The 226502-nt window shown below is 64.5% G+C and carries 219 protein-coding genes and 2 pseudogenes (1 of these 221 running past the window's edge); 109 read left to right on the plus strand and 112 right to left on the minus strand.

All coding sequences use genetic code 11. The annotated features are described in order from the left end of the window. Positions 1-151: 151 nt before the first annotated feature. On the plus strand, positions 152-547 hold the full coding sequence (locus tag DCM80_RS00005; protein ID WP_257195154.1) for a response regulator: 396 nt from the start codon (positions 152-154) through the stop codon (positions 545-547). Positions 548-649: 102 nt separating this feature from the next. On the opposite strand, the gene DCM80_RS00010 is transcribed toward DCM80_RS00005, so the two are convergent. Both DCM80_RS00010 and DCM80_RS00015 read right to left on the minus strand, forming a co-directional pair. Then, on the minus strand, positions 650-868 hold the full coding sequence (locus DCM80_RS00010; RefSeq protein ID WP_257195155.1) for a hypothetical protein: 219 nt from the start codon (positions 866-868) through the stop codon (positions 650-652). A 240-nt stretch (positions 869-1108) separates the two neighbouring features. Continuing rightward, positions 1109-1993: a helix-turn-helix transcriptional regulator gene (locus DCM80_RS00015; RefSeq protein ID WP_257195156.1), complete on the minus strand. Its 885-nt coding sequence runs from the start codon at positions 1991-1993 to the stop codon at positions 1109-1111. 73 nt (positions 1994-2066) lie between these two features. Here DCM80_RS00015 and DCM80_RS00020 point away from each other — a divergent pair, with 73 nt between their 5' ends. The 4 genes from DCM80_RS00020 to DCM80_RS00035 are packed head-to-tail and all read left to right on the plus strand — an operon-like array spanning position 2067 to position 5101. Further along, entirely contained in the window at positions 2067-2759 is a 693-nt protein-coding gene (locus DCM80_RS00020; protein WP_257195157.1) for an ABC transporter permease, read from the plus strand. Between the two features lie 2 nt (positions 2760-2761). Continuing rightward, positions 2762-3484 (plus strand): energy-coupling factor ABC transporter ATP-binding protein, encoded by a 723-nt coding sequence (locus tag DCM80_RS00025; protein ID WP_373569426.1) that lies wholly within the window; start codon positions 2762-2764, stop codon positions 3482-3484. 19 nt (positions 3485-3503) lie between these two features. Next, entirely contained in the window at positions 3504-4334 is an 831-nt protein-coding gene (locus tag DCM80_RS00030) for an extracellular solute-binding protein (protein ID WP_257198103.1), read from the plus strand. A 41-nt stretch (positions 4335-4375) separates the two neighbouring features. Next, positions 4376-5101 carry a substrate-binding domain-containing protein gene (locus tag DCM80_RS00035; protein WP_257195159.1) on the plus strand — a complete coding sequence of 242 codons (726 nt, stop codon included), beginning with the start codon at positions 4376-4378 and terminating at the stop codon, positions 5099-5101. Between the two features lie 67 nt (positions 5102-5168). On the opposite strand, the gene rocF is transcribed toward DCM80_RS00035, so the two are convergent. Next, positions 5169-6146 (minus strand): arginase, encoded by a 978-nt coding sequence (rocF, locus tag DCM80_RS00040; RefSeq protein WP_257195161.1) that lies wholly within the window; start codon positions 6144-6146, stop codon positions 5169-5171. A 249-nt stretch (positions 6147-6395) separates the two neighbouring features. Here rocF and DCM80_RS00045 point away from each other — a divergent pair, with 249 nt between their 5' ends. After that, the gene (locus tag DCM80_RS00045; RefSeq protein ID WP_257195162.1) at positions 6396-6656 is read left to right on the plus strand and encodes a hypothetical protein; all 261 of its coding nucleotides are present in this window, start codon (positions 6396-6398) and stop codon (positions 6654-6656) included. 33 nt (positions 6657-6689) lie between these two features. Here the strand turns inward: DCM80_RS00045 and DCM80_RS00050 are convergent, their stop codons facing one another. Both DCM80_RS00050 and DCM80_RS00055 read right to left on the minus strand, forming a co-directional pair. Then, positions 6690-9431, minus strand: coding sequence for an EAL domain-containing protein (locus tag DCM80_RS00050; RefSeq protein ID WP_257195163.1), 2742 nt, complete (start codon positions 9429-9431; stop codon positions 6690-6692). A gap of 59 nt (positions 9432-9490) precedes the next feature. Continuing rightward, positions 9491-10780: a FecR family protein gene (locus tag DCM80_RS00055; protein ID WP_257195164.1), complete on the minus strand. Its 1290-nt coding sequence runs from the start codon at positions 10778-10780 to the stop codon at positions 9491-9493. A gap of 130 nt (positions 10781-10910) precedes the next feature. Here DCM80_RS00055 and DCM80_RS00060 point away from each other — a divergent pair, with 130 nt between their 5' ends. The 3 genes from DCM80_RS00060 (at position 10911) to DCM80_RS00070 (ending at position 14295) form a co-directional block, all read left to right on the plus strand. Continuing rightward, positions 10911-12707, plus strand: a complete 1797-nt coding sequence (locus DCM80_RS00060) for a ShlB/FhaC/HecB family hemolysin secretion/activation protein (RefSeq protein ID WP_257195165.1) — start codon at positions 10911-10913, stop codon at positions 12705-12707. Positions 12708-12861: 154 nt separating this feature from the next. Continuing rightward, complete coding sequence (locus tag DCM80_RS00065; protein WP_257195166.1) at positions 12862-13692, plus strand: alpha/beta hydrolase; 831 nt, start codon at positions 12862-12864, stop codon at positions 13690-13692. Positions 13693-13977: 285 nt separating this feature from the next. Beyond that, positions 13978-14295, plus strand: a complete 318-nt coding sequence (locus DCM80_RS00070; protein ID WP_257198105.1) for a cytochrome c — start codon at positions 13978-13980, stop codon at positions 14293-14295. Positions 14296-14586: 291 nt separating this feature from the next. Here DCM80_RS00070 and DCM80_RS00075 read toward each other — a convergent pair whose 3' ends face one another. Together DCM80_RS00075 and DCM80_RS00080 are read right to left on the minus strand one after the other, a co-directional pair. Continuing rightward, positions 14587-14928: a phasin gene (locus DCM80_RS00075; protein ID WP_257195167.1), complete on the minus strand. Its 342-nt coding sequence runs from the start codon at positions 14926-14928 to the stop codon at positions 14587-14589. A gap of 222 nt (positions 14929-15150) precedes the next feature. Further along, on the minus strand, positions 15151-15336 hold the full coding sequence (locus tag DCM80_RS00080; RefSeq protein ID WP_257195168.1) for a hypothetical protein: 186 nt from the start codon (positions 15334-15336) through the stop codon (positions 15151-15153). A 636-nt stretch (positions 15337-15972) separates the two neighbouring features. Between DCM80_RS00080 and DCM80_RS00085 the strand changes: the two genes are divergently transcribed. Then, on the plus strand, positions 15973-16329 hold the full coding sequence (locus DCM80_RS00085) for a hypothetical protein (protein ID WP_257195169.1): 357 nt from the start codon (positions 15973-15975) through the stop codon (positions 16327-16329). A gap of 14 nt (positions 16330-16343) precedes the next feature. On the opposite strand, the gene DCM80_RS00090 is transcribed toward DCM80_RS00085, so the two are convergent. Together DCM80_RS00090 and DCM80_RS00095 are read right to left on the minus strand one after the other, a co-directional pair. Continuing rightward, positions 16344-16919, minus strand: a complete 576-nt coding sequence (locus tag DCM80_RS00090) for a hypothetical protein (RefSeq protein ID WP_257195170.1) — start codon at positions 16917-16919, stop codon at positions 16344-16346. Positions 16920-16959: 40 nt separating this feature from the next. Beyond that, positions 16960-17490 (minus strand): GcrA family cell cycle regulator, encoded by a 531-nt coding sequence (locus DCM80_RS00095; RefSeq protein WP_257195171.1) that lies wholly within the window; start codon positions 17488-17490, stop codon positions 16960-16962. 165 nt (positions 17491-17655) lie between these two features. Here DCM80_RS00095 and DCM80_RS00100 point away from each other — a divergent pair, with 165 nt between their 5' ends. Together DCM80_RS00100 and DCM80_RS00105 are read left to right on the plus strand one after the other, a co-directional pair. After that, positions 17656-18264 carry a S24 family peptidase gene (locus tag DCM80_RS00100; RefSeq protein WP_028137737.1) on the plus strand — a complete coding sequence of 203 codons (609 nt, stop codon included), beginning with the start codon at positions 17656-17658 and terminating at the stop codon, positions 18262-18264. 100 nt (positions 18265-18364) lie between these two features. Beyond that, positions 18365-18640: a hypothetical protein gene (locus tag DCM80_RS00105; protein ID WP_028137738.1), complete on the plus strand. Its 276-nt coding sequence runs from the start codon at positions 18365-18367 to the stop codon at positions 18638-18640. A 34-nt stretch (positions 18641-18674) separates the two neighbouring features. On the opposite strand, the gene DCM80_RS00110 is transcribed toward DCM80_RS00105, so the two are convergent. Beyond that, positions 18675-19649 carry a quinone oxidoreductase gene (locus DCM80_RS00110; RefSeq protein ID WP_126255621.1) on the minus strand — a complete coding sequence of 325 codons (975 nt, stop codon included), beginning with the start codon at positions 19647-19649 and terminating at the stop codon, positions 18675-18677. Between the two features lie 226 nt (positions 19650-19875). On the opposite strand from DCM80_RS00110, the gene DCM80_RS00115 reads away from it, so the two are divergent. The 3 genes from DCM80_RS00115 (at position 19876) to DCM80_RS00125 (ending at position 22552) form a co-directional block, all read left to right on the plus strand. Continuing rightward, positions 19876-20076, plus strand: a complete 201-nt coding sequence (locus DCM80_RS00115) for a hypothetical protein (RefSeq protein ID WP_194403530.1) — start codon at positions 19876-19878, stop codon at positions 20074-20076. A gap of 146 nt (positions 20077-20222) precedes the next feature. Continuing rightward, positions 20223-21170 (plus strand): MoxR family ATPase, encoded by a 948-nt coding sequence (locus DCM80_RS00120; RefSeq protein ID WP_257195172.1) that lies wholly within the window; start codon positions 20223-20225, stop codon positions 21168-21170. A gap of 5 nt (positions 21171-21175) precedes the next feature. After that, positions 21176-22552, plus strand: a complete 1377-nt coding sequence (locus DCM80_RS00125; RefSeq protein WP_257195173.1) for a VWA domain-containing protein — start codon at positions 21176-21178, stop codon at positions 22550-22552. Positions 22553-22585: 33 nt separating this feature from the next. On the opposite strand, the gene DCM80_RS00130 is transcribed toward DCM80_RS00125, so the two are convergent. Beyond that, positions 22586-22768, minus strand: a complete 183-nt coding sequence (locus tag DCM80_RS00130; RefSeq protein ID WP_028137743.1) for a hypothetical protein — start codon at positions 22766-22768, stop codon at positions 22586-22588. Positions 22769-23113: 345 nt separating this feature from the next. Here DCM80_RS00130 and DCM80_RS00135 point away from each other — a divergent pair, with 345 nt between their 5' ends. Further along, the gene (locus DCM80_RS00135; RefSeq protein WP_257175761.1) at positions 23114-23335 is read left to right on the plus strand and encodes a hypothetical protein; all 222 of its coding nucleotides are present in this window, start codon (positions 23114-23116) and stop codon (positions 23333-23335) included. 50 nt (positions 23336-23385) lie between these two features. On the opposite strand, the gene DCM80_RS00140 is transcribed toward DCM80_RS00135, so the two are convergent. Continuing rightward, positions 23386-24759: a hypothetical protein gene (locus DCM80_RS00140; RefSeq protein WP_257195174.1), complete on the minus strand. Its 1374-nt coding sequence runs from the start codon at positions 24757-24759 to the stop codon at positions 23386-23388. 349 nt (positions 24760-25108) lie between these two features. On the opposite strand from DCM80_RS00140, the gene DCM80_RS00145 reads away from it, so the two are divergent. The 4 genes from DCM80_RS00145 to DCM80_RS00160 all read left to right on the plus strand — a co-directional run bounded on the left by DCM80_RS00145 (position 25109) and on the right by DCM80_RS00160 (position 29831). Continuing rightward, complete coding sequence (locus tag DCM80_RS00145; protein WP_373569379.1) at positions 25109-26698, plus strand: ABC transporter ATP-binding protein; 1590 nt, start codon at positions 25109-25111, stop codon at positions 26696-26698. Next, positions 26682-27773 (plus strand): ABC transporter permease, encoded by a 1092-nt coding sequence (locus DCM80_RS00150; protein ID WP_257195176.1) that lies wholly within the window; start codon positions 26682-26684, stop codon positions 27771-27773. Before DCM80_RS00145 ends, DCM80_RS00150 begins: the two co-directional genes overlap by 17 nt. Next, positions 27760-28677 (plus strand): ABC transporter permease, encoded by a 918-nt coding sequence (locus DCM80_RS00155; protein ID WP_257195177.1) that lies wholly within the window; start codon positions 27760-27762, stop codon positions 28675-28677. Before DCM80_RS00150 ends, DCM80_RS00155 begins: the two co-directional genes overlap by 14 nt. Positions 28678-28754: 77 nt before the next feature. After that, the gene (locus DCM80_RS00160; protein ID WP_257198107.1) at positions 28755-29831 is read left to right on the plus strand and encodes a BMP family ABC transporter substrate-binding protein; all 1077 of its coding nucleotides are present in this window, start codon (positions 28755-28757) and stop codon (positions 29829-29831) included. 107 nt (positions 29832-29938) lie between these two features. Here DCM80_RS00160 and DCM80_RS00165 read toward each other — a convergent pair whose 3' ends face one another. Beyond that, positions 29939-31288 (minus strand): 8-oxoguanine deaminase, encoded by a 1350-nt coding sequence (locus DCM80_RS00165; RefSeq protein ID WP_257195178.1) that lies wholly within the window; start codon positions 31286-31288, stop codon positions 29939-29941. 165 nt (positions 31289-31453) lie between these two features. Between DCM80_RS00165 and DCM80_RS00170 the strand changes: the two genes are divergently transcribed. Next, positions 31454-32278 carry an FAD binding domain-containing protein gene (locus DCM80_RS00170; protein WP_257195179.1) on the plus strand — a complete coding sequence of 275 codons (825 nt, stop codon included), beginning with the start codon at positions 31454-31456 and terminating at the stop codon, positions 32276-32278. Continuing rightward, a complete protein-coding gene (locus tag DCM80_RS00175; protein WP_257195180.1) occupies positions 32275-35001 on the plus strand; it encodes a molybdopterin-dependent oxidoreductase in 2727 nt (908 codons plus the stop codon). The genes DCM80_RS00170 and DCM80_RS00175 overlap by 4 nt, the downstream gene beginning before the upstream one ends. On the opposite strand, the gene uraD is transcribed toward DCM80_RS00175, so the two are convergent. The 4 genes from uraD to DCM80_RS00195 form a co-directional block, all read right to left on the minus strand. Beyond that, entirely contained in the window at positions 34998-35885 is an 888-nt protein-coding gene (gene uraD / locus DCM80_RS00180) for a 2-oxo-4-hydroxy-4-carboxy-5-ureidoimidazoline decarboxylase (RefSeq protein ID WP_257195181.1), read from the minus strand. The two genes, DCM80_RS00175 and uraD, sit on opposite strands and share 4 nt — an antisense overlap. 2 nt (positions 35886-35887) lie before the next feature. Then, positions 35888-36823, minus strand: a complete 936-nt coding sequence (gene puuE / locus DCM80_RS00185; protein WP_257195182.1) for an allantoinase PuuE — start codon at positions 36821-36823, stop codon at positions 35888-35890. Beyond that, positions 36824-37237, minus strand: a complete 414-nt coding sequence (locus tag DCM80_RS00190) for a DUF3830 family protein (RefSeq protein WP_257195183.1) — start codon at positions 37235-37237, stop codon at positions 36824-36826. A 905-nt stretch (positions 37238-38142) separates the two neighbouring features. Further along, a complete protein-coding gene (locus DCM80_RS00195) occupies positions 38143-38556 on the minus strand; it encodes a hypothetical protein (protein ID WP_257195185.1) in 414 nt (137 codons plus the stop codon). Positions 38557-38840: 284 nt separating this feature from the next. On the opposite strand from DCM80_RS00195, the gene DCM80_RS00200 reads away from it, so the two are divergent. Then, positions 38841-39092 carry a DUF2798 domain-containing protein gene (locus DCM80_RS00200; protein ID WP_257195186.1) on the plus strand — a complete coding sequence of 84 codons (252 nt, stop codon included), beginning with the start codon at positions 38841-38843 and terminating at the stop codon, positions 39090-39092. Between the two features lie 6 nt (positions 39093-39098). Here DCM80_RS00200 and DCM80_RS00205 read toward each other — a convergent pair whose 3' ends face one another. Together DCM80_RS00205 and DCM80_RS00210 are read right to left on the minus strand one after the other, a co-directional pair. Beyond that, positions 39099-40886 (minus strand): chloride channel protein, encoded by a 1788-nt coding sequence (locus DCM80_RS00205; RefSeq protein ID WP_257195187.1) that lies wholly within the window; start codon positions 40884-40886, stop codon positions 39099-39101. A gap of 12 nt (positions 40887-40898) precedes the next feature. Then, complete coding sequence (locus DCM80_RS00210; RefSeq protein WP_257195188.1) at positions 40899-41552, minus strand: class II aldolase/adducin family protein; 654 nt, start codon at positions 41550-41552, stop codon at positions 40899-40901. Positions 41553-41805: 253 nt separating this feature from the next. Here DCM80_RS00210 and DCM80_RS31265 point away from each other — a divergent pair, with 253 nt between their 5' ends. The 6 genes from DCM80_RS31265 to DCM80_RS00240 all read left to right on the plus strand — a co-directional run bounded on the left by DCM80_RS31265 (position 41806) and on the right by DCM80_RS00240 (position 46049). Further along, entirely contained in the window at positions 41806-42039 is a 234-nt protein-coding gene (locus DCM80_RS31265; protein WP_373569380.1) for a hypothetical protein, read from the plus strand. Between the two features lie 39 nt (positions 42040-42078). Continuing rightward, positions 42079-42285 (plus strand): hypothetical protein, encoded by a 207-nt coding sequence (locus DCM80_RS00220; RefSeq protein ID WP_257175776.1) that lies wholly within the window; start codon positions 42079-42081, stop codon positions 42283-42285. 104 nt (positions 42286-42389) lie between these two features. Further along, positions 42390-42953 (plus strand): ferritin-like domain-containing protein, encoded by a 564-nt coding sequence (locus tag DCM80_RS00225; RefSeq protein ID WP_257195189.1) that lies wholly within the window; start codon positions 42390-42392, stop codon positions 42951-42953. 150 nt (positions 42954-43103) lie between these two features. Beyond that, positions 43104-43487: an Hsp20/alpha crystallin family protein gene (locus DCM80_RS00230; RefSeq protein WP_028137762.1), complete on the plus strand. Its 384-nt coding sequence runs from the start codon at positions 43104-43106 to the stop codon at positions 43485-43487. 8 nt (positions 43488-43495) lie between these two features. Next, a complete protein-coding gene (lon, locus tag DCM80_RS00235) occupies positions 43496-45889 on the plus strand; it encodes an endopeptidase La (RefSeq protein ID WP_257195190.1) in 2394 nt (797 codons plus the stop codon). Between the two features lie 4 nt (positions 45890-45893). Beyond that, the gene (locus DCM80_RS00240) at positions 45894-46049 is read left to right on the plus strand and encodes a hypothetical protein (protein WP_257195192.1); all 156 of its coding nucleotides are present in this window, start codon (positions 45894-45896) and stop codon (positions 46047-46049) included. Positions 46050-46117: 68 nt separating this feature from the next. Here the strand turns inward: DCM80_RS00240 and DCM80_RS00245 are convergent, their stop codons facing one another. From DCM80_RS00245 to DCM80_RS00265, 5 genes are all read right to left on the minus strand, one after another. After that, positions 46118-46420, minus strand: coding sequence for an HU family DNA-binding protein (locus DCM80_RS00245; RefSeq protein ID WP_025037698.1), 303 nt, complete (start codon positions 46418-46420; stop codon positions 46118-46120). 342 nt (positions 46421-46762) lie between these two features. Further along, positions 46763-47995, minus strand: a complete 1233-nt coding sequence (locus tag DCM80_RS00250; RefSeq protein ID WP_257195193.1) for an acetyl-CoA C-acetyltransferase — start codon at positions 47993-47995, stop codon at positions 46763-46765. A gap of 236 nt (positions 47996-48231) precedes the next feature. Beyond that, the gene (locus tag DCM80_RS00255) at positions 48232-49686 is read right to left on the minus strand and encodes a GH1 family beta-glucosidase (RefSeq protein ID WP_257195194.1); all 1455 of its coding nucleotides are present in this window, start codon (positions 49684-49686) and stop codon (positions 48232-48234) included. Positions 49687-49833: 147 nt separating this feature from the next. After that, on the minus strand, positions 49834-50244 hold the full coding sequence (locus DCM80_RS00260) for a hypothetical protein (RefSeq protein WP_028137766.1): 411 nt from the start codon (positions 50242-50244) through the stop codon (positions 49834-49836). A gap of 369 nt (positions 50245-50613) precedes the next feature. After that, the gene (locus DCM80_RS00265) at positions 50614-50949 is read right to left on the minus strand and encodes a hypothetical protein (protein WP_257195196.1); all 336 of its coding nucleotides are present in this window, start codon (positions 50947-50949) and stop codon (positions 50614-50616) included. Positions 50950-51282: 333 nt separating this feature from the next. On the opposite strand from DCM80_RS00265, the gene DCM80_RS00270 reads away from it, so the two are divergent. Genes DCM80_RS00270 through DCM80_RS00280 form a run of 3 tightly spaced genes read left to right on the plus strand, consistent with a single transcriptional unit; the run spans position 51283 to position 54808 of the window. Next, positions 51283-52236, plus strand: coding sequence for a sugar-binding protein (locus tag DCM80_RS00270; protein ID WP_257175784.1), 954 nt, complete (start codon positions 51283-51285; stop codon positions 52234-52236). Positions 52237-52268: 32 nt separating this feature from the next. Beyond that, complete coding sequence (locus DCM80_RS00275) at positions 52269-53786, plus strand: sugar ABC transporter ATP-binding protein (protein ID WP_257195197.1); 1518 nt, start codon at positions 52269-52271, stop codon at positions 53784-53786. Beyond that, positions 53783-54808, plus strand: coding sequence for an ABC transporter permease (locus DCM80_RS00280; RefSeq protein WP_257195198.1), 1026 nt, complete (start codon positions 53783-53785; stop codon positions 54806-54808). The genes DCM80_RS00275 and DCM80_RS00280 overlap by 4 nt, the downstream gene beginning before the upstream one ends. A 175-nt stretch (positions 54809-54983) precedes the next feature. On the opposite strand, the gene DCM80_RS00285 is transcribed toward DCM80_RS00280, so the two are convergent. Beyond that, positions 54984-57377: a TonB-dependent receptor gene (locus DCM80_RS00285; RefSeq protein ID WP_257195199.1), complete on the minus strand. Its 2394-nt coding sequence runs from the start codon at positions 57375-57377 to the stop codon at positions 54984-54986. Between the two features lie 393 nt (positions 57378-57770). Here DCM80_RS00285 and DCM80_RS00290 point away from each other — a divergent pair, with 393 nt between their 5' ends. Then, positions 57771-59936, plus strand: coding sequence for a PQQ-dependent dehydrogenase, methanol/ethanol family (locus DCM80_RS00290; RefSeq protein WP_257195200.1), 2166 nt, complete (start codon positions 57771-57773; stop codon positions 59934-59936). Between the two features lie 78 nt (positions 59937-60014). Continuing rightward, the gene (locus DCM80_RS00295) at positions 60015-60674 is read left to right on the plus strand and encodes a response regulator transcription factor (protein ID WP_257195201.1); all 660 of its coding nucleotides are present in this window, start codon (positions 60015-60017) and stop codon (positions 60672-60674) included. 29 nt (positions 60675-60703) lie between these two features. Here DCM80_RS00295 and DCM80_RS00300 read toward each other — a convergent pair whose 3' ends face one another. Continuing rightward, positions 60704-62062: a histidine kinase gene (locus DCM80_RS00300; RefSeq protein ID WP_257195202.1), complete on the minus strand. Its 1359-nt coding sequence runs from the start codon at positions 62060-62062 to the stop codon at positions 60704-60706. Between the two features lie 215 nt (positions 62063-62277). On the opposite strand from DCM80_RS00300, the gene DCM80_RS00305 reads away from it, so the two are divergent. Continuing rightward, positions 62278-62898, plus strand: coding sequence for a response regulator transcription factor (locus DCM80_RS00305; protein WP_018320706.1), 621 nt, complete (start codon positions 62278-62280; stop codon positions 62896-62898). A 74-nt stretch (positions 62899-62972) separates the two neighbouring features. Continuing rightward, positions 62973-63818 carry an S-formylglutathione hydrolase gene (gene fghA / locus DCM80_RS00310; protein ID WP_257195203.1) on the plus strand — a complete coding sequence of 282 codons (846 nt, stop codon included), beginning with the start codon at positions 62973-62975 and terminating at the stop codon, positions 63816-63818. 410 nt (positions 63819-64228) lie between these two features. Here fghA and DCM80_RS00315 read toward each other — a convergent pair whose 3' ends face one another. Beyond that, positions 64229-64801 carry a DUF3280 domain-containing protein gene (locus tag DCM80_RS00315; protein WP_257195204.1) on the minus strand — a complete coding sequence of 191 codons (573 nt, stop codon included), beginning with the start codon at positions 64799-64801 and terminating at the stop codon, positions 64229-64231. A gap of 60 nt (positions 64802-64861) precedes the next feature. On the opposite strand from DCM80_RS00315, the gene DCM80_RS00320 reads away from it, so the two are divergent. The 6 genes from DCM80_RS00320 to DCM80_RS00345 all read left to right on the plus strand — a co-directional run bounded on the left by DCM80_RS00320 (position 64862) and on the right by DCM80_RS00345 (position 69893). Beyond that, positions 64862-66043, plus strand: a complete 1182-nt coding sequence (locus tag DCM80_RS00320) for an ABC transporter substrate-binding protein (RefSeq protein ID WP_257195205.1) — start codon at positions 64862-64864, stop codon at positions 66041-66043. A 193-nt stretch (positions 66044-66236) separates the two neighbouring features. Beyond that, complete coding sequence (locus DCM80_RS00325; RefSeq protein WP_028137777.1) at positions 66237-67205, plus strand: YVTN family beta-propeller repeat protein; 969 nt, start codon at positions 66237-66239, stop codon at positions 67203-67205. Continuing rightward, positions 67202-68008 carry an ABC transporter ATP-binding protein gene (locus DCM80_RS00330; RefSeq protein ID WP_257195206.1) on the plus strand — a complete coding sequence of 269 codons (807 nt, stop codon included), beginning with the start codon at positions 67202-67204 and terminating at the stop codon, positions 68006-68008. Before DCM80_RS00325 ends, DCM80_RS00330 begins: the two co-directional genes overlap by 4 nt. Further along, positions 68005-68853, plus strand: coding sequence for an ABC transporter permease (locus tag DCM80_RS00335; RefSeq protein ID WP_257195207.1), 849 nt, complete (start codon positions 68005-68007; stop codon positions 68851-68853). Before DCM80_RS00330 ends, DCM80_RS00335 begins: the two co-directional genes overlap by 4 nt. Then, the gene (locus DCM80_RS00340; RefSeq protein WP_257195209.1) at positions 68850-69458 is read left to right on the plus strand and encodes a hypothetical protein; all 609 of its coding nucleotides are present in this window, start codon (positions 68850-68852) and stop codon (positions 69456-69458) included. The genes DCM80_RS00335 and DCM80_RS00340 overlap by 4 nt, the downstream gene beginning before the upstream one ends. A gap of 135 nt (positions 69459-69593) precedes the next feature. After that, on the plus strand, positions 69594-69893 hold the full coding sequence (locus tag DCM80_RS00345; protein ID WP_257175797.1) for a copper-binding protein: 300 nt from the start codon (positions 69594-69596) through the stop codon (positions 69891-69893). A gap of 152 nt (positions 69894-70045) precedes the next feature. On the opposite strand, the gene DCM80_RS00350 is transcribed toward DCM80_RS00345, so the two are convergent. Both DCM80_RS00350 and DCM80_RS00355 read right to left on the minus strand, forming a co-directional pair. Beyond that, positions 70046-70603 carry a PQQ-dependent catabolism-associated CXXCW motif protein gene (locus DCM80_RS00350; RefSeq protein ID WP_257195210.1) on the minus strand — a complete coding sequence of 186 codons (558 nt, stop codon included), beginning with the start codon at positions 70601-70603 and terminating at the stop codon, positions 70046-70048. Between the two features lie 10 nt (positions 70604-70613). Further along, positions 70614-71495, minus strand: a complete 882-nt coding sequence (locus DCM80_RS00355) for a substrate-binding domain-containing protein (protein WP_257195212.1) — start codon at positions 71493-71495, stop codon at positions 70614-70616. 127 nt (positions 71496-71622) lie between these two features. On the opposite strand from DCM80_RS00355, the gene DCM80_RS00360 reads away from it, so the two are divergent. Continuing rightward, a complete protein-coding gene (locus DCM80_RS00360) occupies positions 71623-72549 on the plus strand; it encodes a quinoprotein relay system zinc metallohydrolase 2 (RefSeq protein WP_257195214.1) in 927 nt (308 codons plus the stop codon). A gap of 137 nt (positions 72550-72686) precedes the next feature. Beyond that, the gene (locus tag DCM80_RS00365) at positions 72687-73505 is read left to right on the plus strand and encodes a quinoprotein dehydrogenase-associated SoxYZ-like carrier (protein ID WP_257195215.1); all 819 of its coding nucleotides are present in this window, start codon (positions 72687-72689) and stop codon (positions 73503-73505) included. 166 nt (positions 73506-73671) lie between these two features. Here DCM80_RS00365 and DCM80_RS00370 read toward each other — a convergent pair whose 3' ends face one another. Beyond that, the gene (locus DCM80_RS00370) at positions 73672-74031 is read right to left on the minus strand and encodes a hypothetical protein (protein ID WP_028137786.1); all 360 of its coding nucleotides are present in this window, start codon (positions 74029-74031) and stop codon (positions 73672-73674) included. Between the two features lie 87 nt (positions 74032-74118). Here DCM80_RS00370 and DCM80_RS00375 point away from each other — a divergent pair, with 87 nt between their 5' ends. Genes DCM80_RS00375 through DCM80_RS00390 form a run of 4 tightly spaced genes read left to right on the plus strand, consistent with a single transcriptional unit; the run spans position 74119 to position 76972 of the window. Then, on the plus strand, positions 74119-75135 hold the full coding sequence (locus DCM80_RS00375) for an ABC transporter substrate-binding protein (RefSeq protein WP_257198109.1): 1017 nt from the start codon (positions 74119-74121) through the stop codon (positions 75133-75135). Position 75136: 1 nt separating this feature from the next. Next, on the plus strand, positions 75137-75874 hold the full coding sequence (locus tag DCM80_RS00380) for an ABC transporter permease (protein ID WP_257195216.1): 738 nt from the start codon (positions 75137-75139) through the stop codon (positions 75872-75874). After that, positions 75864-76574 (plus strand): ABC transporter ATP-binding protein, encoded by a 711-nt coding sequence (locus DCM80_RS00385; protein WP_257195217.1) that lies wholly within the window; start codon positions 75864-75866, stop codon positions 76572-76574. Before DCM80_RS00380 ends, DCM80_RS00385 begins: the two co-directional genes overlap by 11 nt. 44 nt (positions 76575-76618) lie before the next feature. Then, positions 76619-76972: a hypothetical protein gene (locus tag DCM80_RS00390; protein ID WP_257195219.1), complete on the plus strand. Its 354-nt coding sequence runs from the start codon at positions 76619-76621 to the stop codon at positions 76970-76972. Positions 76973-76981: 9 nt separating this feature from the next. On the opposite strand, the gene DCM80_RS00395 is transcribed toward DCM80_RS00390, so the two are convergent. The 5 genes from DCM80_RS00395 to DCM80_RS00415 form a co-directional block, all read right to left on the minus strand. Beyond that, positions 76982-77191, minus strand: coding sequence for a hypothetical protein (locus DCM80_RS00395; RefSeq protein WP_028137791.1), 210 nt, complete (start codon positions 77189-77191; stop codon positions 76982-76984). A 147-nt stretch (positions 77192-77338) separates the two neighbouring features. Further along, positions 77339-78244, minus strand: a complete 906-nt coding sequence (locus DCM80_RS00400) for a hypothetical protein (protein WP_257195220.1) — start codon at positions 78242-78244, stop codon at positions 77339-77341. Positions 78245-78268: 24 nt separating this feature from the next. Next, positions 78269-78349: a pyrroloquinoline quinone precursor peptide PqqA gene (pqqA, locus tag DCM80_RS00405; protein WP_012029362.1), complete on the minus strand. Its 81-nt coding sequence runs from the start codon at positions 78347-78349 to the stop codon at positions 78269-78271. Positions 78350-78576: 227 nt separating this feature from the next. Beyond that, positions 78577-78909, minus strand: coding sequence for a hypothetical protein (locus DCM80_RS00410; protein ID WP_257195221.1), 333 nt, complete (start codon positions 78907-78909; stop codon positions 78577-78579). 134 nt (positions 78910-79043) lie between these two features. Further along, the gene (locus tag DCM80_RS00415) at positions 79044-79436 is read right to left on the minus strand and encodes an EF-hand domain-containing protein (RefSeq protein WP_257195223.1); all 393 of its coding nucleotides are present in this window, start codon (positions 79434-79436) and stop codon (positions 79044-79046) included. A gap of 332 nt (positions 79437-79768) precedes the next feature. On the opposite strand from DCM80_RS00415, the gene DCM80_RS00420 reads away from it, so the two are divergent. The 5 genes from DCM80_RS00420 to DCM80_RS00440 all read left to right on the plus strand — a co-directional run bounded on the left by DCM80_RS00420 (position 79769) and on the right by DCM80_RS00440 (position 84527). Further along, positions 79769-81433: a methanol/ethanol family PQQ-dependent dehydrogenase gene (locus DCM80_RS00420; RefSeq protein WP_028137795.1), complete on the plus strand. Its 1665-nt coding sequence runs from the start codon at positions 79769-79771 to the stop codon at positions 81431-81433. 11 nt (positions 81434-81444) lie between these two features. Further along, positions 81445-81801: a cytochrome c gene (locus DCM80_RS00425; protein ID WP_028137796.1), complete on the plus strand. Its 357-nt coding sequence runs from the start codon at positions 81445-81447 to the stop codon at positions 81799-81801. Further along, entirely contained in the window at positions 81798-82727 is a 930-nt protein-coding gene (locus DCM80_RS00430) for an ABC transporter substrate-binding protein (RefSeq protein ID WP_257195226.1), read from the plus strand. The genes DCM80_RS00425 and DCM80_RS00430 overlap by 4 nt, the downstream gene beginning before the upstream one ends. A 256-nt stretch (positions 82728-82983) precedes the next feature. Then, complete coding sequence (locus DCM80_RS00435; RefSeq protein ID WP_257195227.1) at positions 82984-83985, plus strand: tripartite tricarboxylate transporter substrate binding protein; 1002 nt, start codon at positions 82984-82986, stop codon at positions 83983-83985. Between the two features lie 116 nt (positions 83986-84101). Then, a complete protein-coding gene (locus tag DCM80_RS00440) occupies positions 84102-84527 on the plus strand; it encodes a hypothetical protein (protein ID WP_257195229.1) in 426 nt (141 codons plus the stop codon). 57 nt (positions 84528-84584) lie between these two features. Here DCM80_RS00440 and DCM80_RS00445 read toward each other — a convergent pair whose 3' ends face one another. Continuing rightward, positions 84585-85553, minus strand: a complete 969-nt coding sequence (locus DCM80_RS00445; protein WP_126255566.1) for a helix-turn-helix domain-containing protein — start codon at positions 85551-85553, stop codon at positions 84585-84587. 512 nt (positions 85554-86065) lie between these two features. Here DCM80_RS00445 and xoxF5 point away from each other — a divergent pair. From xoxF5 to DCM80_RS00480, 7 genes are all read left to right on the plus strand, one after another. Beyond that, positions 86066-87871: a lanthanide-dependent methanol dehydrogenase XoxF5 gene (gene xoxF5, locus DCM80_RS00450; RefSeq protein WP_257198110.1), complete on the plus strand. Its 1806-nt coding sequence runs from the start codon at positions 86066-86068 to the stop codon at positions 87869-87871. A gap of 109 nt (positions 87872-87980) precedes the next feature. After that, positions 87981-88472, plus strand: coding sequence for a c-type cytochrome, methanol metabolism-related (locus tag DCM80_RS00455; protein ID WP_257180794.1), 492 nt, complete (start codon positions 87981-87983; stop codon positions 88470-88472). Positions 88473-88532: 60 nt separating this feature from the next. After that, positions 88533-89642 (plus strand): S-(hydroxymethyl)glutathione dehydrogenase/class III alcohol dehydrogenase, encoded by a 1110-nt coding sequence (locus DCM80_RS00460; protein WP_028137803.1) that lies wholly within the window; start codon positions 88533-88535, stop codon positions 89640-89642. A 32-nt stretch (positions 89643-89674) separates the two neighbouring features. After that, on the plus strand, positions 89675-90238 hold the full coding sequence (gene gfa, locus DCM80_RS00465) for an S-(hydroxymethyl)glutathione synthase (protein ID WP_028137804.1): 564 nt from the start codon (positions 89675-89677) through the stop codon (positions 90236-90238). A 624-nt stretch (positions 90239-90862) separates the two neighbouring features. Beyond that, complete coding sequence (locus DCM80_RS00470; RefSeq protein ID WP_257198111.1) at positions 90863-91315, plus strand: (2Fe-2S)-binding protein; 453 nt, start codon at positions 90863-90865, stop codon at positions 91313-91315. Between the two features lies 1 nt (position 91316). After that, positions 91317-93629 (plus strand): molybdopterin cofactor-binding domain-containing protein, encoded by a 2313-nt coding sequence (locus tag DCM80_RS00475; RefSeq protein ID WP_257195232.1) that lies wholly within the window; start codon positions 91317-91319, stop codon positions 93627-93629. 54 nt (positions 93630-93683) lie between these two features. Beyond that, positions 93684-93941, plus strand: coding sequence for a hypothetical protein (locus DCM80_RS00480; protein ID WP_257195233.1), 258 nt, complete (start codon positions 93684-93686; stop codon positions 93939-93941). Between the two features lie 247 nt (positions 93942-94188). Here DCM80_RS00480 and DCM80_RS00485 read toward each other — a convergent pair whose 3' ends face one another. From DCM80_RS00485 to DCM80_RS00500, 4 genes are all read right to left on the minus strand, one after another. Further along, on the minus strand, positions 94189-95913 hold the full coding sequence (locus tag DCM80_RS00485) for a methanol/ethanol family PQQ-dependent dehydrogenase (RefSeq protein WP_028137808.1): 1725 nt from the start codon (positions 95911-95913) through the stop codon (positions 94189-94191). A gap of 129 nt (positions 95914-96042) precedes the next feature. After that, positions 96043-96696 (minus strand): ubiquinol-cytochrome c reductase iron-sulfur subunit, encoded by a 654-nt coding sequence (locus tag DCM80_RS00490; protein WP_257195234.1) that lies wholly within the window; start codon positions 96694-96696, stop codon positions 96043-96045. 259 nt (positions 96697-96955) lie between these two features. Further along, positions 96956-97420, minus strand: a complete 465-nt coding sequence (locus DCM80_RS00495) for a group III truncated hemoglobin (RefSeq protein WP_257195235.1) — start codon at positions 97418-97420, stop codon at positions 96956-96958. A 241-nt stretch (positions 97421-97661) separates the two neighbouring features. After that, the gene (locus DCM80_RS00500) at positions 97662-98513 is read right to left on the minus strand and encodes a 3-hydroxybutyryl-CoA dehydrogenase (RefSeq protein ID WP_028137811.1); all 852 of its coding nucleotides are present in this window, start codon (positions 98511-98513) and stop codon (positions 97662-97664) included. Positions 98514-98917: 404 nt separating this feature from the next. Here DCM80_RS00500 and arsC point away from each other — a divergent pair, with 404 nt between their 5' ends. Next, complete coding sequence (gene arsC / locus DCM80_RS00505; protein WP_257195236.1) at positions 98918-99289, plus strand: arsenate reductase (glutaredoxin); 372 nt, start codon at positions 98918-98920, stop codon at positions 99287-99289. A gap of 15 nt (positions 99290-99304) precedes the next feature. Here the strand turns inward: arsC and DCM80_RS00510 are convergent. Continuing rightward, a pseudogene (locus tag DCM80_RS00510) lies at positions 99305-99572 on the minus strand (tungsten ABC transporter substrate-binding protein); the annotation flags it as partial. A 137-nt stretch (positions 99573-99709) separates the two neighbouring features. On the opposite strand from DCM80_RS00510, the gene DCM80_RS00515 reads away from it, so the two are divergent. From DCM80_RS00515 to DCM80_RS00525, 3 genes are all read left to right on the plus strand, one after another. Then, positions 99710-99982: a hypothetical protein gene (locus tag DCM80_RS00515; RefSeq protein WP_257195237.1), complete on the plus strand. Its 273-nt coding sequence runs from the start codon at positions 99710-99712 to the stop codon at positions 99980-99982. Between the two features lie 260 nt (positions 99983-100242). Beyond that, positions 100243-101400, plus strand: a complete 1158-nt coding sequence (locus DCM80_RS00520) for a hypothetical protein (protein WP_257195238.1) — start codon at positions 100243-100245, stop codon at positions 101398-101400. A 347-nt stretch (positions 101401-101747) separates the two neighbouring features. Beyond that, complete coding sequence (locus DCM80_RS00525; protein ID WP_257195239.1) at positions 101748-103757, plus strand: bifunctional diguanylate cyclase/phosphodiesterase; 2010 nt, start codon at positions 101748-101750, stop codon at positions 103755-103757. 2 nt (positions 103758-103759) lie between these two features. On the opposite strand, the gene DCM80_RS00530 is transcribed toward DCM80_RS00525, so the two are convergent. The 8 genes from DCM80_RS00530 to DCM80_RS00565 are packed head-to-tail and all read right to left on the minus strand — an operon-like array spanning position 103760 to position 112132. Beyond that, positions 103760-104479, minus strand: a complete 720-nt coding sequence (locus tag DCM80_RS00530) for an ABC transporter ATP-binding protein (RefSeq protein WP_257195240.1) — start codon at positions 104477-104479, stop codon at positions 103760-103762. Next, complete coding sequence (locus tag DCM80_RS00535) at positions 104472-105227, minus strand: ABC transporter ATP-binding protein (protein ID WP_257195241.1); 756 nt, start codon at positions 105225-105227, stop codon at positions 104472-104474. Before DCM80_RS00535 ends, DCM80_RS00530 begins: the two co-directional genes overlap by 8 nt. Beyond that, positions 105224-106222, minus strand: a complete 999-nt coding sequence (locus DCM80_RS00540; protein ID WP_257195242.1) for a branched-chain amino acid ABC transporter permease — start codon at positions 106220-106222, stop codon at positions 105224-105226. Before DCM80_RS00540 ends, DCM80_RS00535 begins: the two co-directional genes overlap by 4 nt. Continuing rightward, a complete protein-coding gene (locus DCM80_RS00545; protein ID WP_257195243.1) occupies positions 106219-107094 on the minus strand; it encodes a branched-chain amino acid ABC transporter permease in 876 nt (291 codons plus the stop codon). Before DCM80_RS00545 ends, DCM80_RS00540 begins: the two co-directional genes overlap by 4 nt. A gap of 10 nt (positions 107095-107104) precedes the next feature. Continuing rightward, a complete protein-coding gene (locus DCM80_RS00550; RefSeq protein ID WP_257195245.1) occupies positions 107105-108346 on the minus strand; it encodes an ABC transporter substrate-binding protein in 1242 nt (413 codons plus the stop codon). A 32-nt stretch (positions 108347-108378) separates the two neighbouring features. Next, entirely contained in the window at positions 108379-110754 is a 2376-nt protein-coding gene (locus DCM80_RS00555) for a xanthine dehydrogenase family protein molybdopterin-binding subunit (RefSeq protein WP_257195246.1), read from the minus strand. Continuing rightward, positions 110751-111275, minus strand: a complete 525-nt coding sequence (locus DCM80_RS00560) for a (2Fe-2S)-binding protein (RefSeq protein ID WP_257195247.1) — start codon at positions 111273-111275, stop codon at positions 110751-110753. The genes DCM80_RS00555 and DCM80_RS00560 overlap by 4 nt, the downstream gene beginning before the upstream one ends. Further along, positions 111272-112132, minus strand: a complete 861-nt coding sequence (locus DCM80_RS00565) for a xanthine dehydrogenase family protein subunit M (protein WP_257195248.1) — start codon at positions 112130-112132, stop codon at positions 111272-111274. Before DCM80_RS00565 ends, DCM80_RS00560 begins: the two co-directional genes overlap by 4 nt. Before the next feature lie 254 nt (positions 112133-112386). Between DCM80_RS00565 and DCM80_RS00570 the strand changes: the two genes are divergently transcribed. Further along, positions 112387-113007 carry a TetR/AcrR family transcriptional regulator gene (locus tag DCM80_RS00570; RefSeq protein ID WP_257195249.1) on the plus strand — a complete coding sequence of 207 codons (621 nt, stop codon included), beginning with the start codon at positions 112387-112389 and terminating at the stop codon, positions 113005-113007. On the opposite strand, the gene hutU is transcribed toward DCM80_RS00570, so the two are convergent. The 3 genes from hutU to hutI are packed head-to-tail and all read right to left on the minus strand — an operon-like array spanning position 113008 to position 117457. Continuing rightward, positions 113008-114678 (minus strand): urocanate hydratase, encoded by a 1671-nt coding sequence (gene hutU / locus DCM80_RS00575; RefSeq protein WP_257195250.1) that lies wholly within the window; start codon positions 114676-114678, stop codon positions 113008-113010. Beyond that, the gene (gene hutH / locus DCM80_RS00580) at positions 114675-116246 is read right to left on the minus strand and encodes a histidine ammonia-lyase (protein WP_257195252.1); all 1572 of its coding nucleotides are present in this window, start codon (positions 116244-116246) and stop codon (positions 114675-114677) included. The genes hutU and hutH overlap by 4 nt, the downstream gene beginning before the upstream one ends. Beyond that, on the minus strand, positions 116243-117457 hold the full coding sequence (gene hutI, locus DCM80_RS00585) for an imidazolonepropionase (protein WP_257195253.1): 1215 nt from the start codon (positions 117455-117457) through the stop codon (positions 116243-116245). Before hutI ends, hutH begins: the two co-directional genes overlap by 4 nt. An 87-nt stretch (positions 117458-117544) precedes the next feature. Here hutI and DCM80_RS00590 point away from each other — a divergent pair, with 87 nt between their 5' ends. The 7 genes from DCM80_RS00590 to DCM80_RS00620 all read left to right on the plus strand — a co-directional run bounded on the left by DCM80_RS00590 (position 117545) and on the right by DCM80_RS00620 (position 125699). After that, positions 117545-118903: a formimidoylglutamate deiminase gene (locus DCM80_RS00590; protein ID WP_257195254.1), complete on the plus strand. Its 1359-nt coding sequence runs from the start codon at positions 117545-117547 to the stop codon at positions 118901-118903. After that, complete coding sequence (hutC, locus tag DCM80_RS00595) at positions 118900-119625, plus strand: histidine utilization repressor (protein WP_257195255.1); 726 nt, start codon at positions 118900-118902, stop codon at positions 119623-119625. Before DCM80_RS00590 ends, hutC begins: the two co-directional genes overlap by 4 nt. 106 nt (positions 119626-119731) lie before the next feature. Continuing rightward, positions 119732-120676, plus strand: a complete 945-nt coding sequence (locus DCM80_RS00600; protein ID WP_257195256.1) for an ABC transporter substrate-binding protein — start codon at positions 119732-119734, stop codon at positions 120674-120676. Positions 120677-120748: 72 nt separating this feature from the next. Then, entirely contained in the window at positions 120749-121522 is a 774-nt protein-coding gene (locus DCM80_RS00605) for an ABC transporter permease (RefSeq protein WP_028137823.1), read from the plus strand. Next, positions 121519-122304 carry an ABC transporter ATP-binding protein gene (locus DCM80_RS00610; protein WP_257195257.1) on the plus strand — a complete coding sequence of 262 codons (786 nt, stop codon included), beginning with the start codon at positions 121519-121521 and terminating at the stop codon, positions 122302-122304. Before DCM80_RS00605 ends, DCM80_RS00610 begins: the two co-directional genes overlap by 4 nt. Then, a complete protein-coding gene (locus DCM80_RS00615; protein ID WP_257195258.1) occupies positions 122297-123523 on the plus strand; it encodes a Zn-dependent hydrolase in 1227 nt (408 codons plus the stop codon). Before DCM80_RS00610 ends, DCM80_RS00615 begins: the two co-directional genes overlap by 8 nt. Positions 123524-124544: 1021 nt before the next feature. Further along, positions 124545-125699: an MFS transporter gene (locus tag DCM80_RS00620; protein ID WP_257195260.1), complete on the plus strand. Its 1155-nt coding sequence runs from the start codon at positions 124545-124547 to the stop codon at positions 125697-125699. 97 nt (positions 125700-125796) lie between these two features. On the opposite strand, the gene msrA is transcribed toward DCM80_RS00620, so the two are convergent. The 3 genes from msrA to DCM80_RS00635 form a co-directional block, all read right to left on the minus strand. Then, complete coding sequence (msrA, locus tag DCM80_RS00625) at positions 125797-126312, minus strand: peptide-methionine (S)-S-oxide reductase MsrA (protein ID WP_028137827.1); 516 nt, start codon at positions 126310-126312, stop codon at positions 125797-125799. A 130-nt stretch (positions 126313-126442) separates the two neighbouring features. Further along, positions 126443-126865: an OsmC family protein gene (locus tag DCM80_RS00630; protein WP_257195261.1), complete on the minus strand. Its 423-nt coding sequence runs from the start codon at positions 126863-126865 to the stop codon at positions 126443-126445. 111 nt (positions 126866-126976) lie between these two features. Continuing rightward, on the minus strand, positions 126977-129298 hold the full coding sequence (locus tag DCM80_RS00635; RefSeq protein ID WP_257195262.1) for a molybdopterin guanine dinucleotide-containing S/N-oxide reductase: 2322 nt from the start codon (positions 129296-129298) through the stop codon (positions 126977-126979). A 205-nt stretch (positions 129299-129503) separates the two neighbouring features. Here DCM80_RS00635 and DCM80_RS00640 point away from each other — a divergent pair, with 205 nt between their 5' ends. Continuing rightward, complete coding sequence (locus DCM80_RS00640) at positions 129504-129854, plus strand: RidA family protein (RefSeq protein ID WP_257175840.1); 351 nt, start codon at positions 129504-129506, stop codon at positions 129852-129854. A 33-nt stretch (positions 129855-129887) separates the two neighbouring features. On the opposite strand, the gene DCM80_RS00645 is transcribed toward DCM80_RS00640, so the two are convergent. Both DCM80_RS00645 and DCM80_RS00650 read right to left on the minus strand, forming a co-directional pair. After that, positions 129888-130058, minus strand: coding sequence for a hypothetical protein (locus DCM80_RS00645; protein ID WP_257195264.1), 171 nt, complete (start codon positions 130056-130058; stop codon positions 129888-129890). Between the two features lie 133 nt (positions 130059-130191). Then, positions 130192-130386, minus strand: coding sequence for a hypothetical protein (locus DCM80_RS00650; RefSeq protein ID WP_028137831.1), 195 nt, complete (start codon positions 130384-130386; stop codon positions 130192-130194). Between the two features lie 85 nt (positions 130387-130471). Here DCM80_RS00650 and DCM80_RS00655 point away from each other — a divergent pair, with 85 nt between their 5' ends. Beyond that, the gene (locus DCM80_RS00655; RefSeq protein ID WP_257195266.1) at positions 130472-130987 is read left to right on the plus strand and encodes a ferritin-like domain-containing protein; all 516 of its coding nucleotides are present in this window, start codon (positions 130472-130474) and stop codon (positions 130985-130987) included. A gap of 219 nt (positions 130988-131206) precedes the next feature. Here DCM80_RS00655 and DCM80_RS00660 read toward each other — a convergent pair whose 3' ends face one another. The 4 genes from DCM80_RS00660 to DCM80_RS00675 form a co-directional block, all read right to left on the minus strand. Further along, a complete protein-coding gene (locus DCM80_RS00660; RefSeq protein ID WP_257195267.1) occupies positions 131207-132064 on the minus strand; it encodes an SDR family oxidoreductase in 858 nt (285 codons plus the stop codon). Between the two features lie 78 nt (positions 132065-132142). Next, a complete protein-coding gene (locus DCM80_RS00665; RefSeq protein ID WP_257195268.1) occupies positions 132143-133087 on the minus strand; it encodes a U32 family peptidase in 945 nt (314 codons plus the stop codon). Positions 133088-133127: 40 nt separating this feature from the next. Further along, on the minus strand, positions 133128-134105 hold the full coding sequence (locus DCM80_RS00670; protein WP_257198112.1) for a peptidase U32 family protein: 978 nt from the start codon (positions 134103-134105) through the stop codon (positions 133128-133130). Then, complete coding sequence (locus DCM80_RS00675) at positions 134105-134650, minus strand: SCP2 domain-containing protein (protein WP_257195270.1); 546 nt, start codon at positions 134648-134650, stop codon at positions 134105-134107. The genes DCM80_RS00670 and DCM80_RS00675 overlap by 1 nt, the downstream gene beginning before the upstream one ends. 100 nt (positions 134651-134750) lie before the next feature. Between DCM80_RS00675 and DCM80_RS00680 the strand changes: the two genes are divergently transcribed. Then, complete coding sequence (locus tag DCM80_RS00680) at positions 134751-136280, plus strand: UbiD family decarboxylase (protein ID WP_257195271.1); 1530 nt, start codon at positions 134751-134753, stop codon at positions 136278-136280. Further along, on the plus strand, positions 136277-136867 hold the full coding sequence (locus tag DCM80_RS00685; protein ID WP_257195272.1) for a UbiX family flavin prenyltransferase: 591 nt from the start codon (positions 136277-136279) through the stop codon (positions 136865-136867). The genes DCM80_RS00680 and DCM80_RS00685 overlap by 4 nt, the downstream gene beginning before the upstream one ends. A 13-nt stretch (positions 136868-136880) precedes the next feature. Here DCM80_RS00685 and DCM80_RS00690 read toward each other — a convergent pair whose 3' ends face one another. From DCM80_RS00690 to DCM80_RS00700, 3 genes are read right to left on the minus strand one after another with little or no spacing between them, the layout of a single operon-like run. Next, complete coding sequence (locus DCM80_RS00690; protein ID WP_257195273.1) at positions 136881-137204, minus strand: metal-sulfur cluster assembly factor; 324 nt, start codon at positions 137202-137204, stop codon at positions 136881-136883. Next, a complete protein-coding gene (locus DCM80_RS00695) occupies positions 137201-137710 on the minus strand; it encodes a DUF2249 domain-containing protein (RefSeq protein ID WP_257195274.1) in 510 nt (169 codons plus the stop codon). The genes DCM80_RS00690 and DCM80_RS00695 overlap by 4 nt, the downstream gene beginning before the upstream one ends. A 12-nt stretch (positions 137711-137722) precedes the next feature. Continuing rightward, the gene (locus tag DCM80_RS00700; RefSeq protein WP_257195275.1) at positions 137723-139069 is read right to left on the minus strand and encodes a hypothetical protein; all 1347 of its coding nucleotides are present in this window, start codon (positions 139067-139069) and stop codon (positions 137723-137725) included. Between the two features lie 33 nt (positions 139070-139102). Here DCM80_RS00700 and DCM80_RS00705 point away from each other — a divergent pair, with 33 nt between their 5' ends. The 3 genes and pseudogenes from DCM80_RS00705 (at position 139103) to DCM80_RS31270 (ending at position 142450) form a co-directional block, all read left to right on the plus strand. Then, positions 139103-139771, plus strand: a complete 669-nt coding sequence (locus DCM80_RS00705; RefSeq protein WP_306594627.1) for a hypothetical protein — start codon at positions 139103-139105, stop codon at positions 139769-139771. 187 nt (positions 139772-139958) lie between these two features. Beyond that, positions 139959-141158 (plus strand): annotated as a pseudogene (locus DCM80_RS00710) (HAD-IC family P-type ATPase); the annotation flags it as partial. Continuing rightward, positions 141125-142450, plus strand: coding sequence for an HAD-IC family P-type ATPase (locus tag DCM80_RS31270; protein WP_337993406.1), 1326 nt, complete (start codon positions 141125-141127; stop codon positions 142448-142450). The pseudogene DCM80_RS00710 and the gene DCM80_RS31270, both read left to right, overlap by 34 nt. A 22-nt stretch (positions 142451-142472) precedes the next feature. Here the strand turns inward: DCM80_RS31270 and DCM80_RS00720 are convergent, their stop codons facing one another. From DCM80_RS00720 to DCM80_RS00740, 5 genes are all read right to left on the minus strand, one after another. Continuing rightward, entirely contained in the window at positions 142473-142694 is a 222-nt protein-coding gene (locus DCM80_RS00720) for a hypothetical protein (RefSeq protein ID WP_257195276.1), read from the minus strand. A 219-nt stretch (positions 142695-142913) separates the two neighbouring features. Beyond that, a complete protein-coding gene (gene ftsH, locus DCM80_RS00725; protein ID WP_257195277.1) occupies positions 142914-144758 on the minus strand; it encodes an ATP-dependent zinc metalloprotease FtsH in 1845 nt (614 codons plus the stop codon). Positions 144759-144896: 138 nt separating this feature from the next. After that, entirely contained in the window at positions 144897-145619 is a 723-nt protein-coding gene (locus tag DCM80_RS00730; RefSeq protein ID WP_257195278.1) for a GntR family transcriptional regulator, read from the minus strand. A gap of 28 nt (positions 145620-145647) precedes the next feature. Continuing rightward, on the minus strand, positions 145648-147243 hold the full coding sequence (locus DCM80_RS00735; protein ID WP_257195279.1) for a GMC family oxidoreductase: 1596 nt from the start codon (positions 147241-147243) through the stop codon (positions 145648-145650). Continuing rightward, entirely contained in the window at positions 147243-148370 is a 1128-nt protein-coding gene (locus tag DCM80_RS00740; RefSeq protein WP_257195280.1) for a mandelate racemase/muconate lactonizing enzyme family protein, read from the minus strand. The genes DCM80_RS00735 and DCM80_RS00740 overlap by 1 nt, the downstream gene beginning before the upstream one ends. Positions 148371-148476: 106 nt before the next feature. On the opposite strand from DCM80_RS00740, the gene DCM80_RS00745 reads away from it, so the two are divergent. The 3 genes from DCM80_RS00745 to DCM80_RS00755 are packed head-to-tail and all read left to right on the plus strand — an operon-like array spanning position 148477 to position 151071. Beyond that, complete coding sequence (locus DCM80_RS00745; protein WP_257195282.1) at positions 148477-149247, plus strand: ABC transporter permease; 771 nt, start codon at positions 148477-148479, stop codon at positions 149245-149247. Continuing rightward, positions 149244-150053, plus strand: coding sequence for an ABC transporter ATP-binding protein (locus DCM80_RS00750; RefSeq protein ID WP_028137849.1), 810 nt, complete (start codon positions 149244-149246; stop codon positions 150051-150053). The genes DCM80_RS00745 and DCM80_RS00750 overlap by 4 nt, the downstream gene beginning before the upstream one ends. A gap of 22 nt (positions 150054-150075) precedes the next feature. Continuing rightward, on the plus strand, positions 150076-151071 hold the full coding sequence (locus tag DCM80_RS00755; protein WP_257195283.1) for an ABC transporter substrate-binding protein: 996 nt from the start codon (positions 150076-150078) through the stop codon (positions 151069-151071). 193 nt (positions 151072-151264) lie between these two features. Here DCM80_RS00755 and DCM80_RS00760 read toward each other — a convergent pair whose 3' ends face one another. From DCM80_RS00760 to DCM80_RS00795, 8 genes are read right to left on the minus strand one after another with little or no spacing between them, the layout of a single operon-like run. Beyond that, entirely contained in the window at positions 151265-152011 is a 747-nt protein-coding gene (locus DCM80_RS00760; RefSeq protein ID WP_257195284.1) for an SDR family NAD(P)-dependent oxidoreductase, read from the minus strand. A 48-nt stretch (positions 152012-152059) separates the two neighbouring features. After that, positions 152060-153022, minus strand: a complete 963-nt coding sequence (locus DCM80_RS00765; protein WP_257195285.1) for a carbohydrate kinase family protein — start codon at positions 153020-153022, stop codon at positions 152060-152062. Positions 153023-153054: 32 nt separating this feature from the next. Continuing rightward, the gene (locus DCM80_RS00770; protein ID WP_257195286.1) at positions 153055-153747 is read right to left on the minus strand and encodes an L-fuculose-phosphate aldolase; all 693 of its coding nucleotides are present in this window, start codon (positions 153745-153747) and stop codon (positions 153055-153057) included. Between the two features lie 19 nt (positions 153748-153766). After that, positions 153767-154531: a hypothetical protein gene (locus DCM80_RS00775; protein WP_257195287.1), complete on the minus strand. Its 765-nt coding sequence runs from the start codon at positions 154529-154531 to the stop codon at positions 153767-153769. A 21-nt stretch (positions 154532-154552) separates the two neighbouring features. Continuing rightward, positions 154553-155122 (minus strand): peroxidase-related enzyme, encoded by a 570-nt coding sequence (locus DCM80_RS00780; protein ID WP_257195288.1) that lies wholly within the window; start codon positions 155120-155122, stop codon positions 154553-154555. A 14-nt stretch (positions 155123-155136) separates the two neighbouring features. Further along, positions 155137-157446, minus strand: a complete 2310-nt coding sequence (locus DCM80_RS00785) for a molybdopterin guanine dinucleotide-containing S/N-oxide reductase (RefSeq protein ID WP_257195289.1) — start codon at positions 157444-157446, stop codon at positions 155137-155139. After that, entirely contained in the window at positions 157443-158201 is a 759-nt protein-coding gene (locus DCM80_RS00790) for a CoA transferase (RefSeq protein ID WP_257195290.1), read from the minus strand. Before DCM80_RS00790 ends, DCM80_RS00785 begins: the two co-directional genes overlap by 4 nt. After that, complete coding sequence (locus tag DCM80_RS00795) at positions 158201-159010, minus strand: CoA transferase subunit A (protein ID WP_257198114.1); 810 nt, start codon at positions 159008-159010, stop codon at positions 158201-158203. The genes DCM80_RS00790 and DCM80_RS00795 overlap by 1 nt, the downstream gene beginning before the upstream one ends. A 242-nt stretch (positions 159011-159252) precedes the next feature. On the opposite strand from DCM80_RS00795, the gene DCM80_RS00800 reads away from it, so the two are divergent. From DCM80_RS00800 to DCM80_RS00815, 4 genes are all read left to right on the plus strand, one after another. Further along, positions 159253-160407, plus strand: coding sequence for an ABC transporter ATP-binding protein (locus tag DCM80_RS00800; protein ID WP_257195291.1), 1155 nt, complete (start codon positions 159253-159255; stop codon positions 160405-160407). Then, positions 160404-162194, plus strand: a complete 1791-nt coding sequence (locus tag DCM80_RS00805; RefSeq protein WP_257195292.1) for an ABC transporter permease subunit — start codon at positions 160404-160406, stop codon at positions 162192-162194. Before DCM80_RS00800 ends, DCM80_RS00805 begins: the two co-directional genes overlap by 4 nt. 34 nt (positions 162195-162228) lie before the next feature. Continuing rightward, a complete protein-coding gene (locus DCM80_RS00810) occupies positions 162229-163323 on the plus strand; it encodes an extracellular solute-binding protein (protein ID WP_257195293.1) in 1095 nt (364 codons plus the stop codon). Between the two features lie 112 nt (positions 163324-163435). Next, positions 163436-164248, plus strand: a complete 813-nt coding sequence (locus DCM80_RS00815; protein ID WP_028137862.1) for an IclR family transcriptional regulator — start codon at positions 163436-163438, stop codon at positions 164246-164248. A 185-nt stretch (positions 164249-164433) separates the two neighbouring features. On the opposite strand, the gene DCM80_RS00820 is transcribed toward DCM80_RS00815, so the two are convergent. From DCM80_RS00820 to DCM80_RS00850, 7 genes are all read right to left on the minus strand, one after another. Further along, positions 164434-165471, minus strand: coding sequence for a tagatose 1,6-diphosphate aldolase (locus DCM80_RS00820; protein WP_257195294.1), 1038 nt, complete (start codon positions 165469-165471; stop codon positions 164434-164436). After that, positions 165468-166427 carry a sugar kinase gene (locus DCM80_RS00825; protein ID WP_257195295.1) on the minus strand — a complete coding sequence of 320 codons (960 nt, stop codon included), beginning with the start codon at positions 166425-166427 and terminating at the stop codon, positions 165468-165470. The genes DCM80_RS00820 and DCM80_RS00825 overlap by 4 nt, the downstream gene beginning before the upstream one ends. Continuing rightward, positions 166424-167497: an ABC transporter ATP-binding protein gene (locus DCM80_RS00830; RefSeq protein ID WP_257195297.1), complete on the minus strand. Its 1074-nt coding sequence runs from the start codon at positions 167495-167497 to the stop codon at positions 166424-166426. Before DCM80_RS00830 ends, DCM80_RS00825 begins: the two co-directional genes overlap by 4 nt. Before the next feature lie 6 nt (positions 167498-167503). After that, positions 167504-168508, minus strand: a complete 1005-nt coding sequence (locus DCM80_RS00835) for a zinc-binding dehydrogenase (protein ID WP_257195298.1) — start codon at positions 168506-168508, stop codon at positions 167504-167506. Between the two features lie 7 nt (positions 168509-168515). Next, the gene (locus DCM80_RS00840) at positions 168516-169343 is read right to left on the minus strand and encodes a carbohydrate ABC transporter permease (protein ID WP_028137867.1); all 828 of its coding nucleotides are present in this window, start codon (positions 169341-169343) and stop codon (positions 168516-168518) included. A 4-nt stretch (positions 169344-169347) separates the two neighbouring features. Further along, complete coding sequence (locus DCM80_RS00845) at positions 169348-170235, minus strand: carbohydrate ABC transporter permease (RefSeq protein WP_257195300.1); 888 nt, start codon at positions 170233-170235, stop codon at positions 169348-169350. A 62-nt stretch (positions 170236-170297) separates the two neighbouring features. Beyond that, the gene (locus DCM80_RS00850; RefSeq protein ID WP_257195301.1) at positions 170298-171596 is read right to left on the minus strand and encodes an ABC transporter substrate-binding protein; all 1299 of its coding nucleotides are present in this window, start codon (positions 171594-171596) and stop codon (positions 170298-170300) included. A gap of 197 nt (positions 171597-171793) precedes the next feature. On the opposite strand from DCM80_RS00850, the gene DCM80_RS00855 reads away from it, so the two are divergent. Together DCM80_RS00855 and DCM80_RS00860 are read left to right on the plus strand one after the other, a co-directional pair. Then, positions 171794-172834, plus strand: coding sequence for a LacI family DNA-binding transcriptional regulator (locus DCM80_RS00855; protein ID WP_257195302.1), 1041 nt, complete (start codon positions 171794-171796; stop codon positions 172832-172834). A gap of 10 nt (positions 172835-172844) precedes the next feature. Further along, complete coding sequence (locus DCM80_RS00860) at positions 172845-173579, plus strand: SDR family NAD(P)-dependent oxidoreductase (RefSeq protein ID WP_257195303.1); 735 nt, start codon at positions 172845-172847, stop codon at positions 173577-173579. Between the two features lie 130 nt (positions 173580-173709). Here DCM80_RS00860 and DCM80_RS00865 read toward each other — a convergent pair whose 3' ends face one another. The 9 genes from DCM80_RS00865 to DCM80_RS00905 all read right to left on the minus strand — a co-directional run bounded on the left by DCM80_RS00865 (position 173710) and on the right by DCM80_RS00905 (position 185003). Then, positions 173710-175041 carry an MFS transporter gene (locus tag DCM80_RS00865; RefSeq protein WP_257195304.1) on the minus strand — a complete coding sequence of 444 codons (1332 nt, stop codon included), beginning with the start codon at positions 175039-175041 and terminating at the stop codon, positions 173710-173712. 76 nt (positions 175042-175117) lie between these two features. Beyond that, positions 175118-175924: an enoyl-CoA hydratase/isomerase family protein gene (locus DCM80_RS00870; protein WP_257195305.1), complete on the minus strand. Its 807-nt coding sequence runs from the start codon at positions 175922-175924 to the stop codon at positions 175118-175120. A 29-nt stretch (positions 175925-175953) separates the two neighbouring features. After that, entirely contained in the window at positions 175954-177495 is a 1542-nt protein-coding gene (locus DCM80_RS00875; protein WP_257195306.1) for an AMP-binding protein, read from the minus strand. Continuing rightward, positions 177488-178006 (minus strand): (2Fe-2S)-binding protein, encoded by a 519-nt coding sequence (locus tag DCM80_RS00880; RefSeq protein WP_257195307.1) that lies wholly within the window; start codon positions 178004-178006, stop codon positions 177488-177490. Before DCM80_RS00880 ends, DCM80_RS00875 begins: the two co-directional genes overlap by 8 nt. After that, a complete protein-coding gene (locus tag DCM80_RS00885; RefSeq protein ID WP_257195309.1) occupies positions 178003-178815 on the minus strand; it encodes a xanthine dehydrogenase family protein subunit M in 813 nt (270 codons plus the stop codon). Before DCM80_RS00885 ends, DCM80_RS00880 begins: the two co-directional genes overlap by 4 nt. After that, positions 178812-181817 carry a molybdopterin cofactor-binding domain-containing protein gene (locus DCM80_RS00890; protein ID WP_257195310.1) on the minus strand — a complete coding sequence of 1002 codons (3006 nt, stop codon included), beginning with the start codon at positions 181815-181817 and terminating at the stop codon, positions 178812-178814. The genes DCM80_RS00885 and DCM80_RS00890 overlap by 4 nt, the downstream gene beginning before the upstream one ends. A gap of 128 nt (positions 181818-181945) precedes the next feature. Further along, positions 181946-182785 carry an AraC family transcriptional regulator gene (locus tag DCM80_RS00895; RefSeq protein ID WP_257195311.1) on the minus strand — a complete coding sequence of 280 codons (840 nt, stop codon included), beginning with the start codon at positions 182783-182785 and terminating at the stop codon, positions 181946-181948. A 227-nt stretch (positions 182786-183012) separates the two neighbouring features. Beyond that, positions 183013-183285: a transposase gene (locus DCM80_RS00900; RefSeq protein ID WP_257195312.1), complete on the minus strand. Its 273-nt coding sequence runs from the start codon at positions 183283-183285 to the stop codon at positions 183013-183015. A gap of 89 nt (positions 183286-183374) precedes the next feature. Continuing rightward, on the minus strand, positions 183375-185003 hold the full coding sequence (locus DCM80_RS00905) for an alkaline phosphatase family protein (RefSeq protein ID WP_257198115.1): 1629 nt from the start codon (positions 185001-185003) through the stop codon (positions 183375-183377). 193 nt (positions 185004-185196) lie between these two features. Between DCM80_RS00905 and DCM80_RS00910 the strand changes: the two genes are divergently transcribed. Together DCM80_RS00910 and DCM80_RS00915 are read left to right on the plus strand one after the other, a co-directional pair. Beyond that, positions 185197-185772 carry a MarR family winged helix-turn-helix transcriptional regulator gene (locus DCM80_RS00910; protein WP_257195313.1) on the plus strand — a complete coding sequence of 192 codons (576 nt, stop codon included), beginning with the start codon at positions 185197-185199 and terminating at the stop codon, positions 185770-185772. A 77-nt stretch (positions 185773-185849) separates the two neighbouring features. Beyond that, positions 185850-186812, plus strand: a complete 963-nt coding sequence (locus DCM80_RS00915) for a tripartite tricarboxylate transporter substrate binding protein (protein ID WP_257195314.1) — start codon at positions 185850-185852, stop codon at positions 186810-186812. 234 nt (positions 186813-187046) lie between these two features. Here the strand turns inward: DCM80_RS00915 and DCM80_RS00920 are convergent, their stop codons facing one another. The 4 genes from DCM80_RS00920 to DCM80_RS00935 form a co-directional block, all read right to left on the minus strand. After that, complete coding sequence (locus DCM80_RS00920) at positions 187047-187676, minus strand: VOC family protein (protein ID WP_257195315.1); 630 nt, start codon at positions 187674-187676, stop codon at positions 187047-187049. A 141-nt stretch (positions 187677-187817) separates the two neighbouring features. Continuing rightward, complete coding sequence (locus DCM80_RS00925; RefSeq protein WP_257195316.1) at positions 187818-188795, minus strand: tripartite tricarboxylate transporter substrate binding protein; 978 nt, start codon at positions 188793-188795, stop codon at positions 187818-187820. 73 nt (positions 188796-188868) lie between these two features. Then, positions 188869-189792, minus strand: a complete 924-nt coding sequence (locus DCM80_RS00930) for a VOC family protein (RefSeq protein WP_257195317.1) — start codon at positions 189790-189792, stop codon at positions 188869-188871. Then, positions 189789-190718 (minus strand): zinc-dependent alcohol dehydrogenase family protein, encoded by a 930-nt coding sequence (locus DCM80_RS00935; RefSeq protein WP_257195318.1) that lies wholly within the window; start codon positions 190716-190718, stop codon positions 189789-189791. The genes DCM80_RS00930 and DCM80_RS00935 overlap by 4 nt, the downstream gene beginning before the upstream one ends. 177 nt (positions 190719-190895) lie before the next feature. Here DCM80_RS00935 and DCM80_RS00940 point away from each other — a divergent pair, with 177 nt between their 5' ends. From DCM80_RS00940 to hpaD, 4 genes are all read left to right on the plus strand, one after another. After that, the gene (locus tag DCM80_RS00940; protein ID WP_257175901.1) at positions 190896-191597 is read left to right on the plus strand and encodes a GntR family transcriptional regulator; all 702 of its coding nucleotides are present in this window, start codon (positions 190896-190898) and stop codon (positions 191595-191597) included. Positions 191598-191696: 99 nt separating this feature from the next. Further along, positions 191697-192560, plus strand: coding sequence for a fumarylacetoacetate hydrolase family protein (locus tag DCM80_RS00945; protein WP_257195319.1), 864 nt, complete (start codon positions 191697-191699; stop codon positions 192558-192560). Between the two features lie 8 nt (positions 192561-192568). Next, positions 192569-193147: an amino acid synthesis family protein gene (locus DCM80_RS00950; RefSeq protein WP_257195320.1), complete on the plus strand. Its 579-nt coding sequence runs from the start codon at positions 192569-192571 to the stop codon at positions 193145-193147. Between the two features lie 254 nt (positions 193148-193401). Further along, positions 193402-194247: a 3,4-dihydroxyphenylacetate 2,3-dioxygenase gene (hpaD, locus tag DCM80_RS00955; RefSeq protein ID WP_257195321.1), complete on the plus strand. Its 846-nt coding sequence runs from the start codon at positions 193402-193404 to the stop codon at positions 194245-194247. 100 nt (positions 194248-194347) lie between these two features. Here the strand turns inward: hpaD and DCM80_RS00960 are convergent, their stop codons facing one another. The 4 genes from DCM80_RS00960 to DCM80_RS00975 all read right to left on the minus strand — a co-directional run bounded on the left by DCM80_RS00960 (position 194348) and on the right by DCM80_RS00975 (position 200129). After that, positions 194348-195310: an MBL fold metallo-hydrolase gene (locus DCM80_RS00960; protein WP_257195322.1), complete on the minus strand. Its 963-nt coding sequence runs from the start codon at positions 195308-195310 to the stop codon at positions 194348-194350. A 31-nt stretch (positions 195311-195341) separates the two neighbouring features. Further along, positions 195342-196814, minus strand: a complete 1473-nt coding sequence (locus tag DCM80_RS00965) for an FAD-binding oxidoreductase (RefSeq protein ID WP_257198116.1) — start codon at positions 196812-196814, stop codon at positions 195342-195344. A 145-nt stretch (positions 196815-196959) separates the two neighbouring features. Beyond that, positions 196960-198468, minus strand: coding sequence for an aldehyde dehydrogenase (locus DCM80_RS00970; RefSeq protein WP_257195323.1), 1509 nt, complete (start codon positions 198466-198468; stop codon positions 196960-196962). Positions 198469-198470: 2 nt separating this feature from the next. Then, positions 198471-200129: a thiamine pyrophosphate-dependent enzyme gene (locus DCM80_RS00975; RefSeq protein ID WP_257198117.1), complete on the minus strand. Its 1659-nt coding sequence runs from the start codon at positions 200127-200129 to the stop codon at positions 198471-198473. Positions 200130-200430: 301 nt separating this feature from the next. On the opposite strand from DCM80_RS00975, the gene DCM80_RS00980 reads away from it, so the two are divergent. The 9 genes from DCM80_RS00980 to DCM80_RS01020 all read left to right on the plus strand — a co-directional run bounded on the left by DCM80_RS00980 (position 200431) and on the right by DCM80_RS01020 (position 211191). Beyond that, the gene (locus tag DCM80_RS00980) at positions 200431-201393 is read left to right on the plus strand and encodes a LysR family transcriptional regulator (RefSeq protein ID WP_257195324.1); all 963 of its coding nucleotides are present in this window, start codon (positions 200431-200433) and stop codon (positions 201391-201393) included. A 355-nt stretch (positions 201394-201748) separates the two neighbouring features. Further along, entirely contained in the window at positions 201749-203143 is a 1395-nt protein-coding gene (locus tag DCM80_RS00985) for a sugar ABC transporter substrate-binding protein (RefSeq protein ID WP_257195325.1), read from the plus strand. Positions 203144-203146: 3 nt separating this feature from the next. Next, on the plus strand, positions 203147-204082 hold the full coding sequence (locus tag DCM80_RS00990) for a carbohydrate ABC transporter permease (protein WP_257195326.1): 936 nt from the start codon (positions 203147-203149) through the stop codon (positions 204080-204082). Next, entirely contained in the window at positions 204079-204918 is an 840-nt protein-coding gene (locus tag DCM80_RS00995; protein WP_257195327.1) for a carbohydrate ABC transporter permease, read from the plus strand. Before DCM80_RS00990 ends, DCM80_RS00995 begins: the two co-directional genes overlap by 4 nt. After that, the gene (locus DCM80_RS01000) at positions 204915-205967 is read left to right on the plus strand and encodes an ABC transporter ATP-binding protein (RefSeq protein WP_257195328.1); all 1053 of its coding nucleotides are present in this window, start codon (positions 204915-204917) and stop codon (positions 205965-205967) included. Before DCM80_RS00995 ends, DCM80_RS01000 begins: the two co-directional genes overlap by 4 nt. 4 nt (positions 205968-205971) lie before the next feature. Then, on the plus strand, positions 205972-206745 hold the full coding sequence (locus tag DCM80_RS01005) for a GntR family transcriptional regulator (protein ID WP_257195329.1): 774 nt from the start codon (positions 205972-205974) through the stop codon (positions 206743-206745). Positions 206746-206777: 32 nt separating this feature from the next. Beyond that, a complete protein-coding gene (locus tag DCM80_RS01010; protein ID WP_257195330.1) occupies positions 206778-208421 on the plus strand; it encodes an arylsulfatase in 1644 nt (547 codons plus the stop codon). Between the two features lie 3 nt (positions 208422-208424). Further along, the gene (locus tag DCM80_RS01015) at positions 208425-209399 is read left to right on the plus strand and encodes a formylglycine-generating enzyme family protein (RefSeq protein WP_257195331.1); all 975 of its coding nucleotides are present in this window, start codon (positions 208425-208427) and stop codon (positions 209397-209399) included. Position 209400: 1 nt separating this feature from the next. Next, positions 209401-211191: a chloride channel protein gene (locus DCM80_RS01020; protein ID WP_257195332.1), complete on the plus strand. Its 1791-nt coding sequence runs from the start codon at positions 209401-209403 to the stop codon at positions 211189-211191. Here DCM80_RS01020 and DCM80_RS01025 read toward each other — a convergent pair. From DCM80_RS01025 to DCM80_RS01035, 3 genes are read right to left on the minus strand one after another with little or no spacing between them, the layout of a single operon-like run. Then, the gene (locus DCM80_RS01025; RefSeq protein ID WP_257195333.1) at positions 211183-212082 is read right to left on the minus strand and encodes a MaoC family dehydratase; all 900 of its coding nucleotides are present in this window, start codon (positions 212080-212082) and stop codon (positions 211183-211185) included. The two genes, DCM80_RS01020 and DCM80_RS01025, sit on opposite strands and share 9 nt — an antisense overlap. A 9-nt stretch (positions 212083-212091) precedes the next feature. After that, positions 212092-213030, minus strand: coding sequence for a tripartite tricarboxylate transporter substrate binding protein (locus DCM80_RS01030; protein WP_257195334.1), 939 nt, complete (start codon positions 213028-213030; stop codon positions 212092-212094). 29 nt (positions 213031-213059) lie between these two features. Continuing rightward, on the minus strand, positions 213060-214574 hold the full coding sequence (locus DCM80_RS01035) for an acyl-CoA synthetase (protein WP_257195335.1): 1515 nt from the start codon (positions 214572-214574) through the stop codon (positions 213060-213062). A gap of 89 nt (positions 214575-214663) precedes the next feature. Between DCM80_RS01035 and DCM80_RS01040 the strand changes: the two genes are divergently transcribed. From DCM80_RS01040 to DCM80_RS01055, 4 genes are all read left to right on the plus strand, one after another. Further along, entirely contained in the window at positions 214664-215824 is a 1161-nt protein-coding gene (locus DCM80_RS01040; protein ID WP_257195336.1) for a thiolase domain-containing protein, read from the plus strand. A gap of 5 nt (positions 215825-215829) precedes the next feature. Next, on the plus strand, positions 215830-216210 hold the full coding sequence (locus DCM80_RS01045) for a Zn-ribbon domain-containing OB-fold protein (RefSeq protein ID WP_257195337.1): 381 nt from the start codon (positions 215830-215832) through the stop codon (positions 216208-216210). 19 nt (positions 216211-216229) lie between these two features. Then, positions 216230-216997: an SDR family NAD(P)-dependent oxidoreductase gene (locus DCM80_RS01050; protein ID WP_257195339.1), complete on the plus strand. Its 768-nt coding sequence runs from the start codon at positions 216230-216232 to the stop codon at positions 216995-216997. 71 nt (positions 216998-217068) lie between these two features. Further along, positions 217069-217920 (plus strand): FadR/GntR family transcriptional regulator, encoded by an 852-nt coding sequence (locus DCM80_RS01055; RefSeq protein WP_257195340.1) that lies wholly within the window; start codon positions 217069-217071, stop codon positions 217918-217920. Between the two features lie 27 nt (positions 217921-217947). Here the strand turns inward: DCM80_RS01055 and DCM80_RS01060 are convergent, their stop codons facing one another. From DCM80_RS01060 to DCM80_RS01085, 6 genes are read right to left on the minus strand one after another with little or no spacing between them, the layout of a single operon-like run. Next, complete coding sequence (locus DCM80_RS01060; RefSeq protein ID WP_257195341.1) at positions 217948-218403, minus strand: Zn-ribbon domain-containing OB-fold protein; 456 nt, start codon at positions 218401-218403, stop codon at positions 217948-217950. Next, the gene (locus DCM80_RS01065) at positions 218400-219671 is read right to left on the minus strand and encodes an acetyl-CoA acetyltransferase (RefSeq protein WP_257198126.1); all 1272 of its coding nucleotides are present in this window, start codon (positions 219669-219671) and stop codon (positions 218400-218402) included. The genes DCM80_RS01060 and DCM80_RS01065 overlap by 4 nt, the downstream gene beginning before the upstream one ends. Beyond that, the gene (locus tag DCM80_RS01070) at positions 219592-220875 is read right to left on the minus strand and encodes a CaiB/BaiF CoA-transferase family protein (RefSeq protein ID WP_257195342.1); all 1284 of its coding nucleotides are present in this window, start codon (positions 220873-220875) and stop codon (positions 219592-219594) included. Before DCM80_RS01070 ends, DCM80_RS01065 begins: the two co-directional genes overlap by 80 nt. A gap of 37 nt (positions 220876-220912) precedes the next feature. After that, positions 220913-221869: a PDR/VanB family oxidoreductase gene (locus DCM80_RS01075; RefSeq protein ID WP_257195343.1), complete on the minus strand. Its 957-nt coding sequence runs from the start codon at positions 221867-221869 to the stop codon at positions 220913-220915. A 10-nt stretch (positions 221870-221879) separates the two neighbouring features. Then, positions 221880-223199, minus strand: a complete 1320-nt coding sequence (locus DCM80_RS01080; RefSeq protein ID WP_257195344.1) for a Rieske 2Fe-2S domain-containing protein — start codon at positions 223197-223199, stop codon at positions 221880-221882. Between the two features lie 18 nt (positions 223200-223217). After that, positions 223218-223544, minus strand: coding sequence for a hypothetical protein (locus tag DCM80_RS01085; protein WP_257195345.1), 327 nt, complete (start codon positions 223542-223544; stop codon positions 223218-223220). 184 nt (positions 223545-223728) lie between these two features. Between DCM80_RS01085 and DCM80_RS01090 the strand changes: the two genes are divergently transcribed. Continuing rightward, entirely contained in the window at positions 223729-224217 is a 489-nt protein-coding gene (locus tag DCM80_RS01090) for a MarR family winged helix-turn-helix transcriptional regulator (RefSeq protein ID WP_257195346.1), read from the plus strand. A 130-nt stretch (positions 224218-224347) separates the two neighbouring features. Further along, on the plus strand, positions 224348-225301 hold the full coding sequence (locus DCM80_RS01095; RefSeq protein ID WP_257195347.1) for a tripartite tricarboxylate transporter substrate binding protein: 954 nt from the start codon (positions 224348-224350) through the stop codon (positions 225299-225301). 12 nt (positions 225302-225313) lie between these two features. Here the strand turns inward: DCM80_RS01095 and DCM80_RS01100 are convergent, their stop codons facing one another. Then, complete coding sequence (locus tag DCM80_RS01100) at positions 225314-226282, minus strand: tripartite tricarboxylate transporter substrate binding protein (RefSeq protein ID WP_257195348.1); 969 nt, start codon at positions 226280-226282, stop codon at positions 225314-225316. A gap of 65 nt (positions 226283-226347) precedes the next feature. After that, a protein-coding gene (locus DCM80_RS01105) for a CaiB/BaiF CoA-transferase family protein (RefSeq protein WP_257195349.1) crosses the window boundary here: on the minus strand, positions 226348-226502 show its end. Its footprint extends 1030 nt past the window's final position; the window shows 155 of its 1185 coding nt (coding positions 1031-1185); its start codon lies beyond the right edge, outside the window — the gene reads right to left on this strand; it ends in the stop codon at positions 226348-226350.

Consider the following 226502-nt stretch of genomic DNA (forward strand, 5'->3'; position numbering starts at 1 on the left):
CATCGGGGTCACCCTTGGGGGGGGCATCGGGAAAACTTGGCAATTGCGGGAAAGTTCCTGGCCGGCGGAATTCAGGTGATTTGTCCGCTGGAACAAACGGCGCTGTGTACACTTTGTAACACACGGGGGAGATGACAGGGGGACTGGTGCCGTGACCGAACGTCCGATCATTCTTGTTATCGAAGACGACGATATGATTCAGGCTATCGTTGAAGATGCCTTGACCGAGGGAGGCTTCGAGATCGCAACAGTGAAGACGGGCGAGGAAGCCAGTACACTGCTGAAGGGCCGTCTCAGGCCCTACCGGGCTCTTGTCACGGACGTCAATCTTCTCGGACGCCTCGATGGCTGGGAGGTCGCAAGAGCGGCCCGGGAGATCGATCCGAATTTTCCGGTGGTTTACATGACGGGCGGCGCTGCCGATCAATGGCCCGTCCTAGGGGTGCCGAACAGCATCCTGCTGCAAAAGCCATTTGCGCCCGCGCAAGTGGTTGCCGCTGTATCGCAGCTCTTGAACGCGGGCTCGCAGCAAACGGGGCCCGCCTGAGGTTTCCGCAATCCGTGACTGCTTCAGTTCTCTGCGTCGACGATGAGCCCTGATACCGCCAAGCGACAAGCTTGGACCCATCTGGCAGATTGAAGCTCATCGTCATCGTCGCCGAGGCTTCACTCCCCCGGAGTGGTCGCGTTGCTCGGCGTCGGCCGGGTCGATTCTTGCCGCAGCCACGCGGTCCCAGGCATCGAACGCGTCAGAGTAATGCTGTCGCACTTGCGCCTCGGCGGACGGGCAGTCGTTGAACTTGTCGAATACGAGATCCGTCTTGACGGGCGCGACGCCACCGACGAGGACCACAAGCATCCATTTCATGGTGCCGCCTACGCTCGCGCCTGCACACCGAAACGATGATGCCTCGGCAGAGTTCCGGCCGTGCCCGCAGCCCATTCTCGATAAAAAAGCCCCAGCTCGTGGGGGATCGGGGGCGTTGGAGCTGGGGCCACCGGGGTCACCCTTGGGGAAGGGCATCGGGAAAACTTGGCAATAGCCGTAATGTTCCAGCCCGATCCGCCAAGATAGTGCAGGAATTCCGCGTTGTTTGATTGAGCAGCTTCAGTTCACAAGCCGGACATTGCCGACAGGGGTGAGGTCGTAGCCGCCCAGTTCTTCCGCTCTTTGCTTGAACGAAGATGATCGAAAGAACTCGAAGAGCTTCTGTGGTTGCGGCAAAAAGTAGTCATGCTGCCGAAGCGCCAGATCGAAACGCTCCCAGGTCAGCGGTGCAAAATCCAACCCTGCCGCCCGCGCGACGGATCGCGTTGCAATTCCGCAGTCGGCCTTGCCCGAGCGCACTGCATGGCCGATTTCGTCTCCAGTTGCGCAAATGGGCTGCTGCAGCGCGAGCTCACCGATTGCGACGCCCTCGCGGGCCAGCAAGGTCATCATGAGGAGCTGCGCGCCCGCGCCGCGCGGGCGCTGCGCCAGGCGAGCTCTCGACTTTGCGACAGAGGCTAGATCGCTGAGCTTCAGTGGATTACCTGGTGCGACGACCAAACCTTGCTCTCGCCGGGCAAACGCGATGAGGACCGCATCACTCAGCTCTTGGATATCGGCGATCCGAGCAACATTGGTTTGCTCCCCGTCCTCATTGAGCGCGTGAAGGTGCATCGCGGCAATCATGACTTCGCCACAGCACAGCCGCCGCAAACCTTCTTCGCTGCCTTCCGGAAGGCTTGCCAATCCACAGCCGCTTTCCCGAAGCGACCATTCCAGGAGCGGGTCATGGCTGCCGCCGATGATCGGCGGGGCCGCCTCCCGCGCTAACTGGGTGGGAGCCATGCCGGCCATCAGCCATCGGTTGAGGGCGGCGCGCGGGAAAAGCCATTTGCCGGTCACTTTGGTGCAGGGCACGGCATTTTTGGCCACCAGCTCGTATAGCTTGCGCTCAGAGAGGCGAAGGAATTCAGCGGCCTCTTCGGTCGTGAGCAGCTCGCGCACTAGGAACACACCTGCAGATTCATGAAATTATTCCGAATTTGACCATATCGGAGCAATCAGCGCAATATTGCATATGCTCGAGAATGCATCCGCCCTCGACCTTGTCCTTGCCGGCGATCCGGGATTGTTCGGCATCGTGCGGCTCTCGCTCACGGTGAGCCTGTCCGCCGTTGCGATCGGAGCCATTCTCGGCGTCCCCTTCGGGGCGTTTCTTGCCCTCACCAGGTTCCCCGGCCGGCAGGCCACCATCGTCCTCCTCAACGCGCTGATGGGGCTGCCCCCCGTGGTGCTTGGGTTGGGCGTATTCCTCGCGCTCTCCCGTTCAGGGCCGCTCGGGTCATGGGGTCTCTTGTTCACCCCTGCAGCCATGATCGTCGCGCAAACCATATTGGTCATCCCGATCATTGCCGCGCTGACGCGGCAGACAATCGAGGACATGTGGACCGAGTATCGCGACGAGTTGACGGCAATGAACGTCGGTCCGGTGGGCCGGATCGCAACGCTCGTATGGGATGCCCGCTTCAGCCTGATCACCGCCCTGCTTGCCGGCTTCGGCCGGGCCGCGGCCGAGGTCGGCGCCATCATGATCGTCGGCGGCAACATCGACGGCTTCACTCGCACCATGACAACGGCCATCGCGCTGGAGACCTCGAAAGGCGATCTGCCTCTGGCCATCGGCCTCGGCATCGTGCTGATCGCAATCGTGATCGCCGTCAACGTTCTCGCGTGGACTGCACGGCGCGCGAGCGAGCGATTGGCAGGATGAGCATGCGTGCGCCGTCCAGCGAACTTCCGATCCGGTTCGAGAACGTGACCTTCTCGGTTGGGGAGGTGACCATCCTGAACGGTATTGAACTGAATTTGGCCTCGGGAACGCCGACCGTCATCGTCGGCCCGAACGGCTCTGGAAAGAGCACATTCCTGCGCGCCGCGATGGGGTTGGTGGTGCCCTCGCGCGGGCGCATCACGTGGGGGGGCCGGACCGACGTTGCGCCGCTGCGGCGCGCCATCGTCTTCCAGCGGCCGGTCATGCTTCGGCGAAGTGCGAGCGGCAATATCCGTTACGCCTTGCGCGTTGCAGGCATGCCCCGCGCAGAATGGAAGCGTCGCGTTGACGAGGTTCTCGGCATGGTCGGGCTCAAGCACGTCGCGGACCGTCCTGCCCGCCGATTGTCCGGAGGCGAACAGCAACGTCTCGCGCTTGCCCGTGCGCTCGCGCGCGACCCGGCCGTGCTCTTCCTCGATGAGCCCACCGCGAGCCTCGATCCGGCCGCGACCAAGGCCGTCGAGGATGTGATCCGCACCGTAAGCGAACGCGGCATCAAAGTGGTCATGTCGACCCATGACATCGGCGAAGCCCGTCGGCTGGCTGGTGACATCGTGATGCTTCACCGCGGCCGCATCATCGAAACGACCACTGCGTCGTCATTCTTCGACGCACCCCAAACGGTCGAGGCGAGGAAATTCATCGCCGGAGAACTGATCATATGATCGAGATGGAGTGATCATGATGCTGAACCGCCGCCACCTGATTGCGACGATCGCTGCCTGTGTTGTGCTGGGCGCCCCTGCCCTTGCACAGGAAAAATCGATCGTGGTCGCATCGACGACATCGACCCAGGACTCCGGCTTGTTCGGCCACATCCTGCCGCTGTTCAAGGACAAGACCGGAATTGCCGTGAGGGTGGTCGCGCAGGGAACGGGACAAGCGCTCGATACCGGCCGTCGGGGAGACGCCGATGTCGTGTTCGTCCATGCCAAGTCGGCGGAGGAAAAGTTCGTCGCTGAAGGGGCCGGCGTGAAGCGCTACCCCGTGATGTACAACGATTTCGTCCTGATCGGTCCCGAGAGTGACCCGGCCGGCATCAAGGGAACGAAGGACATCGTCGCCGCCCTCAAAGCGATCAAGGAGAAGGGCGCCGCCTTCATCTCCAGAGGCGACAAATCGGGTACGCATCAAGCGGAGCTCAAACTCTGGAATGTTGCCGGCCTCGACATCGCGAAGGACAAGGGCGCCTGGTACAAGGAGATTGGGCAGGGAATGGGGGCTGCGCTCAACACCGCCTCCGCGTCCAATGCCTATGTGCTCGCCGACCGCGGCACGTGGCTTTCGTTCAAGAACCGCGGGCCGCTCGCAATCGTCGTCGAAGGAGACAAGCGGCTGTTCAACCAGTACGGCGTCATCCTGGTGAATCCGCAGAAGCACCCGAACGTGAAGCAGGAACTCGGCCAGCAATTCGTCGACTGGCTTGTTTCGCCGGAAGGACAGAAAGCCATCGCCGACTACAAGATCAATGGCGAGCAACTCTTCTACGCCAACGCAAGCGACCCGGGCGCGTAATGCGTAGGCGAATTCCCGTCGCGATCCTGGCCGTGATTGCCATGGCGGCGGAAGCCCGCAGCGAGACCGTTCACCTGTACGCCGCGGGCAGTCTTCGCGCCGCCCTGTCCGACATGGCAAAGGCATTCGAGGCGGAGAGTGGCACCGCAGTAGAAGCCAAGTATGGCCCCTCCGGCACCTTGAAGGATGAGATCGCCGCAGGCGCCAAGGCCGACGTGTTCGCAAAAATGGACGATCAAGGTCGAGCGCGGAGCAGATCGACCAGGCTCCTGGCACTCGCTTCTGCTCTCGCCGTCTTTGCTTGCGCGGGCACCGCTTTGGCCGATGACGGCTGTGGCAAATTCGCCTGGCCAATCATGCAAGAGCGCGAAGCGATGACCGCGCAGAGCCAGCCGGAGCTTGCGTCCGGAGCGACCTTCGAACCCGGCTCGGGCCCGGCATTCAGGCTGCTCCTCCGCCCGTCCACGGATGCCGAATTCGTAATGCCGCCCGAACGCAAGTCTCGCCTGGAGAACTGGCGCGGAGGCATCGTTCGCCTCCCAGCGCCGCCCCAAGCCGGTCTGTATCAGATTACATTGTCCGATGAAGCTTGGGTCGATGTCGTGCAGAACGCCGGCTACGCGCGATCGATCGGGAGCACCGGCCGCAGCGACTGCCCCGGCTTGAGGAAGTCCATCCGCTTCTACGTTGCCTCCGATCCAATCGTGCTCCAGATCAGCGGCGCTTCGGTTGAGGTCATTTCGATCGCGGTCGGCTCCGTTCGCTGAGCGATCATCGTCTGTTTCTGTCTGCATGTTCTGACGAGGAACATGGAGCTCCAGCAATCGCAAAGCTTCACTCGCCCGGAGCGATCGCGTTGCTCGGCGTCGGCCGGTCGGTGATCTGCTGGCCGAACAGGCTGCCGATCAGCTCGACGGCCGTGCGCGCCGTCCGGCCGCGCTCATCCAGGAAGGGATTGAGCTCGACGATGTCGACCGATCCGACCGCGCCGGAATCGTGCAGCAGCTCCATGATCAGGTGTGCCTCGCGATAGGTCGCACCACCCGGCACCGTGGTGCCGACGCCCGGCGCCACGCAGGGATCGAGGAAATCGACGTCGAAGCTGACATGCAGCACCCCGTTGCTCGCCTTGACCCGCTCGATGACGCGCCGGATCAACACCGCGACTCCGAACTCGTCGATCTGGCGCATGTCGACGACCCTGATCCGGCGCGCGCGCATCAGCTCCTTCTCCAGCTTGTCGATCGAACGCGCGCCGAACAGGTCGAGCCGGTCCGGATGGATCGACGCGCGGGGATCGTCGCCGAGCAGGCCGTCGAGGCCGGGTTCGCCGCACAAGAACGCGGCCGACATGCCGTGCATGTTCGCGGTGATCGTCGTCTCCGGCGTGTTGTAATCGGCATGGGCATCGAGCCAGAGCACGAACAGCTCCCGGCCGCGCTCCTGCCAATGGCGCGCCATGGCATTGACCGATCCCATCGACAGCGTGTGATCGCCGCCCAGGAAGATCGGCAGCGCACCGGTCTTCGCGATCTCATGGCCTTTGCGGCTCAGAGCGCGCGTCCAGCGCTGGATCTCGCGGTAGTGGTTGGCTCTTTCCGGCGGCCTGTCGGTGAGGTCCCGGACTTCGCTGGCGGAAAGATCGCCGTAGTCGACGACCTCGAAATCCAGACTTTCGAGCAGTGTCGCAAGGCCCGCGGTACGCAGCGCCGCAGGCCCCATCAATGTACCGCGCTGCGATGCGCCCATATCGATGGGCGCGCCGAGCAAGGCGATGCGCCGGGCTCGATCCGTCATGGTCCGATCGGTCACGGCCGCCTCCTGATCCAACAAGGTCGCGCCAGCCTAACAGAGATTCGCATCCGTCGTTTCACGGGGCACTTGCCTTCGGACGGGAACAAAAGCCGTGACGATGCATTGCCCATCCAAGGCCGGCACCCGCCGTTAATGACGGCGCCTGTCGCGGATAGCCAAAGGTCGTAAGACCCGCTGTTCAAAACAAGCGCTCGCGCGGATAGCCAAAGGTGCCGGCCTCCGCCATCAGGTTTGGAGGTCGCGCACTTGAGCACGGAGATACCGCAATCCACGTCCCAACCCGGCATGGCCGAGCGTGCCATCGATACGGCAGCGGATGTCTCCCGCACGATCGGTGAAGTCGCGGGCGGCCTGCACGCGGCCGTCGACCGTTTCACCTCGACCATCGAGGAATCGCGCAAGCCCGGCGGCGCCCTCGCGACCGTCTCGGCGATCACGCGCGAAGCGCCGCTTGCCAGCCTGTTCGTCGCTTTCCTCTTTGGCGTCGCGGTCGCGCGGCGGCGGTAGAACCGAGCCGTCTGCGCGGCCAAGCCGCCCCGCTCAGGCAGCGGTGACCGCGTCGAGCTCTGCGGTCAGGAACTGCCTCTCGAACGCCTCGGCAGGCATCGGACGGCCGAAGAAGTAGCCCTGCCCTTCCTCGCATCCCAGGCTGACCAGGAAGTCGGCCGTTGCCTTGTTCTCGATGCCTTCAGCCACGACCGTGAGGCCGAGCTGCTTGCTGAGACCGATGGTCGAGCCGACGATCGCGGCATCGTCGGAATTCGACAGGAGCCCAAAGACGAACGACCGGTCGATCTTGAGTCCGTCGAGCGGAAACTTCTTCAGATAGCTCAGGCTCGCGTAACCGGTGCCGAAATCATCGAACAGGACCCGGACGCCGAGATCCTGAATCCGCTTGAACATCGCCAGCACGCGGCGCTCGTCATGGAGCAGGATGTCTTCGGTGACTTCGATTTCGAGAAGCGACGACGTCAGGCCGGTCGCCTCGAGCAGTGCTGCGACCGAATGCGCGAGATCGCCGGATTGGAGCTGCGAGGGTGAGAGGTTGATGGCAACGCGCACGTTGTTGCCGGACAATTCCCAGGCTCGCGCCTGACGGCAGGCCGTCTCCATCACCCAGTTGGCGATCCGCTCGGACAGCGCCGACGTGTTGACCACCGGCATGAATTCGGCCGGCGAGACGTAGCCGCGCACCGGATGTCGCCAACGGATGAGCGCCTCGGCTCCGACCATGCTGCCGTCGACTAGGCGAACCTGCGGCTGATAGAACAGCTCGAACTCGCCGCGATCGGCAGCAAGCGCCAGCTCGCTCTCCAGCGTCAACCGGTTCTCCAGCTCCTGCCTGATTGCGGCTTCGAACAGGACATGGCCGCCGCGCCGCGTCGCCTTGGCGCGGCTCAGCGCGAGATGGCCGTTGCTCAGGAGATCGTCGGGCGTTTGCCCGCCTTCCGGATAGACGGCGACGCCGACGCTGATGCTGATGCGGTGCTGCCGGGTGCCGGCCGCGAGGGGGGCTTCAAAGGCATGCGCGATGCGCTCGGCGAAGGTCCCGACCGGCTCGCCGATATCGGCGCAATCGAGCGCGATGGCGAATTCGTCGCCGCTGAGCCGGGCGATGGTCCCCTTGCCATCGACCTCGGCGCGGAGCCGCTCGGCGACCGCGCGCAGCACGAGATCGCCCGAGGAGTGCCCGAGCATGTCGTTGATCTCTTGAAAGCCGTCGAGCCCGAGCACGAGCAGAGCGACGCCGGACGACCGCCGCTCCGCCGCCGCGATCAGGTCGGTGAGGCTCGTGTGCAGCATGTTCCGGTTGGCAAGACCCGTCAGCACGTCATGTTCGGCCAGATATTGAATACGTTCAGCCTCACGCTTGCGCACCGAGATATCGCGCAGGATCGCGCCGTATTGAAAGCCGTCCGTTCCCTGCCAACCCGAGAAGCTCGCCTCGACGGAGAACGTCTCGCCATTCTTGCGCCGACCCTCGAACTCGATGACGACGGCCCCGCCTGGAACCAGCAGCGCCTGGCGCGCGGCGTCATGCATGGACGATCTTGCATCGCCGTCCACCGGCGCAGCGCACAGCGTTTCGAACGGGCGGCCGATCATCTCGGCCGGCGTGTAGCCGAAGATCGCGCTCGCGCCGGGATTCCAGACCGTGATCCGATGATCCTCGTCGGTGCAGACGAGACCGTCGCCAAGCGACATCGCGATGCGGTGAAAGCGGCTCTCGGCGATGCGCCCCAGCAGCCCACGGAAATAGATCTCATCCAGAGCGATCGCTGTCAGATAAGCGACGATCGCGATATGAAATAGCGACGTGTCGATGACGAGGGGCCATCTTGCCTGCACGAGGACCGCGGCCAGTCCCACAGCTGCCCCGGAAGCGACCAGAGCTGCGACGCGAATCCCCGGCCCGAAGCGCCGCCACGAATACATCATCAGCAGGCAGAGCAGGCCCAAGCCCAGGATCATGCCGATATCCGAGGTCCAGCGCAGCATCCGGCCCTGAAGGATGGATTCCGCCGCCAGCGCCTGGAGCACCGGCCCCGAGACGATCTTGCCGTTGGGAACGCTGAAGCGGTCGCCGAGCTCGAGCGCGGTGGCCCCGACGATGATCTTCTTGCCTCTCACTTTGTCGAGCGCAGCAGGATCGCCGCGCAGCACGTCGATATAGGAGACGGTCGGAATGGAGGCCGCGCGAATGCTGAAATCGATCAGGAAGGGCGGCCGTCGGTTGGCATCCTGTCCGGCCAGCACGACCGCCATCGAGGGCAACAACTCATCCCCGAGCTTCTCGGCAACCGGGTAGCGGCGAACACGCCCGTCGGATTCGACTGCGACGTTCACGACCGCCGGCCACGACTGGTTGCTGAACGGCTTCAGGGGACGATTGACGTGGACCGCGCCGCCGTTCGGCGTCGGTTGCTTGAAGGACGGCAGGATCGTCGAGCCGCCGGCATCGCGAAGGGCCTTGACGAAAGCCTCGTCGGAGGCCGGATCCGAGGGCGTGCTGAAATCGACATCGAACGCGACGTCTCCCGCGCCCGTCGCCTCGAGTCTCTTCAGCAGGTCCGCGTGAAGCCGGCGCGGCCAGGGCCACACGCCGATCTGGTCGATGGATGGTGCGTCGATCGCCACCACCACGACCTTGCCGCTGGCGTCCCGCGACTGCCAGGCGAACCGCAGATCGGTGAGCGCATTGCGAAGTGCGCCATGCCACCCCGTGGACAGCACGATCGCAAGCGCGATCACAACCAGAATATGCGGCCGATGGCGTTTCACTCCGATCCTCCCCCGCGCCCGCTTCTGCGGGTGCGCCCCTCATCCCCTAGGAAATCGCCTTAGCGTCTGCCGTGGGCAACACCATGGCCATTGCTGCCGTTGCCGCCGCCATTCCCATTGCCGTTGCCGTTGTTGCCCCTGCCGTTGCCGGTGGCACCATTGTTGCCATGTCCGTTGCCGTTGTTGCCGTTATTGCCGTTATTGCCGTTGTTGCCGTTGTTGCCGTTGTTGCCGTTGTTGCCGTTGTTGCCGTTGTTGCCGTTGTTACCGCCATTGCCGTTGTTGTTACCGGAATTGCCGTTGCCGCCGGCGTCTCCGTTCTTGGCGCGCGGGGCATCGCTGGATGCCCCGGCTGTCGTTGCGGCGATCGTGGCGTTCGCACTGGCGCCACCGCCAGCTGCTGCGCCGTTGGATGCGGCCGGGCTGGTCTTGCCATCGTTCCAGACCGTTTGACTGTCCGCCCTGGCATTCGCGTTACGCGCCTGCCCTGGCGGAACGCCGCCGTGGGCGAGGCCGCGCGTCGCCTTGTGGACGTTCAGCTTGACCTCTCCCAGCGCGGTCGAGATGCGCACGACTCCCGCCTTGGGGGCATGCCCCGCGGCGGCCTGGCCCGATGCCTTGGCTGCACCGGCCGCCTTGCTGCCCTTGTCGATCGGACCGAGCGCATGGATGGAATGACCGGTCGCGGCATTGCGTGGCGCCGTCAGTCCCGATCTCGGCACCGGGACGCGCTCGATCGTCGGGGCGCGCGGCTTGCCCTGCTCGATCGGACTCAGCGTTCCTGCGCCGCTCAGACTAAGTCCGGGCTTGCCCTGCTCGAACACCGTAGCCGCTTGTCCCGGCATGACCTGGGCAATCTGCCCCGTTCTGAAGTCGGAGACCTCGACCTGGCCGCGGAGCACGCCGACCTTGGTGCTGCCTGCCTCCACCGTGACGCTGAACTGGGTTCCCTTGACCACGGCAGCAAGATAAGGCGTCTCGACCTCGAAGTGCTTGACGTTGCGCTTCTCGACCTCGAGCAGGATCGAACCCGCCTGCTGGATGATGGTGGTGGAGAGTCCCTCCTTCTTCTCGGCCGGCAAGCCGACCACCGAGTTCGGAGAGATCAGGATCGTTTCCTCGCCGCGGACCAGCAGCACCCGGCCATTGCGGCCGGTGCGGATGGTATTGCCGGGCTTGAGCGTCTCGTCCCGGCTCAGCGCCACCTGTTGCGCGCCGTCTGTCGCGACCCACACCTCACCGGTGGCCTTGCTGATCGACCAGACACCGTCCTCCGCCGCGAACGCGCCGGAGGCCGTTCCAAGAGCCAGTGCCACGAGGGCACACCGCATTCCAATTCTGCCGAGCATGACGATCCTCAGTCTGCGTTACAGCCAGATCTGAGGGGTATCCGAAATCACTCAAGAGAGGATTAGCAGGAAGCGGCCGGTGGAGCTCTGACATTAACCAATCATTGACCTTAAAAAACTATGAAAAATCATGAGGCTAACGACCCCCTCCCGTCCCGCGGCAATTCCTCCGTCAAACTACGGGGAAAGTTTCGCCGCGCGTGCCGGAAAGCGGCATCTCCTTACCGCAATGGCCTTGCTGGTCCCGTTTTTTGCCGGAGCTCTCCAAGCGCTCGCACAACAGGCGAACCAGCCGGGCTTCGATCCGCGCCAGCCCGAGAAATACTTTGAAAACCAAACCGAACGGGAAAAACTGAACCGCCCGCCGGTCAGCCTGCCTACGGTTGGCCAACCCGATACCCGCGGCGATACCAAGTCGCAATTCGTCCTGCGCGGCGTTGGCGTCAGCGGCGCCCACGCGGTTTCCCGCGACCGTATTGCCGCAGTCTATCAGCCGTATCTCGGCAAGAGGGTCTCGCAGGCGGATCTCGCCGGGATCGCCGGCGCGATCAGCGAGCTCTACCGCGCCGACGGCTTCCATCTCAGCCGTGCGATCGTGCCGCCGCAGGACATTGCCGACGGCCGGGTCCGGATCCAGATGATCGAAGGCGCCATCGTGCAGGTCGAGCTGAAAGGCGACGGCGCCGAGCAGTTCGGCGTCAGGCCTATGCTCGGGCCGGTTCTCGCCGAGCAGCCGTCGCGGCTCCCGACGCTCGAGCGCCAGCTCTTCCTCATCAACGCCAGGCCGGGCGTTCGGATCACCGACAGCGCGCTGGAGGAAATCGGCAGCGGGTCCGGACGCTTCCGTCTCACCGTCTATCTGAAGACTTGGCACATCTTCTCCTCGTTCGGCCTGGACAATCTCGGATCATCCTCGGTGGGCCCGTGGCAGACCTACGCCACCGGCGCGTTCAACTCCTACCTCACGCCCGGAGACACGCTGGCCGTCAACCTGTCGACCATTGCCAACGATCCTCGCCAGCTCGGCTTCGCACGGCTGTCGTATGACGCGCCCGTCGGCGTCGATGGCCTACGTCTCGGCGCTTCCGTGCTCTACAGCGCGGTCCGGCCGGGCGATGTCCGCCGCCTCGACAGCGACATCACGACGACCGAGGCCTTCGAGCTGCGCGCCAGCATCGTTCCGCTGCAGTCGCAATCCTCCACGCTCACGCTGACTGCGGCGACGAGCTTCAGCAATGTGTCCGAGCACGACCTTTACGGCCCCTGGTACAACGACCACATCAGGACCGCGAGCCTGACCGCCGACTACAGGCTGCAGGACCACTTCGGCGGCACCAGTTTCGCGACGCTGATCTACCGCCAGGGCCTCGACGTCTTCGGTGCCTCGCATTTCGACGACGATCTGTTGTCGCGCGACGGCGCCTCATCGAACTTCTCGGTGCTGAACCTCTGGTTCACGCGCTACCAGACGCTCAACGATGCCTGGTCGCTCAAGCTCGCGGCAGCGAGCCAAACAGCGTCGCGGCCGCTGTTCACCTCGCAGCAGTTCTATCTCGGCGGTGCGGCCTTCGGCAGGGGTTACGGCGCAGCCGAAATTAGCGGCGACAATGGCCTCGCCGGCTCACTTGAGCTGCGCTTCGATCAGAAGCTCGATTTCCGCTACTGGACCGGCTATCAGCTCTATGCCTTTGGCGACGCTGGCGCCGTGTGGAACGACGGCTACCGTTTGAGTGAAGGCCTATCGCTGACATCGGCCGGAGCCGGTGTGCGCTTCTTCCTGCCAAACGATTTCCAGGCCGATCTCGGCGTGGCCGTGCCGTTGAGCTACCGGGCGCCGGACAATGAACGTCGTAGCCCCCGCTTCCTGTTCACACTGTCAAGCGCATTCCGGCTCTGTCCCGAACGCGGCAGGTCGGGGTGTCTCTGACCAGCCGGTCGTTTGCGCCACTGGACCCCGGCATCCGGCCATTGCGGCCTTGCTCACAGAGTTGCCAAGATTTAATCCCGTAACCTGCTCACGATCGCTCGATCGGAGAGTTCCCGATGACCATATTCAGCCGAACGTGATTTGAGACGAAGCCATGAAGAGGGTGTTTGCGATCCTGGCGTTTCTCTGCGTCCTCGGCGTCGGGGAATATTTCGTCGTCAGCCGGTTCGCGATCCGCCATGAGACTTTGGAGCTGTTCGACGCCTCGCGGCAGCGGCCGATCTCGGTCGAACTGGCGGTGCGGCGCGACTACGAGACCAAGGCCAATCTCGGCCTTTGGAAACTCCCGCTCGCCATCATTAGTAACGGCAACACCGTCAAGGCCACCGAATATTCCTTCCTCGCCAATGTGCTCGCCGCGCGCGGCTATCTGGTTGCCAGCATCCAGCAGGACCTGCCGACTGATCCGCCCCTGATGACGCATGCCGGTCAGCAATATGTCGGCCGGCGTGAGGTCTATATCCGCTGCGAGGCCAACATTCTCTTCGTGCTGGACAAGCTGAAGAGGCAGCAGGAGAACGTCGATTACGATCACATCACCCTCGTCGGCCACTCGAACGGCGGCGACGTCTCCATGTATGTCGCCCATCAGCACCCGGAACTGGTGTCGAAGGTGATCACGCTCGACAATCTGCGGGTGCCTTTCGTGACGAGCGACGGCATGAAGATCTTGTCGTTCCGGTCGAAGGACCCGCATTTTGTGACCGATCCCGGCGTGCTGCCGACGCCGGAAGAAGCCAAGGCGCACGGCATCGACATCGTGCACACCGGCGCACAGCACACGGACATGAGCGATCGCGGCCCCAACGCGGTCAAGCAGAAGATCCAGGAAACGCTCGACCGCTTCCTGCGCGACAGTGCCAGCAGCGCGCTCGCGCCAGCCGATACGAAAAGTCCGATGATCATGAATCCGGGTGACTATTAGCCGGGAACGCTTTGCGGCAGATCAAGGCGGCTCCGAGACAGCAGGATAGAAAAGCCATATGGCCTCGGAGAGACAGGTGTCGCATTCCGTCGAAAGTCTTGATACGAAGGGGCTCGATGCAAGAAGGCTGAGCCTACCGGCGGCGAGAATTCCGGCAGGCGTACGGCATCTCTATCGTTCGGTCCGCAAGCTGCTGCGGTCGATCATCGCCCGCATTGATCTCTCGCAATTTCCGGGATCGTGCTGCGGATAGGCTTGGCCGACGGAATGCAAGAAGGCTACCCGATGCACCAGCATTTGAGACGAATCTGCCTGATGCTTGCCGTAACCTCGAGCGTTGGCACGTCGCCCGCGCTCGCAGCCGATGCCGATCACGGTGCCGACCTCGCCAAGCGCTGGTGCGCAAGCTGCCATATCGTCGCGAACGGCCAGACCCAGGCGAGCGCCGACGTCCCCTCCTTTGCCTCTATCGCGCGCAGGCCGGACTTCAGTCCGGAGAGGCTCGCCTTCTTCCTGCTCGATCCGCACCCGAAGATGCCGAATTTCCCCCTGAGCCGGACCGAAGCGGGCGACATCGCGGCATACATCGCATCGCTGCGCTAATGGATGATCCGGGAAAGCGCGCAGCGATTTTCCGAAAAGCTCCAACAACAATCCAAAGTGCGACGACGATTCGTCCTGATCTCATCGCGCTTGAGTGCCGCGCCGAGCACAACACCTGCCACATATATGAATAAAGATCCCTGCCGGAGGACCGACAGGGATCAGCAGAAGAGACGACGGACGGCGAACAAGGTCATTCGGTGGCCCGTCATGGATCTGCGCCCGCATCGAAAAGCGGATCGCCGCGCCACGCAAGTTCAATTTGTGGGCAGACTGCGCACAGACCGAGAATCAGGACTTGTCCTTGCCCGATTGCATAAGACTGCCGGTCATCTGGCGCATGTGATCTCCAGCACTGGTGAACTGGCTGCGCAGGAAATCGGACTGGATTCGCATCGCTTCCTGAAGGTCATTGGCATGAACCAGCTTGCGCGCATGCTCGAAGGCCGACTTCATATTCTGCTCAGTGAAATTCAACGCCTGCTTCGACACCTCCGTCCCGGCCCCCGGAACGGACGCCATTGACTTGCTGGCGGCTTCGAAAAACATGCCGAACGCTTTTTCGGCTTGATCAATCGTCTTCTCGGCCAGGTCGCGCAGTTCGGCCGGAACTTCCAGCTTCGGTTCGATCATGGTCGCACTCCTCCCGCTTTCCCGACTGAATACCACACTTGCCGGATCGCCTTCCAGCGGCCAGCCTCGGGGAAACCTCGCCGGGGGCCCGGCTCGGGCATGATCCGGCGAAGTGCGCAGCGGCTTTCCGGAAAGATCATGCGCAAAAAGCCCGAAGCGCTATGACGATTCGCCCGAATCTCATCGCACTTTAAGGCAGGAAGTGACGGCACGAGGCCGGACTCAGGACAACGGGCGCTCGGGAAGGTCTTCTTCGGTGGCGAGATCTTCGACCAGCTTGATCACCTCGAAACGCTGTCGCGGTGCGAGCTTCAGGAAGGCGCGGAGCAGGCGCAGACTTTCGACCGTGCCGCTTGCCGGCGCGCCGAGCTTGAGGTGCAATTCAGCCGCGAAATTGAGGTTCTTCATCTCGCACCTATGACAAGCATCAGCCTTCGTGATCTACGCGAGACCGAACGCCGCAGCAAGACGCCACAATAGGACCTATGGCGACAAACTGTCGGCGGGGTGGCCCCGGCCAGCCGGCATGATGAACGACATGTCCCAACAACGCTCAACCGTCTGGTTGCAATTATGTCAGGGAACAACCCGTCCGGCAAGTCCGGCAGCGAGCGCAGAGATGCTTCGTCTGCATCGCAGCGCGGCAATTCCGGATAACAGGAATATCGGTTGCCGTCACCCACCTGCGTCAAGAAGCGGCATCCATCACGCCACACAGTCCCGACCGCTGTCAATTGACACAGCCTTTCGGCTTGTTTCCGACATGAAGGCACATTGGCTGCACAGGTGCGCTTCTCGGCGCATACACGTAATTGTTGAGTCTGACCCCAGCGGTTGTATCGGCGACAAATGAACATCGACCTCGAAAGCTGATCTGAGCGTCCCGATCTCGACACGGATGTCGCATCGTCGGTCAGCAGGTCTCGCCCAATGAACCATTGTCCATATGCGAGCGACCAAGCCGTTGCGACACGGCCACGCAGATTACGGGCGCCATGGCTGAACTCTTCGATTCGGGCGCGCCTCAGCACCAAGGACGACGGCATGATTTCTCGCTGCGATCTCATCAAGGGCGCCGCGGTCGCGCTTTTCACCCTCTCGATACAAGGCGCATGGGCGCAGGAGACTAAGATGAACCTGTTCAAGATCATCACCGTCAAGGACGAAATCGTGATCGGGTTATCGACAGACGAGCTCCAGGGGCTCGGCGGCAATGATGCGAGCGCGGTTGCGCACGCGCTTGCCCAGAAGGGCGACCTCACGGTATGGCAGTACAACGTGCATCGTGGCCCGAACGGCGAGTTGCAGCAGGCGCCGACCGCCAAGATCGGGCTTCTGGCCAATGCCTCGCTGCGCGTCGAGCCGTACACGACGCCTTATCGGATCGTTCCGCACCCATAAGCGATCGACTGACTTCACCCGCGCCGCTCTGCCCGTCGGGCGCTCGTTTCCGTCGCAAAGCCGTAGATCAGCGCCAGCCGGTCCAGACATTCGCGAAAGCGCCGCGCAAAATAATCGTTCCAGCGCTGTGTCCGAACGGCGCGACGCGCGCCGATCTGATCCATGGTCAGGCCCAGGATCAGCACTTCGTGCACCAGCGCCGCGCCGTCGGTGCCGAGCTCGCGCTCGACCCGATTCAACCGCAACACCGCCTGGCGCTGGCTCTCGGTGACGGGGTCGCGCGTGCGCGTGCCGTCGACATATTCCCGGGTCGGGTCCACCGCCTGAGGCCCCCGCTCTACCCTCTCCCAATCGTTCTGGAAGGCACGCCCGCCGCGGTATTGCGCCTCGTCGATCTGGTGATGTGCGTGCAGCCGCCCCAGCGGGTCGCTACGGATCGACCGGATGGCCAGGATCTTCTCACCGGAATCGAGCGCCAGCGGATTGTCGATCTCGACCTCCGCCACTTCGGCATTGAACGGCACCTCGCGGGACCGCCGATCGTAGATCTTGGCCAATTTGTAGGACTTGTTGCGTCGGACACGAGTCACTCGGATACTCCTTGCGAAATTGACGACGGAACGGGGGAGCTCAGGCAGCGGAGACCAGCCTCAGCACGACGGGACCGGGGGCGCGGGCGGACGCCGCACCGGAGCGGCGCGTCAGGCGCGCATGCGGCGCGCAATAACTGGAGCCTGGCCGGCAGGGATGACCGCAGAAGGCGATTTCCTCCCCGTCCTTGTCGCCGCCATAGGGATAGCGGCAATCGGCCGGCTCGAGCTCGACCAGTTGGATCAGGCGCGGCTGAACGCCGACGCAGCGCAACTTCACCGGCGCCGCAGGCTTCATTGCGGATTTCGGCGGCACGCTCAGGTTCGGCAACACCGCGCGGCGCGGCGAAACCGGAGCCTCGCCCGGCAAATATGGCGTGATCGACGGGCTCGTTATCCATTCCGGGATGACGAGCCCGAGCCGCTTGGCGCGGCCTATCACCGCATTGCGGGTATAAGCCGTTCCAAACTTTGCATTAATCTGTCTTCCGATCTCCGCATAAGACATGCCCTTGCGAAAATAGTCGCGAAGCGCGTCGGAATGCTCCGACGGCCAATGGCCCGGTTCCATGATGCTGTCCTGTGATGCGCTTCCCTCGTCGAGCGACCGGGAGGCGAAACACACATTCCGGTATTCCGAAGCGAGAGTCAAGCAATAATTCTGATATTCATAATTGCATCAATTCCGAATTTCGGATTACAAGAGCCAGGACGGTGCGCAATCGAGGGAATCACCATGTTGGACGTTGCAATGATCGAGCGGGGCCTGGAGAAGACGGGCAAGAGCAAGGGCGGCCTGGCGGCGGCCATGGGCGTGCGCCCCGGCGCGGTCTCGGAGATCCTCGGCGGCGAACGTCTGGTGAAGGCTTCGGAGATCATTCCGATCATGGAATATCTCGAGCTCAATCTCGCGCCGATCATGGGCCGGGTCGGCGCCGGCGCCGTGATCGAGCCGGATTACGAGCAGGTTCCGCCGGAGGGGCTAGGCGACATCACGTTGCCCTTCCCGATCATGGAAGAAACCGTCGCATTCGAAATCGTGGGCGATTCGATGCTGCCCAAATACGAGAGCGGCGACGTGATCGTGGTCTACAAGGACCAGCGCCATCCGCTGTCGAGCTTCTACGGCGAGGAGGCGGTGGTCCGGCTCAAGACCGGCGAGCGCTATCTGAAGACCATCGAGCGGGGGAAGAGTCCGTCCGTCGTCAATCTTACCAGCTTCAATGCCAAGCCGATCGTCGGCGTCAAGCTCGACTGGGTCGGGGAAATCTGCCTGTCGATGCCCAAAGGGCAGCTCGAGCGGCTGCGCGCCAAGTCGGCGCGGCCGCGCAAGAAGAGCAAGTAAGACCAAATTCCGTTTTTCAGAAACAATCCTTGACTTTGTTCCGTTTTTCGGAAATACTCTGCCGCGTTCCCGGTGACGTGAGCGCGGCAGGATCGTTTTCATGCAATATTTCGTCGTGATGATCGACTATGGGCGGCGCGGCCGCGAGGCGGTCGTTGATCCCGAAATCACCAGGCGCGAGGTCGTCTCTCGCATCGCCTCGGGCGAATACCAGAATGTCTCGTTCATTCACGAGATCGCGGAGAACTCGGTCGAGGACGTCACCGAGGCCATCCTGACGGAGGCGACCCTGCCCCAGATTCCACCGGAAGAGGTTGACCTCCAGGCAGCCCGCCTCGACCACGCCCGCGATCTGCGCAAGCACGAACGGGCGTGACGCAGGAGAGCCTGCGCCAACGTCCCGGAGCGGATCAGACCGTGAGGACGGTCGATCCCGTCGTCTTGCGAGCGGCGAGATCGGCATGCGCCTTGGCGGCATCCTTCAACGGATAGGTCTGGTGCACCTCGATCTTGACCGCGCCGGACTTGACGACGTCGAACAGCTCGCCGGCCATCGCAACCAGGTTTTCACGCTTGGCGGCATAGGTGAACAGGGTCGGGCGGGTGACGTAGAGCGAGCCCTTCTGAGCCAGCAGGCCGAGATTGAGCGGTTCGACCGCGCCGGAGGACTGGCCGAATAGCGCGGCGACGCCGAGCGGCGCGAGGCAATCCAGCGATTTCAGGAACGTGTCCTTGCCGACGGAATCATAGACCACCGGCACCTTCTTGCCGCCCGTGATCTCGTCCACCCGCTTCACGAAGTCCTCCCGGGTGTAGATGATGACGTGATCGCAGCCATGCGCCTTGGCGAGCTTGGCCTTCTCGTCGTTGCTGACGGTGCCGATCACGGTCGCGCCGAGGTGCTTGGCCCACTGGCTCAGGATCAGGCCGACGCCGCCGGCCGCCGCATGCAGCAGGATTGTGTCGCCGGCCTTCACCCGATAGGTCTGCCGGATCAGATATTGTGTGGTGAGCCCTTTAAGCATCATCGCTGCCGCGGTCTTGTCGTCGACGCCGTCCGGCAGCTTCAGCAAACGGTCGGCAGGGATCAGCCGCGCCTCGGAATAGGCCCCGAGCGGCGAGGCGCCGTAGGCGACACGATCGCCAGGCTTCAGATCGGTGACACCGGGCCCGACCTCCTCGACGATTCCGGCCGCCTCGCTGCCGAGCCCGCTCGGGAGTTGCGCCGGGTACAGGCCCGAACGGTTGTAGATGTCGACGAAGTTGAGTCCGACCGCAGTGTGGCGGATGCGCGCCTCGCCCGGCCCGGGCTTTCCGACGCTGACCTCTTCCCAGACCAGGACTTCCGGACCGCCGGTCTTGTGAAAACGAATGGCATGGGTCATGGGCGTTGCTCCCTTTATCGTTGGGTGAGGGTCCGAGAAAGCCGGATTGGCCGCAGAAATAGGCATTCCGTCTGCCCGTTACAGTACAGACACGTAACAAGAATGTCACAGCGAGCGACAAACCTCCGCCGTTCGACCTCCGTTCGAAAAAGTTGATGACGCGCATGAAGCGACCGGCAGTAGCTTCTGCGCGGGGTTTGGTGGTCGCCTGCGAAGGAGAGCCGAGATGCCAGCTTATGTACAGCATCATCAGGACGTCGAAATCGCGCCCGTGAATTGTCCCACCTGCATGGGGTTCCTGCCGATGTATGTGCGCGAGGTCGAGCCGCATTGGAGCCTTGCCAAGATCGACTTTGTCTATGAATGCGCCGATTGCGGCGCCGAGGTCAGACAGACCATCCGCAAGCCGGAAGTGCTGCGGCACTGATCCCGCGGACGACGGACCGCGCAACTATTTGCGTTCAGCGGAAAAAACGCCGCTGATGCGGGTCTGATGTCTCCCAAACGAGGCTTGTTCTTTGCCGGGAACGCAGGCAGAACAAGCCTCAAGCAAGACCTTGGGAGCGCCCATTCGTGGCTGATCAGAAGGCCTCGACCTCGATCGAGGCAGTGGAGAGCGGCCTCGCCGCGCAGGGCTATATCGCGAGCCGGCAGATCGCGACCGCCGTCTATTTGTCGCAGCAGATCGAGAAGCCGATCCTGGTCGAGGGCCCCGCGGGCGTCGGCAAGACCGAGCTTGCCAAGGCGATCGCCGCCTGGCGCGGCATGAAGATGATCCGCCTGCAATGCTACGAAGGCCTCGACGAGGCCAAGGCACTCTACGAGTGGAAATACGCCAAGCAGCTTCTGTATACGCAGATCCTCAAGGACAAGCTCGGCGAAGTCCTCGGCGGTGCGCAAACGTTGCATGCCGCGCTCGCCCAGCTCCACGATTTTGGCGACGTGTTCTTCTCCAAGGAATTCGTCGAGCCGCGTCCCCTGCTCCAGGCGCTGGAGCAGCCGGGCGGCTGCGTGCTCCTGATCGACGAGATCGACAAGTCGGACGCGGAATTTGAATCGCTGCTGCTGGAAATCCTGTCCGACTTTCAGGTCACGATCCCCGAGCTCGGCACCGTCTCGGCCATCACGCCGCCGACCGTGATCCTCACCTCCAACAGCGAGCGAGACCTCGGCGACGCCTTGAAGCGACGCTGCCTGCATCTGCATATCGGCTTTCCCGAGCAGCGGCTCGAGGAGCGCATCGTCGAAAGCCGCGTGCCCGGCATCTCGCAGGCGCTGCGCCGGCAGATGGTCGGTTTCATCCACGAGATCCGTTCGCTGGATCTGAAGAAGCTGCCGTCGGTCAGCGAGACCATCGACTGGGCACGCGTGCTGGTGCTGCTCCAGGCGGCCGAACTCGACACCGATATCGTCAAGGAGACCCTCAACGTGCTCCTGAAATACGAAGCCGACATCGAGGCCGCATCGCCGCAGGTGACGAGCTTCATCGCCAAGGCGGCACGGTCCAACGTCTTCGGTTGACGCCGATGCGCGAGAACCTCCATCGTTTCTTTCGGGCAGCCCGGGGCGTCGGCGTTCACGTTTCGCCTGCCGAAAGCATCGATGCGATGCGTGCAGTCGCACAAGTCGGCATCTCCGACCGCGCCGTGCTGCGCGACGCGCTGCTGCTGACGCTCGCCAAGTCGAAGGACGAGAAGCTCGCGCTCGGGGATTGTTTCGACCTGTTCTTCAGCCAGCCGGAGCTGCGGCAGGACCAGCCCGAGGCGAACGACGACGACGCCTCGCAGGACACGGATCAGTCGCCCGCTTCCAGCTCGGCCAGCGAGCCGGGCGAAGGGCAGCCTCCTGAGGGTTTGGGCCCGCTTGCGCAGATGCTGCTGTCGCAGGACCGCAATGCGATCGCAGCCGCCATCGCCAGCGCCTCCGGTGCGGCCTCCCTGTCTGAGATCCGCTACTCCACCCAGCGCGGCATCTTCTCCAGCCGCATCCTCGACGCCATGGGCCTGCAGCGCCTGCGCGACGATCTCGACCAGCTGACCGCGACCAATCCCGCGCTGGCCGAGCGCCTGCGCGCCGCGCTCGACGCCTTGCGCGAAGCGGTGCGCGACACGGTCGCGCAGGGGCTTGCGCTCTATGCCCGCGAGGAGGCCGAAAATCTTCGCAACGAAATCCTGCGCAACGCGCCGCTTGCCCGCATCGAGCGGCGCCAGGTCGCCGAGATGCGCGCCCTCATCCGCCAGATCGCGCGCCGGCTGCGCGAGCGCTATTCCAAGCCGCGCAAGCGCCAGCGCCGGGGCCATCTCGACGTCCGCCGCACGCTGCGCCGCAACGCGGCCTGGGGCGGCGTGCCGTTCCTGACCGCGTGGAAGCGCAAGCATCGCGACCGGCCGAAGATCGTGGCGCTCTGCGACGTCTCCGGCTCGGTCGCTCAGGTCTCGGATTTTTTCCTGCTCCTGATCCACTCCTTGCACGAAGTCGTCGATGACGTCCGTTCCTTTGCCTTCTCCTCGCATCTGATCGAGGTCAGCGACATCCTGGAGGCGAAATCGCCGGAAGAGGCAATGGCCGAGATCATGTCCAAGGTCGGCTTCGGCTCGTCCGACTACGGCTCTTCGCTGGTCGATTTCGAGAAGGACTTCATGAGCGCGCTGACGCCGCAAACCACGGTGATCGTGCTCGGCGATGCCCGCAGCAACAATCTCGACCCGCGCGCCGACATCCTGCGCCGCATCTCCGAACGTTCAAAGCGGCTGGTCTGGCTCAATCCCGAAGGACGGCTCGCCTGGGGCTTCGGCGATTCCGAGATGCCGCGCTACGCGACCTTCTGCAGCGTCGTGCGCCAATGCGCGACCGCGCAGCAGCTCGAGCGCGCCGTGTCCGACATCGTGGCGACTTATCAGTAGATCCCGCGCGCAGCCAAACTCGTGGGCGAAACTTCAGTTTCGCGCAAGCTCCGCTTGGCCGAGATTGCACTCCCGGAAGTGATAGGCGATTTCGTCGAGCGCGCGCTGCTCCCATTCCTCGGCTTGCGCAAGCCAGAACAGCCGGCGATCCAAATCGAGAGCCGCACGCTCCCGGCACAGGGATTCCTGACTGCGAATTTCGACCAGCCTGTTCATGCACTCCACTCCTGCCGCGTGAAGTCATTCCCCGCGAATCAACCTAACAGAATCCCAGATCGCTCGCTTCACCATTTCTGTGCATACCGCGACGCATCATGGGACAGTGATGCTTCCCGTGCACTGCAGCAGCGCGCAGCGCTCCATCAACTGCGGATCATCAATTGGTGATCGAGCCACGGATCTATTCCCGATCAGGCGATCTTCTTCTCTTGTCGCAACGAAGTGCGGCAATTTGTGAAGATGCGTTCTAGACGGCTACCGAATTCCCGACTCATTGTCGTCGCATGGTCTTCATGCGGCGCCGCTAACAGGGGCGCGAAACGGCACGACCCTTGAGGCAACATGAGCAACGATTTCGAATTCGAACTTGCGCCAGACCAGTGGGAAGCGCTGCGTACACTACGCAACCCGCTGTCGAACGGCCGCCTGGCGAAATCCTATCTTGTCGAAGGCCTCGTCGAGCTCGGCCTCGTTGCCATCAACGACGGCGTACCTGCGATAACGCCGGCCGGACGCAAGGTGCTCGTGCGCGGATCGTGCCGGTTGCTGGATCTCGTGGCGTGACAGGTTCGCGCTGATCCTCGGCGACATCCCTGCCGGCATATCGCCGCAGGTCAGTCGTTCCAATGCAGCAGCGGCGATCCATAGGCCCTTCTCCAGACGGACAGGAAGCGCGGAAACCAGGAGTGGGCTACCGCGCCCTTATAGGCCCAGGTGCGATATTTCAGCCCCTGCTCGGAGATCAGCTCCTGATATCCGCCGTGCAGTTCAGTCGCAGTTCGTATGTCCTTCAAGATTCCCTGGGCGCAGCAACGGTAGGTGTCGCTCCCCGAAAATTCATCATAGTCCAGCATGCGATCCGCGAATTCGACGTTGAACGTCGGCCAGGAGGTACGTCCCTGATAGGCAGGCGCCGCGATCTTGTGGATCAGCTTGTTCCGCGGATTCTCCGCCGACACCAGGAAGTGGAACGTGCTGGGGATGCGAAAGCGCGGCTCGGCAATGATCAGATCCGCCGTGGCCGCGAACAGCGCCCGCTCGCCGGCATCGTTCAGATTCCAGAAGCCGCGATGCACGCTGACGAAATCCAGCGCAACTGATGACGCCGGCGGGCCCTCCGGCCCGTCGAGAGAATGCCTGATATATCCGTCCCTGCCGAACAGACGGAGCAGGTCCTTCTTGTACTGTAGGAGGTCGCGCCCGAGCAGCCGCTTCAGCTCGTTTTCATCGACGATTCCGAGCTGCACGCTCCACACGAAAGTCGTGTGGACGCAGGCATTGGTGACGAAGCGGCGGCGCTCGGCGCGGGTATCCGTTGCGGCGGAGCGAGGACCTCGAGCGTCGCACAGCAAACACGAGCTGCCGTCATGATCGAACGGCTCGAGCTCGCCTGCGAGCTTGAGGATGGCACGCCTCAGGTCACCGCCATATTCCGCCAGCAGCAGGCGGCCGGCATGCGCGCATTGTGACATCGCCAGATAGGACGGCGCCCTCTGGTCGGCCAGGATCATCTGCTGCAGGCCGGCCAGAATGCCGAGCAGCGTATCCGACGGGCGCGAGAAGTAATTCACGCCGAGGTATCGACCGCGCCCGGCCGGGACGATGGTCGTCGTGACGACATCGGCGCGAACCGCCTCCAGCAACAAGCGGATGCTCCTGTCGAGAAGCCGTGCCCGCCGCACCGCGTCCTGCGCATCCATGATGGTTTCGGGGTCGAGGACGTCAGGATAGAACCAGGCGAAGTCGCGGGGGTAGTAGGCGGATGCGTGGGGTGCGCCGGTGACGAGGAAGACCTCGGTCACCGAAAATGCGCTGTCCATCGCGTGCCGGTAGAGGTCCTCGATGGCAGACAACGAATGCTGCGATCTTCTCAGGAATCGGTCCCCGAGAAAATTGACCGCCTGGAGGGCGTTGGCGAAAAACGTCGCAGCCACACCTCGGTAGAATCGGTTTCCGCGATCTGAAGACAACGAGATATCGCTATTCATATGCGAACTAGAGTAACTCCGGCGGCGCGGTCACCGTCCGAAGTTTGGCTGATTCGTATTTCGTCCAGATGACTTGCCGGCTGCCGGCTTGCATCAACCCGCCCCGGGCGACCCTTCCCAATGACCGAGATTCTCGATCACCCCGAGCCGCAGCGGCGTCGGCACTGGCGTGATCGCGCACCTTCGCTCACTGCGACGTCGAGTCGTGCATAGCGGGTTCCAATTTGGGCTGGACCGTCACATATCTGCAACAGGCGCCCGCTTCCTGCCGAAGCGTTAAGCAAGGGATGACGCATTTTCCCACCTTACGCCGGGCTTCAAACTGGCCCACTATCGAGCCCTTTCACCCATGCAAGCGCATCAGCGAATGTTGGATTCGTTACCTGACGGCCTGAAGTCCGGCGAATCTCCGCTGCTGCGGACGATCGGGCTTACCAAGCGATACTGCGATTTCCTGGCCAATGATTCCATCGACATCGATATCTGGCCCGGCCAAATCCATGCGCTGCTCGGTGAGAATGGGGCCGGCAAGTCGACGCTGGTCAAGGCGATCTACGGGCTGATCCAGCCCAGCTCCGGCGAAATTTACTGGCAGGGCCAACGCATCGTGCTGTCCGGCCCCTCGGACGCCCGCAGCCGCGGCATCGGCATGGTATTCCAGCACTTCTCGCTGTTCGACAATCTCACGGTCGCCGAGAACGTCGCGCTCGGCCTCGACGGACGGGAATCCTTCAACGACATGTCGGCGCGGTTGGCGCAGGTGTCGAAGACTTATGGTCTTCCGCTCGATCCCCGGCGCGAGGCCTGGCAATTGTCCGTCGGCGAGCGCCAGCGCATCGAGATCGTCCGCGCGCTGATGCAGGACCCGAAATTCCTGATCCTGGACGAGCCCACCGCGGTCTTGACTCCGCAGGAATCCGATCAGCTTTTTCTCGTGCTGGAACGCCTCAAGTCCGAAGGCCGCGCCATCCTCTACATCAGCCACAAGCTCGAGGAGGTGAAGCGGCTCTGCGATACCGCCACGATCCTGCGCGGCGGCAGAAAGGTCGGGACCTGCGACCCCCGGCGCGAGACTGCCGCTTCGCTCGCGCGCATGATGGTCGGCGGAGAGATCAAGGAGGTGAAGGCGGCGGCCCGCCGGACGACCACCGTGCCGCGGCTCGTGGTCAATGACCTGGCGCTCGCACCGAGCGAGGCGCATGGCGTGCGGCTTGAGCACATCTCGTTCGAACTGAAGGGCGGCGAGATTCTGGGCATCGCCGGCGTCGCCGGCAACGGTCAGGACGAGTTGTTCGCCGCGCTGTCGGGCGAGCGATTGTCAAAGGATCCGGGTACGGTGGTGATCGAAGGCATTGCCGCCGGCCATCTCTCCATCACGCAACGGCGCAAGCTGGGGGCCGCCTTCGTTCCCGAGGAGCGGCTCGGCCACGGCACGGCACCGCGCATGAAGCTCTCGGAGAACGCGCTGCTCACCGGACATGCCGCGAGCGGCATGGTGCATCGCGGCTTCATCGACGCCGCCGCCACGCTGAAGGCCGTCGACCGCGCGACCGAGACGTTCGACGTGCGCAAGGCCAAGCGCGATCCCGAAGCAGCATCCCTCTCCGGCGGCAATCTGCAAAAATTTATCGTGGGACGCGAGATCCTGCGCAAGCCTGCGGTGCTGGTCGTGAGCCAGCCGACCTGGGGCGTCGATGCCGGCGCCGCTGCCGTCATTCGCCAGGCGCTGCTTGATCTCGCTACCGCCGGCGCCGCCGTGCTCGTGACCAGCCAGGATCTGGACGAACTCGCCGAGATCGCCGATCGTATCGCCGTGATGTTCCACGGCAGGCTGTCAGCGCCGCTCGCCGCCAGCGAGGCGACGCGCGAAAAGCTCGGCCTTCTCATGGGCGGCAGCAGCCTTGAGCCGAAGGAGGCGGCGCATGCAGCTGGTGCTTGAGAAGCGCGCCGAGCGCTCCGGCACGATCGCGCTGGTTTCGCCGCTGATCGCGGTCGGCCTCACGATCGTGACGATGGTGATCCTGTTCGCGATACTCGGCAAGAATCCGTTGCTCGCTTTGCACGCCTATTTCATCGCGCCCTTGACCGACGGCTATTCGCTCCAGGAGATCGCCGTGAAGGCCGCGCCGCTGGTGATGATCGCGATCGGACTGTCACTCTGCTATCTCGCCAATGCCTGGAACATCGGCGCCGAAGGCCAATTCCTGATCGGCGCGGTGGCCGGAAGCTGGATCGCGGTGAGGACGCAAGGCACCGACGCCGGCGCCTGGGTGCTGCCGGCCATGTTCGTCCTTGCCGCCGCCGCAGGTGCGCTCTATGCGCTGATCCCGGCGATCTGCAAGGTGAAGTTCGGCGCCAGCGAGATCCTGACCAGCTTGATGCTGGTCTATGTTGCCGACCTCCTCCTCGACTATCTCGTGCGCGGCCCCTGGCGCGACCCGCAGGGCTTCAACTTCCCGACCACGGCCGAGTTCGATCCGGTGGCGACCGTCCCACTGCTGATCGAGGGCGGCCGGCTGCATCTCGGCGCGATCATCGCGCTTCTCGTCGTGGCGGCTGCCGCAATCCTGCTTGGGCGAACCATCAAGGGTTTTGAGATCCGCGTCGTCGGCGCCGCCCCCCGTGCGGCGCGGTTCGGCGGCTTCAAAGCCGACCATCTGGTCATCCTGACCTTCGCGGTGTCGGGCGCGCTCGCGGGCCTTGCCGGCATCATCGAGGTTGCAGGCCCCGTCGGCCATCTCCAGCCCGGCATTTCCCCGGGCTATGGTTTTACGGCGATCATCGTTGCCTTCCTCGGCCGGCTGAATCCGCTTGGAATATTGGTTGCAGGCCTTTTCCTTGCGTTGACCTTCATCGGCGGCGAGCAAGCGCAGATCGCGATGAAGATCCCGTTGGATGTCACCAAGGTTTTCCAGGGTGTTCTGCTGTTCTACGTGCTCGCCTGCGATTCCCTGATCCTCTATCGCTTCAGGCTGGTCTTCCCGAACCGTCAGGTGGCCCGTGGAACTCGTTGAAGCCATCGTCCTTTCGGTGCTCGCCGCATCGACGCCGCTCCTGATCGCCGCGACCGGAGAGCTCGTGACCGAGCGCTCCGGCGTGCTCAATCTCGGCGTCGAGGGCATGATGATCGTCGGCGCCGCCTGCGGCTTTGCCGGGGCCTGGCTCACCGGATCGATCTTCATGGGCGCATTGTTCGGCATCGTCGCGGGCACGATGATGTCGTTGATCTTCGCATTGATGGCGCTCGGGCTCGCCGTCAACCAGGTCGCGACGGGTCTCGCGCTGACCATCCTCGGCGTCGGTCTGTCCGGGCTGGTCGGTGCCGGCTTCGTCGGCGAGCGCATCACGCCGGCGGTTCACCTCTCTATTCCGGGCCTCACCGATATCCCACTGGTCGGCCGCGTGCTGTTCGGGGAGAACGCTTTCGTCTACGTCTCCATCGCGCTCGTTGTCGGCGTCTGGTGGTTCCTGTACCGCACGCGCGCGGGACTGATCCTGCGCGCCTGCGGCGACAATCACGTCTCCGCGCATGCGCTCGGTTACCCCGTGTTGCGCATCCGCACCTTCGCCGTGATGTTCGGTGGCGCATGCGCCGGGCTTGCCGGCGCCTATCTGCCGCTCGCCTATACGCCGTTCTTCATTCCCGGCATGACCGCAGGCCGCGGCTGGATCGCGCTGGCGCTGGTGGTGTTTTCGTCCTGGCGGCCGGGTCGGCTCGTCGTCGGCGCCTATCTCTTCGGCGCCGTCACGATCCTTCAGCTGCATGCGCAAGGCTGGGGCGTCGGCATTCCCTCGCAATTCATGTCGGCGCTGCCTTATCTTGCGACAATCGTCGTTCTGGTTCTGCTCTCCCGCGCGCGCAGCGGCGGCTCGACCGCACCGGCCGCGCTCGGGACCGTGTTCGTACCTGACCGCTGAGTTTCATTTCCGCGACAAGCGCGATGGGGCGCGCAGGTTGCGGATCGTGGCTTTCCCCTGATGTTTGGAGATCGATGATGAGGAAATCACTTCTTGCGCTGGCCGCCACACTGTTGCTCGTCGGGAGCATTGGTGCAGCCTCCGCCGCCGACAAGCTGAAGGTCGGCTTCATCTATCTGGGCCCGATCGGAGACTTGGGGTGGACCTATCAGCACGATCTGGGGCGCCAGGCTCTGATGAAGGAATTGGGCGACAAGATCGAGACCACCTATCTCGAGAACGTGCCCGAAGGCCCCGACGCCGAGCGCTCCATCGAGCAGCTCGTCCGCGCCGGCAACAAGCTGATCTTCACGACTTCGTTCGGCTACATGGATCCGACGCTGAAGGTCGCCAAGAAATATCCGAACGTGCATTTCGAGCACGCCACCGGATACAAGCGCAATCCGAACATGTCGACCTATTCGGCCAGATGGTATCAGGGCCGCTACATTCAGGGCCTGATCGCGGCCAAGATGTCGAAGTCGGGCGTGCTCGGCTATATCGGCTCGTTCCCGATTCCGGAAGTCGTCTCCGGCATCAACGCGACGATGCTGGCGGCGCAGACCATCAACCCGAACATCAAGGTCAAGATCATCTGGGCCAACACCTGGTTCGATCCGGGCAAGGAAGCCGATGCCGCCAAGGCTTTGATCGACCAGGGCGCCGACGTCATCATGCAGCACACGGATTCGCCCGCGGCGATGCAGATCGCCAGCGAACGCGGCAAGCTCGCCTTCGGCCAGGACTCCGAGATGATCAAGTTCGGGCCGAAGACCCAGCTGACCTCGATCCTCGACACCTGGGGCCCCTATTACATCGAGCGCGTCAAGGCCGAGCTCGCCGGCACCTGGAAGTCCGGAGACACCTGGGGCGGCCTCGACAGCCACATGTTCACGATGGCGCCCTATACCAACATGCCCGACGAGGTGAAGAAAATGGCGGAGGATGCCCAGACCGCGATCACCTCAGGCAAGCTGCATCCGTTCAAATGCCCGATTGTTGGGCAGGACGGCAAGCCGGTGGAGTGCAAGGGCGGCGATCACCTCGATGACAGCCAGATCCTCGGCATGAATTTCTACGTCAAGGGCATCGACGACAAGCTGCCGGGCAAGTAGCACGCTTCTTGCTTTGATCAAATCACCTGCTCCTCCCGGAGGAGGTTCGGAGGGGGTGGCCAGAAGCACCCGGCACTTGTGGTCGCCCCCTCTTTCAATTTCTGCCCCTATCCCGCCTGCATGGCCCGCGCCGCGGAACTGTGGCGACGGATGAGATCGGCGACATCCAGACCCGGAATCGCACCGTCGATCACGACCCATTGTCCAGCTACCATCACGCGGTCGGCCCGATGCGCCCCGCACAGCACCAGCGCGGCCAGGGGATCGCCGTGGCCGGAGAAGCGCAGCTCGTCCAGCTTGAACAGCGCGAGATCGGCCGCCTTGCCGACGGCGATCTCGCCGAGTTCCGGCCGGCCGACGCAGGCCGCCGAGCCCTTTGTGGCCCAGCGCAACGCATCCTTGTGGCTGACTTTCGTGACGCCATAGCGGGCCCGTTGCAGCAGGAATGCAGCCCGCACCTCCTGCATCAGGTTCGATGCGTCGTTCGAGGCCGAGCCGTCCACGCCAAGCCCAATCCCGACGCCGGCCTCCTCCATCTCGCAGACCGGACAGCAGCCTGACGCCAGCAACTGGTTGCTGCACGCGCAATGGCTGATGGTCGTCCTGGCCTTGCCGAGCCGCTTGATCTCGTCGGCGTTGAAGAAAATGCCGTGAGCGAGCCAGGTTCGCGCATTCAGCCAGCCGCATTGTTCGAGATAGTCGAGCGGGCGGCAGCCATACATCTGCTCGCAGAACTTGTTCTCATCCTCGGTTTCGGCGAGATGGGTATGCAGACGCACATCGAGCTTATCGGCGAGATCGGCGGTCGCGCGCATCAGGGACGTCGTCACCGAGAACGGCGAGCAAGGCGCCAGCGCGATCTGCACCATCGCATCCGGACCACGCTGGTGATGTTCGGCGACCACGCGCGCGCTGTCGGCGAGGATCGTGTCCTCGTCCTGCACCACGCTGTCGGGCGGCAGGCCGCCGTCGCGCTGTGACAGGTTCATGGAGCCGCGCGTCAGCAGCACGCGCACGCCGAGCCGCTTTGCGACGCCGACCTCGATGTCGATGGCACCTTCGAGTCCTGTCGGGAAAACGTAATGATGATCGGTCGTGGTGGTGCAGCCCGACAGCAGCAGCTCGGACATCGCCACGGTGACACCGAGCTCGAGCGCCTCAGGCGTCAGCCTCGCCCACACCGGGTAGAGTGCCCGGAGCCAGGGAAACAGCTCACGGTCCATCGCCGCCGGCAGCGCCCGCGTCAGCGTCTGGTAGAAGTGATGATGGGTGTTGATCAGGCCCGGCAGCACGACGTGCTCGCTCGCATCGAACACCCCGACATCGGCGGTCGCGGGCGTGCCGCCGGCCGGCACCAGCTCGGCGATCCGGCCGTCCGTCACCACGATCCCGCGCTCGGCACCGTCGGCGAGGATCGCCAGGGGATCCCTGATCCAGATCGGCCTTGTGTCGCGCATGATTCCGCTTCTCCTCACATTCACCGACGACAGGACCGCAAGGCGGAGGCGGGTCCGATCGCGGTCTTGCTGCGACTTGTCGTTGCGACTTCTTGTTGCGACTTGGCTCCGGTCTTGCAAGACTTTCTGTCGGACGATTCACCCGACGCGAGCGTGGGCGCAGCCATGGACTTGAATACCATCACAGCGGTCGCCCATCCGCAAACGCGCGCACAGCTCCCGGTTTGGATGGCGGGAGATGCTTGGCTTGCAGGCGGCACCTGGCTGTTCTCGGAACCACAGACTGATCTGACGCGGCTGATCGATCTCACCGATCTGAAATGGCCGGCGCTGACGGTCACCGAGCACCATCTCAGCATCGCCGCGACCTGCACCATCGCGCAGCTCGATGGTTTCGCCTGCCCGCCCGACTGGCTCGCAGCGCCGCTGATCGGCCAATGCTGCCGGGCCTTTCTGGCCTCGTTCAAGATCTGGAAGACCGCGACCATCGGCGGCAATCTCTGCATGTCGCTGCCGGCAGGGCCCATGATCTCGCTCGCCTCCGCGCTCGACGGCGTCTGCACCATCTGGAAGGCCGGTGGCGGCGAGCAGAAGATTCCGGTCATCGACTTCATCACCGGCAACCAGCGCAATCGCCTGACGCCGGGTGATCTGCTTCGCCGGATCGATGTTCCGATTGCCGCGTTGAAACGCCGCACGGCGTTTCGCCAGATCTCGCTGGCGCCGGTCGGCCGCTCGGCGGCCCTCCTCATCGGCAGCCTCGATGCCGATGGCACGTTGACGCTCACGGTAACCGCATCGACGGTACGACCGATCCGGCTGTCCTTTCGCGGCGTCCCGGACGCGAGTGCGTTGCACGCGGCGATCGCACAGCAGATCACGGATGATCTGTACCACAACGAGATCCACGGCCAGCCATTCTGGCGCAAGCACATGACATTGCGGCTCGCCGAGGAGATTCGCCGCGAGCTCCTGGGAGCAATGCCGTGAATTTCGAGATCAACGGCAAGAGATTTTCGCGGGAGCCGCGCGCCGGCCAATGCCTGCGCACGTTCTTGCGCGAGCTCGGCCATTTCGGCGTGAAAAAAGGCTGCGATGCCGGCGATTGCGGCGCCTGCACCGTGCTGCTCGAAAGCGAGCCGGTGCATAGCTGCCTGATCCCGGCATTCCGCGCCGAGGGACGCCCCGTGACCACGATCGAAGGTCTTGGCGGAGACCACGGCACGCATCCGATGCAGCAGGCCTTCCTCGACGCGCAAGGCTTCCAATGCGGCTTCTGCACTGCCGGCATGATCCTGACCTGCGCTTCGCTGAACCAGGCCCAGCGCACCGATCTCGGCGCGGCGCTGAAGGGCAATATCTGCCGTTGCACCGGCTACCGCTCGATCGAGGATGCATTGCTCGGCAAGACCAATGTCGAGGCAGGTGTCGAGGCCGGCGCCGCCTTCGGCCGCAGCCTGCCCGCGCCGGCCGGCCCCGATATCGTGCGCGGCACCGCGCGCTACACCTTCGACACCGCAATCGACGGCATGCTCCATGTCAAGCTGGCACGCTCGCCTCACGCCCACGCCAGGATCGTCGCGATCGACAAGTCGGACGCGCTGAAGATTCCCGGCGTGCACGCGGTGCTGACGCATGAGGATGCACCCTCGGTCCTGATGTCGACTGCGCGGCACGAGATGGACTGGATGGACCCGGAGGACACCCGCGTTCTCGACGACGTCGTCCGCTTCATCGGACAGCGGGTTGCCGCAATCGTCGCCGACAGCGAGGCCGCCGCCGAGGAGGCGTGCCGCCGGCTGAAGATCGACTACGAGATTCTGCCGGCGTTGATCGATCCCGAGCAGGCGATGGCGCCGGGCACGCCCGTCATTCATCCCGATCGAACCACCGCGAACCGCATCGCCGATCCCCGGCGCAACCTCGCGGCGGAGACGCATGGCGAATTCGGCAACGTCGCCTCGTCGCTCGCCGCGTCCGCCGTGACTTACGAAGCCACTTTCCATAGTCATCGCGTGCAGCATGCCGCGCTGGAGACCCATGGCGGCATCGCCTGGCTCGATGAGGCCGGCGTGCTCAATGTCCGCAGCTCGACCCAGGTGCCGTTCCTGACCCGCCGCGCGCTGTCGAACATCTTCCAGCTTCCCATGGACAAGGTCCGCGTGTTCTGCGAGCGCGTCGGCGGCGGCTTTGGCGGCAAGCAGGAGATGTTCGTCGAGGACATCCTGGCCCTCGCAGCACTGAAGATCAGACGCCCTGTCAAGCTGGAGTTCACCCGCGAGGAGCAGTTCATCGCGACCTCGACGCGGCACCCGATGCGGATCCATATCAAGGCCGGCGCCGACGCCGGCGGCAAGCTCACCGCGCTCCAGCTCGATTTGCTGTCCAACACCGGCGCTTACGGCAATCACGCCGGGCCCGTGATGTTCCATGCCCTGGCGGAATCCATCGCCGTGTACAACTGCCCGAACAAGCGGGTCGATGGCCTTGCGGTTTATACCAATACGGTGCCGGCGGGCGCGTTTCGCGGCTACGGCCTGCCACAGGCGCTCATCGCCGTGGAAGCCGCAATCGACGAGTTGGCGAAGCAACTCGGCATCAGCGCCTACGAGATGCGCCGGCGCAACATCATCAGGCCCGGCGATCCCATGCTGTCGCCACCGCCGTCCGAGTATCACGACGTCGTCTACGGCTGCTACGGGCTCGACCAGTGTCTCGACCTCGTCGAGCGCGCCATGCAGGCCGATGGTCCCCAGCCGGACCTGTCGCCGGAATGGCTGATCGGCGACGGCGTCGCGCTGACCATGATCCACACGGTGCCGCCGGCCGGACATATCGCCGACGCCACGATCGTGCTCAACGAGCACGGCGGCTTCGAGCTCATTGTCGGCACCGCCGAGTTCGGCAACGGCACCAGCACCGTGCACCGGCAGATCGCGGCGACCACACTTGCGACCACCGTCGACAGGATCCACCTGCGCCAGTCCGACACCGCCCATGGCGGCCATGACACCGGCGCCTATGGCAGTGCGGGCACCTTCGTCGCCGGCAAGGCGACCCATGCGGCTTCGATGCAGCTCGCGACCGAGCTGAAGGCGGCCGCCGCCGGCGCGTGGCTGTGCGACGTCGGGACCTGTGTGCTCGAGGACAATGCGGTCGTCTGCGGCGTTCGGCGGATGTCCTTTGTGGAGCTGGCGAAGCTCGGCGGCGAACGCGGACGACCATTCACAGGCAGCGGCAATTCCGGCGGCACGCCGCGCTCGGTCGGCTTCAACGTGCAGGGTTTTCGCGTCGGCGTGAACCGGGGCACCGGCGAGCTCAAGATTCTCAGGAGCGTGCACGCCGCCGACGCGGGCGTCGTCGCCAATCCCATGCAATGCCGCAGCCAGGTCGAAGGCGGCGTCGCGCAAGCGCTCGGCGCCGCGCTCTACGAGGAGATGGTGATCGATGCCGAGGGGCGCGTCATCAACCCGAAATTCCGCGACTACCACCTGCCCTCATTCGCCGACGTGCCCCGCACCGAGGTGTTCTTCGCCGAGACGTCCGACAGCATCGGTCCGTTGGGAGCGAAGTCGATGAGCGAGAGCCCGTACAATCCGGTCGCTGCCGCGCTCGGCAATGCCATTGCCGATGCCACCGGCATCCGCTTCACCGCACCGCCGTTCAAGCCGGACCGGCTGTTTCCGGCGCTGCTCGACAAGTTCGGCGCCTAGCTGCCGCGATAGGTCGAATAGCTCCACGGCGTGACCAGCAGCGGCACGTGACAGTGGCCTTCCGGCTCGCTGATCGCGAAGCGCAGCGGGATTTCGTCGAGGAAGGGCGGATCGGTGAGCTGGACGTTGCGCTCGGCGTAGTATCCGGCAATGCTGAATCTCAGCTCGTAACGGCCGATCGGCAGCGGCCGGCCGCCGATCAGCGGCTGATCGGTGCGGCCGTCCGCATTGGTGACCGCGCGCGTGATGACGCGGTTGTCACCCAGCGCGGAAAGTTCGACAAGCTCCACCGGGATGCCCGCCGCGGGCCTGCCGATGTGATTGTCCAGCACATGGGTCGACAATTGGCCATGCACCTTCAACACGTCGTCGGCAATGACGAGCTGATCGAGCCGCAGCGCGGAGATCCGACCGATCTCCTCGATCGCACGCCGCGTCTCGGTCTTGGCGATATTGCGCAACCGGACCTCGAAATCGCGCAGCACGGAATCCCGGGTGTGCCGGCGCACGCAGACGATATAGGGAAAGCCGAACTTGGCGCGATAGGCGTTGTTGACGCGCTCGAAGGCGGCGTATTCGGCATCCGACAGCCGGTCGAGGCCGGCGCTGCTCTGCTCGTTGGTCGAGTCCGCCGTGAGGCCTTCCGCGCGCCGGGTCTTGCTGGCGAGATCGGGATGCGCCCGGATCAGCGCGAGCTGCACATCGGGTTCGGCGCTTTGGATCGCCGCCATCAGGGCCGCGTGCAGCTGGTTGATGCCGGCGAACGGCCGCTTGTCGGCGAGCTGCTCGGCGATCCACGGCGAATATTCGACGACGTTGGCAAGCGCAGCGACGAAATCTGCCTTTGCAGCGGCATTGAGATCGGACAGGGAGATCTGCGACATCGTCAACCGATCTCAAATGCGTCGGCGGCAAGATGCGCGTGCCTGGCGTGCCAGTGCTGCGCGATCTGCAATCGCGTCGGCACCCAGACACGCTCGTGCTTGCCGATATAATCGAGGAAGCGGATCAGGCCCGCAGCGCGGCCGGGCCGGCCGGCGAGGCGGCAATGCAGGCCGACCGACATCATCTTGGGCGCGGTCTCGCCTTCGGCATAGAGCACGTCGAAGGCATCCTTGAGGTAAGTGAAGAACTGCTCTCCTTCGGCAAACCCTTGCGGGTTGATGAAGCGCATGTCGTTGGCATCCAGCGCATAGGGAATGACGAGCTGCTTGCCGTTCGCGCCCTTGATCCAATAGGGCAAATCGTCGGCATAGGAATCGCAGAGATAGAGGAAGCTGCCCTCCTCCATCAGCAGACGGTTGGTGTTGATCGAGGAGCGCCCGGTGTACCAGCCGAGCGGCCGCGCGCCGGTGGCTTCGGTATGGACGCGGATCGCCTCCGCGATCTCGGCGCGCTCCTGCGCCTCGGTCATGTCCTTGTGCTCGATCCATTTCAGGCTGTGACTGGCGATGTCCCAGCCCGCCTCGTTCATCGCCGCTACGATCTCGGGGTTGCGCTTGAGCGCGGTGGCGACGCCGAACACCGTGGTCGGCCAGTTGCGTTCGCCGAACATCCGCCACAGCCGCCAGAACCCGGCGCGCGAGCCGTATTCGAACATCGATTCGATATTGGCATGGCGCTGGCCGGGCCACGGCTGAGCGCCGAGCACGTCGGACAGGAACGCCTCCGAGGCCGGGTCGCCGTGCAGGATGTTGTTCTCGCCGCCTTCCTCGAAATTGACGACGAACTGCACTGCGATGCGCGCATCGCCGGGCCATTGCGGGTGGGGCGGGTTGCGGCCGTAACCGCGGAGATCGCGCGGATAGCTGTTATCGGTCACTCAGACTTCCTCAAAGCGGATCGGCTGGGCGCCCTTCCACAGCACGCTCTTGCCCAACGTTGCCAGATTCTCCAGGCCGGTGGTCAGCGTGATGAAATGGTTGCCGGCGAGCTGGCCCATCTTGCTCGCGAAATGGACGCTGCCATAGGCCAGGAGGATCTCGGTCTCGCTGATGCCGCCGGGATAGAGAATGATCTGCCCCGGCGCGGGGTAGCTGGTGTGGTTCTCGTAGCCGACGCCGAAATCGAGATCACCGAGCGGCATCCACACGCCCTCGCCGCTCCAGCGCACATGGATGATGTGGCTTTCGAACGGCAGCGCCTTGCGAAAGGCGGCGGCGGTCTTGGGCGCCAGCTGCTCCTCGAAGCGGGCATCGAAGGTGAAATCGCCGGCGTGGATAACGAGCTTGCTCATCTCATCTCTCTGGATCGGGGCCGGCCGCCCCGGCTCAAGCAAGAGCACTCCCGACGACTTCGCGCAAGTGGCGCGGTCGCATCACCGGCGGTCCCAGGACCAGCCGAACATGGCGCGCCGCCGCGGCGGCGGTTCCGGCTCGGTGCAGGCCGCGGCGTCTCCTCGCCGCGGTGTTTGCCGCAATGGATTCCATTGAACCGGATTGGGAGAGGCAAGTCCATCGGCGCCAGCGGGCATGATTGCCGAATATTTAGCCGGCATGGCCGGGCCGGCGGGCGCACCGCGTCATCGCCACTCGCTCTCGTGTCCCGGACAAGTCGCAACGCGCGAGCGTTGCGGCGCAGAGCCGGGACCCAGGGCGACACGGTCCAATGCCGCGACATGGGCCCCGGCTCTGCAGCGCACCGTACCGGACGATGCTTCGCATCGCCGGGGACGCTGCGCTGCGTCCGGGGCACGAGAGCGAGCTGGTCCTCCCATCACCACTGTCATTCCCCGCGAAGGCGGGGAATCCAGTACGCCGCGGCTTCTCGGATTGATCTCTGGCGTCTCTGGAATACTGGATCGCCCGCTTTCGCGGGCGATGACAGCGCGTGTACCTCGAGATCGCCCCTCTTGGTTGAGCCGGGATGGACGACACATACGTCAAAACCGAATTTCGGTAAAGTGGAATATTTTTGACGAGCGGGATTGACAGAGGCCGACACAGGCACGGTGCCGTAGCTCGGATGGAGCGCAAGCGTAATCCGGGACGATGCGAGATGCCGGGCGAGCGGCCCCGGATTACGCTTTCGCTCCATCCGGGCTACAAGAGCACCGACGCATCAAAAAGGGCGGTACAAAGCACCGCCCTCCGTCATGCAGTCCAATCGGGCCGCGTCGAAAACGATCGCTCAATACGATCCCTAGTAGCCCGGATCGTAATAGAATTGACCGCCACCGCCGCCGTAATAGCCGGGACCGCCGTAATAGCCGGGAGCACCATAGTAGGGACGCGGGCCGTAATAATAGCGGTTCTCGTAATATTCGCGACGCCGGCTCTCGGCGATCGCGCCACCGATCACCCCCGCAGCCAAGCCCATGAAGGCCAGACCGGCAGCGTTCGGCCCGCGTCGATAGTGGTGGCGACGCCGGGCTGCGCTGAAATCAGTGACCTCGGACGACCCCTGCCCTGCCGTGACGGGTTTTGCGGACAACGCCTCGACCGCCCCGGAGGACGCCGCAGCCGAGGGCGACACGGAGGTTGCGACCATGGCCAGGCTGGCGAACGCGGCCAGCGCCAGGTTGCGGCCGGCAGAAATCATCGGTCTAGCAGTCATTTTGACCTCCTGGGTTCTTGCGTAAAGATATGCAAACCACGTCAAATGCGCAAACCACTGAAATGGTTTCCTGATCGCGGCAATCCGCCACGCTTCGAACGATTGTAAACGAACGGCCAAATCGCAGCTTGCACCCTCCAACCTGAGCGGATAATGAACAGCCGCGCCGTTTTGCGGTCGCCGTAAGCGTTTGACGTGAACCAACGCATCAACCGACGTCGTCGGGAACGATGCCATTTCCAGGGTTCAACGTGATCGACGCGTCTTTCCATAAGAGAAATCAGATGATTGCGGTTCGCAAACTGCCGGCGCGCTATGCGCCGATCGTGATGCCGTTCGTGCTGTCCATCCTCATGACGGCGGTGGTGTCGGTCATTTCGACGCTCCGGAGCCTCGGCGCGACGCCGGCGTTCCTCGCGACCTGGCCCGGCGCCTGGGCGCTATCCTGGCTGGTCGCCTTTCCAACCCTGCTCGTGATGCTTCCACTGGTGCGGCGGATCGTGACCTGCCTCGTTGCAGCCCCACCCCGCCAATAGGCGCGCTTACGACAACGCCCCCAGCACGCCGCGCGTCGCCTTGTCGATCTCTTCGACATAGCGACGGCGGGCGAAGGTTTCGGTGAGAAAGCCGATCACCTTGCGGCTGTCGGTGGAATCGACCACCGCCAGCATTTCGGCCTCGGCCTCGTCGAACACGGCCATCGCCGACTTCACGTTCATTTCCGGGATCAGCACGATGTCGATCAGGCGGGCGAGCTCGACCACCTGGATGTCGTCGGCGATGCTGTCGAGATCATTCGAGAACAAGTCGGGGAGCATGACCAGCCCGACATATTCGTCCGCGTTGTTGACGATCACGATTCCGGGCCGCGAGCCCAGCGCGAACTCGCGGCGGACGGCGGCGATCGTCGTGGTCGCGGGCACTTTGCCGACGTCGGAGCGCATCAGCCGCTCCACGGTGAGATTGCGCAGCCAGCCGACGTCGTTGGCGCTGCGGATGGTCTCGCCGCGCAGATGCAGGCGCCAGGTCGAAAAGGAATGGCCGAACATGAACCGGACGCAGATCGAGGTGACGATGCAGCCGGCCAGCACCACGGCGGTGACATCGACGTTGCGGGTCATCTCAAGCACCAGGAACGACATGGTGAGCGGGCCGCCGACGATGGCGACGCCGAGTGTCGCCATGCCCGTCAGCATCGCGACCAGCGGATCGATCGCGAAGTTCGGGCTGATCAGAAGCAGCACCGCGGCAAAGAACTTGCCGATCAGGCTGCCGACGAACAGCGATGCGAAGAACAGGCCGCCGCGGAAGCCCGAGGCGAGCGAGATCAGGCACGCCGTCACCTTCAAGGCGATGATCAGCGCGATCAGGCCGATCGTCATGTCGTGAAAGAGGTCGAGCACCATGGCGCCATGGCCGGCCGCCAGCACCTGCGGCGTGATGATCGCGAAACCGCCGACGATCAGGCCGCCGAACACCGGGCGCAGCCAGACCGGCAGCCAGGCGAACAGGCGCTCGAACATCGGCGAGGAGCGCATCACGGCGATGCCGACGCCGCTGGTGATGAGCGCCAGCCCGATCAGTGCGAGATATTGCTCGACGCCGACAGCGCTGACCTTGGGTATCTCCAGCGAATACGGCGCGCCGCCGAGCCATTGCGCGGTCAACGCGCCGGCGAGCGAGGCGGCCAGGATCGGCGCGGCGCTGCCGACCGAATAGACGCCGACGATCAGCTCGCAGGCGTAGAAAGCGCCGGTGATCGGCGCGCCGAACGCCGCCGCGATCGCGGCGGCAGCGCCGCAACCGACCATCAGGCGGAGATCGTTGCGGCGAAGATTAAAGAACTTGCCGAGCAGCGAAGCAATTCCAGAGCCGATCTGGGTGTAGCCCGCCTCGAGGCCGACCGAGGCACCACAGCCGTTTGAGATCAGCGTCTGGCTCGACACCACCACGCTGTCGCGCATCGAGAGATTGCCGCCGCGCAGCGCATTCGCCTCGATCGGGTCGACCGCGTTCGATATCTTCATGCGCCGCCGCGACCATTCCATGATTCCGAGCGACAGCCCACCGAGCGCAGGCGCGATCAGGGCCGCCCACGGACTGACGCTTTCGTGAGCCGACAGGTGAACATCAATGGGAATGCCGTAGATCACTACATGCGCGATCTGGGCGATGTGGGCCATCAGCGTCACGACCGAGCCCGCGAGCGTGCCGATCACCAGCGCGAGCGGGATCAGGTAGAACTCGTTGCTGCGCAGGAGGGCGCGCAGCCGAACCATGGTGCGGTTCGTCCCCTTGCGATCGACGAGATGCCTGATCCGTACGAACACCCTCTGCCTGCCCTACCCTTCCGACAGGCCGTAGCCGGCCATGCGCTGGCGGACCCGCTCGATCTCGGCGCTGGGGAGCAGCGGCGGTCGTCCGATCTGGAGGCAGCCGTGATATTGCCGCGCCAGCGTCTCGACCTCGACGGCGAGCCACATCGCCTTGTCCAGCGTCTTGCCGATCGCGATCATGCCGTGGTGGTCGAGCAGGCAGGCAAGCCGGCCCTCCAGCGCCCGCACGGCATGTTCGGACAGGTCCGCCGTTCCGAAGGTCGCATAGGGCGCGCAGCGGATGCTGTCGCCGCCGGCCGCCGCGATCATGTAGTGCACCGGCGGAATCTCCATGCCCATGATCGCCAGGATGGTGCAATAGGTCGGATGGGCGTGCACGACGGCGTTGATCTCGGGCCGCGACTTCAGGATGTCGCGATGAAATCGCCATTCGCTCGACGGCTTCTGGTCGGGCCCGTGTGTGCCGTCCATGGTCATGAACACGATCTGCTCGGGCGTCATGGCCTCATAGGGCACGCTGGTCGGCGTGACCAGAAGCCCGTCCACATGCCGGACAGAGATATTGCCCGAGGTGCCCTGGTTGATGCCGAGCGCATTCATGCGCCGGCAAGCGTCGATGATGGCCTGTCGCTTGGCGAGCTCGTCCGTTGTCATCGACATCCCGATTTCCCGACGATGGTCTTGTTAGACCGGAAGTACGTCAAAGCAATATGGCAGTGCAAGCGAAAGCGGCCCGGATCGGGTGTCAAAACCACGAAACGGACGGCAAAACCAATGGATTCACCGCTATCGCGACGCCATGGCAGGCCCGTCCTGGAGGGCCGCAACCCCGTTGATCACGAACTGCCCGAATAGGCCGCGAGCAGCATGCGCGGGGACGCGCAAGAGCACGGCATTTCCGGTGGGTCCGAGGGTGCGTGCGATCGCGGAAGATCACCTGATAGGACGCGCCGAACAGCAGCAGCCCGCCGGCAATCTGGAGGACGGGATGCCGATCCCCGAGCTGGTCCAACATCGGTTTCCGAGCAGCGCGATCACCACCAAAATCGAAGCCGCGATCAGCGGTGGGCGCAGCGGACTGGGCGAAGCCGAGCATGTCTCGCCGGGCTCCCGGAACGCTGGAACGATGGCGGGCGGACTGACTTAGCCCGGCAGGACCGTTTTGCAAAATCACTGGAGACGATTGATGAGCGACAGTGGAATCGGAATGCTGCTCGGCCAGCTCTCGGCCAACCTGCTCTGGCTCTGGTTCATCGGAGCATTCGTGCTCGGTGGGATCCTCGTCTATGGCGTGATGAAGGCCGGCCACCTCAGGCGCGGCGAGCGGGCGCAGCTCGATCGCAACACCGAGGCGCGGCAACGCCAGGAAGATCCGTATAAGCGCCCAACCTGAGCATCGACCGGTTGCAGATTGGAACTTTCGTTAATGAAGCGGCTTTGATCGCCTGAGGATTGAGGAGGGCGAGGCCTTCCCGTGTCACCTCATGAGGAGGATGTATGGCTAAAGCAAAGAAACGAACCACCAAGAAGACCGCGACGCGCCGCCCGCGTCAGGCGCCCAAGATGCTCAGCGACCTGTTTCTGGAGACGCTGAAGGACATCTATTTCGCCGAGAACAAGATCATCAAGACCCTGCCGAAGATGGCCAAGGCCGCGCAGTCGAAGGAGCTGGCCGCCGCCTTCAACAAGCACCTGCGCGAGACCCAGGGCCAGGTCAAGCGGCTGGACCAGATCTTCAAGATGCTGGGCAAGCCGGCACGCGGCAAGCCCTGCGAGGCCATCAACGGCATCACCGACGAGGGCGCCGAGATCATGAAGGACTTCAAGGGCGCACCGGCGCTCGATGCGGGACTGCTCGCGGCCGCCCAGGCGGTCGAGCACTACGAGATCTCCCGCTACGGCACCTTGCGGACCTGGGCCGAGGAACTCGGCATGCAGGACGCGGCAAGCCTGCTTCAGGCAACGCTGGACGAAGAAGAGGCGACTGATCACACACTGACGGAGCTCGCGACGTCCGTGATCAACCTCGAAGCGGAGGAGGAATACCGCGCCGCGGCCTGACCCCCGCCGCTGTCAATGACGGAACGCCGCGGCCCAGCCGCGGCGTTTGTTTTTGGATTGCACGACAGCGCATGGCACGCCAGCGGCGGCGCACTGGATTTTCCGGGAACCGGCCCCATATGCAGGCTTTCCCACCCCTGAGCCTTCCACATGCAACCCAAAAATCCCCTCGACTGGATGCTGTCCGAAGCCCTGGATTCGCTGACCCGCGCCGACCGGCTGCGCCAGCAGTTCGGCCGCCAGGAAGCCTGCTGGGAGCCGCCGATCGACGTGCTGGAAACCGAGCACGAGCTCCTGATCCTGGTGGCGCTCCCGGGCGTCAATCCGGACAATGTCGAGACGGTCATTCATGACGGCGTGCTCGTCATCTCCGGGCAGCGCACTCTGCCGCCGGAGCTCCGCAACGCCCGCATCCACCGGCTCGAGCTGCCACAGGGCCGCTTCGAGCGGCGCATCGCGCTTCCCATCGGCCGCTACGCCATCAGCCGCTTCGTGATGGACGGCTGCGTCGCACTGCGCCTCGCCAAATCCTGAGGTCGATCATGGCCACCGAACAGATGAACAACGAACAGACCAATAACGACGCGAAGATCCCCGACGACGCGCTGATCATCATCCCCGTGCGCGAGATGGTGCTATTCCCCGGCGCCATCGCGCCGATCACGATCGGCCGGGCGAAGTCCATCGCCGCCGCCCAACAGGCGCTGCGCGAGCAGCGGCCCGTCGGCATCGTCCTGCAACGCAGCCCCGAGACCGACGCGCCCGGGCCCGACGACCTCTACCGGGTCGCGACCATCGCCAACATCGTGCGCTACATCACCGCGCCCGACGGCACCCACCATATCGTCTGCCAGGGGGTGCAGCGCGCACGCCTGCTCGACTTCCTGCCGGGGACGCCGTTTCCCGTGGCGCGCTTCCAGCAGATTCCCGAGCCGACCACGACTTCGCCCGAGATCGAGGCCCGCGCCCTGAACCTGCAGCGTCAGGCCATCGAGGCGATCGAGCTGCTGCCGCAGGCGCCGCCCGAGCTGGCTGCGATGTTCCAGGGCACCAGTGCGCCGGGCGCGCTGGCGGACCTGGCGACCTCGTTCATGGACATCAAGCCGCAGGACAAGCAGGAGGTGCTGGAGACCATCGACCTCGTCTTGCGCGTCGAGAGGGTGTCCAAGCACCTGGCCGAGCGGCTGGAGGTGCTGCGCATCTCCAACGAAATCGGCCAGAAGACCAAGGCCTCCTTCGACGAGCGGCAACGCGAGGCGATCCTGCGCGAGCAGATGGCGACCATCCAGCGCCAGCTCGGTGAAGGCGACGGCAAGGCGGCCGAGGTCGCCGAGCTGACTTCTGCCATCGCCAAGGCGAATATGCCGCCCGAGGCCGACGCGCACGCCAAGAAGGAGCTGCGCCGCTACGAGCGCATGCCGGAGGCCGCCGGCGAAGCCGGCATGGTCCGCACCTATCTCGACTGGCTGATCGAGCTGCCCTGGGCGCTGCCCCCGGAAAAGCCGATCGACATCAAGGAGGCGCGAGCCATCCTCGACGCCGACCATTTCGGCCTGGAGAAGATCAAGGGCCGGATCATCGAATATCTGGCGGTCCGCAAGCTCGCCCCGCAGGGCAAGGCGCCGATCCTTTGCTTCGTCGGTCCGCCCGGCGTCGGCAAGACCTCGCTCGGCCAATCCATCGCCCGGGCGATGGACCGTCCCTTCGTGCGCGTCAGCCTGGGCGGCGTGCACGATGAGGCCGAGATCCGCGGCCACCGGCGCACCTATATCGGCGCGCTGCCGGGCAACATCATCCAGGGCATCAAGAAGGCAGGCAGCCGGAACTGCGTCATGATGCTGGACGAGATCGACAAGATGGGCCGTGGCGTGCAGGGCGATCCCTCGGCCGCCATGCTGGAGGTGCTCGACCCCGAGCAGAACGGGACGTTCCGGGACAATTACCTGGGCGTGCCGTTCGACCTGTCGCGCGTGGTGTTCATCGCGACCGCCAACATGCTGGACCAGATCCCGGGCCCGCTGCTGGACCGGATGGAGCTGATCAGCCTCGCCGGCTACACCGAGGACGAGAAGCTGGAGATCGCGAAGCGCTATCTGGTGCGGCGGCAGCTCGAGGCCAACGGCCTTTCGGCCGAGCAGGCCGAGATCGAGCCGGAGGCGCTGAAGCTGGTGGTCAAGGGCTACACCCGCGAAGCCGGCGTGCGTAACCTCGAGCGCGAGATCGGCAAGCTGTTCCGGCACGCCGCGGTGCAAGTCGCCGAGGGCACGGCGGAAAAGGTCGTGATCGCGGCGAAGGACATCGTCACCGTGCTCGGCCAGCCGCGGTTCGAAGGCGAGATCGCCCAGCGCACCAGCATTCCGGGCGTGGCCACCGGCCTTGCCTGGACGCCGGTCGGCGGCGACATCCTGTTCATCGAGGCATCAAAGGTGCCCGGCAAGGGCGGCATGATCCTGACCGGTCAGCTCGGCGACGTCATGCGCGAGAGCGTACAGGCTGCGATGACGCTGGTGAAGAGCCGTGCCTCGCAGCTCGGCATCGATCCGCAAGCGTTCGAGAAGAGCGACATCCACGTTCACGTGCCGGCGGGAGCGACCCCGAAGGACGGACCGAGCGCGGGCGTTGCGATGTTCACGGCGCTCACGTCCCTGCTCACCAACCGCACCGTGCGCAGCGACACCGCCATGACCGGCGAGATCTCGCTGCGAGGCCTGGTGCTGCCGGTGGGCGGCATCAAGGAGAAGGTGGTCGCAGCCGCGGCCGCCGGCCTGAAGCGGGTGATGCTGCCGGCGCGCAACAAGCGGGACTACGACGACATCCCGAAGAGCGCGCGGGACAACCTCGAATTCGTCTGGCTGGAGCGCGTCGACGAAGCCATCGCCGCGGCGCTCGAGCCGGTCGGGGCTCAGGTCAACGCGAAGGTCGAAGCGGCGGAGTGAGGCGATGAAGAAATTGCTGGAGAAAGCAACGGGATCGCGGAAGACGCAGCGGTTGCGCCAAATGCTCGATCGCGCGATCGACCGGCTTCGCGATGCGCTGGCGGCGCCGGGGCCGCAGCTTCAACCCGTTCCGGTCAGGGTGAAGCGCCGCAAGGGTTGAGCCCTCCGTCTCAAGTCCTCGCGGCTGCCCCAAACAAAAGGCCCCCTTATCCGAGGGGGCCTTTGTCGTTAGCCCACGGCGTCCTTGGCCGCCTTGACCGGGCGGGCGCGGACGATCTTGCGGGCCGGCTTGGCCTTGAACATCATCTCTTCACCCGTGAACGGGTTGGTGCCCTTGCGTGCCTTGGTCGCCGGCTTCTTGATCACGACGAACTTGGCGAAGCCCGGCACCAGGAACAGGCCGTTCTTCTTGAGCTCCTTGTGACCGACGTCGGTCAGCGTCTCCATGACGTTCTTGACGTCGCGCTTGGAAAGCTCTGTGGCGGTCGCAATCTTTTCGATCAACTGCGATTTGGACATTTGGGTGGCCATCGTGTCTCCTCTGATTCGTGACGGCTGCATATTAGACCAACCGGCGAAGGCCTATAGCCTTCTGCACAGTTTTGTCGCGGTTTTACGGGCTTTTTTGGCCCCATGTGGCAAAAAACCCTGCATTTTAGCCACTTCCAGTGCGGAAGAAGCCTTGAGCAGCGGATTTTGCCTTGTTTCAAAGGCCCGCACGACATCTTGCTAGAACTGATTCGCCGCTTTCGACAAGCGACGACCGGCCTCTTTCTGACGGGAAGCGCGCGATTCACCCTGAAAAATAAGGGCTCGATCGATATCGCCGGTCTTCCTCCCCGTAAAAGCAGGGAGAAAGTGACGGGCGATCGGCTAGACGCGCTCGATGATGATGGCGGGCGCCATGCCGCCGGCGGCGCACATGGTGACGAGACCGCGCTTGAGATCGCGCCGTTCGAGCTCGTCGAGCACGGTGCCGATCAGGATCGAGCCGGTGGCGCCGATGGGATGACCGAGCGCGATCGAGCCGCCGTTGACGTTGACCTTGGCACGATCGAGCTCGAGGTCGCGGATGTATTTTTCCGCCACCACCGCGAACGCCTCGTTGATCTCGAACAGGTCGATGTCGTCGACGGTCAAGCCCGCCTTCGCCAGCACCTTGCGCGTGGCCGGCACCGGCGCGTTCAGCATCAGGGTCGGCGAATCCCCCATATTCGCCATCGCCACCACGCGGGCGCGGGCTTTGAGGCCATGCGCCTTGGCGTAAGCGGGCGAGGCCAGGAGGATCGCCGCGGCGCCGTCGACGACGCCGGACGAGTTGCCGGCATGGTGCACGAAATCGATCTTGAGATCAGGATATTTCTGCAGGATCAGGCCGCGATAGGTCGTGCCCTTGTCGTCGAGCGCATAGTCGGCGATCGCCGGGAATGCCGGCTTCAGGCTGCTCAGCCCCTCCATCGTGGTCTGCGGCCGCGGATATTCCTCGTGGTCGAGTGCAAGGCTGCCGTCCTCGCGGTGAACAGGCACGAGGCTCTTCTTGAAGTAGCCGTTCGCGATCGCGTGCGCGGCCCGTTTCTGACTCTCCAGCCCGAGCGCGTCGACATCCCCTCGGGTAATGCCTTCCAGCGTCGCGATCGCATCCGCGCAGACGCCCTGATGCGACTGCGGATGCCGCGCGCGCAGCCGCAGATTGCCGTTGTCCATCATCATCGGGCCACTGCCGCGGCGGCCCTCCATCGACATCATCTCGCAGCCGCCGGCGATGACGAGGTCTTCCGCACCGGCCATGATCGAGGATGCGGCCATGTTGACGCTGGTGATGCCGCTTCCGCAAAAACGATCCAGCGTCACGGCGCTGGCGCGCACGTCGTAGCCCGCATCGAGCGCCGACATCCGGCCGAGATCGCCGCTTTGCGTTGCGACCTGCGCGCTGCAGCCCCAGACGATGTCGTCGACGTCGGCGGTGTCGATGCCGGTCCGCTCGGCGAGCGCGCGCAGCACGGTTGCGCCCAATTGCTGCGGATGAATGCCCGAGAGTGCCCCCTTGCCGGCCTTGCCGACGCCGCGCGGGGTCCGGCAGGCATCGATGATCAGTGCGTCAGCCATGGGCATGTCCTCTTTGTTTTGAGCGTTGAGGACGGTTTTGGATAACGGGGAGAGGAGAGTCAATCTGGACGGGCTTCTTCGCCTCTCCCCGCGTGCTGGAAGAGGCCGGATTTTACGCGCAGCGGAAAATCCGGGTGAGGGGGAGCTTCCGCAAACTCGGTGGCAGACGGACTCGCGGAGAGCCCCTCACCCGGAATTTCCCGCTGGCGAGGAGAGCAAAGAGACCTAGACCGCCGCTACGCTCCCGCCGCGTTCTTCGCGATCACGTTGCGGTAGAAGCTGGCGCTGAGTTTCGGCGTGCGCACCTGGGTCTCGAAATTGACGTGGTAAAGTCCGAAACGCTTGTTCAGCCCGTACACCCATTCGAAATTGTCCATCAGGCTCCAGAGAAAATAGCCGCGCACCGGCACGCCCTCGGCCGTGGCGCGCTGGAGCTGGGCGAGATAGTTGCGCAGATACATGATGCGATCGGTGTCGTAGATCTTGCCGTCGGGCGTCACGGCGTCGTCGCCGGAGGCGCCGTTCTCGCTGATATAGATCGCATCCGTCTTCCAGATCTTTGCCGCGAGCTTCGGCACCCAGTAGATCGTCTCGGGTCCGACGCGCAGCCAGTCCGAGTTCATATGCGGAAACGATTTCGGAATCGGCAGCGGCATGAAGCCGACGCCCTGATCGGACGCCACCACGTAGTTCTGCGGCGCGTAGATGTTGAGGCCGAGGAAATCGACCGGCGAGGAGATGATCTTCAGCTCCGCCTCGGTGTATTTGGGCGCGTTGGGCCCGGCGAATTTCAGGAAGGCGTCGGTATAGCGGCCCGTCATGATGACGTTGAGATAGCCGGCGTTCATCTCGCGCAGCGCGATCTCGGCCGCGCGAACGTTTTCCGGCGTGTCGATCGCGGGCGCGCAGGCATCGACGTTCTCGGCCGGCCCGACTCTGGTGCCGCGGCGGCCGTGGGCGCGCACCGCCTGCACCGCGAGCCCGTGGGCCAGCGCACTGTTGTGCCTGATCTGGTTGACGTCGGCTTGCGGCAGCGTCAAGCCCGGCGCGTCGATGCCGATGCCGTAGCCGAAATAGACGAAGCGGCCGCTCTCGTTCAGCGTGAAGACGTTCTTGACGCGATCGGTCAGATGCTTGGCGACATAGGCCGCGTAGTCGCCGAAGATCTTGCAGGTCTCCGTCGAGCGCCAGCCGCCGAAGCGATCCTCGAGCGATTGCGGCAGGTCCCAATGATAGAGCGTCAGCCAGGGCTCGATGCCGTTCTTCAGAAGCTCGTCAATGAGCCGATTGTAGAAATCGAGCCCCTTTGGATTGGGCTTGCCGTCGCCGTCCGGAAACAGCCGCGGCCAGGCCACCGAGAAGCGGTAGGCCTTGCAGCCGAGTTCCTTGATGAGGGCAATGTCCTGCTTGTAGCGGTGATAGTGCTCATTGGCGCGGTCGCCAGTGGTGCCGTCCTCGATCTTGCCGGGGATGCGCACGAACTTGTCCCAGATCGAGGCTCCTCGCCCGTCCTCGTTGACCGCGCCCTCGACCTGGTAGGACGAGGTCGCTGTTCCCCACACGAAGCCGGCCGGAAAGCCGGCGCGCGGCGCTGCCGGTCTCGCTTCGGCTGCATCGAGCGAACCGGTCAGGCCGGTCGCGGACAGCCCCGCCAGTTTCGCGAAACGGCGACGCGAGACCTTGTCCGACATTGATGCTTCTCCGCTTCCAATTCTGTTGCGGGCGCACAATGGCGAGTTCAGGGCGGTTTGAGAAGCAAGCTTTGGGAGAAACCGGATGGAGAACCGCGCGGCCTGAGGCCGACATGGGGCTGCCGGCTGCCCCGCGTGTTTGCCGGCTCAGCGCGGACGCTTGGGCAATTTTGGCAGCTTGGCGAGGTTGAACGCCGGGCGCGACTCGGCTCGCTGTTCACGTGCCGGCAGCGGCGGTTCGCTGAGAATGAGCGTTCCCTGGAGAATCATTCCCGGCACTTGCTGTGCCGTCGCGGTGTAAGTAGCGATCTTGCCGGGGCAGTTTCCCTCGATGTCCAAAACGAGTTCGTCCTCCACGCCAAACACCGTTGCACGACCGTCGGTGTGGCGCTTGGTCGAGACGGTGGCGGTGAAGCGATCTCCATCGACCTGACAGGAGCCGTGATAGGTCATCAGGCTGTCGCGGCCCCAGATCTGTCCGTCGGCGACATGGACGATCCCGGTCCCCTGATCGAGCGGCGTCTGGTACCACGCCGCATATGTCCCGTCCTTGAGCATGGGAGCAGTCTTCCCTGGCAGTCCCCCAGGATCATCCGCACGATCAGCGCTAAGAAAGTGTTAATCACGCGGCCCGTGCCATTCCGGCCTGTCCTTGCGCAGCTCGGCTTCGAGCTCCTCGACGATGCCGTGAAGCAGACACGCGGCCAGCGGATCGGTCACCTCCCGCTCCAAACGCCGGTAACGGGCGATCCGGCATTCCTGCTCTCTCAATTGGTGCTCTGTCATCACACGGGCCCTCCGGCGAATTGACGCGGAGAGCACCGGGCGGTTTCGTTAAAGTTTTCAGATCATTCTTGATGGTTTCTGATTGGTAAAGACGGCGCTGCGCGGGAGCGAGGCCAAGCCGTCGTAAAGGCGGCATCGTCTCTAGGTGGACAGGCGAAGCCAGACGTCCCTGCTCGCCAGCGTGCCGTTGGGCGTCGCGATCTCCATGTCCACGACGTGCAGGGAACCGGGCTCGTCTCCATAGATGTACTTGAGGTGCCACATCAGGCCCAGGTCTGGTGAAACGACAAAATCGTCCAATGCGTCCGTGATATCTCGAACGGCCTCGCGGTGCGTCAAGGGCGCGGAAAACATCGCATCGATCAAGTCGGCGAGGCTCATGCCCTCGACGAGCATCAGTCGCGCGATCTCGTCGCCGTAGACGTGCCGAAGCGCTGCAACGATCGCAGCGACGGCATCCGGATTCTTCAACGACACGGCAAAGCAGGCCTCCGAACCTATCATGACGGAGGCGGCATATTCTGCAAGCTCAGCGAGCATTCCGGCAAGAGCAATGGGCGCGGCGTCGGAAGGCGCCCAGCCTGGCCGGGCTCAGCGAGCTCAGGTCGGCGAGCGGCCCACCACTGGCAAGATTAGGCAGGGCTTCGCCATCGACGCCGCGGCGGCTGCTTCCGATTGCACGCCGGGCATGCTTCTGCTACTTTGAGGTACGTGCCTCATTTCACCTCGCCGGCCCCGCGTCGGCGAATGGCATTTGGGCACAAGCAGAGTTGGCCTTCATCAAGGGCCGACCGCCTTAGGGAGGATAATATGCAGCGTCTCTTGGTTGCAGGTGTCTCTATTGCCTTCGCGGTAGCAGCGGGTGTCGGCTCGGCCGGCGCAGCGGACAAGAAAGTCCTGGCCTTCGTCGTCAATGGCGCATCCGACTTCTGGAAGATCGCCGAGGCCGGCATGAAGAAGGCGCAGGGCGAGCTGCCCAACTACGACCTCCAGTTCAAATATCCGGAACAGGCTGCGGCCGCCGTGCAGCAGCGCGTGATGGACGACCTCGTCGCCGCCGGCGCCGCCGGCATCATGGTCAGCGCGGTCGATCCGAAGAACCAGACCGATCACCTCAACAAGGTTGCGTCCCAGACGGTGCTGTTCACCACCGACAGCGACGCGCCGCAATCCAAGCGCGTGGCCTATATCGGCTCCTCCAACACCGATCTCGGCAAGGAGGCAGGAAAGCTGATGATCAAGGCGCTGCCGAACGGCGGCAAATGCGTCGGCTTCGTCGGCCTGCCCGGCGCCGACAATGCACGCGAGCGCATCGAAGGCGTGAAGGAGACCATCAAAGGCTCGAAGGTCGAGCTCGTCGACGTCCGCGGGGACGAGATCGACCAGACCCGCGCCAAGCGTAACGTCGAGGACATCCTTGCTGCCATGCCCGATGTGAGCTGCCTCGTCGGCTTCTATTCCTACAATACGCCGCGCATCTATGAGGTGCTCAAGGAAGCCGGCAAGCTCAACAAGATCAAGATCATCGGCTTCGACGAGGATCCGATCACACTCGGCGGCGTCAAGGAAGGCAGCATCGTCGGCACAGTGGTCCAGCAGCCGTTCGAGTGGGGCTATCAGGGCATGAAGCTGATGGCGAACTACATCGGCGGCAACAAGTCTGGTGTTCCGGCCAACGGCATCATCATCGTGCCCGGCAAGGTCATCGAAAAGGCGAATGTCGACGACTTCATGGCCTCGATGAAGCAGATGCTGAAGAAATAGCAGATATCCCGCTGCCCGAGCCGCAGCCTGCCATGTCAGAGCCGTTTCTCGAGCTGATTGACATCAGCAAGAGCTATCCAGGCGTGGTCGCTCTCGACCGCGTCGGTTTGCAGGTGTCGCCCGGCGAGGTCATTGCGCTGATCGGCGAGAACGGCGCCGGCAAGTCGACGCTGATGCGCGTTCTCGGCGGGGTCGTTGAGCCGAGCGGCGGCGTCATCCGTGTCGACGGCGCCGCGCGAAGCTCGCTCACCGTGACGGATGCGATCAAGGCGGGCATCGCCTTCGTCCATCAGGAACTGAACCTGTTCGACAATCTGGATGTCGCCGCCAACGTCTTCATCGGCCGCGAGCCCGTGCGCGGCGGGCCCCTGCGGCTGATCGACCGCAAGCGCATGCACGCCGACGTCGCTCCGCTGCTCGACCGGCTGGGCTGCGATTTCGCCGCCGATGCGCCGCTCGCCGAATTGTCGCTGGCGCAGCGCCAGCTCGTCGAGATCATGAAGGCGCTCTCGCTCGATGCCCGTCTCGTCATCATGGACGAGCCGACCTCGAGCCTGACGCTCACGGAGACCGACCGCTTGATGCGGATCGTCGCCGGCCTGAAAGCCCACGGGGTCAGCGTCATCTTCATCACCCATCGCCTCAATGAGGTGATGCAGTGCGCCGACCGCGCGGTCGTGCTGCGTGACGGCCGCGTGGTCGGCACACTGACACGCGCAGAACTCTCGCCGGCGGCAATGATCCGCCTGATGATTGGCCGCGACCTGAAATCGCTTTACGTCCCCCCGGCCGCACCACCTGGCGACAGCGTGCTCCAGATCGCCGAAGCCGTCACCGACACCTACCCCGACCGCGCCGTGAGCCTGTCGGTCCGCAGCGGCGAGATCCTCGGACTTGCAGGCCTCGTCGGGTCCGGCCGCACCGAACTCGCGCGCGCCGTCTTCGGCATCGACCGATTGCGAGGCGGGGCGATCAGGCTCGATGGCGAGCCAATCCGCATCGCAAACCCGCGGGCCGCCATCGAGCAAGGCATCTATCTGGTCCCGGAGGACCGCAAGGGCGCGGGCCTGCTGCTCGACGTCTCGATCAGCGAGAACATCTCGCTGCCCGATCTGGCGTCCTATTCGCGCTTCTGGCTGGTGGATGCGGGGCGTGAGCACGAGAATGCCATGCGCCAGCGGGAGCGTCTCAATATCCGCGCTCCCGACGTCGAGACCGTCGTCGGCTCGCTGTCGGGAGGCAATCAGCAGAAAGTCGTGCTCGCCAAATGGCTGTCGATGCGGCCGAAGGTCCTGATCTTCGACGAGCCGACGCGTGGTGTTGACGTCGGAGCCAAGCAGGAAATCTACGACATGCTGCGTCGCCTGACCGACGCCGGCGTCGCGATCCTGATGATCTCCAGCGACATGGAGGAGGTGATCGGGATCAGCGACCGGATCGCGGTCATGCATGAAGGCGCAATCTCGGGCTTCCTTGATCGCAGTCAGTTCAGCGAGCACAATGTGCTGCAGCTTGCCGTCGGTCACGCAATTGGACCGGAGGGAACTTGAGCAAGAAAGACCTTAGCCTTCTGGTCCTGATCCTCCTGGTCGGGACTGTCGTCGCCCTCATCAATCCGAGATTCCTGTACGTTGGCAACCTCTCCAATACGGCCAACCAGGTCGGGCTGTTCGGCATCTTCTCCATCGCGCAAGCCTTCGTCATCATCATCGGCGGAATCGAGCTGTCGGTCGGTTCCGTGATCGCGCTGCTCGGCGTCCTGTTCATCGACCTCATCGTCAATCACGACGTCGACTGGTTGGCGGCAACCGCGATGATCGTTGCGGCCGGACTCCTGATCGGCCTGGTTCATGGCACGCTGGTGACCAAGATGCGGATCCAGGCCTTCGTGGTCACGCTGTGCGGCCTCCTGATCTATCGCGGCGCGGCACGCTATTATACCGAGGACTCGACGGCGGGGTTTGGCTTCGGTGCGAGCTTTCCGATGCTGGAATGGCTGGCCGCCGGCCGCACAAATGTCCTCGGCTTTCCGCTGCCGCACAGCGTGGTGGCGCTTGGCGTGGTGACCATCATCGCCTGGGTGGTGCTTCACCGCTCCGTGTTCGGCCGCTACCTCTATGCCGTCGGCAAGAACGAGGAGGCGGCACGCTACTCCGGCATCCGCTCCGACCGCGTGATCATCTCGGCCTATGTCATTTGCGGCGGGCTGACCGCATTTTCAGCCATCCTGATCGCGATGTACACCCGTTCGATCTCGCCGGCCGTGCACGGCTCGTTCTACGAGCTCTACGCCATCGCCGCAGCTGTGCTCGGCGGCTGCTCCTTGCGCGGCGGCGAAGGCTCGATCATCGGCGTCGTGCTCGGCACCGTGCTGCTCCAGATGCTACAAAATCTGGTCAACCTGCTGGGCATTCCGAGTTCGCTCAATTTCGCTGTGATGGGAACGGTGATCCTGGCCGGCGTGCTCGGCGATCAGTATCTGGTGCAGCGACGCAGCCGCGTCGGGGCGGCCAAAGGCCGAGGGCAGACGAGCGCCGCGGCCGCACCGATCGAGAAACTGAAGGCGGAGTGAAGGCGACGGTTTGCGCCGGTGTGTATCCGGCACGGACGGTCGATCACGGGACGACGACAGCACTTCCAAAGTATCTGGAGCGCGATGAGATGAGGAAGCATCGTCATCACGCTCCAGGCTATTGTTTCAGCATGAGCTTCTCGGAAAGCCGCTGCGCACTGCTCCGGATCAGGCCTTAGAACGTCACCCGCATCCCCGCATAGAACGCGCGCGGCCTGGCCGGGCTGAGCGAGCGCGGGTCGGTGAATTCGGCTCCCCCGTTGGCGAAGTTCGGCAGCGCTTCCCTGTCGAAGAACGTGCCGAGCGTGGAGTAGCGGTTGTCGAAGATGTTGTTGACGCGCCCATAGAGCTGGATGTTCCGGGTGATCTGGTAGGAGCTGTGGAGATTGAACACGGCGTAGGACGGGAGCTGTGGAAACTGGTTGGACTCGTCGCCGACGTAGTACTGGCTCGAAACAAAGAGCGCGTCGCCTCCGACTTTCCAGACGTCAGTCACCGCATATTCGACGCTGGCCTTGATGAGGTGCCGCGGCAAGCGCGGAATCTGGTTGCCCGGCAGGACCTGGATGTTGCCGTCGGCGTCCGCGAACGGGCTATCCGAGCCCAGCGTTAGCGCATCGAGGAAGCGCGCATCGAGGAATGCATAGCTCGCCTGGAACTGCAGCACGTTCGACTTCACGCTCACCTCGGCTTCGAGCCCCTGCCTGCGCGTGCGACCAATGTTCTGGAAGAAGCCGAATCCGGTCAAGCCGGGGATCGGCGTCGCAACGATGTCGTCGTAATTGGTGGCCCGGAAAGCGCCGATCTTCCATCCGAGCGAACCGATCTGCAGTTCCTTGGTGCCGCGGAAGCCCGCTTCAACGGTCTTGGACACGACTTGCCGCAGCGGAGGATCGGCGACCAGGAATTGTCCGATGATGCAGGGCCTCGCCGGATCGGCGCAACCCAGCTCGAGCGGCGTCGGCACCCTGTTGGCCTCGGAATAGCCGGCATAGGCCGTCACTTCGGGCGTGATCCTGAAGGTGCCTCCGACGATGGGATTGAAGCGGTAGAAGGCATGATCGCCGTTGAGCGCGGTGCCGAGCTGGTCCATCAGGGAAATCTGGGCGGCGTTGAACCGTCCGCCGCCAGTGACCGCAAAACGATCCGTCACGTCGAACGTGTCCAGTGCATAGAGGCCCTGATACTGGTTGACGGTACGAAGCGACACCGGACCGATCGACGTCGGCTCGCCCGACTGACCGAGGAATATGCCGCTTCCCGTGACGACGTAGTTCGTGCCGATCGTTCCCAGTTCGGTGCTGCCCGTGAAATGCGTCTTGCTGAGGTCGTAGCTTGCGCCGACCACGAAGCGGTTGCCGTGACCGAACAGCTGATCCGTGTTGGTCGCCTGCCCGGATATGCCGAACGACGTCGACTTGGTGGAGGTGCGATCGATCTGGCTGAGGATGGCATCGGGGCCGAAGGTATTGGCGAGCTGCACGCCATTCAGGCCGAACGCGGGGACGTCGTCGTCGTCGAAGCAAAGCAGCGTCGGGTCGGCGCAAGGCACGGTATCGGTCGGGTTACCGTCGACGGTACTTTGCTTGAAGTGCCGCAAACGCGCCGTGCCTTCGAAGGTCCAGGTCGGCGTTGCCTCCACCTTTCCGGTGAAGTTGAGATAGCCGACCTTGTTGGAGATGGTCTGCGGCGTCGTATAGGTGGCGCCCCAATATTGCTGGAGCAATTCGGCCGGAACGGTACTGGGGCCCGCCAAGGAGTTGTTGGCAACGCCGCCATTGAGATGGAATTCGCTGCCCTCGAAGCGATATCCGACATCGCCATAGAAGCGCCGCACGTCGGACGACGAAAAGTTGCGAAAGCCGTTGTCGTGAATGCCTTCGAGCGCGCCGTAGACGGACCAGTTCCGGTCGATCTGCTTGCCCCATTGCGCGGAGCCCTGAATGCGGCCGAACGAGCCGCCCATGACGTCGATCTCGGCGCCCTGATAGTTGAAGCCGTTCTTCATCTGCAGATCGATGGCACCGCCGAGCGCATTGAGCCCGTAAGCGGGATTGTTGGTCACCGCGACGGCCGATCGGATCGCAGCCGTCGGAATCAGGTCCCAATTGACGATGTCGGAGAAGGCCTCGTTGATGCGGACACCGTTCTGGTAGACGGCGAGACCTTGCGGCGTCCCGGCGAGCGGCGACGCGACGTAGCCGCGAAACTGGATATCGGGCTGGAAGGGATTCCCGGTCACCTCATTGATACTGACGCCGGGCACGTGCTGCTGCAGGGCATCGGCGATGTTCGGCGAATTGGTGCGCCTGATCTGGCCGGCGTCGACCGCGTTGATCGCCGAGGGGACCTTGTCGACGTCGAGACCTCTGCCGCTGCCCGGCGAGGTCGGATAGACGTAAAGGCGGGTCCTCGGCGCGGCGGACGACGGGGCCCCGATGCGCGCGACGGGCCGGGACGGAGCACTGCGCCGCACGGCCGGCGGCGGTGCCTCGACCTCGACCGGCGGCAAATTCTGGATGTTGGTTTGCTCATCCGGCGCGGCGCCCGCGTCGGTCGCCACGACCATTCCCGTACAGATTGAAATTACGACCAGACCCCGAACGCCCATCCGTATCCACCCACATTTTCCGGCAATCTTGTTCCCCGCCGTTCAAGCCAACGTACAGGCCAAAAGCTGCGGCACGCCAGCCGTAAAACGTCCGCCCTCTCAACGGCAGGAAATCCCGATCAAATCGGGAATTATTCCCGATCCGGTCGCCACGCGATCGTCGACCAGCCTCGACTCTCGGGAACTATTCCCGGTGCCGGCGAGATTTTATGCTCAACCCGACCGATGGTCTCTGTGCAATCCTTGGCGCGACATCGCGACCTCGTCGCGAGTCATTCATCCGTAGACTCAACACCCCGCCCTTCGTGGCGGGGTGCCTTTACGGGACGCAAAAGACAGGCGGAGGAAACGATGAGGCTGCGGGAACGCTTTTCCGTTCGAGATCTATTTGTCCGGCGCGTCCGCCGCCGCCTCGTCACGGGGTTCGCCGCGAGTCTTGGCGTCGCCGCGTCCATCGCCGCCGCAGGCGCGCAGGACACGACCAAGAGCTTGACGCCCGACAGCATCAAGGCCGCGATTGCCCAGGTCGACAGCGCCTACATCAAAGCCAATGCGGCGACATCCAACAATTGGCCGACGATCGGCCTGGACTACGCCGAGACCCGCTTTTCGAAGCTCAATCAGATCACGAGCGACAACGTCAAGAGCCTCGGTCTGGTCTGGACCTACAATCTCGAATCCTCGCGCGGAGTCGAGGCGACGCCGGTCGTCGTCGACGGCATCATGTACCAGACGGCCTCCTGGAGCGTCGTGCATGCAATCGACGCGCGCACCGGCAAGCGCATCTGGACGTTCGATCCGCAAGTCAACCGCGAACTCGGCTACAAGGGCTGCTGCGATGTCGTCAACCGCGGCGTCGCGCTCTACAAGGGCAAGGTGTTCGTGGCTGCGTATGACGGCCGCCTGATCGCGCTCGACGCGGCAACCGGCAAGAAGGTCTGGGAAAAGGACACGCTGATCGACCACGAGCATTCCTACACCATCACCGGCGCGCCGCGCGTCTTCAACGGCAAGGTCGTGATCGGACAAGGCGGCGCCGAATATGGCGCGCGCGGCTACGTCACCGCATACGATGCCGAGAGCGGAAACCAACTCTGGCGCTGGTTCACCGTGCCCGGCGATCCGTCGAAGCCGTTCGAGGACGAGTCGATGGAGAAGGCGGCCAAGACCTGGGATCCCGCCGGCCAATATTGGCTCAACGGCGGCGGCGGCACGCCATGGGACACCATCACCTTCGACCCCGAGCTCAACCTCGTCTACATCGGCACCGGCAACGGCTCGCCCTGGAACCGGAACGTGCGCAGCCCCGCCGGCGGCGACAATCTCTATCTCGCCTCGATCGTGGCACTGAACGCCGACACCGGCAAATACGCCTGGCACTATCAGGAGACTCCCGGCGATCACTGGGACTACACCTCGACCCAGCCGATGATCCTCGCCGACATCAGCATCGACGGCGCGCCGCGCAAGGTCATCCTGCACGCGCCCAAGAACGGCTTCTTCTTCGTGATCGACCGCACCAACGGCAAGTTCATCTCGGCGAAGAATTTCGTCGATGTGAACTGGGCCACCGGCTACGACGCCAACGGCCGCCCGATCGAGGTGCCGGCCGCGCGCGGCGATGCGGCCTACGACTCGATCCCCGGGCCCTACGGCGCCCACAACTGGCATCCGATGTCGTTCAACCCGCAAACCGGGCTGGTCTATCTGCCGGCCCAGAACGTGCCGCTCAACCTCATCCCGGAAAAGAAATTCAAGCAGAATGCCGCAACGCCGGGCAAGTTCGGCGGCGCCACCGGCTGGAACGTCGGCTTCGTCCTCAATGGAGAGCCGCCCAAGAGTCTTCCGTTCGGGCGCCTGATCGCGTGGGACCCGGTCAGGCAGAAGGAAGCCTGGCGCGTCGAATACCCCTCGCCATGGAACGGCGGCACGCTGACCACGGCCGGAAACCTGGTGTTCCAGGGCACGGCGGATGGTCGGTTCGTCGCCTATGACGCCAAGACCGGAAAGGCGCTGTGGGAGACACCGACCGGCACTGGCGTCGTCGCGGCGGCTTCGACCTACATGCTCGACGGCGTGCAGTATGTCTCGATTGCCGTCGGCTGGGGCGGTGTCTATGGCATGGCACAGCGGGCGACCGAGCGGCAAAGCCCTGGAACGGTGTACACGTTCGCGCTCAACGGCAAGGCGCCACTGCCGGAATTCGTGAAGTACCAGACCGAAGGCCTGATCCAGGGCGTGAAGTACGATCCGAAGGACGTGCCGGAAGGAACGGCGCTCTATGTCGCCGCCTGCGCCACCTGCCATGGCGTGCCCGGTGTCGACAAGGGCGGCAACGTCCGCAACCTCGGCTATGTGCCGGCGGAGGAGATCGCCAACCTCAAGACCATCGTGTTCAAGGGACCGTTCCGCGACAAGGGCATGCCGGACTTCACGGGCAAGCTGACGGAAGCCGACGTCGTGAAGATTCAGGCTTTCATCCAGGGCACGGCCGACGCGATACGGCCGAAGAAGTGACGCGGCGCCAAGGCTGCGGCGGCAGCGCCGCAGCCGGCGGAGATGGTTTCAAGCCTAACGTTGCATCGATCAGGCGCGATGCAGACCAGAGAGTTCCATTTGAGCCCGATACTCGTCGTCGATGATCATCCAATCATCGCAGAAGCGTGCCGCGTCGTGCTGGGCGACGTCGAGGACGTCGTCGCTGCGCGTGATGTGCCGAGCGGCTATCAGGCATTCCTGGAGCACCGGCCCGGAGTCGTCATCCTGGATCTAACCTTTCCCGGAGAAGCACTAGGCGGCGTCGACCTGCTGCATCGCATCTCCTCGGATGCACCGCTCGCGCGCGTGCTGGTTTTCAGCATGCATGCGGACGCAAGCATCGTCGCGTCCGCAATCAAGGCGGGAGCCATCGGATATCTGCTAAAGGACTCGGCACCGGACGAGCTGCCGAAGGCGGTGCGCCAGGTCAGGCTCGGTCATCGCTATGTCGACGAGCGGATCAATTTGCGCGGCGTGCCCCTGCCCGATCACGTCGAATTCGGCAAGGCCGCCACACTGACGCGCAGGGAAAGAGAGGCGCTCAGCCTGCTCGGCCAGGGAAACGCCTACTCTGCGATCGCCGAAGAGCTGGACATCACGCCGCGCGCCGTCGCGCGGCTCGTCAAGCAGGCGAGGATCAAGCTCGGGATCCGTCGCACCAGCGACCTGCTCCGCCGTGCGTACGAGCTCGCGGGCGGCGCAGACGGTTCGGATTGACCCGGCGCGGCGCGCGACATCAATTCGGATCAGGACGCGGCCGTCGGAACCAAGGCCTCCACCGTCACCCCTCCGTCACCGGACACGACATTGAGCGTGCCGCCCAGCGCCAGGATCCGCTCACGCATCCCGACGAGGCCGAAGCCGAGCTTCTGGCCGGGCTCCATGCCGCGGCCATTGTCGCTGACCCGCACCCGGGCGCAGGAGCGGCCATCGTGAGCCGTCTGCTCTGCCGGTTCGATGACGACATTGACCGAGGTCGCGCCGGCGTGGCGGAACACATTGGTGAGCGCCTCCTGCACGATGCGGTAGATGGTGAGATCGGCGGTCTCGCCGGTGGGCCCGAGCGCGGGTGAGATCACGGTCTCGACCGCGACATCCGGATGCGACTCCCGCCACAGCCGCGACAGCGATTCCAGCGCCTGGCGCAGGCCGAGCTCGGCGAGCCCGACCGGGCGGAGGCGCTCCAGCACGCGGCGATTGAACTGCTGCAGGGCGTTGATCTGCTCCAGCATGGCGCTGCCGTGTTTTCGCACGGCTTCCGCATTGGGAACCCGTCCGTCCGCCTGCTTCGCCAGCGCGCCGGCATGTGCGCGCAACGAGAACAGATAAGGCCCGAACTCGTCGTGGAGCTCGCGCGCGATCTCCTTGCGCTCGATGTCCTGAAGCGAAACCGCTCGCTCGGCGAGGCGCCGCTTGTCCTCGACCGCCTCATGAAGCGTTGCGGCAAGGTGGTTGAGCTTGGTGCAGATCACGGCGAGCTCCGGCGCACCGCCCGGCGTGACGCGGGCCTCGTAATGTCCGCCTTCGAGCTTCCCCATCGCTTCCGCCAGCGACTGCAGCGGCGCCAGCGCGCGGCCGACCACATTCGTCATCAACAGGAACAGCGCCAGCGCGATCGCCGAGCCGACCTCGAGCTGGGTCACGATGCCGTCCCAGATCTCCGCGATCTCGTCATCGGGATGCGAGGTGATCAGGAGCGAACCGGGCCGGCCATGGATCGACACCGGAACACTCACCGCGGTCTGGTCGGGATGAACCAGGCTGACGAACCAGGCTGGTGGCCCGTGCGCGTCGGCATCGGCATCGGCCCGCGGCGCCGTCAGCGGATGGCCAGCGGCATCCCGGAGCGTGATGCTGACATGGCGCAGACGGCTGAGATCGCGGGCGATCTGGTTCAGCCTGGCGTCCGGATCGGGGGCCTCGTTGAGGTCAGCCACGATCATTTCGATGAACTCGCGCGCGAGGCGGATCACGCTCTGGTCCTCGGCCTGCACGCGGGGACCTGCCTCCGCGACCTGGCGGCCGATATTGACGGCGAGCCCCAGCGCCAGCAGCAGCGCCAGCAAGAGGTTAATGCGCCCGCGCAAGGATAGATTTTGCCACATGGGTATCGCTCGTGCCTCGCGAAGCTCTGCCCGCCGCTGTCCGATGACGTTGACAGGGGCGGAGCGGCGGATATCTAATCGGAAGCGTACAGCAATCCCGGCCGGGTTGCATGAGGCGAGCTCGGACACATCGCTCACGCGCCTGTCCCAGGTCGGTATCATGCGGCGCAGAGCAGGCAAGTTCGTCGCAGGAAACGCTGTCACGGGGAACGCCTATGCGCATTCTGATCGTGGATGATCATCCCATCGTCGCCTCCGGCTGTCGCGCCGTGCTGGCCGACGAGGGCGAGATCGAGATTTTGGAGGCCGCCGACGCCGAAGACGGCGAGTGCGTCTTCATCGTCGAACGTCCCGACCTCTGCATCATCGACATCAATTTGCCGACCGTCTCCGGATTCGAGCTCGCGCGCCGCATTCTCGAACGCGCGCCCGAGGCCCGCATCATCATGTTCAGCATGAACGACGACCCGGCCTTCGCCGCGCGCGCAATCGAATGCGGCGCCAAGGGCTACGTCTCCAAGACCGGCGATCCCGACGACCTCGTCGAGGCGATCCGCGCCGTCGGCGGCGGCGGCACGTACCTGCCGAGCGCGATCGCGCGCAGCATCGCCTTCGCCGGGCCGACGCTGGCGCAAAGCCCATTGTCGAAGCTGAACGCGCGCGAGATGGAGATTCTGCGGCTGCTCAGCGCCGGAAAGAGCCTGTCGGAGATCGCCTGGCTGGTGCAATCGTCGTACAAGACGGTCGCCAACACCTCCTCCATCATGCGCCAGAAGCTCGGGGTGAAGACCTCGGTCGAGCTGGTGCGGCTGGCGATCGACAGCGGTGTCGCCTGACGCGGGCCGCCGCCACACTTTCGCTCACACAAGCGTTGCAATGTTGATGTGGTGAGATGCCACGGAGCTAGGGCATGACGATTCAGACTGTCTCGACCAACAAATCCTACGGCGGCGTGCAGGGCGTGTACCGCCATGCGAGCCAGGCGACCGGAACCGACATGGTGTTCTCGGTCTACGTTCCCCCGCATGCCGAAGGCGCGAAGCTGCCCGTGGTCTGGTACCTGTCCGGCCTCACCTGCACGCACGCCAACGTCACCGAGAAGGGCGAGTTCCGCAAGGCCTGTGCCGAGCTCGGCCTGATCTTCGTCGCGCCCGACACTTCACCGCGCGGGCCGGACGTTCCCGGCGATGCGAACAATGCGTATGATTTCGGGCTCGGGGCCGGCTTCTATGTCGACGCCACGCAGGAGCCGTTCGCACGCAATTATCGGATGTGGAGCTACGTGACGGACGAGCTGCCCAAGCTCGTGGCGGGAAATTTTCCCGTCGACGCCAAACGGCAATCCATCATGGGTCATTCGATGGGCGGTCACGGCGCGTTGACGGTGGCGCTGCGCAATCCGCACCGCTATCGCGCGGCGAGCGCGTTCGCGCCGATCGTGGCGCCCTCGCTCGTGCCCTGGGGCATCAAGGCGCTGACCGGCTATCTCGGACCGCACAAGGAGGCCTGGCGCGGCCACGACACGGTGGCGCTGATCGAGGACGGCGCCAAGTTTTCCGGCTTCCTGGTCGACGTCGGCGAGGCCGACAATTTCCTGAAGGAGCAGCTCAAGCCGGAGCTGCTCGAAGCCGCCTGCACCAAGGCAGGCATCCCGCTGACGCTGCGGCGTCAGGCGGGCTACGACCACAGCTATTATTTCATCTCGACCTTCATGGGCGATCACCTGCACTGGCATGCGGAGAAGCTGAAGGGGTGATCGCTTTCTTCTCCCCTCGTGATGAGAGTTATCTCTCCGCGAGCGCAGTATCGTAGAGCCTGTGAGCCATTTGGGCATTTGACATCAAAGTGGGGTGAGCGCCGGTCCCGTTGATGTCAGGACATCGGTATCGGATGTCGGGTATGGCTGTGCTGCCTATGCTTTTGCGAGCCGGTGTGCCGACTGCTCCGGCAATTCGCCAAAAAGTCCGTCGTCAGCCATCATTCTCTCCAGCAGATCAGTCTGCCCAGAGAATCACATTCGCCCGACGCGCGGTACAAAAGATTCACAGCCTCGTAGGGTGGCAAAGCGAAGCGTGCCCACGATTTCTCTCGATCATTGATGAATCGTGGGCACGGCGCGTTGCGCCTTTGCCCACCCTACGATTTTCACTTCGCCGAGAGAATATTCTACTCCTGCCGTCCGTAATTTGGCGCGAGCAAGCGGTTGCGGATCAGGTAGCTCATCGCGCGCGTCCAGGCTTCATCGGTATTGCCGCGCATGTCGACGCTCGCCGCGGTGATCATGGCGCCGGTCTTCACATCGCGCAGGTAGACGTTGAGGTTGATGATCAGGTTCGAGACCTTCTGCACCATGCCGGTGATCTCGAGCTCCGCTCCCAATTGCCCGGCGAGCTTGAGATCGCAGCCGCCGCAGGCCTGCAAGTTGGCGCGGCGGGCGGCGTCCCTGACCGGCGCGATGTCCAGCACCTGGAACCTGCCGGAATCGGTCAATTCCTTGCGGAGCTGCTCGCTGATGCGCAGGAGCCGCGCTTCTTCGGGCCTGGAGCCGTAGAACTCCCCGGGCAGGCTGGTGTCGATCAGCTCGAAATCGAACACAGCCAGCTTCGGCGGGTCGGCGCGCGCGACCGAAGGCGTCAACAGCAAAGCGGCGGCCATCATCGATGCTCGCATGATCGTGATGCCGGACGCCGCCAGCGCGCGGACGAAATGCGGGGTTGCATGCCCTGACAAATTGGTCATGCTTGAAGCAGAGACAATTCTCCACCTGGGGTCAAGCCGGGGAGATCGTCCGGAGGAAACATGATCCGATGGTTGGCCGGTCTGATCGGCATTGGCCTTGCTGCGACGAGCGCGCTCGCGGCGGAGCCTGTCCTGATCGGCGTCGGCTATCTCGGCCTCGCCGCTCCCCGATCGACGCTGTCGCTGCTCGAACAGCCCGCGGAGAATGACGGCCTCGCCGGCGCCCGCCTCGCGATCGATGACAACAACACCACCGGAAAATTCCTCGGCCAGCGGTTCGCGCTGGAAGAGCGCCGCGTCAAGGAAGGCGACGACCCGGTGCAGGCCGCGACCGCGCTGGCAGAGAAGAACGGCTTCATCATCGCCGACCTGCCGGCCGATGCGCTGTTGAAAGTCTCGGATGCCCTGCGCGAGCGCGGCACGCTGCTGTTCAATGCGGGGGCGATCGACGAGCGGCTGCGCGAGGCCGATTGCCGCGCCAACGTGATCCACACCGCGCCGACGCGCGCAATGCTGGCCGATGCGCTCGGGCAATATCTGGTCTGGAAGAAGTGGTCGCGCTGGCTGCTGGTGGTCGGCTCGCACGACGAGGACAAGCTGTTTGCCGACGCGCTGCGGCGCACCGCCGCACGCTTCGGCGCCAAGATCGTGCAGGAGAAGACCTTCGAAGACAAGGGCGGCGCGCGGCGCACCGACAGCGGCGTCACGCTGATCCAGCGTCAGATGCCGGTGTTCACGCAAGGCGCGCCGGCCTACGACGTGCTGGTCGCTGCCGACGAGAGCGAGGTGTTCGGCTCCTACCTGCCCTATCGCACCTGGGATCCGCGCCCCGTCGCCGGTTCGGCCGGCCTCGTGCCGCGCAGCTGGGACGCATCGCAGGACCAGTGGGGCGCGATCCAGATGCAGAACCGCTTCATGAAGCTGAATTCGCGGCGCATGACCGCGCGCGACATGCAGGCCTGGACCGCGGTGCGCATGATCGGGGAAGCCACCTCGCGCACCAATTCAGGTGACGTCAAGAAGGTCACGGACTTCATCAAGGCTCCGGATTTCTCCGTCGCGGCCTTCAAGGGCACGCGATTGACCCTGCGCGACTGGAATTTGCAGCTGCGCCAGCCGATCCTCCTGGTCGACGGCCGCATGGTGGTGTCGGTCTCGCCGCAGGAAGGGTTCCTGCACCAGGTCTCCGAACTCGACACGCTCGGCTATGATCGTCCGGAGAGCAAATGCAAATTGAAGTGAGCGATGTGAGATGAGATCGAGCTGCCACCGCGACGACGCTGCGCCCCCTCCCCCGATTGCGGGGGAGGGTTGGGGAGAGGGTGTCTCGGCTCGCCAGAGCCCCCAAGAGGAGAGAACCCTCACCCGCATCGCATCTTACGATGCGATGCGACCTCCCCCGCAAGCGGGGGAGGTGAAACCAATTCGCAGCGGAATGCCACGCATGTGGCGTGTTGGGCTTCTCGCCGGATTGGCGCTGGCGGCAGCGCCCGCGCAGGCCTTCGTTGCCTATGTCTCGAACGAGAAGAGCAACACGGTCTCGGTGATCGACACCGATAGCTGGACCGTGACCAAGACCATCAAGGTCGGTCAGCGCCCGCGCGGCATCGATTTTACGCGCGACGGCAAGTTCGTGATGGTCGCGGTCGGCGACGACGACACCATCCAGGTGATCGACGCCAAGACGCAAGTCGTGGTCGACAGCCTGCCCTCCGGCCCCGATCCTGAACTGTTCGCCCAGGATGCGGCCGGAAAAACCCTCTACGTCGCCAACGAGAACGACAACACGGTGACCGTGATCGATCTCGAGAAGCGTACCCGGCTCGGCGACATCCAGGTCGGCGTCGAGCCCGAGGGCATGACCATCAGCCCCGACGGCAAGACGCTGATCAACACCTCCGAAACCACCAACATGGCGCATTTCATCGACACGGCCACGCGCCAGATCGTCGCCAACGTGCTGGTCGATGCCCGGCCGCGCTATGCCGAATTCAAGCACGATTCGTCCGAAGTGTGGGTATCCTCGGAGATCGGCGGCACCGTCTCGATCATCGACCCCAGGAAGCACGAGGTGATCGGCAAGGTCACGTTCGAGATTCCGGGCCTGCGGAAAGAGGCGATCCAGCCGGTCGGCATCGGCATGACCAAGGACGACAAGACCGCCTTCGTCGCGCTCGGACCGGCCAACCGCATCGCCGTGGTCGACGTCGCCTCGCGCAAGGTGACGAAATACCTGCTGGTCGGGCAGCGGGTCTGGCACATGGCGTTCACGCCCGATGAAAAATATCTGCTGACCACCAACGGCGTCTCGAACGACGTGTCGGTCATCGACGTCGCCGCGCAAAAGGTGATCAAGACCATTCAGGTGGGCGAGCTGCCCTGGGGCGTCGCGATCGCGCCATGACCAGCCCTGCGCCGAGTCCCGAACCACAGGAGGCGCCGAGGCTGGAGACGGCGGCGGTGCCGGCGCTGTCGATCGACGGCGTCAGCCATGCCTATGGGGCGCGCCGGGCGCTGATCGACGTCTCTTTCGATGTGCAGCCGGCAAGCTTTACGGCCCTGCTCGGCCTCAACGGCGCCGGCAAGAGCACGCTGTTCTCGCTCATCACGCGCCTGTTCGGCATCCAGTCCGGCCGTGTCGTCATCTTCGGTCACGACATCAGCAAGAGTCCCGGCGAGGCGCTCCGGCTGCTGGGGGTGGTGTTCCAGCCGCGCACGCTCGACCTCGACCTGTCGCTGACGCAGAACCTGCTCTATCACGCCGCACTCCACGGCATCGGCCGGAGCGAGGCCGCAGCCCGCAGCGCCGAGCTGCTTGGCCGCATCGGGCTGGAAGAGCGCGCCGGCAGCAAGGTGCGCGATCTCTCGGGTGGACAGATGCGGCGGCTGGAGATCGCGCGTGCGTTGCTGCACCGGCCGCGGCTCTTGTTGCTCGACGAGCCGACGGTCGGCCTCGATGTCAAGGCGCGCGCCGACATCATCGGCCAGGTCCGCCAGCTCGTGACGGAGCAAGGCATCGGCGTACTCTGGGCCACGCACCTGTTCGACGAGATCATGCCCAGCGACGACCTCGTGGTGCTGCACCAGGGCAACGTGCTGGCGCGGGGGCCTATGAGCCGCGTCGTCACGGAGGCCGGCGCGCAGGACGTCAACACCGCCTTCATGCGCCTAACCGGTGCGCAAGCGATGCCGGGAGGCGGCGCATGAGCAGCATCACGGCGCGCGAGGCCTCGCGTGGCTTCTCATTCGCCGAGTACATGACCTGTCTCGCCGGCATCGTCTGGCGCGAGGGCCTGCGCTTCCTGCATCAGCGCGAGCGCTTCGTCTCGGCGCTGGTGCGGCCGCTGGTCTGGCTGTTCATCTTCGCCGCCGGCTTTCGCCAGGTGCTCGGTATCTCCATCATCCCGCCCTACGAGACCTACATCCTCTACGAGGTCTATATCGCGCCCGGACTGATGGCGATGATCCAGCTCTTCAACGGCATGCAGTCCTCGCTGTCCATGGTCTACGACCGCGAGATGGGCAACATGCGCACGCTGCTGGTGAGCCCGCTGCCGCGCGGGTTCCTGCTGTTCTGCAAGCTGCTGGCGGGGACCGCGGTGTCGCTGGTCCAGGTCTATGCGTTCCTTCTGATCGCCTGGTTCTGGGACATCACCCCGCCGTCGTCGGGCTATCTCACCGTGCTGCCGGCGCTGATCCTGTCCGGGCTGATGCTGGGCTCGCTCGGCATGCTGATCTCCTCCGGGATCAAGCAGCTGGAGAACTTTGCCGGGGTCATGAACTTCGTCATCTTTCCGATGTTCTTCGCCTCCTCCGCGCTCTATCCGCTCTGGCGGGTTCAGGAGGGTAGTCCCTATCTGTACTATCTCTGCGAGGCCAATCCGTTCACCCATGCGGTCGAGCTGATACGTTTTGCACTCTACGGGCAGATCAACTGGATCGCGCTGGCGGTGGTCACAGCTTGCACAATCGTCTTCATGATCGGTGCAATTCTAGCCTATGATCCCTCGCGTGGGCTGGCGCGACGGGGGCCCGCAGGAGGCGAAGGATGAAGGTTCTGGCGATGGCTGTTGTGGCGCTCGCGCTGTCGGGCACGGTCGCCCGCGCGGCCGATCCGCGCTACCCCAACTGGCCGTGCACGCAGGCCAAGGTGCCGGAGATCTCGCTCGCCGCCGTCTGGGCGGGGCCCGCGCTCGACGACGCCGAGACCAGGTGGAAGAACGACGCGAAAATCACCGCACTGGTCGCAAAGCTGTCGGCGCGCAAGACCCCGATGGACGAGGCCGCGAAGCTGGTGAAGGACTTCCTGGCTGCCTCTTCCGCCGACAAGACGACCAACGCAAAGCTGCTTTTCGCCGGCCTGTTCGATACCCTCAACGCCCAGCGCTCGCAGGTCATGAACGGGCTCGAACGCGTCAGCCGCAAGCAGCGCGAGGCCGCCGACAAGATCCGCGAGGAGGCAATCCAGCTCCAGGCGCTTCAGGGTGCCACGCCGCGGGACGAGGCCAAGGTCGAGGCGCTCAGCAACGAGCTGATCTGGAAGACCCGAATTTTCGAGGACCGCAACAAGGTCGTGCGGTTCGTCTGCGAAGTTCCAACCACGATCGACCAGCGTTTGTTCGCGCTCGGCCGCGTGATTCAGCAGGAGATGGAATAGCGTCAGCTTCCCTGACGGCAGTCGTAAGTTCCCGCGATAGCGTCAGATCGTTAACCCTCGCCGCGGCTATCCGGCGGAACCAAATCGATCTAGGATGGCTTGTCGAAGTGAACTCCAGGACGTCGGGAGGCCTCGATGGGAACCACCAAGTTTATCTGGGCGGGCGCTGCGGCCCTCAGCCTGCTCGCAACCAGCGCTGTTGCTGACGACATGACCGGCATGGTGATGCGGATCGATCGGCTCAACGGCACGATCTCGATCCAGCAGACGCAGAAGGGCACGGTCGGCGCCAGCACCGGAAGTGCCGGCGCGCTCCAGGAATACAAGGCCAAGGACGCCGCGATGCTGGACGCCGTTCATGCCGGCGACAGGGTGAACTATTCTGCGACCGACAATAACGGCACCGGCACCCTGACCAAGTTGCAGAAGCAGTAGGACTCGGCTGCACCGTCATTGCGAGGAGCTCTTGCGACGAAGCAATCCAGGTCCTTCAGCGGAGGGACCCTGGATTGCTTCGCTGCGCTCGCAATGACGTGGAGAGAGTAGCGCCGCGCTTTGGATCTCGAGCTGCCGTCGCCATCCAGTCGCTACTGCTCCGGCCGCGGTTCAGGCTGCGACTCTTCTGTCGGAAGCTTGGCCCGCTCCCATCCGTCGGTGCCGTCGGGGTACCAGGCGATGTTGGAATAGCCATAGGCCAGCGCGCGCTTGGCGGCGTTCCAGGACATCCAGCAATCGGCGAGGCAATAGATCACCAGCAGCGCGGCCTTGTCGCCGCCCGAGACACGAGCGAGCCCGCGCTGGAAATAGTCATCCATGGCCGGCGGCAAGGTGCCGTAGCCGGTATCCGGCAGCCAGACGCTGCCCGGAATATTCCTGCGCGGCGCATCGCGCCACACCGTGCCTTCCGGAAGATTCTTCGGCTTCGGTGGGCGCGGCAGCACGTCGATGAACACGCCACTCTTGGCGCGCCAGATCGCTTCGGCTGCCGCCGTGGTCAACACCCGCCCGCCGGCCAGCGTCGCCGGCACCGGCGCGCGATAATTGTCGGCGCGATAATTCTCGGGCTCGAACGGCTCCTGCTGCTGCGCCTGAACCGGCGCTGCCAGCACGACAGCGACGAGCACAACGGCGCGAAGCCGCCTCATGGCGCCTGCCTCACGGCGTTTTCTTGGCCGTCTCTGCATTGAGCGGCCGATCGCTTTCGTCGAGCAGCGGAACGCCGAAGTCGAGCAGGATCTTGTTGATCTCGCCCTGGTTCTCCTGGATCAGCTTGTTGAGCTGCCGTTTCCAGTTCTGGTCGGCGGGACGCACGCCCATTCCGATGCGATAGACCAGCTTCGGCCCCGTGGTCTCCTTGACCAGCGGCGTGACATGAAGCGAGCCGACCTTCTTCGCGTAGTAGCCGGCCATCGGACCCCACAGCACGCCGGCGTCGATCTTGCCGGCCGCGAGGTCGTCGATCATGGCCTGCGCCGAATTGTCGTAGCGCGTGTCGACCATCAGCGGATAGGGTTTTGCACTGCTCATCAGGCCGGCAATGGCCATGTTGGTCGCCGGCGGGGTGCCGGCGACGATGCCGACATGCTTGCCCTTCAACTTCGGATCCTCCAGCGAATCTACGCCGTCGAGACCGCTGCCGGTCTTGGCGACCAGCGCATAGGTAGTGCGGTAATAGGGATTGGTGCCCTGCACGACGTCATCGCCCTGCGGAAAGCCCATGATGACGTCGCAGCGATGCGCGCCCAGCGTCATCCGCACGAAGCCCGTGGCTTGCGGGAAGAAGACATAGTCGAGCTTCTTCTTGAGCCTGTCCGCAAACAGCTCGGCCAGCTTGTTCTCGAAGCCCTCGCCCTTTTCGTTCGAGAACGGCAGATTGCGTGGATCGGCACAGACGCGCAGCACGTTCGGGTCGACCAGTTCGAACGAGAGGTCGCCGCTGTCATTGGTCTGCGCAACGGCGACATCGGCGAGCGCGCAGGATGCAACCAGGGCCCACAGTGAAAACAACCAGCGACGATGTCGTCCGGCCTCCGTCATCGCGCTTCCTCCTCGTTTTGTTTGAATGCTATCCATGCAACGCATGACGCGCCATGTTTTGCCAAACCCTGCTGGGTTTCCTTTGTTGCAGTGCAATGCAGGCCATCCTTTGAACTGAGGCGGAAAAGTGTCTCGCATCGCTCGAGTGATCGCAGCCTTGTCCCTGCTGGGGACAGCAACGCTAGCACGGGCCGGGGCGGCCGAATTGCCTGTGAGCGAAGTCGCGCCGGGAATCTTCGTACACTCCGGGGCCATTGCCCTGATGAGCCGTGAGAACGAGGGCGACATCGCCAATGTCGGCTTCATCGTGGGCGATGATGCCGTGGCTGTCATCGACACTGGCGGCAGCGTGCGCGAAGGCGAGGCCCTGCTGGCGGCGGTGCGGGCCCGTACGCCCAAGCCGATCCGCTATGTCATCAACACCCACGGCCACCCCGACCATGTCTTCGGTAACGCGGCCTTCGCCACCACAGGCGCAAGCTTCGTCGGCCATGGCAAGCTGCCCCAGGCGCTCGCGACGCGCGGGCCTCACTATCTCGACAATTTTCGCCGCATCATGGGCAGCGAGCTGATCGATCCCGTGAGGATCATTGCTCCCACCCTCCTGGTTTCGGACACGATGACGCTCCATCTCGGGTCGCGTCGCCTGACCTTGCGTGGCTGGCGGGCCGGACATAGCGACAACGACGTCACCGTGTACGACGAGACGACCAAGACCCTGTTTGCAGGCGACCTCGTCTTTCTCCGCCACATTCCGGTCATGGACGGCAGCATCCGCGGCTGGCTCGACACGTTGAAGGAGCTGGAGGCGATGCCGGCGCAGCGTGTCGTTCCCGGTCACGGCCCCGTGAGCGACTGGCCCGCCGCGCTGGCCGACGAACGGCGTTACCTGTCAACGCTGCTGTCCGACGTCCGCGCCTCGAACAAGAAAGGCGAGCCGATCCGGGCCGCCGCCGACAAGGCGGCTGCCGAGGAGCGACCGCGCTGGGAGCTGTTCGGCGATTACAACGCCCGGAACGCAACTGCAGCATTCTCGGAAATTGAATGGGAGTAGCCAGCGCGCTAACATGCGCAGGAGATCGGCTTCGCTGACATCCGGGGACGAGATCGGCTTCGCTGTCTCAGAAAACGAGACCAGCTTCGCTGCCTCGGAGAACGAGATCAGCTTCGCTGTCTCGGAGGACCATGACCATGACGGGATGCACACGCCGCCTGCCCCTGATCGCCGCACTGCTCGGCATCGCCTTTGCCGTGCCGGTGCAGGCCGAAGAAGCCTACGATCCCTGGCCGGGCCTGGTGCAGGACATCTTCAATGGCCGGCCGATGAATGACGGCAGCGCCGTCATCGGCATCGAGATGCCGTATCGCGCCGAGGACGCGGCGATCGTGCCGGTGACCCTGCGCAGCAAGCTGTCGCCCGCAGACAGCCGACGCATCCGCTCGATCACGCTCGTGATCGACCGTAACCCGGCGCCGATGGCGGCGAAATTCGAGCTCGGCGCCGATGCCAATGTCACCGAGATCTCGACGCGCGTGCGCGTCAACAATTACACCGACGTCCACGCGGTGGCCGAGCTCAGCGACGGCCAGCTCTATGTCTCGAAGGTCTACGTGAAAGCCTCCGGCGGCTGCTCGGCGCCGGCGGGAAAGAATGTCGAGGAAGCCGACGGCCGGCTCGGCAAGATGCGCTACCGGCAATTCGCGCGCGAGGAGGCGCTGGCGAGCCGCGTCCGCGAAGCGCAGATCATGATCGGCCATCCCAACAATTCCGGCCTGCAGATGGACCAGGTCACGCAGCTCTATATTCCCGCCTTCTTCATCAACCAGCTGAAGCTGACGCAGGACGACAGCCCCGTGCTGTCGATGGAAGGCGGCATCTCGATCTCGGAAGATCCCAATCTGCGCTTCACCTACGTCTCCAACGGCGCCAAGCGTTTTCGCGCGGAAGCCAGGGACACGGAAGGACACGTGTTCCGCAACGAATGGGATGTCGAGAAGCCGGGGACTTAGTTCGTGACGCTTGCTCTGATTCCCTCTCCCCTTGTGGGAGAGGGTGGATCGCCGCGTAGCGGCGAGACGGGTGAGGAGTACCTCTCCGCACAAGAGCTCGCGGAGAGATACCCCTCATCCGGCGCTTCGCGCCACCTTCTCCCACAAGGGGAGAAGGAAGAAATCTTCAGAAGCACCGCACCTCGGCTTCCGCCTGCGCACGCCGCAGATCGTTCATTGCCGTGTTGGCCTGCTCCGAGGTGCGGAACTGGACGCCGAGATTGCCACGCACCTGCGACATGCTGAGCGCGGTCTCCGCGGTCACATAGCGCTCATAGGGGATGATCGAGGCCACCACGTCGATCGAGCAGGAACATTGCTCGATCGATTGCCGGCTCTCGCCATTGGCCTTCATGCAGCCATAGACGTACTCCGCGCGCGCCGACGTGGGATAATCGTTGGCGTCCTCGGCCTGCGCCACGCACGCCGTCGCCGCCAGCACCGTCAATGCGGCGACAATCGGTCGTAGCTGTCCGGCCAGTTTCATGTGCATCCTCCCGCTGGTTGCGATCGAAGCTATGCTATGCCTATTGTCCTGAAAAGCACTCTGTCAGAGGAAACGGCTCACAAGGTGATGAGAGCACTTGGCCTGATAAGGGCACTTGGCCTGATAAGGGCACTTGGTCGACCTTTGGCGGTCGCGGCGACGCTGGCGCTGACGCTGGCCGCACCCGGCCGCGCCGCGGAGACCATCCGCCTTGCGGTGCAGAAAACCGGAACGTTCTCCTGGGAGCTGGCCGCGATCCGCGCCAGCGGGCTCGACAAGGAAGCCGGCCTCGCGCTGGAGGTCACCGAGCTCGCGAGCACCGAGGCCGGCAAGATCGCGATGCGCGCAGGCAGCGCCGACATCATCCTGTCGGACTGGCTGTGGGTGTCGCGCGAGCGGGCGCTCGGTGCCAAGCTCACCTTCTATCCCTATTCCAGTGCGCTCGGCGCGGTGATGGTGCCGGCGTCATCGCCGATCAAATCGCTTGCCGACTTGAAGGGCCGCAAGCTCGCCGTCGCGGGCGGAGCGATCGACAAGAGCTGGCTGCTGCTGCAGGCGCGCATGAAGCAGGACGGCATCGACCTGAAGTCGGAGGCGACCGTCGTCTATGGCGCACCGCCCTTGCTCGCCGCCAAGGCGCTCGACGGCGAGATGGAGGCGAGCCTCAACTTCTGGAATTTCTGTGCCCAGCTCGAAGCCAAGGGTTTCAGGCGCCTCGCCGGCATCGAGGACATTCTACCGAAGCTAGGCGCCAAGGGCGCCGTCTCCGCGGTCGGTTACGTCTTCGACGAGAACTGGGCCGCGAGCCATCGCGACGCCGTGGCGCGCTTCATCGCCATGACCCGCAAGGCCAAGCAATTGCTGGTCAGCTCGGATGCGGCCTGGGACAAGATCGCACCGCTAACGGGCACGAGCGATGTCACCCTGCTCAAGACCTATCGCGAACGCTATCGCGACGGTATTCCACGCCGGAGCATCGCCGAGGAGGAACAGGACGCGCGCGTGCTGTATCGCGTGCTGGCCGAGATCGGTGGCCGAGATCTCGTCGGCCCCGCGGCCGAGCTCGATCCCGGCACGTTCTACCACGCCGTGCCCGGAGACTGAGGTGCTGCGTCTTCTCTCCTTCGCCCTGCTCCTCGCGACCTGGTGGATTGCCGCGCTGTTCGTCGGCGGCGCGAAGCTGCCGTCCCCGCCGGCAGTGCTGGAGGTGATGATTGCGGAAGCCTCATCCGGCGCGCTGTTCCTGCATCTCGGCGCCACGCTGGCGCGCGTCGCGCTCGCCTTCGTGCTGGCGATGTCGCTCGGCAGCGCCATCGGTTACCTGATGGGACGGGTCAGGCTCGCCGACCGGCTCGGCGATCCCTGGCTGATCCTGCTGCTCAACCTGCCCGCACTAGTCGTGATCGTGCTGGCCTATATCTGGGTCGGCCTGACCGAGACCGCCGCGATCGCGGCGATCGCCATCAACAAGTTGCCGACCGCCGTCGTCACCTTGCGCGAGGGCACCCGCGCGCTCGACCGCTCACTCGACGAGATGGCGAGCGTGTTCGCGATGCCGCGCTGGCGCGCATTCCGCCATGTCGTGCTGCCGCAGCTTGCACCCTATATCGCGGCCGCCGCCCGCTCCGGGCTGTCGCTGGTGTGGAAGATCGTGCTGGTCGCCGAGCTGCTCGGACGTCCGAACGGCGTCGGTTTCGAGATCGGCGTCGCCTTCCAGCTGTTCGACACGCCCCGGCTGCTGGCCTATTCGCTGACATTCGCCGCGGTCGTGCTCGTGATCGAAACTTTGCTGGTGCAGCCGTTCGAAGCCCGCACAACACGGTGGCGGCCCCGTGCGGCTTGAGGTCGACATCACGGGCAAGACGTTCACGAGTGCCGCGGGCGGGACCCACGAGGTGCTCGCGCCGCTCAAGTTCGCGCTTTGCCCCGGCGAGGTCGGCGTGCTCATCGGTCCGTCCGGCTGCGGCAAGAGCACGATGCTGCGCATCATCCTCGGGCTCGATGACGATTTCAGGGGCCATATCACGCGGCCGCCGCAGGCGCGGATCGGAATGGTGTTCCAGGAGCCCCGGCTGCTGCCTTGGCGCTCGGTCGAGCAGAATGTGCGGCTGGCTGCGCCTGATGTGACCGAGGCGAAGCTGTCGGAGCTGTTCAGGATTCTGGAGCTGGAGGCGCATCGCAGCCACTTTCCCGGCGAGTTGTCGCTCGGCCTTGCCCGGCGCGTCGCGCTCGCGCGCGCTTTCGCCGTCGAGCCCGACCTGCTGGTGCTCGACGAACCCCTCGCCTCGCTCGACGACGCCCTCGCCGGCCGGTTGCGCGACGAGATCGCAATGCTGGTGGCGCGGCGTCCGGTGATGACGCTGCTCGTGACCCATAGTCTCGACGATGCGATCCGGCTCGGCGACCGCCTGTTGGTCTTGTCGCCACGCCCCGCGCATATCGTGCAGGAGGTGCCGATCGCCATTCCGCGCGCGATGCGCAGCGAAGCCGATCTCGGCCGCATCAGGGCCGAGCTCGCGGCCTTGCCGCTTGAATCGAAGTGAGAACGCGTGGTCAACTGGACAGATATATCGAGGGAGATTCACCCATGCGGCGAACGCTGATTGCGATCGGCCTCCTCCTGGTTGCGGCGCCGAACGCCGCACTGGCGCAGGCCAAGGGCAAGGGCATCAGGCTCTGGAACCTGACCACGGAGACGATCTCCGGATTCCAGCTCTCACCGGCCGGCAAGACCGATTGGGGGCCGAACCAGTGCCTGAACGACAAGGACAAGGAGGTCGACCACGACGAGCGGCTGCGCATCGCCGGCGTCGAGCCCGGCCGCTACGATGCCAAGGTCGGCTATCCCAATGGACGTCAATGCGTGGTCCGCGACATCGAGATCAGGGCCGACGCAGTGTTCTCGATCGCCGACAAGGATTTGAAGGACTGCACCAAGTAGCGAGACGCCTCACGCCTTGTCGTTCGGGTGCGGATATTCGCAGCGCCACCGCACCGCCTGCCACTTCGGATGCTCACCGACCCATTGCGCGATATAGGGCGGCGCGGCCATCATGCATTGACGAGGCGACCCCGAATAGTTGAACAACAGATGCTGCTCCTCGCAGGTCGCAGGCGAGAGCACCGCACACACAGTCACCACCAGGTCAATCGCGTTCATGCCGGGATCCTCTCACGGGGACGACGTAAGACTATCACAAAGAGCTACGGTGTGTATGGAGGGGGAAGTTTCAATTTGCCGGTGCAGTTGGCGGGAACTGCAGGTGGACGGCTCGGATCCCGTTCCCCCTGTGGGCCCGGGAAAGCCCTAGAAATTCACCCCGAACACCATCCGGGCCTGATGGCGCTCGAAATTGACGAGGTCGAGATTTCCGCCCGATCCGGCCGGGCGTCCCCAGGTCTGCATGCTCCAGCTCATGGTCAGGCGTGAGCGGTTGGACAATTGGAAATAAGCGGTCGGGCCGACGAACAGGGCCTGGCCCGAAAGCTCGCCAAGGCCGATGCCGTCATATTGCCGGAAGTAGCGCAGCTCGCCGCCGAGCAGCACATTGGGCCGCGCACGCACCAGGCCAGCCAACGCCGCCCCGATCGTCGAGCTCCTCTCGGACACGCCCGCCACCTCGAAGCGCTCCCATTCCGGCTGATAGATCAGGTTGAGAGCGCCGATGGCGAAGTTCGGAATGAGCTCGCGGTCGAACGCCAGCGTGAATTCCGTACCGTACATCCGCCCTTTCGCGCCGCTGGTCTCGTCGATCCGGTCGCCATGGAGCTCTCCGGCGATGGTGAGGCCGAACGGCGCACGCGCGCGGTCGAGCAGGCGGTAGCGCAAATCGAGCGAGGCGCCCTGGAAATTGAACTGGCGGCGGTCGTCGATATCGGGAACGCCGGTGACGTCGTGCAAGCTCGCGGTGCCGCCGACCTCGATGCGGACGTTCGGCAAAGGCACGACTTCGATCTCGAATTCCTGCTCGAGGGCGCGATATGTACCGCCGCCCCTGCCGAAGCGCCCCGTGGTCTGGCTCTGGAATTCGCGCTCGCCGGGATTGCCGATATCGGTGCCGATCATGAAGCCGAAGATGTGCTCGGTATCGAAGCCATCCTCGGCGCGGACGCATTCCGGCAGAAGCACGACCGCGCAGGCAGCAATGTTCCAGAAGCTGTTGGCTCTCGCGCGCATTTCCGACACTACCACGGCTTCGACAGCGTTTGCCATCGAAGCCGCGGCAGGTCGTCAGTCTTACTTGCGCGCAGCGCAGGCGTACATGTTGATTTCCATGCCGACCGGCACTTCCACGATCTTCGGAGCTTTCCAAGCCATTCGGGGTCTCCCAAGGTATTGAGCGCGACATCGCGCGGCGCAAAACCTAGGGCTGCGTCAGGTGCAGTTCAAGCCTCGATTCGTCGGCCGAGCGCGTCTGTGTCGATTCTTCGCGGCTGCATTTCTCTCTCGGACAAAGCCAGTTCGCTCTTGGTCAAGCACGACCTGCGGAGACGCCGGCTGTGCGACGCACCGCGAATCTAATCGACACGAACGACACCGCGCCGTCAGCAGTCTTTGCCGGCCATTGCCGAGCCGCTCGGCTTGGCGCCGTCGGCCCGCTGAGCTGCCGTCGGCTCGCTCTGCATTTGCCGCTGCGCATCTTCGGATGAGGCCGGCGTTTCGCCGCTCGCACGATTCATCGTGCTGGTCGGCGGGTGCTGGCTGGAATCGCCGGCTGAGCCGGACGAGTGCGATTGCGCTGCGCCAACGGTGACCGGACCAGAGCCGGCATCCTTATTGGTGCTGGCACTGCCCGTGTTGCACGGTCCGGCGACGGCGAGGCCGGCGCTCAAGGTCAGGATCGCGCAGGCGGCAAGAACGGTACGTTTCGTGGTCATCTGCATCTCCTCTTCTCCCGCCGCGCGGCCCCGGCGCCGGGCGGGATATCGCGGAGAGAACAGACCGAGCTGCCTGATGTTCCCAGTGCCGGCTCGCAAAAGCCGCCCTCGTCACGCTTGTTCCGATTGCCCGCTCAACGCATCAATCGCAACAGCGCACGGCCGGCGCGCGAGTTCAGCTCCTTCGCATCCAGCGTTCCATCCTTGTCGGGATTGGCCGCATTGAAGCGCTGCTCGACCACGGACAGGTATTCGTCGAGCGTCAGCGTCCCGTCGCGGTCGGGATCGGCAGCGGCGAGTTGTTTCGCCGTCAACCGTCCGCGCAATTCGCGGGCATCGAGCGTGCCGTCGCGATCCGGATCGAGCTTTGCGAACAATCCGGCCGCCACCTTCTTGACCTCCGCCAGATCGAGCGTGCCGTCGTTGTCGGTATCGAACAATTTGACCGCATTGCCGGAGGCCGACCACGCCGGACCGGACAACAATGCAAGCGATAGCGCAAGTGCAACTGAGAGACGCGAAATCATCAAGACCTCCAGACCAAGAGCCCCGGTGGCGGGACGGGCCAGCAATGAGATAAGTCCGCGAGCGGGTCCGGTTCAAGTCCTGAATTACAACTTGTGCGCGCTACAACTCACGGAAACCCTGCGGCTCGGCCGGACCACCCTGGATCGGAGCCGCTTCGTGGCGCGGAATTTTCCCAGCGTCTCTGCACAAGTCCACCGGTTTCCATGAAGTGACCAGCGCAAGCTTCGAACGATATCGGCACCACACTTACGACTTTCGTATTGACGCGTTTTGCATTCGGGCGGAGATTTGTACTTGCAGCGTCAAAAGGCGCGCATATTGGGAGGAACGGATGAAACGCTTTGCGATGGCCGCGGGCCTCGTCATGCTTGCGTCGACGTGTGCAAGTGCACAGACCACCGAGCAGTTGGTCAAGGGCGCGACCGACACATCGAATGTTCTCAATTACGGGATGGGCTACCATCTTCAGCGCTTCTCGACGCTGAACCAGATCAACAAGGATACGGTCAAGAACCTCGTCCCGATCTGGAATTACAGCTTCAACGACGATCGTAGCGAGGAATCCCAGCCCATCGTCTATCAGGGCGTCATCTACGTGACCACGCACAACGCCACCATGGCGGTCGATGCCAAGAGCGGCAAGCAGATCTGGAAGAGCAAGATCGAATATCCGGCCGAGACGCCCCGCATCGTCTGCTGCGGCATCATCAACCGCGGCGTCGCGATTCACGAGGGCAAGCTGTTCCGTACCACGCTCGATGCCCACGTGGTCGCCATCGACGCCAAGAACGGCAAGGAGCTGTGGCGGCAGAAGGCGGCCGACATCAAGGAAGGCTATTCGATGACCATCGCCCCGCTGGTCGCCGAGGGTGTCGTCATCACGGGCGTCTCAGGCGCCGAGTTCGGCACGCGCGGCTTCATCGATGGATGGGACCCGGCAACCGGCAAGCATCTCTGGCGCACTCACTCGATTCCTTCGCCGGACGAGCCCGGCGGCGATACCTGGAAAGGCGACACCTGGAAGCTCGGCGGTGGCTCGACCTGGATTACGGGCTCATACGATCCCGAGCTGAAGACTGTCTATTGGGGCACCGGCAATCCCGGCCCGTTCAACGCGGCGGTACGGCCGGGCGACAATCTTTATACCTGCTCCGTGCTGGCGATGGATCCCAAGACCGGCAAGATCAAGTGGCACTACCAGTTCTCGCCCAACAATCCGTTCGACTACGACGCGGTCGCCGAGATGGTCCTCGCCGACATGAACGTCGAGGGCAAGCCGGCCAAGGTGCTGATGAATGCCAACCGCAACGGCTTCTTCTACGTGCTCGACCGCACCAACGGCAAGCTGCTCGCGGCCAATCCTTACGTAAAGGTGAACTGGGCGACCGGCGTCGACATGAAGACGGGCCGTCCGGTCGAAACCGACGTCGCCAAGGATGCGCGCGAGGGCAAGAAGGTGACGGTCTATCCGTCGATCCTCGGTGGCAAGAACTGGGAGCCGATGTCGTTCAATCCGCAGACCGGCCTTGCCTACGCCAACACGCTGAACTTCGGCGGCAAGTACAAGGCCGAGCCCGTCACCTTCAAGCAGGGTGAATGGTATCTCGGCATGGACCTGAGCGATCCCTGGGAGTTCGGGGACGGACCGCGCGGTCACCTCAAGGCCATCGACCCCATGACCGGCAAGTCGAAATGGGAAGCGCCGAGCGACATTCCGCGCTTCTCGGGCGTGCTGTCGACCGCGGGCGGCGTCGTGTTCTCGGGCGCCCTGACCGGCGAGTTCGAGGCCTTCGACGCCGACACCGGCAAGAAGCTCTGGCAGTTCCAGACCGGGTCCGGCATCGAGGGCCAGCCGGTCACCTGGCAGCAGGACGGCGTGCAATATGTCGCGGTGACCAGCGGTTACGGCGGCGTCTACTCGCTGTTCTCCGGTGACGAGCGGCTTGCCAAGGTGCCGCCCGGCGGCTCGCTGTGGGTCTTCGCGGTCAAGCAATAAACACAGGCACGATGCTGAGAGAAATGCTTCACAAGACGGTGGCGAGCCTCGCCACCGTCGCGGTGCTGACGGTCGCGCTTGCGGCGACCGTTCGTGCCGCGGACGACGCGAACGGCAATCCACTGCAGGCTCAGATCGACCACGGCAAGTCGACCTATGCCTCGAAATGCTCGCACTGCCACGGCCCCAACCTGATGAACTCCGGCACCATCACGCCGGACCTGCGCGCCATTCCCGACGACAAGACCCGCTTCGTCACCACGGTGAAGAACGGCAAGAACAACAAGATGCCGCCCTGGGGCGACATCCTCTCCGACGACGAGATCGGGAATCTCTGGGCGTTCGTCTCCAGCCGGAGAAAGCCATGAGGAGCCGGGCCGTTGCATGGAGCGTTGCTGCGCTGCTTTCGACGATGGCGTCGGCCGCGCTTGCGGCCGACGATCCCCTGAGGATCTGTCTCGACGAGGACCGACCGCCGCTCTCGATGCATCGCCGCGGCAAGCCGGACGCCGGCTTCGACGTGCTGCTGGCGCAGGCGGTGGCCGAGCGGCTCGGACGTACGCTGGCGATCCAGTGGTTCGAGACCAAGCTGGACGAGGATTCGAGTCCCCAGCTCGAGGCCAATGCGCTGCTCTCGGATGGGCGCTGCTCGCTGGTCGGCGGCTACGCACTGACCCAGGATTCGCTGGTTGCCCCCGGAATGAAGACGGCGCGCCTACCGGGCTTCGCCGGGGCCACGCGCGACGACCGGCGGCGCCGCATCGCCCTCGGCGTGCTCGCGCCGAGCCAGCCTTACGTCTATTCGCCGATGACAGTGGTGCTCGGGCCGAAGGCAAGCGGCCGCAAGATCGGCGACATCGGCGATCTCGCCGGGCTTCGCCTGGTCGTCGAAAGCGGCTCGCTCGGCGACGCCATCCTGATGACCTTCGATAAGGGGCGGCTGATCGACAGCATCACCCATCTCGTCCCCGGCCGCGACGATCTCCTCGGCGCGCTGCAGCGCGGCGACCATGACGCGACGCTGATCGACCTTGCGCGCTTCGATGCCCACCGCGCCGCGCACCCCGATACGTCGCTCGCGGCGTCCGGCTATTACTATCCGATCGGCGCCAATCGCGGCTATGTCGGGCTTGCCAGCGATGGCGCGCTGATCGAGGCCGTCAACAAGGCACTGAGCGCCCTCGCGGCCGAGGGCAGAATTGCCGAATTCGGCAGGCAGGCAGGCCTCACCTATCTACCGCCGCGCGAGCCCGCCATTCTGGGCGACGTCTGGACCAAGATCATCCAGCGGTGAGTCTCTCGTGTCCCGGACGCGGTGCGGCACGCAGTGACGCTCCGCCGAGCCGGGACCCAGCAGGCCACGCAACTCGCTGCTGAATGGGCCCCGGCTCTGCAGCGCACCGCGGAAGTCGCGCTGCGCCGCGTCCGGGGCACGAATCTGCTCTGACGTCGCGAACGGGAAGGTGTGGCGAATGCGCCAATCTGTCTCGCCTGACGCCCGTGGCAGCGCCAGCCTGGTGCAGTACCCTGCCCGGAACCGGGAGAGAATCATGTCCAAGACAATCGATCGCCGCCACTTCATCGCCGCCGGAGCCGGCGCATTCGCGATGCCTTTCGTCTCGCGCGGCGCCTCGGCTCAGGCTGCATCACAGGGCCCTTGGCCGTCGCGGCAGATTCGCATGATCTGCAGCTATCCCGCCGGCGGGCAGACCGACCTGCTCGCGCGCGCCTACGGCGAGTTCATCTCCAAGCAGGTCGGCAAGACCGTGGTCGTCGAGAACAAGCCCGGCGCCTCCGGCGCGATCGGCACGGCGGAGGTCGCCCGCGCCGAGCCCGACGGCCACACCATCCTGTGCTCGATCTCGACCACCTACATCATGAACCGGTTGGTGATGAAGAATCCGGGCTACGACATGGACAAGGATCTGACCCTCGTCAGCGTCATTCCGGGCGCCGGCCTGCTGCTGGTGGCCAACCCGAAGACCGGGGTCAAGACGCTGGAGGATTTCGTCGCCTTCGCGCGCAAGAGCGGCAAGGTGAATTTCGGCACCTACAGCGCGGGCTCGGCCCCGCACATGACGATCAACGAGCTCAACAAGCAGTACGGTCTCAACATCGAGCCGATCCATTACCGTGGCGAGGCGCCGATGTGGACCGGGATGCTCGAAGGCACGCTCGATGTCGCGATGGGAAGCTACACGGCGGCCCAGTCGGTTCTGCAAAGCGACCGCGGCACCGTGTTCGCGGTGCATTCGAAGAAGGTCGACGCAATTCCGGCCATCAAGACCCTTCCCGAGCAGGGCGCGACGTCGAAATTCTTCACCGTCAGCGGCTTCACCGGCTGGGCCGTGCCGAAGTCAACGCCGCAAGCCGTCGTCGACCGCCTCGCCGAGCTCTGCGTCGCCGCCAACAACGATCCGAAAGTGAAAGAGGTTCTCACCACTTTCGTGCTCGAACCTGCCATCGGCTTCAAGGAGACCAATGCGCTGTACCAGCGCGAGTTGCCGATCTGGATCGAGAGTGCGAAGTCCCTCGGCCTCGAGCCGGCCTGAGTCTCCGGGCAGGCGCCGGTCGGTCTTCGCGGCCCGGGGCTCGACCAAAGTCCAGTGCTGGACACGCATTCTGCCGCTATGATTGCGCGTCTCTGCGGACAACATGGGCCGAGCGCATGACACCGGATGCAGTCGCCGTCGCCGTTTTGATCATCCTGCTTTTTCCGATGGGCTATTTCACGCTTGCCTCGCCCGCCTTCCTGCTGGTGAAGCTCGACATCCGGCCGGTCGGTTTGCTGCTGCGCGGAATGTTCAACGCCCATTTTCTGGTGATGCGCATTGCGGGACTCATTGCGACGGTGGCTTTGCTGCTCGATGGTCGTCCGCTCGCCGCGATCGGCATCGGCCTGCTTGCAGCTGTCGCGATCGGCGGCCGCGGCTGGTTCTTGCAGCGGATGGACGAACAGCTCAGCGCCAGCGAAGCTGGCGATACCGGTGCCGCGGGGCGGCTGCGGAGGCTGCATTGGAGCGGAATGCTCTGCAACGCCGTGCTGCTTGCCGCTCTCCTGGCCAGCATTCCCTACATTTCCGCGTCGGCGTGAGCGGGATTTGGCCGATCGCGCGAATTGATCGCGGCAGAGGCTTCGGCAGCGTCTGATCTAATGCTCGTTTGAGTTCGCCGCGCTCTGCTGCGCCTTGTGGATCGAGGACGGCACCACGCCGAAATATTTCCGGAACACGCGGCTAAAATGCGACGAGCTGGAGAAGCCCCAGGAGAACGCGACGTCGGTGATGGTCTTGCCGGCGTGAGCCTCGAGTTCCTGGCGGCAGTTCTGCAACCGCGCCTGCCAGATGTAGTCGCTCACCGTGGTGCCGCGCTCCGAGAACAGCATGTGCAGATAGCGCTTGGAGCAGCCGAGCTCGGCGGAGATCTGGTCGATGCACAGATCCGGATCGCGCAGATGCTCGCGGATGAAGAACTGCGCGCGCACATACATCGCTTCGGGCCCGACCCGGTCGAACATCGTGTCGGCTTCGCGCAGCGGCAGCAGCAGCAGGTCGATCAGCGAATCGGCGACGCCGACCGCGCTGTTCGCCGAAAGCTTGGCCGCCTCGTCGAAGGTCGCATGGACGAAATCGTGGGCGATCCGCCCCGTGCCCGTCTTCGCCGACAGCTTGCACGCCGGCATCCGCTGCGAGGGAAATCCGCGGTCGCGCAGCAGCGCCTTCGGCACGATCACCACGTCGTGACGCGTGAAGGCCGGGCTGATGATCGAATGCGGGCAGGAGACGTCATAGGCGATGATATCGCCGGGGTTGATCTCGATGTGGCGGCCTTCCTGCTCGAAATAAGACACGCCGTAGGTCTGGAAGTGAATCTTGATGTAGGGATGCTCATTGGCCTTGGCGCGCGCCAGCGTGTGCGCGATGCGATGCTGGCTCACCTCGATCTGGCAGAGCTTCAGGCGCGAGACGCTCGTGTAGTCGATGCGGCCTTCGAGCGAGGACGCCTCCAGCGGATCGACGTCGAAATGCCCACACAGGCTCGTCAGCCCGTCGATCCAGCTCTGGATCTGGCGCTTCGGCGTCATACCGGTCGTCGAGAGCGTGTGAATGGTGTCGGACATTAATCCAGCCACTGTTTTGATCCGGAGCTTCGACGCGAATCGCGACCAGTGCTTGCTGAAGCCCTCAGCCGTGATTGCGTGACGTTTACCTCGAATTTGAGCGGTCTCTTGGCACGAGCGCCATCGTTCCATTGCCACCCTTGAAAGTTAATCCTCCGCCTTAGTTGCACCGCCGTCAAGGGGAACCTGAGCGTTGAAAGCGCCTCCATGCCGCACGGAAGCCGCTGAATTCGCTACTGCAAAATCAAAATCTTTTCCTCCGTGCGCTGTCGAGCAAACCGGGTTCTCTCTTGGGCAAGTTTCCCGATGGCGAAGTCGTTAGGGATTGCGGCAGGAACAACAAGAACGGGCCGCTCCTGCACGTGGACCCGTGGCTCTCATCAGGAGGAGGAAACAGCACAGCATCGTTTCTGGTCCCGATCGTGACCGCCCTGCACGAGCAGACGCCGGACGAGACGTCCGGTGAATCAATATTGCTTCGGAAAAATAACGAGACCAACGGAGGAATGACTATGCGCAAGGTGCTACTGGCGACCTTTCTTGGCTCCGCGGCGGCTCTCGCCGTCGGGAGCGCCTCAGCCAATGACGCGCTGATGAAGATGTCGCAGAACCCGAAAGACTGGGTAATGCCGGCCGGCGACTACGCCAACACTCGATACTCCAAGCTCAACCAGATCAACGCACAGAACGTGGGCAAGCTCCAGGTGGCCTGGACCTTCTCCACCGGCGTGCTGCGCGGCCACGAAGGCGGCCCGCTGATCATCGGCAACATCATGTACGTCCACACGCCGTTCCCGAACAAGGTCTACGCCATTGACCTTTCGCAGGAGAACAAGATCATCTGGAAGTACGAGCCGAAGCAGGATCCGAACGTGATTCCCGTGATGTGCTGCGACACGGTTAACCGTGGCGTGGCCTATGGCGACGGCAAGATCTTCCTGCATCAGGCCGACACCACGCTCGTCGCGCTCGATGCCAAGACCGGTCAGGTCGCATGGAGCGTCAAGAACGGCGATCCCGGCAAGGGCGAGACCGGCACATCCGCACCGCTGGTCGTGAAAGACAAGGTGATGGTCGGCATCTCCGGCGGCGAGTTCGGCGTTCAGGCCCACATGACCGCCTACGACATCAAGACCGGCAAGCTGGTCTGGCGCGGATATTCGGAAGGTCCGGACGACCAGATCCTGGTCGACCCCGAGAAGACCACCGCGCTCGGTAAGCCCGTCGGCAAGGATTCGAGCCTCAAGACCTGGCAGGGCGATCAGTGGAAGATCGGCGGCGGTGCCACCTGGGGCTGGATCTCCTACGATCCCGAGCTGAACCTGATCTATTACGGCTCGGGCAATCCCTCGACCTGGAACCCGAAGCAGCGTCCCGGCGACAACAAATGGTCGATGACCGTCTGGGCTCGCAACGCCGATACCGGCGTCGCCAAGTGGGTCTACCAGATGACGCCCCATGACGAATGGGACTATGACGGCGTCAACGAGATGATCCTCTCGGATCAGTCGATCAATGGCCAGCCGCGCAAGCTGCTGACGCATTTCGACCGCAACGGCCTCGCCTACACCATGGACCGCGTGACCGGCGAACTGCTGGTCGCCGAAAAGTACGATCCGAAGGTGAACTGGACCTCCGGCGTCGACATGGACAAGAACTCCCCGACCTACGGCCGTCCGAAGGTGGTCACGCAGTATTCGACGGAAGCGGGCGGAGAGGACAAGAACACGAAGGGCATCTGCCCGGCCGCGCTCGGTACCAAGGACGAGCAGCCGGCGGCCTACTCGCCGGACACGCAGCTGTTCTACGTTCCGACCAACCACGTCTGCATGGACTACGAGCCGTTCAAGGTGAGCTACACCGCGGGCCAGCCCTATGTGGGCGCGACGCTCTCGATGTACCCGCCCCCGGGTGAAACCCACATGGGCAACTTCATCGCCTGGGATAACAAGACCGGCAAGATCGTCTGGTCGAACAAGGAGCAGTTCTCGGTCTGGTCGGGTGCGCTCGCAACCGCCGGCGGCGTGGTGTTCTACGGCACGCTCGAAGGCTACCTGAAGGCGGTCGATGCCAAGACCGGCAAGGAGCTCTACAAGTTCAAGACTCCCTCCGGCATCATCGGCAACGTGACCACCTATGAGAACGGCGGCAAGCAGTATGTCGCAGTGCTCTCCGGCGTCGGCGGCTGGGCCGGCATCGGTCTGGCGGCAGGTCTGACCGATCCGACCGCAGGTCTCGGCGCAGTCGGCGGCTACGCGGCCCTCAGCAACTACACGGCACTCGGCGGTACGCTGACCGTGTTTGCGCTGCCGAACTAGGCCCATCAGCATCGCTCCGGCGCGTGGATCAGCTCCACGCGCCGGCTCGTCTCCCCCGGGCTCCTTCGAGGATAATCTCTTGCGTAAAATCTGCTCTGTCATTGCTGCGATGATCTTGGTTGCGTCCGGAGGAATTGCGGTCGCGGACGGTCCGGGTGATCCGGCCGCGGTGAAGAAGGAAGACGACGGCAAGTGGCTCGATAAAGAGGGAACACCGACCTACAAGATTTCGGCCGACGGCACCGTGGACTGGTTCACCTATTCCGGATACCGCCGCTATCACTCCGACTGCCACGTCTGCCATGGGCCTGACGGCATGGGCTCCACCTACGCGCCCGCGCTCAAGGATTCCGTCAAGACGATGAGTTACGGCGACTTCCTCGGCGTGGTGGCCTCCGGTCGCAAGAACGTCTCGACCGCACAGGAGAACGTCATGCCGGCCTTCGGCGACAATCCGAATGTCGCCTGCTACATGGACGATCTCTACGTCTATCTCCGCGCCCGCTCCACCGAAGCATGGGGCCGGCAGCGTCCCTCCAAGAAGGAGGAGAAGACAGAGGCCTACACCAAGGCGGAAGACGCCTGTATGGGCAAGAAGTGAACGCTACGAGGACTGCCAAGACCACTTCCTGGCGTCTTATGAGAATTTGAGGAGCTACCGATGAAGACACGTGCCGCCGTCGCTTTCGAAGCCAAGAAGCCGCTCGAGATCGTCGAGGTCGACCTGGAAGGCCCGAAGACCGGCGAGGTCCTGGTCGAGATCAAGGCGACGGGCATCTGCCATACCGACGCCTATACGCTCGACGGCTTCGACAGCGAGGGAATCTTCCCGTCGATCCTGGGGCATGAGGGCGCGGGCATCGTCCGCGAGATCGGCCCCGGCGTGACCTCGGTGAAGCCGGGCGATCACGTCATTCCGCTCTACACGCCGGAATGCCGGCAGTGCAAAAGCTGCCTCAGCCAGAAGACCAATCTCTGCACCGCGATCCGCGCGACGCAGGGCAAGGGCGTGATGCCCGACGGCACCAGCCGTTTCTCCTACAAAGGCAAGCCGATCTACCACTATATGGGCTGCTCGACGTTCTCGAACTTCACCGTGCTGCCCGAGATCGCGGTCGCCAAGATCCGCGAGGACGCCCCGTTCGACAAGAGCTGCTACATCGGCTGCGGCGTCACCACCGGTGTCGGCGCCGTCGTCAACACCGCGAAAGTCGAGCCGGGCGCCAACGTGGTCGTGTTCGGCCTCGGCGGCATCGGCCTCAACGTGATCCAGGGCGCCAAGATGGCCGGCGCCGACAAGATCATCGGGGTCGACATCAACGACTCCAAGGAGGAGTGGGGCAAGCGGTTCGGCATGACCCACTTCGTCAACCCGAAGAAGGTGACCGGCGACATCGTCCAGCACCTCGTCGGCCTCACTGACGGCGGGGCCGACTACACCTTCGACTGCACCGGCAACACCACGGTGATGCGGCAGGCGTTGGAAGCCTGCCACCGCGGCTGGGGCACCTCGATCATCATCGGCGTCGCCGAAGCCGGCAAGGAGATCTCCACCCGCCCGTTCCAGCTCGTCACCGGACGCAACTGGCGCGGCACGGCGTTCGGCGGCGCACGCGGCCGCACCGACGTGCCGAAGATCGTCGACTGGTACATGAACGGAAAGATCCAGATCGATCCGATGATCACCCACGTGCTCAAGCTCGAGGAGATCAACAAGGGCTTTGACCTCATGCACGAGGGCAAATCCATCCGTTCAGTCGTCGTGTTCTAGCCCGAAACCGTCACCCCAAGGAGGATCGACCCATGACTGTTGCACTCCACCCCTCGATCGACAACGGCCTCAAACAGGGCAGCGGCAGCTTTGCCGGCGGCACGCTCGTCTGCAAATGCAAGGACCATCCGGTCAAGGTCGGCATCAAGGGCGACGTCGCCCACAATCATGCCTGCGGCTGCACCAAGTGCTGGAAGCCGCAAGGCGCGACATTCTCCGTCGTCGCCGTGGTGCCGCGCCAGAACGTCACCGTGCTCGAGAATGGCGACAAGCTCCAGATCGTCGACCCCTCCGCGGTGATCCAGCGCTACGCCTGCAAGGCCTGCGGCACCCACATGTACGGCCGCATCGAGAACAAGGGCCACCCGTTCTACGGCCTCGATTTCATCCATCCCGAGCTGTTCCAGGAGCAGGGCTCGCAGGCGCCGCAATTCGCCGCCTTCGTCTCCTCCGTGATCGAGTCGGGCGTGAAGCCGGAGCAGATGTCCGGCATTCGTGCACGGTTGAAGGAAATCGGGCTCGAGCCCTATGATTGCCTGTCACCGGCGCTGATGGACGCGATCGCGACCCACGTCGCAAAAGCCAAAGCCGCCTGAGCAAGGCCGCTAGACGTTCGCCGGCCCCCGTCCGCTCGATGGCCTCGACCAGCGCCAGCGAAGCGGACGGGCCCGGTGCCGGGACGATCGCGGCGATGCCGCCGCCTCTGCAACTCACGTGGCCATGAGGGTGACGAGCTCCCTCAGTCCTGGTCTCTGAATGACTGCGTAGCGCCTCCGACTTCCGTCTCGAAGTCCCGGCGTCTGCGTTTCTCCCTCCCTCGACTGAGGCATCCTGCTTCGTCCGTGCAGTCTTGCTGGCGGACGAAGCCTTTTTAGCCGCAGTCACGTTTTGCGAACGCGACGTGCAGGCGGCGCGCCGGTGCGCCCTGCTTTTGACAAATCATCGATGCAGTCTTTTCCCGGTGAGAACACCCGGCTGTGAACGCCGGGCCGGCGCGATCTCTGCTACGATCGCGCCGTCACGATGCCGCGCGACATACAATCAAACAAGAACAAACGGGAGGTATCGACCACATCCGGACATCGAGATTCGTATTCCTGCCCCCCGCCGGGATCTGCCCGTGCGGGATCGTGGGCCGGGATGTGATGCAACTGGCAATTGCGCCGATCGACGTCGGCGACTTTTCAATTTGGCATGCTTATGAAGAGCGAGGGATGACCATGATCAAGGTGAAGATCAACGGACAGGAACAGAGCTGGGACGGCGACCCGGATCTCCCGCTACTCTGGTTCCTGCGTGACGAGGTCGGGCTGACCGGCACCAAGTTCAGCTGCGGCCAGGCTCTGTGCGGCTCCTGCACCGTCATCGTGGACAAGCAGGCCGTGCGGGCCTGCATCACGTCGGTGAACGACGTCGCCGGACGAGAGGTCACCACGATCGAGGGGCTGCATCCGAACGGCGATCACCCGGTGCAGAAGGCCTGGCGCCAGGTCAACGTGCCACAATGCGGCTTCTGCCAGGCCGGCCAGATCATGCAGGCCGCCGCGCTTCTGATGGACAACCCGAAGCCCTCGCACGACCAGATCCGCGAGGCGATGTCCGGCAATATCTGCCGCTGCGGTTGCTACCAGCGCATCGAAAACGCCGTCCATCTCGCATCGACGGGAGTGTGACATGAATTTCATCGACAATCCCCGCAAGCTTCGCGGCTTCGAGAAGCATATCAGGGTCGAGAAGGTCTCGCGCCGCAGCATCCTGAAGGGGCTCGGCGTCACCGGCGGCTTCGTCCTCGCCGCCCCCGTGATGTCGCGCCAGGCGATCGCCTATGAGACCGGCGCCGGCAAGATGCCGCACGGCGTCGTGGTCGATCCGCGCGTGTTCGTCTCGGTCGCCCCGGATGGCATCGTCACCATCGTCGGGCACCGATCGGAGATGGGCACCGGCGTGCGCACCAGCCTGCCGCTGATCGTGGCCGAGGAAATGGAGGCCGACTGGAACAGGGTCAAGGTGCAGCAGGCCCACGGCGACGAGGTCAAGTTCGGCAACCAGGACACCGACGGCTCGCGCAGCACGCGGCACTATCTGATCCCGATGCGCCAGATCGGCGCCGCTGCCCGCACCATGCTGGAGCAGGCTGCGGCGAAGCGTTGGGGCGTGCCGGCGACCGAGGTCAAGGCGGTCAATCATGAAGTCGTCCACAGCGCCAGCGGCCGCAAGCTCGGTTTCGGCGAGCTCGCAGCCGACGCCGCCAAGCAATCGGTGCCTGCAATCGAAGGCCTCAAGCTGAAGGACCCCAAGGACTTCCGCTACCTCACCAAGGGCCAGATCGGCATGGTCGATCTGCACGACATCACCACCGGCAAGGCGCGTTACGGCGCCGACGTGCGGCTGCCGGGCATGAAATATGCCGTGATCGCGCGCCCGCCGGTGACCGGCGGCAAGCTCGTCTCGTTCGATCCCGAAGCGGCGCTGAAGGTCCCCGGCGTCGAGAAGGTGATGAAGGTTCAAGGCTGGCCGTGGCCGTCGAAATTCCAGCCGCTCGGGGGCGTCGCCGTGATCGCACGCAACACCGGCGCGGCGATCAAGGGCCGCGACGCATTGAAGCTGACCTGGGACGACGGCGCCAACGGCAAGTATGACTCGGTCGCCTACCGCAAGGAGCTCGAGGAGGCCTCGCGCAAGCCCGGCCTCGTCGTGCGCAAGGAGGGCGATGCGGAGGCGGCCTTGAAGGGCGCGGACAAGGTGATTGTCGGCGAGTACTACCTGCCGCATCTTGCTCATGTCAGCATGGAGCCGCCGGTGGCGGTCGCCGACGTCAAGGGCGACAAGGCCGAGATCTGGGCGCCGGTGCAGAGCCCGGGTGGCACCCGCGAGGATGTCGCCAAGACGCTCGGCATTCCCGAAGGCAATGTCACGGTCAACGTCACGCTGCTGGGTGGCGGGTTCGGACGCAAGTCGAAATGCGACTTCGCGCTCGAAGCCGCCCTGCTGTCGAAGGAGCTCGGCGTGCCGGTCAAGGTGCAGTGGACGCGCGAAGACGACATTCACAACGGCTTCCTGCACACCGTCTCGGTCGAGCGGATCGAGGCCGGCCTCGACAAGAGCGGCAAGGTGATCGCCTGGCGCCACCGCAGCGTGGCTCCCAGCATCGCCTCGACCTTTGCCGCCGGCGCCGTGCATCAGGCCCCGTTCGAGATCGGCATGGGCCTCGCCGACCTGCCGTTCGAGATCGCCAACATCTCCTGCGAGAATCCGGAGGCAGCCGCGCGCACCCGCATCGGCTGGTTCCGCTCGGTCTCGAACATCCCGCGCGCCTTCGCGGTGCAATCGATGGTCGGCGAGATCGCGCAGGCGACCGGCCGCGACCAGAAAGACATGCTGATCGAGCTGATCGGCTCGCCTCGCATCGTCAAGCCGAACGTGAAGGACCTCTGGAACTACGGCGAGCCCCAGGAGAGCTACCCGATCGACACCGCGCGCCTGCGCAAGGTGGTCGATCTGGTCGCGGAGAAGGGCGAATGGGGTCGCAAGGTGCCGAAGGGCCATGGTCTGGGCATCGCGGTGCACCGCAGCTTCGTCAGCTACATCGCGACCATCGTCGAGGTCGCCGTCGACGACAAGGGCAAGCTGACGGTGCCGCGGGTCGACACCGCGATCGATTGCGGCACCTATGTCAACCCCGAGCGCATCGCCTCGCAGATCGAGGGCGCGGCGATCATGGGCCTCAGTCTCGCCAAATACGGCGAGATCACCTTCAAGGACGGCAAGGTGCAACAGAAGAACTTCGACGACTTCCAGCTCGTCAGGATCGACGAGTCCCCTGCGGTGACCAACGTCTACATCGTGCCGCCCGGACCCGACACGCCGCCGAGCGGCGTCGGCGAGCCCGGTGTCCCGCCCTTCGCGCCGGCGCTGATCAACGCGATCTTCGCGGCGACAGGAAAACGTATCCGGAGCTTGCCGATCGGCAAGCAGCTGGAGGCGTAGGACGGAACGGAAGCGGCCTCGCGCCGTTTCCATCGATCTGACAGGAGCAGATCGATGACCAACCTCTCAAAGGCGCTCGCAGTGTCGCTGTCGAGCGCCTTTCTTTTGACGGCCGCAGGCGCATTTGCCCAGAGCAATACCGCGCCGCCGGCCTCGGCCACCCGTCCCAGCACGCCGGACCAGACCTCGCTGCCCAACGCCAATGCCCCGCCCGCCTCGACCACCCAGACCACCGGGCAGCATAATCCGGATCCGAAGGTTCAGGAGATGAACCAGAAGGAGAAGGACAAGGTGGATCGCCAGGGCAAGTAAACTTTTGCGACCTCATGCCGTCGTGGCCGGGGGCCATCCACGGCCTTTGTCGCGGCACAACGACCGCAATGCCCGGGCCTTCGTCGCGCCGAAGCGGCTACGGCCGCGCAGGCGGGACCGGCCCGGACGTGACGACGCGTGTGCGGCCCGCGGGCAATCCCAGCGCACAAACAAAAATGCGGCGGACGTTGCCGTCCGCCGCATTCCCACCCCCTGCTGCTCCGCTGTCTTCGATCCGCCCGCGGAGCTATTTCTTCAGCGCGAACACCCAGACCACGCCGCCCTGGGGCACATTGGCTTCGATGCCGATGTTGTTGGTCACCAGCGCGTCCTGGATGCGCTGCGCGTCAACGCCCCAGCCCGACTGGATCGCGATGTACTGCGTGCCGTCGATCTCGTAGGACACCGGCATGCCGACGATGCCGGAATTGGTCTTCTGCTCCCAGAGAAGCTCGCCGGTCTTGGCGTGAAAGGCCCGGAAGTTGCGGTCGTTGGTGCCACCGACGAAGACGAGGTCGCCCGCCGTCGCCGTGACCGATCCGAACAGTTGCGACTTCGGGAAGTTGTGCTGCCACACCTTCTTGCCCGTGGCGGGATCCCAGGCCTGGAGCTCGCCGAAATGATCTGCTCCCGGCCTCGTCTTCAGGCCGATGTCTTCCGGCTTGGTGCCGAGCCAGAGCTCGCCTGGCTTGAGCGGGACCTTTTCGCCGGTGAAACCGCCGCAGAAATTCTCGTTGGCAGGCACGTAGACGAGGCCGGTCCTCTGGCTATAGGCAGCCGACGGCCAATCCTTGCCGCCCCACAGCGACGGACAGAACTCGACGCGCTTGCCCATCACCGGCTTATGCGCGGGATCCACGATCGGCTTGCCGGTCTCGTCGATGCCCTTCCAGACGTCCGTATGAACGAACGGCCAACCGGCGACATAGTTGATCTTGGTCGGCGTCCGCTCGAGCACCCAGAAGATGGCATCGCGTCCCGGATGCACCAGGCTCTTGATGGTGCGGCCGTTGCGCTGCAGATCGATCAGCATCGGCGCCTCGACCTCGTCCCAATCCCAGGAATCGTTCTGATGATACTGGTGGTAGGCCTTGATCTTGCCGGTGTCCGGATCGAGCGCGAGTACCGAAGAGGTGTAGAGATTGTCGCCGGGATGGGAGTCGCCGGGCCACGGCGCGGCGTTGCCGACGCCCCAATAGATCGTCTTGGTCTCCTTGTCGTAATTGCCGGTCATCCAGGCCGAACCGCCGCCGTTCTTCCAATCGTCGCCCTGCCAGGTGTCGTGACCGGGCTCGCCTTCCCCGGGGATGGTGTAGGTCCGCCACAGCTCCTTGCCGTCCTTGGCATCATAGGCAACGACATAGCCGCGCACGCCGAACTCGCCGCCGGAGCCGCCGACGATGACCTTGCCGTCGACGATCAACGGCATCAGCGTCAAGTACTGGCCCTTCCTGTAGTCCTGGACCTTGGTATCCCACACCACCTTGCCGGTCTTGGCATCGAGCGCGACCACGTGATCGTCCGTGGTGGCGAGGTAGAGCTTATCCTCCCACAAGCCGACGCCCCGGTTGGTCGGATGCAGTTGGAACAGATCGTCAGGGAGCTGCCGCTTGTAGCGCCAGTATTCGTCGCCGGTCTTCGCGTTCAGCGCGATCACCTGCCCCATCGGGGTCGTCACGAACATCGCGCCATTGTTGACGATCGGCGGCGCCTGGTGGCCTTCGACCACGCCGGTGGCAAAGGTCCAGACCGGCGTCAGGTTCTTCACGTTCGAGGTGTTGATCTGGTCTAGTGGACTGTAGCCGTGCCCGTCATAGGTGCGCCGGTAGAGCATCCAGTTTTTCGGCTCCGGATTCTCCAATCGCTGTGCGGTGACCGGCGAGTAGTTCTCGATCGGACCGGACACGGCGGCAGTGGATGCAAGACACGTGAAGGCGACGAAGCCGGACAGTAACCATTGCTTCCTGGTCATGGAAGTTTTCATGGACGTTCCCCTTTTTCATCCGTTCTGAATTCTTGTTGTGAATTCTTGTCGTTCGTCCCCCGTCCGCCGTTGGCGGATGCGGCCTTTCGTGACGCGGGCCCGGCCCGCAACCGTCCATCATCCTGGCTGCGCGCCACCTACCTTTCCCATGAAATTGCCGGCGATGCTGAGCGAACCGTCAGCCAGCGCCAGCGGCAGCGCGGCGAGCCGTCGCGGCGCCGGTCCGAACACGACTTGCGCGCCGGCGCGCGGATCGAATTCGGAGTTGTGGCACATGCATTTGAACACCTCCTTGTCGCCGACATCGCTCTTCACCCAGGCGGTGACGGGGCAGCCCGCATGCGAGCAGATCGCCGAATAGGCGATGATGCCGTCGACGGCCCGCGCGCGGGTCTTCTCGTCGAGCTCGGCGGGATCGAGCCGGATGATCAGGATCTCGTTGAGCCGCGAGCCGCTGCGCACGACCGATGTGTTGGGATCCTTCGGCCATGCATGCACCGGCGGTCCGCCGGCGTTCAGATCGGCCGCGGTGATCAGCTTTCCCTCCTTGTCGCCTTGTGAGTAGACGAGCACATCGCCTTTCTGGGGCCGTTCGTCGGACCCGGGCGGATCCTCACCTGCGCGCGCATGCGCGGAGCAGCCGAGGCAGGCGGTGACGGCGAGCGCGCCGAGCAGGACCGTTCGCCGCGTCTGCTCGGCATCGACCTCGGCGTCGGGTTCCCTGGAGTATTCGGACGATGAAGATTTGGTGGTGAACGATGCGCGGGACATGTTCACAAGCAGGCGCTGGAACTCTGCCGAAAACAAGGCGAAGAATTGGCACTGCAGTGCATCAATATGGCTTTGCTCGCGTTGATTGAGCCAGACCGAATGCAACCAAAGCGTTTTCGCGATTGCAACGTCACGCCGCGCGATCGGCATGATGATTTTGCAGATCAGACCGATGGTGCCGGAATTGGTGCAGTGCGCTTTTTATCGCGCTGCGCAAGCGCAGCGCGACCGCCGCATAGGCTGCAGACAGCCGGTCTCGTCAGGGCCTGAGCACGTGGCGCGGCGCGGCGATCGAACCGGCAACGGTTGCCGACGCCATTTCGAAACTGTCGGCGATGCGCCGCGCCTTGTCGATGAATAGGCTGGCCGCCGCCGGTGGGCAGACCTCGCGCGCGGTCTGCTCGAACAGATCGAGCCAGCGGTCGAAATGGTCACCAGCCAAGCCGAGCGGCAAATGCGCCCGCATCGGCGAGCCGTGATAGCGGCCGCTCATCAGCACCACCGAGGACCAGAAATCCTTGAGCTTGGCGAGATGCTCGTCCCAGTTCTGCACGATTCCAAACACCGGCCCCAGCTTTGCATCTTCGCGCACCCGTCCGTAGAAGCGGGTGACGAGTTCCGCGATCATCTCCTCGGTGATCCCGGTGCGCTCGATCGCATCCTGCGTCAACAGGCTTCGCCGTGCGGCCGCCGCCTCGCGCTCGGCCTTCAGTCGATCCGACATGTCTCTCTTCATCCGTTTCGTCTTTCCCTCTCCCCTTGTGGGAGAGGGTGGCTCGCCGCGAAGCGGCGAGACGGGTGAGGGGTCTGTCTCCGCGCACTCCTCAAGCAATGGAGATTGCGGAACCAACCCCTCATCCAGCGCTTCGCGCCACCTTCTCCCACAAGGGGAGAAGGAAGGGCGCCTGCGTCAGGTTAGGCGCAATGCGCCACGACCGTCTTTGTCGCAACGCAAATAACCTGGCTCACGTACCGTAGCTGTAAAAGCCCTGCCCGGTCTTGCGGCCGAGATGGCCGGCATCGACCATTTCCTTCAGCAGCGGCGCTGGCCGGTATTTAGGATCGTTGAAGCCCTTGTAAAAGACCTCCATCACCGAAAGCATGGTGTCGAGCCCGACCAGATCGGCCAGCGCGAGCGGCCCGATCGGATGGTTGCAGCCGAGCTTCATGCCGGCGTCGATCTCTTCCGCGGTCGCGATCCCTTCCTGGAGCGCGAAGATCGCTTCGTTGATCATCGGGCACAGGATGCGATTGACGGCAAAGCCCGGGCTGTTCTTGGCGGTGATCGCCACCTTGCCGACACGCTTGGCGAAATCGAGCGCCTTGGCATGGGTGTCGTCGGAGGTCTGCAGGCCGCGGATCAGCTCCAGCAGGGCCATCACCGGAACCGGGTTGAAGAAGTGCATGCCGATGAAGCGATCGGGACGGTCGGTCGCGGCGGCGAGCTTGGTGATCGAGATCGACGAGGTGTTGGTTGCGACCAGCGTGCGCGGCGACAAGGTGGCGCAGAGATCCTTCAGGATCTTGACCTTGAGCTCCTCGTTCTCGGTTGCGGCCTCGATGACCAGGTCGCAATCCGACAGCTTCGCCCGGTCGGTGGTGCCGGTGATGCGCTTGAGCGTGGCGTCGCGGTCGGCAGCCGACATCTTCTCCTTCTTGACCAGGCGCTCGAGGCTGCCGCCGACGGTCGAAAGCCCGCGGTTCACGGCCGCATCGGAAATATCGACCATCACGACCGAGAGCCCGGCCGCCGCGCAGACCTGCGCGATGCCATTGCCCATGGTCCCTGCCCCGATGATGCCAACGGTCTGGATCATTGCCTCATATCCTTCATCCTTGCGGGCGCGCCGGCCGGCACGGCCCATTGTTCCTGCACCAGGGTCTAGCACCGCCACAACGCGGCTGCGACCTGATCTGCCCTCTCCTTAAAGCATCCAGGGCCGGAATAAAGCCGCCCTCGGCCGCGAAACGGCACGATTTTGCCGCCCGGCAAGCGGTTTGACCCCGAATTTGGCCCGCCGCCGCCCGGCGGAGGGACGGCCGGCCTGGACGCTTCGGATCGCCCTTGAGCTCCACGAATGGGACCACGCGGCGCCCGCTTCTGGAAATTGCGCCGTGAATCGTGGTCTAGTCCGGGACAGGCCTGTTGCCGGCTCGCCGCGGCGAGACCGTGGGAGGGTCCGGAAGCAGCTCAGCCGCTGCTGAGCGCGGGGCTTTTCGAATGGACGTGATCATCTACCACAATCCTGAATGCGGCACGTCGCGCACGACGCTCGCGACGATCCGAAACGCCGGCATCGAGCCGCATGTGATCGAATATCTGAAGACACCGCCATCGCGGGCATTGCTGCAGCAGCTCATCGCACGCATGGGGATCGCGGTGCGCGAGGCGGTTCGCGACAAGGCGCCCGCTTACGCAGAGCTCGGGCTCAACGACCCCGCGCTGACCGACGATCAGCTGCTCGACGCGATGATGGCGCATCCGATCCTGGTCAACAGGCCGATCGTCGTGACGCCGAAGGGCGTCAGGCTTTGCCGTCCCTCCGAACGGGTGCTCGATCTGCTGCCGGCGCAGCGGCGTCAGGTGGGATGAACGACTTCGCACGATCGCGGTCGCGATCTTGCGCAGCGCCTCGACCACATCCTTGCTGCCTGATGTGTGCGCCGGATCGCACTTGGGCCCGACGACGATGAACTCTGACGTCGACGCGCTTGACGCCCTGCGCTTCCGACTTCTCGGGCAGCAAAGGGCCGAACAGGCCTGATTGTTCCGTCGAGGTGGTCGAGGCGACCGTGATGATGCGGTCCTGCGCGAACGCGATCGTGGACCAGAGCAGCAGCGCCCCAAGGGCGGAATTCTCCTCATGCGTTGACAGTCCCTCAATGGCCGCTTGGGACGCTGACGGGAACCCCCAACCTTCGACCGCTCAGGGTTGAAGCGACTGACCGCGATTCCGCAGGAACGTCGCTGGCGCAGGCGGATTGTCTGGGATGTATGGTCAAGGAGAATCCCATGAAGAAGCTCGTCTTGGCATCGGCATGCATCATGGCGCTGGCGACCGGTAGCGCCGTCGCGCAGACACAACCTGCCCCGAGCGCCTCGGGCCAGAGCGACGTCGGCCCCTCCTCGCGAGGTCCCGCCACCAAGGGCATGACGACCGGACGCTCGTCGAACATGCAGAACGAGGCCAGCGACGGCAAGGGTGCGCAGCAACCATCGGCCAGCGGCACCAACACCAACAACACGGGCAGCCAGACCGGCGGCAGCGCGGGCGCTGGCAAATAGTCGGACATATCGTGGTCGCGTCACGTCGGCGGCGGCGGATCACGCTCGGACTTCACGGCGATTGGTCTGTCGGTGATGACTGACACTTCATCAGGTCACCCACCGGCACCGACCACCCTGTTTGATGTTCTGCAATTGATCTCGGCTACATTGACAGAGGTGTGACGGCCGGGGCAGTTTTTCACATTGCTGACGAATCAGCGATTGCCTCACGCCGAGTATCTCTTGGACAACGCCTAGTGCTTTCGAGACTGATATCGTTGCTGCGCCGCATCCCTGCGGTGAAATGGGCGTTCACCCGGCTTCGGCCCGTGCCGCACGGCAGCAGCATTGATGCCACACCGGCCGTGGCAGACGTCTCGCCCGTCATCGTCCAGGACATCATCCAAGACATCGCGCCGCAAGAGGTCGTGGAAGCCGCTTCGACTCAGGTCGCCGAAATCAGCACGGCTTCGCGGCTCGACGAGGCCGAAAGCGAGGCCGCGGCTCCGTCCGCCGAGCATGATGCCGCGATCTCCGTCATCGCGGAGAGCCCGCCGGCAGCGCCAACCGAGGCCGGTGCCGGCGACGATTCCGCCCGGCACACGCCGTCCGACATCGAGCCGGTCGTCGAAGAGAAGGCTTCGGCCGCCGAGATCGACACCGCAACGGACGATGCTCCCGAGCCAGCCATCAGCAACGATCTACTTCCAATCGCGGCCGAGGCCGTCGCCGCGGTGGAAACATCGCCGTCGCCCGTCGAGGTCGAACGTGATCCACTTGATGCCCCTGCCCTTGTTGTCCACGACGATCGCTCCTCTGATGCCATCGTGGACGTCGAGCGAAGCGGAGACGCGCCGTGCGTCACGTCTGCCGATGCCGAAGTTCTGGTAGAGCCCGTCTCCGAGATCGATTTCGACAGCGGACCCTCGCCGGACGATGCGGCTGCCATCGCGCCGGTAATTGCGGAAAGTGCTGCGCCCGTCGCAGCGGTCTCCGCAGAGCACGACCCCGCCGACACGGCCAGCGTCATCACCGAGATCGCGCCTGCTCCGGCGCCCGTGTCGCCTGCTCCGGAAGTCCGCAGCGCGCCGCAGGTTCGCGCGAGAGCCGCGGAGCCCCTCGATCGCACCGCGCTGATCCGGCAACGCTGGGCGGAAAGCGGGATCAGGATGTGGAATCCGCGGCTTCACGGCACCGGCGAAGCCACGCTGAACATCCAGGGAAGCGTTGGGCTGCTGCCGCCCGCCCCCGGCGAGACGATGCCGCGCTATGACAAGCTGGAATTCAGGATGCTCGGTGGACAGATCGTCTGCGAGGGCGTCATCGTCGAGGGCCCCGCGCAGGCGAGCCAGCGCAGTTTCACGCGGCTCGCCGAGCCTGCGAAACTCGAGCGGGTCCGCGAACCGGCCCGGGAGCGCCAGGCCGCTCTGGCCTGATCCTCTACTCCTGCAACGAACGCCGCGATCTGCTCGGCTGATATTCCGACATGGGAGATCGCCCCTATGCGATTACCCTGCCCAGCGAGGAGAGGTGGGGCATGAGGTTGCGCCGACACGCATGGTTAGCAGAACGTAGCAGCGGCTTCTTGCCGGATTTTGCAGCCGATGCGCCCGCTTCTGCGGCCCCTTATCGTTAACGCCGCCTCACCGACGCCTGCGAACGGAAGAGGTGCTGTGGCGCCCGACCCGACCCGGTCCGTCGGTGCGCATCAATCTAACGCGCCCTTTACCCCCGTCATGCAAGATCGCCGGCGTTTTCAAGGTAGCCGGGGCTCGTATTGTCAATGCCTGTTGCAGATTTGAAGTCTCTTCTCGCCGCCGCAGTTCGGCTGTTTCGCGTTCCGGCCGACAATCCGGATCTGATGCGCGCGCAGTTCGGCGCCTTCTCCAAGCAGGTCCCGCTGCTCTACTTCATCCTCATGAGCAACACGATCGCGGTGGCCTACACCTACGTGAACGTGGCGCCGGACTGGCTGACGATGATCGTGCCCGGCGTGCTGACCGTGCTCGCAGGGTTGCGCGGCTATTGGTGGCTACGCCAGCGTCACCTGGTGCGCAGCGACGCCGACATCCTGCGCAATCTGCGCGCGACCAACTGGCTGACCCTGCCGATCAGTGCCGGATTCACCGCCTGGTCCTTCGCGCTCTATCCCTACGGCGATCCCTTCGCCAAGAGCCAGGTCGCCTTCTACATGGCGGTCACGGTGATCGGCTGCATCTTCTCGCTGATGCATCTGCGCTCGGCTGCGCTGATCGTGACGCTGATCGTCGACGTGCCCTATGTGCTGTTCTTCTTCGCCACGGGCGAGCCGACGCTGAAGGCGACGGCCGTCAACAACCTCCTGGTTTCCGGCGCGATGGTAACGGTGCTGTTCATCTATTACCGCGATTTTGCCGATCTCGTCGCCAGCCGCAAGTCGCTGCTTGCGCAACAGGCGGCGACGCAGGCGCTCTCGGACGAGAACTTCCGCCTCGCCAATCTCGATTCCCTCACCGAGCTGCCAAACCGCCGCCGCTTCTTCGCCGAGCTGTCGAGCGCCTTTGCCGACGCCGAGCGCAGGCACGTCCGCGTCGCGGTCGGGATCATCGACCTCGACGGCTTCAAGCCGATCAACGACAATTACGGTCACTCGGTCGGCGACCGCGTCCTGATCGAGGCGGGCCGGCGCATCCGCGAGGTCTGCGAGGGCTTTGGCCCGCAGCGCGTGGAATTCGCCCGGCTCGGCGGCGACGAGTTCGGCCTCATCGTCTGCGGCGACCCCGATGACGCGGACCTGACGCGCCTCGGCGAACGGATCGCCAGTCAGATTAAGCTGCCCTACCACCTCGACACCGCTCATACCGGCTTGTCCTGCTCGATCGGTTTTGCATCGTTCCCGAACTCCGCGACGACCTCGGAAGCGCTCTATGAATGCGCCGACTACGCGCTCTATCACGCCAAGCGCCATCAGCGCGGCCGCACCGTGATCTTCTCGAGCGAGCTCGAGGCCGAGATCCGCAGCCGTGGCGTGATCGAGAATCTGTTGCGCACCTCCGATTTCGGCGCCGAGATGGAGCTGGTTTTCCAGCCCATCGTCGATGCCATGAGCGAGCACACCGCGGGTTTCGAGACGCTGGCCCGCTGGCACAGTCCCCGTCTAGGCTGGGTCTCTCCGGCCGACTTCATTCCCGCCGCCGAGCGCATCGGCCTGATCCGTCCTTTGACACAGGCGCTGCTGGCGCGCGCCCTCGCCACGGCCAAAACCTGGCCCGAAGACCTCCGCCTGTCGTTCAACCTGTCCGCTCACGACGTCTGTGCCGCCGAGGGCATATTGCCGCTGATCTCGATTATCGAGAAAAGCGGTCTGTCGCCCCGCCGGATCGACTTCGAGATCACCGAGACTGCCGTCACCTTCGATTTCGTCCGCGCGCAGCAGTCGATCGCCACACTGAAGGCGATGGGTTGCGGCATTTCGCTGGACGATTTCGGCACCGGCTATTCGTCATTGAGCCACGTACACCGGTTGCCGCTCGACAAGATCAAGGTCGACCGCAGCTTCGTCGCCGAGATCAACGAGAACCCGGTCAGCCACAAGATCATCAAATCGCTTGCGGGTCTCTGCGACGACATGGAGATCGCCTGCGTCGTCGAGGGCGTCGAGACCCGTGCCCAGCTCGACAGCCTGCGCCGGCTCGGGTGCGATTTCATCCAGGGCTACTATTTCGCGAAACCTATGCCGGCCGATGCGATCGCCGAGTACCTGGCGAACGAACGCCAGCGTCTCGACGGTCACGGAGCCAGGGTCGTGGCCTGATCTCAAACCGCGCAGTAGCGTTCCTGGACGTCCTTGTCCGCGAGCAGCGCCGCAGCGCTGCTCTGGTGCACCACCGCGCCCTGGTCGATGATCACCGCGCGATCTGCCAGGCGCAGCGCCCATTCGACGTTCTGCTCCACCAGCAGCAGCGTCTTGCCCTCATCGCGCAGACGGCGAAACAGCACGCCCATCTCCTCGACGAGCACCGGCATGATGCCCTCGGACGGTTCATCCAGCAGGATCATCTTGGGTCTTGCGATCAGCGCCCGCGCGATCGCCAGCATCTGCTGCTCGCCGCCCGAGAGCGTCACGCCCTCCTGGTCGAGCCGCTCCTTCAGACGCGGGAAGGTTTCGGCGATCTCGTCGATTGCGGCACGCTCCTCGATCTCACGGCGGGCGGCGACGAGGCCGAGCCGCAGATTCTCGCGCACGGACAGTCCTGGCACGATACGCCGTTCCTCGGGCACGTAAGCGAGGCCAAGGTGGAAGCGCTGATGGGCGCGTAGCGACAGCAGCTCCCTGCCCGCGAAGCGCACATGGCCTTCGGCCCTCGGCATCAAGCCCATCATCGCCCGCAGGGTCGTGGTCTTGCCGGCGCCGTTACGGCCGACCAAGGCGACCACCTCGCCCTCCTTCACATGCAGCGAGATGCCGTGGAGGATATGGCTTGCACCATACCAGGCGTGGAGGTTTTCGATTTCGAGCAATGCGGTCTCAGCCATAGCCTTCACTCTGTCCGAGATAGACGCGGCGGACGTCCGGATTGCTCCTGATTTCGTCGGGCGCGCCGTCGGCGAGCAGCCGACCGTGATGCAGCACCACGACGCGCTTGGACAGGCCCAGCACCATCTTCATCTTGTGCTCGACCAGCAACACGGTGCGCTTGTCGGCGAGCCGCTCCAGCAGCGCGACCATGTCCTTGGTCTCTTCCGGCCCCATGCCGGCCGTCGGCTCGTCGAGCAGCAGCAGTTCCGGCTCGGAGACCAGTGCGATCGCGATCTCCAGCGCGCGCTGTTGGCCGTGCGAGAGGAATTTTGCCAGCTCGTTCCGCTTCGCGAGCAGTCCGACCGACTCGAGCGCCGCGTCGGCACGCGCATGCAATTCAGTCAGCCTGGCGCGGTGCCGCCAGATGTCATAACTCACGGTCAGCGCCTGGACCGCGACGCGGACATTCTCGTGCACCGACAGGTCCGGAAAGATGTTCGTGATCTGGTAGGATCGCGAGATGCCATGGTGCACGAAGCGGTGCTGCGGCAGGCCGTTCAGTTCGCGGCCTCTAAAATGCAGTTTGCCTGATGTCGGAGTCAGCGCGCCAGAGAGGATGTTGAAGAACGTGCTCTTGCCGGCCCCGTTCGGGCCGATGATCGAGGTCAGCTGTCCCGCCGCAAAGGACAGGGTAATCTCCTCGAGCGCGACAAAGCCGCCAAAGCGCTTGCCGATCCCTTCGGCGCGAAGCAGCTCCCTGCTCATGGCCGCGCCTTTCCGACGCGAAACGCATCCAGCAGCGTGCCCCAGATGCCCTTGGGCAGGAACAGCACGAATAGCACGAAGATGGCGCCGACGAAAATCTGCCAATGCGGCGTCCACAGCGAGATGACGTCCTCGAGAATCAGGAAGCTCGCCGCGCCGACGAAGGGCCCGAAGAAGCTGCGGGCGCCGCCGAGGAGCACCATCATCACGATCATGCCCGAGGTCTGGTAGTGCAGAATGTCGAGCGGCACGATCGACAGATGCAGCGCCAGCATGCAGCCGCCGAGCGAGGAGATCGCGCCCGACAGCATGAACACCACCAGCTTGCTGCGCTCGACGTCGTAGCCGCAGGCCCGTGCCCGCTGCTCGTTCTCGCGGATCGCTTCGATGACGGCGCCGAACGGCGAGTTCAGGATGCGTGATTGGAACCACATCGCCAAGCCCGCGAAGGCCATCAGCACGTAGTATTTATTGACGGGGTCGAGGAAATTGACCGAGAGGCCGAACAGGCTGATGCGGTCGACGGTGAAGCCGCGCAGGCCGTTTTCGCCGCCGGTGATCGAGGCCGCCTGCAGCGCGACGTAGTAGACCAGTTGGGCGAGAGCGAGCGTCACCATGGAAAAATAGATGCCGCGGGTGCGTGTCGAGATGAGCCCGATCAGGGCCGCAAGGCAGGTGCTGAGGCACACCGCGAGGCCGACCGCCGCAAACCACGGCACCCCGTAGCGACCGATCGCAATGCCGGTGAAATAAGCCCCTGCACCGAAGAACGCGGCCTGCCCGAACGATAAAAGGCCGGTGTAGCCGAACAGCAGATTGTAGCCCATCACCACGACGCCGTAGATCAGGACGTTGACGGCCAGCGCCTTGGACGGCAGCAGCCAGGGCAACAGCGCCAGAACGGCGATGGACAGCAGCACGCGTTGGTCGAGAATCCGGCCGAGCCGGCTCGGTGCGGGCTTGGCGAGCACCTCGCCGCTCGAAGGTCCGGTCATGCCGTCCTCCCCCTGACGCCGAACAGACCTTGCGGGCGGATCAGAAGCACCACCGCCATCAACGCGAACATGACGATGGTCGCCATTTCAGGCGCGAACAGCGCCACCAGGCTGATGGAAATGCCGACCATGAGGCCGGCCACGACCGCTCCGACGATCGAGCCGAGGCCACCGATCACGGTGACGACGAAGGCTTCGGCCAGCACCAGCGAACCCATCTCCGGATTGACGCTGCGCATGGGCCCGGCGAGCACACCGCCCAGCGCAGCAAGCCCAACCCCGAGGCCGAAGATCGCAAGCCACACCCGCCCGATATCGACACCCAGCACCTGCATCATGACGGGATCGCGGGCGCCGGCGCGCACGATCAGGCCGATACGAGTCTTCTCCAGTGCAAGATAGAGCGCCAGCAGCACCACCGCCACCAGCACGATGACGAAAAGCCGGTAGCGCGGGAAGAAGCCGATGCCGAGGTCAAGCACGCCGATCAGTTGCTGCGGGGTCGGAAACGGAATGCCGTCGCTGCCGAACACGATGCGCACGCCCTCGACCAGGATGTAGCTGAGACCGAAGGTGAGCAGCAGCGGATCATCGATCGAGCGTCCATAGAGCCGGCGGATCAGGACGAACTCGATCAGCATGCCGAAGGCGCCGATCAAAATGGGAGCGAGCAGCAATCCCCACCAGAAGCTTCCGGTGAGCGAGGCCAGATACAGCCCTGCATAGGCCCCGATCATGAACAGCGCACCGTGGGCGAAATTGACCACCCCGAGCATGCCGAACACGATCGTCAGCCCGAGCGCAGTGATCACCAGGACCGCCCCAAGGGCGATCCCGGAGAGAAGCTGCATGATGATCAGCGATAGGTCCATCGGCCAGGCTTCAGGTCGCGTGGCCGAGCTCGCTGCAGCTGCGCAGCATGTCGTCGGAGCCGGCCTCGTTGGCGAGAACGGCGAACAGGTCGTTCTCACCAGCCATTGCCGACTTCTTCTTGGACTCCAGCACCAGCACCGACTGCACGGACTGGTGGTCGCATTTGCGATAGTGCTGAGGCCCCTTGGTCAGATCATATTGCAGCTTCTCCAGCGCATCGACCACCTTGTCGGTGTCGGTGCCGCCGGCGGACTGCATCGCGGCCAGCAAGGAGCCGACGCCAGAATAGCCATAGGCGCCGTAATCGGTCGGGATCGCGCCGCCATTGGCGGCCTTGAACGCGGCGTTGAAGCTCGCTGCCGACTTGCTCTGCGCCTCCAGGCCCCAATAATAATTGGCGCCACCGACCACGCCCTCGAACACGTCGGGGCCAACTGCGAGCCGCTGGTTGTGCAGGATCACGGGAACCACGATCTTCATCTGCTGCTTGACGCCGAAATCCACCGCCTGCTTGATCGCATTGGCCTGGTCACGGCCGAAATTGGAGATGCAGAGCACGTCCGGCCGCATCGACATCAGGCGCGGCATGAAGGTGGAATAGTCGGCGGCACCGAACGGGTGAAGGATCTCGCCGACATTGTCGGCACCGATCGAGGCCTGCGCGCGCTTGAAGCCGCGGAGCATCTCATGGCCGTAAGCATAGTCGGCGACGAGATGGGCGACCTTCATGCCCTTCTTGAGCGTCTGCCGCGCCACCGCCGCGGTCGTCATGTGCGGATTGAGCGCCTCGTGGAAGGTGAATTTGCTGAAATCCTTGGCTTCGTTGATGGTGTCGGATTGGCTGATCGAGACGTAGATCACGCCGCGGGCGCGGGTGACCTCGTTGACCGCGAGTTGCACGGCGCTCGAGAGCGCGCCGACCACGGCGTGAACCTTGTCCTTCTCGATCAGCTCCAGGGTGCGGGTCGCGGCCTCGCCGGCGTTGAGCTTGTCGTCGCGCACCAAAAGTTCGACCTTGCGGCCGCCGATGCCGCCCTTGTCGTTGACGAGCTTGACCGCGAGCTCGGCGCATTTGACCTGGTCGCGCGCTTCCGCAGCGAACGGGCCGGTCAGCGGCGTCGGGAAGCCGATGCGGATGGTCTCGTCGGCGGCGCGGCCGATCCGGGGCATGGCGAGCAAAGCCGCGCCGGCCGAGAGGCCGGCGAGTGCGGTACGGCGGGTTATTTTCGGGGTCGAAACGGAATTGGGCATGATGTCCTCCAATGTCTTTTCAATTGTCTGTTCTAGAAGCGCTTCAGGGCTTTCAGAATCTTCGCAGGCGTAATCGGAATCGAATTGATCGTGGCATCGAACGGCGCGAGAGCGTCGTTGACGGCGTTGAGCACGCAAGCCGAGGCCGCTGCCGTGCCGGCCTCGCCAACACCCTTGGCGCCGAGCACGGTGTCGGCGGTCAGCGTCTCAACATGGGCGATGACGATGTCCGGCATCTCCATCGACATTGGCACGAGGTAGTCGGCGAGTGATCCGTTCATGAGCTGGCCGGTGTCGCTGTAGCGGCACTCCTCGAACAACGCCGCGCCCAGCCCCTGCACGATGCCCCCGCGGAGCTGCTCGTCGACCAGCATCGGATTGATGATGCGGCCGCAATCCTCGACGATGAAATGCTTCAGGAGCTTGATGAGCCCGGTCTCGACATCGACCTCTAGGAGACAGCCCTGGATGCCGTTGGTGAAGGCAAAGGGATAGCCCTGCGGGGCGAAATGATGGCTCACGGTGAGCTGCGCCTGTGTGCCGGGCGGCAGCGTGTCGGAGCGGAAATAGGCGATGCGCGCTATCTCCGAGATCGGCAGGCGCGGCTTGCGCGTCGCGGCGTCGACGATCTCCCCATCGATGATGTCGAGCGCCGACGGCTGCTCCTGGAGGATGAGCGCGGCGATCTCCAGGATGTTGCGCTTGAGCACGCGCGTCGCCTGCAGCGCCGTCTCGCCCCCGATGCCGGCACCGCGGCAGGCCCAGGTGGCGCCGCCATGCGGCGTGACCTCGGTGTCGCCGGTAATCACCCTGACGTGATCCTGAGCAACACCGAGTTGGTCCGCCACGATCTGGCTGATGATCGCCTCCGTGCCCTGCCCCTGCTCGGTGACCGAGATCAGGCACCGGACCTCGCCCGACGGCGTCAGGCTGAGGATCGCGCCGTCCTGCGAGGAAATGCGCGCGCCGCCGACGCCATAGAAGGCCGGGCTGGGATTGGTGATTTCGACGAAGGCCGCAATCCCGATGCCGCGATAGATGCCGCGCTTGCGCAAATCGGTCTGCTCGGCGCGCAGGCGGTCGTAGTCCATGATCTCGTGCAGGCGCTTCAGACAGGCCTGATGCGACAGCGCCTCGAAGCGGTAGCCGGTCGGCGAGGTCTGCGGATAGGCGTCGTCGGGGATGACGTTCTGCGCACGGATCGCAAAAGGATCCAAGCCGAGCTTGCGCGCTGCCATGTCGACCAGTCGTTCGGTGACGGCGCAGGCGATGGGATGGCCGACGGCGCGATACTGGCTGGTCTGCACCTTGTTCTGGAAGATCACCTCCAGCGTAGCGCGATAATTCTTGAAGCGGTAGGGCGCGCCGATCAGGCGGATCACCTGGTTGCCTTCGACCACGCTGGTGCGCGGATAGGTCGAGAACGCGCCGATCGCGGTCAGGTCCACAACGTCCAGCGCCTGGATTTCGCCCTTGGCGTCGAGCGCCATCCGCGCGCGAACGCGGTGGTCCCTGGCGTGGATGTCGGAGACGAACGACTCCATGCGATCGGCGACGTATTTCACGGGCCGGCCGAGCAGGATCGAGAGTCCGACCACCGCCATGTCCTCGTGATAGACATGCAGCTTCATCCCGAAGGAGCCGCCGATATCGGTTGCGATCACGCGGACCCGGGCTTCCGGGATGCCGTAGTGGCGCGAATAGAGGTCCTGGAATTGATACGGGGTCTGCGTGCCGTGGTGCACGGTGAGCATGCCGGCGGCAGGATCGTAGTCCGCGACGAGCGCGCGCGGCTCGAGCGTCACCGCGGTGTGACGGCCGAAGGTGAATTCTTCCTCCACCACGTGCGCGGCATGCATAAAAGCGTCGTCCACGGTGCCGCTGTCGAGCTGGCTGCGGAAGCAAACGTTACTGGCGCTGCCCGGATTGATTACCGGCCCGCCGGGCTTGCGCGCGCCGTCGATGTCGACGACGATGGGAAGGTCCTCGTAGTCGACCTCAATCAACTCCAGCGCATCTTCGGCGATCGCCCGACTCTCGGCGACGACGGCGACCATTGCCTGCCCCGCCCAGACCACGCGATCGAGTGGCAACGGCCATTGCGGCGTAGAGGTCATGCCTTTGAAATGGTCGAGCGTCCCAGTCCAGGGCGTGCAGATCCTGGCAAGGTCGGCCCCAGTCGCGACGAGATGCACGCCCTCGACCGCGCGCGCCGCGTCGGTCTTGATCGCAACGATCTTCGCGTGCGCATGCGGGCTGCGAAGGAACGCGGCGTAGAGCATGCGCGGCAGCTTGAGGTCGCTGACATAGCGCCCGCGCCCAGCCAGCAAGCGCTTGGCGTTCGGCCGCGGCACGGAACGACCGATATAGGAGTTCGGGCGGTCGAGCGAGGTCAGGGGCGCGCTCATGTCGCAACTCCGCCTTTGCTACGCGCTTTCGCCACAGCGTCGATGGCATCGACGATCGCCTCATAGCCGGTGCAGCGGCAGTAATTGCCCGACAGCGCATCGCGGATCTCGCCACGGCCCGGCTCTGCCACCCGCGACAGCAGCTCCTGCGCATTGATCAGCATGCCCGGCGTGCAGAAGCCGCACTGCAGCGCGTTGCGGCGGTGGAATTCGGCCTGAAGGTCGGCGAGCACACCACCCTCCGACAGGCCCTCGATGGTGTCGATCCTCGCGCCATCGGCCTGCACCGCGTAGATCAGGCAGGAATGGATAGCGCGGCCGTCGAGCTGGACCAGGCAAGCACCGCAGGCGCCCATCTCGCAGCCGGCATGCGTGCCGGTCAGCTCGAGCTTGTCGCGCAGGCAATCAACCAGCGTGTCGCGCGGTGCGACCTCGCAGGCCACCTTGCGACCGTTGACGACGAAGCGCACGCGCACCGTCGCCTCGGCCTCATCCAGCAGGGGTTCGTCGAAGCCGCTCATGCGCCCTCTCCGAGACGTCCGAGCAGGCGGCCCAGCAGCACGCGGGCGAGATGCAGCCTCATCGCCGGCGGCACCTCGTCGCTATCCGGCGGCGCGAGATCGCCGTCGAGCGCGCATTGCGCCGCAGTGATGCGTTCCGCATCGAGACGCGAACCGATCAGGGTACGTTCAGCACCCTTCACCCGGGTCGGCGTATTGCCGACGGAGAAAAACGAGATGCGAATGTCCTCGATGCAGCCACCGGGGCACGTTGCCATGATTCCGCAGCCGACCAGCGCATAATCCCCGCGGCGCCGCGCCAGCTCGTCGAACGCAAAGCGCTGGTCGGCCTTGAACAGCGGAACATGAATTGCGGTGATCAGCTCTCCGGGCTGCAGCGCCGTCTCGAACAGGTCGATGAAGAAATCGTCGGCCTTGACGCGCCGGCGGCCTGAGGGACCGGCGATCTCGATCTCAGCGTCGAGCGCCAGCGTCATCGCCGGAAATTCGGACGCGGGATCGGCGAGTGCGACGCTGCCGCCGAAGGTGCCGCGGTTGCGGATCGCGGGATGGGCGACGAAGGGCGCGGCGGCATGCAACAGCGGCGCGAACTCGGTGATCAGCGGCTCGCTCAGCATTTCGCAATGGCGCGTCAGTGCGCCGATGCGCAAGCTGCCGCCTTCGCGCCTGACGCCACGCAGCTCGTCGATATGAGTGATATCGACGAGGAGCCGCGGCGCCTGCAGCCGCAGCGACAGCGCCGGCACGAGGCTCTGGCCCCCCGCAATGTAGCGCGCGTCGTCGCCGGCGCGTGCGTGAGCATCCAGCGCCTGGTCGATCGTCGCAGCACGAAAATAGCTGAAAGCCCTCGCCTTCACTGCCGTTTCCTCAAGATCCCTCGGCTCATCAGCCGGGATGCCAGATTTGTAACCATCTGGTCTCAAAATCCTGACATGCCTCCCGGGGAGGGTCAACAGGAAATGACCATTTGGTCACAAAGGCGGCTTGGGTTATGAAGGCGGCGGTAGGTTGATTCAGCGACGAAATGGCCCGAAAAGCGCAGAAAACCGCGAAGCGACCGGTTCGCAAGCGGACCGAGACAGGCAGCAAGTCCGCGCCAAAGCGTCGCAACATGCGCGCGGCCGACCGCGAGCGCGCGATCGTGGAGGAGGCCATTCGCTTCTTCGCCGAGCACGGTTTCGAAGGGCAGACGCGCGAGCTGGCCAAGCGCATGGGCATCACGCATTCGGCGATCTATCGCCACTTCCCCAGCAAGGAAGCGCTGATCGAGCGGGTATACCAGGAGGTCTATCTCAGCCGCTGGTCACCAGACTGGGGCCCGATGATCCGCGACCGTTCACTCTCGCTCGAAGCGCGGCTGACGCGCTTCTATCTCGACTATGTCGAGCGGGTGTTCGAATACAATTGGGTGCGGATCTTCGTGTTCTCCGGCATGAAATCGTTCGGCATCACCAGCCGCTATCTCGACATCGTCCGCCGCGAGATCATCGAGCCGGCGGCGGCCGAGCTGCGCTTTGATCTTAAGCTGCCCAACGCGAAGGCTCACTCATTGAGTGAGCGCGAGACTGAGCTGTTTTGGGGCTTGCACGGCCGCATCTTCTATCTCGCCATCCGCAAGTTCATCTACGAGACGCCGATCCCCTCCGATCTCGACGCCATCGTCCGCGACGCCGTCCAGACCTTCATGGACGGCGCCAAGACGACGATGCCGAAATTGTTGGCGAGCGATTAGCTACTTCGCAAGGCTCGGCAGATCGAGGCCCTTGTCGCGGGCGCAGTCGATCGCGACGTCGTATCCGGCGTCGGCGTGGCGTATGACGCCGCTGGCGGGATCATTCCATAGCACGCGTTCGATGCGCTTCGCAGCCTCGGGCGTGCCGTCGGCGACGATCACCATGCCGGCATGCTGCGAATAGCCGATGCCGACTCCGCCGCCGTGATGCAGCGAAACCCAGGTCGCACCGCTGGCGCAATTGAGCAGCGCGTTCAGCAGCGGCCAGTCCGACACCGCATCCGAACCGTCCTTCATCGCCTCGGTCTCCCGGTTGGGGCTCGCGACCGACCCGCTGTCGAGATGATCGCGGCCGATCACGATCGGCGCTTTCAACTCGCCGCGCGCCACCATCTCGTTGAAGGCAAGGCCAAGGCGGTGACGATCGCCGAGGCCGACCCAGCAGATCCGCGCCGGCAGGCCCTGGAATTTGATGCGTGCCTTGGCCATGTCGAGCCAATTGTGCAGATGCTTGTAATCCGGCATCAGCTCCTTGACCTTGGCATCGGTCTTGAAGATATCCTCGGGATCGCCCGAGAGCGCAGCCCAGCGGAACGGTCCGACGCCGCGGCAGAACAGAGGGCGGATATAGGCGGGCACGAAGCCCGGGAAATCGAAGGCGTTCTTCAGGCCCATGTCCTGCGCCATCTGGCGGATATTGTTGCCGTAGTCGAGCGTCGGAATGCCCTGCGCGTGGAAATCCAGCATGGCCTGGGCGTGCTCGACCATCGAGGTCTTGGAGGCGCGTTCGACCGCCTTCGGATCAGACGCGCGCTTGGCTTCCCACTGGGCGAGCGTCCAGCCCTTCGGCAAGTACCCGTTGATCGGATCATGCGCGCTGGTCTGGTCGGTGACGATGTCAGGCTTGACGCCGCGGCGCACCAGCTCAGGGAAGATTTCCGCGGCATTGCCGAGCAGGCCGACCGAGATTGCCTTCTTCGTCTTCGCGGCATCCGCCATGATCGCCAGCGCGTCGTCGAGATTTGCGGCCTGGCGGTCGAGATAGCCGGTGCGCAGGCGCATCTCGATGCGGCTTGGCTGGCATTCAACCGCGAGCATCGACGCGCCGGCCATGGTCGCGGCCAGCGGCTGCGCGCCGCCCATGCCGCCCAGGCCGGCGGTGAGGATCCATTTGCCGGCCAGGCTGCCGCCATAATGGCGTCGTCCGACCTCGACGAATGTCTCGTAGGTGCCCTGCACGATGCCCTGGCTGCCGATATAGATCCAGGAGCCCGCCGTCATCTGGCCGTACATCATCAGGCCCTTCCGATCGAGCTCGTTGAAATGATCGAGCGTCGCCCAATGCGGCACGATGTTGGAGTTCGCGATCAGCACCCGCGGCGCGTCGGTGTGGGTGCGGAATACGCCGACCGGCTTGCCGGATTGCACCAGCAGCGTCTGGTCGGCTTCGAGCTTGCGAAGGGCCGCAACGATGCGGTCGAAACTCTCCCAGTCGCGCGCGGCGCGGCCGATGCCGCCATAGACGACCAGCTCGCTCGGGCGTTCCGCGACGTCAGGATCGAGATTGTTCATCAGCATGCGCAAGGGAGCTTCCGTCAGCCAGCTCTTGGCGCTGATCTCGCTGCCGCGGGGCGCGCGGATGGTGCGATCATTGTCCAGTCGGCGGTTCATGCGGACCTCTCGTCAAGTCTCGGAAACGGATCGGATGGAAGCGCTGTGAGCGCGGTGGCGGGCAGAGTGTCGGCCTCGACCAGCGCCGCGGCCTTGGCGAGATCACCGGCCATGTAGCGATCGGCACCCAGTGCGGGCACCTGCTCGCGCAATGCGGCGATGACGGCAGCCAGCGGCCTGCTCGTCGCATGCGGCGCACGCAGCGTGATGCCTTGGGCGGCAACTAAGAGCTCGATGCCGAGGATGGCGGCGAGATTGTCGGCCATGTCGGACAGCCGCCGCGCCGCGTGCGCCGCCATCGAGACGTGATCTTCCTGGTTGGCGCTGGTCGGCGTCGAATCGATCGAGCAGGCAGCTGCGCGCTGCTTGTTCTCGGCATAGAGTGCGGCCGCCGTCACCTCGGCGATCATGAAGCCGGAATTGATGCCGGGATCGGGAGTGAGGAACGGCGGCAGGCCGAAATTGAGCGTGGGATCGACCAGCGTCGCAATGCGCCGCTCGCTGATGGCGCCGATTTCCGCCAGCGCCAGCGCGATAGCGTCGGCAGCGAAGGCAACCGGTTCGGCATGGAAATTACCGCCGGAGACGATCTCACCGGTTTCAACCAGCACCAGCGGATTGTCGGTGACGGCGTTGGCCTCGACGATCAGCGTGCGCGCGGCCTGCGTGATCAGATCGAGCGCGGCGCCCGCGACCTGCGGCTGGCAACGCAGGCAATAGGGATCCTGCACGCGCTCGTCACCTTCGAGATGCGACAGGCGGATGTCGCTGCCGTCGAGCAGTGCAGTCAGCGTGGCGGCCGCGGCGATCTGGCCGGCATGGCCGCGCAGCGCCTGAATTTCGGGACGTAACGGCGCCGTCGACGCCATCGCCGCATCGACCGACAATGCGCCGGTGACGAGCGCGGCGCGTGCCAGGCCGAAGGCGCGCAGGACGCCGGAGACGGCATAGGCGGTCGAGAACTGCGTGCCATTGATCAGCGCGAGGCCCTCCTTGGGGCCGAGCGTCAGCGGCACGAGGCCAACGGATGCCAGCGCCTCGCGGCCCGGCACGACTTGTCCGTCAACGATGGCCTGTCCCTCGCCGATCATCACCGCCGTCATATGCGCGAGCGGGGCGAGATCGCCGGAGGCGCCGACCGAGCCCTGCTGCGGCACCAGCGGAGTGACGCTCCGCGCCATCATAGCCTGCAGCTGCTCGATCACCGCGCGGCGTACACCGGAGGCGCCACGGCCGAGCGAGACGATCTTGAGAGCCATCATCAGGCGAACGATCGGCGCCGAAGTCGCGGGGCCGACGCCGCAGCAATGCGACACGATCAGGTTGCGCTGGAGCAGCGCGGTCTGGTCGGGCGGAATGCGCTTCGAGGCGAGCTTCCCGAACCCGGTGTTGATGCCGTAGACCGGCGCAGCGGCTTGCGCGGCCTTTGCGACGATTTCGGCAGCCGCCTCCACGCGCGGCCAGAACGATGGGTCGAGCACGACAGAAGCACCCGCAAGCACGCCGGCGAGATCGGCGAGGCTGACCGTTCCCGGCGTGACGACGATCGCTGCGCCCTGCTCCGTCACTGGCCCCTCCATACGCGGCGATATAGCGGATTGAAGCCGATGCGGTAGACGAGCTCGGCGGGCCGCTCGACGTCCCAGATCGCGAGATCGCACCACTTGCCTGCATCCAGCGTCCCGGTCTCATCGAGTACGCCGAGTGCACGCGCGCCTTCGCGGGTGATCCCGGCAAGGCACTCGGCCACATTCATCCGGAACAACGTCGCGCCCATGTTCATGGTGAGCAGCAGCGAGGTCAGCGGCGAGCTGCCGGGATTGCAATCGGTCGCGAGCGCCATGGGCACGCCATATTTGCGGAAAGCCTCAACCGGCGGCTTCTGCGTCTCGCGAATGAAGTAGAACGCGCCGGGCAGCAGCACGGCGACAGTTCCGGCCTTCGCCATCGCGGCGGCGCCGGCTTCGTCGGTATGCTCCAAATGATCGGCCGACAGCGCCGAGAATCTTGCAGCGAGTGCCGCGCCGCCGAGGTTCGACAGCTGATCGGCGTGGAGCTTGACCGGGAGCCCAAGCCCTCGCGCCGTCTCGAACACGAGCGCCGTCTGCGCGGCCGAGAACGCGATGCCCTCCATGAAGGCGTCGATGGCGTCGGCGAGGCCCGCCTTCGCAACGGCCGGCAGCATCTGCTTGCAGACGAGATCGATGTAGCGATCCTTGTCGCCATCAGCCTCCGGCGGGAGCGCGTGGGCGCCGAGAAAGGACGTGCGGATCGCAACCGGCCGCTGGCGACCGAGGCTGCGCGCGGCCGCCAATTGCCGCATCTCGGTCTCGGTATCGAGGCCATAGCCGGATTTGATCTCGACGGTGGTGGCCCCCTCGCCAATCAACGCATCGAGCCGCGGCAGCGCGCTCGCAACGAGATCTGCCTCGCTCGCCTTGCGCGTCGCCGCCACCGTGGAGACTATGCCGCCGCCGGCGCGCGCGATCTCCTCGTAGCTCGCACCTTTCAGGCGCAGCTCGAACTCGTGCGCGCGGTTGCCGCCATATACGAGATGGGTGTGGCAATCGACGAGGCCGGGCGTGATCCAGCGTCCCTCGCAGTCGATCCGCTCGTTCGCGTCCGCATCGGCGGGAAAGCCCGTCGCCGCACCGGCGTAGACGATGCGGCCGCCGCGCGCGGCGATGACACCGCGCTCGATCTCGCCGAGATCAGGACGGTCGGCCCGCATCGTGGCGAGGCGGGCATTGTGCCAGATCCGGTCGAAGCGCTCTGACATGCCATTTCCCCTGGGGTGGGATGCTTGACTTATATGTCTAGACATATAATCGTAAGGCGGTTCTGTCCAGCCGGCGTGCAATCAATCATGACCCGACTGCATTTCGCCTCCGCGCTCCTGCCCTCGGGCTGGGCCAATGACGTGCAGGTGGTGATCACCGCCGGCGCGATCGCGGCGGTGACCGCGGGCGTGCCGCCTGCCGCCGGCGACGAGCGCCACGCCATTGCGCTTCCGGGATTGGCGAGCCTGCACAGCCACGCCTTCCAGCGCGGCATGGCAGGCCTTGCCGAGCTGCGCGGCGACAGCACCGATACGTTCTGGACCTGGCGCGAGACGATGTACCGCTTCGCCCTCGCAATGACGCCGGACGACGTCGTTTCAGTTGCGACGCTGCTATATGTCGAGATGCTGGAGCGCGGTTTTACCCGTGTCGGCGAATTCCACTACCTGCACCACGACCGCGACGGCTCTCCCTATGCCGATATCGCCGAGATGGCTGCGCGGATCGCAGAGGCTGCCGAGGCATCGAGCATTGCGCTGACGCTGCTGCCGAGCTTCTATGCGCACGGCTCCTTCGGCGGCGCCGCGCCGCAGGCCGGCCAGCGCCGCTTCGTCTGCTCGGTCGATCAGTACGCGGCGCTGATGACGGCATCGCGCAAGGCGATCAGCACGTTGCCCGGCGCCAACATCGGCATCGCGCCGCATAGCTTGCGTGCGGTGACGCCGGACGAGCTTACCGCGATCATTCCGCTGGCTGACGGCGGACCGGTGCATATCCACGCCGCCGAGCAAGTGAAGGAAGTCGAGGACTGCTTCGCCTGGTCGGGACAGCGCCCGGTGCAATGGCTGCTGGAGCACGCGCCAGTCGATCAACGCTGGTGCCTCATTCACGCAACGCACACGACGGACGGAGAGGTCCGCGCATTTGCAAGGACGGGTGCAGTTGCCGGCCTCTGTCCTGTCACCGAAGCGAGCCTCGGCGATGGCATCTTCCCCGCGCGCGAATTTCTTGACGCCGGCGGTGCGTTTGGTGTGGGCACGGATTCCAACGTGCTGGTCGGCGTCGCGGACGAGCTCCGTCAGCTCGAATATGGCCAGCGGCTCAAGCACCGCGAACGCAACGTGCTCTCCAGTGGCGCGGGTCGTTCGACCGGACGCACGCTGTTCGATCATGCGCTCGCGGGCGGAGCACAAGCGCTGGCGCAATCGACAGCCGGCCTCACGCCCGGTGCGCGCGCTGACATCGTCACCCTCGACACTGCGCATCCATCGCTGGCGGGACGCCAGGGCGATGCCGCGATCGACGGCTGGATCTTTGCCGCCGGCAGCGGCGCGATCGACTGCGTTTGGGCCAGCGGCGAGAAGGTTGTCGAGGGCGGCCGGCATAGGCTGCGTCAGGCGGCGCGCGAGCGTTTCAACGCGGCGGTGCGGAGGCTGGTCGCATGAGCCTCGTGACCGACGCCGACAAACCGACACTCTACAAGCGCATCCGCGCCGACATCGAGAAGCGCATCCTGACCGGAGAATGGCCGCCCGGCCATCGCATTCCGTTCGAGCATGAGCTGGTGACGCGTTACGGCTGCTCGCGCATGACGGTGAACAAGGCGCTGTCGGAGCTCGCGCAGGCAGATCTGATCGAGCGGCGGCGGCGCGCCGGCTCGTTCGTGCGCCGGCCGCAGCACATGTCGGCTGTGCTCAAGATCGCCGACATCCGCGCCGAGATCACCGCGCTGGGGCGCGCTTACGGCTATGAGCTGATCCAGCGCAAGCTGCGCGCCGCGACTGCTGCCGACCGCGATCGTCTCGGTGTGAAGAAGGCCGGTAAGGTGGTTGCGGTCACGTGCCGGCACAGCGCCGACAACGTGCCGTTCGCCGTCGAGGACAGGCTGATCGACTTGTCGTCCGTGCCTGACGCCGCGTCCGCGGATTTCTCGCGCGAGCCGCCCGGCTCGTGGCTGCTTCACCACGTCCCGTGGACGGAGGCCGAGCACACGATCAGCGCCATCATTGCCGACGATCATACGGCGGACGCGCTCGCGATCTCCGTCGGCGCGCCCTGTCTCGTGATCGACCGTTACACCTGGCGCAGCGCGCGCACGATCACCGCCGTGCGCCTGCTCTATCCAGGTGACTCTCACCGCCTTGTCGCGCGATTCAAGGGAGGCTGAGGGGATATGTCGGCACAAATCGTGCAACGCTTCGAGCAACGGCCCATGGGGGCCGATATGAAGATCAACAGGACGTCAATCCACCGATCGGCAGAGGACGACAATCATGCGTAATTCGACGATATTTGCGACAATCATTGCTCTCGCGGCCACAACTCCCGTGCTCGCCGACGACGTCAAGGTCGGCGTCGGCATCTCCGGATGGACCGGCTTTGCGCCGCTGACGCTGGCGAAGGAGGCCGGCATCTTCAAGAAGAACGGCCTCGACGTCACCATCAAGAAGATTCCGCAGAAGGACCGTCATCTCGCCATCGCTTCCGGCGACATCCAGTGCGCGGCGACGACCGTCGAGACCTGGATCTCCTGGAACGCCAACGGCGTTGCGACCAAGCAGATCTTCCAGCTCGACAAGAGCTACGGTGCCGACGGCATGGCCGTGCGCAACGACGTCGCCGCGATCAAGGACCTGAAGGGCAAGACCGTCGCCGCCTCCGCGCCCGGCACCTCGCCGTATTTCGCGCTGGCCTGGATGCTCAAGAAAAACGGCCTGTCGGTGAAGGACGTCACCGTCGTGAACCTGGAGCCGGCCGCCGCCGCACAGGCCTTCGTCTCCGGCCAGAACGACGCCGCGATGACCTACGAGCCGTATCTGTCGACGGTGCGCGCCGCCCCCGACAAGGGCAAGATCATCGCCACCACGCTGGACTATCCGATGGTCATGGACACCTTCGGCTGCACGCCGAAATTCCTCACCGAGAATCCCAAGGCCGCCAAGGCGCTCGCCGACAGCTATTTCGAGGCGCTCGACATGATCGCCAAGGACCAGGCCAAGTCCTACGAGATCATGGGCGCCGACGTGAAGCAGACCGGCGAGCAGTTCGGCAATTCGGCGAAATATCTGCGCTGGCAGGACAAGGCCGCGAACCAGAAGTTCTTCGCCGGCGACTTCCTGACCTTCAACAAGGACGCCGCCGAGCTTCTGCTCGAGATCGGCATCATCAAGGCCGCGCCGAAGGTCGAGGACCTCTACGACGCCAGCTTCATCAAGTAAGTCGCTTCAGGAGCTGCCGGCCCCGTCTCGCGGCGGGGCCGGCAAATCCGTTCACCGCCCGGATAATCGTCGATGCGTCCCCTGGACCCTGTTACATCGAAGCAGCGCGTGGCCTATGGCCTTGCGTTCTTCGTGCTGTTCGTTGCCCTGTGGTCATGGGCGACGCTCGGCGGCTATGTCTCGAAGACCTTCCTCGCCAATCCCCTCACCATGGTGCAGGAAGGCTATGACCTCCTCGCCAAGCAGGGCTTCGTCTACGACATCGGCATGACGATCTGGCGCGTCGTCGGCGGTTTTGCGCTCGCCGCGGTCATCGCGGTGCCGCTCGGCGTCTTGATGGGCGCCTACAAGCCGGTTGAAGCCTTCCTCGAACCCTTCGTCTCCTTCGCCCGCTATTTGCCCGCCTCCGCCTTCATCCCGCTGCTGATCCTGTGGGCCGGAATCGGCGAATTGCAGAAGCTGCTCGTCATCTTCATCGGCTCGGTGTTCCAGGTCATCCTGATGGTTGCCGTCACTGTCGGGGCAACGCGGCGCGATCTGGTCGAGGCCGCCTATACGCTTGGAGCGAGCGACCGCGGCATCATCCGCCGCGTGCTGCTGCCCTCCTCCGCGCCGGAGATCGCCGAGATCCTGCGGCTGGTGCTGGGCTGGGCCTGGACCTATGTCATCGTCGCCGAGCTGATCGGCTCATCCTCCGGCATCGGCCACATGATCACCGACAGCCAGGCCCTGCTCAACACCGGCCAGATCATCTTCGGCATCATCGTGATCGGGCTGATCGGCCTGCTCTCGGACTTCCTGTTCAAGGCCTTCAACGCCTGGCTGTTTCCGTGGAGGCTGGCATGACGATCCTCAAGATCGAGCAGGTCTCGCGCACCTTCCCGGCGCGCCACGGCAACGCGCCGACCAGGGCGCTGGAGCCGACCGACCTCGTCATCGGCACCAACGACTTCGTCACCATCCTCGGCCCCTCCGGCTGCGGCAAGTCCACCCTGCTGCGCATCGTCGCCGGTCTCGACCGCCCGACCAGCGGGCGCGTGACGCTCGACGGGCGCGAGGTGACGGGCCCGGGCGCCGATCGCGGCATGGTGTTCCAGTCCTACACGCTGTTTCCCTGGCTCACCGTGCGCGAGAACATCGCCTTCGGCCTGCGCGAACGCGGCGTGCCCGAAACGGAGCGCCATGGGATCGCCGATGCCTTCATCCGCCAGGTCGGGCTGTCCGGCTTCGAGAATCATTGGCCGAAGCAGCTCTCCGGCGGCATGCAGCAGCGCACGGCGATCGCGCGGGCGCTCGCCAACGATCCCAAGATCCTGCTGCTCGACGAGCCGTTCGGCGCGCTCGACAACCAGACCCGCGCCCTGATGCAGGAGATGCTGCTCGGGATCTGGGAACGCGACCAGAAAACGGTGCTGTTCGTGACCCACGACATCGAGGAAGCGATCTTCCTCGGCAGCCGCGTCATCGTCATGAGCGCGCGCCCCGGCCGCATCAAGGCCGAAATCGATGTGGACCTGCCGCATCCGCGCTCCTACAAGATCAAGACCACGCCGGAATTCGTCCAGCTCAAGGAACGGCTGGTCGAGGAGATCCGTACCGAAGCGCTTAGGGTTGCCGAACATGCCTGACACTCGCGCCGACGGACATCGCGTGCTTGCCGACCTCCATGCACTGCGCGCCTTTGGCGCCTACAAGACTGGCGTGCACAAGCCGACCTTCTCCGAGCCGCACAGGCTTTCGCTGGAATGGCTCGTGCAGAAGCTGCCAGAGGCCAATCTCTCCGCGGCCGTGGACGGCATCGGAAATGTCTTCGGCACCAGCGCCAAGCCCGGGCCGAAGCTGCTGGCAGGCTCGCATCTGGAAAGCCAGAATTACGCCGGCTGGCTCGACGGGCCGCTCGGCGTCGTCTACGCGCTGGAAGCTGCGCGCGTGCTGAACACCGATCCTTCCTTCAATGGCGCGGTGGAAGTCGCCGCCTGGTGCGACGAGGAAGGGCATTTCGGCCATTTTCTCGGCTCGCGCTCCTATGTCGGACAGGTCACCGAGGCCGACATCGACGCCGCGCGCGACCGCACCAGCGGCCGCACCATGCGCGAAGCGCTTGCCGACGTGGGCCTCGCGGGACGCCGGCGCATCACCGCCGAACCGGGACGGCACATCGGATATCTGGAAGCTCACATCGAGCAGGGCGACACGCTCGAATGCGGCAAGCTCGCAATCGGAATCGTGACGTCCATCGTCGGCATCTGGCAGTACCAGATCAACTTTGTCGGCGAGCAAAACCACGCGGGCACGACGCGCATGGCGGTGCGCAAGGATGCGGGGCTCGCGCTCGCCAAATTCTGCGTGGCGATCGACGAACGTTTTCCGGCCGCCTGCGGTCCGCGCACGGTCTGGACCACCGGGCGGGTTACGCTCGATCCGGGCGCGCCGAGCATCATTCCGGGCGGCGCCGAGATGCTGTTCCAGATCCGCGACGACGATCCCGCCGTAATTGCCAGGCTGGAGCAGTTGCTGCGGACCATGGCGAATGATGCCAGCGCGCGCGGCCCATGCACCGTCACCGTCGAGAAGCTGCGCACCGGCGCGCCCGCCATGATGAACGCAGGCTTTCAGGATGCGATCGAAGCCGCTAGCAAGACCATGGCCGGTGGACGATGCGTTCGCATGCCCAGCGGCGCCGGCCATGACGCGCAGATGCTGGCAAGCGTCATGCCCGCCGGCATGCTGTTCGTGCCATCGATCGGCGGCATCAGCCATCACTGGACCGAGAACACCGCCGACGCCGATATCGTCACCGGCGCAGAGGTCTTCGTCGATGCCTGCCGGCGGATCCTGGCGGGTTAGAACGTCGTCCCGCCGCCGAGCCTACGCTCTCCCAACGACGTCATCTGCAAGTGAGTGCCCCCTCTGCCGCCCTGTCGTGTCCCGGGGCACGAGAGCGGTGGGTGGCGCATATTCTCTGCGTCATTGCAATGCTCCGGTGCACATCCCAGCGGCGGTGTTGTAGGGTGGGCAAAGGCGCACTTGCGCCGTGCCCACGACCTTTCAAATGCGGAGATGGACGCGTGGGCACGCTGCGCTTTGCCCACCCTACGAGATCGAGGTTGTGACACGCAGCTCGACTCACGACACGCCTTCTCGTTCTCGCGGCTGAATTCACCCGAGCTTTGCTTCATCTTCGCACCCTATATCCAGAAGGGCGCAGGGAAGGCCGGGTGCTGACAACGCACCCGCGGTCCGCTGCGCGAAAATGCACACGCAGGAAGAACCGCACAGCAGCATACAGGTGGTGCCGATCACTCGGCCTTCCCTGCGCGGTGGTCGGACGGCTTATGCCGTGCTCTCCCGGGAGCCGAACTTTCCTTCTGGCCTCCCTCGCCGGTCGAATTGATGATGCCGTCCACCCGGTTGGGCTCGCGCACATCTTCGATCCGGCTTGACCGTAGCAACGACGGCCAGGACCACACGGTTTTGCCGTACGCACAGCCCACCCTTTCGCCGCAGTATTCCCGGGCCCCGTCGACGAAGCCGGAAACTTACGGGCGAGACGAAGCCTAGCAGCGCGCTCGTCTGCACGCAGTTACGGGCTCACAGGGACTACCCGCCCTGCCCGCACCTCTCGTGCCGACGCTGCCGCGTCCACCGCAAGCCCGGCTCGCGATCAAGACGACCTCGAGATCGCCCCTCCTGGTTGAGCCGGGATGGGCGACACATACGCCATTTCCGAATTTCGGTAAAGTGGAATATTTTTGACGAAGCGGATTGACATGGGGCGACACAGAGCTAACGAGTTGCCGCCGACATAAAGTCGCAACAATCTTCGGGCTTGTGATTCCTCCCGCCTCTGTTCCCCCCGGAGATTCCATTGTCTTCTGCCGACCGGCCGGCGACACGCCTTGCGACCCGGCTTGCCTTCCTCGTTGCCGGCTTCGGCATCGCATGCTGGGCGCCGCTGGTGCCGTTCGCGAAGACGCGGCTCGGCGTCGATGACGGCGTGCTCGGCCTGCTCCTGCTCAGCCTGGGCATCGGCTCCGTGGTCGCGATGCTGCTGACCGGGGTCATAAGCGCGCGCTACGGCAGCAGGCCGATCATCATCGCGGGCGGGTTCGGTCTGGCACTGGTCCTGCCCCTGCTCGCGGTCGCAAGCTCGCCCGCGACGCTGGCGCTGGCCCTGTTCGCGTTCGGCGCCGCGCTCGGCTCGATCGACGTCGCCATGAACATCCATGCCGTGGAGGTGGAGCGCGCCGCGAAACGCCCGCTGATGTCCGGCTTCCACGCGCTGTTCAGCATCGGCGGCTTCGCCGGAGCCGCGCTGATGACGGCGCTGCTCTCGCTGCAATTCGGCACGCTCGCCTGCACGCTGATCTGCTCCGTCCTGATGCTGATGGCGATGGCCGTGACCGCGCCGCGCCTGCTCCGCTCGGTGCAGGTGCAGGAGGGCCCGCTGTTCGTGCTGCCGCACGGATCGGTGCTGCTGCTCGCGCTGCTCGGCGCCATCACCTTCCTGGTCGAAGGCGCGATGCTCGATTGGGGCGCGCTGCTCGTGATCGGCGCCGGGCTCGTCACCGAGGCGCAGGGTGGCGCCGGCTACATCGTGTTCTCGATCGCGATGACGGTGGGCCGGCTCGGCGGCGACGCCGTCGTTGCCCGCATCGGAGACCGCGCAACGTTGCTGTGGGGCAGCCTGATCGCGATCGCGGGCTTCGTGATGCTGCTCACCGCACCCATTGCAGCACTTGCCATCGGTGGTTTCCTGTTGATCGGGCTCGGCGCGTCGAACCTCGTGCCGGTGCTGTTCCGCCGGGCGGCGCGGCAAACGGTGATGCCCGCCGGTCTGGCCGTCGCGGCCGTCACGACCGCGGGCTATGCCGGGGTCCTCATCGGTCCGGCCGGCGTCGGGTTCATCGCACAGATTGGCGGGCTGACCACGGCATTTGGGCTGCTGGCGGCGCTGATGGGCCTCGTCACGCTGTCAGCGCCGATCGTCACGACAAGCGCGCGCCAGGGCACGGCGAGCTGAAGCGCGATGAGATTTCGATAAATCGTCATCGCGCTTCAGGTTATTGTTTGCGCATGATCTTTCCGGAAAACCGCTTCGCACTTTTCCGGATCATGCTTCAGCCGCCCACCGCAGCCGCGCGGCGCGGCAGCTTCCAGCCGGGCCGGATGAAGTGGCAGGTGTAGCCGTCCGGATAACGTTCCAGATAATCCTGATGCTCCGGCTCGGCCTGCCAGAACTCGCCAGCGGGCGCGACCTCGGTCACCACCTTGCCCGGCCAGAGGCCCGACGCCTCGACGTCGGCGATGGTGTCTTCGGCAATCCTTTTCTGCTCCTCGCTGGTGTAGAAGATCGCCGAGCGGTAGCTCGTGCCGAGATCATTGCCCTGGCGATTGAGCGTGGTGGGATCGTGAATCTGGAAGAAGAACTCCAGCATGGTCCGGAAGCTGGTCCTTGCCGGATCGAACATGATCTCGATCGCCTCGGCGTGGCCTTCATGATTGCGGTAGGTGGCGTTCTTGACGTGTCCGCCGGTGTAGCCGACTCGGGTGGAGATTACGCCGGGCTGCTTGCGGATCAGATCCTGCATGCCCCAGAAGCAGCCTCCGGCCAAAACTGCGCGCTCTGTCGTCATCTGCCGCTCCCGATTGCTTTGCGTTCGACATCTGCCGCAACATATGCTTTCGGCCGCCCGGCCGAAAGCCATGCCTTGCATGCCTGCCCGGCCGGTTCCTCGAACCGTGGGCCCGCAACGAGCCCCCGCCTTAGCCCAGCCTGGCGTCGAGCGTGATCGCGGCGTTGAGCACCTTCGACACCGGGCAGTTCTTCTCGGCCTCGCCGGCGAACTTGGCAAAAGCTGCCTCGTCGAGGTTCGGCACCTTGGCACGCAGTGTCAGCGCAGACTTGCTGATCTTGAAGCCCTTGCCTTCGGGTTCGAGGGTCACGGCGGCTTCAGTCGAGAGCTCGTCCGGCGTGAAACCGGCCATCTGGAGGCCGAAGGCCAGCGCCATCGTAAAGCAGCCGGCATGGGCGGCGGCGATCAATTCCTCGGGATTGGTGCCCTTCTCGTTCTCGAACCGGGTCTTGAACGAATAGGGGGTCTGCGCCAGCACGCCGGATTCGCTCGTCAAATGGCCCGTGCCATCGCGACCGGCGCCCTTCCAGACTGCCGTTGCCTTGCGGATCATCTCGGTTCTCCTCGTTTGATTGCAGCACCGTTGCTCGTATCCGTGGAAGGCGGCATCGGCATGACCGCCTGCCCTTCCAAATCGGCCGCGCGCCGCAGCGGTTCCATTAGCCTATGCCGGATCGAACGCGCGGATCGGCGGCAGATTGCCGGTGAACCTCTCCACCTCCACCGTCGTCAGCTGACCGGTGCAGCCCTGCGCCAGGGACGAGGTGCCGACGTCGCGGGTGAGCACGTTGGGATTGCCGTGAACGCAGAGCGGCGCCTCGTCTTCCGGATCCATCGGATCGTACCAGGCGCCGGTCGGAAGCTGCACGACGCCGGGCGCGATGCCGTCAGTGACGTGGACCGCGGCAAGGCAGGCGCCGCGCGCGTTGAACAGGCGGATGATGTCGCCATCCCCAATGCCGCGCGCATCCGCGTCGACCGGGTTCATGCGCGCGACCTCGCGGCCGCGATGCTTCGAGCTAAGCGAATGCCCGCCGAAATCGAGCTGGCTGTGCAGGCGCGTCACCGGTTGATTGGCGACCAGGAAGCACGGCGAGCCGGGCTTCGGCGTGTCGGTCTTCTCCAGCCAGACCGGATGCCCCGGACAATCGGCATCGCCATGGGCCGCAATCTTGGCCGAATAGATCTCGATGCGGCCGCTCGGCGTCGGCAGCCCGTGATTGACGGGATCCTCACGGAAGCGACGCAGCCGGCCGCCGTCATCGGGCTGCTGCGGCACGACCAGGCTGCCGCGCGCCCAGAATTCGTCGAAACTCGGCGCCTCCAGGCCGCGCCTGGCGAGCGAGGCGCGGGTCGGCTCGTAGAGATGCTCCAGCCATTGCCGCGACGTCCGCCCTTCGGTGAAGGGTTCGCGCGCGCCCAAGCGCTCGGCGAGATCGGCGAAGATGTCGTAATCGTCGCGCGCAAGACCGAACGGCTCGGCGATCCGGTGCATGGCGACCATGAGGGGATCGTTGGTGGAATAGCCGATGTCCTCGCGCTCGAGCGTCATCGTCGCGGGCAGCACGATGTCGGCATGCCGCGCCGTGGCCGTCCAGGCCAGCTCGTGCACGACGAACGTATCGAGCTGCGCAAAGGCCTTGCGCAGGCGGTTGAGATCCTGGTGATGATGGAACGGATTGCCGCCGGCCCAATAGACAAGACGGATGTCCGGATAGGTGCGCGTCTCGCCGTTGTAACGATAGGTGGTGCCAGGCCCCAGCAGCATGTCGGCAATGCGGGCCACCGGAATGAAATCGGCGACGCCGTTACGACCCTGCCCCAGCGTCGGTCCCGGCACGTCGTTGACACGCCGGCCATAATAGCCGATTGCCCCGAGCGAATAGGCGTAGCCGCCGCCGGGCAGGCCGATCTGGCCGAGGGCTGCCGCCAGCACCATGCCCATCCACACCGGCTGCTCGCCATGCTCGGCGCGCTGCAGCGAATGCGAGACGGTGATCAGCGCGCGCTTTCCGGCGAGCCGGCGGGCCAGCTTCCGGATCGTGTCGGCCGCGACGCTCGAGATGGCCGCAGCCCATTCGGCATGCTTGGCTTGCCCGTCGCTCTCGCCGGTGAGATAGCGCAGGAAGACCGGCCAGCCTTCGGTGTAGCGATCGAGGAAGGCCTGATCGTGCAGACGCTCAGCCACCAGCGTATGGACTATGCCGAGCATGAGGGCGGTATCGGTGCCGGGCACGCAACTCATCCATTCCGCGCCAGCTTCCACCGGCAGATCGTCGCGCAGCGGGCTGACCAGGATGAATTCGCAGCCGCGCCGGCGCGCCGCTGCCATCGCGCCGCGCTCGACGTGCTTGCTGATCGATCCGCCGGCCACCATGGAGTTCTTCAGCGCCATGCCGCCGAAGGCCAGCACGATCTCGGTCTCGGCCGCGATCTGCTCCCAGGTGACGTTGCGCTTGGTGATGTCCTCATAGCCCGCCAGAATCTGCGGCAGCAGCACCGAGGACGCACCCGACGAATAGGAGTTCACCGAGCGTACATAGCCGCCCATCGCGATGTTGAGGAAGCGATGCACCTGGCTCTGGGCGTGATGAAAGCGCCCGGCGCTCGACCAGCCATAGGAGCCGCCGAACACGGCGCCCGGCCCGCGCGTATCGCGGATGCGGCCGAGCTCGTCGCCGAGCAGATCGAGCGCCTTCTCCCAGCTGACCGGGACGAACTCGTCGCGGCCGCGGCGATTGTCCGGACCCGGCCCGCGCTCGAGCCAGCCGCGGCGGATCGCCGGCTGGGCGATGCGCGCCTGGTGGCGGAGCGCACCGGGAAAATTGCCAATGATGCCGTTCGGATCGGGATCGCCCGCATAGGCCCTGACCTCGAGGCCATCAGCGCCCTGACGCGCCGAAAACACCCCCCAATGCGAGGTGTGCGGCCTGAAGCCGTCCGACAGGTCAAGACCGGGGTCGGGAAAGCCAATCGTATCGTCCATCATCTGTTCCTTGTTCCGGCACGCGGTGGCAGTATACCGATCATCCCGGGATGTCGTCGAGATCAGCGCCGACAGGGCTGTCGTGCGCGAGCACCGGCTGGCAACCCTGGTTCGGACCATGCGGCGGCGATACGCAGACACCGGCGCTCGCGTTTGCCTGGAATGTGCGATATGCCGCGGCCCTCACAGCGACAACGGATGTCTCATGATCAAACGCGTCTTGCCGTATGAAGGTCTGCTCCACGAAGTGGTCGAGCACAACGGCGTGCTCTACATCGGCGGCATCGTCCCCGAGGACACCAGCCTCGATATGTCAGGCCAGGCCAACGACGTGCTCACCCAACTGGCACAGCTGTTGAAGACCCTCGGATCCGATCCAGCCCACGTCTTGCAGGTGACGATCTACATGACTGATCTCAACGAGAAGGCAGCGTTCAATGCGGCCTGGAAAGCGCACTTTGCAGAAGCTCATCTGCCGGCACGCGCCGCAATCGGCGTGGCCGACCTCGGTCCGGGCGTCAAGCTCGAGATGACGGCCATTGCTGCCCGGCCATAGCTGCGCCGAGGCTCGATCTGGAGCCACGCGCTCTCAACCGCGGGCGCAGCAATCGACGAGCAGATCCCAGATCCGTTGCGCCTCGCGTCGTTCGTGAGTCTCCGGCGCCTTCTGCGCGTTGGGCTGACCGTATCCCATGGCGCGCGTCTCACGAGGCACGATCCACCGCTCCGAGACCGGATCGTACCATTTTCCGATGTTCATCTCAGTCACTTCAATCGGCTCACAGAATTGATCACGGCTGAGCGATATGTCTCTACCGTCTCATTCCCACGGTTCGCGGACGCATCGCTCATTTCACCAATCGGTGGCGCGGACTATCGTTCCACCCACTGCATCATCCCGGACGGGCCGGGTGAATCGTGCGCGGATGCCGCTCATGCAGCAGCCGAGCGAGCTCCTCGCGCTCGGTCTCGCGTCCCTTCATGGCGGTCTCGAACAGCGCCTCCTGGATGTCGCGAGGCATGTCGCCCCACACGTCCATTGCCGCGCGTCCGAGCAGGCCCGCAAGATGATCAATTCCGTCGTTCATTCGGCTCTCCTGGTCTCACCACCGATTGGAACAGCTGCCGCCGTAGAGCGTTCCACTGCCATCATTGTGAAAAGGAGCGTCTTTTATGGGTTTCTTCACCAAGGACATCAAATCGATGGAAGACCTGCTGCTGCACGGGCTGCAGGACATCTATTACGCGGAGCAGCAGATCCTGAAAGCGCTGCCCAAGATGATCGACAAGGCGACCAACAAGAACCTCGCCGCAGGCCTGAAAGCGCATCTGGACGAGACCAACAAGCAGGTCGAACGGCTCGACAAGGTATTCGCCAAGCTCGGCAAGCAGCCCAGCGGCACGCAATGTCCCGCCATCGACGGCCTCATCGATGAAGCCGATGCGACCGCCGGCGAGATCGAGGACAAGGCCGTGCTCGACGCCGCGATCGTCGCCAACGCGCAAGCGGTGGAGCATTACGAAATATGCCGCTACGGCACGTTAATCGCCTGGGCCGAAGAGCTCGGCCACGACGACATCGTGCGCTTCCTCACGACCAATCTGAACGAGGAGAAGGCGGCCAACACCAAGCTGAACACGGTGGCGCTGCGCAAGGGCGTCAACGCCAAGGCGTCCGACGCCGCCTGAGCAAGCGCTGCAAAGCCGACTGGATTGGTTGAATCGATTGCTGCGGCTCCGGCACCTCTCCCGCTTGCGGGAGAGGTCGCGAAGGCGCGGGTGAGGGCTTTCTCCTCTAGGGATTGTCCCATTGCGGATGCACCCTCTCCCCGACCCTCTCCCGCAAGCGGGAGAGGGAGTGCACCGCGACTTCGTGACTAGACCTCGTCTTACCTCGCCCAAATGCTGTCAGATGAACGGCTTCCCGCCGGTGACGGCGAGCGTCGCTCCCGAGGTGTAGCTCGAAAGCGGATCGGCCAGCATGACGTAGGCGGTTGCGAGCTCGGCCGGCTGGCCGGCGCGCTGCATCGGGACCTGCTTGCCGAAGTTCTTGACACTGTCCTCGGGCATGGTCGACGGGATCAGCGGCGTCCAGATCGGACCCGGGGCAACGGCGTTGACCCGAATACCCTTCTCGGCCAACATTTGGGCAAGCCCACCGGTGAAATTCTGGATGGCGCCCTTGGTGGTGGCGTAAGCCAGCAGCGTCGGGTTCGGCATGTCCGAGTTCACCGACGCCGTGTTGATGATGGCAGCGCCCGGCCGCATGTGCGGGACGGCGGCCTTGGTCAGGTAGAACATGGCGTGGATGTTGGTCGCGAACGTGAGCTGCCATTCCTCGTCGCTGATGTCGGCGATGTCCTTGAACGTGGCCTGGTGCGCCGCGTTGTTGACGAGGATATCGATGCCGCCGAGCTCCTCCACGGTGCGACGCACGATCGAGCGGCAGTGATCGGGATTGCTGATATCGCCGGGGATCAGGACGACCTTGCGCCGCTCCCGCTCCACCAGCGCCTTGACCTCGGCCGCATCCTCGTCCTCGTTCAGATAAGAGATGACGATGTCGGCGCCTTCACGCGCATAGGCGATCGCGACCGCGCGGCCGATGCCGCTGTCGCCGCCGGTGATCAGCGCCTTCTTTCCGGCCAGACGCCCGGCGCCCTTGTAACTCTCCTCGCCATGATCCGGCCGCGGCTGCATCGCCCGCGTCGAACCGGGCATCGGTTGCTGTCGCGGTGGATAAGGAGGCTTTGGATAATCGGTCATGGACAACTCCCGGGAAGCTCGCTGCGCTAACGGAGCGCCGCCGAAACTGTTCCTGGGATGGTCCGGACGACCGTAGCCCTATCCGGGTGAGACGACCCCGATCTGCGACACCGCACCTTGCGCATCCCCTGATCGGGACTGACGATAGAGGTGACCTGGCTCTGCCCACAGGAACCCGTTCGAGAACGGCACACCAGGATAGGCCGCCGCAAGCCGGCGGTTGCCGCCATCGACATCGTCGCGACCGTCGAGCACGTCGCGAAAAATCCTGGCGACGGCGACCATGTCGCAATCCTGCGGCGACAGGCGCAGCGAGCCGACATTGCTCTGGCGCAACAGTTCGGCCTCGCCCAGCAGATTGGCGCAAGTGTGAGACAGGGTCTGCACGCCGTTGATGGTCAGAAACTCCTGCTGCTCCAGCGTGTTCAGGAGCAGACCATCCGGATCCTTCTCGCAAACGAAGCGGCAATTGTCCTTGGCGAGCTTGTGAAGGCGCGCATGATAGCAGCGGGCGGAGATCGCCAGCGGCACCCTGCCGAACGCGAACACCTCGATCGTGACATCGGGAACGGCCTTCGCGATCGCCGCCACCGAGGCCAGCGGCAACTCGGGCGGCAGGCAGATGCGCCCCGCCCCATGCTCGGCGTGAAAGGCCGCGCTCGCCTCGTTGTAGATGTTGACGAAGGGCCCGATGGCATGCGGCCGGCCTGCGAGCGCCCTGAGACAGGTCAGGTCGTTCACCTCGACCAGCGCGCCTTCGGCCGAAGCGAGCTCTTCGGTCTGGCGGCGCTCGCGCCGCAGCGAAACCAGGATCAGCGAGCCCAGCAGCACCTGCTTGCCTGCCTTCTGCAGCCGCTCGACCACGGCCGGGATGTGGTCGGCGTAGAACGGCGACCGTTTCGAGCAGACGATCTCGCCGACCGATACGACATCGACCGGCGCTTCATCGGCGATACGGAAATAGAAGTCGCGCCAGCGTTCCGGCGCCCAATTGTACAGAACTGGACCGAGGCTGAGTTGCATCTTCCGGACCTCACATATTCAAAAGATCAGCGCCAGGACTTTAGCGCCAAGTCTTGCGATAGGCGCCGAGCGTGGAGGCCTGGCCTTCGGTGAACGGCTTCAGGCTCGCAATATCCGCCTCGCTGCCGTTCTCGAGCGCCGCGAGCGCGTGACGGAAATGGCGCACCACGCTTTCGACATAGGCGCGGCCGCGCTGGCGGCCCTCGATCTTGAGCGCGGTGACCCCGGCATCGCGTAAGCCCCTGAGCAGCGTCGTGGCGTCCAGGCTGACGGGGTCCTCGAAAATGTAACCGGCGCCCTGCGCGGTCGAGAAACGGCCCTTGCACAGCGTCGGATAGCCGGCGGGCTCGCTCGTTCCGAACCGGTTGATGGTGAAGCCGCCGAGGCTGGACTTCGTCCCCTCCGCGGTCTGTTCGTAGGTCACATGGCTCGGCGGCGAGCAGACACCTTGCATGTTCGGCGACTTGCCGGTGGCGTAGGAGGACAGCGAGCAACGCCCCTCGGCCATCACGCAGAGGCCGCCGAACACGAAGACCTCGGTCTCGCAGGCGGATTCCCGGGTGATCTCGGCGATCTCCGGCACGCTCAGGACGCGCGGCAGCACGACGCGCCGCGCGCCGAAATTCTCGGCATAGAAGGCGATGGCATCCGGATTCGCGGCCGCGGCCTGGACCGAGACGTGCAAACGCTGGTTTGGATGGCGCCGCGCCGTGTAGTCCATCAATCCGATGTCGGCGAGGATCAGCGCATCGGCGCCGGCACTCACAGCATCATCCACCGCGCGATGCCAGATGTCGACGGCCGCGGCGCGCGGGAAGGTGTTGATGGCCACCAGGATCTTGGCGCCGCGGTCATGCGCGAGCGCGATTGCCTTGCGCAGCTCGTCGCGGCTGAAGTTCAGCCCCGGAAAGTTGCGCGCGTTGGTCTCGTCGTTGAAGCCGCAATAGATCGCATCGGCACCGGCATCGATGGCGCTCTTCAGCGCCGCCGGCGTCCCGGCGGGACAGATCAATTCCATCATCTCGATTGCTCGCTATGCCCCGATGAGCCGATCACGTGGCCGCGGGCGGCCTCGAAGGCGCGCCTCGCCGGCACACCCAGCGGGCCGAACAGCGAGGACAGTTCGGCGGCGAGATCGAGCTGGGCGTCGTCGATCGCATTGCGCAGCGCCAGCACCGCCTCGACATCGCCCTCGATGACGAGTTCGCGCGAGAACATCAAGGCATCGCCATCGACCTTGCCCTCGAGCAGAGCCAGGAGATTGGCGAGCGAGGCCGAGATGCGCGCATCCAGGCCCTTCGGCAGCTCGCGCACGACGGACAGGCGTGGCGGCTTCGCCTCGACCACAAAGGCAAAGGGCAGATCGGTCGGCTTGATGCCGAACCGCGCGCGGGCGTGCACGCCGAGCCGGTCGAATATCGCAGGGTTACGCCGGTGGATGCGCCGCAGGACACCGCCGAGCACGAGCTGCAACGGCAGCAGGGGCAGCGGACGCATCGTCAGTGCGACGAGCGGCGGAATCGTCGGCAACGGGCCGGGCGATGCGGCGGACGGATCATTCATGGCGCCACATCTGGACGGATTGCACGCCCTTGTATTTGAGCCGGAACAATGAAGACCAAAAACAGGCCGGCTAGCTGTGAATTTTTGGGAGCATCTTCAGTTGCAACGTGATGTGCCGCGCTTTCGCGACCTGGCCGACTTCCTGCGCTTCATCGAAAGCCGGGGACAGTTGCGACGCATTCGCGAGAAGGTCTCCGTCGTCCACGAGATCACCGAAATCCACCGGCGTGTGCTGGGGGCACACGGACCGGCATTATTGTTCGAGCAGCCGGTCAGGGCCGACGGCGAGCCATCGGAGATGCCGCTCCTCACCAATCTGTTCGGAACGGTGGAGCGGATCGCGTGGGGCATGGGGATTGCGCCCGACCGCCTCGAAGAGCTTGGCGAGCTGATGGCCGAGCTGCGCGCGCCGCGACCGCCGAACAGCATCAGGGACGCCTTCGGCAAGCTTCCGCTCGCCCGCGCCGCCCTGGCGACGCGCCCGCGCACGCGCGCTGCGGCAGCGGTGCAGGATTGCGTCGCGATGGGGCCCGACATCGATCTCGCCAGATTGCCGGTGCAGATCTGCTGGCCCGGGGAGCCGGCGCCGCTGATCACCTGGCCGCTCGTGATCACCGTGCCGCCGCACTCCGCCACGGCCGACCAGGAGGAAAATGTCGGTGTCTACCGCATGCAGGTGCTCGGTCGCGACCGCGCCATCATCCGCTGGCTCGCGCATCGCGGCGGCGCCCGGCATCACCAGCAATGGAAGGCGATCGGCCGCGACATGCCGGTCGCGATCGTCATCGGAGCCGATCCTGCCACCATCCTGGCCGCGGTGCTGCCGCTGCCCGAGACCATGTCGGAGCTTCGCTTCGCCGGAATCCTGCGCGGCGAACGGCCCGATCTCGCGCCATGCCTCACCGTCCCGCTCGCGATCCCGGCCGATGCCGAGATCGTCATCGAAGGCGTGGTCTCGGCGACCGAGACCGCGCCCGAGGGTCCCTATGGCGACCACACCGGGTACTACAATTCCGTCGAGGAATTCCCCGTGATGCGCGTGACCGCGATCACCAGCCGGCGGCAGCCGGTCTATCTCTCGACCTTCACGGGCCGGCCGCCGGACGAGCCTTCGCGGATCGGCGAGGCACTCAACCGCCTGTTCGTGCCGCTGATCCGACAGCAATTCCCCGAAGTGACCGACTGCTGGTTGCCGCCGGAGGCGTGCTCCTATCGCATCGCGGTCGCGGCGATCAAGAAGCGCTATCCCGGCCAGGCACGGCGGCTGATGCTGGGCCTGTGGTCGATGCTGCCGCAGTTCAGCTACACCAAGCTCCTGATCGTGGTCGACGACGACATCGACGTCCGCGACTGGAAAGCCGTGATGTGGGCGGTCTCGACGCGCAGCGACGCCTCGCGCGATCTCGTGACCCTCACCGACACGCCGATCGACTATCTCGATTTCGCCTCGCCCAAATCCGGGCTCGGCGGCAAGCTCGGCATCGATGCCACCACGAAGATGCCGCCGGAGACGGACCGCGAATGGGGCGTTCCGCTGACCATGGATCCCGCCGTGGTCGCACGTGTCGATGCGATGTGGGCGAGTCTCGGCCTTTCCGGCATGCCCGTGCGCGCGCCGGTCCTGACATGAGCGGGCGGCAAGGCATCGTCGTCGGCATCAGCGGCGCCTCGGGCGCCGCGATCGGCGTGCGCATCGTCGAGCTGCTGGCCGACGATCCGCACTACGCGGTGCACCTCGTGGTCTCGCCCGCGGCCGAGCGGACGCTGAGCGAGGAAGTGGGCAGCAATGCGCTCGCGCGGCTGCGCGCGCTCGCCTTCCGCCATCATCTTCACTCGGACGTCGGCGCTGCGATCGCCAGCGGCTCGTATCCGGTCGCGGGCATGATCGTGGCGCCGTGCTCGATCCGCACGCTCTCGGCCATCGCCTGGGGGCAGCTCGACAACCTCCTGACGCGCGCGGCCGACGTGCAGCTTAAGGAGCGGCGCCGGCTGGTGCTGCTGGTCCGCGAGAGCCCGCTGCATCTCGGCCATTTGCGCAGCATGCTGCAGGCAACCGAGATCGGCGCGATCATTGCCCCGCCGATGCCAGCCTTCTATCTGAGGCCACAGTCGCTGGATGAGATGATCGACCAGATCGCCGCCCGGGCGATCAACCTGCTCGACCTCACAAAGCTTCGCGCACCCGCAAAGGTCTGGCCCGGCTCGGGAGGCGCATAGCCGGCGCGGCGGATCAATTCACCTCGGCAAAGCCGAGCGATGACCTGACGCCCGGCGAGATCATCGAGGGATGCCAGGGCGGCTCGAACGTCATGGTGACGTCGACCGATTCGACGCCCCGAACGAGGCACGCGCTGCTCGCGACACCCTCCTTGAGAAAGGACGCCGCGGGGCACCCGCGTGTCGTTGCCGTCATGGTGATGTGGGCGGCGCCTTCGTCAACCGACACGTCATAGATGAAGCCGAGGTCGACGATGTTATGGCCGAGCTCCGGATCGATCACGACCTTCAGTGCCTGCCTGATCTGGTCCACGAGATCATCATTGTTGATGGTCATGGCTGCACCCTCACCGTCAGCTGATAGGAATCCTTCTGCGGCGTGAAGGCGCCGCGCCATTGATGGCCGCGCTTGGTCAGTTCCCGAAACAGAAAGACCGGTTCACGGCTGAGCAAGGCGGACAGCGTCTGGCCCGGCGCGAGCCGCTCCAGGGCAGCCAGAATCCGAACCATCGGCTCGGGCGGATCGAGGTCGCGATTGTCGAGATGAACCGCGGGCTCGGGCCAATCGCCCTCGCTTGAGGCAGCAAAGACCGGTTCAGCCGCCTCGACCGAGCCATCGTCCGGCATGAAGCGGATCTCCCATTCGCCGCCTTCGAGCTCGGCGGCCCGATGAGCAAAGCCCCTGCTCGCCATGACGTCGAACAGAGGGACCGGCTTGAAGGGAGCATAGAGCCGCAGCCCCTCCCCGGGCGCGAGCCGCTCGAGCGTGGCCATGATGATCGAGAACGGCTCGCCGCCTGCACGCAGGATCGGCCGGACATCGACGTCGATGAATTCGGTCATTGCAGTCTCCTTTCAGTTTCTTGAGACCAAGAGATGGGGCGCGGCTGCCCCTGTCGGCAGGCGTTGCGACGCCGCCACATCCGCAAGCCGCCGGGCCCTGATCAACTCCTCGCTCAGGCCGAGCGTCGCAACCATCACCGCCGCGACGGCGATGCGGAAGCCGAGTGGCGCGTCGATTATGAGCATCAATGTCGCCGTCCAGCTTCCGGCAAAGAACAGCACGAACCATTTCGATGCGCGGCGCTCGGCGACGAGATCCTGGACGCGGGGCGTCGGCACTCTGCCCATCACCGGACCATAGGTTTCGAGCCAGGTCAGGAACGGCACGATCTTGTAGAGATTGGCGAGCACGAGGCCCGTGAGCCAGCCGAACACGAGGAGAAAGGCGAGCGCGCCGACATGGGACGAGAAGGTGCCGGTTGCAAGACAAGCGGCGCCAAGGATCGCGACGGCGACGAGGCTCGCCAGCGCCACGAGGCTCATGCGCGTGTTGAGCTCGAGCGCGCGGCGTTTGCGGCTCCTGTACAGGCTGAGCACGTCGCGGCCGTAGGCGGCCAGCGACAGCAGCGCCGCTGCGCCTGCCAGCAGAAATGCCAGCTTCAGCCCCGTCATGCGCCAAAGTGCGAGCACGCCGCCGACAAGCCCGACGGCCAGCGCAATGATGCCGGCAGACCAGGCGAGACGGCCGAGCCGCGCATCGCCGTCGGGCGCGAGCATGAACATCGCAAGCAGGCGATAGCTGACGCCCATGGCCGTGAAGGTCAGCCAGCCGCCAAGGCCGGCGAGCGCGTGGATCGGCACGCCCGAGACCAACAGCTCCGGCCATTGCGGGCCGATGGCGGTTCCGGACAGCACCAGCGAGAACAGACCGCCGAATGCCGCCGTGACGCAGATGCAGGCAAGCCCGCCTGCGACGAACCGCGCCGGCCGCGGCAGCGGACGGGCCGACCACAGCGTCATGCCGAGATTGGCAACGACCAGGGCGAGGCCGGCGATCAGCAGGCCGGCCCCAATGGGGAGCAACCATGGCGGCCCGTTGATGTGCCCGCCAAGAGCCAGAAAGCCCGCGAGCAGGACCATCAGCCCCAGCGTCAATAGTGCCAGAGCCGGCAGTGTCCAGCGTTCAGCATAGAGCGGCCTTGCGACCAGCACCGGCACGAACTGGAACAGCGCGCCGCACAGCACCGTGCTCAACCAGCCGATGCTGACCATGTGGACGATGACGAGCGTTTCCGGAGCGCCGATATCGTGGTTCGGAAAACCGAACCCAACCACCATCAGTGCTTCTGCGAGCAGCAACCACACGATTGCGACTGCGAAGTAACTGATGGCCCATCTACAGAGGCTGGTTCCGATCACGGCCTGCTTCCCAACGCCTGCACATGAATTTCCATGTCAGCGCTCGAAAACGGTAAGCGGCGGCAGTCGCGACCACTTTGTCGAGGCGCAAACTCCGGCGCCATTCACGACAATGGGACCGGCGTCGACGCCAGGGCCGTGGAAGGATTGATGCAGCGCAAGAGCACAGCCCGCGGCGCTGATATTCAAGACGTTCAATCGGCAAGGAGTGGTCGGATGACGCTAAGGAATTGGTGTGTGGTGCTGGCGATCTCGGCGGGCGCGGTCACATCCGCGATTGCGCAGTCCAGCTTCCAGCCCTCCCCGAACGCAAAGCAGGATGCGCCTCGCCTCACCCAAGTCATGAGCATGGCGCAGCTTCAGCATCTCAAGCTTTGGTACGCGGGCAAGGCGAGAAACTGGGATCTCGCCGCGTACGAGCTGCGCCAGTTGACGAACAGCCTGGCCGAAGCGGCGATCTTCTACCCTGCAATTCCCGTCACCAACGTGACCACGATGAACGAGCCGCTGCTCGCGGTCGCCGACGCGATCGCGGCGGGCGACGATCGCAAGTTCGCCGGCTCCATGCGCGCGCTGACCGACGGCTGCAATGCCTGTCACAGCTCGATGGGCCGCAGCTTCATCGCCATCGCCGTGCCGACCGGCGGGCAGCCGCCCGCCAATCAGGTATTTTCCCCGTCGGGAAACGGCCGGAAGAAATGATGCGGCCGGGGGCTCTTTGCTCCCGGTGTCCGCCTCCTGACGCCGTCCGAGATCTGATTGCGTTGCATCAATCCGGGAAACGAGCAGCCCCGTACCCTTGGCCTCGCCTGGATATCAGCGACCGCCGAGCCCTTCCATGATCGAACAATCCAGCCCGGCCAAGGTTTTGGCCGAGGCGTTCTGGCAAATGCCAAAGGCCGAGCTTTACCGCGCGCTCGGCTCCGGCCCGGACGGCCTCTCGCAGGGCGAAGCCGCCCGACGGCTCAAGATCCACGGCGCGAACCGCGCCGACGCCTCGCCGGGCCGGTCGGCCCTGCGCAAGCTCGGCCAACGTCTGTGGAATCCGCTGATCGCCATGCTGCTGGCGGCTGCGCTCCTCTCCGGTTTGAGCGGCGACATCGGCAGCTTTGCCATCATCGCCACCGTGCTGTCCCTCTCCATCACGCTCGATATCGTTCAGGAGCACCGTGCCGAGCTCACCGCCGAAAGGTTGCGGGAATCGGTCGCCATTCAGGCTGACGTCGTCAGGGACGGCAGGGATGCGACGATTTCGGTAACGGCACTGGTCCCGGGGGACGTCGTCAAGCTCCGTATCGGCGATTTGATACCGGCCGACGGCATCGTCCTCGATGCGCAGGATCTGCAGGTCAATGAAGCCCTGATGACGGGCGAGCCGTTTCCGGCCTTCAAGACCGACGCGGCCTGCTCCGCTGCATTGCCGGCGGACGCCACCAATGCCCTGTTCGCGGGAACCAGTACCGTCGGTGGCAGCGGCAGGATGTTGGTCGTGACGACCGGGGGCCGGACGCGCTTCGGCGCGATCGCCTCGGCAATGGCCGCCAACGCACCGCCAACCGCGCTCGAGCAAGGCGTCCGCAGGCTCGGACTCCTGATCCTGCGGCTGACGCTCTTCCTCACGCTCTTCGTGCTGATGGCTCATCTCGTCGCGCAGCGCAACGCGATGGAGTCCTTCCTGTTCGCGATCGCGCTCGCCGTCGGCTTGACACCCGAGCTGCTGCCGATGGTGATGACGGTGACCCTCGCCCGCGGCGCCCTGCGCATGGCGAAGCGGAAAGTCATCGTCAAGCGGTTGTCCGCAATTCACGATCTGGGCGCGATGGACACGCTTTGCGTCGACAAGACCGGCACGCTCACGGAAGCCCGGATCACGCTGCAGGCGCATGTCGATCCCGAGGATCGGGCCAGCGATCGCGTTCTGAGCTTGGCGCGCCTCAACAGCACGTTTCAGGCCGGCATCAGAAGCCCTCTCGACGACGCGATCCTGTCGGCGAGCCGCGACGATCACAACGGCTGGGTCCGGCTTGCGGAAGTCCCGTTCGACTTCGAACGGCGATGCCTGTCCGTTCTGGTCGGACGCAACGGCGAACAGACGCTGATTGCCAAAGGAGCTCCGGAATCCATTCTATCTCGTTGCGTGGCCGTGGAAATCGATGGTCTGGCTCATCCGCTCGACGCCGTCTGGCAACGGAAGATGGCCGACATCCAGGCGCGCTATGCCCGCGACGGCTTCCGGCTTCTTGCCGTCGCCATCAAGTCCATTCCGGTGGGGCAGCAGACCATTGCCGTCGGCGACGAGACCAATCTGACCATGATCGGCTTCTGTGCCTTCGCCGATCCGCCGAAGCAGGATGCGGCCGCAGCCATCAAGGCGCTCGGCTCGCTCGGCGTCACCATCAAGATCATTTCCGGCGACCATGGCGCCGTGGTCGCGCACGTGGCCCGATCGGTCGGCCTCAGTGCGGACCGGATCATGACCGGCGCCGAGATCTCCGAGCTGACCGATGCCGCGCGCTCATCGCCCGGGTCGACCATGTCGACCTGTTTGCCCGGATCGACCCCGACCAGAAGCGGCGGATCATTGCCGCGCTCAGGCACCGCAATCACGTCGTCGGCTTCATGGGAGACGGCGTCAATGACGCCCCCGCGCTCCACGCCGCACATGTCGGCATATCCGTCACCGGCGCGACCGAGGTCGCCCGCGCGGCCGCCGACCTGATCCTGCTGGCGCCGGACCTGTCCGTGCTTGCGGCCGGCGTGCGCGAAGGCCGCAGGACGTTTGCCAACATCCTGAAATATGTCCGGATGGGAACGAGCTCGAATTTCGGCAACATGCTTTCGATGGCCCTGGCCTCGATCGTTCTTCCGTTCCTGCCGTTGCTGCCGCTGCAGATCCTGCTGAACAATCTGATCTACGATCTCTCCGAAATCGGCATCCCTTTCGATGACGTCGATCGCGAGGACATTGCGCGGCCCGAATCCTGGGACATGACAAGCATCCTTCGCTTCACCATCGTCATGGGCATGGTGTCGTCCCTGTTCGACGCGATCACCTTTGCCGTTCTTCTCAAGATGTTCGATGCGGATGCGCCGATGTTTCAAACCGGCTGGTTCCTGGAATCGATAGCGACCCAGATCCTGGTGATCTTCGTGATCCGGTCTCGCAAGCTGCCGTGGCGCGCGAACCGCCCGCACGCCATCTTGATCGCCACGTCCTTGGGCGCCCTGCTTGCCGGCGTGGCGCTTGCACTCGGCCCATGGCGAGGCGCATTCGGCTTTACCGCGCTGCCTGCGGGACTGCTTGCGACGATTATCGCCATCGCCGCGGCCTATCTGATCTCGGCAAGCCTCGCGAAGCGGCTGGCGATCTCGGATCCGTAACGTCTCAAGAGGAAGACGGGGCTCACCGAACCGCGTCCGGATAGATCTGCTCGCGGTGAACTTCGCGGCCGCTCTCATCAATGATGACGACCTCAAGCTCGGGATGGCCGTTCGGCTTCTCCCGGCGTATCCGGTCGGCCAGGTCCTTACCGTGCGCGATGGCGGCCCCGTCGCTGACAAGCTCCAGTCCGGCTCTATCGCGGACGGGCACGCCGTCCTTCATGTCGAAATAATATGTGGGCATGAACTCATTTCCGCGTTCCACACGCGGCTCGGTTGACGTCGTTGTCCCGGAAAAATGGGAGCGGCCGAGGGGGCGGCCGCAGCGACCTGGAAAGCCGCATCATAGCGAGTCTGCGGGGGCAAATCTTGACCCGGATCAACCTGGGAAACCAAGCGGGTCCCCCGAAGCCCCGCCTCTTCTAGCGGTATCATGACAGGGCGCTGCCGGCGCCCGGCGCCGTCATGCGGCAACCGGCTCGCTTTCGCCGCTGCGCTTGCCGCGCAATGGCGCAAACTGCTCGGACGTAACCGTTTCGTTTGCGATCAACAGGTCGACGCCGGCATCGAGGTCTGCCCGCCTCTGCTGGAGGATGTCGCGAGCACGGCGGTCGCCCTCCTCGATCAGGTTGCGGACGGCGAGATCGATCTCGCGCCCGGTCGCCTCGGCGGCGCCAACGATCTTGTCCTGGGCCGCGCCAAGAAAGGCTTGCGGCTTGGGTGCGTAAGTGCGTTGCCCCACCGTCTCGTCCATGCCGTACTTGGTCACCATCTCGATCGCGACCTCGGTTGCGCGTTGAAGATCGTCGGCGGCGCCGGTCGAGATCGCCCCGTCGAAGATCAGGCGCTCCGATGCGCGTCCGCCCATCAGCACCGCAATGCGGTTCTTCAGCTCCTCGACGGTCAGCAGGAACCTGTCCTCGGTCGGTCGCTGGATGGTGTACCCCAGCGCACCGATCCCGCGCGGGATGATCGAAACCTTCTGCACGGGGTCGACGCCGGGCAGGCTGGCCGCGACGAGGGCATGGCCCATCTCGTGATAGGCAACCCTGCGCCGTTCGTCCTTGCTCAGCACCCTGCTCTTCTTCTCGATGCCGGCCACGATCCGCTCGATCGCCGTGACGAAATCGTCGAACGTGACCTCGTCTCCGCTCCGCCTGGTCGCCGCGATTGCGGCTTCGTTGATCAGGTTCGCAAGGTCTGCCCCGGTAAATCCGGTCGTGAGACCCGCCACCTTGTCGAGGTCGACGTCGCTGCTCATGCGGATCTTGTGGGCATGCACCTTCAGGATCGCAACGCGTCCGTTCTTGTCCGGCCGGTCGACCAGGACCTGGCGGTCGAACCGACCTGCACGCAGCAGCGCGGGGTCGAGGATCTCCGGGCGGTTGGTGGCCGCCAGCAGAATGACGCCGGCGCTCGGATCGAAGCCGTCGAGCTCGGACAGCAGCTGGTTGAGGGTCTGCTCCTTCTCGTCGTAACCGCCGAACGACAGCGGCCCGCGGCTGCGGCCGAGTGCGTCGAGTTCGTCGACGAAGATGATGCATGGTGCGGCCTTGCGGGCCTGCTCGAACAGATCCCGAACCCGCGCGGCGCCCACGCCGACGAACATCTCCACGAATTCCGAGCCGGAGATTGAGAAGAACGGGACGCCGGCCTCCCCCGCCACCGCGCGGGCCAGCAGGGTCTTTCCCGTTCCCGGCGGTCCGACCAGCAGGATACCCTTGGGAACGTGCGCGCCCAAGCGACCATAGCTCTTGGGATCCCTGAGGAACGACACCACTTCCTGGAGCTCGAACTTCGCCTCGTCCACGCCGGCGACGTCCGCGAAGGTGACCTTGATGTCTTTCTCGACGTAAACCTTCGCGCGGGACTTGCCGATCGCCATCAGGCCGCCCAGGCCCTGGCCGCCGCCCATGGAACGGCCGATCCAGAGCCAGATCACGAAGAAGGCGATGACCGGAAAGATCCAGGACAGCAAGGTCTGCAACGCGCCGCCGCCGGGGACGCCGGTCACGCTGGCGCCCTTTGCCGCGAGCTTCTCGGCCAGGGCCATATCGACCCGCGCGGTCACGAAGGCGGACTTGCCGCTCGGCAGCGGCTCCTTCAATTTTCCTTGAATCATATCCGGGCCGACGGAGACCTCGGCGATCTTGTCCTGGGCGAGCAGCTGCTCGAATTGGCTGTAGGGAATGGTTTCGATCGTATTGTAGGTCGACAGGCCGAATTGCAGCATGGCGAGCAGCATGCCGCCCGCCAGGATGGCGGCCATTGCGATGCCCTGCTTCCGCGAAACTCGATCGGACTCCACCCTGCTTCTCCCATCGCCGTCGACTGCGGTGCGAACGGTAACGGAGAGCGGCGGCTGCCGCTTGATTCAGCTCAACGTCGGGGGGAGTGCAGCCGCCAACAGCCGTCGTCCAATCGAGCGAGACCCGGCCCTTCCTTCCTAGGGCCGCAGATCCATGTCGATCCGCACGAAGTCGCCGCGATAGGTGACCTCGCCGAGATAGATCACGGTACGGTCCGCGGTCGTGAAGATGCGGCGGACTTCGGCCACCGGCGAATTCAGCGGCACGCGGAGCAGCCGCGCCGCCTCGATATCCGCGGTGCCGATCGTCAGGGTCTGGCGCGCGCTGGCGATGGCGGGATCCCTGAGATCGCTCAGGATCGGGATCACGGTCTCGTTGCGAAAACGCTTCGGCGACCTGCGGAAGATCTTCTCGTCGAGATAGATGGAGATGACGCAGTAAGGCTGCTTCTGCCGCGAATGCAGCCGGCGCATGAAGACGTATTTTTCCGCCGGCTTGCCGTCCCCGGGGAGCAGCGGGGCATTGCTGCGGCTTTCCGAGATGTTGATGATCTCAGGCGAGGTGTCGCGGTACATGTCTGCGAGATCGGACAGCGTGGTCTCGACCTTGAGCCAGCGATCCTGCCGCACGGTCCCGGTGACGAAGGTGCCGCGGCCCTGCTGTGCCTCGATCACGCCGTCGCGGGCGAGCAGTTCCACCGCCTGCCTGATCGTGACGCGCGACACACCGAATTCGGCGGCCAGCTCCTCGTTGGCCGGCAGCCGAAAACCCTGGGTCCAGACGCCGCGTGCGATCCGCTGCCGGAAGATGTCGGCGATCTGCGCGTATTTGGGGACGTGACTATCGGAACTCAATTCCATCTCGCCCTCCGGAAGTCAGGCCGCGCGATCAAGCCATGACCAGCGCGGCGCCCCGTTCGCCGATCATCAGGCTGGTCGCATTCGTGTTGGCCGAGGTGATCTGCGGCATCACCGAGGCGTCGATCACGCGCAGCCGCTCGACGCCGCGCACCCGCAGCTGCGGATCGAGCACGGCCTGCGCGTCCCGCCCCATGCGGCAGGTCCCGACGCAGTGAAACACCGTGCCTCCCGTGTTGCGCGCAAAATCCCACAGCCCGGCATCATCCCTTGCCGCTTCGCCCGGCACCATCTCGACATCCCAGAGCGGGCGAAAGGCTTTCTGCTGATAAATCTCGCGCAGAATCTTCAGACCCGCAACAATGGTCTTGCGATCGGTCTCCTCGGCGAAATAATTCGGCACGATGCGCGGCTGCTCGAACGGGTCAATCGAGCTGATCGCGAGCTGTCCGCGCGACTTGCCATGGCACTGCCAGACCGAGGCGGTGAAGCCGGAATAGCTGTGCAGGGGCTCGCCGGGCTTGTCGACCGAGAGCGGCATCACGTTGAACTGCACATCCGGCCTTCCGCCAACGGCGTATTCCGTGCAGGCCGCGCCGCCCACCTGCCCCGCCCCGACCGTCAACGGGCCGCTGCCTGCCAGCAGCCATTGCAGCCCCATCTTCGCCAGCGCGACGGGATTGCGGACCTGATCGTTGAGCGAGATTCGCTCCTTCAAACGGACGATCAGCCGGGCCTGATAATGGTCCTGGAGATTGGCGCCGACCTCAGGAGAATCGGCAATTACGGGAATGCCGAGCTTGCGCAGCAGCTCGGCCGGACCGATGCCCGAAAGCTGGAGGAGCTGCGGCGATTGCAGCGCGCCGCCGGACAGGACGATCTCACGATCGGCCGCCGAGCTGTGGACCTGTCCGTTGCTGATCCACTCGACGCCGGTCGCGACGTGACCATTGAAAACGACCCTGCTGACCTGCGCGTGGGTGATGATGGTGAGATTGGGACGGCCGGCGATGGGGCGCAGAAACGCAGAGGCGGAGCTGGTCCGCCAGTGCCGGCCGATGCCGAGCTGATAGGTGCCGACGCCCAGCGTCGTGGCGCCGTTGAAGTCGGGATTGCGCGGCAGACCGAACTCTACACCCGCCTCGACCCAGGCCTTCGATGCCGGATTGTCGTTGCGGAGATCTGAGACCTCGAACTCGCCGAAGCCGCCGTGAAACTGGCTCTCGCCGCCGCGATAGCGTTCGTAACGCCGAAAATACGGCAGGAGTTCGCGATAGCTCCAGCCGTCGGCACCGAGGCGCTCCCAATCGTCAAAGTCCTCGTGCTGGCCCCGGATGAAGATCAGACCGTTGATCGACGAGGAGCCGCCGAGCACGCGGCCGCGCGGCCAGACGATGGCGCGGCCGCCGCTCCCTTCCGAGGGTTCGGTTCTGAACAGGCGCGAGAATCGCTCGTTGTAGATGGTCCGGTAGTAGCCGACCGGGAGTTTCAGCCAGAAATTCCGGTCCGCTCCGCCGGCCTCCAGCAACAGAACGCGGCAGGATGGATCGGCCGACAACCGGTTCGCAACGACACAGCCGGCCGAGCCCGCGCCGACGATGATGTAGTCGTAGCCGCGAGCTGGCATCAGATGGTCCGGTATTGCGCGATGGAGGCGAGATCCGGCGTGATGCCAAGACCCGCCTCGTCACCGAGCTCGATCATGCCCTCGCGGACATCGAGCACCGGACCGCAGAAGCGGTCGCGCAGCGGGTTTTCGTTGCAGTCGACTTCGAGAAGCCCGTCCCCACCGACGCCGGCGAGGAGATGCGCGGATGCCAGAAGACCGATGCCGGCGCCAAGATAGTGCGGACAGAACATCTTTCCCGACGCCAGGATGTCGCGGGCAATGCTGGTGCAGGCCGACAGCCCGCCCCATTTGGCGATGTCGGGCTGGACGACTCGGAGAATCGGCTCACGCAGCACCTCGGCAAAGCCGGCGTGGCTCGCAATGTTCTCGCCGGCTGCGAGCGGAAAGCGAATGGCCTCGTGCAGCTGTTGCCATTCTTGCCGCGGACGGTCAGCACGGATCGGCTCCTCGAGCCAGGCAAGACCGAAGCGCTCGAGCGGAGGCGCAAGTTCCAGCGCCTGCGCAATGGTCCATCCCTGGTTCACGTCGGCAGCAAGCAGGCCTTCGCCGACGAGACGGCGCAGCGCGCCGAGATTGGCGCTGTCAGTTGCCGGATCGAAGCCGATCTTCAGCTTCAACGCGCGGTATCCGCGGCCAAGGGCCGCTTCAGCCGTCCGCTCGGACCCGACCGGATTGATGCCACTGGCGTAGACCTTGATCTCGCGCTTCGCGCCGCCGAGCAGCCTCCATAACGCAACATTCCGGCGCCGCGCGTAGAGATCCCAGACCGCCAGATCGATGCCGGCGATCGACTGCGCAAACGGGCCGGCCTCTCCGGACTGCAGCGCCAGCACCGAGGTTCCCTGTGTCAGGCGTTCGAACGCGGCAGAGGGCTCGGGCGCATTGAATCCGACCAAAGCCGGCGCAAGCACCTCGTTGACGAGCCGGACACGATGCTCGGCACCGGGTGCAGGAAAATTGCACCACACTTCGCCCCAGCCGATGTTTCCGTCGGTGTCTTCAACGCGGACGAAGACAGCAGGCCGATCCGCCATCCGCCCGAAGGACGTGATGACCGGCGTGGTCAGCGGGTAGCGATAGCCAAAGGCCTGGACGCTTCGAATGGTGAAAGGCGGGGAAGTCATGCGGGAAAGCCTGCGACGCCTCCGATCAAAGGCACCACTTGTATGGTCCTCCTATTTATAATATGACTTTCGAAAACATCAATCGCAATCTGGGCGGACGCGTCGAATGAATGGAGCTGGCCTGAGACGTGTTGGTCTCGGATTGATACCGTGGATCGGCGCAATCCTGCTCTGGTACGCCGTGCGCTGGAGCGGCTTCGTCAACGTCTCGCTGATCCCCGCGCCGCACCAGGTCGCCGCAAAGTTCTTCGAGCTTCTCACCAGGGAAGGGCTGCTGATCGACATCTTCGCCTCGACGCGGCGCGTCTTTCTCGGCGTGGCGCTGGGCATCCTCGTGGCCGTGCCGGTCGGTTTTCTGCTCGGGTGGTATCGCCCCGCCCGCACCTTTGCCGATCCCATGATCAACTTCTTTCGCGCGCTGCCGCCGATCGCCCTGATCCCGCTGGTGATCGTTTATTTCGGCGTCGACGAGCTCGCAAAGCTCGTCATCCTGTTCTACGCCTCGTTCTTCTCCGGGGTGATCGTGATGTATGAGGGCGTGTCGCAGATCACGCCGCTCTACATCCGCGTGGCGCAGACGCTCGGAGCGAACCAGGCCGAGATCTTTCACAAGGTCATCATTCCCCTCACCGTCCCGCACATCCTCACGGCGCTGCGCGTGGCGTTGGGCGTGGCCTGGGCGACGCTGGTCGCATCCGAGCTGATCGCCGCGCAGCGCGGGCTCGGCGCCATGATCCAGAATGCCTCGACCTATTTCCTGCTCGACGTCATCTATGTCGGCATCATCTGCATCGGCCTGATCGCGCTGATCATGGACTTGATCCTGCGCAAGATCACCGCGCGGCTGCTGGTCTGGCAGGATCGGGTCATCGCATGACCAAGCGCGCGCAGTTCGACAAGGTATCACTGTCTTTCGAGACGGCGAAGGGCCGCCTCCAGGTGGTCGAGGACGTCAGCTACGACATCAACGACGGCGACTTCATTGCGGTGATCGGCCCATCCGGCTGCGGCAAAACCACGATGATGAGCATGCTCGCCGGTTTCCAGAAGCCGACGACCGGCAAGGTCCTGTTCGACGGACGTCCCGTCGCCGGCCCCGGCCCCGAGCGCGGCGTCATCTTCCAGGAATATGGCGTATTCCCCTGGTTGACGGTGAAGCAGAACATCGCCTTCGGCCTGACCCTGAACGCCAACCGCGTCGCGGCCGCCGAGCGCGAGGCGATCTGCGATCACTATCTCGGGCTGATGGGCCTGTCCGACTTCGCCAATTCCTACCCGAAGCACCTGTCCGGCGGCATGCGGCAACGGCTCGCGATCGCGCGGGCCTATGCGGTGAAGCCGCAATTCCTGCTGATGGACGAGCCGTTCGGCGCGCTCGACGCCCAGACCCGCTCCAACATGCAGAACCTGCTGCTCAAGGTGCTGGAGACCGAAGGCAAGACCGTCATGTTGATCACCCATTCCGTCGAGGAGGCGATCTACCTCGCCTCCCGCATCGTGGTGGTGACGGCGCGGCCGGCACGGATCAAGCAAATCATCGACGTTCCCTTCGCCTATCCGCGCGACGAGTCGATCCAGGAGCGGCCGGAATTCGCCGAGCTGCGAAGCCATATCAGGCAGCTCGTGATGGACGAATATCGTGCCCAGCAGGCGCAGATGCGCCCAGTCTCATTCTCGGAATAACAAGCAAGACGGAGGACACATCATGGATCGGCGGCAATTTCTGAGCACGACGGCAGGCCTTGCACTCGGCACCTTCACGGCCGCAGCACCCGCGATCGCGCAGGCAAGAACGAAGGTTCGCGTCGGCTATCTCCACACCGTCGCCGTCGACGGCCAGATCTGGACCGGCATGGATCGCGGCTCCTTCGAGAAGCAGGGCCTCGATCTCGAGCTGCGGCAGTTCAACACCGGCCTGGAGATCTTCCAGGCGCTGATCGGCGGCAGCCTCGACGTGCTGTCGACCGGCGCGGTCCTTTCGAACTTCCCGGCGCGCGGCCAAGGCAAGGTCTTCCTCATCAACGACATCGAGGTCGCGACCGCTCAGCTCTGGGTGCGTGGCGACCAGGGCATCAAGTCATTCGAGGATCTGAAGGGCAAGCGCATCGCGACCGCGACCGGCACGACCGCGCACGTATTCCTGGATACTGCGCTCCGTGCCAACAAGGTCGATCCGAAGGAGGTCGAGCTCGTCAACCAGACCATGCCTGCCGCCGTGACCGCCTTCATTTCCGGCGCGGTGCCGGCCGTCGCGCTTTGGGTCCCCTTCAACGTCACGGTCCGCGACAAGGTGCCCGGCGCGGTCAAGCTCGCCGACGCCTCTGCCTACTACCCGAAAGCCGCGATCATCGGCGGGTGGGCGGCCGCCAACGACTATTACGAGCGCAACAAGGAGACGCTGGCGAAGCTGATCCTTGGTTGGGCGGATGCCAACGACTACATCGTTGCAAACAGCGTCGAGGCCATGGAGAAGCTGCAGAAGGCCCATTACAGCCAGACGCCGCTGGCCGACATCACCGAATCGTTCAAGGCGCAGAAGATGTTCACGTCCAAGGAATGGAAGCGCATGTACTCGGACGGGACCGTGACCAATTGGCTGCAGCAATCGACGGACTTCTTCATGGCCAATGCCGGCATCAAGGACTTCACGCCTGCCAGCAAGTATTTCGATCCGAGCCTATATTTGAAAACGATTGCGTGAACGATCTGCCGTCCGCGTGGCAGGCAAGAGCGTGCGCCGCGCAGAGAGCGGGGCGCAGCTGACCCAATTCGCTGCCGATCACATGAAAAGAAGGGGAAGATGCCGGCCATGTCGGGCGGCAGAGAAGGCGGCGCCGTCGGACCGCCTTCTAGACGCCTCTGGCCTCCGCCGAGACGAGCAGCTCACAAATCCGCTAGCTGTAGAAAATGCCTCCGTCCACATTGAGGGCCTGGCCGGTCACGAACGCGGAATCATCCGACGCAAAGAATGCCACGGGACCGACGACATCCTCCGGCTGTCCAAGCCGGTGCAAGTCCGTGACCTTCTCGAAATACGCGACGCGCTCGGGATCGCGCAGATTGTTCATCCCCATCTCCGTCACGATGATGCCGGGGCAAACGGCATTGACCGTGATGCCGAAGCCGCCGAACTCCATCGACGACACCCGGGTGAAGCCGACCACGGCCGACTTCGATGCAGCGTAGTGGGACTGTCCGGGGCCGCCCGTTCGCGCGGCAAGCGAGGCAATATTGACGATCCGCCCGTATTTGCGCTCCTTCATGTGCGGCACCACGGCCTGGGTCATCTGGAACACGCCGCGCGTGTTGACGGCGAACGTCTGATCCCATGTCTCGGTCGTCAGCTCGTCGATGGTCGCCAGTCGGAGGATGCCGGCGTTGTTGACGAGGACGTCGATGTGTCCCAGCCCCTGCACGGCTTCCGCCACGACCCGCCTGCAATCCCCGAGATCGCTGACGTCGCCAAGCACCGGGATGCAACGATTGCCGAGCGCGCCGATCTCGGCGACAGTCTCAAGCAAGACTTTCTCCTGAGGTGCGATGTCGGTCAGCGCGAGATCATAGCCGCGCCTGGCAAGACCCATGGCGATCGCTCGGCCAATTCCGCGGCTTGCTCCCGTAACGATTGCATGTCGGGCCATGTTGTTCTCCCCTATCGGTCGGATTGACGTATTGATGATGTGATCGGCTCAGGCCTGAGCGGGCTTGCGCACGGGAAGCGAGTTCATCGCCTGCACGGTCTCCTCGAATGACACGAGGTTGGCGCCGGAGCCGAGACCCGTCGCCACAATTGCGGATGTCGCCGTCGCAAGCCTGGCGCAGTCCAGCAAATCCCAGCCGCGCACGAGACCCGCGATGAAGCCGCCGGTGTAGGAATCGCCGCATCCCGACGTATCACGAACCTTCACCTCGAAGGCAGGCACGGTGAACTGACGTCCGTCGCGCGTCATCACGAACGAGCCGTCGGCGCCCATGGAGATGGCGCAGGCTCCGGCTCCCTTCTCGATGAAGAAACGCGCGCATGCGGCCGGATCCGCGGTTCCAACCATCGCATGGGTCTCGTCGATGCTTGGCATGAAGAAATCGACGTAAGGCATCAGAGGCTCGACCAGTGCCAGCGTCTCACCGCGCGCCTGGATCAGGTCGAGCGTGGTCGTGCAGCCGGCCGCTTTCGCATCGCGCAGCAATGCCACGGACGGCGCACCGTCCATCGCCAGCAGGGAGCCTACGCCGCCGAGATGCAGGATCTTGCTGCGGCAAGCGGCCTCTTGCACTTGTGGCGCGATCCGCCAGCGGGCGGAAGCGCCCCTTGCGTGCATGACCGGACGCGAACCGTCGGGCCGGATCGGCAGGATCGTGGCCGAGGTCGGACTGCCGGCCATCCGCTCCATGAGAGAGATGTCGATGCCTTCACGCTCCAGCGCGTTCAGCATCCAGTCCGCCTTCTCGTCGGCGCCGACGGCACCGACCGCGAGCGCCTTCAGACCGAGTCGTGCGCAAGGGACGACCGTTCCGCCGGCGGTGCCCGCGACCGTGAGCCGAATTTCTTCGATCAGCAAACGGCCGCCTCCGGGCGGAATCTCGGTCACCGGGACTCCCAGGATGTCCAGAATATAAGTGCCGCAGACGCTGACGTCGTGAGAGTGAGCCATGTTTTCTCGCAGGACAGTGGTTGGATCGTGATCTAGCTCGACAGCTGAGGGAGCTTGGGCGTGCCCTCGCTATCGCGCAGGCCGTATTGTCCCCACCGCTTCAGGATGCTGTCAATCTCCTCGTCCGGCAGCAGCGGAGGAGCGCCGAGCTGAAGACAGCCGTGATACTGCTTGGCAAGCACCTCGACCTCCACGGCGAGCCACAATGCCTTGCGCAGATTGGGACCGACGGCGATCAGCCCGTGATGCGCGAGCAGGCAGGCGCGGCGATAGCGGAGCGCGCTCAGCGCCGCCTGCGACAGCTCGGCCGTGCCGTATTGAGCATAGGGCGCGCAGGGAATGTCGTTTCCGCCGGCGGCGGCGATCATGTAGTGAATCGCAGGGATCGAGCGATTCATGATCGCGATGATGGTGCAGAACACCGGATGGGCGTGAACGACGGCGCCCACCTCCGGTTTCGACTTCAGGATGTCGAGGTGAAAGCGCCATTCCGTCGACGGAACGTTGCCGGCCGGCGCAGTCCATGAACCGTCCCACTTCATGGCCACGATGTCCTCGGGCCTCATGCGGTCGTAGGGAAGACCGGACGGCGTCAGCAGCATGCCGTCGTCGGTTCGGACGCTGATGTTTCCGGACGTTCCCTGGTTGATGCCCTGCGCCGCCATCTCGCGGCACGCATCGATGATGGATTGACGCAGTTCGAGCTCCGCTTCGCGGCCGGTCATACCTTGCTCCCACCCTCTTTCATGCACTTGCTCCGAGCTGGACCTGACGGTCGACCAACAGCCAGGTGGCTCGCGCGGTCGCCAGCACCTCCTGCTCGGCATCGAGCAAGGCACTCTCGGCAAACAGCTTGCGGCCTTCCCGCCCGGTCGGCCACGCCATCACCACACATTGATCTCCGGGACGCGGCCGGCGCTTGATCCGTGCGGCCATGCGTCCGAGCAGGGCCGTTTCGTCACCATTCAATCCGAGATGACGGGCGCCCACGCTGCAATAGCCGGTTGGGCAATCGAGAGCGGCCCAGACGAACTCGGGCGCGACATGGCCGTCCTCGCCGGACAAACTGCCGTGAGGCACCCAGGAGGCCGCGAACACGACCGGCTTGCCGGGGACGGTGCCCGCCTTGAGCGGACCTGCGAAGATCCGCAGGCCATCGCCGTGGCCACGTGCGGGGCCGCAGACGAAGCATCCCGGAAGGTTATGGGTCTGCTCGTCATAGGGTGTTCTGCCGACCGCCTCTTCAGCTACCTCGTAACTCACCCTTGGAATATCAGTCACATCGACGCCCGCGGCACGCGCCGTCGCGAGCAGCACGTCTTTTTCGCGCAACTCGATCCCGCCGTCGGCCTTCGTCAGCACGTCGAGCGGCCGCTCCAGCGGCGGCGGGGCGCGCAACGTCACTTCGGCGTCACCGGCTAGGTGCCTTGCGAGACATCCGCATACGTAGCCGCCGTTGCCGGAATTGGGCGGGCCGCGGAAACGCCTGTCGATGACCAGCGATACCATTGCAGTTCTCGTTCGCGGCGCTCAGCGTCCCATCGCGTAGAACTCATCGTTCGGACGCATGCTGGTGACGTTGGCGAGGCGGTTGGACATGCCGAAGAAGGCAGCAATGGCCGCAATGTCCCAGACGTCCTCCTCGGTGAATCCGTGTCCCTTGAGATCGGCGATGTCGGAATCGTCCACCTCATAGGCGCGCGCCGAGACCTTCATCGCGAAATCGAGCATCGCCCTTTGCCGCGCGGTGATGTCGGCCTTGCGGTAATTGGTGGCGACCTGATCCGCTATCAGCGGATTCTTCGCACGCACGCGCAGGATGGCGCCATGCGCGACGACGCAATATTGACATTGATTGGCGCTGCTGGTCGCGACGACGATCATCTCGCGCTCGGCCTTGGTGATCGGCCCGGGCTTGTCCATCAGTGCATCGTGGTAGGCGAAGAAGGCCCGGAATTCGTCGGGACGATGCGCGAGCGTCAGGAAGACGTTGGGGACGAAGCCCGACTTCTCCTGAACCGCCTCGATCCGCGAGCGGATGTCCTCCGGCAGCGCGGCGATGTCGGGGACGGGAAAGCGGCTGATGGCGGGCGCAGACATGTTCCTAGCTCCTGTTAGACCGCCGCAAGCGCGACGAGCGTTTCCCGATAGGCCTCGAACGCATCGCGCCGATCGGCAGCGTAGGGCTCGACCCGCACCAGACAGGTATGGGCCGAGCAGCCCTGGCCGAATTGAGAGGTGCCGATATCGAGCGTGAGCACGTTCGGATTGCCGGCGACCTCCAGACCGCTATTGCCTGTCGGCGTGAACCAGGCACCGGTCGGAAGCACCAGCACGCCTTGACGGACCTTGTCGGTAACCTCTGCCGTCGCAAGGCACTCGCCACGGCCGTTCCAGACGCGAATGGTCTGGCCGTCTTCGACGCCGAGAGCGGCCGCGTCGTCGGGATGAAGACGAGCCTGTTCACGGCCATTGCGCTTCTTGGCCCGGCTCGATGCGCCGGTTTCGAGTTGGCTGTGAAGGCGGCCGGCCGGCTGATGCGACACCAGGTGCATCTGGCCGGCGGCGGCATTGCCGAGCCATTCCGCCGGCTCGATCCACGCGGGATGCGGGCGGCAGTCGGCATAGTCCAGCCTGGCCAGGGTTTCGCTGCCGAGCACGATCTTTCCGCTTTCGGTCTTGAGCGCGTGCTCCTCCGGCTTGTTCCGGAAGTCGGTCAAGTACGTATGGTCTGCCTTGACTGGGCAGCGCGCATAGCCGGCTTCCCAGAACGCATCGAAATCCGGCATCGCGAAGCCGAAGCGCTGCGCGGCGTCGCTGCGGCAGGCTTCATAGAGATGCCGGACCCAGCCCATTTCATCCCGGCCCTCGTTGAATCGATCGGCGACCCCGAGCTTGCCTGCAATCGCCTCGAAGATCGCGAAGTCGGAGCGGGATTCGCCCAGCGGCTCGATGGCCTGCTTCATTGCGAGGATGAAGTCGGAGCGCCTGTTGCCGGCAAGATCGTTGCGCTCGATCGACGTGGTTGCCGGCAGCACGATGTCGGCGCGCTGGGCTGTCGCCGTGAACATCGGGTCCTGCACGATGATCGTTTCGGGCCTCGTCCAGGCTTCCGACAGGCGATTGAGGTCCTGATGATGGTGGTAGGGATTGCCGCCCGCCCAATAGACCAGCCGCGTGTCCGGATAGGTGCGGATCTCACCTTCATAGGTGAACGGTCTGCCGGGGTTGAGCAGCATGTCGCTGATCCGCGCCACCGGAATGAAGCTGTCGATCGGCCTCGTCAGCTGTGAAATGGCGGGAGAGCGACCAAGGTTGAGCGGTGCCCCCACGCCCCCCAGGGAGGCGTAGCCGTAGCCGACGCCGCCGCCCGGCAATCCGATCTGGCCGACAACCGATGCAAGTCCGAGCGCCGCCCAGAACGGCTGTTCGCCGTGATGGGCACGCTGCAGGCTCCAGCTCACCGTCAGCATGCTCCGCGTGTCGACCAGGCGGCTTGCCAGCGTCGCGATCCTGCCCGCATCGAGGCCACAGATGCTGGCGGCCCACGCGGCGTCCTTTCTAACGCCATCGGCCTGGCCTTCGAGATAGCGAAGAAAGCGATCCGCGCCGCTGGTGCAGCGCGCGAGGAAATCGGCATCGTGCCGGCCCGCCTTCACGATCTCGCCGGCGAGGCCGAGCATCAGCGCCGTGTCCGTATTCGGCCGGATCGGCCACCATTCGGCGTCAACCCAATCGGGCAGATCATCCTTCAGCGGCGAGACGTGGATGATCTTGACGCCGCGCTCGACGATCTGCCTGAGATAGGTTTCGAGCCGGTGGCTGCCGATGCCCCCTGCCTCGTTCTGCGCGGTTCGCGGCGACAGGGCGCCGAACACCACAAGCGTCTTGGTGTGCTGCGCGATGGTGTCGAGCGTATTGGCGCGGCCGCCGCATGCGTCGTCGCTGCCCAGCGTGTGGCGCAAGATCACAGGACCTGCCGCGATGGAATAGGTGTCGACGTGCCTGGTGAAGCCGCCGACCAGATTGAGCATGCGCTTCAGAAGAGAAGAAGCATGATGCAGGCGGCCGGAGTTGGTCCAGCCATAGGATCCTGCGAAGATCGACGCATTGCCGAACGTGCCCGCCACGCGGCGCACCTCGTCGGCGACCAGCGTCGTCGCCTCGTCCCAGCTGACCGGAACGAATTTCTCACGGCCGCGTCCGCGGCGATCGCTCTTTTCGCGCTTGTCCAGCCAGCCCGAGCGGACCATCGGCCGAAGCACCCGCCGCTCGGGATTGGCCCATTCGGCAATGGAATGGATGATCGGGGACGGGGCCGGATCGTGCTCGAACGGTTCGACACCGACGATGCGGCCGTCCTCGACGAGGATCGTGTACGCACCCCAATGGCTGCAATGCGGAACCCGCTTGATTCTGCTCATGCGTCGACCGCTCCAAGCTCGCGCCGCATCTGCGCGGCGAATTCGGGATAGGTCTCGGCGAGTTCGTCGAACACGCGGCCGCGGAGCAAGTCGAGCGTCGATCGATCGGGCAGCGGGGTCTGCCGCGGCTCGGCATCATGGGCGAAGCGAAAGCCGGTCGCCTGCTTGATCTCGGCGAGATCGTGCCCCGGATGGACGCTCTCCAGGTCGAACCCAGGCCGGGTCTTGTCGAACCGAAACAGACCCTTGCCGGTCAGGAGGGCAACGGGGCCGCCGCTCCGAAACACGCCGTCGGGACTGACGCCCGGGGCACTGATGAAGTCCACGTGCTCGACGAACACGCGCGGCGTATGCTCCTCGCGAAAGAGGATGACCCGCGGCACGACAAAATAGAGATAGGCCGACCCGAACGAGCCGGGCCAGCGCACGCTGGAGCGCGGATAATCGCCGGTGCCGACGAGGTTCACGTTGCCGAAGCCGTCGATCTGGCCGCCGCCGAGGAAGAACGCATCGATCCGGCCCTGACCCGCACAATCGAACAGCTCGGCCGAGCCGTTGGTGAAGAAATTATGCTCGACAGAACCGAGGATGGAGATGCGCGGACCGACGGCGCCGCCCGCGTCCTTCATGGCACGCAGCAGCATCGCGCCTGCGGCAGGAATCGGAGAGGAGGCGCCCACGGCGACATGCCTGACCCCGTCGAGGAGCCGCGCGATGGTGCAGATCAGCACCTCGCGAGGGAGAACGTCGGCCATCACGCGGGCTCCATCTGCGCCTGCGCCATATAGGCGGAGAAGCCGTCGACCGTTCGCGCGGCCTTCGCGTAACGTGCGAGCTCCGCGCTGTCGGTGGGATACTCGCCCCACAGCCCGTAGGGCCACGCGCCCTTCGGAGCGCGCGCGATGGCCGTGACGTAGAGTGCCGGCAGCACGCCGGCAGCGCTCATCTCGTCGGCGAGCAGATTCTGCTCGACGATTCGCTCCACCGTGACGAGAACAATCTGCGAAGCGTAAGCCATGGCGGCAAGCTCGCGTCGACGGCCGACCCAGACATTGCCGAAGCGATCAGCCATGGGCACGTGGAAGATCGTGACGTCCGGCTTGATGGCCGGGATCAGCACGATCGGATCGCCTCCATCCGCCAGCGGATTATCAATCACGCGCCAATCGTCGCGATGGCGGAGCAGATCCGTTCCGATCAGCCCCCGCAGCGGCATGAAGGGACTGCCCTTCTGCGCCGCCATCAGGCCGGCATGGATGGCGGGGCATGTCGCGTCCTTCAGTCGAACCGCGCCTTCCTTGACTGCCGCATTGAACCGGGGCGCTGCACCGGCTTCACCCAGCGAGACGGCGCTGGTCTCCACGGTCCGGACCAGACCGGCGCCGATGAGCTGGTCGACCTGCAATCCGCCGGTGGGCACGCAGACGAGATCGAGATCACCCGCGCCATGCTCGATGATCGGCCGCGTCATCGCCATGGAGACGCCGGCGTAGTCGACCGGGAGCGCGACGCGCATTCCCGGCTCGATGTGCTTCGCCATTGCGCGAGGCTCGCTCAACACCATCATCCTCCCATCGTGTTCTATATTGTAGAACGCTATTCCACGTTTATGTTGGCGGATCCCGACGACAGTGTCAATCTGACTTGGTCGGCGAAGCCTTTGTTTGCAGGGGATCCCACCTCCGCATCGACCGCAGCGGGGCGCCATTGCACCGCGAGCGGTCGCTTCGACTTGACAAGACGGCGCGCTACGCCAACAATAATTGGAATAGTGTTCTACAATATAGAACGTCTTGGGAGGAGAGAATGGGTGAGCCCACGGCTCTGCGCGCAATGCGCTCCGGCGATGCAAACGTTGGAACGTCGCCGACCGGCCGCCTCCGTGACCGCGACGCCATCGGATCGAGCATCGCCGTCTGCGACGCAGTGAAGACTTACGGCAGCTTCCACGCGGTCGACCGCATCAGCATCGACATCGAGCCGGGCGAATTCATCACGCTGCTCGGCCCCTCCGGCAGTGGAAAGACGACGCTGCTCAACCTCGTGGCGGGCTTCCAGAGCCTCGACAGCGGCGAAATCCTCGTCGACGGCAAGCCTGTCCACAACGTGCCGACGCACAAGCGCGGCTTCGGCATGGTGTTCCAGAGCTACGCGCTGTTTCCGAACATGACCGTTAGCCAGAACGTCGCGTTTCCACTTCGCATGGCCGGTGTCGACCGGGCGACCGCGGAGCGCCGCGTCGCCGAAACGCTGGAGATCATGCGGCTGACGGAGCATGCGGCGAAGTCTCCCTCGCAGATGTCGGGCGGGCAGCAGCAGCGCGTCGCCATCGCCCGCGCGATCGTCCGGAGGCCCAAGGTCGTGCTGATGGACGAACCCCTCAGCGCCCTTGACCGGCGGTTGCGCGAGCAGATCCAGATCGAGATCCGCGACCTTCACCGGACCATCGGCAGCACGATCCTGTTCGTCACCCATGACCAGGGCGAAGCCCTGACGATGAGCGACCGCATCGCGGTGCTCAACGCCGGCAAGATCGTTCAAATCGGCCGCCCGCTGGACATCTATCGGCACCCGATCGATCGGTTCGTCGCCTCGTTCGTCGGCGAGAGCAATCTGATCGAGGCGGAAATTATGCAGAAGCGCGGCACGACACTGACGATGAAGAACCGTGCAGGATACGTGTTCAATGCCGAAAGCCGGGACACGATCGACGTCGGACGTGCAACGGTGCTCGTGCGCCCGGAACGCATCGCGGTGTCGAACGAGCCGACCGCGAACTCCACGCCCGTCAGCGTCACGTCTGCGATCTTCCTCGGCGAGATCCTGCGGATCGAGGCGCAGATGGAGGGTGGAGATCCGCTCCTGATCCGATGCACCGACATGGCCGACCGGCCGTTGCCGAACGTCGGCGATCGTCTGCACGTGAGCTGGGGCGCCGCAGACTGCTGGGTGCTTGCATGACCTCGGCATCGATCGGCGCCCAGGCGGACCGTCCTGCGGATCTCGATCTCGTCAGGAGGTTGAAGGATCCGGCGCTGCTGCTCCTGCCTGCGCTCGCGTTTCTGGCCTTCATCTACCTCCTGCCCCTGATCGATCTCATCCGTATCAGCGTGAGCGGGCCATCTTGGACGTCCTACTTCGAGCGGGTATTCGCGATACCGCTCTATTGGGATTCGCTCGTCCGCACGATGCAGATCTCGGTCACCGTTGCGTGCCTGTGCCTACTGTTCGGATATCCGACGGCGCTGCTCATTCACCGCAGCCGCGGCATTGCCCAGGCCCTGATCGCGACCGCGATCGTGCTGCCCTATTTCATCGCCATCCTGATCCGGACCTACGCCTGGATGGTCCTGCTCGGCCGCAACGGGCCGGTCAACAAGATGCTGGTCTCGATCGGCATATTGAGCGAGCCCGTGCAGCTTCTGTTCAATCGCGGCACGGTGCTTCTCGGCATGACCGCGGTGCTTCTGCCGCTGATGGTGCTGACGATCTATTCCAGCGTGGCGCGGCTTGATCAAAGCCTGACCCGCGCGGCGCTGGCCAGCGGCGCAGGGCCCATTGCGGCGTTCTGGCGCGTGATGCTGCCACTGACCTTGCCCGGCATGGGCGCCGGCTTCCTGCTCGTCTTCGTCGCCGCGATCGGATTCTTCATTACGCCGACCCTGCTCGGCGGACCCGGCGACCAGATGTTTGCCATGCATATCACCCAGCAGGCGGACTCAGTCACCTCGGAGGGCTTCCTGCAGGCCCTGGGTGTGGTGCTGTTGACGATCACATTGGCCGTGGTCGCGGTGGCCGGACGCTTCCTCGGCTTCGAGTTCATCTGGGGCGGCCGCAAGCTGACCGAAGCGACACCGACAACGACTAACCGCCGCGCCGTCGATGCGGGCCGCCGCAGTCTCGGCGCCTCAGCTGCCGACGTGATCGGTTGGCCGCTTCTGAGACTGTTCGGGCGGCTGCCGGCGAGCTTCGGGACTTGGACGGTTCGCCTCATGGGCGGACTGGTCATTGCCATTCTCATCCTGCCGATCATCGTTGTGATGATCATTTCCTTCAGCAGCGCAAGCTATCTGACCTTCCCGCCGCCCGGCTTCTCGTTTCGCTGGTATGAGCAGTTCTTTTCCGATTCGAACTGGATGCGGGCATTCTGGACGTCCCTGGTGGTCGCGACGATGTCGGCGGGGATCGCGATCGTGCTGGGCGCGTCAGCCGCCCTCGGCATCGTCAGGAGCAGCATTCGCGGCAAATCCACCATCATGCTGCTGCTCGTAAGTCCGATCATCGTGCCTCCGGTCGTGCTCGGCCTGTCGCTCTACAGCCTGTTCCTGCGTTTCGACCTGGTCGGCTCGGTCTTCGGCCTTGCCGCGGCGCATGCGATCGGCGGCCTTCCCCTCGTCGTGGTGATCCTGTCCGCATCGCTTCAAGGCGTCGACACCAGGCTCGAACAGGCCGCTGCCGTCCATGGCGCATCGTCCCTGACGGTGTTCCGCCTGGTGACGCTGCCGGCCATCATGCCGGGCCTGGCTGCCGCGACATTCTTCGCCTTCCTGCATTCGTTCGACGAACTGGTGCTGACGCTGTTCCTGTCGAGCGCGGAGCTGAAGACGCTCCCCCTCATGCTGTGGGGTGACGTCAATTATCGGCTCAATCCGGTGCTGGCCGTGGTCTCGACGCTGGAGGTGCTGCTGGTGATCGCAGGGCTAGCCCTTGCACGACCGGTTCTCGCCACGTCGCGGAAGGCAACGTGACGAGAGATCAAGTTTCAACTGAAGGAAAGAGAAAATGCTGGGAATGAAACGCTTGCGACTATCGGCTTCCGTGCTGGCCTCGACCCTGTTCGTCGCGATGGGGACGGGTCTGGCTCAAGCGCAGAGCAACGTCGTGATCATGCAGGACCCGGGCGGCGGTTATGGCGATGCATTGCGCAAGGTCATGTACGACCCCTTCGAGAAGGAGACCGGCATCAAGGTGGTCACCGTCCAGGAGGCCCGCAGCGGCCCGCGCATCAAGGCCCAGGCCGAAGCCGGCAAGGCGCAATGGGACCTGACGTTCATCTTCGACCAGGAGACCAAGCTGCTCGGCGATTGCTGCCTGGCCGACATCGACTATTCCAAGCTGTCCGACGCCGCGAAGCAGACGCTGGCGGCCATGCCGGACAATCTGAAGCGCAAGAAGGGCGTGGCACTGCAGGTGATCGGCGTCGGCCTTGTCTACAACAAGGACAAGTACAAGGGCGAGAACGTCCCGACCAGCTGGGCCGATTTCTGGGATGTGAAGAAGTTTCCCGGCCGCCGCTGCATGCCCGCCTGGCCGCGTTTCGTGTTCGAAGCGGCGCTGATGGCCGACGGCGTGGAAAAGAGCAAGCTCTACCCGATCGACATGGAGCGGGCGCTGAAGAAGGTCAAGGAGATCAAGCCGCACATCGCCAAATGGTGGACGACGTCCGCACAGCCGCCGCAGCTCCTGCTCGATGGCGAGGCCGACATGTGCATGGCCTACACCGGCTCGATGAGCAAGCTCGCCCTGGAGGGCGCCCCGATCGAGCTGACCTTCAATCAAGGCTTCATCTACTACGACTTCTTCTCGATCCCGAAGGGGGCGCCGAACTACGATAACGCGCTGAAGCTGTTGTCCTGGCGGCTCGAGCCCAAGCGCGCGGCGCAGCTCACCTCGACCTTCCCCGTCGCTCTTCCCTCCCAGGTCGTGTTCGAGGCCGCGACCGACAAGAAGCTCGCGCGCTACTGGGCCAACAACCCGGACAACGTCTCCAAGGCGATCGAATGGAGCCCGGATTATTGGGGCGCGGCTTCGCCGGCCGGAAAATCCACCAATGAAGAGTACGGGCAGGAGAAGCTGAACGCCTTGCTGGCGCAATAGGCCGGCTGACCGGCCCCGATCCAAGGATCGGGGCCGGTCCCCACACGCCGGCTGTTGCGGATCGCGCGACCATGCTAGACGATGTGAAAGATCATTCTACTTTGGCTGGTGGATGGATAAGGCTTTTACCAAGGGGCTGCGTCTCCTGGAAGCACTTGCGCTGAGCGAGCAGCCCCGCGGGGTCACGGACCTCGCGAGCGAGCTGAAGCTCACCAAGAGCAACGTGCATCGGCTGCTGATGACGTTGCAGTCTCAGGGCTATGTGCGCCAGATCCCCCCGCACAGCACCTACGAGCTCACGACCAAGATCTGGGCGCTCGGCAGCCACGTCATCCACCGGATGGATCTCATCAACGTCGCGCGACCGGCAATGACGAAGCTTGCCGAGATCACCGGCGAAACCATCCATCTGTCCGTGCTCGAGGATACCGACGTCGTCTACGTCGACAAAATCGAGAGCGCTCACCACATCCGCGCCCATACGAGCGTGGGCATGCGCGCACCCGCTTTCACCATGGCGACGGGCAAGGCGATGCTCGCGCATATGCCTGATGACTATCTGGAACGATTCCGCCCGCATCTCAGGCGTTACACGGAAACGACGCGAACGACGATCGAGGAGCTGCGGGAGGACATCGAGCTGGCGCGCGCGCAGGGCTATTCTTCCGTGCTGCACGGCGAATGGCGCGAGGGCATCGCGGCCTGCGCTTGCGCGATCCTCGGCCGCTCCGGCGAACTCGTCGGGGCGATCGGCATGTCGGGCCCCGACAGCCGCATCAAGCGCAAGCAGATCAAGGAATATTCGGTCCACGTCATGGAAGCAGCCAGAACCATCGGCGCTGCGCTCGGCTATTCCAATAGGCTGGCATACACCACAGCAAGAGGCGATTCTCCGCCTCCACATCAATCGCGACGCGCACCTTGATCTTGCCTGCCGCGACGTCTGCGGCAGTGCCGACAGAGCCTCCGTACGACCATTGGTGGACGCGCAGCGGCGCTGCGGGAACGATCCGTGCAGCGCGCCCCCTTCGCCGCAAACGGACGGTAAAGTGGGTCAGTCACGTTGCAGATCCTGCGATCGGAATGGGACCATGCGGAGCCGCCATCATTTCAGTAGGCGCGTGCGAAGTCACCCTCCTGCTTGATGTCGGTGAAGGCCGGAAAGCGCGCCTTCCACGGCGTGCCCTTGGCCGTGGTCAGCTCGTTGAGACGTTCAAGCACGCCGAGGCCATCCTTGCGCAGGCTGGCCGAGACCGCCGCACGGTCCGGGAAATTCTTCAGGACGGCGTCGAGCCAGATGGTGCGACCCGCCAGGAAGCCGCTCGCGCCCGCGGCATAGGAATAGTCGAGCACCCGTTCGAACTTTTCAGGCGCGGCGCCCCCTGACAGCAGCACCCAGGGAATGTTGCGGCCGCGACAGATGTCGCCGATCGCATCGAACTCCTTCTGCGCAGCCTTGGCCTCCGCGCTGCCGTCGCGGACAGGCAGGCTGCCCGCCGCAAGCGGGCTCTCCAGCTTGAGGAGATCGACGCCGTACTCCGGCTTGGCGAATTCGCGCACGCTGTCGACGACGAGGCCGGGCAGCTTGCCCGGCGATTCCACGTAGTCGGCGGTGTGATTGGCACTGCCGAGGAACGGATAGACCAGCAGCTCGAGCACGTAGGGGATGTCGTGGCGGGCGCAATCCTCGCCGATCTCGCGCACGAACTTCTTCTGATGCGCGTTCACCGCGGCATCGGCGTCCGGCCGGTACCAGGCCAACACCTTGACGGCGTCGCCGCCCATGGCGCGGATCTTCTCGACGCTCCAGTTGGTGATGGCACGCGACTTGCGGCCGCCCGCGGTCTCCTCGACGCGGTGCTCCTCCAGCGTCATGATCAGGCCGCAGCGCGGCGGCAGCAGATCGATCGCGGCGGGCACCGCGAAATTCGGGTCAAACAGCATGGAGCTGCAATGCGGCGCGAGGTTCTCCACCAGAAGGCGCTTGGCCGCCGTGACGTCGGAATACTCGACCTGCTCCCGCGCAATGCCTTTGGCTTTGGCGATGGCATCGAACAGTGGCGGCCGCTGATCCAGCGCGACCATGCGAAAGTGGCCATCCGCGTCAGCAAGCCGTGCCAGGCCGCGGCTCTTTCCAATCATTCTCATGGTTTCGTCCTCATGAATGCAAGACACTCGTTGATATCGGGGATTCCGTTGCGGCCGCCGGCGTGGCGGCATTTCATCGCGGCTGTCGCCGCCGAAAACGCCATGGCGGCCCGCACCTCGAGGCCGGCGCCGATCGCCAGCGCGTAGGCGCCATGGAAGGCGTCGCCCGCGCCCGTGGTGTCGACGACGTCGACGGCATAGGCGGCCTGCCGGTGCAACCGGCCGTTCCCGTACCAGCTCACGCCGCCCTCGCCGCGGGTGACGGCAAGGACACGGCAGCCGAAGCGCGCAAGCGCAGCAAGGCTCTCATCCTGGGCCGAGCCCGCAAAGGCTGTGAGCGCGGGCTCGGAGAAGATGGCGTGGTCGGTCAGTGGCAGCAACCGCTCGAAGACATCAGGCTCGGCCATGTCACCATCAAGCACCGTCGGAATGCCGCGCGAGCGCGCTTCCCTGAACAGCGTCGCTGCGCCCTCGACCCAGCGCGGATCAGCCAGCACGGATGAGGCGCGCGCAACGATTTCGATTGGAAGCCAGTCGGCGGACTCGGGATAGAGGCCGCGGAAATTCACGATCTGCCGCTCACCCGAGCTGTCGACGATGATCCCGGAGACGGAGGAGCGGCCATCGGGAAACAACCGGAAGTTCTCGACGTCGACGCCCTCGGCCGCAAAGGCCGCCTTCATCTCGTGACCTGCGGCATCGTTGCCTGCCCGACCCCAGAACGCGACGGACGCGCCGAGCCTTGCCGCCGCAACCGATGCGTTGGCCGCCATGCCGCCGCCGAGCGTGCCGTACTCGAGCGCCCTGATCTTCTCGCTTCCACCCGCGAACGGCCGGTCGACGCGCCAGACCTGGTCGAGCGCGGACAGGCCGAGACAGATCACGTGCACGGGCCTTGCCTTGGACGCGACGTCCGCCAGCGCCGAGAGATCGCCGATGTCGACCGACGCGCTCACCGCAGGACCTCTCCGTTGCCGGCATCGAATAGATGCGTCTTGCCCGGCTGCGGGCACAGATTGATGCGATCGCCGACTTTCGGCCGCAGCGCCGGATCAACCCGCGCAATCGCCGAACCGCCGCCGAGATCGAAGTGGATCAGCGTGTCCGAGCCGAGCGGCTCGACCAGCTTGACGTTGATCGCGACGCCATCGGCGGACTCTGGAGCGACCGCGAAATGTTCGGGACGAATGCCGAGCACGGCGCTGCCGGCGTTGCTCAGGCGGGCTGTGGTCTCGCCGTCCAGAGGCACCACCGTCTTGGATTGCGAGAGAATTGCGCCGTCCTGCCGCCACTCGACCGGGAAGAAGTTCATTGCGGGCGAACCGATGAAGCCGGCGACGAACTGGTTGGCCGGGCGCTCGTAGACCGTCTCCGGCGTGTCGTATTGCTGGATCGTGCCGCTCTGGAGCACCACGATCCGGTCGGCCATGGTCATGGCCTCGATCTGATCGTGGGTGACGAAGACCATGGTGGTCTTGAGTTCCTGCGACAGCGCCTTGATCTCGGCCCGCACCTGCCCGCGCAGCTTGGCGTCGAGATTGGACAGCGGCTCGTCGAACAGGAACGCCTTGGGGTTACGCACGATGGCGCGGCCCATGGCGACGCGCTGGCGCTGGCCGCCAGAGAGCTCCTTCGGCTTGCGGTCGAGATAGGGCTCGATGTGCAGCAGCGCGGCGGCGCGCCTCACCCGGGCGTCGATTTCGGCCTTCGGCACGCCCCGCAGCTCCAGCGCAAACGACATGTTGTCGTAGACCTTCATGTGCGGATAGAGCGCGTAATCCTGGAATACCATGGCGATGTCGCGTTGCGCGGCCTGCACGCCGTTGACGCGCTTGTCGCCGATATAGAGCTCTCCCGACGAGATCGGCTCGAGCCCGGCGATGATCCGCAGCAAGGTCGACTTGCCGCAGCCGGACGGGCCGACGAAGACGACGAATTCGTGGTCCGCGATCTCCAGATTCAGATCGGGGATCACGGTGAAATTGCCGTAGCGTTTGGTGAGGTTGCGGATCGAGATCGAGGCCATGATCGCTCAGTCCAGCGCCAGCACAGGCTTGATCAGCTCGCCCTTGGCGAAGCGGGCGAAGTTTTCGGGGAGCGCCGTGAGACCAAATTCGCCGTCGACCAGGACGCGGTATTCGTCCTTGTACGTGCGCAGCAGCTCGACATTCGGCTCGAAATCCGAGACCGGGAAATAGAAGGTGCGGATCATGTAAAAATCCTTGCGACGGAACACCTTGCCCTCCTCGATGGTCCAGGGCGCGGCGTTCTCGCCGACCAGCACCAGGGCGCCGCGCGGCAGGACCAGCTCGATGCCGAGATTGCGCGCTGCGTGCGCGCCGGAGCATTCCATGATGAGCGCAAAGCGCCTCGAGGTATCGCCGACCGGGTGCGCCGTCGCACCGAAGGATTGCGCGATCTCGAGCCGCGCGGCATTGGGGTCGGCGACATGGACGTCGTCGTAGCCGAGCGCACGGAGCGCCAGCACGACGCCGAGGCCGACGGGCCCTGCTCCCATCACGAGAACGGGTCCAGCTTCGCCTGGCGGCACGACGCGGCTGACGAAGCGCACGGCGTGCCCCGACGTGCCGATGGTGTCGAGCAGCAGTGGCGCGAGGCTGTCCTCGATATCATCAGGCACCGGCAGCAGGCAATTCTCCGGCACGGGTACGTATTCGGCATAGCCGCCCGGCCGGTTCCAGCCGATCAGGCTGGACACTTCCAGGCACATCTGGGTGTCGCCGCGTTTGCAGGCGGCGCAATGGCCGCAGTGCAGGGGAATGTAGACGGCGCAGCGCCGGCCGTGCAGCCTGTGACCGGGCTGCTCGACCACGCCGAAGATCTCATGGCCTGCGGTGAACTCGGCGCCCTTGTGCCAGAGCTTGAAGTCCGAGCCGCACAGCGCGGTGCGCGAGACGCGCACGAGCACCTCGCCCGCGCCGACATCAGGTATCGCCACGCGCTCGATGGTGATGCGATCGTTGCCGTGGAAGACCGCGGCCTGCATGATCGAATTGGGACGGGGCGATACATGCATCAGAGGTCTAGCCTTTCACCGCGCCGAGCGTCAGTCCGGACACCAACCAGCGCTGAACCAGGGCGGCCAGCACCAGCGGCGGCAATGCGATCAGCGTCGCCGCGGCCATGAGGGCGCCCCATTGCGTCGAGCCTTCGCCGATGAAGTTGAAGGCCGCCGCGATCAGCGTCTTGGTGTCGCCATTGGAGAGCACCAGCGCAAACAGGAAGTAGTTCCACGAAAACACGAAGGCGAGGATCGCCGCGACCGCAATGCCTGACGCCACCAGCGGCATCGCGATGCGCCAGAGGATCCGCGTGACGCTGCATCCGTCGACCTGCGCGGCCTCGAAGACGCTGCGCGGAATGGCGTCGAAGGACGGCAGCAGCACCCAGATCACGATCGGCAGCGTGATCACGGCATGGCTGAGGATCAGCGCGGTGTAGGAGCCGATCATGCCGACTTGCCGGAACATCACGTACCACGGCAGCAGGAACAGCGTGCCCGGCGCCATGCGCGCGGCCAGCGTGAGGATTGCCGGCCACGTGATCCGCGTCCATGACACGGCGAAGGCGGCCGGAATGCCGAACAGCAGCCCCAGCGCGGTCGAGCCGACGGTGACGATGAGGCTGTTGAATGCGTAGCTCAGGAACGGCGTGGTCCTGGTCAGCTCGACGTAATTCTCCAGCGTCGGCGAGAAGACCAGCGTCGGCGGATAGGCGGTGACCTCGAAGGACGGCTTGAACGAGGACAGCACCATCCACACCGTCGGCGCCATGATCAGCGCACCGGCCAGCACGAGCTGCACCGTGTTGAGCCATCGGATCCAGCGATCGGTATTGGCGGCATCGGTCATGGCGTCACCAGGCGACTGCGCCGCGCAGGCGATTGAAGGCGAGCACGGCGCCGAACACGATCGCCGTCAGCGTCAGCATCAGGGCGCTGGCATAGCCGATGTTGAAGAACTCGAAGCCGACCCGGAAGCCGTAGATGTTGAGCGTGTTCGAGGCGTTGCCCGGGCCGCCCTGCGTGGTGATGTAGATGATGTCGAAGAAGCGCAGGAGATCGACGCTGCGCAGGATCGCCGCGGTCACGATGGTCGGCAGCAGCAAAGGCAGCGTGATGCGCTGGAAGGTCTTGAACGGGGACGCACCGTCGATCTGGGCGGCCTCGTAGACGCTCGGCGGCAGCGACTGCAGACCGCCCAGCACGATCAACGCGACATAGGGGGTCCATTGCCAGCTGTCGATCAGCGCCACGGTCGGAATGACCCATCTCGGCGAAGCCAGCCAGTCCGACGGCGGCAGGCCGGACGATTGCAGGATGTAGTTCGCCGCCCCCAGCGACGGATCAAGGATCACCAGCCACATCATGCCGGCGACCACGGGCGGCATCATGAAGGGCGAGATGAACAGCGAGCGGACGATGCCCGGCAGGCGCCTGGCGTGGAACAGCACCAGCGCCAGCCAGACGCCGAAGACGAGCTGCAGCATCAGCGACAGCACGTAGAGCGCGATCGTGACCCACAGCCCGTGCCAGAATTCGACGTCGGAGATCAGCTTGGAATAATTAGCAAGACCCGCGAAAGACTGCTTGCCGGTGGAAGAAAAGGTCTGGAAGCCGAGCCAGATCGTATAAACGACGGGAAACGCGATCATCGCGACCGTGAACAGCACGGCCGGCGCCGAGAGCGCCGCCATCTCCAGCTTCTGCCGGTCCTGCGTGAGTGGCGCAGCCGTATCAGACATGCGTTCCTGTCCTTCGATCGAATGAGGTGCCGGCAGGCAGCGAGCCGGCCGGCACCGGGCGGTCAGTTCAGCGCGATCAGCGCATCCAGCCCCTTGTCCGCATCCGCGCAGGCCTGGTCGATCGGCTTTTGCTTCAGGATCAGATCCTGCACGGCCTGGCCGATGAACTCGCGCGATTGCGGATTGGCGACGATGGGATAACCGACTTCGGACGTACCCTTGGTGGCGAGCACGTCGAGCGCGGCCTGCCATTCCTTGCGGACCGGCTCCTCGTCGATCCACTTGCGATATTCCGGGTCCTTGGCGACCGACGGGCGCGGCGGTGCGATGCCCTGCAGCGCCATCTTCTTCTGCACGTCGGGGCTGGTCGCCCACTGCACGAAATACCAGGCCGCGTCCGGCTGCTTGCTGTGCGAGGACACCGCCATGCCCCAGCCGATCGTGGTCGGCACCTGGCCGGCCTCGCCGGCCGGGAACGGCAAGAGGCCGGTGTCCTTCAGGCGCGCGCCGCCTTCCATGACCGTGCGGAGCTCGTTCGACGACTCGAACGCCATCGCGGCGCGGCCGCTGCGATACAATGCGGAGATCTGCTGGAAGCTGTAATTGACGACGCCGGGCGGGCCGAAATCGCGCAGCAGCCGGCTATAGGTGTCGAGCGCCTCCTTGCCCTTGGCCGAGCAGAGATTCGACTTGCCATTGGCGATGTACGTGCCGCCGATATTGTGCAGCATGTTGCTGAAGGTGTAGGCGACCGCGGGCTTGAGGCCACGCGAGACGAACGGCGTCACCGTGCTGTCGCAGGTCTTGATCTTCTCGGCGGCAGCCTCGACCTCCTTGATGGTCTTCGGCGCCTCGAGCCCGCACTTCTTGAAGATGTCGGTGCGGTAGTAGAAGATCGGACCTTCGATATTCATCGGCATGCTGGTGAGCTTGCCGTTGAACGTCGCGGCTTTCAGCAGGGCCTGGCTCAGCCCCGCTGGATCGTAATCCTTGGCGACCTGGTTCTTGGCCATCGCCGTGAGATCGCCATACCAGCCGGCCGCGGCGAACTGCTCGCCCTCGCGCGAGGGCAGCGTCATGAACACGTCGACCTCGTCGCTGTTCGCATTCATCACGGTGACCAGACGCTGTCGCATCTGCTGTTCCTGATAGCCGTCGACCTTCAGGGTCATGCCGGTCAACTTCTCGAAATCGGCCTTGTAGGTCAGCAGCGCCTGTGAGACCGGGTTGTTGTTGGCGAGAAAGGTGACCGTCTTGCCCTTGAACTTCATCCAGTCGAAATCGGCGGCATGGGCCTGGCCGCTGACGGCTATTGCGAGAACGGGCAGCGCGACATGCGTCGCGAGCATCCTGGCCTTCATCGAACTCTCCTCCCGGCTGGCTGCCTTGGGTCGGCAAGCCTTCTTGAACGCATCCTGATTAAACAGGCTTTGTAAACGGTTACAATCTAGCTCTGATATCCGGAGTGTCAAGCGATGGACACGCGTTGCATTATGCAGCAAAATTAGGTTGTTCAGCCACTTCACGTCTCGCTGTCCGCGATGTAACGTTACATTCCATGAGATTGACCAGCGCCAAATCGATGAAACAGGGCATCCGAGCCGTGGCAGCGCGCGCCGGCGTGTCGACGGCCTCGGTGTCGCGCGCCCTCAACAATCCCAACGCGGTGAGCCCTTCCCTGCGTGCGCGGATCGAGCAGGCCATCGAGGCACTCGGCTATATTCCGCATGCGCCCGCGCGCATCCTCTCGTCGCGGCGTTCGCGGACCCTTGGCGCGATCGTGCCCACGATCGACAACACGATGTTCGCGCGCGGCATCGCCTCGCTGCAGCAATATCTGTCGTCGGTCGGATACATGCTGTTCCTCACCACGAGCGGCTACGATCTCGACGTCGAATTGCAGCAGGCGCGCAATCTGATCAGCCGCGGCGTCGACGGCCTCGTTCTGCGCGGCGACTGCCACCACGACGGCTTGCGAAAACTGCTGGCGGACAATGCGGTGCCGTTCATCAATGTCGGCATCTACCAGCCTGACAGGCCCTACCCTTGCGTCGGCACCGACAACGAGGCGGCCGCCCATCGCGCGGCTGCGCATGTCATCGAGCTCGGGCACCGCCGCATCGGGATCGTCTCGGCGCTCCAGCGCAACAACGACCGTGCCAGCGCGCGCGTTGCCGGCTTTCGCCGCGCGCTGAGCGAAAGCGGCATCGAGCTTCCCCCGCAATGGCATGTCGAGGTGCCCTACACGCTGGACGACGCGCGCGAAGCGGCCCGCTATCTCCTCAATCTCAAGGACCGCCCGACGGCGGTGGTGTGCGGCAACGACGTCATCGCCTATGGCGTGCTGCTCGAGGCGGAGCGCGATGGCTTCTCCGTGCCACGCGATCTGTCGGTGGTCGGCTTCGACGATCTCGACTGGAGCCGCCATTTGCGGCCGAGTCTGACTACGATCCACGTTCCAACAGGCGAAACCTGGCAGCGCGCCGGCGAATACCTCGTACGTAGCCTTGCCGGCGAGCAGACCATCATGCACCGGGAGATCGACTTCTCGCTGGTGGTTCGCGAATCCACGGCGCCGCCTCCGAAATCCCTGAAGTGAGACCCTCCCGATGAGTTCGAACTTTTCTCTCGCGCCCGGCTTTCATGCCGTCGTGATCGGCGGCGCCGGCGACATTGGTGCGGCGATCAGCAACCAGTTCTGCGATCTCGGCGCGACGGTGACGGCAACGGGCGCCAATGACGCGGATCTCGCCCGCACTCTGCTCAAGCCGCGCGCGGGTCTCATGCTCGCCACGCTCGATGTCACCGATGATGCGGCCGTCGCCGCCTTCGCCCGGCAGCACAAGCGCGCGGACGCGCTGGTGAATTGCGCCGGCATCCTGGCGCGTGACAAGGAATTCGAGATCGAGACCTTCATGAAGGTGATCGACGTCAATCTCACCGGCACGTTCCGGACCTGCATGGCGTTCCATCCGTTGCTCGCGCAGCAGAAGGGCTCGATCGTCAACATCGCCTCGATGAACGCGACGCTGGCGCTGCCGCGGATCCCGGCCTATTGCGCGAGCAAGGGCGGCGTCGTGATGCTGACCAAGGCACTGGCCCTGAAATGGGCCGAGGATGGCATCCGCGTCAACGCAGTTGCACCAGGCTATATCGAAACCGCGATCAACGCGGCCGGCCGCACCGACCCGGTGCATTATCAGCGCATCGCCGACCGCACTGCGTTCAAGCGCTGGGGACAACCGGAAGACATCGCCGGCGCGGTTGCTTTCCTTTGCATGCCGGCCTCGCGATACGCGACCGGCACGGTCGTGTCAGTTGACGGAGGTTTCTTGGCGGGATGATTGATCCGAAGCGTCAGCCGTTTTGGGGGCTTCGCATTCACCCAACTTCGCTGGCTGATCCCAGTTTGCCGGAACCGGCCCCGATACGTATGTGGCGGCGCGGCCAAAGGTGCAGCCGCGCCGATCGACCTCAGCGGAAGTTGCCCTTGGTCTCGGGGATCACGACGGCCCCGATGAGGTAGATCACGAACACGCCGACGGCGAAGCAGGCCAGCGACATCGGGATCTGCGCGGGGCTGCCGCTCACCAGCGAGACGAAGGTCGGCATCATGCCGCCGAGCGCAAAGCCGATGTTCCAGGACAGACCCGTACCGCTGGCGCGGAGCGCCGTAGGAAAGCGTTCGTTCAGGAAGATCAGCACCGGCGCGTAGCCGGCATTGCCGATGAAGGCGATGGCGAACGCATACAACGTGATCTGCGTCGTGTCCTTGGTTGCGGCAAGGTTCAGATAGCATAGCGGCAACAGCACCGCCGCAAGGACGCCGATCAGCAAGAACGTCTTCTTGCGGCCGATGAGGTCGCTGAGCGCCCCGATCAGCACCGCGGCGAAGAATGCCGAGACGCTCGCACCCATCAGGATCAGCGAAGCGGTCTGGTTCGGGACCGCGTTGATCACCTTCAGAAAGCTCGGCAGATAGCCGGAGGTCAGGTAGTAGCCGGCGCCGCCGCCGAAGGTAATGAGCAGGTTGATCAGCAGGACGCCGCGATATTCACCGGAGAAGACGTCCTTGACCGGGGCTTTCGAGACCTTTGCCTGCTTACTGCCCTGCTGGCGCTTGAGTTCCTTGAAGTACGGCGACTCCTCCAGATTCCTGAAGATGAACCAGCCCAGCAGGGAGCTCAGCAACCCCGAGAAGAACATGACACGCCAGCCCCAGACCGCGAAGGCGTCACCGGGGAAAATCCACGACGTGACCAGGAAGACGAAGGACGCGAGCAATGCACCGATACCGGCGCCGCCGCCGCCCACCAGGCCGGACATCGCGCCACGCCATTGCGGGGGGACCGATTCCGTGCCGATCGTGTGGGTCGAGGCCACGACGCCGCCGACGAACACGCCCTGCACGAGACGCAGGATCAGAAAGATGATCGGCGCGATCACGCCGGCCTGCGCGATGGTCGGCAGCAAGCCAAAAGCCGCGGTGCTGAGGCCGACGCCGACGATTGCGACCAGCATCGCCTGCTTGCGACCGTGCACGTCGGCATAGTGTCCGAACACCGCCGAGCCGAGCGGTCGCATCAACAGCGTGACGGCGAACGAACCGTAGACAGCGGCGAGCGACAGAGCCGCATTGCTCGACGGAAAGAACAGCGCGCCGATGACCGGCGCCACGTAGAGCAGAATGAACAAATCGAACAGATCGAGCGCCCATCCGAGCACCGATGCGATAACCGCGTTGACCATCTGCTTGTTATCGGCCGGTGCTTGCGCAGCCGCGACCGGCATATCCATCCCACTCATGTCGTCTTACCTCCCCCGTTTGATTGGCGCCGCGGCCCGCGCCATTGCGACCCGCGGCAGTTCGTTGCGTCCAGTATCAACGGCCGACGAATTTCGGCGGCCGCTTGGCGTTGAAGGCCTCGACGCCTTCCTTGAAGTCCTCGGACTGCCGCAGGCGGCTGTAGCAGTGGCCTTCAAGTTCGATGGCGATGGCGAGCGTCGAATCCTCGGTGTCATTGAGGAGCTTCTTGGCGGTACGCTGTGCCAGCGGCGAGAAGGACCGGAGTTCGTCCACGAGCTTGTCGGTCGCATTCTCCAACTCGGCATCCGGCACGCATTCGGTCGCGATGCCCCACTCATAGGCCTGCCTGGCCGAGATCCGCTTGGAGCGCATCACGATGTCCTTGGTGCGGGTGATGCCGATCATCTTCTGCAGGCGCGCAGAGCCGCCCGAGCCGGGAATCTGGCCGAGCTTCTGCTCCGGCAGCGCGTATTGCGTCGTCTCGGACGCGATACGGAAGTCGCAAGCGAGGGACAGCTCAAAGCCGACGCCGAAGCAATAGCCGCGGTTGGCAACGATCACCGGCTTGGCGCAGCGCGCCGGGGCCGCGATATTCCAGGCGAGCTTGGAGACGTGCTCGGGGCTCGCCTCCATGAAGCCCCCGATATTGCCGCCGCTGGAGAAATGCTCGCCCTCGGCGCGCAGCACGATGATGCGGACGCGCGGATCCTCGTCCAGGGTCTCGAACGTCAGCCGCAGCTGGTCGCGCTGCGGCATCGCCACGACGTTGTAGGGCGGTCGTCCCAGAATGACGTCGGCGCGCTCATGCACCTCGTCGATCTCGACCTTGAACCCGCTCAGTTTTGCCAACCGGGGATCGGTAAAGGGATAGGCTGACGGCATTTGGGTTTCCTTCTGTTGATGGATGATTTTCAGGCCGCGTCCGACGGCGGCGGACGCTCGGCCTCGTATTCTCCGGCGACGAGCAATCGTCGCAGCAGCTTGCCGACCGGCGATTTCGGGATGGCATCAACGAAGACGTAGCGCCGCGGCCGCTTGAAATTGGCGAGCCCCGATGTGCGGCAGAACTGCTCCAGCTCACCTTCCGAGACGGCGCGATTGCGCTTGACGAAGGCAGCGACGATCTTGCCCCACTTCTCGTCGTCGATTCCGACCACCGCGACCTCGTCGACGGCGGGATGCAGCGACAGACAGCTCTCGATCTCGACCGGCGAGACGTTCTCGCCGCCCGTGATGATCATGTCGTCGACGCGACCGGTGACGAACAGATCGCCCGCAGGATCGACGAAACCCGTATCGCCGGTGAAATACCAACCCCCACGCAACGACTTGGCGTCGGCTTCCGGGCGACGCCAGTAGCCTTCGAACGCTTCGTCGCCGGTCAACGTTGCGATGATCTCGCCCTCCTCACCGACGGCGGCAAGCTCCGCAGCCGAACGCGCACCGATGCGCACGACCTTGACGTGCTGGTTCAGGCCCGCCTTGCCGGCCGAGCCGGGTTTCGCCGCGGCCTTCTGGTCGACCGTGAAGGTGTAGATCTCCGAGCTGCCGTAATGGTTGACGAACAGCTCCGGCCTGAACGCCTCGTTCAGCTTCCTGAGCAAGCCATCGGTCATCGACGCGCCGGCGAAGCCGAGCTTGCGCACGCTGGAGACGTTGGTCGCGGCGAAGTCTTCGTGATGGACGAGGTCATGATAGAGCGTCGGGACCAGATAAAGGTTGGTGATCTCTTCTCTCTCGATGAGGGCCAGCGCCTGCCGGCTGTCATAGCGCGGCAAGCAGATGAATGCGCCGCCGATCAGCGACATCGCCAGCAGCGAGCGGACCCCCATGGTGTGGTAGAGCGGCATCACCCCGAGCGTGCGCTCGCCACGGCCGTAAAGATTCTGCGCGACATGGGCGATCGCTGCGGCGCGCTCGGCGCGATGCCGCCGCGGCACGCCCTTTGGCCGCGAGGTGGTGCCCGAGGTGTACAGCATGATCGACCAGGCGTCGGCGCCGACGCGTGGATCGGCGTCCGGCGCGGTCTCCTTGATGAGATCGGCAAAACAGGTCGCGCTCGCTCCGGTATCAACCGACACGCACAGTAGCCTGCCCGTTCGCGCCGAGCCCTGCACCGCCTGCGCGGAGATGTCCTGATAGAACACCGCGCAGGCTTCGGCGTTCTCGATGCAGTAATCGAGCTCGTCCGCCTTGGAGCGCCAGTTGATCGGCGTGATGACGAGGCCGGCGAACTGGCAGGCCCAGTGCAGCGTCGCCGCTTCCCAGCGGTTCTGCAGCAGCGTGAGGACGTGATCGCCGGGCTTGAGGCCCAGACGGCGGAAGGATGCCACGAGCGCAGAGATCTTGTCGTACCATTGCCGATAGGTCAGGCAGAGATCGCCGTCGACCAAGGCAATGACGTTCGGATCGCGCGCGGCGCTGGCCACGAAGCTGCTGGCGAGATCAAGCATCGGACGTCTCTTTTGGGGATGAAGCGAGCTGGGCGGCAGCCTCTAGGGCGGCGCGGATGATCGGGGTGTAACCGGTACAGCGACAAATATGTCCGCTGAGGAGATTGCGGATCTCCGCTTCGGTCGGTGCCGGATGCGAGGCGAGATAGTGGTCGAGCGATATCAAGATGCCCGCGGTGCAGAAGCCGCACTGGAGCGCGTGGTTGCGGCGAAACGCCTGCTGCAACACGCCGAGCCGGTCGGCCGAAGGCGCAAGGCCTTCGACCGACTTCAGCTCGCAGCCATCGACTTGCGCCGCCAGCGTCAGACAGGACCGGGTCAGCATGCCGTCGACGACGATGGTGCAGGCGCCGCAGACGCCGTGCTCGCAGCCGACATGGGTGCCGGTCGCACCGAGCTGGTGGCGCAGGAAATCAGAAAGCAGCGTGCGCGGCTCGGCCTCGCCCTCCACGGACCGGCCGTTGAGCGAGAAGCGGATGGAATGGCGGCGATCTGCCTTGAGGCGGGTCATTGCAGCACCTCGCCGATCAAGTCCCGGCCGATCATGCGCACGAGGTCGCGGCGATACCGCGCGGTGGCGTGGACGTCGTCGCGGGCGCCGAGCTCATAGGCGAAGGCGTTGAGCGCATCGTCGAGTGCGCTACCCTCCAGCCGCGGCCAGTCGCGCGCAGTCGGCACGTCGGCAACGCCGCCGACGGCGAGGCGCACGCCGGATGACGTCTCCATCGCGGCACAGGCGACGATGGCAAAATCGCCGTGACGGCGCGCAACCTCGCGGAAGGCGACGCGCGATCCTTTGACCGGCAGCGAAATGCCCTCGATCAACTCGTCATCGGCACGGGCGGTCAGCATCATGCCGGCGAAGAAGTCCCTTGCAGCGACGCGGCGGCGGCGCTTGACGCTGCGCAGGAGCACCTCGCCACCGAGCGCAACAAGCGCCAGCGGCATCTCGGCGCTGGGATCGGCATGCGCCAGCGAGCCGCAGATCGTGCCCCGGCTCCGGGTCTGCATGTGCCCGACCCAGGGCAGCGCCAGTGCAACCAGCGGCAGCGCCTCTGCAAGATCGGACCAGGCCAGCAGATCCGCCTGGCGCACGCCGGCGCCGATGACGATCGTATCTTTCGTCCGCTCAATCCGGCGCAGCTCCTCGAGACGCATGATGTCGATCAAGAGCTTCGGCTTGGCGAGGCGCATGTTGAGCATCGCCATCAGCGACTGGCCGCCGGCGAGCACGCGGGCGTCGCCCCCCTGCTGCGCGAGGCCTTCGAGGACATCGCTGACGGATTCGGCGCGGAGATAGTCGAATGCAGCCGGCTTCATCGGCGTCCCCCGAACAGGCCGGCCGCCTTCGCCAGAAGCGCGAACAGCGAGAAGCGGAGGCCCGTCTCGCCGCCACCGCCGGCCTTGCGGGCGAGCGCGGCAAAGAATTGTCCAATGACCACGCGGATGGCGCCGTCGAGCAGGCGGCCGCCGATGCTGGCCACCTTGCCGCCGATCGCGGCGTCGTATTGGTAGGTCAGTTTGGTCCCACCCTCGCCGTCGGGAGCAAGCGTGATGCGCCCCTCCGCGTTACCAAAGCCGAGGGCGCCGGTGGCGCCGCCGCGCAAGGTGACGGAGCGCGGAGGATCGAGATCGAACAGCTGCACGTCGGCGCGATAGCGCCCCGTGACCGGGCCGACACCGAGCGTCACGTCGGCGCGGAAATGGGTGTTGGTAACTCTGTCGACACGCTGGCAGCCGGGAATGACCGATTGCAGCGTGGCGGGGTCGAGCAGCATGGTCCAGACCTGCTCGGGCGCGCCCTTCACCGAGGCCTGTCCCTCGCCGCGCAGCCGCCGGTCGCCTTCGCGAACGGGCTCGCCGGTCGCTCCGCCTGCGGGCGGCGGCGGTTCGGCACCGCGCACGAGCTCCGCGAGCCGCGCCGGCACCAGGGGCAGGGTGACATCGGCAACACCGAGCGCGTCCGCGACCGCATTGGCGAGGCACACCGGCGTCGACATGCAATTGCCCTCGCCGACGCCCTTGGCGCCGAGCGGCGTGAACGGTGACGGCGTCTGCATGTGGAAGATCTCGGGCTCCGGCACCTCGGTGGTGGTCGGCAGCAGATAGTCGGCGAGCGTTCCCGTCAGGAAGCTGCCGTCCTCGGCGTAAGCGTATTCCTCGTAAAGGGCAGCGCCGAGCGCCTGGGTGAAGCCGCCGCGGATCTGGCCGTCGACCATGCCGGGATGCAGGATGGTACCGCAATCGTGCATGGTGACGTAGCGATCGATCCGCGTCTCGAGCGTGACGCGATCGACCTCGACGCCGCAGAAGTCGAAGATGAATCCGTGACAGAGCGAGGAGTTGATGCGGTCATCCTCGTCCGGCGGTGTCAGCTCCGGCGGCGTCCAGAACACGGTCTCGCGGATGGTCTGGCCGGCATCGTCGGGCAGCGAACCCGGCGACCAGTGGCCGAGGGCTGCGACGCGCGAGAACGCGATCCGGTTCTCCGGATTCTGTTTTGAGGCAACGAAGCCGTTCGCGAACACGATGTCCGCGGCGGCGACGTTGAGCTGGCTGGCGGCGATGCGGGCAAGACGGCCGGCGATGCGTTCCGCCGCCAGCTTCGCCGTGCCCGCCACGGCCGCGGCGAAGCGGCTGGCGTAATTGCCCGACGCGATCGACCAGGCATCCTTGGCAGTGTCGATCTCGGTGTTGACGCGGATGTCCTTCGGTTGAAGGCCGAACACGTCGGCCACGACCTGCGACAGCACGGTGCGATGGCCCTGCCCTTGCGGCACCGAGGCGACGTGGACCGTGACGCTGCCGACCGGATCGAGACCGACGGTCGCGGTCGCCTGCGCGCCGTTCTTGGGACCTGCCTTGCGGCGCTCGGCCGCCGTCAGCACGGTCGTGATGTAGCCCATGTTGGACACGCTGGGCTCGACCACTGCAGTGAAGCCGATGCCGTAGAGACGCCCCTCCGCCCGCGCCGCGTCGCGCTTTGCCTTCAGTTCAGCGAGCCTGCCCTGCTCCACCGCCCGCGCGACGGCTTCCTGGTAATTGCCGGAATCGAGCAGCGCGCCGGTCGCGGTCCGATATGGAAATGCGCCCGCATCGATCAGGTTGCGCTTGATGACGTCGAGCGGGTCGAGCTTGAGGCCTGTTGCAATCCGCTGCACCAGACGTTCCAGCGCGAAATAGACTTGCGGCCCGCCAAAACCGCGATTGAGGCCGGTCGGCGTCTTGTTGGTGACAACGACGCGGTTGCGGACGCTGACGTGGCTTATGTCGTAGGCGCCGGTCAGGTTGCCATGCATGCGATAGAGCGTCGCGGGCTCGGGCGCACGCAAGTGAGCGCCGCAATCCTCGACCTGGTCCCAGTCGAGCGCGAGGATCTCTCCGTCGGCAGCGACCGCCGCCGACAAGGTCGTCGCGCGGTTGGTCGCCGACACCGACGCGGTGAGATGTTCGAGCCGGTCCTCGATCCATTTGACCGGACGCTGCGTGACGCGCGCGGCAGCAGCGATCAACACGATGTAGGGAAACACGCCCTGCTTGACGCCAAAGCTGCCGCCGGAATCCGGCGGCGTGCGCAGCCGCAGGCGATTGCCCGGTACTTTCAGCGCGCGGGCGATCACGGTGTGGATGCTGAACGGCCCCTGAAAATTGGCCAGCACCTCATAGGCATCCTCGCCGGCATCGTGCGAGGCGACGACGCCATAGGTCTCGATCGGCGTGCAGGAGTTGCGGGGATAGCGAACGTCGATGGAGAAGCGATGCGGCGCGTCCGCAAAGGCCTTCTCGGGATCGCCATAGCGAAAGGTGCGATCGCTGGCGAGGTTGCCGGGAAAGCCGTCATGCAGCACGGGCGCGCCAGGCGCGAGTGCACCGAGCGGATCGACGATGGCGCCGCGCGGACGATATTCGACGTTGATGAGCTCCGCCGCATCCTCGGCGCGGGCACGGTCGATCGCCACGATGACCGCAACGGGTTCGCCGACATAGCGCACGCGATCGATCGCGATCGGCCAGCACTCGACCGGCGCCTTCACGCCGACGACGAGACTGTTGGTGATGGCCTTGATGTCGCTGCCGATCAGAACCGCCGCAACACCAGCGAGGCGCCTGGCAGCTTCAACGTCGATGGAAAGGATGTCGGCATGCGCGTACGGCGAGCGCAAAATCGTCGCGTGCAGCGTGCCGGGCGGGACGCCGAGGTCGTCGATGAAGCGGCCGCGGCCAGAGAGCAGCGCGGCGTCCTCGACGCGCTCGATCGAACGCCCGACCCACGGCTCGGCGCGACTTTCCGAATTTGCGGATTGAACCGCAGCCTCCACCATGTCCCGCCAACCCTCCCGACGCGTTCTTTGACGCGACGGTGACGTTTGTCAGGACAGGGTTGCAGGGCCCATACCGCCCGCTCTCACGACTTACCAAATCGTCTCATTCGAGAGCGTGCGGCGCAATATCAGCCAGCAAGACGCGAGACGTTGCGAAACTCGCGCGGACTGACGCCGGCATGATCGCGGAAGAACCGCGTGAAATGCGCGGGTTCCGGAAAGCCAAAACGCTCGCTGAGCTCGCCGAGCGGGGTGTCCTCACGCATCACCGCATCGAGCGCGCGCTCCATGCGGACGACGTTGAGATAGAGCTTCGGCGAGACGCCGAGCGAGGTTTCGAACAGGCGGAAGAACTGCGCGCGCGAGAGGCCGGCACCCTTCACGAACTGATCGACATTGCCATAGGAGTCGTGCGTCCGCATCGCGTCCATCGCACGCCGGATGCGCCAGTCGCAGTTCACCGCGCTCATGCCGCGGATCGAGGTCGGGAAGCTGCGCCACTCAGTGAAGCGCTCGATCACGGCAATCATCAGGTCGGACAGCGTCTGCTCATGGGTCCGCACCGCGTCCGGATTCGCCATCATTTCAGCCGCCAGATGCAGCGTGAGCTGGCGGATGCGCGGTGACACCTCGCCCGAAGGCCGCTCGAAAAAGCCCGGCGCACCGCTCGCAGCCCAACCCCGGCGGAACTCCTTCAGCCATTCGGGCTCGATATAGAGCGCCATGATGAGCGTGCGCGGGCGATTGACGTCATGCACGTAGGCGTGCGGCTTCCAGCCGTCAACGAGCACGGCGGCGGTGTCCGTGAGCGGCGTGACCTGGTCGCCGACCATGAATTGCGTGTCGGCGCCCTCGACCTTGAGCAGGACGTGGCAGTGATGGTGGGCGTGGCGGACCAGCGAACGGTCCATGTCGAGCAGAGCGACCCTGCCGAAAGCGCCATGAGCGATGCGCAGGGCCGTCGACATCAGTTCCCTCCTCCAGGCATTGCGCTGCAAAATGGTTGCTTTGTTGGCACGGCACGATAAGCAGCACCCGCTTCATATTCCAACGACGCAAACCGACGCAAGTCGCTTGGAGGCGCCAACCGGCTCATGTCCGAGCCTCCGCAAGCAGCCGCGCGACCGCGGCGCTGGGGTCAGCGCCCCCATCACGTCCGAGTATGCGCGTCGATTGAGACTAGATCCCATGGCCATCAAGAACGATTTGCCGTGGCGATGACGCCGTAGATGGCGGCCGCACGCCGGCCGCCCTCATCAGACCGGGTAAAGGTCCAATTTTTCGTCCCACGGTGACCGCCGTAGCTCACGCTCAGCGGCATGTTCAACATGGAAAACCGTCCATCACCAAGGGAGCGGCTCAATGAAGCCCAGCGGTTGAGGCAGTAATTGATCGCGTTGATCGTGTCGTTGTTCCCGGAGAGCTTGGCCCGCGGCTCGCGCAACCACACCTCCAACTCGACGATCAATTAGGGGGTGACTACGCTCCCGGCGCACACGGAGGCGCTCCTGCACGGTAGGACCGTTGATCTCGCGTTCGGTCAATGACCGGCCTGGCCTAGTCCGGCTGCAAGCGCTGCCGCGCTTCCTCAAGTTCCGCCTCGTCCCAATATCCGATCAATATTCCTCCCTTGAGCTGCGTCGCCGAGCTGTAGGATTCGATGCGGGCATCCGGCGTCGTAATTCGGTTGTGATCGGTTAGCGCCCAGTCGAGCAGTGCAGCGCGCATTTTGACGAGTGTATCCCCATGGGCGGGGTCGGCGCCGAGGTCGCGAAGCTCCTGCGGGTCGGACTGAAGATCGAAGAGCATCGGGCGGAAGCCGGGCGCGTGGATGTATTTCCAGCGCCCGTCGAACACCATGAACAAGCGGCATTGGTCGACGCCAAGCCCGAGATAGCCGCGCACGTCCTGCATGGAGTAATCGTATTCGGAGAACACGTGCGTTCGCCAATGCGACGGTGCAGCACCGCGAAGCCAAGGCATCAGCGACTTGCCCTCGACGATATGGCGCGGTGACGTTGCTCCGAAGAATTCGATGAAGGTCGGCGTGAGGTCGATCGCTTCGACCAGGGCATCGCAGGTGGTGCCGCGGGTGTTGTCGGCCTCTGGAGAAGGGTCGACGACGATCATCGGAACCTTGACGGAGACGTCATGGAATAGGTCCTTTTCGCCGAGCCAGTGGTCGCCGAGATAGTCGCCGTGGTCGGAGGTGAAGACGATCATCGTCGTCTTGTCGAGCTCCCTCTCCTTCAGAAACGCGAACAGCTCGCCGAGCTGGTCGTCGATCTGCTTGATGAGACCCATATACGCCGGAATGACGCGCTGACGCACCTCCTCGCGCGAGAAGTTGCGGGATACGCGCAGATTCATGAAGGCCTTGTAGACCGGATGCGTCTCGTTGCCGCGCTCGCGCTCGTCCCGGACGGCCGGAACCACCTGCTCCTTGCCGAACATCTCATGATAGGGCGCCGGCGCGATATAGGGCCAATGAGGCTTGATATAGGACAGATGCAGGCACCAGGGCCGCTGCTCGGCTGCGGCCTCGGCGATGAAGCGCATCGCTTCGCGCGTCGTCCAAGGCGTCTCCGTGTCTTCGTCCGGTGCGCGCGCCTTCTTGTCGGCATGAACGAGAAGCCAGCCGTTCTGCAGGCTGCCGTCCGCGGCCGCTCCGGAGTTGGCCCATGTCTCCCACGGATTATTCCCCTCATAGCCCTTGGAGCGAAGATAGGCGTTGTAGGGTTCGCTGCGTTGTCGTCTTGCCGACGGGTGCAGGCCATCGTCGCGGTCGTAGGGCTCGAAGCCGCATTCGGAAGCGAGCACGCCGATGGTAGAGCCGGGATCGATGCCGAGCCGCTGCATCCCCTCGTTATCCGACGTCATGTGCGTCTTCCCGACCAGTGCCGTGCGGACGCCCAGCTGGCGCAAGTGATCGCCGAGCGTCGGCTCGCCGATGCGCAAGGGAAATCCGTTCCAGTTCGATCCGTGCGAGCGCATGTAGCGGCCCGTGTAATAGCTCATGCGCGACGGGCCGCAGACCGGAGACTGCACGTAGGCGCGCGTGAAGCGGACGCCGCGCGCCGCGAGCGCGTCGATGTTCGGCGTCTGGAGGTAGGGATGACCGGAACAGCTCAGGTAATCGTACCTGAGCTGATCGCACATGATGAACAGGACATTGCGGGTGGGCATTTCCGCGCCTTCTGTTGGTGGCAGGCTGAACGTGGCGCGGCGAATGCACGATCCTGCTTGACTCGCCGCAATCTCAATGAGAAAGTCAAACATTGACAAAGTCAACATCAATTGGGGAACCATGACTGCGCGTTCAAAAGGTGCCCCGACAAAGGCCGAAGGCGACGTTCGCCGGCTTCTGATGTTTCGCATTTTGCGTCTCGCCACCATCGGTGAGCGCACCGGACAGCTGCGGATATCGGGCGAGTTCGGGTTGAACCTCGGCGAGTGGCGCGCGCTCGGCCTGATCCATGCGCTCCAGCCGGTCACGCTCGCCGCGCTCGCGGCCGAGCTTTACCTGGACAAGGCGCAGATCAGCAGGTCGGTATCCGATCTGATCCGCAAGGGCCTGGTGTCGCACAGCGCAAGCTTGCAGGACCGCCGGCAAACGCTATTTGTGCCGACTGCCGCCGGACGCCGCTTGCACGATCGCGTCCTGGCCTTCACGTCCGCACGCAACGAAATGATCACGCGATATCTCAGCCCGAAGGAAAAGGCGGAGCTCCTCCGCCTGCTCGACAAGGTGACGGAGGCCACCGTGCAGTCGTTCGACGAGATCTTCCGGCGCCCGGCAAAGCAACGGCCGGAGCGGAATGCGGCCAAGCCGCCGTCGCGCTCCAGGCCTGCCGGCACGCGATCGCCGCGCCGAGGGTCGCAGCGCGACGCCACGCAGATTCGGCCGTCCCGCGGGGCGCCGCGCGTTCGCGACCTGAAAACTGCCGGACCGTGAGCCCGCGGCTCTTGGTCGATCGAACGGCTCGCCGCACAAAAAGACGGACGAGCTCAATGGGAAATGGGGAGGGAAGGATGTACAGACGGGACTTTTTGCTCGGTGCAGTGGCGGCGACAGCCGGCTTGTGCAGCTACCAGGCTGATGCGGCGGGTACGACTCTCAAGATCATATATCCCTATTCGCCGGGAAGCGGCGGCGACGTGCTGGCGCGCCTGCTTGCCCAAGACATTCAGAAGAAGCTTGGCGTCACGGCCATCGTCGAGAACAAGACGGGAGCGGACGGCCGCATCGGCGTGCGTGAGGTGCAGCGCGCCGATCCTGACGGCATGACGCTGCTGTTCACGCCTTTCGGCGCCATGGTGCTGTTTCCCACCGTGTTCAAGGATCTGCCCTACAACGCGTTCACGGATTTCACTCCTATCACCCAGGTCGTGACCTACGACTTTGGGCTGGCGGCTGGACCGATGACAGATGCCAGAACCCTCGCGCAGCTTCTGGACTGGCTGAAGAAAAATCCCGCCCAGAACAATGTCGGCGTACCGGGCCTTGGTGCGCTGCCACATCTGTTGCCACTCAAATTCGCGGCCGACTCCGGCATCAGTATCCAGCCGATCGCCTACAAGGGGACCGGGCCGGCGCTCACGGACGTCATGGGCGGGCAAATCCCGCTGGTGTGTGCGCCGCTGGGCGACCTCGTAGGCCAGGCGAAGGCTGGAACCATCAAGCTGTTGGCGAGCAGCGGCAAGTCGCGGAATGCGCTGGTCCCCGATGTGCCGACCTTCATCGAGCAGGGCTACGCAATCTCGGGATCCGGCTGGTACGGCATGTTCGCTCCGTCCAAGACGCCGCCTGCCGAAATCGACAAGCTGAACAAGCTGATCGTTGACTCGATCCATGGCGACGAATTCCAGGCGAAAGCGCGTGCGCTCTGGCTGACGCCAACGGGCACCACTTCGGCCGAACTCGCCGCAATCCAAAAGGCAGACTACGAGCAATGGGCGCCGGTCATTAAGGCCGCCGGGCTCTCAGGGCAATAGCCGATGCCATGCAGGGTCGAACGGAGTCCTTGCGCGCAAACCGACGGATTTGACGTCCAATAGCTCGATGCACGATCGATAGCGGCGACATCGCCACCGGCGGTCTCGCCGCTCGATCGGCCCTTTGGATCAAGCTCGATCTGGTCATGCGCGGCTCGCGGCGCAAGGTGGCCTTCACCCCTGCTGACCGCTACCCGTGGAAGCGCACACTCGTTTGCTCCGCAACGGCTTGGGTCAGTGAGCCTTGTCGTTCTCCAAACGCTGCGACATCAGACGCTCCCACTCGGAAACCAGCATGAAGCCAGGATCCTTTCGGCAGGCTTCCTCGGTCTCGCGCAAGAGCTGCTCGTCGGTCTTCTCGAGTTCGAGCGGATCGCCGTGCGGCTGCGGGACATAGAACGGCGTATCCACATAGACTTCGACCAGATTGCCCTCGGGGTCGTTGAAGTAGATCGACCAGGCATTGCCGTGGTTCAGACCGAACATTTCGGTCGCGCCGTTGGCCAAGGCTTTGGTGCGCGTGGAACGAAGCTGATCGAGTTGTGTGACCTTGAAGGACAGCTGCATCACCGTGCTGGGAGCGTTCTGCGCTCTGCCCGAGGCAAGCGCCAGCTGATGATGCATGTTCGGTTGCGAACTCATGAAAACGAGCTGGTTCTGGAAACGCCTGCCGACGCCGCGATCCGTCACCACCAGGTCGAGGGTCCTGCAATAGAAGTCCTCGATCGTCTTGATGTCCCAGACATAGATGCCGACGTGACTGAGATTCGGACGCGATGGCGACGAGGATTCCGCTTTCGATGTGGCTTCAGTCATGTTGATCTTCCAGATGGGCAGTTCTTGGATGACGCTCGACAGGAACATCGAACGAGGTGGTTGCCAATGCGGGCCGCGACTTGTCCTTGATCAGCCGCGGGCGGTGCCGGCCAACAATGTCTGCAGGAAAGAACGACGATCCCTGACACTCCCTCCCCTGCAAGCTTCTGCTTCCGCGAGGCCAACGGATCAGATCCTAGGAATCTTCGCCCGCTCCACCACGCCCGACCACTTCGCGATTTCGGACTGGATCAGCTTCTTCATCTCTTCTGGGGAGCCGCCACGGACTTCGCCTCCGACGGCCGTTTCCAGGCGCTGCTTGATCTCGGGGTCCTTGAGGATCTCGAGCGTCGCCGCGTTGAGCGTCGCAACGACGGCAGGTGGGGTGCCCTTGGGAGCGAGAAGGCCCGCCCACGTGCGCACGTCATATCCCTTGACTCCGGCCTCCTCGACCGTCGGGACGTCAGGCAAAAGCGCGGTCCGCGTCGGCGAAGTCACGGCCAGCCCGCGAACGGCTCCGCTCTGGATCTGTGCTGCGAGCAGGACCGGCGTGCCGAGGATGACCGGAACCTCGCCGCCAAGCAGCGCAGTGATGGACTGGGAATCCCCGCGGTAGGGGACGTGCACCATCTCGGTGCCGGCCATCGCATTGAGCAGCTCTCCTGCGAGATGGTGCGTGCTACCGAAACCGACCGAGCCGAAGCTCAGCGCGCCGGGTTTCTGCTTTGCCATCACGATCAACTCGCCGAGCGATTTGGCCGGGTGGTCGTTACGCACCGCAATGACCAGCGCGTAGTAGACCAGCGTCGAGATCATGTCGAAGCTTTCGGCCGGCTGGTAGCTCAGACTCTTGTAGGTCGCGGCCGATATGGCATGGGCGCCGGTCACGAGGCCGAGCGTATAGCCGTCGGGCTCAGTCCTGGCGATCGCGTCCGCCGCAATGTTGCCGCCCGCCCCCGGCTTGGCCTCGACCACGACCGGTTGCCCGAGCTTCTTGGACAGCCCGTCGGCAACGATGCGCGACAGCGCATCGGCCGCGCCGCCTGCAGCGAAGCCGTGAACCAGACGTATCGGCCGCGACGGATAATTGTCCGCCGATCGCGCAGGCCCGGCAGCAATGACGCTGCCAAGCAGAAATCCGGTCGCCGCAATACGAATCCATTGCATGGATGCATCCTCCCTCTGATCTTGTTTCGTTGGCCGCGGTGAAGCGGCGGTCTTCAAGACAAGTGCCGGCCGCCTAGCGGGCGAACTCGACGCATTCGGGTGATGGCGGCAGACCCCAGACGTCGCGCGGCAGCCCAACCCAGACTTTCGGGCGCTGCGGACGATCGCGATGCCAAGGGCGCGGATCGAAATAGCCAAGCTCCTCATCGATCATGCGGTCGAGATCGTGGAACAGCTCGACCAGATGGCCGTCGGGATTACGGTGATAGACGGCCGTGTTGTGGCCAGGGCCGTGGCGGACCGGCCCCCAAAGGATATTGAGCTTGTGGCGAGCGAGATGATCGCAAGCCTGTTGCATGTGGGAGGGGCCGCGCAATTCGAATGCGAGGTGATGGAGGCTGCGCACGGGAGCACGGGCGAAGTTCAACGTATGATGTTCGTAGCCGCTGCGCATGAAGACGAAACGGTCCTCGACCCAGTCGGACACCCGCAAACCCATGACATCAGCACAGAAGTTCGACGTCGCCAACGGGTCGGGCGTCCGAAGCGCGACATGGCCGAGCTTGGTGACGGCGAGCGCGCCGATGCGCTCCTGCGCCGGCGTCGGCGTCCAGCCTTGAATCAACTCGAACCGCGTCCCTTCGGGATCGATGAACGACAGCAGCCTGGAGATCCCCGGCAGAGGATCACTCCGCAGCTCTGGACGCAGATCCGCGCGTTTCAGGGCAGCCTCCAGCGCCGCCATCTCGACGTCAGGTGATATCTCGAACGCGATGCTCGTCAATGCCGCCTCGCCGGGCTCGATCACGAGCGAAAGCTGCTCGGAATCGCTGGCAAGGAAAACGCGATCTCGATCGCGGCCGATCAGACCGAGACCGATCACTCCGCGGTAGTAATCGAGCAATCGCTCCGTATCCGGCGAAGAAAAAGTCGCGTGTCTCAGCCGCGTGAATCGAGCAATGGGTACCTGGGTCGTCATTGTGGTCCACTCTCTCAACGCGTCATGATGATCTTGCCGAGCGCGGAGCCCTGCTCCAGCAAGGTGTGAGCTTGACTGACCTGATCCAGCTTCAGGACCGCCGAGATCGCCGGCTTGATCGCATTGCGGCTCAGGGCGTCGATCACGTTGCGCATCAGCGCGCGACGGCCCTCGCGATCATGGTCATAAATGTGAAAGGAGAAGCAGCGCACGGCCGGGCAGATGTCGAGATGATTGCGCATCGCCGCCATCAGATTCTCTTCCGGCAGCCCGGCGAAGGCGTTGTAGGACAGCAGCGTGCCCCATTTTCCGAGCACCCCGAGATAGGACGCAAACTCCGGGCCGCAGACGTGGTCGAGAACGAGACCGACGCCCGCGCCCTTGGTCAGTTCGCGGGTCCGCGCCACGACATCCTCGCTGCGGTAGAAGATGACGTGGTCGGCGCCGTGGCGGCGCGCGAACTCGGCCTTCTCGGCGGTGGAGACCGTGCCGATCACGGTCATCTGTGCCAGCTTGGCCAGTTGCACCAGCGCGGTGCCGACGCCGCCGGCCGCGCCGATCACCAGGACGCTCGCGGGCGCGCGCGGATGGCGGCACTCCTGCAGGAGTGCGTAAGCCACCTGATAATTCGACAGGCACACCGCTGCTTGCAGATCGACGTTGTCGGGAAGCATATGAACGGCGTCGGCGGGAGCGACCACATAATCGGCATAACAGCCGCCGCGCTGCGATAGATCACGCGCGCTCAGCAGGACCTTCTGGCCGACGTGCAAGCCCTCAACGCCCGCCCCGAGCGCGGAGATGCAGCCGGCGACATCATTGCCGGGATTGGCCGGCAGCGGCGGCATCCATTTGTAAACGCCGCGACGGATCAACACGTCGGGCTGCCCCACGCCGAACGCTTCGGCACGGATCTGAACCTGTCCGGCTCCCGGCGTGGGCACTGGCAGCTCGACCAATTCAAGGGCATCCGGCCCGCCCGGTTGACGTACCAGGACCGCTCTCATGAGCTCATGTCCCCCCTCCTCGACACACATTTTCGAAAATAATAGCGGTTACGAAAATTATTGCAAGATGGGCGATGGCACGGCATCTTGGGCCATCGATTCACCGGCAGGACCATGCCCGACAGCGCCATTCGCCCCCGCAAGGAATTCGGCAAGACGATCGCCGCCGACATTACCCATCGGCTGCGCGAGGAGATCGTGACCTGCGCTCTTGCCCCCGGCGAGCCGTTGAGGTTCGACGTCTTGCGCGAGCGTTTCGGCGCGAGCTTCACCACTTTGCGGGAGGCGCTTACCGCCCTCGCCGCCGAGGGCCTGGTCGATGCCCAGGAGCAGCGCGGATTTCGCGTTGCGCCGGTCAGCCGGCAGGATCTTGTGGAGGTCACCGACGCCCGGGTCCTCATCGAAGTGGAATTGATGCGCCGGGCCATCCAGAAGGGCGATGACGACTGGGAGATTGCCGTCATCTCGACGCTTCACAGGCTGAAACGTATCGAACAGCGTGATCCCGAGCATCCGCTGCGCGACCCCGAATGGAAAATCGCCCACCGGCAATTCCACCAGGCGCTGGTCTCCGCCTGTGGCTCCGCGACTCTGCTCGCAATCCGCGCCGAGCTGTTCGACCGCGCCGAGCGATATCGGCATCTGTCGGCCAATTTCCGGCCACGCCCCCGCGACAAGGCCGGCGAGCATCAGGCGATCATGCAAGCCGCCATATCGCGCAATGCCGATCTCGCGGTGCAGCTGATCGAGACCCACATCCGCTCCACCGCGGACAATGTCGCGAAATACGCCGGGCACCTGCTCGAGACCGAATAGGACGTCGTCCTCATTTTTCGGGCGGGTCAGGCTTGCGTTCGCGTCAATTTTCGAAAATAATAGGCAAGATCGAAAAACGCGAATTTTTGGGGTCATGACATGAAGCTGCTGTCGTTCCTGGATGGAAATCGGGAAAGCTGGGGAGCCGTCGTCGAAAATGGCGTGGTCGATCTCGGCCGCGCCCTGCCCCAATATCCAACGCTCGCCGACTTCCTCGGCAGCAACGACTACACGCGCCGCGAGGCCATCGTCGCCGAACGCAAGCCGACGATGAAGCTGGCCGACGTCAAATACCTTCCCGTGATTCCGCGTCCCGAAAAGATCGTCTGCGCCGTGCGCAATTATCTCGACCACCACAACGAGGCGGTGGCGTTCGGCATGAAGCGCGAGATCACCGAGTATCCGCCGATTTTCCTGCGGGTCTGGCGCTCCCAGGTCGGCCACAACGCGCCGGTGATACGGCCGAAGGTCTCCGACAATTTCGACTGGGAAGGCGAGCTCGCCGTCGTCATCGGCAAGGGCGGTCGCCATATCAGCCAGGCCGATGCCTGGAATCACGTGGCGGGCTACTCGATCTACAACGACGTCAGCGTGCGCGACTGGCAGCGCCATGCCGGGCAAATTGCCTCCGGCAAGAACTTCGTCGGCACCGGTCCGTTCGGACCGTGGCTCGTGACGCCGGACGAGATCGGCGATCCCGCCAAGCTGAAGCTCGAGACGCGCGTCAATGGCGCGGTGGTGCAGTCCTCCGACACCTCGATGCTGATCTTCCCGATCCCGCGGTTGATCGAATATTCCTCGACCATCTTCGACCTTGTTCCCGGCGACGTCATTGCCACCGGCACGCCGGCCGGCGTCGGCTTCACCCGCAAGCCGCCGATCTTTCTCAAGCCTGGCGACGTGGTCGAGGTCGAGATCGAAAACATCGGCGTGCTCAGCAATCCGGTCGTCGACGAAGCATAGAGCCGCGCATGTCCTACGATATTCGCAAGACCGCGCTTGGTGTCGAGACAATCTGGCACGAGCGCGGGCCTCGCCTGGAGAAGCCGCTGTTGGTCGGAACGGCCATTGCGGTCATCCACAATCCCTTCGCCGGTCGCTACGAACCCAACCTGATGCCGTTCCAGGCGGCCTTGCGTGAGCTCGGGCGCGAGCTCGCAACGCGGCTGATCGCGCAGCTCGGAGGCGCGCCGCACATCGAAGCCTACGGCAAGGGCATCATCGTCGGCGAAGACGGCGAGCTCGAGCATGGCGCGGTCTGGCACGAAGCCGGCGGCCAGGGCATGCGCGAGGTGCTCGGCCAGCCCAAGGCGATCGTGCCGGCGGCAAAGACCATCGGCGGGCCCGGCACGCGTCTCATGGTTCCGCTTGGACACATCCATGCGTGCTATGTGCGCAGCCATTTCGGCACCGCGGAGATGACGCTTTGGGATGCGCCCAGACGTGACGAGATCGCTTTCGGGCTGGTGATGGCGACCGGCGGCAGGCCTCATGCGCGGATCGGCGGGCTCGCCGCATCCGATATCTCGGTGCACGATGGGCAGCGCTGAGGATTGACGGAGGCTCGCCTCGAAACCTGCGGGCACTGGCCGCTGAATTAAACGACAAGGCGACGGTTCGACCCGGCGCCTTGTATCGTCGAGCAAGGCCTCAAGCGTGGCCTCACAATCGATAGTTTCTTTGTAATCGATAAGCTGCGCTTAATGATCAGCCCGCGCGTGGCACCTTCTCCATTTGATCTGCATTAAGGATCGCTGCGGCCAAGGCAAATACGATACCCGGATAACTCAACGAGGAGGCGTCCATGGGTGACATCGTATTGGCGGCCAAGATTGCGCACGTACCTTCGATCATGATTTCGGAGCGCGACGGGCCGCTGAAGGGAAAGCGGGCAGCGGCCATTCAGGCGTTACGCGAAATCGGCAGGCGTGCCCGCGACAGGAAGGCCGACACGTTCCTCGTATTCGATACCCATTGGATCTCGAATTTCGGGTGTCACATGAACGCGAACGCGCGCCATCGCGGCGTCTATACCAGCCATGAAGCGCCGCATATGATCCAGAACATGAACTACGACTATCCCGGCGACCCCGAGCTGGGCGACGCCATCGCAGCCGAAGCGACGAAGCACGGTCTCCAGGTCATGGCACACAAGGTGGAGACGCTGCCGCTGGAGTACGGCACCATCGTGCCGATGCACTACATGAACGAGGACGGCTGGGCGCGCGTCCTTTCAGTTGCCGCACCGATCTTCGCCAGCGTGGAGGAGAACCGCAAGTTCGGCACGGCCTGCGCTGCCGCGATCGCCGCCTCCAATCGCAAGGTCGCGGTCCTTGCCTCCGGCTCCATGTCGCACAAGCTCGTTGCCAACGAGCAGGTCGGCGACAGCCAGTGGGAACAGGTCGGCAGCGAATTCAACCGCCAGGTCGACTTGCGCGTCCTCGATCTATGGAAGGAACGACGCTACGCGGAGTTCGTCCGCATGCTCCCCGAATACTCCACCAAGTGCAACGGCGAGGCCCTGATGGCCGATACTCACATGATGTTCGGGTTGCTCGGTTGGGACACATACGCGGGAGAAACCGAGCTGCTTTGTCCCTACTTCCCCTCATCGGGCAGCGGCCAGATCATCGCCGAGCATCATCTTTGAAGGCCGCGAACGGACCACACCGAGGCCGGCCAGACCGGCCTCGGTGGCACCATGCTTCCGCTTGAGGACACCGCCACTCCGCGACTCCGACGAGAAATGACTAGCGACCCGCCTTGCGCTCGACATCCAGCCGCGCTTCGGCTCCCTTGCGCAGATAGGCCAGCTGATCGAGCAAACCCTGCGGGTCGACAAGAGGATTCGGCTCGTTTGGCGCGCGCGAAATGACCTTCTCGCGAAGCTCGGTCAACCCGTTCGAGAACGGGTGCGTCGTGAGATGCACCTTCACCGGATTGGCGGGCTGCTCAACCAGCTTCTTGATCTTGTCGAGGCTCGCAATGTAGCCTTCGACCTGCTTCGAACTTTCGATGGCATTGAGCCCCAGCCCGCCGACCGTGATGGCCCTATAGGTCTTTGTGCCATCCTTCACGTCGTAGGTGTACGACGCTGTGCCATGGGTATGACCAGGGGTCTCCACGACACCAAACGTATTGTCGCCCGAACGAATGACGTCGCCGTCCCCGACGACGACATCCTGGTCGATCATAGACCACGGACGCGGGGTTGCTTCGGACTGCTTCGCGGCAGCGGCCGCTTCACTCCAGCCGGTCTTGGTCATCACGAACTTCGCATTCGGCAACAGAGGCTTGAGCTTGGCGGCCCCGCCGACATGATCGAAGTGCCCATGCGTCATCAGCACATACTTAATGTCGGCCAGGTCGACGCCGACCTTGCGCAAATTGGCGATGAGCTGGTCGACATGAGGCTCGTGCAACGTGTCGATCAACACCACGCCGTCACTTGTGCGTATGACCCAGGACGAGACCCAGCAAACGCCGACATAGTAGACGTTATCGAAAGCCTTCCAGGGCTCGATGTACTGAGCCTTGGGATTGTTCAGCCAGGCACCCATCTCGGGTGGCATCTTTCTGGTGCGGCCGAACTCCTCGAACTGCGCCAGGATCTCCTTCGACGGACACCCCTCGAACGGCTGCGCAAGGGCTGCCGTTCCGAAAGACGATATCAGGGCTATAGTGGCGCCTGCGAGCAGGGATTGGCAATTCATCGCATGTTCCTTTCGATGCTGACAGGTGAGCTCATGACGCGGATGCCAACGGGGGCCCCGGAAAAAGCTTGCCTGGATTGAGGATCCCTTTCGGATCCAGCGTCCTCTTGATCGATCGCATCACCTCCAGAGCCTCAGCTCCGTGCTCCTGCTCGAGAAAGCCGCGCTTTCCCAGACCGATTCCGTGCTCTCCAGAGCAGGTCCCGCCCAGGGCGAGACCGCGCGCGACGATCTTGTGATCCAGCGTAAGCGCTCGCTCGACTTCAACGGGATCGTCCGGATCGACCAGGATGCAGCAGTGAAAATTGCCGTCTCCAACGTGGCCGGCAATCGGCGCGATCAATCCGGACGCTGCAATATCCTCGCGCGCTCCGAGCACAGCTTCGGCAAGCCGCGAGATCGGCACGCAGACGTCGGTCGCAATGCCTTTCGCCCCCGGACGCAAAGCGACTGCGGCCGGATACGCCCGGTGTCGGGCGGTCCACAGCCGATTGCGTTCCTCGGTCCCGCTCGACCACACGAAGCGAACTGCTCCAGCGTCATTCGCCATGGTCTCGACGAGTTCGGCCTGCTCTTTCACGCTGGAATGACTGCCGTTGAACTCAAAGAACAGGGTTGGGACCGCCTCGTAGCCTTCGAGCTTGGAATAGGCGATGCTCGCCCCCATTTGCACATCATCCAGAAGCTCGACGCGCGCGATCGGAATACCGAGCTGCATCGTCATGAAGACCGTCTCGACCGCCGCGGCCAGAGTTGGGAATTGCGCCACGGCGGCGCTGGTCGCCTCGGGTATGCCGTGAAGACGCAAACGGATCTTCGTGATGATGCCCAGTGTTCCCTCCGAACCGATGAAGAGGTGGGTCAGATCGTACCCGTTGGCGGCCTTTCGCACGCGACCGCCCGTCGAAATGAGCCGGCCATCTGCTAAAGCGACCTCCAGCCCAAGCACATTTTCCCGGATGGTCCCGTACCGCACTGCATTCGTACCGCTCGCGCGAGTCGCGCACATTCCTCCAATCGTGCACTCCGCACCGGGATCCACTGGAAAGAACAGGCCGGCGTCGCGGATAAAGCTGTTGAGCTGCTCACGCGTAACACCCGGCTCGACCAAACAATCCATGTCCTCCCGGTTGACTCCGATGATCGAGTTCAGCCGGGTGAGATCGACACTTATTCCTCCGCAAACGGCGTTCACCTGCCCCTCAAGGCTCGACCCTGCGCCGAATGGAACAATTGGCACTCCCTCGCGATGACAGAGCGCCAGAACTTGCCTGACCTCGTCGACCGTCTCGACGAAAGCGACGGCATCCGGCAAATGAGGCAAGGTGGGGCCCTCACCGTGCGCGTGCTGCTCACGCAACGCCATGCTTGTCGACAGCCGGTCGCCAAGGAACCCGCGCGCTTCCTCGATCACGATCGCCGCCTGTTCGGCAGACACGCGCGGCGCTGCGACGGACCACGTGGTGTCCAGCAGCGATGCCGTTTCCTTCAAGGTTTCAAGCATGTCTGCCACTGGGCTCCATCGAGGAACGCTTCCGCTCTCTCTTGATTGACCGCAAGCGTCTCGTTGGTCGCAAGCGTCTTGGACTCGCTCATCATTATTCTCCCGGCGGCCGACGTGGACTGACCGGCGATGTGTTCGACGGCAGCTAGAACGCCAAGCAGATCGCCTTGGTTTCGAGGTAGTTCTCGACCGCAACGGCCCCGTGTTCGCGACCGAGACCGGATTGCTTGTAGCCACCGAACGGCATGTTCGGATCAACCACGTTGTGCGTGTTGACCCAGACCGTGCCTGCCTTCACCGCATCCGCAAACGTGAAACAGCGATCGATATCGCGCGACCACACCGAGGCAGAAAGCCCGTACTCCGTGTCGTTCGCCTGAGCGATGGCGTCGGCCATGTCGGTGAATGGAAGCAGAGCAACCACCGGCCCGAAGATCTCCTCGCGCACGAGCGTGTTCGTCTTGTTGGCGCCGACAATGACGGTCGGCTTGACGAAGTAGCCTGCATCACCCACCGAGGTTCCACCTGCTGCAATCGTGGCGCCCTCGGTCGCGCCTCTTTCAATCAGAGAAAGGACACGCGACTGCTGCTTGGCCGAAACAAGAGGATTGATCTGGTTGGCGGGATCGAAACCAGATCCGATCTTCAGGCCGTTGGCGACGCCAACAAACGTTTCAACCACCTTGTCGAAGATCGATTTCTGGATGTAGACGCGCGAACCGCACGTGCAAACCTGTCCTTGATTGAAATAGACGCCGAGATTGGCAGCGAGCCCGAACAACTCGGGATTCATGTCATCGAACATCACCATCGGCGATTTCCCGCCGAGCTCGAGCGAGAAACGCGTCATATTGTCGATCGCGGCATGTCCGATGAGCTTGCCGACCTCGGTCGAGCCGGTGAAGGCAACCTTGTCAATCCCAGGGTGCGAGCACAGCGCCGCACCGGCCTCATGACCATAGCCGGTCACGACGTTGACGACGCCGTCGGGAAAACCGACCTCCCGGATCAGCTGCCCAAGCCTCAGCGCGGTCAGCGGCGTCTCCTCTGCCGGCTTCAGGACGACCGTGCACCCGGCAGCCAGCGCCGGCGCAATCTTCCAGACCGCCATCAGGAGCGGGAAGTTCCACGGAACGATGGCGCCGACCACGCCAACGGGCTCCTTCCGCGTCATCGCGCGATAGCGGGTGCCGGGCGGAATCGGGATCGAGACGTCCAGCGTTTGACCGTAGATCTTGGTCGCCCACCCCGCCATATAGCGCAGGTGCTCGGCGGAAGCCCCCACTTCGAGCGCCTGCGCAATACCGATCGATTGGCCGTTGTTGACCGTTTCCACTTCTGCCAGCAGTTGACCATCGGCCTCGACCGCATCCGCGAGCTTGAGCAGAAGTCGTTCGCGATCGGCAGGACGATGCTTCGCCCACGGTCCTTCCAGGGCGGCGCGGGCTGCAGCCACCGCCGCATCGATCTCCGCTTTGCCTCCGGCCGGCACGGCCGCAATGACTGCCCCGGACGCCGGATCATGCACTGGAATTTCTGAGCCGCTCCGCGTTCCGACGTCGTTTGCGCCGATCAGGAGGTTGTGCTTGCGCGAGAGGAAGGCCCTGGTGGCCTCGCTCACTGGCAGAGCTGCGATGCGGGTTTGGATTGTCATGCTTACTCCTTGATCATGTCCGGCGACGCTTGGCTGCGCTGGGGCGCGGCCGGGTGAATGAACGGCCAAGGGCTCGTTTCCGAGCCCTTTTCGATCGGCACTTCGATGAGCGCCGGCGAGTCGAGATCGAGGGCTTTTCCGAGCGCGCGCTTCAGAGCTTCCGGCGATGCGGCACGATAGGCAGGCATGCCGAAGGATTCGGCGAGCTTGACGAAATCCGGATTGGTCAAGTCAGACCCGATGAAGCGGCCCTGATAGGACTGCCGCTGATCGCGCAGAACGTTGCCGTATGATGCATTGTTGAAGACGATGGAAACGACGTTGATGCGGTGGTGAACCGCGGTGGCCATCTCCTGGAGTCCGAACAGAAACCCGCCGTCGCCGGAGACGGAAACCACGGCTTTGTCCGGATGCGCAACCTTGACGCCGAGCGCGGTGTTATAGCCGAAGCCAAGATTGTCCTGATAGCCACACGTAACGTATTGCCGAGGCCCATAGACCGGAAAGCCAAACCGCGCCGTGAAGCCCATCTGGCTCACTTCCTCGACGAAAAAGCCGTCACGAGGCAGTACGGTGCGAATAGCGTCGAGATAGGCCATCTGAGGCTGCACCTCCGAGAAGGCGCTCTGCGCTTTGGCCTTGATCTCGCGGAATTCATCTTCGCGCGAGGCAGGTGAGGCTGCGCTGATCGCGGCAGTCAAAGCCCTGGTCCCTGCCGCCGCATCCGCCACAATGGCAACATCCGGCTTCAGACGGACCATCTCGGTCGGATCGATGTCGATGCGGATGACCTTGAGCCCCGGCGGAAGCCACCGCCAGCGCATATATTGCAGCTCGAGGCGGCTGCCGATGCCGATCAGGAGATCGACCCGCTTCCAGTGCTCGAAGGCTGCGACCGAATTGAACGCCAGAGGATCGTCACCAGGCAGGATTCCCTTGCCCGAGCGGTGCGCGGTGACGGGGGCCTGAAGGCGCGCAGCCAGTTCGGCGACTTCGGGGCCCGCATCCGCGGCCCCGCCGCCGACCATGATGATCGGATTGCTGGCCTTTGCGACGAGTGCCGCGGCCGCGGCGATCGCATCAGGGTCGATGGCCGGCGGAAGATGGGGAACACCGACGGCGATTGCGCCCACCGGTCCTTTTGCTCCGAAAACGTCCCATGGCGCCTCGACGGCAACCGGTCCGGGGCGCCCCGACAGCATGCGCGTAAACAGGTTCGCCATGGTGTCGGAGACGCCGCTTGGATGGTTGATGCGCTCCGCGCCCTTGATGAAGCTGCGCAATGTCGCGAGCTGATCGGGCAGCTCATGGAGCTGGCCGCGGCCCTGCCCGATCAAGTGCGACATGATGTTGCCGGTGACGCAGAGAACGGGAGCATTCGCGCCGTAGGCGGTGCAAAGTGCGGCGCCGGAGTTGAGCACTCCGGGGCCGGGCACGACCGAATAGACCCCAGCCTTCCCGGTCGACTTGGCGTAGCCATAGGCCATGTAACCGGCGCCTTGCTCGTGCCTGGTATGGATGAAGCGCAGCTCGGCACGCCGGCCATAGAGAGCGTCGTTGAAGTCATACATGTGCGCGCCGGGGATGCCGAAAACCGTATCCACCCCGTGCGCGATCAGAGACCGAGCGATCTTCTCGCCGGTGGTTTCGTGCTCAATCATTTGCGCTGCTCGTCCGTGTCCGGAGGGCACGAGCTGTGGGACTACAAGGCGACCAGAAGAATCCCGCCTGTGATCGGCCAAAGAGTGAGGGCGGCAAAGGCGCCGTCCGGGGATCGAGCACAGTTCCCTCCAGATGCCACGGCGGTAGCTTCACATCCGGTGAGCTCCGCTCTTCATCATTGAAATTGGGGCGCCGCCACGACCGACGTCGATGATCAGCGCGGCAAGTCTTGCGCGGGAGAGGCTCCAGGACAAACGATCGATTCTTTGCAATTGATCAGGAATGCTTAATAATGGGGGCATGTCGCTCACCCGCATCACGATCCGGCAGTTCGAAGCGTTCGTTGCTGTCGCTGATACTCTCAGTTTCTCCGCCGCTTCCGACCGACTGGGCCTGACATCGTCGGCTGTCAGCCAGCTCGTGAGCGAGCTCGAGGCCATTACAGGATTTCGCGTGTTCGACCGCAGCACGAGACGCGTTGCTCTATCGAGCGCCGGCCGCGAATTCCTGGGCATTGCACAGACTGTCCTTCGGCACGTACAACTCGCCGAGACTGCCGCAGCGGATGTTCGCAACCGTTCCGCAGGCGTGGTCCGGATTGGCGCCCCGTTGATCCTGGCGAGCGCCGTATTGCCGGCGGCCGTGCGCGAATTCAGACGCGAGCGTCCGAACGTTGCCATCCATATTCGAGACGTACCCGTCGATCTGACCGTGGATCGGGTCGCAGCGGGAGACGTCGACCTGGCGGTAGGGCCGGACCGCCCTCCCGATCCAGCCGTGATCCGAGAGGCGATCTTTCGCAGCCCCTGGGTGCTGTGGCTAGCGTCGGAACACCCCTTGGCGACCAGGAAGGTGCTGAACTGGGACGACCTTCGCAATGTCACCCTCGTCGCCGCGAGCCGAGATCACGAGGTCAGCGTTGCTGAGATGCGGAGCTCCGCTCCGCATACAAGTCCGATCGCTCCTCCGCAGATCGTCGACAACATCACCACAGCCCTTGGCATCGCGGCGCAGGGGCTCGCCGCCACGCCTGCTCCGGCCTATGTCGGAGTCGTGGCTCGGCCGCTGGGGCTCACGATGCGCCGCATCACAAAGCCCGAGACCGTGCGCGAGGTGTGTCTCTATCGGCCTTCACGGCGCTCGATTCCGCCGGCAGCCGAAGCCTTCGCCGAGTTTGCGATTCAATGGATCCGGGCATGGAATCTGAAGGCACAACATGACAAGGCTGGTCCGGCGCGCAAGGCCTCAAAAAGGGACGACTGAGTTCGTCAGAGCGGTTGAATAGCCGGCCGCAAAGTCAAAGCTCAACGCTGAGCCTCGCCGCCAACTCCTAGCGAGAACATCGTCCGGCGGTCAGCGCGTCATATCCCAAGCCATTCCGCAGACGGACCGTCGTCCACGTAACCGTCAGAGCGATCGATCAATAGCATGCGAAGTGCATGAACATGCACGCCCACAACGTCGGGTCCGCTCCAAACCGAGGGCCGCGCGACGTCATGTCGCCGGCCAAGGTCCGCAGCCGGCGCGGACCCGGACCGACACATGTTGACTTGTTATAACATTTAGGCAAATGTCCTAACTAACCGGAAGTATAAATCCGGATTTTCGGGAGGACAGCATGCCGTCATTCACGCCGACGCGACGAACGCTACTCAAGACCGGAACCGCAGCCGCCGCTCTCGCGACGCTTGGTCCGGCCTTTCTCCGGCAAGCCGCAGCGCAGGACGCCGACCTTGCGCCTTACAAGGCCGCTCAGATCGATTGGCAGCAGGTTTCCGGCGAGACCATCACGGTGGCCGTGATTCCTGCGAGCTATTTCGAGAACCTCATCACCCTGGCGCCGCAATTCAAGGCGCTGACCGGCATCGACGTCCGCTTCGAAAAAATTCCGCCGGCGCAGATCCGGCAGAAGAGCGTCATCGACCTGACCTCGAAGACCGGCACCTACGCGACCCACGCAGCGGATCCCATGTATTACGCGCTCTATGCCGCGAACAAATGGGTCGAGCCGCTCGACACTTATCTCGCCGACAAGTCGCTGACCGACCCGGCATGGTTCAAGCTCGACGACATCATCCCGGCCTGGCGCAGCGCCAACGGCATCGACGGCAAGCTCTACGGCATGCCCTATGACGGCGAAGTCACCATTCAGGTCTATCGCAAGGATCTCTACGATGCGAAGGGCCTGAAGCCGGCCGACACGCTAGAGGCCTACATGTCCAACGCGGCGGCGCTGAACACGCCGAACGATCGCGTCTGGGGCGCGGCGCTGCGCGGCGTCGCGGGTGCCGGCCAGAACATGTACATCTATCCGTCGATCTTCCGCGAGTTCGGCGGCGACTGGATGAAAGGCGGCAAGCTCACCGTCAACGGTCCCGAGGCGGAGGCGGCGCTCGCTTGGTACGTCGACATCATGAAGAAGTACGCACCGACCGCGGCGGCCAACTGGAACTGGCCGGATATCGCCGACGCCTTCTCGCAAGGCACTGTCGCCAGCTACATCGACGCGCACTCGTCGGCTTCGGTCATCAACAACCCGGAAAAATCCAAGGTGATCGGCAAGGTCGGCTATGCCCGCTGGCCGAAGGGCCCATCGGGCAAGCGCACGACGTCGATCTGGAACTGGGGTTTCCCGATCAATTCCGCGCTGCCGGAGAAGAAGCGCAAGGCGACCTGGCTGTTCATCCAATGGGCCGCGAGCGCCGAGACCCAGGCGCGCACCGCGCACAAGTTCGCCGGGCCCACCAAACGCTCCGGCGTCAACCGCACCTCGGTGTGGAAGGACCCCGACTACATCAAGCTGATGAACGGCTTTGGCGAGAACTTCGTCGAGGCCACGATGGGCGCCCTGCAGGAGGATACCGACGTCGACTGGCGTCCGCGCGTGCCGCAATGGCCGGCAATCGGCGACACCATGGCGACCGCGATCCAGTCCGCCCTCTCCGGCCAGGCCACGATCAAGGCCGCACTGGACGATGCGCAGCGCCGCATCGAACCGATGATGCGCGGCTGAGCCATGGCGACCACAGCGGTGACATCTGCCGGGATCGCGAGCGAGGAACCTCGCAGCGATTTCGGCCGTGTCCTGGCGCAGCGCGAGCGCCGCTTTGCGGCGGCCCTGCTTGCACCGGCGTTTCTTGCGCTGCTCGCCACGACGACGTTTCCGCTGCTCTTTCTGGTCTACACCAGCACATTCCGGATGGATCTGGCGATGCCGTTCACCAACGGCTTCGTCGGATTCGAGAACTACCAAGTGCTGCTCTCCGACGAGCGCTTCTGGACCTCGCTGCTGGTGAGCCTCGTCTATACCGGCTCGACCGTCGCGCTGCAGGTCATCCTCGGCCTGGCGCTTGCCTTACTGGTGATGGACATGAAGCGCGGCCAGGGCTGGTTCAGGGTCATCGCCATCCTGCCCGTGGTGCTGTCGCCGGCCGTAGTCGGCATGATCTGGCGCACTTTCATGCTGGCGCCGGAGTTCGGCATCGTCGACTTCCTCGCCATCAACGCCGGCCTCGGCAGCAAGAACTGGCTCGGCGATCCCACGCTCGCGATGGTCTCGGTGATCGCGATCCACACCTGGCAGTGGACGCCGTTCGCATTCATGGTGCTGCTGGCCTCGCTCGCCTCACTGCCCGAAGATATCTACGAGGCGGCGCGGCTCGACCGCGCCTCGGCCTGGCAACGCTTTCGCCGCATCACGCTGCCGCTGCTGCGCCCAGCGATCGTCATGGTCATCATCATGCGGACCATGGTGGCGCTGACCGCATTCGCGGCGATCTTCACCGTCACCGCCGGCGGCCCCGGCACGGCGACCGAGATCCTCAATCTCTATGCCTACCGGAAATCCTTCACCGAGCTCTCGATCGGCTACGGCTCGGCGCTCGCCGTCGCGCTGCTGATCGTGACCATCATCATCTCCGGCATTCTGTTTGCGATGCGGAGGGCGAAATGACTGTCAAGCGGCTCCGCATCATTGCCCTGCTCGCGATCTCGGCGGTGTTCCTGCTCGCCTGGGCGTTCCCGATCGTCTGGAGCGTGCTGAACTCGCTCAAGACCGATTCCGACGTATTGGCCTATCCGCCCAAGCTCGTGTTCGCGCCGACGCTGGAAGCCTATCGCGACGTGCTGTTCGGCTCAGGGTCGATTCTGCCGAACCTCCTCTCCAGCATGATCATCTCGGTCGGCACCACCATCGTCACTATGCTGATGGCGGTCCCGGCGGCCTATGCGCTGGCGCGACTGCGCTTCCGCGGCAAGAAATTCGCGGGCTTCTACGTGCTGGCAACGCAGATGCTGCCGCCCGTCGGCATCATCATCCCCTACTTCCTAGTGCTGCGGAACATCGGCTGGATCGACACCTATCAGGGCATCATCCTGATCTATCTGTCGTTCTCGCTGCCCTTCGCGATCTGGCTGCTGGTCTCCTATTTCGAGGACATTCCCTTCGAGATGGAGGAAGCCGCCTATCTCGACGGCGCGAGCCGGTTGAAGACGTTGTGGCGGATCATCATTCCGCAGGTCCGCGGCGGCATCGCCGTGACGATCGTGTTCGTGTTCCTCAATGCGTGGAACGAGTTCCTGTTCGCCGTCGTGCTGAGCGGCAACACAGTGCGGCCGGTTACGGTCGCCATGTTCAATTTCGTCTCCGTCGAACAGACCCTGTGGGCGAAGCTCGCGGCGGTTTCGGTCCTCGCCATGCTGCCTGTCGTCGTCCTCGGCGTGGTCGCGCAGAAGCATATCGTGAAGGGCCTGACGGTCGGTGCAGTCAAGGGCGGAGGACGCCGATGAGCGGCCAGGGTCAGGTCAGTTTTCGCAACATCGTCAAGATGCACGGCGAGTTCGCCGCACTCAAGGGCGTCAATTTCGACATCAAGCCGGGCGAGTTCTTCGCCCTGCTCGGCCCGTCGGGCTCGGGCAAGAGCACCACGCTGCGTATCCTCGCCGGCCTCGACGCGCCGACCACGGGCCGCGTGCTGATCGACGACAGGGACGTCACCTCGACCGACGCGCGCGATCGCGACATCGCCATGGTGTTCCAGAGCTACGCGCTCTACCCCCATATGACGGTAGCCGAGAACATCGCCTTTCCGCTCGAGATGGCCAAGCTGCCCAAATCAGAGATCGCGCCCGCCGTGAAGGACGCGGCGCGCAAGGTGAAGATCGATCATCTGCTCGACCGCAAGCCGGGTCAGCTCTCGGGCGGCCAGCAGCAGCGCTGCGCGCTCGCCCGCGCCATTGTACGCAAGGCGCGCCTGTTCCTGCTCGACGAACCGCTGTCGAACCTCGACGCGAAGCTGCGGCTGGAAACGCGCGCCGAACTGAAGAAGCTGCAGCGCTCGCTCGGCGTTACCGCGGTCTACGTCACTCACGACCAGGAAGAGGCCATGACGCTCGCGGACCGCATGGCGGTGTTCATGTCGGGCGAGATCCAGCAGGTCGGCACGCCGGCCGAGGTGTTCGCCCGCCCGAACTCGATCGACATTGCCGGTTTCATTGGCAATCCTCCGATGAACCTCGTCCCCGCCCGGTACATGGATGGCGACGTCATCATCGCAGGCCATCGCCTGAAGACAACGACCACGATCGCGGGCGAGCGCGACGTGGTGGTCGGCCTTCGTCCCGGCGCCCTGCGCATGGCGGAAGGCGGTCTCGGCGCGCGCGTCGATCTGATCGAGGATCTCGGCGATACCGCCGTGCTCGATCTCGACTGCGCCGGCACCATGATCCGCATGCGCGTCGCCGACGGCAACATTCCCGGCGAGGGGGACATGATCTCGATCACGGCCCGTCCGCAAGACATTCACCTGTTCGATCCAGCGACACGCATGCGGCTCTGACACCATGACTGTTCAAACGCGCAAGAAGAAGCCCGTACCGCTGGGCAGTGATGTTGCTACGGAGGGCTCGACGCCCCTGCACATCAAGATCCGCGAATCCATTCGCAGCCAGGTGCGTGACGGCAAGTTGATCGACGGGACCGGCCGCCTGATGACCGAGGCCGAGCTCGGCCGTCATTTCGGTGTCAGCCGTATCACCATCCGGAACGCCATCGCACCCCTCGTGAACGAAGGCATGTTCGACCGCTCCCGCGGCCGCGGCACCTTCCTGCGCTCGAACCAGCCTGAAAACTGGGTCGGCCGTCTCATGGGCTTCTCGGAAACCATCCGCGACGCCGGCTACCAGGCCGGCGCCAAGATCCTGCAGCAGGGCATGACCAACCGGCACGACGCCGCCGTTCGCGAGCAGCTGCGCGAACGCGCGGTCTGGCAGCTCCGGCGCTTGCGGCTCGCAGATGACACGCCGATCGCCATCGAGCACGCCTTCTACCCCCCGGATATCGGGCTCGAGCTCGAGAAGCGCGACCTGGTCTCGATCATCATGTACCGCGTCTTCGAGGACGAGCTTGGCCTCGCCATCAAGGACGCTCAGCAGACCATCAGCGCGGACCTCGCCGACGCCGGCAGCGCCAAGCTGCTGGGGGTGAAGGTCGGCTCGCCCCTGCTCTCCATCGAGCGCGTCACCTTCGGCAAGGACGGACGGGCGCTCGAGCTGCTGCGCGCCGTGTACCTGCCGAAATATTTCCGCCTCAGCATCAGCCTGACGCGCCGCCACTAGCAACGCCACACGTCAAGAACGAGGACACAAACATGCCGAATGGCGCAAAGACCCCCGATAGCCCCAACATCCTGCTCATCCTCAACGACGACATGGGCTTTTCGGACATCGGCTGTTACGGCGGCGAGATCCAGACCCCCAACCTCGATCGTCTCGCGGCCAATGGCTTGCGCTATTCGCAGTTCTACAACACCGCCCGCTGCAGCCCCTCGCGCGCCTCACTGCTCACCGGTCTGCATCCGCACCAGACCGGCATCGGCATCCTCACCTACAGCAACGGCCCAGAGGGCTACGCCGGCAATTTGAACAAAAGCTGCGTGACGATCGCCGAAGCCCTCAAGAGCAAGAACTACACGTCCTACCTCAGCGGCAAATGGCACATTGCCAGCAGCCTGACGGAACCGACCGACGCATGGCCGATGCAGCGCGGCTTCGACCATTTCTACGGCACCATCATCGGCGCCGGCAGCTTCTACCATCCCAACACGCTCACCCGCGGCAACGACAATATCGAGCACGAGGCGGTGAAGGATCCGTCTTTCTTCTACACCGACGCGATCAGCGATCAGGCCGCCGCTTTCATCCGCCAGCACAAGGCGCAAAAGCCTGATGCGCCGTTCTTCCAGTACGTCGCCTATACGGCGCCGCACTGGCCGCTCCATGCCCATGACGAGGATATCGCCAAGTACAAGGGCCGCTTCGATGCGGGCTGGGACAGGCTGCGCGAGGAGCGCCTCAAGCGCCTCGTCGACGAGGGCATCATCCATCCGAACTGGCGCCTGACCGACCGCGATCCGACCCAGCCGCCGTGGACCGACGCCGAGCAGCGCGAATGGACACTGCGCTGCATGGAGGTTTACGCAGCCCAGATCGACCGCATGGATCAGGGCATCGGCCGGATCCTGAAGGCGCTGGAAGAGACCGGCCAGATGGACAACACGCTGATCATCTTCCTCTCCGACAACGGCGCCTGCGCCGAGGACATTCCGGAAGGCGTCACGGCAAAGGAGCTGGTCGACCAGCTCATGATCGCCCAGGCCAAGACACGCGACGGCATGCCGGTGCGCTTCGGCAATGACCCGACCCTGATGCCCGGCGCCGAGGACACCTATCAGAGCTACGGAACTGCCTGGGCCAACCTCTCCAACACGCCGTTTCGTCTCTACAAGCACTGGATCCACGAAGGCGGTATCGCGACGCCGTTCATCGTGCATTGGCCGCGCGGCATCTCCGAGAAGGGCGGCCTGCGGCACAATCCGAGCCAGCTCACCGACGTGATGGCGACCATCCTCGACGTCACCGGCGCCACCTATCCCAAGGAGTACAACGGCAACGCCATCCTGCCCTGCGAGGGCGAGAGCCTCGTGCCGTCATTCGCCTCGGCCTATGGCAACCGAGGCCCGCTGTTCTGGGAGCACGAGGGCAATGCGGCCGTGCGTGTCGGCAAGTGGAAGCTGGTGCGGAAGTATCCCGGCCCCTGGGAGCTCTACGACATGGAGACCGACCGTACCGAGATGAACGATCTCGCCGCGCAGCACCCAGATCGCGTCAAGGAGATGACGGCGCAGTATGAGCAATGGGCCAATCGCTGCGGCGTGATCCCGCGCGAGAAGATTCTGGAGTTGATGAAGGCGGAAGGCGGCACCGCTTTCTGGGAGGAAGAAAAGCAGAACTAGGACATGACTGGGGATCGCTCACATTGTTGTATCCATCGTGCCGCCGGCAGCGGACTGCCGACGGGCGAAGCTACGCAAGCAGCGATCCCTCCCGCTCCAACCCCGATCCAACGCCGCTGGAGCTCGCTGATCGGCGGAACCTTCCACATGGGTTCTGCCGGCATCGGCTTTGTCGAAGACGGCGAAGGCCCGGTGAGATCCGTCACGCTTTCGCCGTTTGCCATTGCCTGCCATGCCGTGAGCAATCTGCAATTCGGCGACTTCGTGCGTGCCACGGGCTACACGACGGACGCCGAACGCTTCGGCTGGAGCTTCGTCTTCGACGGGCTGCTGCCGCAAGAGACGCGCGCCGCACGCACGACGCGGGTTCAGGAAACGCCATGGTGGGTCCCTGTGACACGCGCCTACTGGGCACAGCCTGAAGGGCCGTCGAGCAGCATCCTCGACAGGCTCGATCACCCCGTCGTCCAAGTCTCCTGGAACGACGCGCAGGCCTACTGCCAATGGTCCGGCACGCGCCTTCCAACCGAGGCAGAATGGGAGATGGCCGCGCGCGGCGGGCTGGACCAGGCCACCTACCCCTGGGGCAACGAGCTTCAACCCGGCGGCGAGCATCGCTGCAATATCTGGCAGGGCAGCTTTCCCGACCGCAACACTGTCGATGATGGCTATTTCGGTACCGCGCCCGTTCACAGTTTCTCGCCCAACGGACATGGCCTGCACAATGTCGCCGGAAATGTCTGGGAATGGTGCGAGGACTATTTCTCGCCGAGCTATCACCTCCTCACGCCGTCACGAGACCCCTTGAACCGCGAGCCGGCTCCCAATCGATCGATGCGCGGCGGATCCTTCCTCTGCCACGAATCCTACTGCAATCGCTATCGCGTCGCGGCGCGAAGCTCCAATACGCCCGACTCCTCGTCCAGCAATATTGGCTTCCGCGTCGTGCGCACCGAGCCGCTGCAGGCTTCGGCCTAGGATGGCGCAGGCGTCACATCCTGCGAAGCCAGCGACGGCTCCCGGCATCCGCCTGCTGCCGTTGTTCCTTCGCAATTTCGTGCGTAACCGCGAGACCGGCCTTGTGCTGGTCGCCATCGTCGTCGGACTGCTCAGTGGCTTACTGGTGGCCGCGATCTCGAGCCTCAGCCAGGTCTCTCACGCCCTGCTGTTCGACATTCCCTTCGATGCCCATCTCAGCGCCACCGGCGTGATCTCCTGGCAGCGCACGCTGCTCGTCCCGATGCTCGGCGGCCTGGTGCTCGCGCTCATCGGACTGTACTTCGCCCGGCGTGTGAAGGGACAGCAGCTCGCAGACGCGATCGAGGCCAATGCGCTCTATGGCGGCCGGGTATCCTTTCGCGGCAGCCTGCTGATCTCGATCCAGACACTGCTGTCCAACGGGTTCGGCGGATCGGTCGGGCTGGAGGCCGGCTACACGCAGATTTGCTCGATGTTCGGCTCTCATGTCGGTCAGCGCCTGGCCGCCCGCCGCAACGACATGCGGCTGCTGGTGGCCTGCGGCGCCGCGGGGGCGATCAGTGCCGCGTTTTCTGCACCGCTCGCCGGCGCCTTCTACGCCTTCGAGGTCGTGCTCGGCGCCTATACGTCCGCCGGTCTCGTGCCGGTCATCGCCAGCGCCGTCACCGCGTGGCTCGTCGCGCGGCAATTGACGCACCAATCCTTCTTGATGGTGCCCGGCTTCCCCTCACCGGTTTCCGTCGAGATGATCGGCCAGACGGTGCTGATCGGCATCATCTGCGCCTTCGTCAGCATCCTCGTGATGCTCGCCGTCGCATTCTCCGAGCGCGGCTTTCAGCGCATCACGGTGTTCAAGGGCCTGCTGCGGCCGATTCTCGGCGGTCTCCTGCTCGGCAGCCTCGCCCTGCTGACGCCGACCGTGCTCGGCGCCGGCCACGGCGCCATGCAAATCCTGCTGGTCAGCAATCCGACCTGGCTCCTGCTCACGACCACCATCGTGTTCAAGATCCTGGCCTCCGCCATCTCGCTCGGCTCGGGCTTTCGCGGCGGCCTGTTCTTCGCCTCGCTGCTGCTCGGCGCGCTGATCGGACAGCTCTACAGCGTCGTGCTGACCGGCCCTCTTCCCGCGATCGCGCTTCAGCCCGGCACCGCCGCGATCGCGGCGCTCGCCGCGCTCGGAACCGGCGTGCTCGGAGCGCCCTTCAGTATGGTCTGCCTCGCGCTCGAAATCACCGGCGATTTCTCTGTCACCGTGGGAGCGGTGGTCGCGTCATCGGTCTGCGCGCTGATCGTTCGCGAGCTGTTCGGCTACAGCTTCGCGACATGGCGCTTTCATCTGCGCGGCGAGGCGATCCGCGGCCCGCAGGACGTTGGCTGGGTCCGGCAGATGAGCGCAGCCTCCCTGATGCGCACCGATTTCGAGAATGCGCCAACGACGATGCCGATCGGCGAAGCGCAAAAGCTATTCTCGCCGGCGCAGGTCCGCCAGATCGTGCTGCGCGATCCCAACGGCATCTATGCGGGAATCGTGCCCGCCGCGACGCTGCATTCCGTCGCCAATCAGGACGAGGAACTGCTCGGGTCGCTGGCGCAGCAACTGGACGAATACCTGCTTCCGACCACGCCGGTTCGCGAGATCCTGAAGGCCTTCGAACGCAGCGAGGCTGACGTGCTCGCGGTTGTCGACCGCTCCGACCATCGCGCCACGATTGGCACCTTGAGCGAAGCTCACGTTCTGCGCACCTACGGGGAAGAGCTCGAACGCCGGAACCAGGAGCTGTTCTCACGTTAAGGGTGCCAGGGCCGCAGATCCATGGCTTCGAAAATCATGATCGGCTAGGAAGCATCGCCCGTTGGTGAGGACGATCACATCGCGATCGGGGACGCGGCATCTGAACGACACGACGTCGCCGTCGGTCCACATATCGGTCACGATGCGATCGCCCGGATAAACCGGCGCGGAGAAGCGCGCATCGAACGACCCCACCCGTCCCGCGTCACAGTCGCAGACGGTCCGCAGCACGGCACGGCAGGCAATCCCGTAAGTCGCGAGCCCGTGGAGAATCGGTCGCGCAAACCCCGCGCGGCCGGCCACCCTGGGATCGGCGTGGAGCGGATTGCGATCTCCGTTCAAACGATAGAGCAGCGCCGCCTCCGGGCGCGTCTCGAACGTGTCGGTCTGGTCCGGCGCCCTCTCCGGAAGCTGATGCGGCTCGGGGCCCGAACCTTGAGGTCCTCCGAATCCCCCGTCACCGCGCGCCATGATCGTCATGACGTAGGTAAACAGCGGTGCATTATCTGCTGCCGATCGCGCGGTCGTTTCCAACAACAATACGGCGCCCTTGCCGGCGCCTTTGTCATAGACAGCCGCGACGCGTGAATTCGCCAGCAGCTCGCCTGCGGCCGGCAGGCGACGATGCAGGGTGAGCCGTTGCTCGCCATGCAGAACCTTGGTGAAGTCGACGCCGGTCTTGCGAATTATCCCGGTCGATGCCAGCACCACTGCCATCGTGGGAACGGCCTGCAGCGCCGCGCCTTCGTAGACGAACGGCAGTTCGCGCAGGTCGAGCGGATCGCGTCCCATGCCGATGCTGAGCGCGTACAGCATCGTCTCGCGCTCCCCATACGCGAACCGCATGTCGGTGATTTCCAGCGCCTTAAGCGCCTCGAGGTTGATCGCCACCGGGATATCCTAGATGCTGATATTGAATTCGTGGATCACTGAGGCCCATCGCTTGACCTCATCGTCGACAAACCCCGCAAAATCGGCGATGTCGCTCATATCCTCGAACCCGAGATCAAGCAGCTTGGAATTTACATCGGGAAGCGCGACGATTTCCCGCAATTCCTTGTTGAGCCGATCGGCAACGGGCTTGGGCAGGGCCGCTGGCGCGAAGAAGCCGCTAAACCCGGTCAGCCCGAGCACGGGAAATCCTGCCTCGTCAAAGGTGGGTATATCGGCATAGCGCTTCATACGCGCCGGATTGGCGATCGCCAGCGTCAGCGCGTTCTCCCTTTGAGCCACTGCGCCACCGACCGATACGAAGGCACTGTCCACTTCGCCGGCAAGGATCGCGGTCAGCGCCGGCGCCTCGCCGCGATACGGCACTTGAAGCAGTTTGATGCCGGTGTTCTTCATGAGCACTTCGCCGATGATATGCGCGCTCGAGCCAAGGCCGTAGGTTCCGTAACTCAGGGGTTTGGGGCTGCTGCGAGCCTTCTCGACGAAGTCCCGCAACGTCGCTACGCCGAGGGTCTTTGGCACGATGAACGCGATCGGCAAGCGGCCGAGAGGCGCCAACGGCAACAAGTCCGACATCTTGTAGCTCGGCGACTTGTGCAGCGACACGTTTTGGACGATCGAGCTCATGGTGGAGAGGATGGTGTAGCCGTCGGGGTCCGCCCCCGCGACCGCGCTCGCAGCGATCATGCCGTTGGCGCCGGGCTTGTTTTCCACGATCACGGACTGGCCCAGGCGCTGCGCCAGCCGGTCGGCCACGACGCGCGTCAAACCGTCCATCACGCCGCCTGGCGGCAGCGGCACGACGATCTTCAACAGCCGGCTTGGCCATGGCGATTGCGCCAGCACGGGCGTCGCGGCAAGTGCTGCAATGCCGACGGCGCTTCTCATGAGTGAACGTCGCGTAAGCATGGTCCCTCTCAAATTCGTGTTGAAAGTCCGGCCCAGAACGGCTCGCGCAGCTTTCGCTTGAAGATCTTGCCGCTCTCTTCGCGCGGCAACGTGTCATGGAAGACCACCTCGCGCGGCACCTTGAATGCCGCCAGGCGTTCGCGGACGAAATTCCTGACATCGTCCTCGGTCAACACCGCGCCGGCGTCGCGTTGAACGGCCGCATAGATGCGCTCGCCAAACTCGTCATCGGGAATGCCAAAAACGGCACAGTCCTGAACGCCCGGACAGCTTTGAAGCGCCGCTTCGATTTCGGCCGGGTAGATGTTCACCCCGCCCGAGATGATCATGTCCCGCTTGCGGTCGTTGAGGAACAAATAGCCGTCGGCATCGAGGTAGCCGACGTCGCCGCAGGTGATCAGGCCGTCGATCTCCACGGAGCGGCGGTCATCATCGCGGCCGTGATAGTTGAAATCCGGATAGGCCGGCGAGCGTGCGTAGATCTCGCCGCTGACGCCCGGCGGCAGTTCGCGGCGCTGCTCGTCGAATATCTTGATCGTGCCACCGGGAGCGACACGCCCCACGGTTCCGGGCCTGGAGAGCCAGTCCTGTGACGTGCAAATCGTGGCGACGCCGGTCTCGGAGCCGCCGTAGGTTTCAACGAGGACCGGTCCCCACCAGGCGATCATCGCCCGCTTGACATCCGGCGGACACGGCGCGCCCGTGTGCAGCACCAGTTCGAGCGAGGACACGTCGTATTTGCGCCGGACCTCTTCCGGGAGCTTGAGCAGCCGCACAAAGAAAGTCGGCACCATCACCAGCGTCGTCAGACGGTGGCGGTCGATCTGCCGGAGCAGTTCTTCAGGATCGAAACGCGACGACAGCACAAGCGTATCGGCCAGCGCCAGGCCTTGCCGCGCGAAGGCGTTGGGCGAGGCATGGTAGAGCGGTCCGCCGACATATGAGCGCATTCCTTCGCGGCATCCATAGACGACACGGAACAGATCGCGCATCGCCCCGGCCTGTTGAGGCGTTGCCGGTTCGCGACGGACGCCCTTGGGCCGGCCCGTTGTTCCAGAGGTGTAGATCCAGGACGCGCGCGGCGGCAGCGGCGGCCTGTCCCATTCCGGCTGTGCATCCAGCCAGGGGTCCCAATCCTGATCGCCGTCCCGCACAGCGACGGGATGGCCAGCATCTGCGCTCGAAACGACAAGGACCTCGCATGTTGCCGGAATGATCCGGCGCACCGGGTCAAGCAAGTCGGCGTGAACGACCAGCACCTTCGGCTTCGCATCTCCCAACATATAGGTGATTTCGTCGGGGCTTGCGTGCCAGTTCAACGGCACCGCATAGGCGCCAATGGCATTCGCGGCATGGGTCGCTTCGAGGAAGGCGAAATCGTTCCGCAGCAACAGCGCTACGGCGTCGTTTTCGCAAACGCCGAGCCTCGCAAGTCCGGTGGCGGCCCGGCGACCGCGCGCCAGCAGCTCGGACTTCGAGCGGGTGCGTTCACCGACGATGATGGTCGCGGTTTCGTCGCTCACATTTCCTCCGTCCGCGGGTCTTCGCCCAACTTGACTTCGGCATCAATATAATGGACTGACCATTAGATCAATAGACCAAGGAGATATCTTTGAGCATTCGGGGCAAGGCCTGCATCGCCGGCATCTTCGAGCACCCGACGCGGAAGGCCGACGGGCTGTCGCTCGCCCAGATCCACGCCGAAGTCGCGCGCGGCGCGCTTGCCGACGCAGGCCTCAGCAAAGACGACGTGGACGGCTATTTCTGCGCCGGCGACGCACCGGGGCTCGGCCCGATGAACATGGTCGAGTACCTCAACCTCAAGCCGCGTCATGTCGATTCGACGGATATCGGCGGCTCTTCCTACGTTCTGGCGGTCGGCCATGCCGCGGCCGCGATCGCGCTCGGAAAATGCAACGTCGCCCTGATCACCTTGGCAGGCCGCCCCCGCGCCGCCGGCCAAAGCCAGGTCCGTCCGGCGCCGGGCGCAACGGCTGACGCGCCGTTCGAGGCGCCCTTCAATCCCGTGATCGCGACGATGTACGGCGCGGCCGCCAATCGTCACATGCACGAGTTCGGAACGACGTCGGAGCAGCTCGCCTGGATCAAGGTCGCGGCGTCCCATCACGCTCAGCACAATCCACACGCCATGCTGCGGAACGTCGTAACGGTCGAAGACGTGTTGAATTCTCCGATGGTGGCGGATCCGCTGCATCGCCTCGACTGCTGCGTGATCAGCGACGGCGACGGCGCAATCGTTCTCGTCGCCCCGGATATCGCGCGAAGCCTCAAAAGACCGGTCGTCAGCATTCGCGGCGCCGGCGAGGCGATCAAGCATTCCGCCGGTGGCAAGATCGATCTTACCTACAGCGGCGCCGTCTGGTCGGGACCGCGCGCATTTGAGGAGGCCGGCGTCCGCCCATCGGATATCCAATACGCCTCGATCTACGACAGCTTCACCATCACGGTGCTGATGACGCTGGAGGATCTCGGGTTCTGCGCCAAGGGCCAGGGCGGCCGCTTCGTGGCCGACGGAAATCTGATCTCGGGACATGGCAAGCTGCCCTTCAACACCGACGGCGGCGGCCTTTGCAACAACCATCCCGGCAATCGGGGCGGCATGACAAAAGTGCTCGAGGCCGTCCGTCAGTTGCGCGGCGAGGCCCATCCCGCCGTGCAGGTGCCCAACTGCGCGCTGGCCCTGGCGCATGGCACCGGCGGCTCGCTCGGAACGCGCCATGGCAGTGCCACCGTCATTCTGGAAAGGCAGTAATCCCTGTGTCGCAAACCTCTGCACCATCCGCAAATCCCGAAATCCAGCCCTATTTCGAGGCCCTTCGCGATGGGAAGCTGCTGATCAAAGCATGCACGCAGTGCCGGCAGCCGCATTTCTATCCGCGCGCTGGCTGCCCGTTCTGCTTTTCAGACACGACCGAATGGCTGGAAAGCCGCGGCACTGGAACGATCTACGCCTACAGCGTGCTGCGCGCGGCCAAAGACCTGGCGGTTCTTGCCTATGTCACGCTCGACGAGGGCCCGACGCTGATGACATCAATAGTCGACAGTCCGCCGAGTGCCTTGTCGAATGGCGCAGCCGTCCGCCTGGTCGTTCGCCCGGGCGCCGACGGCGCACTCGCGCCGATGTTCACCCTGATCTGAAGCTTGAGGACGCAAAGCCATGCGCAACATCGTCTCCCTGGAAGGCAAGACTGTCGTCGTCACCGGTGCGGGCCAGGGCATCGGCCGAGCCACGATCAACCTGGCGCGAGAGCTCGGCGCCAACGCAATTGCCATCGACCTCAATCACGACACGCTGTCGACCTACGACACGTCCGACCGCCAATTGATGACCATCACCGGCAGCGTGACGGACGAGGCGTTCGCAACGGATGCAGTCGAGAAGATCGTCGAGCGGTTCGGTGCGATCCATGGCCTCGTCAACAATGCCGGCATCACCCGGCCGGCGATGTCGGAGAAGATGACGCTTGCGCAATGGAACGCGGTCATCGAGGTGCATCTGACAGGAGCGTTCCTGTGGACCCAGGCGGTGGGCCGCACCATGCTGCAACGCGCAAAGGGCGGAGAGACCAACGTCGGCTCCATCGTCAACATCTCGTCCGACGCAGGGCGTGCCGGCGCGATGGGCCAGATCAACTATGCCGCCGCCAAGAGCGGCATGCTGGGGATGACGATGACCTCGGCCAAGGAATGGTCGAAGTTCGGGATCCGGACCAATTCGGTCTGCTTCGGCGTGGTCGAGACCCCCATGACCGAAACCATTCGTGGCGACAAGTTCCGCGAGGGGATACTGGCCCGCATTCCGATGGGGCGCTGGGCCCAGCCCGAGGAAGTGGTGCAGCCGGTGTGTTTCCTGCTGTCGGACTCCGCCTCCTACATCACCGGCCAGCACATTGCGGTCAACGGCGGTTTCCACATATCAATCTGATCGGCCAGCGGAAGCTCTTGCAAAGAGGCCGGTGCGGGCTGATGAAGACCTGATAGCCCCAGGGACGACTCATGCCGCAACAACGATCCAGGCCAGAGCCGCGCACCGGCCGAAAGACAGCGGCCGGCACGCCAGCGCCATCGGCTGGCGATCTCAGGGATAGCCGATCTGCCGGAAAGTCCTTCCGTCCCATCAAGACCCGCCGGATCTTCGAGGAGATCTGCGATGCGATCCGCGCCAAGCTCGTCAGTGGCGAACTGAAAGCCGGCGACCGGCTGCCGTCCGAGCGCGAACTGTCCGAGATGCTCGATGTCAGCCGCACCGCGTTGCGCGAAGCCATCCGCAGCCTCGAGATCGCCGGCATCGTCGAGATGCGAAAGGGAAGCCGAGGGGGCGCCTTCATCACCCGGAGCGGCGCCGGACAGGTGACCCGTACCTTCCGTGACATGCTCGACTTCGGTCATGTGTCGCTGGCGACGCTGCTCGAGGCGAGGCTCATGGTGATGGACGCCGTGGTGCGCGCCGCCTGCGAGCGCGCTAAACCCGCGGACATCGAGCGGTTGAGCAGGAACGTGGCCGAGACCGTCGAGTTGACGAGGCAGGGCCGTTACGAGGAGCGGACCTTGAAGGCCGTCGAGTTCAGCACCTTGCTGGCAAACTCGACCGGCAACCAGGTGATGTCGGCGATTCTGGAAGCCATGGCATCCGTGATCCGCCGCTTTGTCCTGATCGCCGGACCGCCCGCCCATGACCCGGTGATCGCCTCCCGCCTGCGACTGATCGAGCAGATCAAGGCCAAGGATACCAAGGGCGCTTGTGAAACGATGCGCAGCTATCTCATCAGACTGAACGAGCACCTGCTGAACACCGAGAAGGTCCGTCTGCGCGGCGACGCCCGCCGCCGCTCGCGCGCGCCGGCCTGACTTCGGTTGGCCCCCACCTCGCCGCCTTCATCCGGCGGCCTGCCAATGCAGCAATGAATATCGCGGCACGGCGTCATGGTGATGCTCGAATACGCCCTCGACATCAGTCCCGATGGCGATGGTTTGCAGGGGATCGCCGAGCAGGTTCCCCACCATGCGCACATGTCCGGCATGCGGCAGCTCCACCAGGACGGCAAGGTAAGGTCCACGCCCGCGCAATGCGTCGTGGGAAGGGCTCCAGATCCGCTCCCAGCTGAAGATGCGGCCGCGCGGCTCGACCTCGGTCCATTCGACGTCGAACGAATGGCAGCCGTGGCAGAGCCATTCCGGCCCGAACTGCCACGTCATGCAGTGCGGGCAGCGCTGCACCAGCAGGCGGTTCTGTTGCAACCCCGCCCAATACGGCGCCGACAATCCATCGTTTTCGGGGACCGGAATCGGCAATCCCTCGGGAAGATAGGCCGCGCGCGGAGTGTCGCTCATAGCGTTGCTCCGGAGCCGAGCAGCAGGTTGCTGGCCGGCGTCACCATCGGCCCGCCGATCACCATCGCCACGTCGTTGCGCTTGACCTGGTTGACCGACTGGCCGCGGATCTGGCGCACCGCCTCGATCACCAGCTCGAAGCCGTGCATGTAGCATTCGGCGAGATTCCCGCCGCTGGTATTCAGCGGAAGCCGGCCGGAGGGCGCTATCAGATTGTCGAGCACAAGAAAATCGTTCGCCTCCTCGGGCTTGAGGAAGCCATGCTCGGCCAACGCCATCACCACGCCACCGGTAAAATTCTCATAGCTTTGAACGACGTCGACGTCGGCGGGGCTGATCCCGGCCATGCGGTAAAGAGCGGGCGCGAGCGTCTCGAAATTGGCGCTGGCATATTGCGGCGAATTATGCGGCATCGCGCCACTGCGATATCCGGCGCCAGTGGCAGCCCCGAGAACGTAGGCGGGCTTGTTGCGGAAATCGCCGGCGCGCTCCTCAGGCACCAGGATGATCGCCGCGGCGCCGTCATTCTCCATGCAGCAATCGAAAAGATGAAACGGTTCTGCAATCCAGCGCGAGGCGTTGTACTTTTCGGGATCGAGCGGCTTGCCGAACATCACCGCACGGGGGTTCGACTGCGCATGATGGTACGAGGCCAGCGCAATCGCCTGCATGGCTTCCTGCCGCACGCCATGCTCATGCATGTAGCGCCGCACGCGCATGGCAAAGCGCTGCGGCGGCGCCAGAACGCCATACGGCATCAGATAGGCCCTCTCGCCGGAGATGGTGCCGATACCGCCGGCCTGTCCAAAGCGTCCGTATTGCCCTTGCGCCAGCGAACGGAACACCACGACGCAATCCGCGAGCCCAGCAACGATCGAAGCAGCAGCGTTCGCCAACGCCGCGCAGCAGCCCCCGCCTCCCCCGCCCCATTGCATCGTGGTCGTGCTCAGCCGGCGTATCCCGAGCGCTGCCGCCAGGCGCGCCGCATCGCTGCGGTCGTCGCTGTAGGACGAGAACCCGTCGATCTCGCGCGGATCGAGCCCGGCATCGTTGCAGGCTGCCAGGATCGCCTTGAGCGCCAGCTTGAATTCGGGGTCGGCGATGCGCCGTGGCGATAGTAATCCGTCTCGCCGATGCCGATTACGGCAACACGGCCCCGCAGCGTGCGTTCGCCTGTTGCCCGCGCCGTCATGGCTTGGCCGCCCGCGGGAGGGCGCCCGCGCCGAAAGCGCCAGCCTCGGCCAGCCGCGCGAGGCGGGCTTCATCATAGCCAAGCAGATCGCGGAGCACCTGCCCGGTATGCTGGCCGACGGCGGGAGCAGCCACGGGATCCACGACCGGCGTTTGCGAATAGCGGATCGGCAGGCTGACGTTTGGTATCCACCCCACTTCATCATGAGGAATCCGCGTGACGATGCCGCGCTCGCGCGCTTCCGGGGAGCGGATCGCCTCACCGACGGTCCGGACCTTGCCGCAAGGTACAGCCGCAGCGCGCATCTTCGACTGCCAGTGCGACCAGGGATGCTGCGCGAACGCTTCGCGCAGGATCGAAAACAACTCATCGCGCCGGCGAATGCGGTCGGCTCCAGTCGCATAAAGATCTGACGATGCAAGATCGGGACGATCGATCACCTGCGACATCAGGCGCTGGAAAATCTTGTCGTTGCCGCAGTTGATGTAGAAGGTGGAATCGGTGGCCTGAAAGACCCCCGAGGGACAGGTGTCGGGACTGGTGTTGCCGTGGCGCTGCGGATCCGTTCCGGTGAACAACTGCTGCATCGACGCATAGCCGGTCATCAGAACGGCCGTGTCGAACAGCGATACCTCGATGGCCTGCCCCATGCCGCTGCGTTCGCGCGCGACAAGTGCGCCGAGAACGGCATTGCTGGCCATCATGGCCGTGCTGATATCCATGACCGGCGACAATGCACGCACGCCCTCGCGGTCCGCGTAGCCGTTCATGGATACAAATCCGCTCTCGACCTGGGCGATCGGATCGAAGCCGAGCCGGTCCGAGAAGGGTCCCTCCCGGCCGTAGGCGGAGACCGAGCAATAGATGATCGCTGGCGCGATCTGACGACAATTCTCGTAACCAAGCCCGAAGCGCTCCATGACCCCCGTGGAGAAATTCTCGACCACGACATCCGCCGTGCGAATCAGGTCCCGTGCGACCGCGACGCCCTCGGGCGATTTCAGATCGATCGCCACGCTTCGCTTGTTGCGATTGGTCCACAGGAACGGCGCACCATAGTTCAGCCTGGCATCGACTGGCGGGTAGCGCCGTAGGTCGTCGCCGCGCACGGGGGCCTCGACCTTGATCACCTCGGCGCCCATGTCGGCCAGGACCATCGTCGCGAACGGCCCTGCGATGAAATGCGAGAAGTCCACGACCCTGATACCCGCAAGTGCCTTGGGCGCTTCAGTTGCTCGGGGCGTGTGCTCCGGAAACTCCGTTTCGATCCGATCCAGCATCTTTCCACCCATATGGCTTCGTTCCGAGATGATCCGGTCAAAGATCCAGCACCAGCGTGCCGGACTTCGATCCAGAGCAGCAGATCATGATGGTCTTGTTCGCCGCCTGCTCTTCCGGGCTGAGGAACAGATCGCGGTGATCGGGGATTCCCTCGATCACCCGCGTTTCGCAGGTCCCGCAAACGCCTTCCGAGCAGGAATAATTCGCCATGATGCCGGCATCGAGGAGGGCATTCAGGATGGTCTTGCCCGGCTCGACCGCGATCGTGCGATTGCTGCGCGCCAGCCTGACCTCGAATCCGCCGTCGACGGCCGGCGCCTGCTTGGCCTGGAAATACTCGACGTGGACATACTCCGCCGGACGGCCCGCGATGGCCTTCTCGAAGGCTTCCAGCATCGGCACCGGGCCGCAGCAATAGAGATGCGCGCTGGCCGGCGCATGTCCGACAATGGTGGCAAGATCGAGGGGCCGCCCGCCATTTTCGTCGTCAAAGTGGACATGGAGCTGCGTGCCCGCCCCGATGGCGCTGAGCTCGCCAAGAAATGCCGCGGCCCGCCGCGTCCTCGCCGCATAGAACAGTTTCCACGGACGGCCCACCGCCTGCAGGCGCCGGATCATCGACAGCAGCGGTGTGATGCCGATGCCGCCCGCGATCAGCAGCGACGACTCCGCATCCTCACGCAGCGCAAAATTGTTCCGCGGCATGGAGATCGTAACGATATTACCGGCCTTGAAGCTGTCGTGGACGAAGTTCGAGCCGCCGCGCCCGGCAGCATCCCTGTTGACGGCAATGACATAGCGGTGCCGTTCGCTCTGATCGTTGACGAGCGAATAGCTGCGGATCATGCCATTGTTCAGATGCAGATCGATGTGGCTGCCGGCTGTGAAGGGTGCGAGGTCGCCTCCCGCCGGAAGCACCAGCTCATACGAATTGATGCTCTCGGCCTCATAGGTGATGCGCTTCACTCGCAGTTCCTGCAGGTCGCCGGCCATGTCGTAGCGCTCAAAGCTCGTAGCCGAAATCCGCGCCGAGCTTCGCCCGCATGAAAGGCGCGCCGGAATCGACCCAGGAGTCCTCGGGCGGCAGCCGCAAGGACACCGCACGGACCATGAACACGTCCGGATCGGTAACGCCCTTGGGCCTGGTGCCGTGATCGCGATAGGCGCCGAGTGCTTCCAGAATGAACCGCCTGGTCATCGCGATGCCGGTATCGCTGGAACACAAATTCTCCCTGGTGCGGTCGGCGATCGGCGATACCCCGCTCTGGCACGCCCCGTCCTGGACCCAAAGACCGGGGAGACCGGAGAACCACGTCGTCCGTTGTGCTTCGTAGTCGAACTGATATCCGTTCTGCGGATTGTACTTGGTCCAATAGTCGGCGTACGGCACCGTCACCGGCTGCTTGACCAGCGCGTGGTGACTGGCGTGGCCGCTCTCCCGGCCCTTGTGCCCTTCCGCGAAGACCTCGCGCGTCTTGGGCAGCAGCGGCTGCGAGGGATGATAGGAGAACATGATGCAGAGCGTGTTCTCGTCGTCGATCGGCACCCAAGCGTGACCGCTCAGATCGGGAAACGGCGATAGCGGCGGAACGAGCGTGTAGAACGGCAGCATGAACTGATTGACGCGCCAGTAGAGCGTATTCGCGTCGTAGTTCCGGCGTGCCGCAATGCTCATGCCGAAATCCTGCTTGACGCATTCGAAGGTCGGGCGGAGGTCGCGCTTCTGGATCCAGGCGCTGGTGGTGCCCTGCGCGTCGAGACGGCCGTGAAGCAAGGGTGCGTGCGCGGAATCGATCTCGCCCTCGACGGCCTGCAGCCAGTTACACTCCTGAACCCGCACCGAGATGTGGACCTGCTCCTCGGGGACAAGATTCCACTCGACATTCGGCAGCGGCGGAGGCGCGGCCTGATCCGGGCCGAGATAGGCCCAGATCATTCCGTTGCGCTCACGGCAGGCGTAGGCATTGATGCGCACCCGCTCCTTGAGCCGGCTGCGGACCGGTTCGGCCGGCATGTCCATCACCGCGCCCGTGACGTCGAATTTCCAGCCGTGATAGACGCAGCGCAGGCCGCAATCCTCATTGCGAGCGAAGACCATCGGCGCGCCCCGGTGCGGACAGGCCTGGTCGACCAGACCAACGCGGCCCTCGGTGTCGCGAAAAGCCACCAGATCCTCGCCGAGCAGTCGGACGCGCTTTGGCTGTCCATCGCGCGCCAGATCTGCGGACGGCAGAAACGGAATCCAGTAGAGCCGGAACAACTCCCCCAGCGGAGTGCCCTTGCCTACCCTTACCAGCCGCTCGTTGTCCTCGTGCGAGAGCATGATTTTCTCCTCGATCGCTTATGTCAGGCTCGATTTTGGGTCGCTGCGGTCCAGCAAGGCTGTGACCCGATCGGACAATCCGAGATCGCGCGCCGTCCATAACGGGTCGGATGAAGCCAGCGGCCGTCGCGGAATCGGCGGCAGCTTTCCGTCCTCGACCAGTCTGACGATCATTTCGATCCGCTGACGCTCCAGATCCTTCAGCACGTCTTCAACGACGACGCCTTCTGCGGCGCAGCCGGGAAGCTCCGGATAAGCGAGACGGACGAGCCATTCTTCGGGCTCGGTCTCGACGGCTTCCGCCTCGAGCAGGTAAGGAATCGACAACAGCGCGCGCAGATCCAACGCAGGGCCTCCCCGGGGGCCCTCTTGTCCGAGCCGCCATTTAATACGTATACGTATCATATCGTCGTGGTCCTGGCAACTGTTCGGATGCGGACGGGACAATCCCCCTTTTGACCGGCGGTTGAGAGACCACGCCCAAGCTGCTAACGGCTTGTTGCACTGGAGCAGCCGGGGAACGAGCGCGATGTCGGTCAAGAAGGACGAAGCTGGAGATCCGGCGGCCGTGCTGGCCCATCAGTGGAGGCTGGAAGGCGGCATCGGATTTCTGCTGCGCCTGCTCGAGGCCAAGTATGACGGACTCTACCAGAGCGTAACGCGGCAGAGCGACATCACCCCCCGCCAGTTCGGCGTGCTGATGGCGCTGCTGCAGGAGGGGCCGATGACGGCATCGGCGCTTGCAGAACGCATCAGTTGCGACCGGAATACGCTGAGCGAAATGCTGAAGCGGATGACCGCACGCAGGCTGATCTCCAAGAAGAGCCATCCCGCCGATCGCCGTTCCATCCAGGTCCAGATCACGGCCAAGGGCACCAGCGCCCTGATGGCCGTGGTTCCAGCCGCCGCCCGGCTGCAGGATCTCATGCTTGCTCCCCTGAGCCAGGACGACCGCGCGCATTTCCTGCGTTGCATGCTGGCGATCGCAAAGTCTCCCCCGCCCGAGCCCGACGCCTGAATCCCGCAGCCGCGGCCAGACCACCGCTTGGCTCGCCACGGCTGTTGTAATCCCTCGGCCAATACGATACGTATACGTACGAATTATACTTCAGAGGCGCCATAGAGCGTCCGTCGAGGGGAGAACGCTGATGCGCGCGCTGGTTCTGCTGCTGTCGTTGCTATTTGTAGCCCCGGCTCTGGCCGAGGGGTATCCGGAGCGTGCGATCCGGATGATCGTGCCCTATCCGGCAGGCGGCTCCACCGACATCCTCGCTCGGGCGATCCTGCAACCCCTCACGGAAATCCTTGGCAAGCCGGTCATCATCGACAACAAGTCGGGTGCCGGAGGCATCATCGGCACGACAGAAGCGGCTCGGGCAACACCGGATGGATACACGATCGTATTCGGCAATCTCGGGCCGAACGCGCTGAACGCGAGCCTCTACAAGAAGCTTGCCTACGATCCCGTCCGCGATTTCGTGCCGATCTCGAAGGTCGTCGACGTGCCGTTCCTGCTGGTAACGGCGCCGTCGACCGGGATCAGCAGCGTCACCGATCTCATCGCGCGCGGCAAGAAGGATCCCAACGCGCTCTCCTATGCATCGGTCGGTCAAGGATCGGCCTCCCATGTCACGGCGGAGCTGTTTCGCCGTCAGGCCGGCATTGAAATGCAACACATTCCGTATCGTGGGGGCGCACCGGCAACGAATGATACGCTCGCGGGCCAGGTTTCGGTCTACTTCATCACGCCGCTCGAAGGCATGGGTCAGGTCCAGGCCGGCATGCTCAAATCGCTCGGCATCAGCACGGCGGAGCGCTCGCCGCTGTTTCCGGACACGCCGACCATCAACGAAGCGCTTCCTGGATTTCAGGTCGTGGTGTGGTTTGGCATCCTCGCGCCTGCCGGCACCCCGCCCGAGATCGTGGCCAGGCTGAACGACGCAATCGCGCGCGCTGTCGCAACGCCGTCCGTGCAGGAGGCTCTCAAGAAACTCGGCGTCGAACCGAAGAGCTCAACGCCGGAAGCTTTCGCGGCCACCATCCGCGCCGATGTCGACAAGTGGGCGAAGGTGGTGAAGGAGGCCAACATCACGCTCGACTAGCACCGTACTCCGCTATTCGGTCTTGACGTTGCGTTCCTCGATCACCTTGCGCCAGGACGGGATCTCTGCGGCGATCAGTGCGCGCAACTCGGCAGGGGTGCTGGCCTTGGCCTCGACGCCATAGGAGAGGAAGCGCTCCCGTATTTGCGGCATCGCCAGCACCGCGCCAAGCGCGGCGTTGAGCTTGGCCACGACTTCAGGCGCAGTGCCCGCAGGGGCGAGAATGCCGAACCACGTTTCGACCGAATAGCCCTTCAAGGCGGTGCCGATGGATGCCGCACCGGGAGCGACCGGCGAAGGACCGGGCGAGGAAACGCCGAGCAGCTTCACCTTGCCGGAGCGGATGTGCTCGTTCAACGTATCGGAAGTGGTGGTGAGCAGAATGTCGACCTCGCCGGCGAAGATCGCAAGCGTCGTCGGCGCCTGGCCCCGGTATGGGACGTGGACCATTTGCAGACCTGCCTGATTGAGGAAGCGCTCGGTGCTCAGATGTCCGAGCGAACCTGGTCCGGCGGATGCATACAACATCGGCTTGCTCTGCACCTTGGCATAGGCAAGCAGCCCGGCGACGTCGTTCGCGGGTACCTTTTCACTTGCCACCAGGACCAGCGGCGCCGTGGAAACCAGCGACACCGGCGCAAAGCTCTTCAGCGGATCGAAATCGATGCCCTTTTGCAGCAACGGCGCGATCGAGATCGGGCCGTTGTTGGCAAACAGAAGCGTGTAACCGTCGGCATCCGATCGAGCCGCTTCGTTGGAACCGGTCGTGCCGGCCGCCCCGCCGCGATTATCGATGACGATCGGCTGGCCGAGGATCTTCGTCATCGGCTCCTGCAGTGCACGCGCCATGATGTCGGTCGAACCGCCGGCGGGATATGGCACGATGAGCCGGATCGGACGCGATGGATAATTGTCCGCTACGGCGGGCGCGACGAGCATCGCCGCTCCGAATATGAAAGCCAGAACACGTAGCCCCTTCATGTCGATCCTCCCACGATACTTTTTGATTATCTTGCGGTAGAAAATTCGCGGCTGGCAGCATCAAATCACGGTGACGCTCCACCCTTTCCAAACGCGCCGGCGGCAGCGGCCTGCTCTAGGTCGTTCTCGGACAGGCCGAGCACGCGCGTCAGAATCTCGTCCCGGTGCTCGCCGATGGCGGGAATGTCGCGGCCGATTCCGGTCCGCGCGCCCGACATCC

The organism is Bradyrhizobium sp. WBOS08 (genome assembly GCF_024585125.1).
Classification (GTDB): domain Bacteria; phylum Pseudomonadota; class Alphaproteobacteria; order Rhizobiales; family Xanthobacteraceae; genus Bradyrhizobium; species Bradyrhizobium japonicum_B.

Bases quoted from the DNA above. Each gene is read 5' to 3' on its own strand.
- DCM80_RS00010 (WP_257195155.1), bottom strand. From the start codon at position 868: ATGAAATGGATGCTTGTGGTCCTCGTCGGTGGCGTCGCGCCCGTCAAG.
- DCM80_RS00020 (WP_257195157.1), top strand. From the start codon at position 2,067: ATGCTCGAGAATGCATCCGCCCTCGACCTTGTCCTTGCCGGCGATCCG.
- DCM80_RS00025 (WP_373569426.1), top strand. From the start codon at position 2,762: ATGCGTGCGCCGTCCAGCGAACTTCCGATCCGGTTCGAGAACGTGACC.
- DCM80_RS00030 (WP_257198103.1), top strand. From the start codon at position 3,504: ATGCTGAACCGCCGCCACCTGATTGCGACGATCGCTGCCTGTGTTGTG.
- DCM80_RS00035 (WP_257195159.1), top strand. From the start codon at position 4,376: ATGGCGGCGGAAGCCCGCAGCGAGACCGTTCACCTGTACGCCGCGGGC.
- DCM80_RS00055 (WP_257195164.1), bottom strand. From the start codon at position 10,780: ATGCTCGGCAGAATTGGAATGCGGTGTGCCCTCGTGGCACTGGCTCTT.
- DCM80_RS00060 (WP_257195165.1), top strand. From the start codon at position 10,911: ATGAGGCTAACGACCCCCTCCCGTCCCGCGGCAATTCCTCCGTCAAAC.
- DCM80_RS00065 (WP_257195166.1), top strand. From the start codon at position 12,862: ATGAAGAGGGTGTTTGCGATCCTGGCGTTTCTCTGCGTCCTCGGCGTC.
- DCM80_RS00070 (WP_257198105.1), top strand. From the start codon at position 13,978: ATGCACCAGCATTTGAGACGAATCTGCCTGATGCTTGCCGTAACCTCG.
- DCM80_RS00075 (WP_257195167.1), bottom strand. From the start codon at position 14,928: ATGATCGAACCGAAGCTGGAAGTTCCGGCCGAACTGCGCGACCTGGCC.
- DCM80_RS00080 (WP_257195168.1), bottom strand. From the start codon at position 15,336: ATGAAGAACCTCAATTTCGCGGCTGAATTGCACCTCAAGCTCGGCGCG.
- DCM80_RS00085 (WP_257195169.1), top strand. From the start codon at position 15,973: ATGATTTCTCGCTGCGATCTCATCAAGGGCGCCGCGGTCGCGCTTTTC.
- DCM80_RS00095 (WP_257195171.1), bottom strand. From the start codon at position 17,490: ATGGAACCGGGCCATTGGCCGTCGGAGCATTCCGACGCGCTTCGCGAC.
- DCM80_RS00100 (WP_028137737.1), top strand. From the start codon at position 17,656: ATGTTGGACGTTGCAATGATCGAGCGGGGCCTGGAGAAGACGGGCAAG.
- DCM80_RS00105 (WP_028137738.1), top strand. From the start codon at position 18,365: ATGCAATATTTCGTCGTGATGATCGACTATGGGCGGCGCGGCCGCGAG.
- DCM80_RS00110 (WP_126255621.1), bottom strand. From the start codon at position 19,649: ATGACCCATGCCATTCGTTTTCACAAGACCGGCGGTCCGGAAGTCCTG.
- DCM80_RS00115 (WP_194403530.1), top strand. From the start codon at position 19,876: ATGCCAGCTTATGTACAGCATCATCAGGACGTCGAAATCGCGCCCGTG.
- DCM80_RS00125 (WP_257195173.1), top strand. From the start codon at position 21,176: ATGCGCGAGAACCTCCATCGTTTCTTTCGGGCAGCCCGGGGCGTCGGC.
- DCM80_RS00130 (WP_028137743.1), bottom strand. From the start codon at position 22,768: ATGAACAGGCTGGTCGAAATTCGCAGTCAGGAATCCCTGTGCCGGGAG.
- DCM80_RS00135 (WP_257175761.1), top strand. From the start codon at position 23,114: ATGAGCAACGATTTCGAATTCGAACTTGCGCCAGACCAGTGGGAAGCG.
- DCM80_RS00140 (WP_257195174.1), bottom strand. From the start codon at position 24,759: ATGAATAGCGATATCTCGTTGTCTTCAGATCGCGGAAACCGATTCTAC.
- DCM80_RS00145 (WP_373569379.1), top strand. From the start codon at position 25,109: ATGCAAGCGCATCAGCGAATGTTGGATTCGTTACCTGACGGCCTGAAG.
- DCM80_RS00150 (WP_257195176.1), top strand. From the start codon at position 26,682: ATGCAGCTGGTGCTTGAGAAGCGCGCCGAGCGCTCCGGCACGATCGCG.
- DCM80_RS00160 (WP_257198107.1), top strand. From the start codon at position 28,755: ATGAGGAAATCACTTCTTGCGCTGGCCGCCACACTGTTGCTCGTCGGG.
- DCM80_RS00165 (WP_257195178.1), bottom strand. From the start codon at position 31,288: ATGCGCGACACAAGGCCGATCTGGATCAGGGATCCCCTGGCGATCCTC.
- DCM80_RS00170 (WP_257195179.1), top strand. From the start codon at position 31,454: ATGGACTTGAATACCATCACAGCGGTCGCCCATCCGCAAACGCGCGCA.
- uraD (WP_257195181.1), bottom strand. From the start codon at position 35,885: ATGTCGCAGATCTCCCTGTCCGATCTCAATGCCGCTGCAAAGGCAGAT.
- DCM80_RS00190 (WP_257195183.1), bottom strand. From the start codon at position 37,237: ATGAGCAAGCTCGTTATCCACGCCGGCGATTTCACCTTCGATGCCCGC.
- DCM80_RS00195 (WP_257195185.1), bottom strand. From the start codon at position 38,556: ATGACTGCTAGACCGATGATTTCTGCCGGCCGCAACCTGGCGCTGGCC.
- DCM80_RS00200 (WP_257195186.1), top strand. From the start codon at position 38,841: ATGATTGCGGTTCGCAAACTGCCGGCGCGCTATGCGCCGATCGTGATG.
- DCM80_RS00210 (WP_257195188.1), bottom strand. From the start codon at position 41,552: ATGTCGATGACAACGGACGAGCTCGCCAAGCGACAGGCCATCATCGAC.
- DCM80_RS00220 (WP_257175776.1), top strand. From the start codon at position 42,079: ATGAGCGACAGTGGAATCGGAATGCTGCTCGGCCAGCTCTCGGCCAAC.
- DCM80_RS00225 (WP_257195189.1), top strand. From the start codon at position 42,390: ATGGCTAAAGCAAAGAAACGAACCACCAAGAAGACCGCGACGCGCCGC.
- DCM80_RS00230 (WP_028137762.1), top strand. From the start codon at position 43,104: ATGCAACCCAAAAATCCCCTCGACTGGATGCTGTCCGAAGCCCTGGAT.
- lon (WP_257195190.1), top strand. From the start codon at position 43,496: ATGGCCACCGAACAGATGAACAACGAACAGACCAATAACGACGCGAAG.
- DCM80_RS00240 (WP_257195192.1), top strand. From the start codon at position 45,894: ATGAAGAAATTGCTGGAGAAAGCAACGGGATCGCGGAAGACGCAGCGG.
- DCM80_RS00245 (WP_025037698.1), bottom strand. From the start codon at position 46,420: ATGGCCACCCAAATGTCCAAATCGCAGTTGATCGAAAAGATTGCGACC.
- DCM80_RS00250 (WP_257195193.1), bottom strand. From the start codon at position 47,995: ATGGCTGACGCACTGATCATCGATGCCTGCCGGACCCCGCGCGGCGTC.
- DCM80_RS00255 (WP_257195194.1), bottom strand. From the start codon at position 49,686: ATGTCGGACAAGGTCTCGCGTCGCCGTTTCGCGAAACTGGCGGGGCTG.
- DCM80_RS00260 (WP_028137766.1), bottom strand. From the start codon at position 50,244: ATGCTCAAGGACGGGACATATGCGGCGTGGTACCAGACGCCGCTCGAT.
- DCM80_RS00270 (WP_257175784.1), top strand. From the start codon at position 51,283: ATGCAGCGTCTCTTGGTTGCAGGTGTCTCTATTGCCTTCGCGGTAGCA.
- DCM80_RS00275 (WP_257195197.1), top strand. From the start codon at position 52,269: ATGTCAGAGCCGTTTCTCGAGCTGATTGACATCAGCAAGAGCTATCCA.
- DCM80_RS00285 (WP_257195199.1), bottom strand. From the start codon at position 57,377: ATGGTCGTGGCGACCGACGCGGGCGCCGCGCCGGATGAGCAAACCAAC.
- DCM80_RS00290 (WP_257195200.1), top strand. From the start codon at position 57,771: ATGAGGCTGCGGGAACGCTTTTCCGTTCGAGATCTATTTGTCCGGCGC.
- DCM80_RS00295 (WP_257195201.1), top strand. From the start codon at position 60,015: ATGCAGACCAGAGAGTTCCATTTGAGCCCGATACTCGTCGTCGATGAT.
- DCM80_RS00300 (WP_257195202.1), bottom strand. From the start codon at position 62,062: ATGTGGCAAAATCTATCCTTGCGCGGGCGCATTAACCTCTTGCTGGCG.
- DCM80_RS00305 (WP_018320706.1), top strand. From the start codon at position 62,278: ATGCGCATTCTGATCGTGGATGATCATCCCATCGTCGCCTCCGGCTGT.
- fghA (WP_257195203.1), top strand. From the start codon at position 62,973: ATGACGATTCAGACTGTCTCGACCAACAAATCCTACGGCGGCGTGCAG.
- DCM80_RS00315 (WP_257195204.1), bottom strand. From the start codon at position 64,801: ATGACCAATTTGTCAGGGCATGCAACCCCGCATTTCGTCCGCGCGCTG.
- DCM80_RS00320 (WP_257195205.1), top strand. From the start codon at position 64,862: ATGATCCGATGGTTGGCCGGTCTGATCGGCATTGGCCTTGCTGCGACG.
- DCM80_RS00325 (WP_028137777.1), top strand. From the start codon at position 66,237: ATGCCACGCATGTGGCGTGTTGGGCTTCTCGCCGGATTGGCGCTGGCG.
- DCM80_RS00330 (WP_257195206.1), top strand. From the start codon at position 67,202: ATGACCAGCCCTGCGCCGAGTCCCGAACCACAGGAGGCGCCGAGGCTG.
- DCM80_RS00335 (WP_257195207.1), top strand. From the start codon at position 68,005: ATGAGCAGCATCACGGCGCGCGAGGCCTCGCGTGGCTTCTCATTCGCC.
- DCM80_RS00340 (WP_257195209.1), top strand. From the start codon at position 68,850: ATGAAGGTTCTGGCGATGGCTGTTGTGGCGCTCGCGCTGTCGGGCACG.
- DCM80_RS00345 (WP_257175797.1), top strand. From the start codon at position 69,594: ATGGGAACCACCAAGTTTATCTGGGCGGGCGCTGCGGCCCTCAGCCTG.
- DCM80_RS00350 (WP_257195210.1), bottom strand. From the start codon at position 70,603: ATGAGGCGGCTTCGCGCCGTTGTGCTCGTCGCTGTCGTGCTGGCAGCG.
- DCM80_RS00355 (WP_257195212.1), bottom strand. From the start codon at position 71,495: ATGACGGAGGCCGGACGACATCGTCGCTGGTTGTTTTCACTGTGGGCC.
- DCM80_RS00365 (WP_257195215.1), top strand. From the start codon at position 72,687: ATGACGGGATGCACACGCCGCCTGCCCCTGATCGCCGCACTGCTCGGC.
- DCM80_RS00370 (WP_028137786.1), bottom strand. From the start codon at position 74,031: ATGAAACTGGCCGGACAGCTACGACCGATTGTCGCCGCATTGACGGTG.
- DCM80_RS00375 (WP_257198109.1), top strand. From the start codon at position 74,119: ATGAGAGCACTTGGCCTGATAAGGGCACTTGGCCTGATAAGGGCACTT.
- DCM80_RS00390 (WP_257195219.1), top strand. From the start codon at position 76,619: ATGCGGCGAACGCTGATTGCGATCGGCCTCCTCCTGGTTGCGGCGCCG.
- DCM80_RS00395 (WP_028137791.1), bottom strand. From the start codon at position 77,191: ATGAACGCGATTGACCTGGTGGTGACTGTGTGTGCGGTGCTCTCGCCT.
- DCM80_RS00400 (WP_257195220.1), bottom strand. From the start codon at position 78,244: ATGGCAAACGCTGTCGAAGCCGTGGTAGTGTCGGAAATGCGCGCGAGA.
- pqqA (WP_012029362.1), bottom strand. From the start codon at position 78,349: ATGGCTTGGAAAGCTCCGAAGATCGTGGAAGTGCCGGTCGGCATGGAA.
- DCM80_RS00410 (WP_257195221.1), bottom strand. From the start codon at position 78,909: ATGACCACGAAACGTACCGTTCTTGCCGCCTGCGCGATCCTGACCTTG.
- DCM80_RS00415 (WP_257195223.1), bottom strand. From the start codon at position 79,436: ATGATTTCGCGTCTCTCAGTTGCACTTGCGCTATCGCTTGCATTGTTG.
- DCM80_RS00420 (WP_028137795.1), top strand. From the start codon at position 79,769: ATGAAACGCTTTGCGATGGCCGCGGGCCTCGTCATGCTTGCGTCGACG.
- DCM80_RS00425 (WP_028137796.1), top strand. From the start codon at position 81,445: ATGCTGAGAGAAATGCTTCACAAGACGGTGGCGAGCCTCGCCACCGTC.
- DCM80_RS00430 (WP_257195226.1), top strand. From the start codon at position 81,798: ATGAGGAGCCGGGCCGTTGCATGGAGCGTTGCTGCGCTGCTTTCGACG.
- DCM80_RS00435 (WP_257195227.1), top strand. From the start codon at position 82,984: ATGTCCAAGACAATCGATCGCCGCCACTTCATCGCCGCCGGAGCCGGC.
- DCM80_RS00440 (WP_257195229.1), top strand. From the start codon at position 84,102: ATGACACCGGATGCAGTCGCCGTCGCCGTTTTGATCATCCTGCTTTTT.
- DCM80_RS00445 (WP_126255566.1), bottom strand. From the start codon at position 85,553: ATGTCCGACACCATTCACACGCTCTCGACGACCGGTATGACGCCGAAG.
- xoxF5 (WP_257198110.1), top strand. From the start codon at position 86,066: ATGCGCAAGGTGCTACTGGCGACCTTTCTTGGCTCCGCGGCGGCTCTC.
- DCM80_RS00455 (WP_257180794.1), top strand. From the start codon at position 87,981: ATGATCTTGGTTGCGTCCGGAGGAATTGCGGTCGCGGACGGTCCGGGT.
- DCM80_RS00460 (WP_028137803.1), top strand. From the start codon at position 88,533: ATGAAGACACGTGCCGCCGTCGCTTTCGAAGCCAAGAAGCCGCTCGAG.
- gfa (WP_028137804.1), top strand. From the start codon at position 89,675: ATGACTGTTGCACTCCACCCCTCGATCGACAACGGCCTCAAACAGGGC.
- DCM80_RS00470 (WP_257198111.1), top strand. From the start codon at position 90,863: ATGATCAAGGTGAAGATCAACGGACAGGAACAGAGCTGGGACGGCGAC.
- DCM80_RS00475 (WP_257195232.1), top strand. From the start codon at position 91,317: ATGAATTTCATCGACAATCCCCGCAAGCTTCGCGGCTTCGAGAAGCAT.
- DCM80_RS00480 (WP_257195233.1), top strand. From the start codon at position 93,684: ATGACCAACCTCTCAAAGGCGCTCGCAGTGTCGCTGTCGAGCGCCTTT.
- DCM80_RS00485 (WP_028137808.1), bottom strand. From the start codon at position 95,913: ATGACCAGGAAGCAATGGTTACTGTCCGGCTTCGTCGCCTTCACGTGT.
- DCM80_RS00490 (WP_257195234.1), bottom strand. From the start codon at position 96,696: ATGTCCCGCGCATCGTTCACCACCAAATCTTCATCGTCCGAATACTCC.
- DCM80_RS00495 (WP_257195235.1), bottom strand. From the start codon at position 97,420: ATGTCGGATCGACTGAAGGCCGAGCGCGAGGCGGCGGCCGCACGGCGA.
- DCM80_RS00500 (WP_028137811.1), bottom strand. From the start codon at position 98,513: ATGATCCAGACCGTTGGCATCATCGGGGCAGGGACCATGGGCAATGGC.
- arsC (WP_257195236.1), top strand. From the start codon at position 98,918: ATGGACGTGATCATCTACCACAATCCTGAATGCGGCACGTCGCGCACG.
- DCM80_RS00515 (WP_257195237.1), top strand. From the start codon at position 99,710: ATGAAGAAGCTCGTCTTGGCATCGGCATGCATCATGGCGCTGGCGACC.
- DCM80_RS00525 (WP_257195239.1), top strand. From the start codon at position 101,748: ATGCCTGTTGCAGATTTGAAGTCTCTTCTCGCCGCCGCAGTTCGGCTG.
- DCM80_RS00530 (WP_257195240.1), bottom strand. From the start codon at position 104,479: ATGGCTGAGACCGCATTGCTCGAAATCGAAAACCTCCACGCCTGGTAT.
- DCM80_RS00535 (WP_257195241.1), bottom strand. From the start codon at position 105,227: ATGAGCAGGGAGCTGCTTCGCGCCGAAGGGATCGGCAAGCGCTTTGGC.
- DCM80_RS00540 (WP_257195242.1), bottom strand. From the start codon at position 106,222: ATGACCGGACCTTCGAGCGGCGAGGTGCTCGCCAAGCCCGCACCGAGC.
- DCM80_RS00545 (WP_257195243.1), bottom strand. From the start codon at position 107,094: ATGGACCTATCGCTGATCATCATGCAGCTTCTCTCCGGGATCGCCCTT.
- DCM80_RS00550 (WP_257195245.1), bottom strand. From the start codon at position 108,346: ATGCCCAATTCCGTTTCGACCCCGAAAATAACCCGCCGTACCGCACTC.
- DCM80_RS00555 (WP_257195246.1), bottom strand. From the start codon at position 110,754: ATGAGCGCGCCCCTGACCTCGCTCGACCGCCCGAACTCCTATATCGGT.
- DCM80_RS00560 (WP_257195247.1), bottom strand. From the start codon at position 111,275: ATGAGCGGCTTCGACGAACCCCTGCTGGATGAGGCCGAGGCGACGGTG.
- DCM80_RS00570 (WP_257195249.1), top strand. From the start codon at position 112,387: ATGCGCGCGGCCGACCGCGAGCGCGCGATCGTGGAGGAGGCCATTCGC.
- hutU (WP_257195250.1), bottom strand. From the start codon at position 114,678: ATGAACCGCCGACTGGACAATGATCGCACCATCCGCGCGCCCCGCGGC.
- hutI (WP_257195253.1), bottom strand. From the start codon at position 117,457: ATGTCAGAGCGCTTCGACCGGATCTGGCACAATGCCCGCCTCGCCACG.
- DCM80_RS00590 (WP_257195254.1), top strand. From the start codon at position 117,545: ATGACCCGACTGCATTTCGCCTCCGCGCTCCTGCCCTCGGGCTGGGCC.
- hutC (WP_257195255.1), top strand. From the start codon at position 118,900: ATGAGCCTCGTGACCGACGCCGACAAACCGACACTCTACAAGCGCATC.
- DCM80_RS00600 (WP_257195256.1), top strand. From the start codon at position 119,732: ATGCGTAATTCGACGATATTTGCGACAATCATTGCTCTCGCGGCCACA.
- DCM80_RS00605 (WP_028137823.1), top strand. From the start codon at position 120,749: ATGCGTCCCCTGGACCCTGTTACATCGAAGCAGCGCGTGGCCTATGGC.
- DCM80_RS00610 (WP_257195257.1), top strand. From the start codon at position 121,519: ATGACGATCCTCAAGATCGAGCAGGTCTCGCGCACCTTCCCGGCGCGC.
- DCM80_RS00615 (WP_257195258.1), top strand. From the start codon at position 122,297: ATGCCTGACACTCGCGCCGACGGACATCGCGTGCTTGCCGACCTCCAT.
- msrA (WP_028137827.1), bottom strand. From the start codon at position 126,312: ATGACGACAGAGCGCGCAGTTTTGGCCGGAGGCTGCTTCTGGGGCATG.
- DCM80_RS00630 (WP_257195261.1), bottom strand. From the start codon at position 126,865: ATGATCCGCAAGGCAACGGCAGTCTGGAAGGGCGCCGGTCGCGATGGC.
- DCM80_RS00635 (WP_257195262.1), bottom strand. From the start codon at position 129,298: ATGGACGATACGATTGGCTTTCCCGACCCCGGTCTTGACCTGTCGGAC.
- DCM80_RS00640 (WP_257175840.1), top strand. From the start codon at position 129,504: ATGATCAAACGCGTCTTGCCGTATGAAGGTCTGCTCCACGAAGTGGTC.
- DCM80_RS00645 (WP_257195264.1), bottom strand. From the start codon at position 130,058: ATGAACATCGGAAAATGGTACGATCCGGTCTCGGAGCGGTGGATCGTG.
- DCM80_RS00650 (WP_028137831.1), bottom strand. From the start codon at position 130,386: ATGAACGACGGAATTGATCATCTTGCGGGCCTGCTCGGACGCGCGGCA.
- DCM80_RS00655 (WP_257195266.1), top strand. From the start codon at position 130,472: ATGGGTTTCTTCACCAAGGACATCAAATCGATGGAAGACCTGCTGCTG.
- DCM80_RS00660 (WP_257195267.1), bottom strand. From the start codon at position 132,064: ATGACCGATTATCCAAAGCCTCCTTATCCACCGCGACAGCAACCGATG.
- DCM80_RS00665 (WP_257195268.1), bottom strand. From the start codon at position 133,087: ATGCAACTCAGCCTCGGTCCAGTTCTGTACAATTGGGCGCCGGAACGC.
- DCM80_RS00670 (WP_257198112.1), bottom strand. From the start codon at position 134,105: ATGGAATTGATCTGTCCCGCCGGGACGCCGGCGGCGCTGAAGAGCGCC.
- DCM80_RS00675 (WP_257195270.1), bottom strand. From the start codon at position 134,650: ATGAATGATCCGTCCGCCGCATCGCCCGGCCCGTTGCCGACGATTCCG.
- DCM80_RS00685 (WP_257195272.1), top strand. From the start codon at position 136,277: ATGAGCGGGCGGCAAGGCATCGTCGTCGGCATCAGCGGCGCCTCGGGC.
- DCM80_RS00690 (WP_257195273.1), bottom strand. From the start codon at position 137,204: ATGACCATCAACAATGATGATCTCGTGGACCAGATCAGGCAGGCACTG.
- DCM80_RS00695 (WP_257195274.1), bottom strand. From the start codon at position 137,710: ATGACCGAATTCATCGACGTCGATGTCCGGCCGATCCTGCGTGCAGGC.
- DCM80_RS00705 (WP_306594627.1), top strand. From the start codon at position 139,103: ATGTCAGCGCTCGAAAACGGTAAGCGGCGGCAGTCGCGACCACTTTGT.
- DCM80_RS31270 (WP_337993406.1), top strand. From the start codon at position 141,125: ATGCCTGTCCGTTCTGGTCGGACGCAACGGCGAACAGACGCTGATTGC.
- DCM80_RS00720 (WP_257195276.1), bottom strand. From the start codon at position 142,694: ATGCCCACATATTATTTCGACATGAAGGACGGCGTGCCCGTCCGCGAT.
- DCM80_RS00730 (WP_257195278.1), bottom strand. From the start codon at position 145,619: ATGGAATTGAGTTCCGATAGTCACGTCCCCAAATACGCGCAGATCGCC.
- DCM80_RS00735 (WP_257195279.1), bottom strand. From the start codon at position 147,243: ATGCCAGCTCGCGGCTACGACTACATCATCGTCGGCGCGGGCTCGGCC.
- DCM80_RS00740 (WP_257195280.1), bottom strand. From the start codon at position 148,370: ATGACTTCCCCGCCTTTCACCATTCGAAGCGTCCAGGCCTTTGGCTAT.
- DCM80_RS00745 (WP_257195282.1), top strand. From the start codon at position 148,477: ATGAATGGAGCTGGCCTGAGACGTGTTGGTCTCGGATTGATACCGTGG.
- DCM80_RS00750 (WP_028137849.1), top strand. From the start codon at position 149,244: ATGACCAAGCGCGCGCAGTTCGACAAGGTATCACTGTCTTTCGAGACG.
- DCM80_RS00755 (WP_257195283.1), top strand. From the start codon at position 150,076: ATGGATCGGCGGCAATTTCTGAGCACGACGGCAGGCCTTGCACTCGGC.
- DCM80_RS00760 (WP_257195284.1), bottom strand. From the start codon at position 152,011: ATGGCCCGACATGCAATCGTTACGGGAGCAAGCCGCGGAATTGGCCGA.
- DCM80_RS00765 (WP_257195285.1), bottom strand. From the start codon at position 153,022: ATGGCTCACTCTCACGACGTCAGCGTCTGCGGCACTTATATTCTGGAC.
- DCM80_RS00770 (WP_257195286.1), bottom strand. From the start codon at position 153,747: ATGACCGGCCGCGAAGCGGAGCTCGAACTGCGTCAATCCATCATCGAT.
- DCM80_RS00775 (WP_257195287.1), bottom strand. From the start codon at position 154,531: ATGGTATCGCTGGTCATCGACAGGCGTTTCCGCGGCCCGCCCAATTCC.
- DCM80_RS00780 (WP_257195288.1), bottom strand. From the start codon at position 155,122: ATGTCTGCGCCCGCCATCAGCCGCTTTCCCGTCCCCGACATCGCCGCG.
- DCM80_RS00785 (WP_257195289.1), bottom strand. From the start codon at position 157,446: ATGAGCAGAATCAAGCGGGTTCCGCATTGCAGCCATTGGGGTGCGTAC.
- DCM80_RS00790 (WP_257195290.1), bottom strand. From the start codon at position 158,201: ATGGCCGACGTTCTCCCTCGCGAGGTGCTGATCTGCACCATCGCGCGG.
- DCM80_RS00795 (WP_257198114.1), bottom strand. From the start codon at position 159,010: ATGGTGTTGAGCGAGCCTCGCGCAATGGCGAAGCACATCGAGCCGGGA.
- DCM80_RS00800 (WP_257195291.1), top strand. From the start codon at position 159,253: ATGGGTGAGCCCACGGCTCTGCGCGCAATGCGCTCCGGCGATGCAAAC.
- DCM80_RS00805 (WP_257195292.1), top strand. From the start codon at position 160,404: ATGACCTCGGCATCGATCGGCGCCCAGGCGGACCGTCCTGCGGATCTC.
- DCM80_RS00810 (WP_257195293.1), top strand. From the start codon at position 162,229: ATGCTGGGAATGAAACGCTTGCGACTATCGGCTTCCGTGCTGGCCTCG.
- DCM80_RS00815 (WP_028137862.1), top strand. From the start codon at position 163,436: ATGGATAAGGCTTTTACCAAGGGGCTGCGTCTCCTGGAAGCACTTGCG.
- DCM80_RS00820 (WP_257195294.1), bottom strand. From the start codon at position 165,471: ATGAGAATGATTGGAAAGAGCCGCGGCCTGGCACGGCTTGCTGACGCG.
- DCM80_RS00830 (WP_257195297.1), bottom strand. From the start codon at position 167,497: ATGGCCTCGATCTCGATCCGCAACCTCACCAAACGCTACGGCAATTTC.
- DCM80_RS00835 (WP_257195298.1), bottom strand. From the start codon at position 168,508: ATGCATGTATCGCCCCGTCCCAATTCGATCATGCAGGCCGCGGTCTTC.
- DCM80_RS00840 (WP_028137867.1), bottom strand. From the start codon at position 169,343: ATGACCGATGCCGCCAATACCGATCGCTGGATCCGATGGCTCAACACG.
- DCM80_RS00845 (WP_257195300.1), bottom strand. From the start codon at position 170,235: ATGTCTGATACGGCTGCGCCACTCACGCAGGACCGGCAGAAGCTGGAG.
- DCM80_RS00850 (WP_257195301.1), bottom strand. From the start codon at position 171,596: ATGAAGGCCAGGATGCTCGCGACGCATGTCGCGCTGCCCGTTCTCGCA.
- DCM80_RS00855 (WP_257195302.1), top strand. From the start codon at position 171,794: ATGAGATTGACCAGCGCCAAATCGATGAAACAGGGCATCCGAGCCGTG.
- DCM80_RS00860 (WP_257195303.1), top strand. From the start codon at position 172,845: ATGAGTTCGAACTTTTCTCTCGCGCCCGGCTTTCATGCCGTCGTGATC.
- DCM80_RS00865 (WP_257195304.1), bottom strand. From the start codon at position 175,041: ATGAGTGGGATGGATATGCCGGTCGCGGCTGCGCAAGCACCGGCCGAT.
- DCM80_RS00870 (WP_257195305.1), bottom strand. From the start codon at position 175,924: ATGCCGTCAGCCTATCCCTTTACCGATCCCCGGTTGGCAAAACTGAGC.
- DCM80_RS00875 (WP_257195306.1), bottom strand. From the start codon at position 177,495: ATGCTTGATCTCGCCAGCAGCTTCGTGGCCAGCGCCGCGCGCGATCCG.
- DCM80_RS00880 (WP_257195307.1), bottom strand. From the start codon at position 178,006: ATGACCCGCCTCAAGGCAGATCGCCGCCATTCCATCCGCTTCTCGCTC.
- DCM80_RS00885 (WP_257195309.1), bottom strand. From the start codon at position 178,815: ATGAAGCCGGCTGCATTCGACTATCTCCGCGCCGAATCCGTCAGCGAT.
- DCM80_RS00890 (WP_257195310.1), bottom strand. From the start codon at position 181,817: ATGGTGGAGGCTGCGGTTCAATCCGCAAATTCGGAAAGTCGCGCCGAG.
- DCM80_RS00895 (WP_257195311.1), bottom strand. From the start codon at position 182,785: ATGTCGACGGCCCTGCGCATCGCTCATGGCGCTTTCGGCAGGGTCGCT.
- DCM80_RS00905 (WP_257198115.1), bottom strand. From the start codon at position 185,003: ATGCCCACCCGCAATGTCCTGTTCATCATGTGCGATCAGCTCAGGTAC.
- DCM80_RS00915 (WP_257195314.1), top strand. From the start codon at position 185,850: ATGTACAGACGGGACTTTTTGCTCGGTGCAGTGGCGGCGACAGCCGGC.
- DCM80_RS00920 (WP_257195315.1), bottom strand. From the start codon at position 187,676: ATGTTCCTGTCGAGCGTCATCCAAGAACTGCCCATCTGGAAGATCAAC.
- DCM80_RS00925 (WP_257195316.1), bottom strand. From the start codon at position 188,795: ATGCAATGGATTCGTATTGCGGCGACCGGATTTCTGCTTGGCAGCGTC.
- DCM80_RS00940 (WP_257175901.1), top strand. From the start codon at position 190,896: ATGCCCGACAGCGCCATTCGCCCCCGCAAGGAATTCGGCAAGACGATC.
- DCM80_RS00945 (WP_257195319.1), top strand. From the start codon at position 191,697: ATGAAGCTGCTGTCGTTCCTGGATGGAAATCGGGAAAGCTGGGGAGCC.
- DCM80_RS00950 (WP_257195320.1), top strand. From the start codon at position 192,569: ATGTCCTACGATATTCGCAAGACCGCGCTTGGTGTCGAGACAATCTGG.
- hpaD (WP_257195321.1), top strand. From the start codon at position 193,402: ATGGGTGACATCGTATTGGCGGCCAAGATTGCGCACGTACCTTCGATC.
- DCM80_RS00960 (WP_257195322.1), bottom strand. From the start codon at position 195,310: ATGAATTGCCAATCCCTGCTCGCAGGCGCCACTATAGCCCTGATATCG.
- DCM80_RS00965 (WP_257198116.1), bottom strand. From the start codon at position 196,814: ATGCTTGAAACCTTGAAGGAAACGGCATCGCTGCTGGACACCACGTGG.
- DCM80_RS00970 (WP_257195323.1), bottom strand. From the start codon at position 198,468: ATGACAATCCAAACCCGCATCGCAGCTCTGCCAGTGAGCGAGGCCACC.
- DCM80_RS00975 (WP_257198117.1), bottom strand. From the start codon at position 200,129: ATGATTGAGCACGAAACCACCGGCGAGAAGATCGCTCGGTCTCTGATC.
- DCM80_RS00980 (WP_257195324.1), top strand. From the start codon at position 200,431: ATGTCGCTCACCCGCATCACGATCCGGCAGTTCGAAGCGTTCGTTGCT.
- DCM80_RS00985 (WP_257195325.1), top strand. From the start codon at position 201,749: ATGCCGTCATTCACGCCGACGCGACGAACGCTACTCAAGACCGGAACC.
- DCM80_RS00990 (WP_257195326.1), top strand. From the start codon at position 203,147: ATGGCGACCACAGCGGTGACATCTGCCGGGATCGCGAGCGAGGAACCT.
- DCM80_RS00995 (WP_257195327.1), top strand. From the start codon at position 204,079: ATGACTGTCAAGCGGCTCCGCATCATTGCCCTGCTCGCGATCTCGGCG.
- DCM80_RS01000 (WP_257195328.1), top strand. From the start codon at position 204,915: ATGAGCGGCCAGGGTCAGGTCAGTTTTCGCAACATCGTCAAGATGCAC.
- DCM80_RS01005 (WP_257195329.1), top strand. From the start codon at position 205,972: ATGACTGTTCAAACGCGCAAGAAGAAGCCCGTACCGCTGGGCAGTGAT.
- DCM80_RS01010 (WP_257195330.1), top strand. From the start codon at position 206,778: ATGCCGAATGGCGCAAAGACCCCCGATAGCCCCAACATCCTGCTCATC.
- DCM80_RS01015 (WP_257195331.1), top strand. From the start codon at position 208,425: ATGACTGGGGATCGCTCACATTGTTGTATCCATCGTGCCGCCGGCAGC.
- DCM80_RS01020 (WP_257195332.1), top strand. From the start codon at position 209,401: ATGGCGCAGGCGTCACATCCTGCGAAGCCAGCGACGGCTCCCGGCATC.
- DCM80_RS01030 (WP_257195334.1), bottom strand. From the start codon at position 213,030: ATGAGAAGCGCCGTCGGCATTGCAGCACTTGCCGCGACGCCCGTGCTG.
- DCM80_RS01050 (WP_257195339.1), top strand. From the start codon at position 216,230: ATGCGCAACATCGTCTCCCTGGAAGGCAAGACTGTCGTCGTCACCGGT.
- DCM80_RS01055 (WP_257195340.1), top strand. From the start codon at position 217,069: ATGCCGCAACAACGATCCAGGCCAGAGCCGCGCACCGGCCGAAAGACA.
- DCM80_RS01060 (WP_257195341.1), bottom strand. From the start codon at position 218,403: ATGAGCGACACTCCGCGCGCGGCCTATCTTCCCGAGGGATTGCCGATT.
- DCM80_RS01065 (WP_257198126.1), bottom strand. From the start codon at position 219,671: ATGATGAAGCCCGCCTCGCGCGGCTGGCCGAGGCTGGCGCTTTCGGCG.
- DCM80_RS01070 (WP_257195342.1), bottom strand. From the start codon at position 220,875: ATGCTGGATCGGATCGAAACGGAGTTTCCGGAGCACACGCCCCGAGCA.
- DCM80_RS01075 (WP_257195343.1), bottom strand. From the start codon at position 221,869: ATGGCCGGCGACCTGCAGGAACTGCGAGTGAAGCGCATCACCTATGAG.
- DCM80_RS01080 (WP_257195344.1), bottom strand. From the start codon at position 223,199: ATGCTCTCGCACGAGGACAACGAGCGGCTGGTAAGGGTAGGCAAGGGC.
- DCM80_RS01090 (WP_257195346.1), top strand. From the start codon at position 223,729: ATGTCGGTCAAGAAGGACGAAGCTGGAGATCCGGCGGCCGTGCTGGCC.
- DCM80_RS01095 (WP_257195347.1), top strand. From the start codon at position 224,348: ATGCGCGCGCTGGTTCTGCTGCTGTCGTTGCTATTTGTAGCCCCGGCT.
- DCM80_RS01100 (WP_257195348.1), bottom strand. From the start codon at position 226,282: ATGAAGGGGCTACGTGTTCTGGCTTTCATATTCGGAGCGGCGATGCTC.